The organism is Rhodococcus sp. IEGM 1351 (assembly GCF_030056875.1).
Lineage (GTDB): Bacteria > Actinomycetota > Actinomycetes > Mycobacteriales > Mycobacteriaceae > Rhodococcus_F > Rhodococcus_F opacus.
Genome location: NZ_JASHKU010000004.1, coordinates 229,945 through 422,496 on the forward strand (window position 1 = coordinate 229,945; position 192,552 = coordinate 422,496).

The 192,552-nt window shown below is 67.8% G+C and carries 176 protein-coding genes, 7 pseudogenes and 1 riboswitch (1 of these 184 only partly in view); of the genes and pseudogenes, 82 read left to right on the plus strand and 101 right to left on the minus strand.

Annotated features, from left to right (window positions below; all coding sequences use genetic code 11):
* The 4 genes in view from QM806_RS09050 to QM806_RS09065 are tightly spaced (at most 55 nt apart) and all read left to right on the plus strand, a layout consistent with a single transcriptional unit that may run on beyond the window.
* Positions 1-916, plus strand: partial view of a BCCT family transporter gene (locus QM806_RS09050; protein WP_210023701.1) — the 3' portion only. Its footprint begins 731 nt before the window's first position; only the last 916 of its 1,647 coding nucleotides appear in the window; its start codon lies beyond the left edge, outside the window; its stop codon occupies positions 914-916.
* Positions 913-2,433 (plus strand): aldehyde dehydrogenase family protein, encoded by a 1,521-nt coding sequence (locus tag QM806_RS09055; RefSeq protein WP_283291120.1) that lies wholly within the window; start codon positions 913-915, stop codon positions 2,431-2,433. The genes QM806_RS09050 and QM806_RS09055 overlap by 4 nt, the downstream gene beginning before the upstream one ends.
* A 55-nt stretch (positions 2,434-2,488) precedes the next feature.
* Positions 2,489-4,057, plus strand: coding sequence for an APC family permease (locus QM806_RS09060; protein WP_005253988.1), 1,569 nt, complete (start codon positions 2,489-2,491; stop codon positions 4,055-4,057).
* Positions 4,054-5,676: a GMC family oxidoreductase gene (locus QM806_RS09065; protein WP_120660562.1), complete on the plus strand. Its 1,623-nt coding sequence runs from the start codon at positions 4,054-4,056 to the stop codon at positions 5,674-5,676. Before QM806_RS09060 ends, QM806_RS09065 begins: the two co-directional genes overlap by 4 nt.
* On the opposite strand, the gene QM806_RS09070 is transcribed toward QM806_RS09065, so the two are convergent.
* Complete coding sequence (locus tag QM806_RS09070) at positions 5,585-6,760, minus strand: alpha/beta hydrolase family protein (protein WP_269590925.1); 1,176 nt, start codon at positions 6,758-6,760, stop codon at positions 5,585-5,587. The two genes, QM806_RS09065 and QM806_RS09070, sit on opposite strands and share 92 nt — an antisense overlap.
* A 105-nt stretch (positions 6,761-6,865) precedes the next feature.
* On the opposite strand from QM806_RS09070, the gene QM806_RS09075 reads away from it, so the two are divergent.
* From QM806_RS09075 to QM806_RS09085, 3 genes are read left to right on the plus strand one after another with little or no spacing between them, the layout of a single operon-like run.
* Positions 6,866-7,720, plus strand: coding sequence for a tryptophan 2,3-dioxygenase (locus tag QM806_RS09075; protein ID WP_005252409.1), 855 nt, complete (start codon positions 6,866-6,868; stop codon positions 7,718-7,720).
* Positions 7,717-8,952, plus strand: a complete 1,236-nt coding sequence (locus QM806_RS09080) for a kynureninase (protein WP_065491945.1) — start codon at positions 7,717-7,719, stop codon at positions 8,950-8,952. The genes QM806_RS09075 and QM806_RS09080 overlap by 4 nt, the downstream gene beginning before the upstream one ends.
* On the plus strand, positions 8,936-9,799 hold the full coding sequence (locus QM806_RS09085) for a PaaX family transcriptional regulator (protein ID WP_169692948.1): 864 nt from the start codon (positions 8,936-8,938) through the stop codon (positions 9,797-9,799). The genes QM806_RS09080 and QM806_RS09085 overlap by 17 nt, the downstream gene beginning before the upstream one ends.
* A 4-nt stretch (positions 9,800-9,803) precedes the next feature.
* Here the strand turns inward: QM806_RS09085 and QM806_RS09090 are convergent, their stop codons facing one another.
* The 10 genes from QM806_RS09090 to QM806_RS09135 form a co-directional block, all read right to left on the minus strand.
* Positions 9,804-10,253 carry a flavodoxin domain-containing protein gene (locus QM806_RS09090; RefSeq protein WP_005253993.1) on the minus strand — a complete coding sequence of 150 codons (450 nt, stop codon included), beginning with the start codon at positions 10,251-10,253 and terminating at the stop codon, positions 9,804-9,806.
* Positions 10,254-10,287: 34 nt separating this feature from the next.
* The gene (locus QM806_RS09095; RefSeq protein WP_133984860.1) at positions 10,288-12,057 is read right to left on the minus strand and encodes a sulfite reductase subunit alpha; all 1,770 of its coding nucleotides are present in this window, start codon (positions 12,055-12,057) and stop codon (positions 10,288-10,290) included.
* The gene (locus QM806_RS09100; RefSeq protein ID WP_283291124.1) at positions 12,054-17,546 is read right to left on the minus strand and encodes a glutamate synthase-related protein; all 5,493 of its coding nucleotides are present in this window, start codon (positions 17,544-17,546) and stop codon (positions 12,054-12,056) included. The genes QM806_RS09095 and QM806_RS09100 overlap by 4 nt, the downstream gene beginning before the upstream one ends.
* Before the next feature lie 326 nt (positions 17,547-17,872).
* On the minus strand, positions 17,873-18,268 hold the full coding sequence (locus QM806_RS09105; RefSeq protein ID WP_005571262.1) for a nitroreductase/quinone reductase family protein: 396 nt from the start codon (positions 18,266-18,268) through the stop codon (positions 17,873-17,875).
* A 43-nt stretch (positions 18,269-18,311) separates the two neighbouring features.
* Complete coding sequence (locus tag QM806_RS09110) at positions 18,312-19,691, minus strand: dicarboxylate/amino acid:cation symporter (protein ID WP_005253997.1); 1,380 nt, start codon at positions 19,689-19,691, stop codon at positions 18,312-18,314.
* 191 nt (positions 19,692-19,882) lie between these two features.
* The gene (locus QM806_RS09115; protein ID WP_005571264.1) at positions 19,883-20,869 is read right to left on the minus strand and encodes an isopenicillin N synthase family dioxygenase; all 987 of its coding nucleotides are present in this window, start codon (positions 20,867-20,869) and stop codon (positions 19,883-19,885) included.
* 31 nt (positions 20,870-20,900) lie between these two features.
* A complete protein-coding gene (locus QM806_RS09120) occupies positions 20,901-21,029 on the minus strand; it encodes a GNAT family N-acetyltransferase (RefSeq protein ID WP_257237506.1) in 129 nt (42 codons plus the stop codon).
* A gap of 329 nt (positions 21,030-21,358) precedes the next feature.
* The gene (locus QM806_RS09125; protein WP_210461095.1) at positions 21,359-22,855 is read right to left on the minus strand and encodes an aldehyde dehydrogenase; all 1,497 of its coding nucleotides are present in this window, start codon (positions 22,853-22,855) and stop codon (positions 21,359-21,361) included.
* Positions 22,856-22,890: 35 nt separating this feature from the next.
* Positions 22,891-23,256, minus strand: coding sequence for a cupin domain-containing protein (locus tag QM806_RS09130; RefSeq protein WP_005571269.1), 366 nt, complete (start codon positions 23,254-23,256; stop codon positions 22,891-22,893).
* 8 nt (positions 23,257-23,264) lie between these two features.
* Entirely contained in the window at positions 23,265-25,382 is a 2,118-nt protein-coding gene (locus tag QM806_RS09135) for an oxidoreductase (protein WP_043792376.1), read from the minus strand.
* A 387-nt stretch (positions 25,383-25,769) separates the two neighbouring features.
* Here QM806_RS09135 and QM806_RS09140 point away from each other — a divergent pair, with 387 nt between their 5' ends.
* Complete coding sequence (locus QM806_RS09140) at positions 25,770-27,311, plus strand: APC family permease (protein WP_005571271.1); 1,542 nt, start codon at positions 25,770-25,772, stop codon at positions 27,309-27,311.
* Between the two features lie 68 nt (positions 27,312-27,379).
* Entirely contained in the window at positions 27,380-28,306 is a 927-nt protein-coding gene (locus QM806_RS09145) for a LysR family transcriptional regulator (RefSeq protein WP_005254006.1), read from the plus strand.
* Here the strand turns inward: QM806_RS09145 and QM806_RS09150 are convergent.
* Positions 28,303-29,511 carry an enhanced intracellular survival protein Eis gene (locus QM806_RS09150; RefSeq protein WP_283291128.1) on the minus strand — a complete coding sequence of 403 codons (1,209 nt, stop codon included), beginning with the start codon at positions 29,509-29,511 and terminating at the stop codon, positions 28,303-28,305. The two genes, QM806_RS09145 and QM806_RS09150, sit on opposite strands and share 4 nt — an antisense overlap.
* Positions 29,512-29,630: 119 nt before the next feature.
* On the opposite strand from QM806_RS09150, the gene QM806_RS09155 reads away from it, so the two are divergent.
* Positions 29,631-30,308, plus strand: coding sequence for a YrhK family protein (locus QM806_RS09155; protein WP_005571273.1), 678 nt, complete (start codon positions 29,631-29,633; stop codon positions 30,306-30,308).
* On the opposite strand, the gene QM806_RS09160 is transcribed toward QM806_RS09155, so the two are convergent.
* On the minus strand, positions 30,266-31,171 hold the full coding sequence (locus tag QM806_RS09160) for a dienelactone hydrolase family protein (protein ID WP_283291130.1): 906 nt from the start codon (positions 31,169-31,171) through the stop codon (positions 30,266-30,268). The two genes, QM806_RS09155 and QM806_RS09160, sit on opposite strands and share 43 nt — an antisense overlap.
* Before the next feature lie 193 nt (positions 31,172-31,364).
* Between QM806_RS09160 and QM806_RS09165 the strand changes: the two genes are divergently transcribed.
* Genes QM806_RS09165 through QM806_RS09185 form a run of 5 tightly spaced genes read left to right on the plus strand, consistent with a single transcriptional unit; the run spans position 31,365 to position 35,671 of the window.
* A complete protein-coding gene (locus tag QM806_RS09165) occupies positions 31,365-31,985 on the plus strand; it encodes a flavin reductase family protein (protein WP_005254010.1) in 621 nt (206 codons plus the stop codon).
* Complete coding sequence (locus QM806_RS09170) at positions 31,982-33,442, plus strand: 4-hydroxyphenylacetate 3-hydroxylase family protein (RefSeq protein WP_005571278.1); 1,461 nt, start codon at positions 31,982-31,984, stop codon at positions 33,440-33,442. The genes QM806_RS09165 and QM806_RS09170 overlap by 4 nt, the downstream gene beginning before the upstream one ends.
* On the plus strand, positions 33,439-33,852 hold the full coding sequence (locus QM806_RS09175; protein ID WP_005571280.1) for a RidA family protein: 414 nt from the start codon (positions 33,439-33,441) through the stop codon (positions 33,850-33,852). Before QM806_RS09170 ends, QM806_RS09175 begins: the two co-directional genes overlap by 4 nt.
* The gene (locus tag QM806_RS09180; RefSeq protein WP_005571282.1) at positions 33,849-34,520 is read left to right on the plus strand and encodes a DUF1028 domain-containing protein; all 672 of its coding nucleotides are present in this window, start codon (positions 33,849-33,851) and stop codon (positions 34,518-34,520) included. The genes QM806_RS09175 and QM806_RS09180 overlap by 4 nt, the downstream gene beginning before the upstream one ends.
* Positions 34,517-35,671, plus strand: a complete 1,155-nt coding sequence (locus tag QM806_RS09185) for a M20 family metallopeptidase (RefSeq protein WP_005571283.1) — start codon at positions 34,517-34,519, stop codon at positions 35,669-35,671. Before QM806_RS09180 ends, QM806_RS09185 begins: the two co-directional genes overlap by 4 nt.
* Here QM806_RS09185 and QM806_RS09190 read toward each other — a convergent pair.
* Both QM806_RS09190 and QM806_RS09195 read right to left on the minus strand, forming a co-directional pair.
* Positions 35,668-36,075, minus strand: a complete 408-nt coding sequence (locus QM806_RS09190) for a VOC family protein (RefSeq protein WP_005571286.1) — start codon at positions 36,073-36,075, stop codon at positions 35,668-35,670. The two genes, QM806_RS09185 and QM806_RS09190, sit on opposite strands and share 4 nt — an antisense overlap.
* Before the next feature lie 163 nt (positions 36,076-36,238).
* Entirely contained in the window at positions 36,239-37,651 is a 1,413-nt protein-coding gene (locus QM806_RS09195) for a purine-cytosine permease family protein (RefSeq protein WP_005571287.1), read from the minus strand.
* Positions 37,652-37,795: 144 nt separating this feature from the next.
* Between QM806_RS09195 and QM806_RS09200 the strand changes: the two genes are divergently transcribed.
* Entirely contained in the window at positions 37,796-38,539 is a 744-nt protein-coding gene (locus tag QM806_RS09200; protein ID WP_043792373.1) for a DUF429 domain-containing protein, read from the plus strand.
* Positions 38,540-38,651: 112 nt separating this feature from the next.
* On the plus strand, positions 38,652-39,107 hold the full coding sequence (locus QM806_RS09205; protein ID WP_005254018.1) for a tellurite resistance TerB family protein: 456 nt from the start codon (positions 38,652-38,654) through the stop codon (positions 39,105-39,107).
* A 43-nt stretch (positions 39,108-39,150) separates the two neighbouring features.
* Here QM806_RS09205 and QM806_RS09210 read toward each other — a convergent pair whose 3' ends face one another.
* The 3 genes from QM806_RS09210 to QM806_RS09220 form a co-directional block, all read right to left on the minus strand.
* Positions 39,151-42,423 (minus strand): arabinosyltransferase domain-containing protein, encoded by a 3,273-nt coding sequence (locus QM806_RS09210; protein WP_005571291.1) that lies wholly within the window; start codon positions 42,421-42,423, stop codon positions 39,151-39,153.
* 111 nt (positions 42,424-42,534) lie between these two features.
* Entirely contained in the window at positions 42,535-42,657 is a 123-nt protein-coding gene (locus QM806_RS09215) for a hypothetical protein (RefSeq protein ID WP_257014924.1), read from the minus strand.
* Between the two features lie 87 nt (positions 42,658-42,744).
* Positions 42,745-43,323 carry a DUF4232 domain-containing protein gene (locus QM806_RS09220; protein ID WP_005254020.1) on the minus strand — a complete coding sequence of 193 codons (579 nt, stop codon included), beginning with the start codon at positions 43,321-43,323 and terminating at the stop codon, positions 42,745-42,747.
* A 22-nt stretch (positions 43,324-43,345) separates the two neighbouring features.
* On the opposite strand from QM806_RS09220, the pseudogene QM806_RS09225 reads away from it, so the two are divergent.
* Positions 43,346-44,300, plus strand: a pseudogene (locus QM806_RS09225) (aldehyde dehydrogenase family protein).
* 161 nt (positions 44,301-44,461) lie between these two features.
* Positions 44,462-45,259, plus strand: coding sequence for an SDR family NAD(P)-dependent oxidoreductase (locus QM806_RS09235; protein WP_005570226.1), 798 nt, complete (start codon positions 44,462-44,464; stop codon positions 45,257-45,259).
* Here QM806_RS09235 and QM806_RS09240 read toward each other — a convergent pair.
* The 4 genes and pseudogenes from QM806_RS09240 to QM806_RS09255 form a co-directional block, all read right to left on the minus strand.
* Positions 45,253-46,635, minus strand: coding sequence for a flavin monoamine oxidase family protein (locus QM806_RS09240; protein ID WP_005570224.1), 1,383 nt, complete (start codon positions 46,633-46,635; stop codon positions 45,253-45,255). The two genes, QM806_RS09235 and QM806_RS09240, sit on opposite strands and share 7 nt — an antisense overlap.
* A gap of 211 nt (positions 46,636-46,846) precedes the next feature.
* A pseudogene (locus QM806_RS09245) lies at positions 46,847-47,487 on the minus strand (methionine ABC transporter permease).
* Positions 47,488-47,504: 17 nt separating this feature from the next.
* Positions 47,505-48,525 (minus strand): annotated as a pseudogene (locus QM806_RS09250) (methionine ABC transporter ATP-binding protein).
* A complete protein-coding gene (locus QM806_RS09255) occupies positions 48,422-49,192 on the minus strand; it encodes a MetQ/NlpA family ABC transporter substrate-binding protein (RefSeq protein WP_182625284.1) in 771 nt (256 codons plus the stop codon). The pseudogene QM806_RS09250 and the gene QM806_RS09255 overlap by 104 nt, the downstream one beginning before the upstream one ends.
* A 198-nt stretch (positions 49,193-49,390) precedes the next feature.
* On the opposite strand from QM806_RS09255, the gene QM806_RS09260 reads away from it, so the two are divergent.
* Positions 49,391-49,900 carry an NADPH-dependent FMN reductase gene (locus QM806_RS09260; RefSeq protein WP_054247176.1) on the plus strand — a complete coding sequence of 170 codons (510 nt, stop codon included), beginning with the start codon at positions 49,391-49,393 and terminating at the stop codon, positions 49,898-49,900.
* The gene (locus tag QM806_RS09265; protein ID WP_182625305.1) at positions 49,900-50,397 is read left to right on the plus strand and encodes a flavin reductase family protein; all 498 of its coding nucleotides are present in this window, start codon (positions 49,900-49,902) and stop codon (positions 50,395-50,397) included. The genes QM806_RS09260 and QM806_RS09265 overlap by 1 nt, the downstream gene beginning before the upstream one ends.
* Positions 50,398-50,407: 10 nt before the next feature.
* Here the strand turns inward: QM806_RS09265 and QM806_RS09270 are convergent, their stop codons facing one another.
* Both QM806_RS09270 and QM806_RS09275 read right to left on the minus strand, forming a co-directional pair.
* Positions 50,408-50,968 (minus strand): P-loop nucleotide/nucleoside kinase family protein, encoded by a 561-nt coding sequence (locus tag QM806_RS09270; RefSeq protein ID WP_081276475.1) that lies wholly within the window; start codon positions 50,966-50,968, stop codon positions 50,408-50,410.
* A 160-nt stretch (positions 50,969-51,128) separates the two neighbouring features.
* Complete coding sequence (locus QM806_RS09275) at positions 51,129-51,956, minus strand: alpha/beta fold hydrolase (protein WP_182625283.1); 828 nt, start codon at positions 51,954-51,956, stop codon at positions 51,129-51,131.
* 245 nt (positions 51,957-52,201) lie between these two features.
* Here QM806_RS09275 and QM806_RS09280 point away from each other — a divergent pair, with 245 nt between their 5' ends.
* Entirely contained in the window at positions 52,202-52,792 is a 591-nt protein-coding gene (locus QM806_RS09280; RefSeq protein WP_169692955.1) for a C40 family peptidase, read from the plus strand.
* Positions 52,793-52,862: 70 nt separating this feature from the next.
* Here the strand turns inward: QM806_RS09280 and QM806_RS09285 are convergent, their stop codons facing one another.
* Complete coding sequence (locus QM806_RS09285; protein WP_005254032.1) at positions 52,863-54,452, minus strand: GMC family oxidoreductase; 1,590 nt, start codon at positions 54,450-54,452, stop codon at positions 52,863-52,865.
* A 48-nt stretch (positions 54,453-54,500) separates the two neighbouring features.
* Positions 54,501-56,246, minus strand: a complete 1,746-nt coding sequence (locus tag QM806_RS09290; protein ID WP_005254033.1) for an aldehyde dehydrogenase family protein — start codon at positions 56,244-56,246, stop codon at positions 54,501-54,503.
* Positions 56,247-56,444: 198 nt separating this feature from the next.
* Between QM806_RS09290 and QM806_RS09295 the strand changes: the two genes are divergently transcribed.
* Complete coding sequence (locus QM806_RS09295; RefSeq protein ID WP_167114075.1) at positions 56,445-57,626, plus strand: PucR family transcriptional regulator; 1,182 nt, start codon at positions 56,445-56,447, stop codon at positions 57,624-57,626.
* 27 nt (positions 57,627-57,653) lie between these two features.
* On the opposite strand, the gene QM806_RS09300 is transcribed toward QM806_RS09295, so the two are convergent.
* A complete protein-coding gene (locus tag QM806_RS09300) occupies positions 57,654-58,451 on the minus strand; it encodes a carbon-nitrogen hydrolase family protein (RefSeq protein ID WP_167114072.1) in 798 nt (265 codons plus the stop codon).
* Between the two features lie 52 nt (positions 58,452-58,503).
* Here QM806_RS09300 and QM806_RS09305 point away from each other — a divergent pair, with 52 nt between their 5' ends.
* On the plus strand, positions 58,504-59,166 hold the full coding sequence (locus QM806_RS09305) for a GntR family transcriptional regulator (protein WP_133984831.1): 663 nt from the start codon (positions 58,504-58,506) through the stop codon (positions 59,164-59,166).
* Here QM806_RS09305 and QM806_RS09310 read toward each other — a convergent pair.
* Positions 59,138-60,508 carry an MFS transporter gene (locus QM806_RS09310; RefSeq protein ID WP_005570205.1) on the minus strand — a complete coding sequence of 457 codons (1,371 nt, stop codon included), beginning with the start codon at positions 60,506-60,508 and terminating at the stop codon, positions 59,138-59,140. The two genes, QM806_RS09305 and QM806_RS09310, sit on opposite strands and share 29 nt — an antisense overlap.
* 200 nt (positions 60,509-60,708) lie before the next feature.
* Between QM806_RS09310 and QM806_RS09315 the strand changes: the two genes are divergently transcribed.
* Positions 60,709-61,398, plus strand: coding sequence for a DUF2848 domain-containing protein (locus QM806_RS09315; protein WP_005254038.1), 690 nt, complete (start codon positions 60,709-60,711; stop codon positions 61,396-61,398).
* Positions 61,399-61,504: 106 nt separating this feature from the next.
* Here QM806_RS09315 and QM806_RS09320 read toward each other — a convergent pair whose 3' ends face one another.
* Genes QM806_RS09320 through QM806_RS09340 form a run of 5 tightly spaced genes read right to left on the minus strand, consistent with a single transcriptional unit; the run spans position 61,505 to position 67,836 of the window.
* The gene (locus QM806_RS09320; RefSeq protein WP_120660577.1) at positions 61,505-62,701 is read right to left on the minus strand and encodes an acetyl-CoA C-acetyltransferase; all 1,197 of its coding nucleotides are present in this window, start codon (positions 62,699-62,701) and stop codon (positions 61,505-61,507) included.
* A complete protein-coding gene (locus QM806_RS09325; protein ID WP_005254040.1) occupies positions 62,698-63,492 on the minus strand; it encodes an enoyl-CoA hydratase/isomerase family protein in 795 nt (264 codons plus the stop codon). Before QM806_RS09325 ends, QM806_RS09320 begins: the two co-directional genes overlap by 4 nt.
* Positions 63,485-64,879, minus strand: coding sequence for an MFS transporter (locus QM806_RS09330; RefSeq protein ID WP_005254041.1), 1,395 nt, complete (start codon positions 64,877-64,879; stop codon positions 63,485-63,487). Before QM806_RS09330 ends, QM806_RS09325 begins: the two co-directional genes overlap by 8 nt.
* Positions 64,880-64,922: 43 nt before the next feature.
* Positions 64,923-65,672: an SDR family NAD(P)-dependent oxidoreductase gene (locus QM806_RS09335; protein WP_054247166.1), complete on the minus strand. Its 750-nt coding sequence runs from the start codon at positions 65,670-65,672 to the stop codon at positions 64,923-64,925.
* A 40-nt stretch (positions 65,673-65,712) separates the two neighbouring features.
* Positions 65,713-67,836, minus strand: coding sequence for an acetate--CoA ligase family protein (locus QM806_RS09340; RefSeq protein ID WP_283291143.1), 2,124 nt, complete (start codon positions 67,834-67,836; stop codon positions 65,713-65,715).
* Positions 67,837-67,967: 131 nt separating this feature from the next.
* Between QM806_RS09340 and QM806_RS09345 the strand changes: the two genes are divergently transcribed.
* The 3 genes from QM806_RS09345 (at position 67,968) to QM806_RS09355 (ending at position 72,179) form a co-directional block, all read left to right on the plus strand.
* On the plus strand, positions 67,968-68,858 hold the full coding sequence (locus tag QM806_RS09345) for a LysR substrate-binding domain-containing protein (RefSeq protein WP_005254044.1): 891 nt from the start codon (positions 67,968-67,970) through the stop codon (positions 68,856-68,858).
* A gap of 82 nt (positions 68,859-68,940) precedes the next feature.
* Positions 68,941-70,884, plus strand: a complete 1,944-nt coding sequence (locus tag QM806_RS09350; RefSeq protein WP_283291146.1) for an acyl-CoA thioesterase/bile acid-CoA:amino acid N-acyltransferase family protein — start codon at positions 68,941-68,943, stop codon at positions 70,882-70,884.
* Positions 70,884-72,179: a type I glutamate--ammonia ligase gene (locus QM806_RS09355; protein ID WP_182625279.1), complete on the plus strand. Its 1,296-nt coding sequence runs from the start codon at positions 70,884-70,886 to the stop codon at positions 72,177-72,179. Before QM806_RS09350 ends, QM806_RS09355 begins: the two co-directional genes overlap by 1 nt.
* 1 nt (position 72,180) lies before the next feature.
* On the opposite strand, the gene QM806_RS09360 is transcribed toward QM806_RS09355, so the two are convergent.
* The gene (locus QM806_RS09360; protein ID WP_005252532.1) at positions 72,181-73,401 is read right to left on the minus strand and encodes a fatty acid desaturase family protein; all 1,221 of its coding nucleotides are present in this window, start codon (positions 73,399-73,401) and stop codon (positions 72,181-72,183) included.
* Between the two features lie 194 nt (positions 73,402-73,595).
* On the opposite strand from QM806_RS09360, the gene QM806_RS09365 reads away from it, so the two are divergent.
* The 6 genes from QM806_RS09365 to QM806_RS09390 all read left to right on the plus strand — a co-directional run bounded on the left by QM806_RS09365 (position 73,596) and on the right by QM806_RS09390 (position 78,599).
* Positions 73,596-74,000, plus strand: coding sequence for a hypothetical protein (locus QM806_RS09365; protein WP_120660580.1), 405 nt, complete (start codon positions 73,596-73,598; stop codon positions 73,998-74,000).
* The gene (locus QM806_RS09370) at positions 73,997-76,345 is read left to right on the plus strand and encodes a WXG100 family type VII secretion target (protein ID WP_320443193.1); all 2,349 of its coding nucleotides are present in this window, start codon (positions 73,997-73,999) and stop codon (positions 76,343-76,345) included. The genes QM806_RS09365 and QM806_RS09370 overlap by 4 nt, the downstream gene beginning before the upstream one ends.
* A gap of 8 nt (positions 76,346-76,353) precedes the next feature.
* Positions 76,354-77,100, plus strand: a complete 747-nt coding sequence (locus tag QM806_RS09375) for a hypothetical protein (protein ID WP_349307597.1) — start codon at positions 76,354-76,356, stop codon at positions 77,098-77,100.
* 99 nt (positions 77,101-77,199) lie between these two features.
* Positions 77,200-77,679: a MaoC/PaaZ C-terminal domain-containing protein gene (locus QM806_RS09380; protein ID WP_105413528.1), complete on the plus strand. Its 480-nt coding sequence runs from the start codon at positions 77,200-77,202 to the stop codon at positions 77,677-77,679.
* A gap of 96 nt (positions 77,680-77,775) precedes the next feature.
* Positions 77,776-78,099: a hypothetical protein gene (locus QM806_RS09385; RefSeq protein WP_037203105.1), complete on the plus strand. Its 324-nt coding sequence runs from the start codon at positions 77,776-77,778 to the stop codon at positions 78,097-78,099.
* Between the two features lie 167 nt (positions 78,100-78,266).
* Entirely contained in the window at positions 78,267-78,599 is a 333-nt protein-coding gene (locus QM806_RS09390; RefSeq protein ID WP_169692961.1) for a hypothetical protein, read from the plus strand.
* 55 nt (positions 78,600-78,654) lie between these two features.
* On the opposite strand, the gene QM806_RS09395 is transcribed toward QM806_RS09390, so the two are convergent.
* Positions 78,655-79,017, minus strand: a complete 363-nt coding sequence (locus QM806_RS09395) for a VOC family protein (protein WP_054245693.1) — start codon at positions 79,015-79,017, stop codon at positions 78,655-78,657.
* Positions 79,018-79,277: 260 nt separating this feature from the next.
* On the opposite strand from QM806_RS09395, the gene QM806_RS09400 reads away from it, so the two are divergent.
* The 3 genes from QM806_RS09400 to QM806_RS09410 all read left to right on the plus strand — a co-directional run bounded on the left by QM806_RS09400 (position 79,278) and on the right by QM806_RS09410 (position 81,837).
* Positions 79,278-80,210 (plus strand): glycoside hydrolase family protein, encoded by a 933-nt coding sequence (locus QM806_RS09400; RefSeq protein WP_133986735.1) that lies wholly within the window; start codon positions 79,278-79,280, stop codon positions 80,208-80,210.
* A gap of 451 nt (positions 80,211-80,661) precedes the next feature.
* Complete coding sequence (locus tag QM806_RS09405; protein WP_005254054.1) at positions 80,662-81,363, plus strand: alpha/beta fold hydrolase; 702 nt, start codon at positions 80,662-80,664, stop codon at positions 81,361-81,363.
* 33 nt (positions 81,364-81,396) lie between these two features.
* Complete coding sequence (locus QM806_RS09410) at positions 81,397-81,837, plus strand: SRPBCC family protein (RefSeq protein WP_005252560.1); 441 nt, start codon at positions 81,397-81,399, stop codon at positions 81,835-81,837.
* Between the two features lie 41 nt (positions 81,838-81,878).
* Here the strand turns inward: QM806_RS09410 and QM806_RS09415 are convergent, their stop codons facing one another.
* The gene (locus QM806_RS09415; protein WP_283291156.1) at positions 81,879-83,447 is read right to left on the minus strand and encodes a plasmid pRiA4b ORF-3 family protein; all 1,569 of its coding nucleotides are present in this window, start codon (positions 83,445-83,447) and stop codon (positions 81,879-81,881) included.
* 321 nt (positions 83,448-83,768) lie between these two features.
* Between QM806_RS09415 and nhaA the strand changes: the two genes are divergently transcribed.
* Positions 83,769-85,637 (plus strand): Na+/H+ antiporter NhaA, encoded by a 1,869-nt coding sequence (nhaA, locus tag QM806_RS09420; RefSeq protein WP_120660585.1) that lies wholly within the window; start codon positions 83,769-83,771, stop codon positions 85,635-85,637.
* On the opposite strand, the gene QM806_RS09425 is transcribed toward nhaA, so the two are convergent.
* On the minus strand, positions 85,638-85,985 hold the full coding sequence (locus tag QM806_RS09425) for a GNAT family N-acetyltransferase (RefSeq protein ID WP_120660586.1): 348 nt from the start codon (positions 85,983-85,985) through the stop codon (positions 85,638-85,640).
* Between the two features lie 110 nt (positions 85,986-86,095).
* On the opposite strand from QM806_RS09425, the gene QM806_RS09430 reads away from it, so the two are divergent.
* Positions 86,096-87,004, plus strand: a complete 909-nt coding sequence (locus QM806_RS09430; protein ID WP_167114042.1) for an LLM class flavin-dependent oxidoreductase — start codon at positions 86,096-86,098, stop codon at positions 87,002-87,004.
* Positions 87,005-87,020: 16 nt separating this feature from the next.
* Here QM806_RS09430 and QM806_RS09435 read toward each other — a convergent pair whose 3' ends face one another.
* Entirely contained in the window at positions 87,021-88,208 is a 1,188-nt protein-coding gene (locus QM806_RS09435; RefSeq protein ID WP_167114039.1) for a serine/threonine-protein kinase, read from the minus strand.
* Between the two features lie 61 nt (positions 88,209-88,269).
* Between QM806_RS09435 and QM806_RS09440 the strand changes: the two genes are divergently transcribed.
* The 3 genes from QM806_RS09440 to QM806_RS09450 all read left to right on the plus strand — a co-directional run bounded on the left by QM806_RS09440 (position 88,270) and on the right by QM806_RS09450 (position 91,453).
* Entirely contained in the window at positions 88,270-89,667 is a 1,398-nt protein-coding gene (locus QM806_RS09440; protein WP_167114037.1) for a plasmid pRiA4b ORF-3 family protein, read from the plus strand.
* A gap of 224 nt (positions 89,668-89,891) precedes the next feature.
* A complete protein-coding gene (locus QM806_RS09445; protein WP_005564514.1) occupies positions 89,892-90,344 on the plus strand; it encodes a hypothetical protein in 453 nt (150 codons plus the stop codon).
* A 65-nt stretch (positions 90,345-90,409) separates the two neighbouring features.
* The gene (locus QM806_RS09450) at positions 90,410-91,453 is read left to right on the plus strand and encodes a DNA polymerase IV (RefSeq protein ID WP_005564516.1); all 1,044 of its coding nucleotides are present in this window, start codon (positions 90,410-90,412) and stop codon (positions 91,451-91,453) included.
* A 42-nt stretch (positions 91,454-91,495) separates the two neighbouring features.
* Here the strand turns inward: QM806_RS09450 and QM806_RS09455 are convergent, their stop codons facing one another.
* The 3 genes from QM806_RS09455 to QM806_RS09465 form a co-directional block, all read right to left on the minus strand.
* On the minus strand, positions 91,496-91,825 hold the full coding sequence (locus QM806_RS09455) for a hypothetical protein (RefSeq protein ID WP_283291164.1): 330 nt from the start codon (positions 91,823-91,825) through the stop codon (positions 91,496-91,498).
* A 71-nt stretch (positions 91,826-91,896) separates the two neighbouring features.
* On the minus strand, positions 91,897-92,619 hold the full coding sequence (locus QM806_RS09460; RefSeq protein WP_043788679.1) for a hypothetical protein: 723 nt from the start codon (positions 92,617-92,619) through the stop codon (positions 91,897-91,899).
* A complete protein-coding gene (locus QM806_RS09465) occupies positions 92,619-92,936 on the minus strand; it encodes a type VII secretion target (protein ID WP_005564520.1) in 318 nt (105 codons plus the stop codon). Before QM806_RS09465 ends, QM806_RS09460 begins: the two co-directional genes overlap by 1 nt.
* 124 nt (positions 92,937-93,060) lie before the next feature.
* On the opposite strand from QM806_RS09465, the gene QM806_RS09470 reads away from it, so the two are divergent.
* The gene (locus QM806_RS09470; protein ID WP_241769472.1) at positions 93,061-93,579 is read left to right on the plus strand and encodes a hypothetical protein; all 519 of its coding nucleotides are present in this window, start codon (positions 93,061-93,063) and stop codon (positions 93,577-93,579) included.
* 57 nt (positions 93,580-93,636) lie between these two features.
* On the opposite strand, the gene QM806_RS09475 is transcribed toward QM806_RS09470, so the two are convergent.
* Positions 93,637-94,635 carry an MBL fold metallo-hydrolase gene (locus tag QM806_RS09475; RefSeq protein WP_167121179.1) on the minus strand — a complete coding sequence of 333 codons (999 nt, stop codon included), beginning with the start codon at positions 94,633-94,635 and terminating at the stop codon, positions 93,637-93,639.
* 231 nt (positions 94,636-94,866) lie between these two features.
* On the opposite strand from QM806_RS09475, the gene QM806_RS09480 reads away from it, so the two are divergent.
* Positions 94,867-95,745 carry a glycine-rich protein gene (locus QM806_RS09480; protein ID WP_283291168.1) on the plus strand — a complete coding sequence of 293 codons (879 nt, stop codon included), beginning with the start codon at positions 94,867-94,869 and terminating at the stop codon, positions 95,743-95,745.
* 101 nt (positions 95,746-95,846) lie between these two features.
* Here QM806_RS09480 and QM806_RS09485 read toward each other — a convergent pair whose 3' ends face one another.
* On the minus strand, positions 95,847-96,362 hold the full coding sequence (locus QM806_RS09485) for a CarD family transcriptional regulator (RefSeq protein WP_043788687.1): 516 nt from the start codon (positions 96,360-96,362) through the stop codon (positions 95,847-95,849).
* A gap of 109 nt (positions 96,363-96,471) precedes the next feature.
* Here QM806_RS09485 and QM806_RS09490 point away from each other — a divergent pair, with 109 nt between their 5' ends.
* Positions 96,472-97,107, plus strand: coding sequence for a TetR family transcriptional regulator (locus QM806_RS09490; protein WP_167121082.1), 636 nt, complete (start codon positions 96,472-96,474; stop codon positions 97,105-97,107).
* A gap of 26 nt (positions 97,108-97,133) precedes the next feature.
* Here the strand turns inward: QM806_RS09490 and QM806_RS09495 are convergent, their stop codons facing one another.
* From QM806_RS09495 to QM806_RS09525, 7 genes are all read right to left on the minus strand, one after another.
* Complete coding sequence (locus QM806_RS09495; RefSeq protein ID WP_005564528.1) at positions 97,134-97,544, minus strand: YjbQ family protein; 411 nt, start codon at positions 97,542-97,544, stop codon at positions 97,134-97,136.
* Positions 97,545-97,639: 95 nt separating this feature from the next.
* Positions 97,640-97,936 carry a hypothetical protein gene (locus tag QM806_RS09500; RefSeq protein WP_167121079.1) on the minus strand — a complete coding sequence of 99 codons (297 nt, stop codon included), beginning with the start codon at positions 97,934-97,936 and terminating at the stop codon, positions 97,640-97,642.
* Positions 97,933-98,172 (minus strand): hypothetical protein, encoded by a 240-nt coding sequence (locus tag QM806_RS09505; RefSeq protein ID WP_133984795.1) that lies wholly within the window; start codon positions 98,170-98,172, stop codon positions 97,933-97,935. The genes QM806_RS09500 and QM806_RS09505 overlap by 4 nt, the downstream gene beginning before the upstream one ends.
* Before the next feature lie 127 nt (positions 98,173-98,299).
* A complete protein-coding gene (locus tag QM806_RS09510; RefSeq protein ID WP_283291173.1) occupies positions 98,300-99,664 on the minus strand; it encodes a WXG100 family type VII secretion target in 1,365 nt (454 codons plus the stop codon).
* Positions 99,664-99,957, minus strand: coding sequence for a hypothetical protein (locus QM806_RS09515; RefSeq protein ID WP_269590946.1), 294 nt, complete (start codon positions 99,955-99,957; stop codon positions 99,664-99,666). The genes QM806_RS09510 and QM806_RS09515 overlap by 1 nt, the downstream gene beginning before the upstream one ends.
* Positions 99,958-100,143: 186 nt before the next feature.
* A complete protein-coding gene (locus QM806_RS09520) occupies positions 100,144-100,833 on the minus strand; it encodes a TerD family protein (protein ID WP_167121075.1) in 690 nt (229 codons plus the stop codon).
* 108 nt (positions 100,834-100,941) lie between these two features.
* On the minus strand, positions 100,942-101,361 hold the full coding sequence (locus QM806_RS09525; RefSeq protein ID WP_167121073.1) for a CoA-binding protein: 420 nt from the start codon (positions 101,359-101,361) through the stop codon (positions 100,942-100,944).
* 188 nt (positions 101,362-101,549) lie between these two features.
* Here QM806_RS09525 and QM806_RS09530 point away from each other — a divergent pair.
* The 3 genes and pseudogenes from QM806_RS09530 to QM806_RS09540 all read left to right on the plus strand — a co-directional run bounded on the left by QM806_RS09530 (position 101,550) and on the right by QM806_RS09540 (position 103,315).
* Positions 101,550-102,658: pseudogene (locus QM806_RS09530) on the plus strand (tyrosine-type recombinase/integrase).
* A gap of 26 nt (positions 102,659-102,684) precedes the next feature.
* Entirely contained in the window at positions 102,685-102,984 is a 300-nt protein-coding gene (locus QM806_RS09535) for a helix-turn-helix domain-containing protein (RefSeq protein ID WP_265147562.1), read from the plus strand.
* A gap of 112 nt (positions 102,985-103,096) precedes the next feature.
* Positions 103,097-103,315, plus strand: coding sequence for a hypothetical protein (locus QM806_RS09540; RefSeq protein ID WP_167121071.1), 219 nt, complete (start codon positions 103,097-103,099; stop codon positions 103,313-103,315).
* 853 nt (positions 103,316-104,168) lie between these two features.
* Here the strand turns inward: QM806_RS09540 and QM806_RS41655 are convergent.
* Positions 104,169-105,653, minus strand: a pseudogene (locus tag QM806_RS41655) (serine/threonine-protein kinase); the annotation flags it as partial.
* Between the two features lie 173 nt (positions 105,654-105,826).
* On the opposite strand from QM806_RS41655, the gene QM806_RS09565 reads away from it, so the two are divergent.
* The gene (locus QM806_RS09565; protein WP_081276474.1) at positions 105,827-106,960 is read left to right on the plus strand and encodes a BTAD domain-containing putative transcriptional regulator; all 1,134 of its coding nucleotides are present in this window, start codon (positions 105,827-105,829) and stop codon (positions 106,958-106,960) included.
* A gap of 197 nt (positions 106,961-107,157) precedes the next feature.
* Here the strand turns inward: QM806_RS09565 and QM806_RS09570 are convergent, their stop codons facing one another.
* Both QM806_RS09570 and QM806_RS09575 read right to left on the minus strand, forming a co-directional pair.
* Complete coding sequence (locus QM806_RS09570; protein ID WP_167121117.1) at positions 107,158-107,511, minus strand: DUF732 domain-containing protein; 354 nt, start codon at positions 107,509-107,511, stop codon at positions 107,158-107,160.
* A gap of 266 nt (positions 107,512-107,777) precedes the next feature.
* A complete protein-coding gene (locus tag QM806_RS09575; RefSeq protein ID WP_005562625.1) occupies positions 107,778-108,230 on the minus strand; it encodes a hypothetical protein in 453 nt (150 codons plus the stop codon).
* Positions 108,231-108,708: 478 nt separating this feature from the next.
* Here QM806_RS09575 and QM806_RS09580 point away from each other — a divergent pair, with 478 nt between their 5' ends.
* Positions 108,709-110,568, plus strand: coding sequence for a serine/threonine-protein kinase PknD (locus tag QM806_RS09580; RefSeq protein ID WP_005562629.1), 1,860 nt, complete (start codon positions 108,709-108,711; stop codon positions 110,566-110,568).
* Between the two features lie 25 nt (positions 110,569-110,593).
* Here the strand turns inward: QM806_RS09580 and QM806_RS09585 are convergent, their stop codons facing one another.
* The gene (locus QM806_RS09585; RefSeq protein ID WP_283291183.1) at positions 110,594-111,826 is read right to left on the minus strand and encodes an LCCL domain-containing protein; all 1,233 of its coding nucleotides are present in this window, start codon (positions 111,824-111,826) and stop codon (positions 110,594-110,596) included.
* Positions 111,827-112,390: 564 nt separating this feature from the next.
* Positions 112,391-113,062, minus strand: a complete 672-nt coding sequence (locus QM806_RS09590; RefSeq protein ID WP_283291185.1) for a hypothetical protein — start codon at positions 113,060-113,062, stop codon at positions 112,391-112,393.
* A 362-nt stretch (positions 113,063-113,424) separates the two neighbouring features.
* On the opposite strand from QM806_RS09590, the gene QM806_RS41355 reads away from it, so the two are divergent.
* Both QM806_RS41355 and QM806_RS09600 read left to right on the plus strand, forming a co-directional pair.
* The gene (locus tag QM806_RS41355) at positions 113,425-113,562 is read left to right on the plus strand and encodes a hypothetical protein (protein ID WP_005561925.1); all 138 of its coding nucleotides are present in this window, start codon (positions 113,425-113,427) and stop codon (positions 113,560-113,562) included.
* A gap of 232 nt (positions 113,563-113,794) precedes the next feature.
* Positions 113,795-114,199, plus strand: a complete 405-nt coding sequence (locus QM806_RS09600) for a hypothetical protein (RefSeq protein WP_169692984.1) — start codon at positions 113,795-113,797, stop codon at positions 114,197-114,199.
* Here QM806_RS09600 and QM806_RS09605 read toward each other — a convergent pair.
* A complete protein-coding gene (locus tag QM806_RS09605) occupies positions 114,186-114,995 on the minus strand; it encodes a HugZ family pyridoxamine 5'-phosphate oxidase (RefSeq protein ID WP_283291187.1) in 810 nt (269 codons plus the stop codon). The genes QM806_RS09600 and QM806_RS09605 overlap by 14 nt on opposite strands.
* 139 nt (positions 114,996-115,134) lie before the next feature.
* On the opposite strand from QM806_RS09605, the gene QM806_RS09610 reads away from it, so the two are divergent.
* The 3 genes from QM806_RS09610 (at position 115,135) to QM806_RS09620 (ending at position 117,538) form a co-directional block, all read left to right on the plus strand.
* Positions 115,135-115,602: an NfeD family protein gene (locus QM806_RS09610; protein ID WP_005570922.1), complete on the plus strand. Its 468-nt coding sequence runs from the start codon at positions 115,135-115,137 to the stop codon at positions 115,600-115,602.
* Positions 115,599-116,471, plus strand: a complete 873-nt coding sequence (locus QM806_RS09615) for a slipin family protein (protein ID WP_005570923.1) — start codon at positions 115,599-115,601, stop codon at positions 116,469-116,471. The genes QM806_RS09610 and QM806_RS09615 overlap by 4 nt, the downstream gene beginning before the upstream one ends.
* A gap of 137 nt (positions 116,472-116,608) precedes the next feature.
* Positions 116,609-117,538 (plus strand): phosphodiesterase, encoded by a 930-nt coding sequence (locus QM806_RS09620; RefSeq protein ID WP_005570924.1) that lies wholly within the window; start codon positions 116,609-116,611, stop codon positions 117,536-117,538.
* Here the strand turns inward: QM806_RS09620 and QM806_RS09625 are convergent, their stop codons facing one another.
* Positions 117,539-117,892, minus strand: a complete 354-nt coding sequence (locus tag QM806_RS09625; RefSeq protein WP_005570925.1) for a helix-turn-helix domain-containing protein — start codon at positions 117,890-117,892, stop codon at positions 117,539-117,541.
* 56 nt (positions 117,893-117,948) lie between these two features.
* Between QM806_RS09625 and ppk2 the strand changes: the two genes are divergently transcribed.
* Complete coding sequence (ppk2, locus tag QM806_RS09630) at positions 117,949-118,893, plus strand: polyphosphate kinase 2 (RefSeq protein WP_005570926.1); 945 nt, start codon at positions 117,949-117,951, stop codon at positions 118,891-118,893.
* Here ppk2 and QM806_RS09635 read toward each other — a convergent pair whose 3' ends face one another.
* On the minus strand, positions 118,894-120,588 hold the full coding sequence (locus tag QM806_RS09635; RefSeq protein ID WP_283291191.1) for a stealth family protein: 1,695 nt from the start codon (positions 120,586-120,588) through the stop codon (positions 118,894-118,896).
* A 39-nt stretch (positions 120,589-120,627) separates the two neighbouring features.
* Between QM806_RS09635 and QM806_RS09640 the strand changes: the two genes are divergently transcribed.
* Together QM806_RS09640 and QM806_RS09645 are read left to right on the plus strand one after the other, a co-directional pair.
* A complete protein-coding gene (locus tag QM806_RS09640; protein WP_133984766.1) occupies positions 120,628-121,155 on the plus strand; it encodes a flavin reductase family protein in 528 nt (175 codons plus the stop codon).
* Complete coding sequence (locus QM806_RS09645) at positions 121,155-121,892, plus strand: pyrimidine reductase family protein (protein WP_283291193.1); 738 nt, start codon at positions 121,155-121,157, stop codon at positions 121,890-121,892. The genes QM806_RS09640 and QM806_RS09645 overlap by 1 nt, the downstream gene beginning before the upstream one ends.
* An 11-nt stretch (positions 121,893-121,903) precedes the next feature.
* Here the strand turns inward: QM806_RS09645 and QM806_RS09650 are convergent, their stop codons facing one another.
* From QM806_RS09650 to QM806_RS09685, 8 genes are all read right to left on the minus strand, one after another.
* Positions 121,904-122,335: a hypothetical protein gene (locus QM806_RS09650; RefSeq protein ID WP_133984762.1), complete on the minus strand. Its 432-nt coding sequence runs from the start codon at positions 122,333-122,335 to the stop codon at positions 121,904-121,906.
* Positions 122,336-122,379: 44 nt separating this feature from the next.
* The gene (locus QM806_RS09655; protein ID WP_283291196.1) at positions 122,380-122,796 is read right to left on the minus strand and encodes an acyl-CoA thioesterase; all 417 of its coding nucleotides are present in this window, start codon (positions 122,794-122,796) and stop codon (positions 122,380-122,382) included.
* Between the two features lie 45 nt (positions 122,797-122,841).
* Entirely contained in the window at positions 122,842-123,993 is a 1,152-nt protein-coding gene (locus tag QM806_RS09660) for a DUF3322 domain-containing protein (protein ID WP_167118946.1), read from the minus strand.
* Entirely contained in the window at positions 123,990-127,277 is a 3,288-nt protein-coding gene (locus tag QM806_RS09665; RefSeq protein WP_167118944.1) for an ATP-binding protein, read from the minus strand. Before QM806_RS09665 ends, QM806_RS09660 begins: the two co-directional genes overlap by 4 nt.
* Complete coding sequence (locus tag QM806_RS09670; RefSeq protein ID WP_133984754.1) at positions 127,274-127,879, minus strand: DUF4194 domain-containing protein; 606 nt, start codon at positions 127,877-127,879, stop codon at positions 127,274-127,276. Before QM806_RS09670 ends, QM806_RS09665 begins: the two co-directional genes overlap by 4 nt.
* Positions 127,876-129,372, minus strand: a complete 1,497-nt coding sequence (locus QM806_RS09675) for a DUF3375 domain-containing protein (protein WP_133984752.1) — start codon at positions 129,370-129,372, stop codon at positions 127,876-127,878. The genes QM806_RS09670 and QM806_RS09675 overlap by 4 nt, the downstream gene beginning before the upstream one ends.
* A gap of 39 nt (positions 129,373-129,411) precedes the next feature.
* Positions 129,412-130,758, minus strand: coding sequence for a DUF2786 domain-containing protein (locus QM806_RS09680; protein WP_133984750.1), 1,347 nt, complete (start codon positions 130,756-130,758; stop codon positions 129,412-129,414).
* A 62-nt stretch (positions 130,759-130,820) separates the two neighbouring features.
* Positions 130,821-134,033: a DEAD/DEAH box helicase gene (locus QM806_RS09685; protein ID WP_283291201.1), complete on the minus strand. Its 3,213-nt coding sequence runs from the start codon at positions 134,031-134,033 to the stop codon at positions 130,821-130,823.
* 135 nt (positions 134,034-134,168) lie between these two features.
* Here QM806_RS09685 and mddA point away from each other — a divergent pair, with 135 nt between their 5' ends.
* Entirely contained in the window at positions 134,169-134,951 is a 783-nt protein-coding gene (gene mddA / locus QM806_RS09690) for a methanethiol S-methyltransferase (protein WP_182625243.1), read from the plus strand.
* Positions 134,952-134,953: 2 nt separating this feature from the next.
* Here mddA and QM806_RS09695 read toward each other — a convergent pair whose 3' ends face one another.
* Positions 134,954-135,682 carry an SDR family NAD(P)-dependent oxidoreductase gene (locus QM806_RS09695; protein WP_283291203.1) on the minus strand — a complete coding sequence of 243 codons (729 nt, stop codon included), beginning with the start codon at positions 135,680-135,682 and terminating at the stop codon, positions 134,954-134,956.
* A 95-nt stretch (positions 135,683-135,777) separates the two neighbouring features.
* Here QM806_RS09695 and QM806_RS09700 point away from each other — a divergent pair, with 95 nt between their 5' ends.
* Positions 135,778-136,260: a VOC family protein gene (locus tag QM806_RS09700; protein WP_043792193.1), complete on the plus strand. Its 483-nt coding sequence runs from the start codon at positions 135,778-135,780 to the stop codon at positions 136,258-136,260.
* A 6-nt stretch (positions 136,261-136,266) separates the two neighbouring features.
* Here the strand turns inward: QM806_RS09700 and QM806_RS09705 are convergent, their stop codons facing one another.
* The gene (locus QM806_RS09705) at positions 136,267-136,743 is read right to left on the minus strand and encodes a hypothetical protein (protein ID WP_005570940.1); all 477 of its coding nucleotides are present in this window, start codon (positions 136,741-136,743) and stop codon (positions 136,267-136,269) included.
* Between the two features lie 87 nt (positions 136,744-136,830).
* Positions 136,831-138,342 (minus strand): ATP-dependent DNA ligase, encoded by a 1,512-nt coding sequence (locus tag QM806_RS09710; protein WP_064079919.1) that lies wholly within the window; start codon positions 138,340-138,342, stop codon positions 136,831-136,833.
* A 92-nt stretch (positions 138,343-138,434) separates the two neighbouring features.
* On the opposite strand from QM806_RS09710, the pseudogene QM806_RS09715 reads away from it, so the two are divergent.
* Positions 138,435-139,641, plus strand: a pseudogene (locus QM806_RS09715) (LLM class flavin-dependent oxidoreductase); the annotation flags it as partial.
* Between the two features lie 15 nt (positions 139,642-139,656).
* On the opposite strand, the gene QM806_RS09720 reads toward QM806_RS09715, so the two are convergent.
* Both QM806_RS09720 and QM806_RS09725 read right to left on the minus strand, forming a co-directional pair.
* The gene (locus QM806_RS09720; protein ID WP_043788226.1) at positions 139,657-140,439 is read right to left on the minus strand and encodes a DUF427 domain-containing protein; all 783 of its coding nucleotides are present in this window, start codon (positions 140,437-140,439) and stop codon (positions 139,657-139,659) included.
* A 44-nt stretch (positions 140,440-140,483) separates the two neighbouring features.
* Positions 140,484-141,224 carry a DUF998 domain-containing protein gene (locus QM806_RS09725; RefSeq protein WP_043788221.1) on the minus strand — a complete coding sequence of 247 codons (741 nt, stop codon included), beginning with the start codon at positions 141,222-141,224 and terminating at the stop codon, positions 140,484-140,486.
* Positions 141,225-141,281: 57 nt separating this feature from the next.
* Between QM806_RS09725 and QM806_RS09730 the strand changes: the two genes are divergently transcribed.
* The 5 genes from QM806_RS09730 to QM806_RS09750 all read left to right on the plus strand — a co-directional run bounded on the left by QM806_RS09730 (position 141,282) and on the right by QM806_RS09750 (position 148,152).
* Entirely contained in the window at positions 141,282-144,191 is a 2,910-nt protein-coding gene (locus QM806_RS09730) for an FAD-binding and (Fe-S)-binding domain-containing protein (RefSeq protein WP_283291206.1), read from the plus strand.
* A 1-nt stretch (position 144,192) separates the two neighbouring features.
* Positions 144,193-144,621, plus strand: a complete 429-nt coding sequence (locus QM806_RS09735) for a pyridoxamine 5'-phosphate oxidase family protein (protein WP_005563531.1) — start codon at positions 144,193-144,195, stop codon at positions 144,619-144,621.
* A 141-nt stretch (positions 144,622-144,762) separates the two neighbouring features.
* Entirely contained in the window at positions 144,763-146,358 is a 1,596-nt protein-coding gene (locus QM806_RS09740; protein ID WP_005563533.1) for an FAD-dependent oxidoreductase, read from the plus strand.
* The gene (locus QM806_RS09745) at positions 146,355-146,693 is read left to right on the plus strand and encodes a 4Fe-4S dicluster domain-containing protein (RefSeq protein WP_283291209.1); all 339 of its coding nucleotides are present in this window, start codon (positions 146,355-146,357) and stop codon (positions 146,691-146,693) included. The genes QM806_RS09740 and QM806_RS09745 overlap by 4 nt, the downstream gene beginning before the upstream one ends.
* 97 nt (positions 146,694-146,790) lie before the next feature.
* Entirely contained in the window at positions 146,791-148,152 is a 1,362-nt protein-coding gene (locus QM806_RS09750) for a bifunctional lysylphosphatidylglycerol flippase/synthetase MprF (RefSeq protein ID WP_283291211.1), read from the plus strand.
* A gap of 9 nt (positions 148,153-148,161) precedes the next feature.
* On the opposite strand, the gene QM806_RS09755 is transcribed toward QM806_RS09750, so the two are convergent.
* The 3 genes from QM806_RS09755 to QM806_RS09765 form a co-directional block, all read right to left on the minus strand.
* On the minus strand, positions 148,162-148,314 hold the full coding sequence (locus QM806_RS09755; RefSeq protein ID WP_005254109.1) for a hypothetical protein: 153 nt from the start codon (positions 148,312-148,314) through the stop codon (positions 148,162-148,164).
* 125 nt (positions 148,315-148,439) lie between these two features.
* Positions 148,440-148,850, minus strand: a complete 411-nt coding sequence (locus QM806_RS09760) for a YybH family protein (RefSeq protein WP_005563539.1) — start codon at positions 148,848-148,850, stop codon at positions 148,440-148,442.
* A complete protein-coding gene (locus QM806_RS09765; protein WP_133984730.1) occupies positions 148,843-150,294 on the minus strand; it encodes a purine-cytosine permease family protein in 1,452 nt (483 codons plus the stop codon). Before QM806_RS09765 ends, QM806_RS09760 begins: the two co-directional genes overlap by 8 nt.
* 121 nt (positions 150,295-150,415) lie before the next feature.
* Between QM806_RS09765 and QM806_RS09770 the strand changes: the two genes are divergently transcribed.
* The gene (locus QM806_RS09770) at positions 150,416-151,927 is read left to right on the plus strand and encodes a PucR family transcriptional regulator (RefSeq protein WP_283291215.1); all 1,512 of its coding nucleotides are present in this window, start codon (positions 150,416-150,418) and stop codon (positions 151,925-151,927) included.
* Positions 151,928-151,930: 3 nt separating this feature from the next.
* On the opposite strand, the gene QM806_RS09775 is transcribed toward QM806_RS09770, so the two are convergent.
* Positions 151,931-152,986 (minus strand): 2,3-butanediol dehydrogenase, encoded by a 1,056-nt coding sequence (locus QM806_RS09775; RefSeq protein ID WP_210461066.1) that lies wholly within the window; start codon positions 152,984-152,986, stop codon positions 151,931-151,933.
* A gap of 191 nt (positions 152,987-153,177) precedes the next feature.
* Between QM806_RS09775 and QM806_RS09780 the strand changes: the two genes are divergently transcribed.
* Complete coding sequence (locus QM806_RS09780) at positions 153,178-153,819, plus strand: restriction endonuclease (RefSeq protein ID WP_054248182.1); 642 nt, start codon at positions 153,178-153,180, stop codon at positions 153,817-153,819.
* A gap of 66 nt (positions 153,820-153,885) precedes the next feature.
* Here QM806_RS09780 and QM806_RS09785 read toward each other — a convergent pair whose 3' ends face one another.
* Entirely contained in the window at positions 153,886-154,347 is a 462-nt protein-coding gene (locus QM806_RS09785) for a 6,7-dimethyl-8-ribityllumazine synthase (protein ID WP_005252720.1), read from the minus strand.
* Between the two features lie 23 nt (positions 154,348-154,370).
* Positions 154,371-154,883: an Lrp/AsnC family transcriptional regulator gene (locus tag QM806_RS09790; protein WP_005252722.1), complete on the minus strand. Its 513-nt coding sequence runs from the start codon at positions 154,881-154,883 to the stop codon at positions 154,371-154,373.
* Positions 154,884-155,021: 138 nt separating this feature from the next.
* Here QM806_RS09790 and QM806_RS09795 point away from each other — a divergent pair, with 138 nt between their 5' ends.
* Complete coding sequence (locus tag QM806_RS09795) at positions 155,022-158,534, plus strand: indolepyruvate ferredoxin oxidoreductase family protein (protein ID WP_332113136.1); 3,513 nt, start codon at positions 155,022-155,024, stop codon at positions 158,532-158,534.
* A 6-nt stretch (positions 158,535-158,540) separates the two neighbouring features.
* The gene (locus QM806_RS09800; RefSeq protein WP_269590966.1) at positions 158,541-159,635 is read left to right on the plus strand and encodes a Glu/Leu/Phe/Val family dehydrogenase; all 1,095 of its coding nucleotides are present in this window, start codon (positions 158,541-158,543) and stop codon (positions 159,633-159,635) included.
* A gap of 68 nt (positions 159,636-159,703) precedes the next feature.
* Here QM806_RS09800 and QM806_RS09805 read toward each other — a convergent pair whose 3' ends face one another.
* The 7 genes from QM806_RS09805 to QM806_RS09835 form a co-directional block, all read right to left on the minus strand.
* Positions 159,704-160,117 (minus strand): ester cyclase, encoded by a 414-nt coding sequence (locus QM806_RS09805; protein ID WP_054248187.1) that lies wholly within the window; start codon positions 160,115-160,117, stop codon positions 159,704-159,706.
* An 83-nt stretch (positions 160,118-160,200) separates the two neighbouring features.
* On the minus strand, positions 160,201-160,674 hold the full coding sequence (locus QM806_RS09810; RefSeq protein ID WP_054248188.1) for a winged helix-turn-helix transcriptional regulator: 474 nt from the start codon (positions 160,672-160,674) through the stop codon (positions 160,201-160,203).
* 85 nt (positions 160,675-160,759) lie between these two features.
* Positions 160,760-161,335: a TetR/AcrR family transcriptional regulator gene (locus tag QM806_RS09815; RefSeq protein ID WP_005252730.1), complete on the minus strand. Its 576-nt coding sequence runs from the start codon at positions 161,333-161,335 to the stop codon at positions 160,760-160,762.
* A gap of 54 nt (positions 161,336-161,389) precedes the next feature.
* A complete protein-coding gene (locus QM806_RS09820) occupies positions 161,390-161,974 on the minus strand; it encodes a TetR/AcrR family transcriptional regulator (RefSeq protein WP_007300526.1) in 585 nt (194 codons plus the stop codon).
* Between the two features lie 4 nt (positions 161,975-161,978).
* Positions 161,979-163,172 carry an acetyl-CoA C-acetyltransferase gene (locus QM806_RS09825; protein WP_283291222.1) on the minus strand — a complete coding sequence of 398 codons (1,194 nt, stop codon included), beginning with the start codon at positions 163,170-163,172 and terminating at the stop codon, positions 161,979-161,981.
* Positions 163,173-163,208: 36 nt separating this feature from the next.
* A complete protein-coding gene (locus QM806_RS09830) occupies positions 163,209-164,396 on the minus strand; it encodes an acyl-CoA dehydrogenase family protein (RefSeq protein WP_133984722.1) in 1,188 nt (395 codons plus the stop codon).
* Positions 164,397-164,439: 43 nt separating this feature from the next.
* On the minus strand, positions 164,440-165,183 hold the full coding sequence (locus QM806_RS09835; RefSeq protein WP_005570547.1) for an SDR family NAD(P)-dependent oxidoreductase: 744 nt from the start codon (positions 165,181-165,183) through the stop codon (positions 164,440-164,442).
* 300 nt (positions 165,184-165,483) lie between these two features.
* On the opposite strand from QM806_RS09835, the gene QM806_RS09840 reads away from it, so the two are divergent.
* The 7 genes from QM806_RS09840 to QM806_RS09870 all read left to right on the plus strand — a co-directional run bounded on the left by QM806_RS09840 (position 165,484) and on the right by QM806_RS09870 (position 173,164).
* Positions 165,484-166,773, plus strand: coding sequence for an MFS transporter (locus QM806_RS09840; RefSeq protein ID WP_167120130.1), 1,290 nt, complete (start codon positions 165,484-165,486; stop codon positions 166,771-166,773).
* Entirely contained in the window at positions 166,773-168,440 is a 1,668-nt protein-coding gene (locus QM806_RS09845; RefSeq protein WP_283291225.1) for an AMP-binding protein, read from the plus strand. Before QM806_RS09840 ends, QM806_RS09845 begins: the two co-directional genes overlap by 1 nt.
* On the plus strand, positions 168,428-169,402 hold the full coding sequence (locus tag QM806_RS09850) for an NADPH:quinone oxidoreductase family protein (RefSeq protein ID WP_283291227.1): 975 nt from the start codon (positions 168,428-168,430) through the stop codon (positions 169,400-169,402). Before QM806_RS09845 ends, QM806_RS09850 begins: the two co-directional genes overlap by 13 nt.
* 81 nt (positions 169,403-169,483) lie before the next feature.
* Positions 169,484-170,617 (plus strand): methyltransferase, encoded by a 1,134-nt coding sequence (locus QM806_RS09855; protein ID WP_283291228.1) that lies wholly within the window; start codon positions 169,484-169,486, stop codon positions 170,615-170,617.
* 79 nt (positions 170,618-170,696) lie between these two features.
* Positions 170,697-171,929, plus strand: a complete 1,233-nt coding sequence (locus QM806_RS09860; protein ID WP_242322798.1) for a glycosyltransferase family 39 protein — start codon at positions 170,697-170,699, stop codon at positions 171,927-171,929.
* A complete protein-coding gene (locus QM806_RS09865; RefSeq protein WP_242322799.1) occupies positions 171,857-172,282 on the plus strand; it encodes a hypothetical protein in 426 nt (141 codons plus the stop codon). The genes QM806_RS09860 and QM806_RS09865 overlap by 73 nt, the downstream gene beginning before the upstream one ends.
* Before the next feature lie 327 nt (positions 172,283-172,609).
* Positions 172,610-173,164: a TIGR03086 family metal-binding protein gene (locus QM806_RS09870; protein ID WP_283291231.1), complete on the plus strand. Its 555-nt coding sequence runs from the start codon at positions 172,610-172,612 to the stop codon at positions 173,162-173,164.
* Positions 173,165-173,282: 118 nt separating this feature from the next.
* On the opposite strand, the gene QM806_RS09875 is transcribed toward QM806_RS09870, so the two are convergent.
* Entirely contained in the window at positions 173,283-173,879 is a 597-nt protein-coding gene (locus tag QM806_RS09875) for a helix-turn-helix domain-containing protein (protein ID WP_005570538.1), read from the minus strand.
* Between QM806_RS09875 and QM806_RS09880 the strand changes: the two are divergent.
* Positions 173,879-173,959, plus strand: a pseudogene (locus tag QM806_RS09880) (citrate/2-methylcitrate synthase); the annotation flags it as partial. The gene QM806_RS09875 and the pseudogene QM806_RS09880 sit on opposite strands and share 1 nt — an antisense overlap.
* A gap of 51 nt (positions 173,960-174,010) precedes the next feature.
* Here QM806_RS09880 and QM806_RS09885 read toward each other — a convergent pair.
* The 5 genes from QM806_RS09885 to QM806_RS09905 form a co-directional block, all read right to left on the minus strand.
* Entirely contained in the window at positions 174,011-174,145 is a 135-nt protein-coding gene (locus QM806_RS09885; RefSeq protein ID WP_005254130.1) for a hypothetical protein, read from the minus strand.
* Between the two features lie 95 nt (positions 174,146-174,240).
* A complete protein-coding gene (locus QM806_RS09890) occupies positions 174,241-175,593 on the minus strand; it encodes a T3SS (YopN, CesT) and YbjN peptide-binding chaperone 1 (protein WP_167120137.1) in 1,353 nt (450 codons plus the stop codon).
* A 70-nt stretch (positions 175,594-175,663) separates the two neighbouring features.
* A complete protein-coding gene (locus QM806_RS09895; RefSeq protein ID WP_167120140.1) occupies positions 175,664-176,320 on the minus strand; it encodes an ESX secretion-associated protein EspG in 657 nt (218 codons plus the stop codon).
* Positions 176,321-176,334: 14 nt separating this feature from the next.
* The gene (locus QM806_RS09900) at positions 176,335-177,252 is read right to left on the minus strand and encodes a PPE domain-containing protein (protein ID WP_182625224.1); all 918 of its coding nucleotides are present in this window, start codon (positions 177,250-177,252) and stop codon (positions 176,335-176,337) included.
* 126 nt (positions 177,253-177,378) lie between these two features.
* Positions 177,379-177,933 (minus strand): hypothetical protein, encoded by a 555-nt coding sequence (locus QM806_RS09905; protein ID WP_005570535.1) that lies wholly within the window; start codon positions 177,931-177,933, stop codon positions 177,379-177,381.
* A gap of 289 nt (positions 177,934-178,222) precedes the next feature.
* Here QM806_RS09905 and QM806_RS09910 point away from each other — a divergent pair, with 289 nt between their 5' ends.
* Both QM806_RS09910 and QM806_RS09915 read left to right on the plus strand, forming a co-directional pair.
* Positions 178,223-179,800 carry an FAD-dependent oxidoreductase gene (locus tag QM806_RS09910; protein WP_283291237.1) on the plus strand — a complete coding sequence of 526 codons (1,578 nt, stop codon included), beginning with the start codon at positions 178,223-178,225 and terminating at the stop codon, positions 179,798-179,800.
* Positions 179,797-180,129: a 4Fe-4S dicluster domain-containing protein gene (locus tag QM806_RS09915; RefSeq protein WP_283291238.1), complete on the plus strand. Its 333-nt coding sequence runs from the start codon at positions 179,797-179,799 to the stop codon at positions 180,127-180,129. The genes QM806_RS09910 and QM806_RS09915 overlap by 4 nt, the downstream gene beginning before the upstream one ends.
* A 21-nt stretch (positions 180,130-180,150) precedes the next feature.
* Here the strand turns inward: QM806_RS09915 and QM806_RS09920 are convergent, their stop codons facing one another.
* A complete protein-coding gene (locus QM806_RS09920; RefSeq protein ID WP_283291240.1) occupies positions 180,151-181,140 on the minus strand; it encodes an alpha/beta hydrolase in 990 nt (329 codons plus the stop codon).
* Positions 181,141-181,317: 177 nt separating this feature from the next.
* Here QM806_RS09920 and QM806_RS09925 point away from each other — a divergent pair, with 177 nt between their 5' ends.
* Positions 181,318-182,673, plus strand: a complete 1,356-nt coding sequence (locus tag QM806_RS09925; protein ID WP_039952828.1) for a WS/DGAT/MGAT family O-acyltransferase — start codon at positions 181,318-181,320, stop codon at positions 182,671-182,673.
* 13 nt (positions 182,674-182,686) lie between these two features.
* Here QM806_RS09925 and QM806_RS09930 read toward each other — a convergent pair whose 3' ends face one another.
* The 5 genes from QM806_RS09930 to QM806_RS09950 all read right to left on the minus strand — a co-directional run bounded on the left by QM806_RS09930 (position 182,687) and on the right by QM806_RS09950 (position 186,862).
* The gene (locus tag QM806_RS09930) at positions 182,687-183,499 is read right to left on the minus strand and encodes an ABC transporter ATP-binding protein (RefSeq protein ID WP_005570526.1); all 813 of its coding nucleotides are present in this window, start codon (positions 183,497-183,499) and stop codon (positions 182,687-182,689) included.
* Entirely contained in the window at positions 183,492-184,313 is an 822-nt protein-coding gene (locus QM806_RS09935) for an ABC transporter permease (RefSeq protein WP_005570525.1), read from the minus strand. The genes QM806_RS09930 and QM806_RS09935 overlap by 8 nt, the downstream gene beginning before the upstream one ends.
* Positions 184,291-185,331 carry an ABC transporter substrate-binding protein gene (locus QM806_RS09940; RefSeq protein WP_065491850.1) on the minus strand — a complete coding sequence of 347 codons (1,041 nt, stop codon included), beginning with the start codon at positions 185,329-185,331 and terminating at the stop codon, positions 184,291-184,293. Before QM806_RS09940 ends, QM806_RS09935 begins: the two co-directional genes overlap by 23 nt.
* A complete protein-coding gene (locus QM806_RS09945; RefSeq protein WP_005570523.1) occupies positions 185,316-186,038 on the minus strand; it encodes a TenA family protein in 723 nt (240 codons plus the stop codon). Before QM806_RS09945 ends, QM806_RS09940 begins: the two co-directional genes overlap by 16 nt.
* Positions 186,032-186,127: riboswitch (TPP riboswitch) on the minus strand. (Overlaps the previous gene by 7 nt.)
* A 57-nt stretch (positions 186,128-186,184) precedes the next feature.
* Positions 186,185-186,862 carry an NUDIX hydrolase gene (locus QM806_RS09950; RefSeq protein ID WP_054248573.1) on the minus strand — a complete coding sequence of 226 codons (678 nt, stop codon included), beginning with the start codon at positions 186,860-186,862 and terminating at the stop codon, positions 186,185-186,187.
* A 112-nt stretch (positions 186,863-186,974) separates the two neighbouring features.
* Between QM806_RS09950 and QM806_RS09955 the strand changes: the two genes are divergently transcribed.
* The gene (locus QM806_RS09955) at positions 186,975-188,528 is read left to right on the plus strand and encodes a carboxylesterase/lipase family protein (protein ID WP_005566683.1); all 1,554 of its coding nucleotides are present in this window, start codon (positions 186,975-186,977) and stop codon (positions 188,526-188,528) included.
* On the opposite strand, the gene QM806_RS09960 is transcribed toward QM806_RS09955, so the two are convergent.
* From QM806_RS09960 to QM806_RS09980, 5 genes are all read right to left on the minus strand, one after another.
* Positions 188,521-189,762, minus strand: coding sequence for an MFS transporter (locus tag QM806_RS09960; protein WP_005566684.1), 1,242 nt, complete (start codon positions 189,760-189,762; stop codon positions 188,521-188,523). The two genes, QM806_RS09955 and QM806_RS09960, sit on opposite strands and share 8 nt — an antisense overlap.
* Before the next feature lie 83 nt (positions 189,763-189,845).
* Positions 189,846-190,373 carry a DUF3558 domain-containing protein gene (locus QM806_RS09965; RefSeq protein ID WP_133984706.1) on the minus strand — a complete coding sequence of 176 codons (528 nt, stop codon included), beginning with the start codon at positions 190,371-190,373 and terminating at the stop codon, positions 189,846-189,848.
* Positions 190,370-190,912 carry a DUF3558 domain-containing protein gene (locus tag QM806_RS09970; RefSeq protein WP_133984705.1) on the minus strand — a complete coding sequence of 181 codons (543 nt, stop codon included), beginning with the start codon at positions 190,910-190,912 and terminating at the stop codon, positions 190,370-190,372. Before QM806_RS09970 ends, QM806_RS09965 begins: the two co-directional genes overlap by 4 nt.
* Entirely contained in the window at positions 190,896-191,171 is a 276-nt protein-coding gene (locus QM806_RS09975) for a GNAT family N-acetyltransferase (protein ID WP_005252788.1), read from the minus strand. Before QM806_RS09975 ends, QM806_RS09970 begins: the two co-directional genes overlap by 17 nt.
* A gap of 65 nt (positions 191,172-191,236) precedes the next feature.
* Entirely contained in the window at positions 191,237-192,352 is a 1,116-nt protein-coding gene (locus tag QM806_RS09980; RefSeq protein ID WP_242322806.1) for a glycoside hydrolase family 183 protein, read from the minus strand.
* Positions 192,353-192,552 lie beyond the last annotated feature (200 nt).

A 192,552-nucleotide genomic window follows, 5' to 3' on the forward strand; every position in this document is an offset into this window, starting at 1 on the left:
TTCCGGCCTCGAGATCATCGGCTGGATGGACAACGTCGGCACGTTCGCGCTCGTTGCCCTCGTTGGGCTGCTGACGTTCGCGTTCGTCGGTTCGGCGGTGTCGGGAGTCGCGCGGGGCATCCACTGGCTGTCCAACATCAACATGGTGCTGGCGGTGATTCTCGCGCTGTTCGTGTTCGTGCTCGGTCCGACCGTCCTCATCCTCAATCTGCTCCCCACCGCGATCGCGGACTATGCGGCGCAGCTCGCCACCATGTCGGGACGGACGGCCGCGAGTGCCGGCGACGACACGGCGTCCTGGTTGTCGTCGTGGACGATCTTCTACTGGGCGTGGTGGGTGTCGTGGACTCCGTTCGTCGGAATGTTCCTCGCCCGGATCAGCCGCGGCCGCACCATCCGGCAGTTCGTGATCGGCGTGATCGTCATTCCCACCTCGGTCAGCCTCGTGTGGTTCGCGGTGTTCGGCGGCGCAGGCATCGGACAGCAGCAGGACGGAGTCGACCTGGCGGCACGCTCGTCGACCGAAGGCCAGTTGTTCGGGATGCTCGACCATCTGCCGCTGACCGGATTCGCCACCGTGCTGGTCATGGTGCTGGTCGCGATCTTCTTCGTGTCCGGCGCGGACGCCGCCTCGCTGGTGATGGGCACGCTGTCGCAGCGGGGTGCACGAGAACCGAGCACGTGGGTCGTCATCTTCTGGGGAACCCTCACCGGGGGCACCGCGGCACTCATCCTCTGGACCGGCGGCTCGGACGCCCTTCAGGGGCTGCAGACGATGACGATCATCGCGGCGGCGCCATTCCTTCTGGTGATGATCGGATTGTGCTTCTCGCTGTATCGGGACGTCTCCCGTGATCCGCTCATCGTCGGTTCATCGAAAAAGTCTGCACACGAGAGGGTTTCGGACACAGTATGAAGATGTCGGCACTATCCGCGGATCTCGACGTCCCGAGGTTGTTCGGGAAGGTGAATTTCATCGCGGGGGAGTGGGTCGCGGCGACGTCGGGGCGCACCCGCGACTGCATCGACCCGGCAAGCGGGAACGTGATCGCCACGGTCGACGAGGCGTCGCCCGAAGACGCCGGGCGAGCCGTGCTGGCGGCCCGGGCGACCTTCGATGCCGGGGACTGGCCGGAGACGGCGGTCGCCGTGCGATCGTCGCTCCTGTCGCGCATTGCAGATCTCCTCGAGCGCGACAAGGAGGAATTGGCGCTGATCGAGACGCTGGACACCGGTAAGACTTTGGTGGAGAGCCGAATCGACATCGACGACGTCGTCTCGGTATTCCGGTACTACGCCCGGCTCGCCCTCGTCTCCAGCGACCGAGTGGTCGACGTGGGTGACCCCGCGGTCGTCTCCCGGGTCGTTCGCGAACCGATCGGGGTGTGCGTCCTCATCGCACCCTGGAACTACCCGCTGCTCCAGATCTCCTGGAAGGTGGCACCCGCGCTGGCCGCCGGTTGCACGATGGTGCTCAAGCCCAGTGAGGTCACGCCGCTGAGCACGATCGCGTTCGCCCGGCTGATCGAGGAGGCGGGTGTGCCCGCCGGTGTCGTCAACCTCGTGCAGGGCAGCGGCGCCGACCTCGGCCCCGCGCTGACCGATACCGGTGACGTCGACTTCATCTCGTTCACCGGTGGACTCGCGACCGGCACCACCATCCTGGAGACGGCCGCGAAGCACGTCACGAAGGTCGCCGTGGAACTGGGCGGGAAGAACCCGCACATCGTGTTCGCGGACGCCGAATGGGAGTCCTCGGTCGACCAGGTGCTCACCGGCGTCTTCCTGCACTCGGGGCAGGTGTGCTCGGCCGGGACGCGGCTGATCGTGGAGGAGTCGATCGCCGACGACTTCGTCGCCGCCCTCGTCTCACGCGCCGAGGCCATCCGCGTCGGCCCGGGGCTCGATCCCAGCAGTGAGACCGGGCCTCTCGTGTCGGCGGCGCAGCGCGACAAGATCGAAGACTATGTGGCACTGGGTATCTCCGAAGGTGCGACGCTCCGGACGGGCGGTTCCCGGCCCGCCGATCCCGCGCTCGACGGCGGCAGCTACTACCTGCCCACCATCTTCGACCACTGCGACCGCTCCATGCGGATCGTGCAGGAGGAAACGTTCGGGCCCATTCTCACGGTCGAGAGATTCACCACCGAGGAGGACGCGGTCCGGCTCGGCAACGACACCGAGTACGGCCTCGCCGCCGGAGTCCGGACGTCGGACGCCGCCCGGGGCGAACGGGTGGTGCGCCGCCTGCGCCACGGGACCGTGTGGCTCAACGACTTCGGCTACTACACGGCGGCGGCGGAATGGGGCGGATTCAAGAAGTCCGGCAACGGCCGCGAACTCGGACCCGCCGGGCTCTCCGAATACCAGGAAGTCAAACACATCTGGAACAACACGACCTCGCCTGCCGCGGGTTGGTTCACCGCGACCTGACGTGCCCCGGCAAGGCGCGCGAGCAGGCCCACTCAACTTCTCAGGAAGTGATCGAATGACCAGTACCGACAATACGACCGGCGATCACGACAGTGGACTCGAGGATTTCGGCTACAAGGAGTCCCTCGATCGCAGTATCGGCAAGTTCGCGAGCTTCGCCGCGGGCGTCAGCTACATTTCCATTCTGACCGGCACCTTCCAGTTGTTCTACTTCGGATTCGGCACCGCAGGCCCCGCCTACCTGTGGTCGTGGCCGCTGGTGTTCGTCGGCCAGCTCGCCGTGGCACTGTGCTTCATGGAGCTGGCCGCCAAGTATCCGATCGCCGGCTCCGTGTACAACTGGGCGAAGACGCTCGGCAGCAGAATAGTGGGGTGGTCCGCGGGCTGGCTGATGCTCACCGCGTCGATCGTCACCCTGTCGGCCGTTGTGCTGGCGCTGCAGCTCAACCTGCCGCGGCTGTGGAGCGGCTTCCAGATCGTCGGTGACGGGACCGGAGAACACGACTTCGCCACCAACGCCGTCATTCTCGGGACCGTGATGATCGGCTTCACCACCGTCGTCAACGCGCTCGGTGTCCGTCTCATGGCGATGATCAACAGTGCCGGTGTGTTCATCGAAATCATCGCGGCGGTGCTGATCGCGATCATCCTCGCCGCCAACATGACCCGCGGCCCGCAGGTGTTCTTCTCCACCCACGGGTACGGCGCAGGCGAAAGCGGTGGATATCTCGGCGCGTTCCTGGTGGCGACGCTCGCGTCGGGCTACGTGATGTACGGCTTCGACACCGCGAGTTCGCTGGGCGAGGAGACGGTCGAACCCCGCCGCACCGCCCCCAAGGCGATTTTCCGCGCAATCCTCGCGTCGTTCGTGATCGGCGGCGCGATCCTCGTGTTCGCCGTGATGGCGGCACCCGACCTCGACGATCCGAAGATCGGCGCGTCGGACGGCAGCCTGCAGTACATCGTCGAGCAGGTGATGTGGGGGCCGCTGGGCACGATCTTCCTGGTGTGCATCGTGATCGCGGTGACCGTCTGCTCGCTGGCGGTGCATACCGCCGCCATCCGGCTGACCTTCGCCATGGCCCGCGACAACGCACTCCCGTTCGGCGAGCGGCTCGCCCGCGTGCACCCGAGAACGCGGACACCCGTCGTGCCCGCGGTGACGATCGGGGTGGTGGCCGCGCTGATCCTGGTGGTCAACATCGGCCAGCCGCACATCTTCACCGTGCTGACCTCCATCGCGATCATCATGATCTACCTGGCCTACCTGATGGTGACCGGACCGATGCTGAAGAAGAGGCTGCGGGGTGAGTGGCCGCCGCGGGACCTGAAGGAGGGCGGCTACTTCACGATGGGCAGATGGGGACTACCCGTCAACATCGTCGCGCTCGTGTGGGGAATCGGGATGGCCCTCAACCTTGCCTGGCCGCGGGAGGCCGTGTATGGCGAACCTTGGTACAACACCTGGGGCGCCTTCGTCTACATCGGCGTCATCCTCGGGTTCGGCCTGCTGTGGTACCTCACCACCGGCCGGCACCACATCGGAACGTTGACGTCACACTGCGCGGCGGTGGTAACGCCCGCGCCGGAATCCGAACCGAACGACAAGGAGCTCGCCCGATGACCGACGGCGAATCGAAGAGCACTGCAGGGGAATTCGACTACGTGATCGCGGGCGGCGGCAGCGCGGGATGCGCTCTCGCGGCGCGTCTCAGCGAAGACCCGTCGGTGACGGTGTGCCTGCTCGAGGCGGGCCCGTCCGACGTCGGGGACCGCGCGATCCTCGAGCTGTCCCAGTGGATGCATCTTCTCGACTCCGGGTACGACTGGGACTACCCCGTCGAGCCGCAGGAGAAGGGCAACAGCTTCATGCGGCACGCCCGGGCCAAAGTCCTCGGCGGCTGCTCGTCCCACAACTCGTGTATCGCATTCTGGCCGCCCGCCGAGGCACTGGACGACTGGGAGGCGATGGGGGCGTCGGGCTGGGGTGCGCGTGACATCCTCCCGTACGTCAGCCGGCTGGAAAGCAACGACGCCCCCGGCGACGGCCACGGCCGCAGCGGGCCGGTGCGGCTGCGCGACGTCCCGCCGAACGACCCGTGCGGCCGAGCGGTTCTCGACGCCGCCGCCGCCGTGGGACTGCCGACCGTCGCGTTCAACCGCGGCGGAACGGTGCTCAACGGCGCCGGGTGGTTCCAGATCAACGCGTCCGAGGACGGCACCCGGATGTCGTCGTCGCACGCCTACCTGCACCCGATCCTCGGAACCCGGCCCAATCTCGAGGTTCGGACCGGCTGCTGGGTGAGCGAGATCCTGTTCGACGAACAGCAGACGGCGACGGGCGTCCGGTACCAGCGTCCCGACCTCACCGGCTACGACACGGTGTCGGCACGACGGGAGGTGGTGGTGACGGCCGGGGCCATCGACACCCCGAAGCTCCTGATGCTGTCGGGTATCGGTCCGGCGGAGCATCTCGCGGAGTTCGGGATTCCCGTGCGCGTCGACTCGCCCGGAGTCGGCTCGAACCTCGACGATCACGTCGAGGGGCTCGTGTTCTGGGAGGCGTCCCAGCCGATGGTCACCGAATCGACGCAGTGGTGGGAGATCGGCCTGTTCGCAACCACCCGGGAGGGCCTGAACCATCCCGACCTGATGATGCACTACGGCAGCGTCCCGTTCGACATGAACACCCTGCGGTGGGGTTACCCGACCACCGACAACGGATTCTGCCTGACACCCAACGTCACTCAGGGCCGCTCCCGCGGAACGGTCCGGCTGCGGTCGCGGGACTTCCGGGATCGCGCAAAGGTCGATCCACGGTACTTCACCGACAGCGAGGGCCACGACGACCGGGTGATGCTGTCCGGGGTGAAGCTGGCCCGGAAGATCGCCGAGCAGAAGGCGCTACGCGGGTGGATTGCCCGCGAACTGGCGCCGGGACCCGATGCGGTGACCGACGCCGAGATCCTCGACTACATCCACAAGACCCACAACACGGTGTATCACCCCGCGGGCACGGCACGTATGGGCGGTGTCGACGATCCGATGGCGGTGCTCGACCCGGAACTGCGGGTCAAGGGGGTTCGAGGACTGCGAGTGGTCGATGCGTCGGCGATGCCGAAACTGCCGCACGTCAACCCGAACATCACGGTCATGACGATGGCCGAGAGGTGCGCGGATCTGCTCCGCGGCCGGGCCGGGGCCGGGCTGCGGGCGGCGGAGTCGGCGTTGTCCGAGGTCTGATCCGGGCGTCGATCGCCTCGGCGGTCCTTCGCCAGATCTCGCTCTCCGGATCGACGACGGTGAAGTGATCGCCGGGCCCCTCGATCCGGACGACGTCGTCGGGGGTCGCCGCGGCGGCTTCGTGGTACTCCCTGCTCATCTCCAGCATGTCCGGCTCGTCGTCGACGGCGCACACCACCAGCTGAGGGATGCCCAGCGGCAGTCGAGCGATCGGCGACGACCGTTCGTACGTCGCACGGTCGCCGGCCCAGTCGCTGCCGACGGCGTCCGCCACCGCGCCCTCACCGAGGTGGCGTTCGCCGGCGAGTCGCAGATTCAGCACCCCGGCGAGGCTGACGGCCAGTGCCGGACGAACCGCTGCCTCCTCGGCAGCGGCGTCGGCGGCGGCGCGGAGCGCGAGCTGAGCACCGGCCGAGTGGCCGAGGATCACGAGACGCTCCGGGTCCGCCGACGGGACGGTCGCGACGGCCTGCACAGCGTCGGCGACATCGGACGCCATTGCGGCCCAACGGTTCTCCCCGCCTCGCCGGTACTCGACGTTCCAGGTGACGTACCCGCGGGCCGTCAGGTCGACTGCCAGCGCGTCCGTCAGGTCGGACTCCCAACGAGGACGCCAGAATCCGCCGTGGATCAGCACGGCGACGGGGAAAGGGCCGTCGCCATCGGGGATCCGCAGTTCCACTCGCTGATCGGGGTGGTCGCCGTACCGGACGATCCGCCCGGGGTGGAAGCGGTGGTGGTACCAGCTGTCGACGGCGTAGCGGAGTCCGTCGAGTCCCCGCCCCCGGATGTGGACCCGGGCGCCCGCCGAGCGGTCGGCCTCGCACTCTCCGAAATCGACGCGGATCGCCCCGCCGGCCGGGGCGGTGAAGGATGCCCCGGCGCCGGGCACGACGACGAACTCGCCTCGCCGCGCCGCCGACCGCACGGCCCGCTCCAGCCCGGCGGTGTCCGCGGCGAACGTCAACTCACCGGTCAGGCCGCGTGCATCCAGCGCCCGGCCCACGAGTTCCTCCGCGGTTCCGCGGTGTGCCACCACGCCGGGGGCGAAGACGATGTCGACTCTGCGCGCTGGTTCGGTCACGAGCCCACCGTACTTTTCGCTGATGACATCTGTATAGCGGTCGCCACGATTATGTAATATGAAGGTCGGGAGCCCGGTACTCGAACACCAGCAGTGAGGACGGTCATGGGCGTGCAGGCCAACACCAGAGCCATCGAGAAGGACATCGTCACCGACTTCAGCGAGCGGATGAGCTACGGGTCGTACCTCGACCTCGACACCCTGCTCAGCGCGCAGAAGCCCGTGAGCCGTCCGGAACATCACGACGAACTGCTGTTCATCATCCAGCACCAGACCACCGAACTCTGGCTGAAGCTCGTCCTGCACGAAACACTCGCCGCCCGAGCCGCTTTCGACGAGGACGAGATCGGCCGGGCGCTCAAGTGCGTGGCGCGCGTCAAGCACATCCAGAAGACGCTGACCGAACAGTGGTCGGTCCTGGCCACCCTGACCCCCACCGAGTACTCGGAGTTCCGCCAGTTCCTCGGCAATTCGTCCGGGTTCCAGTCGTACCAGTACCGCGCCGTCGAGTTCGTGCTCGGCAACAAGAACGCCGGAATGCTGACGGTGTTCGACGCCGATCCCGCCGCCCACGATCTGCTCGAACGGCTCCTCACCGAGCCGAGCCTGTACGACGCGTTCTGGCAGTGCCTGTCGCGGCTCGGGTACGACGTGCCGGCCTCCGCACTGGACCGTGACGTGACCACCGCCTACACGCTGAACGAAGACCTGCTGCCCCTGATCAAGTTCGTCTACGAGAACCACGACGAACACTGGGCCGTCTACGAGGCCTTCGAGGAGTTCGTCGACCTCGAGGAGAACTTTCAGCTGTGGCGCTTCCGCCACATGCGCACGGTGCTGCGGACCATCGGGATGAAATCCGGAACGGGAGGATCCAGCGGAGTGGGTTTCCTGCAGAAGGCACTGGACCTGACGTTCTTCCCGGAACTGCTGGCCGTGCGCACCGAGATCGGACGATGATGACTACCTCGACCGATGTGCCGGCCGCCCGCGCCGCCGAACTCGACGCCGCGGACCCGCTGCGCCCGTATCGCGACCTGTTCATCGGCGCCGACGACCCCTCGGTGCCCGCCTACCTCGACGGCAACTCGCTCGGACGGCCCACCAAGGCGAGCGCCGAGCAGGTCACCGCCTTCGTCACCCAGTCGTGGGGCGGCCGGCTCATCCGCGGGTGGGACGAGGAGTGGTACGACCTGCCGATCACAATCGGTGACACCCTCGCGAGGGTGGTGCTCGGCGCGGCATCCGGACAGACCACCATCGGCGACTCGACGACGGTCCTGCTGTACAAGCTGGCACGCGGTGCGCTCGCGTTGCGCCCGGACCGCACCGAGATCGTCGTGGACCGCGACAACTTTCCGACGGACCGCTACGTGCTCGAGTCCGTCGCCGGAGAACTCGGGCTCACGCTCCGGTGGATCGAGTCCGATACCCGGGGCGGCGTCACCGTCGACGACCTGAAGTCCGTGGTCTCCGAACACACCGCGCTCGTCGTGCTCAGCCACGTCGCCTACCGCTCGGGTTACCTGGTCGACGCCGCCGGCGCCGCTCGCGTGACACACGAGGCCGGTGCGCTCCTGCTGCTCGACCTGTGCCACTCCGTCGGCTCGGTTCCCCTCGAACTCGACACGTGGGGTGTCGATCTGGCGGTCGGGTGCACGTACAAGTATCTGAACGGCGGGCCGGGCTCACCGGCGTTCGCCTACGTTCGTGCAGACCATCAGCAGGACTTCGTGCAGCCGATCTGGGGCTGGATGGGCCGCGACAACCCGTTCGCGATGGAGCAGGGCTACCGACCGGCGCCCGGCATCCGGCGCGTGATCAGCGGAACGCCGTCGGTCCTCGGCATGATCGCGCTGCAGGACACCCTCGCACTCCTCGACGACGTCGGCATGGAGGCCGTGCGCGCCAAGTCGATCGCGCTCACCGAGTACGCACTCGACCTCGTGCGCGAGTTACTGGTTCCGCTGGGCGTGGAGATCGGATCGCCGGTGGATTCCGCCGAGCGGGGTGGTCACGTCATCATCGACCACCCGCGGTTCGAGGCGGTCGTCGAGCGACTGTGGACGAAGGGTGTCATCCCCGACTTCCGGGCCCCGCAGGGCCTGCGGCTCGGCCTGAGCCCGCTGAGCACGAGCTTCGGTGAGGTGTGCACCGGGATACTCGCGATCCGTGATGAACTCACCGACTGAACCGGCGAGCGCGATCCTCGACGACTTCGATTCGCGGCCCGGCAGCGCGACGTCCCTGATCCGCACCGTCCTCGGCGCGTATGTGCGCGACCTCGGCGGGTGGGTGGCGATCGCCGACTTCGTGGAACTGATGCACGCCGTCGGTATCCCGTCCGAATCGACGCGCATCGCGGTGGCCCGCCTCAAGAAGAAGGGGGTGCTGCGGCCGCTGACCCGCGACGGGCGGAGCGGATACGAGGTGACCGAGCAGGCCGAGGCGATGTTCAGACGCGGCGATCCGCGGATCTTCGGCTTCCGTCAGATGGCGGACACCGATCCCTGGCGGCTGATCTCGTTCACCATCCCCGAATCCCAACGGGCGGTGCGGCACCAGTTGCGCAGACGGCTCGGCTGGATCGGTTGCGGAACCGTGTCGCCCGGCCTGTGGATCGCCCCCGAGTACCTCGCCCGCGAGGTCGACGACATCGTCGCCGCGCTGGGCCTGTCCGAGTACGTGACCACGTTCGTGTCCACGTCGGTGTTCGTCCCCGATTCGATGGGGGACGCGGCGACGCGGTGGTGGGACCTGGACGGCATCGCCGCGCGGCACCGCGACTTCCTGGACCGCCACCGGGCCGCTCTGTCTGCCGCAGAGGAGGTGTCGCCGCGCGACGCATTCGTCCGCTTCGTCCCGTTGCTCGACGAATGGCGCATCATCCCGTACATCGACCCGGGCCTGCCTGCCGGGATGCTGCCCGGGGCCTGGCCCGGCGCCGACAGTGTCCGCCTGTTCGCGTCGGCGCGGGACCGCTACCTCGACGGGAGCCGCGACTGGGTGCGGAGCGTGCAGCCGCGGCTACCCGTGTGAGGTGCTATCCGAGGAATTCCTCGCCGATGTTCTTGGCCCACTCCTCGGCCTGATCCTTCGGGCGGATCGAGCTGGACCCGTCGTGCCTGCCGTGTTCGCCGACCTGGACCGCGCCGAGGGAGACGAGCTTCTCCGCGATGATCTCGCCGCCGCGGTTGTAGGTCTCCTCGTACACCTTGTCGCCGAGGCCGAACAGCGCGAACTGCATCCCGGTGAGGTCAGGTTCGTCCTCCTCGAGGCCCTCGAAGAAGGGTTCCGCGCCGGTGGGCAATTCGCCCTCACCGTAGGTGGAGCACACGATGACGTGGAAGTTCTCGGGGTCGAGGTCGCCCGCGTCGAATTCCATCATGTCGTACAGGGACGTGTCGCCGTAGTCGCCGAGCACGTCGGCGATGTTGTCGGCCACCAGTTCGGAGGTTCCGCCCTCGCTGCCGTACAGAATCACCACTGCCATTGTTCTTGCTCCTCGTGGGTTGCTGCCGACGTGGTCAGTACACGTCGCGCAGGTAGCGCTTTTCCTTCTTGAGCGTGGTCACGTAGTCGGCGGCCTGCTCGGGGGAAAGGGTGCCATGGGTGGCGATGACCTCGTGCAGGGCCCGGTCGACATCCTTCGCCATCCGCGTGGCGTCGCCACAGACGTAGAAGTGGCCGCCGTCCTCGAGCCAGGCGAACAACTCCGCGCCGTTCTCGACCATCCGGTTCTGCACGTAGATCTTCTCCGCCTGGTCGCGGGAGAAGGCGAGGTCGAGGCGGGTGAGGAGACCGCTGTCGCTCATCGCGGCAATCTCGTCCTCGTAGATGTAGTCCGACGCGCGGTGCTGGTCGCCGAAGAACAGCCAGTTGCGTCCCGACGCGCCCCGCGCCTGCCGTTCCTGCAGGAACGCGCGGAACGGCGCGATGCCGGTGCCGGGGCCGACCATGATCATCGGTGCGTCGTCGTTCGCGGGGACGCGGAACGACTTGTTCTTCGACACGAAGATCCCGCCGCTGCCGCCGTCGGCGATCCGATCGGCGAGGAACGTGGAGCACACGCCGCCGCGGTCGCGTCCGGCCGAGCTGTGGCGGACGCTGGCGACGGTCAGGTGCACGCTGCCGGGGTTGGCGAGCGGGCTGGACGAGATGGAATACGCCCTGTGCTGCAACGGCTTCAGCAGCCCGACGAACTCGTCCGCGGTCAGGGTCACCGACGGTTCGAGGAGCAGCAGGTCGAGCACGTCCTTGCCCCACAACCAGGCGTCGAGGGCTTCCTTGTCGCCGTGCCGCAGCACGTGGCTCAGTTCTTCGTCGCCGGCCCGCTTCTCGATCTCGTCGATGAATTCGTGGCTCGGCGTGGAGATCTCGTAGCCGTGCAGCAGGAGATCGCTGAACGGCCGCTCCTTGCCGGTGACAGCGGCATCCGCCGGGATGCCCAGCCGGGACACCAGAGCGTCGACGAGCGCGGGATCGTTGATCGGCATCACACCGAGCGCGTCACCGGCCTCGTACTCGAGACCGCTGTCGGCGAGCGCGAACTCGTAGTGCCGGATCTCCTTCGCGGACGTGTCGCTCGACAGCCGACGGTTCACGGAGAGCGTGGACGCGTAGGGGTTCTTGCGGTTCCACTGCGACCGCTTGCGGGCCGGCTTCGTCTCGGGCTCGGCGACATCGGCGACAGGGGACTCGCCGCGAATGCCCTCGACGGCCGCGAACAGGGGGAGGGTGTCGGCGACCCACGCGGCGGCCGCGTCCTCGTAGTCGACGTCGCAGTCGACGCGCGGAGTGACGCGGCGGGCACCGAGCTGCTCGAGCCGGGTGTCGATCATCTTGCCGGCCTGGCAGTACCCGTCGTAGCCGGTGTCGCCGAGCGCGAGCACGGCGAAGTCGGTGTTCTCCAGTCGTGGCGCCGTCTCCGCCGCCAACGCCTGCCAAAACAGTTCCGCGTTGTCGGGCATCTCACCCTCACCGTAGGTGGAGGTGACGACGAGGACGCGGTGCATGGCGGCGAGGGCGTCCGTGTCGACGTCGTCGAGGGCGCTCACGACCGGCGCGAAGCCCTGTGAACGTGCCGCGGCCGCAGCGTCCTCCGCGACACCCTCGGCGTTCCCGGTCTGGCTGCCGTACAGCACGTGCATGGCGGGCAACTGCCCACCGCCCGCCGCGGCAGGCGCGTCGGAGCCGCCGACGACCAGACGCGAGCTCATGCCGGCGAGGAAGCCGGTGAGCCAGACGCGCTGGTCCTCGCTGAACGGGGCGTCCTGGGGGATGTAGGGCATCTTCATGAGGGGACCACGTCTCTCGTGGGGATCAGATCGGGGAGAGCGTGCTGCGCGAACAGCTCCTCGAAACCGGGCAGCCGGCCGATCTTGTCGACGTTCTTCGCATCCTGGTGCAGGATCCAGCCGTACGTGCCGGGGGCGTCGATGGACCGCACGTTGCGGCGGCGCAGCGCATCCTTGTAGTCGGCGAGACGCTTGGCCGCCACCATCACGGCCAGGTCCTCGTCGCTGTAGTCCTTCAACGCTTCCCGCGCGTACCGCTGCAACCGCTGCATGAGGAAGAAGTCCTCGGTGAGCAGCAGGTTGCGGACGGCCTTGTCGACCGCCGGATCGGACGGATCCGCGACACCCGGCAGCTTGGACAGCGCCATCTCCTGCGCCGCGTTCAGCACGGTGTAGTTGTTCAGCAGCGCGAACATGGCCTCGGTGTCGGCGTCGCCGTAGCCGGGCACGGCGCCGTCCAGCACCGCGTGACCGTCCCGGTAGTCCAGCTTGAACTTGCGCACCTGGTGCGCGACCAGCGCGGCGGCGAGTTCGTCGGCCAGGTCCTTGCGGGGCTTGGCGTTCAGGATCTCGTCGCTGTCCTGGTACTGCAGCAGCGCGCGCGGCATGCCGTACACGAAGTGGTGCTGTTCGGTCTCCCAGTTCTTGAGCAACCATGCCGCCTTGGCGGAGCCGGTGGCCTCGAGGTGCCACCCGAGCAGCACGTGCACGGCCTGACGGTGCAGCGCCGCGTGCTCGTCGTCGCCGGTGATGGAGCCGAGCAGGATCGAGTCCGCGCTGGCCTTGCCGGGCAGCTTGCCCTCGGGGTCGTACTGGTAGACGAAGCCACCGCTCATGCCGTTGCCGACGCCCTTGCCGAAGCCGCCGAGGTTGAGGACGGCGCCGTTGGTCATGTACTCGCAGGCGAAGTCGCCGACGCCCTCGACCACCGCGGTGGCACCCGAATTGCGGACGGCGAAACGGTCACCCGCCTGGCCCTCGACGAACGTGCGCCCACCGGTGGCGCCGAACAGTGCGAAGTTGCCGATCAGCACGTTGCCGCCGTGCAGGTCGGAGCCGCCACCGGGCGAGCGCACGACGATGCTGCCGCCGTTGGCGCCCTTGCCGACGCCGTCGTTGGCGGTGCCGGTGTGGACGAGGGTCATGCCGTCGTTGCAGAACGCACCGTACGACAGGCCCGCGGACCCGGACGTGGCGATCCGGACGCTGCCCTCGCGCAGATAGCCGCGGCCGCGCTCGTCGCGGAGCACGGCAGGCAGCTCGACATCGGTGAGCTCGTGGTTCAGCATCCGCTCGATATCGACCGCCAGCTGGGCGCCGACGCTCTTGTTGCGGTTGCTCAGGTGCACCCCGTCGCCGAGCTCGACCGTGGCCTCACCTTGCTCGATCAGCGCGGCGCGCAGCTGCACGAGCCAGCCGTCGTCGAGGGTGTAGTCCTTCTCCAGGTACACCGGATCGCCGATGGTCACTTCCTCGACCACGGCGAGCATCGCGCGCAGGTCGAGCTGGCCGACGCTCGACGGGTGGTCGAGGAGCTGCAGCAGATCCGAGCGGCCCCGGGCCTCGCGCAGCGAGGACATTCCCAGCTCGGCCAGCACCTCGCGGGTCTCGTGCGCGATGTTCAGCAGGTATTGCGCCATCGCCCGCGGATCACCGTCGAACAGCTCGGGATTGGTGGTCAGACCGGCCGGGCACTTGACGTTGCAGTTCTTGGCCATGACGCACTTGAGCATCATCAGCGCGGTGGTGCCGAACTCGAAGCTGTCGGCGCCGAGCAGCGCCGACTTCACCACGTCGCTCGCCGTCTGGTGCGCGCCGGAGCAACGGAGCAGCACCTTCTGCCGCAACCCGTTGGCGCACAACGCCTGATGGACCTCGGCGACACCGATCTCCGCCGAACGTCCGGCGTACTTGAGGCTGGTCACCGCGGCGGCACCGGTGCCGCCGGTGTTGCCCGCCACGTTGATGACGTCGGCGCCGGCCTTCGCGACACCCACCGCGATGGTGCCGATGCCCTCCGAGGACACGAGCTTGACGATGACGCGGACCCGCGCCGCCTTGCAGTCGTGGATCAGCTGCGCGAGGTCCTCGATGGAGTACGTGTCGTGATGCGGTGGGGGAGAGACGAGTTCGACGCCGGGGGTGCCGCCACGCGCGGCCGCGATCTCGACGGTCACCTTGGGTGCGGGCAGCTGCCCGCCCTCGCCGGGCTTGGCCCCCTGCGCGATCTTGATCTCGAGTTCCTCGAGCATCGGGTCGGCCAGGTACCCGGCCCACACACCGAAGCGGCCGGACGCGAACTGCTTGATCTTGGAACCGCGGATGGTGCCGTAGCGGGAGATGTGCTCGCCGCCCTCCCCGCTGTTCGACATGCCGCCGGCCATGTTGGTGCCGTGCGCGACGGCCTCGTGCGCGTTGGAGTTCAACGCGCCGTGGCTCATGGCGCCGGACGTGAGGAACGGGGTGATGTCGCTGGCCTTCTGCACCTTCTCGATCGGTAGGCTCGCCGGAGCGGTTCGCAGCAGCGACAGACATCGCAGCGCCTCACCGGACGTGCGCACGACAAGAGCGTCGCCGTCCACGCTGTGCTCGCGGAGGTCGTCGCCGAACCGCATCGCCAGCGATTCGCCGAGCGCCGCCAGCACGCGGGCCTCGCCCGCGTGGGGGCCGGTGAGCCGGAGCCGGAACCGGTCCTCGCCGATGGCCTCGGATTCGAGTCCGCGCACCGCGAAGCTGTTGTTGCCCTTGCGGGAGAAGCGGCCCATCTGCTTGCGGAACTCGGCTGCCGTGGTGAGGAACGTGACGTCGGCAGGCAGATCCAGCACGTCCCGCAGCGCTGCGGGACGACGGGTGCGCTCCTCCGCCATGGTCCGCGCGAAGGCGCGGTAGCCGGGGGTGATCTCGAAGCGGTCGATCGCCTCGGGGGTCAGCTTCTGGAAGCCGGCGTTGCGGTAGGCGTCGTCGTCGAGACCGAACGCGTCCTCGAGCCGGTTCAGCGGCAGCAGTCGCAGCGATTCCGTGTGGTCCTGCGTGCCCGCCGTGTCGAACGAGATGGGCTCCTCGGTGAGGTCGACGAAGCCGCGTACGGCCGCCGTGCCGTACGAGTGACCCGCGCCCTCCGCGCGCTCCTTGAACAGGCCGAGCAGCGGGACGTCCTTCTCCCCGGTGACCGTCAGCGCGCGCTGGTGCCAGTCCGCGACGGCTTGCGCGATGACGGTGAACCCGACACCACCCACCGGCGTCTTCACGTTCGCGAAGTAGCGGCGCAGCACCCGGTCGTCGGTGTCGAGGTAGTTGGGTTCGAAGAACTCGCCGCCGATGTAGCTTTCGGCGGTGCACAGGCCGACCCGGCCCATCGTCTTCATCAGCGACTTCTCGGCGGCCTTCGCGAACCGCTTGAACGCCACATCCGCCTCGTCGGCGAACTTCTCCTCGGCCCGCAGGCGGACGGCGAGCGGGTAGATCGCGGCGGCGCCGAAACCGAGGGCAGCGGCCACGTGGTGCGACGACGAGATCTGACCGCTCTCGGCGACGACGGACACCCGCAGGCGCAGGCCCTCCTCGATCAGCCGCTGGTTGACAGCGGAGATCGCCATGATCATCGGCAGCGCGGCGCGGTCGGTGGCCACGTGACGGTCGGTGACGATCGCGATGCCGCCCTGCTCGCGGGCGAACGCCTCCACCTCGTCGCAGAGCCCGTCGACCGCGGCCTCGAGTGCGGCCGCGTTGGCGGCGGAGTCACCGTGGACGGGGGTGTACAGCATCGGGAAACGCTGCACCGGCGTCTCGGACTGCTTGCGGATCCGCAGCATGTCCATGTGGGTGAGAATCGGCGACGGCACCACGATCTGCGGCGCCGACCGCGCCCCGCTGTTCGGCTTGGCGCCCAGCGCGACGCGCAGCGTCATGCCGTCGGCCTCACGGATGCTGTCGAGCGAAGGGTTCGTGACCTGAGCGAAACGCTGCGAGAAGTACTTGGCCACCCCGCCTTCCTGATCGGAGAGCGCGTTGATGGCGTTGCCGTAGCCCATCGCGGAGATCTTCTCCTGACCCGACGCGAGCATCGGGTCCATCATGAACTTGAAGCTTTCCTGGTTGTGCGAGTACGCGACGTAGCGCTGGGTGCGCTCGAGGTCGCCGTTGTAGCGCAACGGTCCCGGCTCGGCCTCGACCTCGGGCAGCGCCTCGATGGTCCGGCGAGCCTCGGCGACGAGCGTCGGGTAGTCGTTCCGGGAGGCGAGCAGCTCGAGTGCCTCGTCGGTCGAGTACGAGCGGCCCTCGCGGTGGTCGAAGTACAGCATGCCGCCGGCCTCGATGCGTCCGCGACGCAGGACGGTGTCGGGGTCGAAGTCGATCTGCCCGGCCTCGGACGTGACGCACAGGTACTCGTCCGTCTCCACCGAGCGCAGCGGACGCAGTCCGAGCCGGTCGAGGCGGGCGCCGACGACGGTGCCGTCACCGAAGATCAGCGCCGCCGGGCCGTCGTTCTTCTCCTCGTACAGCGAGAAGTACTCGAGCATCGCCCGGACCTCGGGCGACAGGGTGGAGTCGTTCTCCCACGCCGGCGGCATCATCGACACCACCGCGGTCACCAGGTCGAGTCCGTCCTCCACGACACGGCTCTGCAGCGTCTGGTCCAGGCGGCAACTGTCGGACTGGCCGTGCGGGCGGACGATCTCCCGGTTACGGGCACGAGCGAGCGCCGTCTCGGACAGGCGGTTCTTCTTGTCCGTGTTGAGCTCGCCGTTGTGCGCCATCAGACGGAACGGCTGCGCCATCGTCGGGTGCGGGTCGGTATTCGTCGAGAACCGGGTGTGGAAGTACAGGGTGTGCACGGCGTGGGCCGGGTCCACCAGGTCCTGGAAGTAGGGCATCACCTCGTTCGAGTTGAGACGGCCCTTGAGCACCTGGGTGCGGGCGCTGAGCGACAGCGGGTACAGCCCGGCCAGATCCGGCTGGGTGTACGCGACGGCCTCGATCGCGAGCAGGGCGTCGTGGATGCGACGGTCGAACTCGGTCTCGTCGGCGCACGCGTCGGGCGCGGTGAACACCCACTGCCGGATCGGCAGCTGGTGCCGGATCGCGGCGGGCCGGAGCACGGTCGCGTCGACGGGCACGTCGCGTTCGAGCAGCACCTCGAACCCCTGCTCGGCGAGAGCCCGCTCGATGACGGCCTCCGCGTCGCCGTGGAACGCCACGTCGGTGGGGAGGAAGAAGTTGCCGACACCGAAGCGGCCGGCCTCGAGATCACCCTGACCGGTCAGGGTGCGGAAGAACGGCACCGACAGGTCGACGCAGACACCGGCGCCGTCGCCGACACCCTCGGCCGACATGCCACCACGGTGAGGAACCGCACACAGGGCCTCATGGCCCCGGGTGAGGACGTCATGGGTCTGAATGCCGTCCTTGCGGGTGATGAAGCCCACGCCGCAGCTGCTCTTGTCGAGCGTCCTGTCGTACAGGCCGGACTCGGTGGCACTCGTGTTCAACCGACTGTCTCCTCGCGATACTCGCCGAATATGGGGCCGTGCTGGGCGCACGGGTGGCGTCGGCGAGAGGATCACGGCAGAGAACCGGCCCCGAACCGATACGCCGGTGAGGCAGACGTCGTTGTCTGAGGTGCGGAACTGTCGCAGGTCCGCGCGAAATCGCAGATTAGCCGAGGCTAAGTCTCGAGAGCAAGTAGCTCGATCCGCAGCCGACGAGCGGTACCAAATCCGCGCCGAGCGTGCAGGCAGAACGCGTAGTCGCGAACATCACACCTGGCCAGGCTGGTATGTGACGTTGTTCATCCGGGCGTGTGCGGGGGCTGATCTCAGTCGGTGAGATCGATGCGGACGGTCAGCAGGTCGGTGCCGACGGCCCGGACGGCGGCGCTGTTCATCCGGGGGAGCTGCGCCAGGCGGGCGCGGGCGTCGTCGTCGGGCAGCAGCGTCGCGGTGCCCGTATGCCACGTGCCGTGGATCCGCAGGCGAACGGCATTGTTCGCGCGGATGTTGCGGATGTAATTCGACCGCTCACCGAACTCGGACACCAGCCAGAATTCGGTGCCCGTGCGCCGGCCACCGATCGGGGTGAGGCGGGGCTGCCCGCTGACGCGGCCGGTGGTCTCGAGGAGTGTCTGGCTCGACAGTCGCCTGGAGAGCGGGTTGGCGACGTGCCGCTGGAATTGCATGACGATCCGTCGTTTGATCGCGTCGAGGTCGGCCATGACGAGAGCCTTCCACGTGGGAAGGCTCTCGTCGAGCGTTTCGCTACTTCGCTGCGACCGGTTCGTCGTCCTGGAACGGGTCGCCGGTCCGTTCGGCGTTGTAGCGGGCTTCGTCGAGGATGCCTTCCCGCTTCGCGACGATCGTCGGGACGAGAGCCTGGCCGGTGACGTTGACCGCGGTGCGGCCCATGTCGACGATCGGTTCGACGGCGAGCAGCAGGCCCACCCCGGCGAGGGGCAGTCCCAGCGTCGACAGCGTGAGCGTGAGCATGACCGTCGCGCCGGTGGTGCCCGCGGTGGCCGCGGATCCGATCACGGAGACGACGATGATCAGCAGGTAGTCGGTGAACGACAAAGGCACACCGTAGAACTCGGCGACGAAGATCGCGGCGATCGCGGGATAGATGGCAGCGCAGCCGTCCATCTTGGTGGTCGATCCGAGCGGCACCGCGAACGACGCGTACTCGCGGGGGACACCGAGATTGCGTTCGGTGACCCGCTCGGTGAGGGGCAGGGTGCCGATCGACGAACGGGACACGAAGCCGAGCTGCGTCGCGGGCCAGACGCCGGAGTAGAAGGCGCGCACCGACAGTCCGTGCGCGCGGATCAGGACGGGGTAGACGACGAGGAACACGACGGCCAGGCCGATGTAGACGGCGGCGGTGAACCATCCGAGCGAGCCGATGGCGTCCCAGCCGTAGGTGGCGACGGCGTTCGCGATCAGCGCGGCGGTCCCGATCGGTGCGAGGCGGATGATCCACCACAGCACCTTCTGCACGATCGCGAGGAGTGACGCGTTGAACTGCAGGAACGGTTCGGCCTTTGCCCCGACCTTCAGTGCGGCGATGCCGATCGCGGCCGCGACGACGAGCAGCTGCAGCACGTTGAAACTCAGCGACGTGCTGGCGGCGCCCTCGGTGAGGGTGGTCTTGGCGTTCAGGCCGAGGAAGTTGCTGGGCACGAGGCCGGTGACGAACGCCCACCACGACCCGGTGGTGGCCGGTTCCTTGCCGGCGCCGGTGACGGTCGTGTGCGATCCGGGCTGGGTGACGAGTCCGATGACGATTCCGATGACGACGGCGATGAACGCGGTGATCGCGAACCACAGCAGCGTCTGCACGGCGAGGCGCGCGGCGTTGGCCACCTCACGCAGGTTGGCGATCGAACTGACAATGGCGGTGAACACCAACGGGATCACCGCGACGGTAAGCAGTTTCACGTAGCTGGAGCCGATGGTGTGGACGGTTCCGACGAGCCAGTTCTCGTTGCCGTCGGCGGCGACGGGCATGGCGCGGGCGACGAGTCCGAGGATGACGCCGACGACGAGTCCGGTGACGATCTGGGGGCCGAAGGAGGTGGCCCACTGGGGTAGCCGGCGTCGAGAGGTGGTCTCGGCGCGCGTGGACAGCGCGGGACTGGGCATGGGTGTGCCTTTCGCATGGGGGCCGTGGAACGTCGCCCGGTGGGGCGGATACGGCGAGAGAGAGTCCTGAGTGGAGAGGTGCGTCAGCGCGAGCGCGGACAGATTGCGCTCGCCTGCAGGCGGAGGTCGACGTAGCGCCGAGAGGTCAGGAACAACACTGCGGGAACAATACTCCCGGCGGCGGCGCGCGTTTACTCCGGTTCCGCCTCGCCGGGATACCAGCGGGCGTAGACGTCGGGGTGCGCGCGGGTCCGGCTCTTCCACGCGTTCTCGCCGTACGTGCGATAGAGCGGATTCGCCGGGTCGAGTTCGATGCCGCGGGCACGTTCGGCCAGGTGCGGCGGCAGCTCGATGGTCGGGACCGTGGCGTCGAGAGCGGGATTGAGGAAGTACGGCACCGACAGTCGCTCGGGCGCACCGGCCGGGGTGAGCACCCGGTGCCGGGTGGCCCTGAGGTACCCGCCGGTCGCGACCTCGAGCAGTTCGCCGATGTTGACCACGAACGAGCCGGCGCGGGCCGGTGCGTCGATCCAGTCGCCGTCCTCGGTTTCGACCTGGAGTCCCGACGAGCCGGGTTCGAGGAGCAGCATCGTCAGTACGCCCGAATCCTTGTGGGCGCCGACGCCCTGCTCGCCGGTGTGGTCGGCGCTCGGCCGTTCCGGGTAGCGGACGACCTTGATCAGCGTGGCGGGGGCGTGCGCGAAGGCGTCGTCGAAGATCGCCGGATCGGCGTCGAGTGACGCGGCCCAGTGCCGCAGGAGCCGCATCCCGACGTCGGTGAGCGCGGCGTCCAGGGCCTCGATCGTCTTCTCGAGGTCGGGGAGGTCCGCGGGCCATTGATTGGGACCCTGCAGTCTCAGGTAGCCGTCGGCGCCGGGGATCGGTTGCCGTTCGGGGCCGATGTCGATCTGTTCCCGCCAGTCGGTCTCGCCGTTGGTCAGTTCACCGCCCACCCGGTTGTAGCCACGGAAGTGGGGGCTGTTCAGCATCGCGATCGACTGCTTGGAGTCGTCGGGCAGGGCGAAGAACTCCCGGGCGACGGTGAATACCCGATCGAGCAGCTCCCGGTCGACGCCGTGCCCGTCGAGGTAGAAGAACCCCACGTGATGGGTGATCTCCCGCAGCCGTTCCCGCCCGGCCGGTGTGTCCAGTTCGGCGAAATCGATGACGGGGAGCATTCCTCCACGGTATCCCCGGGTGGTCGCAATGTCAGGTGTCCCGGCGGCGCTCGAGTAGCACACTGTCGTGCCAGACGCCGTCGATCTGCGCGAGGCGTTGCCGCACCCCGACCGTCCGGTAGCCGACCGCGTGGTGCAGTGCGATGGACCCGGTGTTCATGGCCAGCACCGACGCGCCGCGAGGACACGGGGGACAGGGCCGCCCACCCGGCGACCGTTCCGTCCACCTCGACCACCCACCGGTGGCCGTCCAGCCAGCGCGCGTCCAGTTCCGACTGCGTCGGGGTCTCGGTATCGAAAGTGGCTAGCCCGCCGACGATGCCCTCCGAATAGATTCGGAGCACCAACCCCCAGTCCCTCGCTTCGAGCCGGCGCACGGTGATCGGCGAAATCGTAGAAGTATCGCCATGAAGTGCTGTTTCGGGGCGAATGTACCTTCGGGCGCCTCGGCAGCGCCGACGGGTACATTCGCCCGGCGAGGTCGGGAGCTCACTGTCGTAGCCGGATCCACGTCGTCTTCAGTCCGGTGTACTTGTCCAACGCGTGTACGGAGAGGTCACGGCCGAACCCGGACTGTTTGAACCCGCCGAACGGGGTCTGCGCGCTGATGGCGTCGACGGTGTTGACGGAGACGGTTCCCGCCCGCAGTGCCGCGGAGACGCGGTGCGCCCGGTTCAGGTTCTCGGTCCACACCGAGGCGGCCAGCCCGTAGATGCTGTCGTTGCCCATCCGGACGGCGTCGGCCTCGTCGGTGAACGTCTGGACGGTGAGGACGGGTCCGAACACCTCCTGGGTCACCACCTCGGCCGTGGGTGCGAGGTCCGCGAAGATCGTCGGTTCGACGAAGGATCCGCGGCCGTCGACGGTGGTCCTGTTGCCGCCCAGCAACACCCGGCCGTCGGACCGGGCGCGGTCGATGAACCCCGCCACGGTGCGAGCGTGGTTCTCGTCGACGATCGCGCCCAGCGTGGAGGCGGGATCGAGCGGATTGCCGGGGCGGATCGACGACGCCCGGCGGACGAGGGCCTCGGTCACCTGTTCGGCCACCGACTCCTCGACCAGCAACCGGGAGTTGGCCGAGCACACCGCACCCTGGTTGTAGAACGCACCGAAGACGGCTTTCTCCACCGCGTCGTCGAGGTCGGCGTCCGCGAAGACCAGGTTGGGACTCTTGCCTCCGCATTCGAGCCAGACCTGCTTCAGATTCGAGTCCGCCGCATACCGGAGGAACCGTTTCCCGGTCTCGGTCGAGCCGGTGAAGGCGACTACGTCGATGTCGGGATGCAGGCCCAGCGCCGCCCCGGCGGTGGCGCCGAGCCCCGGGACGACACCCAGGACGCCATCGGGCAGCCCCGCCTCGGCGGCGAGCTCGGCCAGCCGGAGCACCGACAGCGGAGCCTGCTCGGCGGGTTTGAGGACGACACTGTTGCCGGCCGCGAGGGCCGGCGCCAGTTTCCACACCGCGAGGTCGAGGGGGAAGTTCCACGGGACCACCGCCCCGACGACCCCGAGGGGTTCACGGGAGACGAGCGCGAGACTCCCGGGATCGGTGGGCGCGATCTCCCCGCCGATCTTGTCGAGGGCCTCGGCGTAGAACCTGAAAAGCTCGGCGGCCGAGGGGACGTCGACGGTCAGCGCCTCCACCACGAGCTTGCCCATGTCGAGGGAGTCGAGCAGGGCGAGCTCGTGCCGGTGTTCGAGGATCAGCTCGGCGAGCCGGAGCAGGACCCGCTTGCGGTGGGACGCCGGGCTCCGCGACCAGACGCCCGAGTCGAACGCCTCGCGCGCAGACCGTACCGCGGCGTCGACGTCCGGGGCGTCGGCGGCCGCCACCCGTGCCAGCAGCTCACCGGTGGCCGGGTTGATCGAGTCGAACGTCTCGTCCGACTTGGCGGGACGGAACGCGCCGTCGATGAAAAGCTCCCGGCGCAGCGTGATCGTCGCGGCGAGCCGGGTCCAGTCGGCGAGTGTGGTCGGATCAGGCATCGTCATCCCTCGGGCTCGAAAGTGGTGGTGTGCGATCAGGGAACATAGATGGCGAACTGTTTGAGCAGGGGCTCGTCGACGCGGTACTCGCCGCGCCACCCCTTGGTCAGGGTGAACGCGTCGCCGGGTCCGAAGGTGTGTGCGACGCCGTCGTCCGCTGTCAACGTCACCGAACCCTCCAGCACCCGGGTGTATTCGTCGCCCGGGTACGACTCGATGTACTCGCGATACGGCTCCGCACGCCACGAGCCGATGGTGAACTTCTCGTCCCCGCTGCTCAGGTGGACCATTTCGTGTTCCTTCGGATCGCCTGCCTGGAGCGTGTCCGCGGTGACGTAGGCGCTGGGTGTCATCGCCGCGATGTTCCGGGCGTCGGTCGGGATCGGGTGCACTGCGGTCATGGTGTTCCTCAGTTCTGTGCGGTGGCGAGCGGGGCGACGGAGAATTTCTCGACGGGTTCGATGGACAGTCCGGTGACTTCGCGTCGGAAGGCGACCGGACCCGGGGCGGGTGGTTCGTCCAGTTCCTCGGCGTACCGGTGCCCGGACCAGACCGCCGCCGCGATGGTGGACGGCGCCCAGGCGTCGCCGATGCCGCGGACACTGCGCAGGTCGGCGTCGGCCCATTCGGATTCGCGGGACTGCAGTTCGTGGAACAACCCGTCGTGCGGGAGTCGGGCGGTGACGAGGACGACGCTGTCCGCGTCGACGAACTGCTCGTCGCCGGTGAACGCGCACACGGTGCGCACGCCCTGGGGGGTGACCGCGGTGACGGCGCGGTTGACCTGAACGTGCACGCCGGCCTTGATGATTCGCTTGCGGATTCGGACCACCTCCATGGTGTTCGTCGTCCATTGCGACACGTGCGCGGCCGGGGTGATCAGGGTGACGTCGAATCCCTCCTTCGCGAGGAGTTCGGCGACGACCGCGCCGAGGTAGTAGTGGTCGTCGTCGAAGAGCACGACCTTGTTGCCCCGGGGGCGGAGCCCCGCCATCACGTCGTCGGGGGTCAGGACGTCGGCGTGCTCGTCGACGGGAACGGCGTGGGTGTGCCACCGGCCGACGCCGTCGCGGCGCCAGTGCGAGCCCGTGGCGACGACCACGTGATGGAAGTCGTTCTCGATGACGTCGTCCGCGGTCATCTCGCTCTCCATGAACACGTCGACGTCGGGGAGCTTGCGGAGTTGCTGTTCGCGGTAGTCGACCACGCGGATCCACGCGGACAGGCCGGGCAGCTTGGACTCGCGGGTCACACGGCCGCCGAGTTGCCTGCTCGCCTCGGCGAGGCTGACGTGGTAGCCGCGTTGCCCGAGCGCGCGCGCCGCCTCGAGTCCGGCGGGGCCGGCGCCGACCACGAGGACGTTCGAATCGGTCGAGCGGACCTTGATCCGCTCCGGGTGCCAGCAGCGCCGGAACTCCTCGCCCATCGTCGGGTTCTGGGTGCAGCGGATCGGGGACATCGTGAAGTCACCGGACACGCAGATGTTGCAACCGATGCACTCCCGGATGTCCTCGAGGTTGCCCTCCTCGATCTTGCGGGGAAGGTACGGGTCTGCGATCGAGGGGCGGGCCGCCCCGATGAAGTCGAGGATGCCGCTCTTGACCTGGTGCAGCATCGTGTCGGGCGAGGTGAAGCGGCCGACGCCGACGACGGGTTTCGTGGTGAGTCGCTTCAGCCCGCGGACATACGGTTCCTGCTCCGCCTCGGGACCGAACCGCGAGGTGACGGAGTCGTCCTCCCAGCTGCCCAGCACGAAGTCCCACAGATCGGGGGTCTCGCCGAGCAGGCCGATCACGTCCTCGATCTCGCTGCGGGTGATCCCTTCGTCGCCGAGGAGTTCGTCGACCGAGATGCGGCACGCCACGGCGGCCTTCCCGTCGGCGACCTCACGCGAATCCTCGAGGATCTCGCGGAGCAGGCGAACCCGGTTGGTCAGGCTGCCGCCGTACTCGTCCGACCGGTTGTTGTAGCGGCGGGACAGGAAGTGGTGCAGGCCGCCGATCGCGTGCCCGGCGTACACGTAGACGATGTCGTATTCGGCCTTCAGCGACCGGCGCACCGCCTCCTTGTGCCAGTGCCGGAGGTCGGCGATGTCCGACTTGGTCATCGCCCTGGCCTGGACGGGGTCGTAGTTCCAGGAGACGACGGGCAGATTCTGCGGGCCGAGTGGGGTCTCGCGGCTGATCAGGTTGGGGCTGTTCAGGCCGTTGTGGGCGAGTTCGATGCCTGCGAGGGAGCCGCCCTCGTGAATCTTCTCGGAGATCCGGGTCAGGGCGGGCAGGTCCTGGTCGTCCCACAGGCGTAGTTCGATGAACGGGCCGATGTCCGAGGTGGGGTGGATCTCGACCTGCTCGGTGCAGACGACGGCCCAGCCGCCCTCGGCCTTGACGCGCCGCATGTACGCCTCCCCGGAGGGGTCGCGGTAGCCCATGCCGTTGCAGTGCGGGACTTGGAAGAATCTGTTGCGGGCGGTGACCGGTCCGATCTTGACCGGTTCGAAAAGGATGTCGTATCGCGGATCACGCACGGTGGGTTCCTCACGCTGTTCGGGTTCGTGCAGTGCCAGAATCGTCGGTCCGCCCGACCACAACAGTCAACAGGATCTTTCCGTGCCACTGCATCAGTTATTCAGATGCCAACCCGGCGGCCTCCGCATCTGGAGAACTGATGCAGTACCCCGGATCTTTGTGCTGTACAGATTTGCCGGGTGCGGACGACAGTAGTGACCGGCATCACTGCAACGAGAGAGACGTCATGACCACAGATTCGACCGCAGCCGCTGAAACAGGGTGCATCTTCGGCGCCGCCGACATGGTGGAGGGGCGGACCGTCTACCGCGCCGACTGAAACCGGCCGACTGAAAACCGGCAGCGCGCAAGCACATTCCCATCGGCTCCAGCAACGAGGTACATCGATGAGCGACAACACCCCCACCGCCCTGGCGGACGAACAGACGCAACATCTCCAGAAGTCACTCGGCCGTTTCGACATCGTCTTCCTCATCGTCGCGGCGGTCGTGTCGGTCGAGGTTCTCGGTCAGGTCTCCACCTTCGGCGCGGAGACATTCACCTGGGCATTGGTTCTCGCGGTGTTCTTCCTGCTGCCGTACGGCCTTATCTTCGCCGAGATCGGCAGCACGTTCACCGGCGAGGGCGGTGTGTACGTGTGGGTCCGGAGAGCGTTCGGCCGGCCCCTCGCCGCCCTCGCATCGCTGCTGACGTGGGTGACCCAGCCCGTGTGGGTCGGCGGGTCCATGGCGTTCATCGCCGCGGAGACCTGGAACCACTACGTCACCGCGTTCGAGGAAGGATCGGTGACGGACTACCTGTTCAAACTCGTCTTCATCTGGCTGACGGTGCTCGCGGCCGTCGTGAGTCTGGCCCGCGGCAAATGGATTCCGACGGTCGGTGCGTTCCTCAAGATCGTCTTCCTGCTGTTCTTCCTCGTCACCACCGGCATCTACGCCGCGAAGAACGGATTCGCCGGCATCTCGGCGGGCGACTTCAGCCCCACCCTGACCGGGCTCCTCGGCGTGACGCCGCTGCTGCTGTTCTCCTACCTCGGGTTCGAATCCGGAAACAGCGCCGCCGGGGAGATGAAGAACCCCGCCCGCGACGTCCCGATCTCGATCGCCCGCGCCTGCGCCATCGCCGCCGCGTCCTACCTGCTGCCGATCTTCGCCATCCTGCTCGTCGTCCCCGCAGACGACATCACCGGTGTCGGCGGACTTCTCGAGGCGGTCGCGACCGTGTACAGCGTCTACGGTCCCGCCGCACCCGCCATGCTCACCGTGACCGGGGTGATCTTCGCGGTCATCCTGATGACCCAGGGCGCGGCGTGGATGATCATCAGCGACCGCATGCAGGCCATGGCCGCGGCCGACGGCGCGTTCTTCGGCGGGTTCTTCGGCCGCTTCCATCCGCGTCTCGGAACGCCGGTGCGCGTCAACTTCCTGTCCGGACTCGTCGCCACCGTCTTCATGATCGCGGCCATGCAGATCACCGGCTCCGGTGGTTCCATTTTCGCGGTCGTGCTCACCATCTCGATCTCGACGTTCCTGCTCAGCTACCTGATCGTCATCCCTTCGGCGGTCCGCCTGCGCACACGATTCCCGGACGTCGTGCGGCCCTTCCGGGTTCCCACCGCAAACGCGGGCTTCCGCGTGCTCGGCATCCTCTGCTTCGCATGGGTGCTGCTCGGCTCCTGGGTGGCCGTCTTCCCCGGAACCCTGGAATCGGTGTTCGGCCTGGACTACGACTTCGAGGAGATCTGGGGAGTGAGCCAGGGGACGTTCGAACTGTTCACCCTCGGAACGCTGGCCGTGCTCGCGCTCCTCGGCGCCGTCGGATACGTGCGCGGCAAGTCCGTGCGGTCCGCGAGCGGCCCGCGCCCCGCCCGGGAGGACGGCCCCGGATCGGAGCAGGACCCCGACCTCGTGAAGGCAGACATCCGCTGACGGTGTCGCGGGTGGCTCCCCGGTCGGAGACCTGCGATCCTGGTGGCCTCAGATCCCGAGGAGAGCGCATGCAACGACGACCCGACGTGACGTTCACCCAGCTCAGGTATTTCGTCGAGGCCGCGAACTTCTCCAGCATGACGAAGGCAGCCGACGAACTGATGGTCGCGCAGTCGGCGGTCTCCTCGGCGATCTCCCAACTCGAGCACCAGATCGGCACTCAGCTCTTCATCCGGCAACGGTCCCGCGGACTGGTCCTCACCGCGGCGGGGGAGGAGATGCTCCGCGACACCCGCAGCGTCCTCGCCCACCTCGGTGAGGTTCTCGACGCGGCCCGCGGCCACGAGGACAACGTCCGGGGAACGGTGCGCCTGGCCTGCTTCGTCACCCTCACCCCGTTCATCCTCCCGACACTGATCTCGGACCTGCGTGATCAGCACCCCGACCTGGAGGTCGAGGTCGTCGAGACGCAGGCGGAGGCGGTGCGGGCGGCGCTGCGCAACGGCACCGCGGAACTGGCCCTGACGTACGACCTCGCGCTGGGCGACGACATGGAGACGGAGACGCTCGGGGTCGCCCGACCGCACGTCATCCTTCCGCCCGACCACCGGCTCGCCGGCCACGACGCGATCACGCTCGCCGAGCTCGAAGGCGAACCCATGGTGTTGCTGGACCTGCCGAGCAGCCGCGACTACTTCCTGGCGATGCTGTCCGCCGCGGGGGTCACGCCGGTGGTCCGGTACCGGTCCGCAAGCTACGAAACGGTGCGCGGGCTCGTCGCCCGCGGCCACGGCTTCTCGATCCTCAACCAGCGGCCCGCCGAGGGCCGGACCTACGACGGCGGACGCGTCGCGACGCTGCCGATCGCCGACGACGTTCCCGGCCTGCCCGTGGTGCTCGCCCGGCTGAAGGGTGTGCGGAGCACGGCGCGGGCCCGGGCCGTCGCCGAACGGGCGCGGGCGGTGTTCGCGAAACAGGCCGGTTCGGGCCGTTAGAACGGCCACCCCATCTGGGCGTCGCGGTCGGCGCCGAAGGCGTGATCGACACGGTCGAGGACGTCGGGGTCCGCAGCCTGCAGCCGGTTCGCGGCCGCGAACGTGCGTGCCCGGTGGGCGCCGAGATACAGGCTGCCCAGCACGTCCAGGTCGAGCACCACCTGCGGGGCGGAGTCGGTCGGGGTGCACATCGCGGTGCCGTCCCGCACGGTCAGCGCGAACCGCCCACCGGCGTCCAGGAATCCGTCGTCGACCTGGATCACGACGTCGATGTCTGTTCGGTACCTGCGGGCCTCGAGCGCGGCGGGCACGTCCATGATCCGGACCCACAGCTCGTCGTGGCGCGAGGTGGTGCGCACCAGCCGGCCGTCGGTCAGCAGATACGGCAGCGGGTCCTCGGGGGTGAGGTGCGCCTCGATGCGGCGCACGAGGTCCAGGCCGAGCAGTGCCCGCCACAACGCCGCGTGCGCGTCCCGCGTGACCGTGCGGATCTCCTCCACCCGGGCGACGGTTCCGTTGTCGCCGGACACGCGACGGTAGAGCACGTAACCGTCGTCGTGCACGAGCCCGAACAGGCTTGTGCCGCCGCCGCGCTCGCTCTCGCGGTCGGCGAAGATCCGATTCCACACGATCCCGGGCCGGACCTGCGCCCCCGGGGTCACCCGTTGCCAGCGGTCGTAGAGGTCGGTGAACGCCACCCGGGCCTCCGCGGGATGGACCATCCGCACACCACCCGGGTCCGGTGCCTTCGGGTGCGGCACGGCGAACCGGCGGTCGATGCTCGACGTGGTCTCGACGGTCGCGGGTCCGTACCCGAAGCGTCCGTAGATCCCGCCCTCGCTGGCCGTGAGGAGTGACAGCGGGACACCCGACGTCCGGATGCGGGCGTGATGTTCGGCGTAGAGCGCGCGCAGGAGGCCGCGGCGTCGATGGGTGGGCGCGACCGTCACCGCGGTGACACCCGCCGCGGGAACGCCTTCGCCACCGGGAACGGTGACGGTCATGGGGATGTCCATGGTGGCGCCGACCACCGAGTCCTCGTCGAGCGCGATGATCGGCGGCGCGCCGCTGACGAGTTGCTTCCAGTGGGCGGTGAACTCCTCGGTCTGCGGTGTCACGAAGCAGATCTCGTTGAGCAGGGTGATCTTCGGCCAGTCCTGTTCGGTCGCCGTTCTGATCGTGATGCCGGCGGTGGTCGTCGTCATGTCCCGACACTGGCACACCCCACGTGGACTCGCAGCCGAATTTCGGCGTCCGACCTTGACCCGGTGCGTGTCTTCGGAGAGTCTGAGACCTTGCCGACCGGTGAGGGGGTGACGTCACGGTGTCGAGTGACCACACCTCGTCCGCACCTCGCCGAACGCTCCGGCTGCGCCGGGAGTCCTGGGGATTCGTCATCGGCTCCTTCCTGTTCGGGATGGCGGCCACGCGGGTGTACGGGCAGGCGGTCGGCCCCGAGATCGACAACATCACCTACTTCGTCGGGTCGCTGTTCTTCACCACCGCCGGATTCATCCAGTTGCGGCTCAGCGGCAGGCCGGTGCCCGGGGAGGAATCCGCGACGGTCGAACGCTACGACTGGTGGGCGGCGCTGATCCAGTTCGTCGGCACCCTGCTGTTCAACGTGAGTACCGGGGTCGTGCTGATCCAGAGCCTCACCGTCGAAGAGGACCGGGTGTGGGGGTGGCGTCCCGACCTCTTCGGGTCGACGGCGTTCCTCGTCGCCAGCGGTCTGGCGGTGGTGGCCACCACCGAAACCGACAAGCTGTGGGATCCGCATGCCCGCAACTGGCGCAGCACCTGGCTGAACATGATCGGGTCGATAGCGTTCGGGGTGTCCGCGGTGGGCGCGTACATCGTGCCCGGCACCGACGCGCTGAAGAACGCGACGATCGCCGATCTGGGCACGTTCGTGGGAGCCGTCTGCTTCCTCGTGGCCGCACTGCTGATGCGCCCGCCTCACCCCAGGTATTCGCCGAACCAGGCGAGGACACGTTCGTAGGCCTCGGCTGCCGCGGTCGCGTTGTAGCGGGGCCCGGTGTCGTTGAAGAACGCGTGATCGGCGCCCGGAACCGTGACGATCTCGTGCGGTAGCCTCGCCTTCGCGAGTGCGGCGGCCGCGGCGTCGCGGGACGCGTTCACCCGGGCGTCCAATTCCGCGTACAGGGCGAGGACCGCGGCCTTCGACCCGGAGAAGTCGGCGCCCTCGGGCAGGGGACCGTAGAAGGGGACCGCCGCCGCCAGCCGCGGCTCTCCGGACGCGAGGAGTCGCCACACCATCCCGCCGCCGAAGCAGAACCCCACCGCCGCCATCTTCTCGTCCGGCACCCGACGCCCGAGTTCGTCGATCCCGGCCTTCATGTCGGCGACGAAGCGTGCCGGCGGCACGGTGGCCAGCGCGGCGGTGGCCTGCGCTTGATCGGTGAACGTCGCGGTCCCGCCCTCTTCCGAGAGCAGGTCGAGGGCGAGCGCGGAGTAACCGGAACCCGCGAATCGTCCCGCCACCGAACGAATGTGGTCGGTGAGGCCCTTGTTCTCGTGTATGACGAGGACCGTTCCGCGGGGCGCGGCGGCGTCGGCCCACGCGCCCTGCAGGACCCGGCCGTCCGGGCCGGGGAACGTGACCGCTTCGGTCTCGACTGCCTCGGCCGCTCCCGGTCGCGGCGGCGTCGCCCCGCCCGGCGTCACCGGCGCCGAGGTCGGCGACTCGTCGCTGTCGGTGGCGCACGCGGCGAGCAGCGAGGACGCCGCCGCCACGCCGAGGCCGATGAGTCCGAGTCTTCGCAACGCCTCCCGGCGGGACAGCAGCCCGTCGGCATGGTCGATCGCGATCTCTTCGGCGATATAGCGTTGCAGTGGCGTCATGATCGTCCCCGTCCGCATCGGCTGATGTAGGGAATTATCCCTGGTCGAAGCCGTGATCGGCATCGGTTCCCACTTCATCACTTTTCCTTATGCAGTGCGCCACTTATCTGTGTTGTACAGATTTCGCCGGGCACCTCAAGATTGGTGCAACGGCACGAACTCCTCGCTCACCGCACACAGAAAGGAGCCCGTCATGCCGATCGCTGACCGTCACGCCGCCGTCGAAACGACGGCCCGAACATCGGTGGCCGCACCGATGCCGGACAGCTCGACCGTCAACTTCGTCGCGGCCATGGGCGCCGTCGCCACCGGAGTCACCGTCGTCGCGACCGACGGCCCCGGCGGGCGCGCCGCGCAGACCGTGAGCGCGATGTGCTCCGTCTCGGCCGACCCGGCGCTGGTGCTGGTCTGCCTGCACGGACGAAGCCCGGTCAACGACGCGATCTCCGAGAACGGCGTCTTCTGCGTCAATGTGCTTGCCACCCAGCACGATCACGTCGCCGACACCTTCGCCGGCCGCCCCTGGCCCGGCAAGCAGCGGTGGGACTTCACCTGCGGGCACTGGACCGTGGCCGAATCCGGCTCACCCCGCGTCCACGACGCGATCGCGTCGTTCGACTGCACCGTCCACGACGTCATCGAGGCCGGCACCCACCGCGTCTACATCGGGCGCGTCGCCGCCGTGGAGGCGCACCCCGGTGAACCGCTCGTGTACGCCTCCCACACCTACAGCAAGCCCGCAGCGTTCGAACCTTCCACCTTCCCCGACTACCCGGACGCACACCCCGCGCCGAGGACCAGGAGCACGAAATGATCCGCACCGGAGACGAATACAGGGAGTCCATCAGGGACGGCCGCGAGGTCTGGGTCGACGGGGAACGCGTCAAGGACGTGGCCAACCATCCCATGTTCAAGCCGATCGTCGACGTGCGGGCACGCATCTACGACCTCGCACACGACGAGGCCACGCAGGACGCGATGACCTACGTCGATCCCGAATCCGGCGAACGCAACGCCATCGCCAACAAGCTTCCCCGCACGCAGCAGGACTGGCTCGACAAGCGCGCCGCCGTCGACCTGGTACTCGAGGACACCCGGGGCGTGGTCACCCGCGTCGGTGACGAGACCATCGGTGAGATGTGGTCGCTGTTCGACGGCCAGGACGTCCTCAACGAGGTGGACCCGCGATTCTCGGAGAACATCCGCCGCCACCTGGACCGGTCGGTCCGGGAGGACCCGTTCCACGTGTCGGCGAACACCGACCCCAAGGGCGACCGGTCCAAGGCGCCGCAAGATCAGGACCCCGACATGCTCCTGCACGTCGTGAAGGAGACCGACAACGGCATCGTCGTGCGCGGCGCGAAGTACGAGACCGCCGCCGCCTACTCCAACCAGGCGTTCACCAAACCCACCATCGCCAACTGGGGCAACAGCGAACTGTCCGACTACGCCGTCGGATTCGTGCTCGACATGGGTGCGCCGGGGCTGAAGTACATCTCCCGCAACGGGTTCGCCGGCCGTGCGCCGTCCGCCGACTACCCGCTCGCCAACCGCGTCGACGAGGTCGAGTCCCTCGTCGTGTTCGACAACGTCGAGATCCCCTGGGAAGGCGTGCTGTTCTACCGGCACACTCGGGCGGCCACGTTCATCCGCTCCACCCTGCACCGCTACAGCGCATTCCCGTTCGTGCAACGCACCCTGCACCTCGCCGATCTGATGATCGGATCCGCACTCTGGAACGTCAAGCAGAGCGGGCTCGAGAAGCAGCAGGCGGTGCAGGAGAAGCTCGCTCAGCTCGCCTGCTACCGGGAGACGATCAACGCCCACCTCACCGCGGCCATCTCCCTCGCCGAGCCCAGCCCCGGCGGCCTGCTCATGCCCAACCAGTCCCTGCTCTACACCGGCCGGGTGATGGCGCTCAGCCAGCTGCCCGCGATGATGCACATCGCCCGCGAGCTGTGCGGCGGCCAGATCTGCATCACCCCGGACGCCGCCACGTTCGCCGACCCCGACGTCGCGCCGTGGCTGGAGAAGTTCTACTCCATCAACGACAACTGGGTGGCCGACGACCGTCGCAAGCTCCTCGCGTTCGCCCGCGACCTGCTCAACAGCGATTACGCGGGACATCGCCTGACGTTCCAGCTCTTCGCCCAGTCGCCGCCTTTCGCGCAGCTCGCCGCCGTCTACCGCAACTTCGACTTCGACGGTCCGCTCGGGCTGGTCAAGGCCGCAGCGGGACTGTCGGACAACGTCGACGGAGGTGCGGCATGACCACCCACACCCGCATCCGCTCGTTCAACACCCGCGACACGTACCCGGAACAGAACCTCGACAACGACCTCGCCCAGGCCGTCGTCGCCGGCGGAGTCGTGTATCTCCGCGGGCAGATCGGACAGGACCTCGACACCCGGGAGTCGGTGGGAATCGGCGACGTCGAGGCCCAGGCCGAGAAGGCGATGGCGAACATCGCGATGCTGCTGAAGGAATCGGGCAGCCGGCTGGAGGACGTCGTCAAGGTCACCATCTACCTGGTGGACGTCCGGTACCGCGAGACCGTCTACCGAGTGGTCGGACGCTGGCTGAAGGGCGTGCACCCGGTGTCCACCGGCATCGTCGTCGACGCCCTCGCCCGGCCCGAATGGCTCGTCGAGATCGACGCGACGGCCGTGATCAGCTCATGACGTTCTCACTCGTCGCCCGTGATCCCGGGGGCGCGTTCGGGATGGTCGTCTGCTCCTCGAGCCCCGCCGTGGCCGCACGCTGCCTGCACGTGCGGTCCGGGGTCGGCGTCGTCGCCTCCCAGAACGTGACCAACCCGCAGCTGGGGCCGATCGGTCTCGACGCACTCGCCTCGGGTGCGAACGCGGAGACCGCACTGAAAACCGCACTCGCGCAGGAGAAGTTCCCGGACTACCGCCAGGTCGTCATCGTCGATGCGGACGGCGGCACCGCGGTGCACTCGGGCGCGCAGACGCTGGGCATCCACAGCAGCGCGCAGGGCAACGGCGCCGCCGTCGCCGGCAACATGCTTCGCGACGAAGGCGTCATCCGGTCGCTGCTGTTCGGCTACGTGTCGAGTACCGCCCCGACGTTCGAGGGCAGACTGCTCGACGGACTCACCGCGGCCGTCACCGCGGGCGGGGAGGCGGGGCCCGTGCACTCGGCGGGAGTCCAGGTGGTCGAGGACGTGCCCTGGCCCGTCACCGATCTGCGCGTCGACTGGCACGACGACCCGGTCGGCGAACTGCGCCGGCTGTGGACGGTGTGGGAACCGCAGAAGCGGGACTACCGGGTGCGCGGTGTCGACCCGACGGCCGCCCCGTCCTACGGCGTGCCGGGGGACCTGTGAGCGCCGACGCCGCGGTTCGTGACGGAGCCAGGAGGGCGGAAGACCGGATCCTGGCTCTGTCGCACGACCTCCACGCCCACCCCGAGGTCGCGTGGGAGGAGGAACGCTCGTGCGTCCGGGTGGCCGGGGTGCTTTCGGACGCCGGTTTCACGGTCGAGCAGCAGTACGTCGGACTGCCCACTGCGTTCCGCGCACACGTCGGCTCCGGACCGCTGCACCTCGCGGTCTGCGCGGAATACGACGCGCTCCCCGGGCTCGGACACGCGTGCGGGCACAACGTCATCTCCGCCATCTCGGTGGGGACGGCGTTGGCCCTCGCCCCGCTGGTCGACGACCTCGGCATCACCCTGTCGGTGCTCGGCACCCCCGCCGAGGAAGGCGGGGGCGGCAAGATCGACATGCTGAAACGCGGTGCGTTCGAGGGCGTCCATGCCGCCGTCATGGCCCACCCCGGCCCGGTCGACGTCGCCCGGGCCGAACCGTACGCGGTGTCCCACAGCCACATCCGGTACGACGGCAAGGCGGCACACGCCGCGGCGTACCCCGAACGGGGTGTCAACGCGGCCGACGCGTTCACGGTGGCGCAGGTCGCCATCGGGCTGCTCCGCCAACAGCTTCCGTCGAGCACGCGAGTGCACGGAATGATGACCCGCGGGGGAGAGGCGCCCAACGCCATTCCCCAGCGCACCGAAGGTCGCTGGTACGTGCGCGCGGAGACGCTGGAGGAACTGGCCCGCATCGAGCCCCGCGTGGCCCGCTGCTTCGAGGCCGGCGCCGTCGCAACCGGCTGTGAACTGACCATCGCCCCGGAAAGCGAACCGTACTCGGAGTTCCGCACCGACGAGGCGCTGCTCGCGTCGTACGTCCGGCACGCGGAGGGACTGGGCCGCGTGTTCCGCACCGGCGCGGACTCGCTGATGAACCGGGCCTCCACCGACATGGGCAACGTCTCGCAGGTGATTCCCGCGATCCACCCCTATATCGGAATCGACTCGGCGCCCGCGGTCAACCATCAGGCCGAGTTCGCCGCGGCCAGCGCCGCGCCCGCTGCAGACCGGGCGGCCGTCGACGGCGCGCTGGCCCTCGCCCTGACACTGCTCGACGCCTGCGGCTCCGCCGCCCGTGAGTACTTGTTAACCGCCCGACGTTAAGAAGTACTCACGGGTGGGGCAAAGAATTCGAGCGCGATGTTGTCGGGGTCACGGAACGAGATGCCCGAACCGTAGTGCGCTGTCTTGATGCCCCCGTGCTCGATGCCGAGGGCATCGAGCCGCTCCACCCACCGGGGCAGTGTGTCGGGGGAACACTGGAACGCGATGTGGTCGAGTCCGACCTGCCGTTCGTCGAATCGTGCGGGAGCGCCGGCGTCGGGGTGCGTGTGCAGGCCGAAGAGCATGCCGCCGTCGAGCGCGAACACCGTGTGGTGGAAGGTCCCCGATTCCTCGTCCTCGTCGAGGACGGGGGCCGATCCGAACAGTGCGGTGTACCAGGCGGTGCTGGCCGGTAGGTCGGACACGGTGATCGCGACGTGGGTGAGGCCCGGGAAATTGGACATCTGCGACAACTCTCTCTCCGGCGGAACGGTCTCTTTTTTCGACCCTAACGAGCAGGCACCGCCGGGTGGTGGACAACGGCGAATCCTGCCCGAGCGGACAGGGGCGGTCGCCACGCAGACCGCCCGAGCCTGTAACAGGCTCGGGCGGTGCGGTGTTCGGGGACTACTGCCGGGCGGGCACAGGTGTGGCGCCGGAGGTGGTCTTCGCTCCGGTCGAGCCGCGCCGCGCGAGGAGCAGGTAGATGGGCCCGGTCACCACCAGCCCGGCGACCCAGGACAGGTCGGCGCCGCCGAGGAACGCGGACACGGGCCCCGTGTAGAGGGACGTGGCCATGAACGGAATCTGGACGACGATGCCGAGCAGGTAGGCGGTGACGGCCGTCCAGTTGAAGCGGCCGTAGATGCCGCCGTCGAAGCGGAAGATCGACTCGAGGTCGTAGACGCCCTTGTGGATGAGGTAGAAGTCGATGAGGTTGATCGCCGTCCACGGCACCAGCACGACGAGAAGCACGACCACCAGATCGACGAAGTGCGACACGAAGTCGGCCGACAGCGCGATGGCGACGACGGAGGCCGCGACGAGGATGATCGTCGAGAGGATCACCCGGGCGCGGGCGGTCGGAATCCAGCGGGCGCGGAATGTCTGGACGGACGTAATGATGGCGAGGACGGCGCCGTACAGGTTCAGCGCGTTGTGGCTGATGACGCTGAGCAGGAACAGCACCAGCATGATGCTGCCGAGGCTTCCCGTCGTCGCCTTGACGCCGTCCATGGTGCCCATGCCGATCGGTGCGGCGAGCGTGACGACCGCACCGAACGCGAAGGCGAGGAACGAGCCGAGGGTGCAGCCGAGGTATGTCGCCCAGAACGTCGACGGCACGCCGACGTCCTTGGGGAGGTACCGCGAGTAGTCGGACACGTAGGGCGCGAACGCGATCTGCCAGAGCGCGCCGAGTGACACGGTGGCCAGCCAACCGGCGAAGTTGAAGTCGCCCCGCGTGAGGAAGTCCGACGGCAGGTCGCCGGTGAGGATGGCGAAGAAGCCCACCAGGATTCCGATTCCGAGGACCCAGGTTCCGATGCGGTTGAGGATGTGGATCAACCGGTAGCCGATGACGCAGATGACGGCGGAGCCGAGAGCGCCGGCCACGATCCCCACGTCCACGGGTATGCCGTTCACGATCCCGTGCATCGACTGGCCGGCCAGGACGATGTTCGACGAGAAGAAGCCGAGATACATCACGGCGGCGATCACCACGATGATGAGCGCCCCGAACGTGCCGAACTGTCCGCGGCTCTGGATCATCTGGGGGATCCCCATCTGGGGTCCCTGCGCCGAATGCAACGCCATCAGGGCGCCCCCGGCGAGATGTCCGACGACGAATGCGACGAGGCTCCACCACAGCGAGAGTCCGAACAGGCTGGGGCCGAGGGCACCGGTCACGATCGGTAGCGGGGCGAGGTTGCCGCCGAACCACAGCGTGAACAGATCGCGAACCTTGCCGTGGCGATCGGATTCCGGGACGAACCCGATGGTGTGCTTCTCCAGCATCGGGGCGACGTGGGTGTCGGGCATCAATCCTCCGAACGGCGCAAGTGCGCCACTTCTAGGTCGAGTAGTGGAGACCACAATGGTCGGAGGCAGTGAATCTGTACAGAACAACTAACTGATGTGTTGCATCACTTATTCTGATTCAGCAGGTCGGACTAGCCTGGGTCGATGCGTACCGTGGGAGTCGACCTGGCGGCCGAACCGAAGAAGACCGCCCTGGCGATCATCGACTGGTCCGGCGGTGTGGCCCGCGTCGAGTCCGTCCGGCTGGGAGCCGGGAACGACGCCGTGATCGAGGCCGTGCTGGCGTGCGACAGGACCGGTATCGATGCACCGTTCGGCTGGCCCGACGCGTTCGTCCGGATGGTGTCCGAGCACCACGCCGGCCGACTGTCCGCGGCCAACGGTCTCGCCAACCGCGACGGGCGTCGACCGCTGACCAAGCGGCGCACCGACCTCGTGGTGCAAGCCGCGACGGGGATATCCCCGCTCAGTGTGTCGGCCGATCTCATCGCGCACGTCGCGTTACGCTGCGCCGGAATCCTCGCGGAACTCGGTGACCTCGGCGTCGATGTCGGACGCGTCGACGGCCGCGTGGTCGAGGCGTATCCGGCGGCCGCGCTGCGCACCTGGGGCCTGGTGTCGCGCGGATACAAGAGCGCGCAGAATCGGGTGACGCTGGGGGAGTTGGTCGACGCGCTCCTGGCGGCCGCGGACTGGATGGATCTCGGTGCATTCCAGCCGATCTGCCGCGAATCGGACGATGCTCTCGACGCCGTGCTGGCCGCCGTCATCGCGCGGGCAGCGGCCGTCGGCTGCACAGCGCTACCCGAGGGCGACGACCGCGCCATTGCCGAACGGGAGGGGTGGATCCACGTGCCGACGGGAGGCCTGCAGGCGTTGCGGCCCTAGCGGCGGATTCCTGTGACTGCGCTGGTAGACCGACCGCGGCGACGCCCTCGGGTGAAACCTGGCAAATTGGACACCACACGCACCGTGCGTGGGCACACGAAGAAGGAGTCCAATGGCTTTCTGGGATCAGCTGAAGGCAAAGGCGTTCGAGATGAACGGCCAGCTCAAGACCAAGACGGCACAGTTCCAGAACAAGGAGTTCGCCAACGCCAGCATGGCCATGTGCGCCCTCATCGCCGCGGCGGACGGGACCATCGACCCGTCCGAGCGTCAGAAGACTGCGGCGCTGATCACCAGCAACGAGGCGCTGAGTGTGTTCCCGTCGGACGAGCTGAGCCAGAAGTTCGACTGGTACTGCAGCAAGCTGCAGTCCGATTTCGAGTTCGGCAAGATCGAGGCCACCGCCACCATCGCGAAGCTGAAGTCCAAGCAGGATCAGGCACGTGCCGTCATCCAGATCGGCATCGTCATCGGTGGCGCCGACGGCAACTTCGACCAGCACGAGCGAAACGTGGTGCGCGACGCCTGTTTCGCCGTCGGCATCGCTCCGGCGGAATTCGAACTCTGAGGTGATCGGTGACGCGCCCGGCTCAGGGGCGCGTCACCGACGCTCAGTAGGCCGTGATGATCGGCGCCGGGTTCCACATGCCCGAACGCTGAATCCGGGTGGTGTCGATCTCCGCGGTCTTCGCGTCGGGGTCGAGCGGGGAGTACTGCTCCACTCCGCCCCAGTCACGGTCCCAGTCGTCCCTCAGGTACGACGGTATGGTGCGGCTCGCCCGGGTCATCTCGATCCAGCCCAGCGGGCCTCCGCCGTACCGGTCCTGCCACAGGCTGGTCATGATCGCGCCGGGACGGTCGGGGAGGATCCGGTATTCGGGCGCCTCCGCGACACCCGTGCGGTGGTCGAACGGTCGCTGGCACGGAAATGCAAGTCCCACAGCCCAGTCGATCATCACGGGCGAGTCGGATCCGATCACGTCGTTCAGTGTCTGCGTCCGGGGAACACGCGGCGGCGTCACCGCCAGCCACTGCTGCGGATCACTGTCCGAATCCGACGCCACGAGTCGGATGACATCCGAATCGTCCGGCAGGGAATCGAGCGGGACGCGCAGATTCCGCCAGGACGGTGCCGGGCCGATATCGATCGGCGTCACGCGTCCCGACACCGCGACCGCGCCGTCCGGTTGTGCGGTGCCGTACTCCACCTCGAGGTTCTGCCCGTAGGTGACGACGCCGTCCGCGTCGACGGAGCGGATGCGGCCCGCTGCGGCGATGGAGACGATGTCACCCGCCCCCGCGTCCGATTCGGGGTTCGGCAACCGGTACCAGCCCGTGGTCAGTGACGCGTCGCCGTCGCTGCCGTCGCTGCCGAGGACGGGCGTGCGGTCGGGGTCGAGGCCGAACGGCAGAGCCACGGCGCTGCCGTTGACACCCACCGCGCCGGCGCCGCCGCCGGTGCCCGCGGCGTTGCTCGACGCCGTCTGCTCGGTGTTGTCGGTCTTGACGGAGTTGGCGACGCCCGCATCCGACGATTCCTCGTCGGCACTGAGGTCGCCGGCGACGCCGTTCGGCGTGAAGCCGACGGTGCCCGTACCCGCGAGAGCGGTCGCGGCGTCACCGGACAGTGGTTGCAGCAGCGACGCGTTCGGATCGGTTTCGAGCAGGACGTCGTTGGCGAGACCGCACGGTGCGCCGGTGACGGCATCGACATTGGAGCGGGCGAGGGAGAACGCGGGGTACTGCGCGACCGCGCCCTTCGCCATCGACAGCACCTCGAACAGCACCATCGCGGCGGCCGCCACCGTCAACGGCGGAATCGCCCACAACCGGCGTCGCCGCACGGATTCGGTCCGGGTGTAGGGCTCGCGGAAGTAGCACCACGCCGCGATCAGCAGCATCACCAGCGTGGCGCCGAGCAGGATGGTGCCCGCACCGAGGCCGGCGATCGACACCGGCTTGTCCCACCACGGGACGCTGTAGCTGGACACGTACCACCACCCGTTGGTGCTGGTGAAGCACATCGCCAGCAGGAACAGCACGGCGGCCGCGAACAGGGCGCGGTTGCGCGGCGAGCGCACCACGGCGGTGCTCACCGCCACGGACGCCAGGACGGCGAGCGACCCCGCGAGGCCGGCGTAGATGCCGAAGTGATGCGTCCACTTGGTGGGCGTGAACATCATCAACCCCATCGCGGCGAGCGTGATGCCGATGAGCCGCCGCGACGGTCCGGCCGCCGTCCCGGGAATCCGGCCGCCCTTGCGGAGCATCACGAAAACCGTCACGGCCAGGCTCAGCACCATCACGAACACGCCGAACCGGCGCGACAGCGAACCGTCGACGGAGATGTTCAGCAGGTACTGGTAGCGGAGGTATTCGTCGAACCAGGGGACGTTGGGGCCGATCGCGTGAACGTGCTGCATCTCCATGACGGCGGCGAGGGTCTGGTCGGCGAACACCGCCACCAGGATCACGGTCCCCGACGCGACGAGCGGAGCCAGCAATGCGATGTATCCGACCGTCTTGGCCCGCGCGATCACGATCTGCAGGATCGGCCGGGCGCCCGCGACCAGGGCGCCGAAACAGATCAACCCGGACGGGCCCGCGGTCAGCGTGGCCGCACCGACCAGAATCGCCACCGCGGCGGGCAGCAGTCGCCGGGTCGCGACGGCACGTTCCACCGAGCACCACGTGAGCAGCACGCCCACCGCGACGATCGGCTCGGGCCGCAGACCGTTGTTGTACGGAAGCCAGAACGCGAGGAACACCAGTCCGCCGGTCCACAGCGCGAGCCGGTTGCCCCGGACCGCGGCGCCGAGTCGCGGTGCGACTTCACGGCTGATCACCAGCCACGCGACGACGCCGGCGAGCAGCGCGGGCAGACGCACGAACGGGCTCGCCGGGGTGATGTTCGCCAGCACCGCGAGGACGTCGTAATACGGAGACCCGAACGGCGCCTCCGGGACGCCGTACCAGCGGAAGTAATTGGCCATGTAGCCCGCCGCCGCGGACGTGCGGGCCATGTTGAACTGATAGCCGTCGTCGGAGGTGGAGGCGCCGATGAAGTGCCACAGCACCAGCGTGCCGATGACGACGGCGTCGACGACCCCGAACGACCACCAGCGGGTGGGAAGGAATCGTCGTGCCCGGCGCCCGTCCACGTTGTCGAGACGGTGCAGCGCCACCAGCGCCAGAATCGTCGCGAGCGCGCCCACCACCATGGCGACGAACTTGAGGGTCGAGGGCGTCGACGAAAAGCGGCTGTCGATCTGGGCCGTCACCTGCAGTCCGTCGGGCGCCGCACCGTCGAGGTCGCTGAAGATGCCCACCATCTGCGGGCGGAGGTCGCCGTCGACGACGGTCGGTGCGTCCTGGCCCGCCGCGACGAAACCGGCGCTGGTCCGCGTGGAATCCGACGACACCACGAGCGCGCAGTCTGCGGGTAGCTGGTCCAGCGGCGACGACAGCAGCACCTTGTTCCGCAACAGCACCTCGACGCCGGCGGGACCGTCCGGGGTCGCGGGATTCACCCTGGCGACCAGTCCATACCTCCCGGCGTCGGCGGCGCCCGCGGGGGCGGTGGAGGTCAGGATCCCGCCGCGGTCGGCGAGTTCACCGACCGCCGAACAGGGGATCTGCACGTCGAGGCTCAGCGGCGCGTAGGTGACGAGCGGTGCCTCGACGCTTCCGGTGCTGCCGTTCTGCGGCCAGGTGAGGGTCGCGCTGTCCTGCTCGACCGGAAGGAACGGGAGCGACAACGTGAGCAGCACTCCGACGACGGAGGCGATGATCGCGAGAAGGCGGGCGGAGCGGACCGACTGATCGAGGCGAGACGACTGGGGCGGGGTCCCGATCGGCGACTCGTCCGAGTCGTCTCTGGACACTTTCGCCGATTCCAGCCTGCTGTCAGTCACGACGTCGGATAGTACCCATCCGCGCCAATTGTTAGCGAAGGCAAGAACAGGCCCGGTCGGAGGGCCGGCCGCCCCGGCGGATCACATGTGGAAGTGCTTCAGGATCCGCGACCGGCGCTCCGCTCGGGTGAGGAGATGGTGGTGGTGCCGCGGACCGCGGCGGTGCCGAACCTCGGAATGCACTTCGCGAATGATCTCGAACATGCCTCCGCCTTCCTCCGACGCGAGCCGATAGCCCGACGGTAGGCCGCGAACAGGGTGAGCCGACTCACCCGGGGCGGGTGAACCAGGTCACCCGATCACGGGCTGTACCGACAGCTGTTTCACGCCGGTCTGCGAACAGCCGGTGGTGGGGTAGGGGAGGAATACCGACCCGGTGTCGTCGGGTGGGTACACCCGGAATCCCGCTACCGGAGTGGGGCCACACGTCTCGGCGGGATAGTTCTGCACCACCGTGGCACGCACCGCTGCGGTGGCCCGTGCGCCCGGGGCGACCGTCACCGGTTTCTCGGTGCCGCCGTCCCGATCGGCCGCGGCACCTACCTGCGGACCGTCCGGGGCGGCGACGTACGAGACCCCCGGGTATCCGTGGAGAACGCAGCTGCGGGTGCCGGTGTTGGTGAAGACGAGCGGGATCTCCTGAGATCCGGCGGCCCCACTCGCCTGTCCGAGCGTCACCTGCAGTTCGCCGATCAGGCAGCGGTCGGGGTGCGGTGCGGTCGTCTCGGTGGGCGCGGATCTCGTGAAGGTGATGTCACGCGAGGGTTCGGCGGTCCCCGTGTCGTCCGTCGAGCCGCACGCCGAGGCGGTGAGCACGGCGGCGATTCCGAGTACGCCGAGAAGGGTGCGTGCCGGTGACTGCGTGCGCATCTGATCGCTCCTCTTCGCCGATGTGCTGCCGTACGTCGATGGTCCGCGATCGGTGCCGTCCCGGTGCGTGGTTCGGGGAGATCTCATTCGCCCTTGCCGGAGGAATCCGGTCGTAGGCTGCGGGGCGCAGGTGGTCGCCGAGGGCACCGCCGACGACGTCGATCGCGCCGCGAAGGCCGCGCGAGCAGCCTTCCCCGCATGGTCCGCGCTCAGCGGCAAGGAACGTGGCGAGTACCTCCAGGAAGCGGCTGCCCTGATCCAGGAGCGCCTCGACGACTTCACCGCCCTGATGTCCCGCGACATGGGCATGCCGCTGGGATTCGCGAAGCCCATCCAGATCGGCATGCCGCTCGCGAACCTCGCTGCGTTCGCCGAACTGGCCGCCACCTCCGACTTCGACGCCCACGAGGTGGGCAACTCCCTGATCGTGCGCGAGCCGATCGGTGTCGTCGGGGCGATCACCCCGTGGAATTTTCCGCTCCACCAGGTGATGCTCAAGGTCGGCGGTGCCCTGGCCGCGGGATGCACCGTTGTGCTCGAGCCGACCGAGGTGGCACCGCTCACCACGTACGCGCTCGCCGACATCTTCGACGAAATCGGTCTGCCGGCAGGCGTGTTCAGCCTCGTCAGCGGATTCGGGCCCGTTGTGGGCGAGGCGATCGCCGGACATCCCGAGGTGGTCGCCAAGGAGGAGATCTTCGGCCCCGTCCTGTCGATCATCGGGTACCGGGACGAGGACGACGCGGTGCGGATCGCCAACGCAACGGAGTACGGACTCGCCGCCGGCATCTGGTCCGGGGACCAGGACCGCGCCGACCGCGTCGCGCGACCAGTTGCGCGCCGGCCAGGTCGAGGTGAACGGCGGGAGGTTCGACACCAACGCCCCGTTCGGCGGGTACAAGCAGTTCGGCATCGGCCGCGAGGCCGGCGTCCTCGGCTTCGAGGAGTTCCTCGAGATCAAGTCGATCCAGCGGTAGGCGGCTTCGCCGCCCGTGCGCCTTTTTGGTAGTGACTGCTACCAAAAAGGCGCACGGGCGCGGAGCGCAATTGGCCTCACGCTGAACCGAATCGGTGACTCCCGACCGTCGCGGTCCTACCCTCGAACCGAGGGGCGGACAGCGGAGATGAGGAGAACGACATGGATCTCGGTCTGGGCGGCAAGCGGGCCGTCGTCACCGGCGGCAGCCGCGGAATCGGTTTCGCGATCGCGCGCAGCCTCGCGTCGGAGGGGGTCGACGTGGTGCTCGCGGCCAGGGGCGTCGAGGCGCTGGAACTGGCGGCGAAGACGCTGTCGCAGGAGACCGGGCGGCGGGTGATCGGAGTACCCACCGACACCGGCGACGATGATTCGGTGCGCGCCCTCGTGCAGCGGACGGTGGACGAACTCGGCGGCGTCGACATTCTCGTGAACGCCGCGGCCACACCGTGGAGCGCGGGCAAGCCGAGCGACTTCGCGTCCACCACCGACGACGTGGTGCGCGCCGAACTCGAGATCAAGGTGCTCGGCTACCTGCGGACCGCCCGCGCGGTGGCACCGCACCTCGTGGAGCAGGGGTGGGGACGGATCATCAATATCAGCGGGCTCGGTGCACGCCAGGCCAATTCCATCGCGCAGACCGTGCGGAACGTCGGTGTGTCGGCGCTGACGAAGAACCTCGCCGACGAACTGGGACCGCACGGAATCAACGTGACGGTGGTGCATCCGGGGCTGACGCGGACGGAACGGCTCGTCGACCGGCTGGCGGCGCAGTCCGAGGCGGAAGGTGTGCCGGTCGCCGAGTTGGAGTCGCGGCTGGCTACCAACTCGATCCACCGGTTGATCGACGCGAGCGAGGTCGCGGACGTCGTCACGTTCCTGGCGTCACCGCGCAGCGTCGGGATCACCGGCGACGCGGTTGCCGTCGGCGGGGGTGCTCCGGGCGCCGTCTATTACTGAGCGCGGGCGGGTGACAGCGCGCCGTCGTGTTCGGTGACTTCCCGGGCGGCGCGCTCCCCGGACCGGATGGCCCCGTCGACCCAGCCGCACATCACGGACGAACTCTCCGTGCCTGCCCAGTGAATGCGACCGCACGGCTTGCGGAGGGCGTGGCCGAACTGGGTGAGCACTCCCGTCGGCGCATGGCTGAGCATGCCGCCGCCGGAGTACCGCTCGACGCTCCAGTTCTGCTCGATGTAGTCGACGGGGGAGGCAGCTTTGGCTCCGAACCTCGCGGTCAACTCGCCGAGCACCGCTTTCTTCCGTTCCGCTTCCGACAGCGTCCCCAGCGTGCGGGCGATCGGTCCCTCGACGATCACGCACAGAACACCGGGGCGCCCCGTGTCGGTGCTCGCGTCGATGGTGACGGTCGCGGGGGAGTCGGGTGCCGCGGACTGCCCGGACAATCCGTCCGCGCGCCAGAAGGGTTCGTCGTAGACGACGGCGATCTTCATGACCGCGCCGCTCGGCATCCTCTGGTGCAGGAAGGACCGATCCATCGGCAGGAGCGGCTCGTAGAGGATCTGGCTCGCGATCGCGAGGGGGACCGCGACGATGGCCCTCCGGGCCCGCACCGCCATATCCGCGGATCGGACGGTCACGCCGTCGCCGTCCTGCGCGATGTCCCGGACGGGTTGTGACAGATGGAGTGCGTCGCCGATCGCGGCCGCCATCGGACGGTAGACGGCACCCATTCCGCCGACCGGCCGCGCGTCCTCGGCCGCGTCCTTCACACCGAGAACGAAACTCGGACCGCCGCCGGACGCCATCTGGTACAGGACGAACAGCATCGACACCTCGGACGCCGCGGACGTGTAGCAGCCGGCGATGGCGGTCTCGAGAAGGTCGTGGGCCGGCTTGGACAGCGTGTTGTCGCCCAGCCATTTGGCGAGGCTGATCGCGTCCCACTTCGCTGCCTTCTTCGCCTCCCACGGCGCCTCGAGCGGAATCGTCTTGCACATCTCGCCGAGTTCGACGAACACGGCGCCGAGATTCGCGGCCGCCCAGGGACTCATCGTCAGGGGAATCGTCCCCTTGTACCGGTACTGCTTGCCGTCGACGACCATCATCGCCTCGCCGTCGGTGTACTGCTTGTAGCTCTTGACGCCGAATTCGTCCATCAGGGCGTAGATCCGGTCCTGTCCCGGCCCGATCCACGCACCGCCCCGATCGATCCACGAACCGTCCTCGCGGACCATGGTGAACGTCCGCCCGCCGATCCGGTCACGCGCCTCCAGCAGCGCGACCGATTGTCCGGCCTGTTTCAAGCGCAGTGCCGCCGTCAGTCCGGCGAATCCGGCGCCTACGACGCAATAGTCGACTTCGATGTCTGCCATGACACATCCCCTCGCGCTCTGCGCGCGGCCCTCGTGCGGCCGTAGGTAACGGGTGCGCCGCCATTGGTCATGGGGGTGTGAATTCCTCTCTCCGGGAATGACATCGCCGCGCACAGAACATATTCATCCTTACTCGCGGCGAGTATCCCGGTCAAGGGCGTCCCGCCCGTGAGTACTTGTTAACCGCGGGCGGTTAACAAGTACTCACGGGTCAGCGGCGCAGCGCCTTTCGCGCCAGCCAGTTGCCGAAGAACTGGGAGGCCTGGACGAGCAGGATGATGACGAGGGTGGCGACGAGGGTCACCTGCCAGTTGAAGCGCTGATACCCGTAGACGATGGCGACGTCGCCGAGCCCGCCGCCGCCGATCGTCCCCGCCATCGCGGACATGTCGACGATGCCGATGAGGACGAACGTGTAACCGAGGATCAACGGGCCCAGGGCTTCCGGGATCAGCAGGGTGACGATGATCCGCAGGGGTCCGGCGCCCATCGCGCGGGCGGCCTCGATCACGCCGGGGTCGACGGTCACCAAATTCTGTTCCACGATGCGTGCGATGGCGAACGACGACGCGATGATCATCACGAAGATCGCGGCCTCGGTTCCGATGGTCCGGCCCACCACGGCGAGGGTTACGGGACCCAGTGCGGCGAGCAGGATGATGAACGGAATCGGCGGACGATGTTCACCAGGATGTTCAGCACCGTGTAGGCCGCCGTGTTCTGGAGAATCCCGCCCTTCCTCGTGGCGTACAGCAGCGTTCCCACCAGGAGCCCGATCAGCCCGCCGACCACCAGTGTGATCACCACCATGTAGATGGTCGTGCCGATGGATTCGAACAGTACGGGGCGCAGCTTGTCTCAGTTCGTGGTCATGCCTGCACTTCCTCGACGTCGGTGACGGTCCGCAACCGGCGGATCACGTCGTCGACGCCGTCGTCCGGACCGACGAGCTCGAGCGTGAGACTGCCGAACGAGCGGTCCTGCAGGGTGGTGATGCCGCCGTAGACGATCTCGAACCGCACACCGTGCCCGCCCGCGTCGGAGAGAACGTCGCCGATCCGGCTGCCGTCGCGCACGTCGGCGGTGACGATCCGGCCGCCGAAACGCGAGCGCAGCCGTTCCAGGTCGGCGGGCTCCGGGCGGTTGCGCAGGATCGTGCTCACGAAGCTCTTCGACGTCGGCGCCTGTGGTTCCGAGAAGACGTCGAACACCGTGCCGAGCTCCACGACGCGACCCTCCGCCAGGACGGCGACACGATCCGCGACGGCCCGGACGACGTCCATCTCGTGGGTGATCACCACGATCGTGACCCCGAGTTCCCGGTTCACCTTGCGGAGCAGACTAAGTACGTCCCGCGTGGTTTCCGGGTCCAGGGCGCTGGTGGACTCGTCGGCGAGCAGCAGGTTCGGCGACGTCGCGCGCGCGGACGATCCCGACCCGCTGCTTCTGCCCGCCGGACAACTGGTCGGGGTAGACCCGTGCCTTGTCGGAGAGGCCCACGAACGTGAGCAGTTCGGCGACGCGTTCGCGGCGCTTCTGCCGCGGCCACCCCGTCACGACGAGGGGGTACGCGACATTCCCGGCGACGGTCCGCGAGCGGAACAGGTTGAACTGCTGGAAGATCATCCCGATCTTCGCGCGTACGTGTCGGAGTTTCGATTCCGACAGCGCGGTGATGTCGACGTCGTCGACGACGACGCGCCCACTCGTCGGGCGTTCCAGGCCGTTGATCAGCCGAACCAGCGTGCTCTTCCCGGCGCCCGAGTAGCCGATGACTCCGAAGATCTCACCCCTCTCGATGGTGAGATCCAGGGCGTCGACAGCGGTGAGCGTCTTCTTTCCCGACTGGAAGGTTTTCGTGACGGATTCGAATCGGACGATCGGTGTCATCTACGGCGGGACTCGACGGGTCGTCCTTGTAGAGAGCGGATGTGGGGTCGATGCCCGAACGCTCGAGGAATGTGTTGTTGACGATCGCGCCGTCGATGGATGCGAGCGACAGCGCCGTCTGCGCGGCGTCGACCGGGGTCACCTTCACCTTGGACGCAGTCGTGTCGATGTCGGCGGGCGTGGGGGACGGGTTGTCGCCGGTCAGCGTGAGCAGGCCGGCGCCCTTCAGCACGAACAGGGCACGAGCCTGGTTGCTGGGGTCGTTGGGGATTGCGATCTCGCCGCCCTGCGGAATGTCGGCGAGGCTCCGGTGCTTCTGCGAGTACAGGCCGAGCGGCACGATCTGGGTGGCGCCGATCGGGGTGAGGTCGTCGTCGGCGCCGGTGTTGTACTCGCCGAGAAACTGCAGGTGCTGGAAGAGATTGGCGTCGATCTGCCCCTGCGACAGGGCGATGTTCGGCTGCGAGTAGTCGGAAAAGTTCACGACGTCGAGCGTGATACCCGCGTCCTTCGCCTTGTCCTCGAAGATCTCCCACGAGCGGTCGCTGGCCTCGGTGGTTCCGATCCGGACCGTGTCGCCGTCGGCGCCGCCGGATCCACCGGAGCACGCTGTCAGTGCCGCCAGGAGAGGAACGGCGGCAAGGGCGAGAGAACGGCTGAACTTCACGGAAAATCCCCACGATCGATCGAATGGCCACGGAGTGCGGCCACTGGCAAGGTAGCGCCTCCGGGCGCCGCGCGGAATGGTTTGGATCGCCCTGATTCGAAGGACCGTGTCTCGACTTCCGTTCCTGCCCTACAGTATTCGACCGGAACCACCGAGTGCTCTAGGGTGGCGGGAAAGCATGCGAGAGGTGATGAAGCAATGAAGGTAACGGTAGTGGCGGGCAATCCCAAGCCCGGTTCACGGACGCTGGACGCAGCCGGCCTGGTCGCGACCGCGGTGACGGGTGCCGCCGCGGATTTCACGGTCGACTTGATCGAGCTCGGTGCGGGACTGCTCGGGTGGGGGGACGAGAAGGTCGCGGCGGCCGTGGAGACGGTGGCGTCGTCGGACCTCGTCGTGTTCGCCAGCCCGACGTTCAAGGCGTCGTACACGGGCGTGCTGAAGCTGTTCCTCGACCAGTTCGCGACCGGCGACGGCCTGAAGGACGTCGTGGTGGTGCCGCTGATGCTCGGGGGCGGGCCCGCCCACGCCATGGCGCCGGACCTGCTGCTCAAGCCGGTGCTCGTCGAACTCGGCGCGACGGCCCCGGCGCCGGGCCTCTACCTCATCGACACCACTTACACGACCGACTCACGTATCGCCGACTACGCCGAGCGGTGGGGTCCGATCCTCACCGCGGCGGCCCGGACCCGGACGGAACTCTCATGATGCAGGCGGACGGCACACTGGACAAGACTTCGCTCCGGGAGGCGTTCGGACATTTCCCGAGCGGTGTCGTCGCCGTCTGCGCCGAAGTCGACGGTGAGCGCGTCGGGATGGCGGCGAGCACGTTCGTGCCCGTGTCGCTGGAGCCGCCGCTGGTCGCGTTCTGCGTGCAGAACACGTCCACCACGTGGCCGAAACTCGCGGACCTCGCCCACGTCGGGATCAGCGTGCTCGGTGAGGCGCACGACGCGGCCGCCCGCGTGCTGGCCGCGAAGACCGGCGACCGGTTCGCGGGCCTCGACACCGAAACCACCGACGGCGGTGCGCTGTTCATCGACGGAGCGTCGGTGTGGCTGGACACCACCGTCACCCAACAGGTGCCTGCCGGGGATCACGCGATCGTGGTCCTGCGGATCAACGAACTGAGGGTGCAGTCCGAGATCGAGCCGATCGTGTTCCACCGCAGCCGGTTCCGCTGGTTGCGCACCGTCGCGTCCTGACCCGGTCCCGCTACCGCGGGCGCCCCACGGCGCTGACCACGGCCAAGGCTTCGTCGATGCACGCGGTCGCGTCCCGGCCTGCCGTGTCCAGGACGTGCACGGAAGAATCGACGGGCTGGTATTCGCGTCGGACGACGTCCGACCAAGTGGGAACCCGCAGACCTGCCACATCGACGACGCGGGTCTCGACGCGACGCCGGTGTTCCTGCTCGTCCGAGCAGACGACCTCGATCTCGGCGAGTGACGCATCGAGGTCGCGCGCGACTGTCCGCCACGCATCTCTGGTCACGTCGATCGGATTGACCGAGTCGGCGACAACGGAGACGTTGCCGCGCAGGATGTCGCGGGCCACGGCGTATCCCACCCGGTAGCCGGCCTCTGCGACCGACGGTGCTGCAAGAGACGAGTCGAGAATGGCCTGTTCGATGCTGTCGATGCGCACGTGTGCTGCACCGAGTGATTGCGCCAGCCCCCGTGCGATCGTCGACTTTCCCGATCCCGGCAGTCCGGCAAGGACGACGAGAACTGGACTTCGCCGCGCAGAACTGCGGCGGGGTTCGCGCGGGGTCATGGAGCGAGGTTACGGCCGACGCGGAGGCTTGTGGCACCACGCGTCGAAATCTGCGTACTCGCAGTTCCCATGGCGGCCGAGCGCTTCATCGACCCGGCTGGTCCGACCGGTGGCTTCGTCGCCCGTGCGTGGTTAGCGAGTCTCTGGACTCGTCAACCACTCACGGGCTGCGGAGTGCCCGGCGGACGGTGTCGGCGAACGAGGTGGGGTCGTGGATCAGCCAGCCGTGACCGCCCGTCACGGTGAGGACGGTCGGATTGCGGAGTGCTTTCCGCATCGACTCGAAGCTGGCGAGCGGAATCGTCCGGTCCGCGCGACCCCAGACGAGGGAGACCGGTAGGCCCCGGTCGGCGAGGACGCCGAGTTCGTGGCGCAGGTCCGCCCGTCTGGCCAGGTGCGCGGTGCGCCAGACCGCACGCGGATCCCGCAGCGTGTTGGGCAGGAACCCGTTGACGAGCGACGCCGTCGTGTGCGCGATGGTTCGGATCGACAGCGCCTCACCCAGCGCCGAAGCGCCCCAGTCCCACAGCGGCCTTTCGCCGATGGGCCGGATTCCCCAACCGTCGGACGACCAGGCGCCACCGCCGACGGAGTTGACGAGCACCAGGCGCGCGACCCGCTCCGGAAGGTCGTGGGCGGCCTGAATGGCGACGCCCCCGCCGAAGGAGTGGCCGACCAGTGTCACCGGTTCGCTGATTCCCGCCTCGTCGAGGAACCGTCCCAGCCAGGCCGCGTAACCCGCGAAGGTGCGGGCCTCGGGCGGATGGTCTGGAGTTCCGCCGAAGCCGGGAAGGGTCGGAGTGACGACGCGATGCCCCTGCTGGGTGAGCATTGACAGGCTGCGGCCGTACACCCGCGGGGTGAGCCCCCATCCGTGCAGGAAGACGACGGGTGAGCCGCGCCCTACGACAGTGAGGGTCGCGGCGTCCGCATCTGCGGGTTCCCCGAAGATCTCGGGTTCTGAATTCTGGATCAGTGACACGCCCAACAGCGTGGACGACGCGCATGCCTTCGGTAACGGGCCGAATTGCCTGAAGGCATACCTGTTTCTGAAGTTTCGTGACTGACCGGTCGGTTCGAGATCTGATCGTTATATACCTGGATTGCGAAAATAGGTATGTGTATGGGCCATTCGGCCGTTGTCCGCTGAGTCCGTGACCGGGATGTTATCTAACGTCTCGTCCGAGCGGCGCTGATGTCGCCGGAACCTCATGAATTGAAGGACTCAGCTCAATGGCCAAGCATAGATTGCGTCGGGGCAATCGTCTGCAGTTTTCGACCGGCGGTCTTCTGATCGCCGCCGGTGTGGGAGTGGGAGCATTTCTGCTTCCCGTTGCTCCCGCTGCAGCGGAGCCGATCACGATCCCAGGGATTGGGACGTTCGAGGTACCAGGCGTGCCGCCGGTGCCGCCGGCTCCGGCTCCGGCTCCGAACCCTGGGCCTCTCCCGGGACCGTTGCCTGCCCCGCCGGCGTTGCCGTCCACCCACGGCGCGCAGGCTCTCGCGGCCGCCGAATCGAAGATCGGATCGCCGTACGTCTGGGGCGCAACGGGGCCGAACGCCTTCGATTGCTCGGGTCTGGTGCAGTGGGCGTACAAGCAGGCGGGCATCTCCGTGCCTCGCACCACCTACGACCAGGTGAACGGTGGATCGCCCGTCGACAAGGGCGGCCTGCAGCCGGGTGATCTCGTCCTGTTCAACGGGGCGAACCACGTCGGGCTCTACGCCGGGAACGGCACGGTCGTCCACGCGCCCACGTCCGGGCAGCCGGTGAAGCAGGCGCCCCTCGATTCGATGCCGTTCTACGCGGCGCGCCGGTACTAGGCGGCTCCGCCGCCCGTGCGCCTTTCTGGTTGCCAGCGCTACCAAAAAGGCGCACGGGGCGCGAAGCGCCCTACGAGTTCCGGATCAGATCCGACGCCCGCTCACCGATGAGAACGGACGGTGCGTGGGTGTGCCCGCGGATGATGGCGGGCATGATCGACGCGTCGGCGACGCGCAGTTTGTCGACCCCTCGCACCCGCAGGTCGGGCGTGACGACGCTGGCGTCGTCGTTGCCCATGCGGCACGTCCCGACCGGGTGGTAGAGGGTGTGGGCGTTCTCCTGCAGTGCCCGGGCGAGAATCTCGTCGAGTGGCGTGCTCGGCGTGACGGCCGGGCGAATCATGTTGCCGAGCCGCGACTTCAGCGCCGGAGCCGATGCGAGGGCGTCGCACAGGCGCAGTCCTTCGAGCATCGCCCGCCGGTCGACTCCGCCGCTGTCGCTGAGGTAGCGGGGATCGATGATCGGCTTGGCGAGGGGATCGGCCGACCGCAGCGAGATCTCGCCTCGACTCTCGGGTTTCACGAGGATGGTGCCGATCACCGCGGCGTGACCGGTTGCCGGGATGAGGCCCTCGTCGAAGAACGGCGCGGGCCCGAAGATCATCTCGAGGTCGGGCAGTGCCAGATCGTCCCGACTGCGCGTGAAGCCGTACGCCTCGGCCACGTTCGACGTGAGCATGCCCCGGCGACGGGTCAGGTAGTTGAGCAGCTCGGGGATCTTCTCGGCGGCGAACAGCGAGTCCGAGTCGACGCTGTAGCCGAGGAACGACACCAGATGGTCGAGCAGATTCTTCCCGACCTCCGGCAGGTGCTGCTGCACCGCGATTCCGTGCTCGCGCAACTGTGCCTCGTCGCCGATGCCCGACAGCATGAGGAGTTGCGGGGAGTTGATCGCCCCGCCGGCGAGGATCACTTCCTTTGCGGCGCGGATGGTGCGTCGCACCCCGTCCTTCTCGTACTCGACGCCGACGGCCGCGGAGCCCTCGAACAGAACCCTGGTGGCCTGGGCGCCGGTGAGGACGGTCAGATTCTTCCGTTTCAGCGCCGGTCGGAGGTAGGCGTCGGCGGTACTCCACCGAGCACCCCGCTTCTGCGTCACCATGGTCTGTGAGAAACCCTCGGGTCGAGTGGCGTTCGCCCGCTCGACGGGATAGCCGGTCTCCTCGGCCGCCGCCAGGAACGACCCGGTGAGAGCGCGCGGGCTCCGCTGCTGCGAGACGACGATCGGTCCGCCGGTTCCGCTGTCGGCGTCCGACGCGTCCTGCACGTTCTCGATGCGGCGGAAGTACTTGACCACTTCCTTGAACGACCAGGAGTCGTCGGTGAGTTCGGCCCACTCGTCGTAGTCGGCGGCGAATCCGCGCACCCACATCATCGCGTTCATCGACGACGAGCCGCCGAGCATCTTGCCGCGCGGCCAGTAGATACTCCGCCCACCGAGCCCGGGTTGCGGCTCGGTCAGGTAGTCCCAATCCATCTCGCTGCGAAACAGTTTCGAGAACGCGGCGGGGATGTGCGCGAACTTGTCCTTGTCCTCACCACCGGCCTCGAGGACCGCGACCTCGCTGCCGGAGTCGGCGCTGAGCCGGTCGGCCAGCACGGCACCTGCCGAACCCGACCCCACGATCACGTAGTCGGCCACAGACAGTTCCTGATTCATCGTTCATCTCCACTTCGACGGGGGTGAGGGATAGAGGACACGCAGCCCTCATCCACGCAGCGCGGACGCGAAGATCGCCGGCAGCCGGGTCCATGAGGGTGCACCGGCAAATCCTGTCAGCAATCGGCCTGTCGTGGCGGCGGTTCGGTTGGTGACGAACCACGGGGGTTTGGGCGAGATGGACATCTCACGGTTCAGGATCGACCGCGGCGACGGACGGAACGGGCCTCGGACGACGGTGCGCTCCGGCCGGTCGATGAGCAGGGCGTTGTGCACCACGCCGATGCCGCTCTGGACGTCGTTGAGGGTGTGGCCGGGGAAGGCTCCCCAGGTCGCGGTGGCGGTGAGGTACCCGACGCCGGTCCACGCGTTCACGGCGATGGTTCCGTAGCGGAGGCTCTCGAGCAGTGAGTCGAACTCCGCGCCCAGCTCGCGGATGGTCTGCGGGGCGGCGACGATGTTGACCCCGAGGGTGCCGATGAAGTCCTCGTTCACGAGGTCCGCGGCGTGTGCCGCGAACTCGGCGCCGCCGTGGGGAAGGTCGATCACGCCGAGCACCGGGGCGAAGTACTCGGTCTGCAGGAGCGGGGCATATGCGCCGGGCTCGAGATCGGTGACCAGGACGCGTCCGCCGTTCTCGCCCAGGCGTGCGGCGGTGGGGAACGACGCTTTGGCGCCGGCGACCCGGGAGTCGCTGCCGGGGTAGTACGCGGCGCGGTCCGGTGCCGTGTCGAGGGCCTCCTTCAGGGCTGCGACGAACTCGTCGCGCTGCTTCCACTCGGACGACACGACCACCGCCTGCGCCGCGACACAGTTGTAGCCGCCGTTGTGGAGTCGTTGCGTCGCAATGTGTTCGGCCTGGAACTTGATGTCGGCGCGGCTCCATTCACCGGGCAGCACGATGGTGGGGGACACACCGCCGAGTTCACTGGAGATGGCCTTGCCGAGGATCGGCTCGTTCGCAGCCTTGCGCCGCGCGCCCTCCTCGCCGGTCCCGAACACGATCGCGTCGTGGGTGAGCGCGCTGCCCGTCATGTGCACGTGGTCGACGAGGTCGTGGTGCACCAGATACGTCCCGACCTCCGCGCCGCCGGTCAGCAACCGGACCGCGCCGATCGAGATGAGCGGTTCCAGGACACGTGTCAGCACGGGCAGCAGGCGGTCGGTGATGGGGTTGAGCTTGAGCGCGACGACGCGGTTGTGCGCGATCAGTTCGTACAGGGTGTCGAGCGGGGCGATCGAGGTGATGTTGCCGGCGCCCAGGACGACGCCGATGCCCTGTGTCCGCGACGGGTCACGCTGGGCGAGGCCGGCGTCGCGCTGTGCCGTCGCACGATCGATTCCCGGCTGCAACCACACGTCCGCGCTGAATCCGCTGAGCAGCAGCTTGTCGAAGATGTTCAGGGGCAGCGCCTTGACCGTGGTGCGGCCGCCGGGGGCCGTGCCGAATGTGGCACCGTCCAGCGGGCTGGTTCCGGCCTCGAGTTTCGCCAGGCTCGCGGACAGCGCCGCGGTGCCGGTGGCCAGCGGGTACGGTCCGGACATCCATTCCTCGCCGACCAGCGGCGACTTCGGGTCCAGGCCCTTGATCGCGACCGCGGCGTCCACCCAGTCGGCGGCGTGCTGCACGGTGAGGTCGTGCACCGTGTCGAGAAGTTTCCTGCGATCGGCGAGGGAGAGGTCGGCCCAGGTCTTCTCGCCCTCGGCGAGGTCGGCGAGGGCCGCGTCGACGTCCGGATGTGGGGAAGTCGCGCCGGGGGTGTTGGAGGTGGCCTCGGGTTCTGAAGTGCTCACTGTGGACAGCTCCGCTCGGGTCGAGTGCATGAAGGACCGCGCCGCAGAAAGGACAAACTACTGTGGCGTAGATTACTGATTCTCGTCCCAGTTCCGGGCGCCGCGCCATAGGCAGCGGCTGTCAATGTGAACATCCGGGCTATGCCGTCGCACAAAAAGGGTATGGCGCGGACCACGCCCGGTGGATAGTCTTGCCGGATGACTGTCAGCTCGGATGTCGCGCCGTCGCCCACCGATCTTCTGGGATCGATGCTGGAGTCCGTGGACCAGTTGTCCGAGGAACTCGTCTCGCGCATCCTGTCGGCCGAGCACGGCTACGTGGAGGCGACCCTCCTCACCCCCGAGCAGTTGTACGCGGCGTGCGTCGACAATCTGACGGCGATGCTGGGCAACCTCGCGGGTAGCGCTCCGGTACGGCTCGAGGCGGCGCGTGCGGCCGGACAGTTGAAGGCCGAACAGGGTGTGCCGCTCGCGGCATTGCTCCACGCGTTCCGGCTCGGCGGCCGCCTGATCTGGGACGAACTGATGGACCGCTCGGAGGGTCGCGCCACCAACGCCCTGCTCGACATGGCCGCCCAGGTGTGGGCGCTCGTGGACGTCTACTCGGACAGCGCCGCGGAGGCATACCGGGAGACCGCCGACCTGCGCGCCCGTGAGGACGCCGAGTCGCGCGGTCGGCTGATCAGAACGCTGTTCGGTGACCACACCGCCAACCCGGCCGGCGCCGCCGACGCGCTCCGCACGTTCCGGATTCCGGAGAACAGCACCTTCCTCGTCGTGTCCGTGGAAGCGGCGGCGTCCCCGTCCGCCGCGGACGTCGTCCAGTCGGACCTTCGCGGTGTGGGTGTCGACTCGGTGTGGGACACGGAGGTCGACGGCCGGATCGGACTGCTGTGGGCGGCCACCGCCGAGGTGCTCGAATCCGCGCTGGACCTCCTCGGCCGCACCGGTCACGGATGGATCGGGGTCAGCTCGGTGTTCGGACGTCCCGGCGGGACGGGACGGGCCGTCGAGCAGGCACGGATCGCCCGTCGCTGCGCCGGACACGGCGGATGCACCGTCACCCGCTACGAGTCGGTGCCGGTGTCGCTGCTGCTGGTCAGCGTGCCCGACGCCGGCAAGCTCGCATCGAACCAGATCCTCGGACCGGTGCTGGCCCTACCCGCCGAGGAACAGGAGAGTCTGCTCGTCACCCTCGACGCGTGGTTCTCCTGTCGCGGCTCCACCACCGCGGCGGCCACCCAGTTGCACTACCACCGCAACACCGTCCTGTACCGGCTGCGCAGGATCCACACCCTCACGGGACGCGATTTCTCCGATCCCATCGACGCCGCCGAACTGTACGTCGGTCTGCGGGCGCATCAGCTGCTCGGACGGTAACCGCGCCGATCGCGCGACCCGGGTGTATCAGAACTGCCGATTGGCGAGGACCGGCAATGCCTTTCGCACCTGCGCGACGACGTCCGTGTCGATGTCCACCGTGAGCATCCCCGGGCCCGAGTCGAGTTGGCCCAGAACAGCTCCCGTGGGTGATACGACGATGCTGTGCCCGACGCCGAGCGGCGTCGTGCCGTGGACTTCCTCGCCGGATGCTGCCGGGTCGGCCTGATCGCAGGCAGCGATGAACGTCGTGGAGTCGAGGGCGCGTGCCCGGGCGAGGAGTGTCCACTGGTCGACCTTGCCGGGGCCGCTGCCCCAGGACGCGGCGACCACGGTCAGGTCCGCACCGCGATCGGCGAGCGTTTGGAAGAGCCCGGGAAAGCGGATGTCGTAACAGGTGGCGATGCCGACTCCGACGCCGTCGACGGTCACGACGAGCGGCTCGGTTCCCGGTGCGACCGTGTCGGATTCTGCGAACCCGAAGGCGTCGTAGAGATGAATCTTGTCGTAGTGCGTGTCGACGCCGCCGCCGGTGACGAGCAGTGTGTTGCGGACCCTGCCGTCGTCGGAGGGGGTGAACATACCGGCGACCACGGTGACGCCGGCTCGGGCGGCGCACTCGCGGACGGCGTCGGCCCACGGCCCGTCGAGCGGTTGCGCGACGTGGGTGAGCGGTCCGCCGAACCGTTGCATGGCGGCCTCGGGAAACACCACCAGACGCGATCCCGCGTCCACGGCGGCCGCCACCTGCTTGTCGATCACTGCCAGGTTGGCCTCGGGGTCCGTCGAACTGGTGATCTGGGCGAGGCTGATGCGTAGCGTCACTATATTGCTCCTAGCTGCTGGTGATGTGGTGTATACATGTTGTATGCAAGAAATGGGTGGGACCGAGGGTCCAGCTGTCGAGTTGTCGGGTCGAGAGAAGGCCTATCTGTACGTCAGGGATCAGGTGCTGACGTCGCCGGCGGCAACCGGTTCCTTTCTCAACGAGCAGGAACTCGCGACGCGGGTCGGCGTGTCCCGCACTCCCGTTCGTGAGGCGCTGCTCATGCTTCAGGCGGAGGGCCTCGTCGAAATGGTGCCCAAGCGCGGGGCGCACGTCCCCGCGATGTCGGGCCGGCAGATCGCGGAACTGATGGAGTTGCGCGGTGTCCTCGAACGTCACGCCGCCAGCCGCGCCCTGGAGGAGGGGCGGGTACCCCTCGAAGTGATGCGTTCGGCGCTGGCGGAGCAGGAAGCGTTCGCGACCGATCCGAGCGCAGAAGCGGCCCGTGCCTTCATCGACTGGGATGGCCGTTTCCATCAGTTCCTCATCGATGCGGCCGGGAGCGAGTTGCTGTCGCGCACCTACTCCGGACTCCGGGCGCGCCAGCTCCGTGTCGGTCTGACGGCGCTCTTCAGTGCGCCCGATCGGCAACATCGGGTGTGCGCCGAGCACCAGGCCATCATCGACGCGCTCGAAGCCGGCGACGAGAGCCTGGTGCACGAGAAGATCAACACTCATCTCGAGGTTACGCTTCAGATTCTCTTGCGTGCCTAGCGTTCTCGCTGGCCAGTAGTGCGTAGTGCTCGTCCTCGGTCGGGTCGGGGTTGCGCCCCAGCGCGAGACCGATCAGGGTCAGCACTCCGACGATCAGCACGTAGACGGCGATCGGCACCCAGCTGTCGGTCCTGCTCAGCAGGTAGGTGAAGATCAGCGGTGCCATCGCACCGCCGAACACGCCGGCAATCGTGTAGGCGAGTGAACTGCCGGTCGAGCGCAAGGCGACCGTGAACTGTTCGGTGACGAACGCCGCCTGGGGTCCGTACATGAACGAGTGGAACGCGAGCCCGACGACCACCCCGACGATGAGCAGCGGGAATGAGCCGCCACCGATGACGAGGAAGAAGAGGGCGCTCCAAACGACACCGCCGACAGCGGCGACGGCATAGACCAGGCGGCGGTTGATGCGATCCGAAAGTGCCCCGGCAAGGGGGATCAGGCCCAGCTGGAATGCCGAGCCGACCAGGATTGCGGTGAGTACTTCGCCACGCTCGAAGCCGAGTTCACGGGTGCCGTACGTGATCGCGAAGACCGTGAAGAGTGCGTAGATCACGTCCGGGGCGATACGCGACAGGATCGCGGCGACGAGTGGCCGGGTCTGCTTTGTGAGTACGTCGCGGATGGGGGCTTCGGCGCGGTCGCCGGACTCCTGCAGGGCCTTGAAGACAGGGGTGTCTTCGAGCTTCAGGCGAATCCACAGGCCGAAGCCGACGAGTAGCGCGGACAGAAGGAAGGCGAGACGCCATCCCCAGGACTCGAATTGGGCCTCGGTCATGGAGATGGTGAGGAGGGCGAGCGCTCCGTTGGCCATCAGGTTGCCTGCGGGAGGTCCTATTTGAGCTGCGGATGACCAGAAGCCGCGTTGGCGTGGGTTGCCGTATTCGCTCGACAGGAGGACGGCGCCGCCCCACTCTCCGCCGACCGCCACGCCCTGCGCGAACCGCAGGATCACGAGAATGGCGGGTGCCGCGATACCGATACGGTCGTAGCCGGGAAGCAGGCCGATCGCGAAGGTCGTCACACCGATCAGGAGCAGGGTGATCACCAGCAGTTGTTTGCGTCCGATGACGTCGCCGAGGCGTCCGAAGACGAACCCTCCGATCGGCCGCGCCACGTAGCCGACGGCGTAGGTGGAGAACGCGAGCAAGGTTCCCGTGAGGGGGTCGCTGTCCGGGAAGAATATCTGCGGAAAGATCAGGGCGGCCGCCGCCGAGTAGACCGCGAAGTCGTACCACTCCAATGCGGTACCCGTGAGACTGGCGGCGAAAGCTTTCGCCAGTCCCTTCCTGTCTACGGGTGCCGACCTGCCGGCATCGACGGAGGTGGACTCTCCGATCATGACAACTCCTTGTGGGTTGAATTCTGGTCCCGCACGGCCCGGTTTTTCTGTGGTTCAGCTCACCGCTGCCGTTGTACTAGACATATACTTGCTGTATACAAGACGTATGCGCAAGCCCTCGGCGCAGAAAAACCAAGAAAGTAACAAAACGCCCTGATCTCGAGAGGGAACCGGGGCCAGAACTTCAGGAGACTCTCCAAATGTCGCAGCTCACGTTCACCCTGCCGGACGGCACCGTCGACACCGTTGAGGTCACCACCCTCCTCAACGCCGGTTATGCCGGACGCAACCAGGAAGAGGTTGCGTCGCACATCGCCGAACTTGCAGAACTGGGCGTACCGGCGCCTACGACCATCCCTGCGATGTACCCCATCTCGCCCTACCTTGCGCAGCAGACCACCGAGGTCTTCGTCCAGCACGACCGGACCTCCGGAGAGGCCGAGTGGGCCCTGGTGATCACCGAGGACGACGTACTGCTGACCGTCGCCTGCGACCACACCGACCGCGACCTCGAGGTACACAGCGTGGCGTGGAGCAAGAACGCCGCACCCGACGTTCTCGGGTCCCGCGCCTGGCGGTTGTCGGATATCGCCGACCGCCTCGACGACATCACCCTGTCGGCATGGGTCGGCGAAGGCGACGGCGAACCGTCCACCCTGATCCAGACCGGGACGCTCGCCGACCTGCTCGCACCGAAGTACTGGCTCGACGTCCTTCGCGAGAGGGGACTGCACACGCCGGGCACCGTTCTCGTGTCGGGGACGATCTCGATGCGGCACGGCGTGAACCAGTTCGCCGACTCCTGGAAGGTCGCTCTGCGTGATCCGTCCACCGGTGACGAAATCAGCTGCAGCTACCGAACAGTCCGGATGCCGCAGCCGATCGGCTGATCGAGGGGCGAGTTCGCCGAGACCCGGCGCGCATCGTCGATCCGGGGCGAGACCGTGAAGCTGTCCCCGGTATGCGCGCCGAGTTCAGGACGACGAGCGCGAATGCTCACGCGGATTCGAAGACGGCGGCGATGCCCTGCCCGCCGCCGATGCACATCGTTTCCAGTCCGTAGCGTCCGCCGCGACGCTTCAGTTCGTGGAGCAGTGTTGTCATGATCCGGGAACCGGTGGCGCCGACGGGGTGGCCGAGGGAGATTCCGGAGCCGTTGACGTTGACCTTCGACTCGTCTTCGTACCCGAAGCCCTGCAGCACGGCGAGGACCTGAACTGCGAAGGCCTCGTTGACTTCGACGAGGTCCATGTCGCCGAATCCCAGTCCGAGTTTTCGGAACAGCTTCCGCACCGCCGGGACCGGGCCGATTCCCATTTCGGCGGGTTCGCATCCGACGGCTGCCCACCCGTGCAGGAAGCCGAGAGGTTCGAGATCGAGCCGGCCCAGCTGATCCTCGGCGACCACGAGACACGCCGCGGCGGCATCGTTCTGCTGGCAGGCGTTGCCTGCCGTGACGGTGCCGTTCGGCATGACGGTGCGCAGCGTCGCGAGCTTCTCGACGCTCGAGTCGGCCCGGATTCCCTCGTCTCGGTCGAAGATCACGGGCTCGGCTCTGCGCTGCGGAACCTTGATCGGCACGACCTCGTCCGTGAAGCGTCCCTCGTGCCACGCGGCGGCGGCACGGTGATGACTCTGAGCGGCGAAGGCGTCGGCGGACTCGCGGGAGATGCCGTATCCGGTCGCGAGGTTCTCCGCCGTCTCGATCATCCCGGAGATGTAGCCGAATCGTTCGACGGGCTGAGACCGTTCCCGGCCGCGGTCGAGGCGGTCGTGCAGTTTCACCGTTCCCTGACGGGAACCCCAGCGCATGTCGGTGGTGTAGAACTCGACGTTGCTCATGCTTTCGACGCCGCCGGCCATCACCACGTCTGCGGCGCCGCTCTGCACCATCATGGCCGCGGTGGCGATCGACTGCAGGCCGCCACCACATCGGCGGTCCAGCTGCATTCCGGCGACGTCGACGGGGAAGCCCGCCTGTAGCGCGATCCAGCGTCCGACGCACGGTGTCTCACTGTTCGCATACGACTGCGCGAACACCATGTCCTCGATCAGTGCGGGGTCTATGCCGCTGCGCTCGACCACGGCTGTGGCCACCGCGGCACCGAGATCCTCCACGGTGACGTTCTTCAGGGCACCGCCGAAGGCGCCGATGGCGGTCCGGGACGGGGCGACGATCGCGGCTCTTCTCATGAGTGCTCCTGAATTCGAAAATCGGGGGTCGTCTTGGCGAAGAAGGCACGCACCCCTTCGCGGCATTCGGGGGAACTGAACACACGGTCGCTCGCGGTCAGGGATTTCTGCACGAGCTGATCCTCGTCCAGGTCGCCGGCCGCATTGATCACCGATTTGCACAGCTCCAGGGCGAAAGCGGGTCGACGGGTGAGGATCCCGGCCCAGCGCCGCGCCTCGGCAAGTGCGGTGCCCCGGGGAACCACAGCGTCGACCAGACCCCAGTCGAGTGCGGTCGGGGCATCGATCGGGTCACCGAAGAACATCATCCGCTTGGCACGGCCGATCCCGATCCGCCGTGTGGTGCGGAACGTTCCGCCGCTGCTCGGGAAGACCCCGAGCTTGATCTCCGGTAGCGCCAGCGAGACGTGTTCCTCGGCGATCAACAGGTCGCAGCAGCAGGCGATTTCGAGTCCGCCGCCGAGGGTGAGACCGCCCAGGGCCGCCACCGTGGGCTTCGGGAAGTGTGCGAGGAACTGGAAGATCTCATTCTGCCGTCGCAGCTTCTTCTCCACCACCTGGCCCGGTTCCATCATCTCGTGGAACTCGGAGATGTCTGATCCGGCGCAGAACGCCCGGCTTCCGGCACCGGTCACGACGACGGCGCGCACCGTGTCGTCGATCGCGAGGGCGTCGAGGCGGTCGCCGAGCTGCCGTGTCAATTCCAGGGTCACGACGTTGAGCGGTGGATTGTCGAGGGTCAGTATCGCGACACCGTTCTCGATCGTGAGATGCACGTGCACGTCAGGCATGGCGGACTCCGTTCCGATCCGGAGTCAACTCGACTCGGGTGATCTTGCCCATGATGAACAGGAAGCTGCAGACCGCCAGTGCCGCACTGACACCGACGAAGATCAGCGCTCCGTCGTACGAGCCGGTGGTGTCGACGATGTAGCCGATGGCGATCGGGGTGGTGATACCCGCGGCATTCGCGAATGTGTTGAACAGGCCGCCCGACAGTCCGGCCGCCTCCTTGGGGGAGGTGTCCGAGACGATGGTCCAGCCCAGGCTGCCGAGTCCCTTGCCGAAGAACGCCAGCACCATGAAGAGGATGACGACGGTCTGCGAAGTGGTGAAGTTGCACAGGACGATGACGGTCGACAGCGTGAGACCGGTGATGATCGGAATCTTGCGGGCCCATGTGAGGGACACGCCCCGGGTGAGCAGGCGGTCCGACAGGACTCCGCCGAGGATCCCGCCCAGGAAGCCGAAGATCGCGGGGATGGACGCGGCGAGTCCGGCGTCGAGCAGGGGCATGCCGAGTTCCTCGATGAGGTAGATCGGGAACCAGGTGAGAAAGAAGTACACGATGGTGGTGATGAAGAATTGGCCGGCATACAGCCCGAGCATCATCCGGCTGCCGAGGAGCTGACGAATCGCTTCCCAGGTGTTGATTTTCGGGGCGTCCGGTGCCGAACTCGCCTCCTCGATGTCGACCAGCGCACCGCCGTCGGCGATGTACTCGATTTCGGCGTCGTTGGCCATTCTGTGCTTGCGTGGCTGGTCGTAGAACTTCAGCCACACTGCGCTCAGCGCCATGCCGATGGCGCCCATGACGAGGTACGCGGAGTGCCATCCGTGCGCGTGCGTGAGCCACGCCATGAACGGGGTGAACACCACCGCCGCCGCGTACTGAGACGAATTGAAGATGGCGGACGCGGTGGCCCGTTCGGACGACGGGAACCAGGTGGCTACCACGCGGCCATTAGACGGGTAGGCGGGCCCCTCCGCGATGCCGACACCGATGCGCAGGGCGAACAGCGCGGCGACCGCGGCGCCGAGCCCCATGAGCGGGACGAAGCCCTGCAGCAGGGTGAAGAGTGACCAGACGAAGATGCTGATGGCATACATCCGCTTGGCGCCGAAGCGGTCGACGAGCCGTCCGCCGGGGATCTGCGCCAGCATGTACGCCCACGCGAACGCGGAGAACAGGTAGCCGAGGGTGATGGCGCTGATACCGAGATCGGCCTTGATCTCGGTGCCGGTGATCGACAGGATCGCACGGTCGGCGTTGTTGAGTGTCGACACGATGAAGAGCAGTGCGACGATCAGGAAGCGGATTCTGGTGCGGCCGGGTGGGGGTGCGTCGGTGTGGCGCGTGCGGCTCGCCGAACTGGGGTGGGTCTCCGAGAGGGGCATGGTGTCTCCGAGGTCGAGGGGTGGGGGAGGAAGTCGAGTCGGGTCAGCCGAACCGGCCGCCGGTCACGTGCAGCGTTTCGCCGCTGACGAAGCTCGCGCGTTCGGACGCGAGGAAGGCGACGGCGTCGGCGATGTCCTCGGGCGTCCCCACGCGGCGCAGGGGTGTGCTCTCGATCGCCTTGTCCTTGATCTTCTCGAAGTGTCCGAGCGAGCGGACCGCCTCCGTGGCAACGAAACCGGGCGCGACGGCGTTCACGGTGATTCCGAACCGGCCCTCTTCGAGTGCGAGTGCGCGGGTGAGCCCGAGGAGGCCGGCCTTCGCGCTGGCGTAGTTGGCCTGACCGGGGTTGCCGAAGTGGGCGCGTGAGGAGATGTTGACGATCCGGCCCCACCGCTGCTCGATCAGATACGGCATGACCGATTTGCAGGTGAAGTAGGCGCCTTTGAGGATTACGTCGACGACGTCGTCCCAGTCGCTTTCGCTCATCTTGGTGAGAACGCCGTCGCGCGGAAACCCGGCGTTGTTGACCAGGATGTGGATTCCGCCGAAGCGGTCGACTGTCTCCACGACCAGAGCGTCGACGTCGGTGGACTTGGTGATGTCGCCGCGGATGCTGTGCGCGCTGTGGCCCTGCGCGACGATGTCCTTGGCGGTCAGTGCCGCTGCCTCCCCGTCGATGTCGGTGACGACGACGTGCGCGCCCTCCGCGGCGAGCCTTCGGGCGGTGGCTTCGCCGAGTCCGCGGGCCGAGCCGGTGACGATGGCGACCTTGCCGGTCAGTTCCAGATCCATGGGATTGCTCCTGCCTTCGTTGTCGGGGTGATGCCTGTGATCACGAGGTGGTCCGCACCGTGATCAGTGCGTCGAGGGCGAGCGCGCCGCGGCCCTCCTCGAGAACCAGCACCGGGTTGAGGTCGAGGGAGTCGAGTTGGTCGGCGTGGGTGACGGCGAACCTCGACACGGCGACCAGGAGGTCCGCGAGCGCGTCGACATCCGCGTGGGCAGCACCGCGAAACCCCGTGAGAAGGGGATAACCCTTGATCTCCCGGATCAGATTCACAGCTTCGGCGTGGTCGAGTTCACCGACGCGGAACGCGACGTCGCGGAACAATTCGGCCTGCATGCCACCGAGCCCGAACATGACGGTGGGGCCGAAGGCGGGATCGTTGGTCACGCCCACGATGGTTTCGACACCCTTCGGGCACATCACGCCGAGGAGCACACCCTCGATGCGGGCACCGGGCACCGCTGCGTTCGCGCGTTCGAGAAGCGTCAGATAAGCCGCGCTCGCCTGGGCCTCGTCCTCGACGTCGAGGATGACACCGCCGATCTCCGTCTTGTGTGCGATGTCGGGCGAGACGATCTTCATGACCAGGGGGAAACCGAGATCGGCGGCCGCCTTCGCGACGTCGTCGGGGTGGGTGACCACGGTCGAGGCGGGGAAGGGGATGCCGGCGTCGGCCAGGATCTGCTGGGCGGCGTGTTCCGACAGCGGATCGCTACCGAGAGGGGCTCGCGTGGTTCGCTTTCGGTCACGGCGAACGACCGGCGTGTCGAAATGCTCGGCGAAGTACGCGAGTGCGCTCAACGCGGTGACGGCCCGTTCGGAGTCGTCGAAGACGAGGAAGCCGTCGCGCTCGTACGCCCGGACCACCTCGGTGCGCGCCTCCATGCACAGTGCCGTCGGCCGGTCGAGGAATTCGCTCGTCCCGGCGCCGATGGCCTTGCGGATCTCCTCGCCGTAGGTGGGGGAGTCGGGGAGCATGGTGAACGATCCGATGATGCTGTCGTAGCCGCCGTCGGAGTACATGACGTCGAACGTCTTGGTGATGAGACTCATGTCGTTGAGCCAGCCGGCGGTGGTGTCGCAGGGATTGTTGTCGCTGCCCATCGGATTGAGCTCGCGGAGCTTCGCCCGCCCCGATTCCGCGAGAGGAGTGACATCGAGCCCGCCGCGTTCGGCGGCGTCGCACAACTGCACGCCGAAACCACCGGACACGGTGATTATCCCGAGGCTGCGCCCCGTCGGGAAGCGTCGGCGGTCGGCTGCGTACGCGACATCGACCTGTTCCTGTGTGGTCTGCGCCCGGTACACCCCGTACTGCCTGCAGAGGGCGTCGAATACCGCGTCGGTTCCCGCGAGGCTCGCGGTGTGGGACTGTGCGGCGGTTGCGCCGGCGGCGGACTGGCCGACCTTCATGAACACCACCGGCTTGCGGTGATCGTGTGCGGCCTGCAGGGCGGCACGAAAGGTCTCGCCGTCACGGACGCCCTCCGCGTACGCCAGGATCACGCTGACGTCGTCCTGCAGGGCGAGCCAGTGGATGCAGTCGGCGACGTCGGTGCCCGCCTCGTTGCCGGTGGACACCCAATAGCCGACGCCGATTCCGCGCTTCTCGCACAGGTACGCGAGATGCCCGCCGTAGGCACCGCTCTGGCTGACGATGGCCGCGCCGCCGGGGGTCGGCAGAGCCGTGTCGAAGGCGCTGCTGAATGTGCCCGCGAATCCACTGTCGGTGTGAAGCAGGCCGAGACAGTTGGGGCCGAACAGCCGGATGTCGCCCGCCGCCGCGATCGCGGCGAGCCGGCCCTGGAGCGCACCGCCGTCGGACCCGGTCTCGGCGAACCCCGCGGCGTAGACGACTGCCGCGCCGACGCCCTGTTCCAAGCACTCGGTGAGGGCGCCCTCGAGCAGCCGGGACGGAAGGGCGATCAATGCGATGTCCGGTGTCTGGGGGACGTCGGCGAGGGTGGGATAGGCGCGGAGCCCCTGCACCGTGGCGCGGCGGTGGTTGACCGGGTAGATCTCCCCGCGATAGCCGGCGCGGATCAGGTAGTGCAGGGCGCGCCCGGAGATGCGAGTCGCGTCGTCGGACGCGCCGATGACCGCGACGGATCGGGGGCGGAACGCCTTCTCGAAATTGGCGAGTGCGGGAACGTTGTTCGCAGGTGTCATAGAGGGCCTCGGCGGTGATGTGGGGGACGAATGCTCGAAGACTGTTGTCTGAGTCACAGTGCCGACGGGGATGTGTTTAATACAAGGGAAGCGCATTGATCGGCATCACTTGATTCGGATGGGATATCACCGTGGACCTACGTCAGCTGCAGCAATTCGTCGCCGTCGCCGACACCCTGAACTTCCGCGCGGCAGCGGAACGCCTGCATATGACGCAGCCGCCGCTGTCCGTGTCGATCCGCAAACTCGAAGAGGAGATCGGCGCGGAACTGTTCGTCCGGTCCACCCACCGGGTGCGGTTGACCACGGCGGGAGAGGCAGCGCTGACCGATGCCCGGGCCGCGCTCTTCCACGCCGAGGAAGTGGCCAGGGTGGCGCGGTCCACCGCGCACGGATTCAGCGGCGGACTGCGCGTGGGTTTCGTCGGGTCCGCCAAGAACATCCTGCTCCCGCGGCTGCTGCCAGCCTTCCAGAAGCAATACCCCGATATCGTGCTGAAGTTCTCGGAGCTCACCAACGCCGAACTGATCGACTCGCTCGAGCAGAATCACCTCGACGTCGGGATCGTGCGCTCACCGCTGTCCCGGCGCAGCGACATCCGCAACATCACCGTGGAACGTGATCACTTCGTCGTCGCGCTTCCAGTGCGACACCGGTTGGCGGCAAAGGAGGGGGTCTCGCTCGACGACCTGCGCGACGAGCCGTTCATCGACTACACGACATCGGGGCTGCCCGGGCTGCATGCGCTGACCTCGATCCTGTTCGAGGAGGCGAAGTTCTCGCCGCGAGTCACCCAGGAGGCAGTGCAGGTGCAGACGGTGCTGTTTCTGGTGGAGAGTGGCTTCGGCTGGGCGCTCGTCCCGTCGAGTTCGTCGAAGCGTGCCGGCTCCGGTGTGCGGTTCCGGCCGCTCGTTCCCGCAGCGCTGCGCCCGGCGATCGGTTTGGCGGTGGCGTACAACCCGACGTTCGCCGGGGTCACGGTGCAACGCTTCTGCGAACTGGCGGAATCGCTCGCGCATTGACCCGCACCGACCTTCGGTGAATCGGCATCCCGCGCCCGCCCGAGGGCCGACAATATGGTGAGTCGACCAGTGGGGCAGGGCAATGGGATTCATCATCGGATTCGCACCGTGGATCGTCTACTGGATCCTGGTGGGCAACACGGGATTCGTCGCTGCCGTCGCGATCGCGTTCGGTATCGCGGCCGTAGGCCAGGTGCTGCAACGGTTGCGGGGCCAGCCCTGGCGGACCCTCGAGGTCGGCACCGTCGCCGTCTTCGCACTGTTGCTGATCGCGGCACTCACCCTGGACGACGCCGTCCTCGAACGCTGGCTTCAGCCGCTGAGCAACTTCGGGTTGTTCGCGATCGCGGCGGTGGGCGCTTTGATCGGGCGGCCGTTCGTGCGCGAGTACGCGGCGGCAACCGTGGACGCCCGGACGGCGGCGAGCGGCGGATTCCGATACATCACCACGGCCATGACGTGGATGTGGGTGGCCGCGTTCGGACTGATGACCGTGTTCTCGCTGATCCCACCCATCGTCGACGGCGACGCCACCATGCGCGACGCCGGCGACACCCTGTCCGTGGTCTGCTACTGGGTGCTGCCGTTCACCCTCATGGGCGTCGCGGGCCTCGTGTCCGCGGTGTTCCCCGGATGGTTCGAGAAGCGGTCGCAGCTGCTGGAGACCCACACTTCGGCGGAGCCCGCGGTAACCGAGCAGCCCGCGCCGGCCGCGGACCTGTCGGCAGGGTCCCTCGAACTCGACGTTCCGGCGTCGTCGCGTCACGACGAGGCGTTCTCGCTGATCGTCCGCGGCGCCCGGCCCGGATCGTCGGTGACCGTCCGCACCACCGGAACCGACCTGTTCGGTGGACAGTGGCGGGCGGAGGCCACGTTCACCGTCCCGGCCGACGGAATCGTCGACGTCGCCGGACAGGTTCCGGACCACGGTGACTGGGACGTGGCGGACGCCGACGCGCCGCTGTGGGCCATGCGTTTCGTGTCCGAGGGCCGGGTTCCCGACCTCTTCGTGCCGCCGCCCGACGCCTGGCTGGTCACCGTCGAGGCGGGCACTCCGGACGGAACGTCGCGGCGGACGGTGACGCGTCACGTGAGCGCCCCGGGAGTGTCCGTCCGTTCCCTCGATGTCGGCGACCGACCGGCGCTGCTCGCACTGCCCGCCGGCGACGCTCCGAGCGGCGGTTGGCCGGGCGTCGCCTGCTTCGGCGGCTCGGAGGGCGGCGTCGACTCCCAACGTTCCACCGTCGGAATGCTGGCTGCCAACGGGTATGCCGCACTGGCCTATTCGTGGGTGGACGAATCGAACACCGACGCGACGCTGGTGAACGTTCCGCTCGAGCGGTTCACGTCCGCGGTCGAGGCTCTCGGTGCGCAGCCGTCGGTGGACGCGAATCGCGTGACCGCGATGGCCATTTCGCGGGGTGCGGAGGGCCTGTTGGCGTCTGCGTGCGTCGGCGACCTCCCCGTCGCCGGGCTGATCCTGATCAGCCCGAGTTCGGTGTCGTGGCAGGCGATCGGCCCCGACGGCGAGGTCGCCGACACCCCGTCGTGGACGTGGAACGGCCGGCCCGTGCCGTGGGCGCCGCTGCCGGGTGGGACGCTGATGCCCCAGCTGATCCGCAACGCGTGGCGGGCGCACCAGGACGTCACCGCGCACCGCCCGAGCCTGCTGCGCCTGGGTGCCGCCTACCGGGCCGGGCTCGCGGCCGCACCGGCCGAGGCGACGCTGCGGTCCGAACGGGCGACCGCGCCGGTGCTGTGTCTGACCGGTGCGGACGACCAGTTGTGGCCGTCGGACGAGATGGCCACGGCAGTTCTCGGGCGTCGATCCGGCACCCGCGACGAACACCGGACGTTCGACGGCGCCGGCCACCTCCTCCGCCTCGGAATGTTCCCCGCCGACGCGCAATGGACCGGCGGCATCGCGTTCGGCGGCGGGGGCGCAGGTCAGGGCCGGGCGCAACGCGAATCGGTGCACAGCGTGCTCGGGTTCCTCGCGCGGACCACCGCAGTGGCGAGGGCCTGATGCCCGGCGCGGAGGATGGTTTCGGCCCCACGGACCGCATCGTCGGCTCGATCGTCGACATGGCCGGGGTCTCCCGGGCGAAGGTGCTGCCGATCTCGAGACTGTCCACCTTCGTCGACTCCGGAGCAGGCGCATCGCCGAGCTGGACTGTGTTCTGCGTCGACGACCACCTCGCATTCACGCCATCCTTCTCCGTCGTCGGCGACCTCCGGCTGCGGATCGACGGCGACGACGTGCGAGACCTGGGCAACGGCACGTACTGGGCGCCGGCGTGCCTGACCGAGCAGGACGGGACGCCGTCGCTCGCCTGCACCCGGTACGCGCTGCGGCGGGTGACGGCGCGGCTGGCGGAGTCCGGGCTGACCGCACGAATCGGCCACGAGATCGAGTTCGCGCTGTTCGACGCGGCGACCACGGAAGAATGGTCCGCCTACGGCCTCAATGCCGTTCTCACGCAAGAAGAATTCATCGAGCGCCTGCTCGCGGCGGCGTCGACGGCCGCCCTGCCGATCGAACAGGTCCACGCCGAGGCCGGGCTCGGCCAATTCGAGGTGTCGCTCGCCCCCGCGGATCCCGTCGAGGCGGCCGACAACGCGGTGCTGGCCCGCGCCCTGATCAGCCGGATCGCACGCGCCCAGGGACTGCGGGCGTCGTTCTCACCCATGCCCGTCGCGGGCGGGGCGGGTAATGGTGCCCACCAGCACGTGTCGTTCACCGAGGGTGACCTGCCGATCCTGTCGGGAGGCCCGGGCCCGCACGGACTGACTCCTGCCGGTGGCGCCGCGGTCGCCGGGATTCTGCGGGCGCTACCCGAGTTCACGGCCGTTCTCGCCGGATCGGCGCTGTCGCACCTGCGGTTGCGCCCGGGCATGTGGTCGGGCGTGTTCCGCTGCTGGGGCCTGGAGAACCGCGAGGCCGCCGTTCGCCTCTGCGCGGACACCGCCGGGAACCCGCACGGCGCGAACCTGGAGATCAAACCCATCGACCCGTCCGCGAACCCGTATCTGAGCAGCGCCGCCATTCTCGGCGCCGCGCACGACGGCATCGCCGGTGCGCTTCCCCTCCCGGACGAGGTGTCGGTCGATCCCGCGGACCTGACCGGCGCCGTGGATCTCCTCCCGACCCTGCCGTCCGACGTGCTCGGAGCGTTCGAGTCGTCGGCGCTCGCGCGCGACCTGTTCGGACCGCTGATCATGGAAGCGCTCGCGGCGGTCAAGGAATACGAGCACGCCGAATACCGGGAGAAACCGGTCGACGAGGTCGCGCAACGCTTCCGGTACGCGTGGACGTCCTGAGTCAGTTGCGAATCATCGCCAACGCCGTACGCAGTCCGCGCCGCTTCCCGGTCGCAGGGTCGACGCCGAACACTTCCTTCATCCCGCCCCGGATGCGGAAGCGGAGTTCCGAGGCCGTCTCCGGTGCGTCGTCCGCGGACGCCGACAGGAAGCGGTTGGGCAGGGCGAGCTTGAAGATGGTGCGGAGGGTGAGTCCGTACTGGTGGGGCAGCGAACCCGTCGTATAGGGGAGGTCGTACTTGTCGCACAGTTCCCGCATCTTCACGCCGATCTCGGCGTAGCGGTTACTGGGCAGGTCGGGAAACGCATGGTGCTCGATCTGGTAGCAGAGGTTGCCACTCATGAACGCCAGCACCGGGCCGGCGTTGAAGTTGGCGGAGCCCAGCATCTGGCGCAGATACCACTCGGCCTTGGTTTCCTTCTCGAATTCCTCCTTGGTGAACTTCTCCGCGCCGTCCGGGAAGTGGCCGCAGAAGATGACACCGTAGGCCCACAGGTTGCGGATCACGTTGGCGGTGATGTTCGCTGTCAGCGTGCTCTTCCATGCCGGGCCGGTGAGCGCCGGGAACACCACATAGTCCTTGCCGACCTGCCGCGCGATCTTACGTCCCACCTCCTTCGCGTTGCGGAGGGTTTCGGCGCGGTCGTAGTCGCCGCGCCGGATGCTTTCCACGTCGAGGTGGTGCAGCGCGACACCCCACTCGAACAGCAACGCCAGCAGCACGTTGTAGAACGGCTGCGCCAGGTACACCGGCGACCACTTCTGGTCGCGGGTCATGCGCAGGATCCCGTAACCGACGTCGCTGTCGAGACCGACGATGTTGGTGAACTTGTGATGGACGTAGTTGTGCGAGTGCTTCCACCCCGACGACGGGCACGTGTTGTCCCACTCCCAGTTCGACGAGTGGATCTCGGGATCGTTCATCCAATCCCATTGGCCGTGAATGACATTGTGGCCGAGTTCCATGTTCTCGATGATCTTCGCCGCACCCATCAAGGCGGTACCCAGGATCCACGCCGGTCTCTTCCGGCTGCCGAACAGGACGACCCTGCCCGCGATCGCCAGCGACCGCTGCAGTTTGATCGTCCGGTCGATGTACCGCGCGTCGCGGGCGCCGCGGGACTCCTCGATGTCTGCCCGGATCGCATCGAGTTCCGCGCCCAGCGCCTCCACATCCGCATCGGTGAGGTGGCTGTACTCCTTGATATCGGTGATGGCCATCTGGTCTCGATACCCGGTTCACCCGATTCTCAATCTGCGAATCCGCCCAACCGTTGCACAACCGTGTTGTGGTCACACGTCCGTGTGACGGCGTCCGCTATTCTCTCCACGGTCGCCGAGCGTGTCGGTGACCCGGATCCGGGGGTGGATCTCGATGCGGCTATCAGGGGGAGATGTAGATGTCAGAGGGCGATATGACGTGGCCGGAAAGTGTCATTGCGTCGCTGGACGGGACCGGTGCGACGCAGCCTCCGAGGGCCGCCGTCCCCGGGCTGGCGCCGGTGCTCGGTGGACCGGACGTCGCGGTCGTCAAGGTCGACCCCGACATGCTGCGTGCGATGTCCACCGCGCTCGGCGTCATCGCGCGTGAGGTCGAGGCGTTGGGTGGCCGGCGTAGCTTCGAGCACGCGGTGCGGGCCGTCGAGGGGTCCGACACCGCGGCGGCGTGCCAGGAAGCCGGCGACATCCTCGCGTCCGCGCTGGGAGTCGCGGCCGGTCGCATCGACGAGATGGCGTTCATCGCGGGTGACGGGGCCGAGAACTACGAGGTCACCGACACGTCGTTCGCGTCGCAGCTGTCGGCGATGGGGGAGCTGTGATTCCGCGCAGGTCGCAACTGCATGTGTGGAACCCGCGAGACCTGACACTGGCGGGCGAGGAGATCGGACGGACCGCCGAGGACACACGGGGCCGGGCGGACGACGTCCAGCGTGCTGTCGCAGATCTGGGCCGACACGACGACTGGCGCGGTCCGGCGCAGGCGGCCGCCGAGCAGAGGGCGAACAGTGAGCGCACGGAAATCCGCCGGCTCGCAGACGATCTGGAGGATCTGTCGAACGCGCTCGTCGGTGGGGCCGATCGCCTCGGCCATGCGCGGGACTACGTCGCCACCGTGATCGACAAGGCGGCAACCGACGGATTCACCGTCTCCGACGACTGGCAGATCGTCAGCCAGCCGACGACGATGAGCGAGGCCGAGGCCGCCGAGCATGCCGAGCTGATGGAGTACTGGCGCAGCCAACTCGGTGGAGCACTGACGGAACTCGACAATGCCGATCGGGACATGGCGACGGCGATCCGGGACGCGCTGCGCGCCGTGGCGGCGAGTGCCCCGGCGACCACGGGTCTGTCGGGGCACGAGGGCACCGCGCTGGGCGAGCAGGTGGTGCGAGGCGGTTCCGACATTCCGCAGGACGTCCGTGACCGTGTCGCCCGGGAGATCGCGGCGGCGGGACTTACTCCCGCACAAGTGCAGACGCTGGCCGACGGCGGCAAGGTCACCGATCTTCCACAGGGAACGATCGACTTCCTGCAGCAGTTCTATACCGCGGCCGGCAAGGACGGCTTCCTCGCCCTGTCCGAGCAGTACAGCGAGAACGGACGCACCGAGGCCGCGAGCGCGCTGTCCAACGGCCTCGCTGTGGTGTCGAACTACAACGTCGGCAGTGCCAGCGGCGACGTCGGCGGTCAGAGCCACATTCCGGAAAGCCTTCGAGGACTGTTCGAGGGACCGGTGACGTCGACCGGCAACCTGACGAAGGGCGCGCACGACGCACCGCAACCGTCGGTGGTCGTCAACAACGGCGACGACCTGGCACGATTCACCAAAGCCTTCGGTCTGGCGGACCCGGCCGTGCAGCAGGGCAGTGAGCTGAGCGAGAGCCTCCTCTCCCGTGCCGGGGAGATCGCCTCGGCCACCAACGACAAGAGCCTCCTGATCGGGGACTCCTTCGACCACAACGCTCTGGGCCGCGACAGCGTCGACACCCTCCTGCAGGACATGGTCGGCGTCGGTGGCCGCGACCATGCCGCCGTCCACAACATCCTGTCCGGCGACGGCATGCCGGCCGGCTACAACCGCGACGACGTCATCATGCCCCTGCTCCAACGCGATTGGGCCGACGGCGGCGAACAGAACGTCGCCGCGATGTTCGACTGGATCGCCGACGACGCCCGGCCCGCCGATCCGTCCGATCCCGGCGAAATATTCCGGTCCACACAAGCCGGCGAATCGGCATTCGGGCTCGCACAAATCCTCGCTGCGAAAGACGCCGAGCTACTCGACATCCCAGGGACGAAGGGGCAGGCAATCGGTGAGGTGAACCCCGACATCACGCAGGCGTTGGGCACAACGCTCGCCCCGTACATCGGCAATATGGTCGGGGTGCCCGGCGACCTCGCCGGCACCTCGGGTTTCACCAGCTCGACAGGCGGCGAATTCGGTCTCGAGAACGCGCCCCGCCTGTTCTCGGTGATCGACTCCAATGCCGATGCGGCGAGCTACTTCAACGCGCAGGCGTTCGGAATGTCGGCTCAGCTGGAGCAGGCGTGGGCGTTGGAAGGTCTCACTCCGCAGATGCCGCACTACGAGTACGGTTCGTGGGCGGGGAGTATCCAGGGTGTGGTCGACAAGGGGCTCGACCTCGAGTTCGCGGATCGTGTCGGCGACGAATTATCTAACAATTCAGCAGGTTTCGAGAGCAAGGGTGTCGCGTACGACACGATCAGAACTGTGGTCAGCAAGGGCGTCGAGTTCATCCCCGGCGCTGGACCGATCATCTCTAGCGGAATCGATCTCGCGGATCCGGCGTTCAAGAGCGCGGTCATGGGCGCGGTACCCGACGGCACCGTTCAGCCGAATACGCAGTTCGCGGAGGATTCCCTTCTTGCAAAGCAGTACTACCAGATTGCTCTCGGTCTTCAGGCGGCGAATGGTGGCTCGCTCGACCCATATATCGGTCTCGAGGATTTTCGAGATGGTGTGAACGGCCCCCTGCTGCCGTATGACGAGATCGTCTCTGATCGTCCCAGTTTTACAACCCCGCTGCTTTCATCGAGCTTGGCCGGATACATCACCGAAGCAGGCTTTATCGGAGTTGGTGAGTTTGTCGATGCCATGAACTCTGGTCGTGAGCAGGTGCAGAACATGGAGTTCGGGCAATGAGGGCTCTGATGTCGGCCGTCCTTGCTGCAGTTGTCGTGTCGGTAAGTGCGTGCGGCACCGATGAAGCGAAGATGCCGATCGATACTCCGGAAAGGGCTGTCGCCGGCTATAGCGTCCCCGAGAACGTCGACTACAACGTTCGGTGGTCGACGGAACCAGGTATCGATCTGCTCAGCAGGCCGGCGGTAGCGGTCCGGGCGTACATGGAGTCGTACTACCTCGCGATTCATGGTCACGCGTTGTCGGCGGGCTATCCAGGTTTCGCTGATGCGACGTCACAGCAGCGCGACCGGGTCGACTTCGACCATTCCAACGATCCGGAACTGGAACAACTCGTCGGAACCCAGTTCGAGCATCTCCTGGCGATGACCCCGACAGAGGACGGGTGGGTCGCCACGGTCTGTTCGGGCAACTACACCGTAATGGCGGAGAAGGGCGGTCGATTCTTCAATTTGACAGGTCCGTCTCCTCAGGCGGAAACGGTAAGAATGGTGGCGGCCGAGCAAGCGCAGTCTGTCGCTTCTGAACGGATTGTTGCGGAGGGTGCAGAGCGTGCGCCATCTGCAGATGTATTCGCTGGATGGACGATCAGTGAGCATGATCCGGCTGCGCGCGATCAGAACGCATACGCGGAGTGTGACGCGCGCATGCCCGATGCGAGGGATGCGCGACCGCAGAAGGCGAACGTCCCGCACGACACCCCCTACCCGACGCTTGCTCCGTATCCGGGCTGGCCGCGTTACGACGAGAACTGACGGCCACCTCGACCGTCGGCGGGAAGGGCACTGTCACCGCCGCCGTCGTCCGGTCATATCCTCGACGTCAGCCTCCGTGTTCGGTGGAGGCGTGGGCGAATGATCGGACGGTTGGTAGTGGACAGCAAATGTGACGTCGTGTATGCGGACGACCTCCGGGTGGGCGAGAAGTTCGAGCTGGGCTCGTACACGGTGACGGAGGAGGAACTGGTCGAGTTCGCGGGGCAGTGGGATCCGCAGTCCTTCCACATCGACCGCGAGTCTGCAGATGGCGGCTATTTCGGTGGGCTCATCGCGAGTGGTGTGCACACGATCGCGGTGTGCCAGCGACTGTCCGCGACTACTGTTTATGCAGGCTGGAGCGTTATTGCGGGGGTGCGGATGCGCGACGTCAACTTTCTCCGGCCGGTGAAGCCGGGTGATGTGCTCACCGGAAAGCTGGTCGTGGAGGATGTGGTGCCCGACGATCGCGGACGGGCCTTGGTGACCGTCGCGGCGGAGATTCTCAACGGGTCGGGCAAGCAGGTCTTGACCTCGGTGACCGAGATGTACATGCGCTGCCGACCGGAAACCGACTGATCGCCGAATTTTCTGGACGAAACACTCTCTTCGAGGATTGTTTTTCGCGTTTCTGGGTACCGCCCCGAAAGGCCAGGTAACCAACGGAAGGCAGTCATGAGAATGGGCAGGAGAGTGGCCGCGGTGGCGGTATTCGCGGCTTCGATCGGATTGGGAGCATCCGGTGTCGCCTGGGGCGGCAGTCTCGACTCGGCCGTGCCGGTGCGCCGGCCGGATGTCATTCAGCCGATGCCACCCGGATTCCCGCAGAACGGTCCGATCGGATGCGACGACTGGGCGGAACCCTACGAGAACAACGTGCCGCAGTGGGGCACCGATCCGTACAACCAGTTCGACAACTGGTGCGACGGCCCCGAGGACGGCCTTTCCGCGCAGCAGCCGCCGGTCAATGACGAGCAGGGCAGGATCGTCAATCCCTGATTCGACGGTGAGTGTTCGCACGAGGCATGTGGCCGTCGTGTAGCCCGGTCGTGAACTGAAACCGACCGTCCGTCAAATTTCATTCACGAAATTCGCTCTTCGAGGATTGTTTACGTTGTCTTTGGGTACAGCCCTTAGGCAGCGTTATTCACCTATGGGAGGCAACGATGAAGGTCGGCTCGAGATTGGCTGCGGTCGCTGTGTTCGCGGCCTCGATCGGTTTGGGAACATCCGGTGTCGCCTGGGGTGACGCGCTCGACTCGGCAGTCGTACCGGTGCGCGCACCGGACACGGTTGCACCACTGCCTCCCGGTGTTCCGCCGACCGGCCCGGTCGGTTGCGACGACTGGGCGGAACCGTACGAGAACAACGTCCCGGCGTGGGGCACAGACCCGTACAACCAGTACGACAACTGGTGCGACGGACCCGAGGACGGTCTGCCGCAACCGGCCACCTACAGCGGTGACGAGGGTGGAGGCGACTCGCCGAACGAGCCGTGAACCGACCGATCCGAATCAGCGCGCCCCGGGAGTCTCCGTTCCGGGGCGCGCTGATTCAGTTGCCGGAGGGCGGTTCGTGCAGTCCGAAGGAGGAACCCTGGTCGTCGTGGCACAGCTTGAACCGCCCGAATTTCGCCACCGAATCGGGGTCTTCGCCCAGCTCGACGGCGTCGACGGTGCCGCCCAGCGCCAGTACCTGCTCGACCGCGGCGTCGAGGTCGGGCACCCGGAAGAAGACATACGGGCCGGCGCCCTCGTCGCCGCCGTGGATCCCGCCTGGGACGTTCGGTGTGTTGATGGAGTAGCCCGACCCGCCGGGCCCGGATTCGAATTCCCAGCCGAACAACGCCGAGTAGAACTTTCGGCCCTGCTCGGTGTTGGCCACACCCAATTCGAAGAATGACAGTTCGCCCGACATGAGCACTCCTCCGTCGACAGTGTCCCCGAGACGCTACGCCGAGATGCCGTCACGCATAAGGCTCGCGCGTAGACCGACCGCGCCGCAGGAGTATTGATCGCCGCTGCTGCGGGTGGCGCCCTCGGGTTCGTATACGGCGTCACTGCACGGCCGTCGGTAACGATCCGCTGCCTGCGGCCAAAGTTACGCATGGTGCGCCTGCTGTGATAGATACTGCACCGGTGATGCTGCCCAAACGAACCTGCTTTTCCGCCATATCGATGGTGATGCTCGCTGTCGCAGGCTTGCTGGCCGCCGCCCCGGGGAGCAGCGGCGCCGCACCGCTCGCCTGGCGAACCACGATGGTGGCGTTCAGCAACGTCAGCGACCGCGACCTGGATGTATACGAGTCGGAGGACGGCACGGGGTTCCAGCCCCTCCGACTGTCTGCATATCGGCCTCCGTCAGGGGTGGTGCGTGACCCGAGCATCTTCCGGCACACGGACGGGTTCTACTACCTCACCTACACGACGATCGACGGGGCGAACATCGGCTTCGCACGCAGCAGTGACCGCATGGACTGGAAGTTCCTTGGGGCCTGGCCGGTCCCGTTCTGCTGCGCCTTCCTGCCGGGCACGGGAGACGGAACGGGCTCAGCGAGCCCGCCGGGTTCCTCGGGGTCGGCCGGGTTCAGCGACGGACCGTCGCTGTCGCCGTTCACCACCAAGGCCTGGGCACCCGAATGGTTCGTGGACGGCGACCGGGTCAACGTCATCCTGTCGATGTCGACCGGTGGTGGATTCGTGCCGTATCTGATGACGGCGCTGGAACCATCGCTCAGGTTGTGGAGCCCGCCTGTTCCGCTCGCCGGGATCGGCGCGGACCATATCGACACCACCGTGGTCAAGGTGGGATCGACCTATCATGCGTTTACCAAGAACGAGACGAAGAAGGTCGTCGAGCATGCGGTCGCGTCGTCGGTGACGGGACCCTATTCATTCGTCCCGCCTGGAAATTGGGGCTCATTGGTGGAGGGCCCAGCCCTGGTTCAGTTGCCGAGCGGCGCCTGGCGGATATATCTCGACGCCTATTCCGAAGGAAAGTATCTCTATTCCGACAGCACGGATGGGCTGCGCACCTGGTCGCCCGTGCAAGAGCTTCCAGGCCTTTCCGGGACGGTGCGCCACGTCGGCGTGATGAGAGAGCCGGCATAACGACGACTCCCGCGACGCCGCCGCCGTCGTCGATGGCGGCAACCTCGAAGCGCAACGACACCGATACCGCTGTGCGGAAGGGTTCACCGGGCGACCGGTGTTGAGCGTGAAGGCAACTCGTAGGTGAGTGGCGCAGCGTGCCGGGGTGCACATCGCCACTCGCGTGCGAAGGAGCTACCTCAGGCCGCCAGCTCGTCGGCGATCTCGATGTCGATTTCCTGTTCGGTCATTCCGCCGAAGAGATGGTTGGTGAACATGTCAGCTCAGTTCTCGTAACGTGTGGTGGATCCCGGCACGGTCGGACTTTCTTGTCCGACCTACTGGGTGTATCGCCCTCGGCGGCGCTTCCGTTTCACGACGAGCAGGTGAGGGGGCGCGCATTCGCGCGCACGTAGCGCTTAGGCTCGACTCGACCGTTCGTTCGTGTCCCGGAAACAGGAGATGAGTCGAGATGCCCGCAACCTTCGTTCTGCTGCCCGGCGCCGGCTCGGACTCGTGGTACTGGCACCGCGTCGCCCCGATCCTGGAGGGAAGCGGGCACTCGGTGATCGCCGTCGACCTTCCGTACGGCGACGACGACGCGGGCCAGTACGAGTTCGCCGACGTCGTCGTCGATGCGGTCGAGGACGTCGAGGGTTCGATCGTGCTGGTCGCGCAGTCCATGTCCGCGTTCACCGCGGCGATCGTCTGTCAGCGCGGTGAGGTCGACGTCGACCTGCTGGTTCTCCTGGCACCGATGCTGCCCGCGCCGGGGGAGGCACCCGGGCAGTGGTGGGAGACCACCGGTCAGCCGGAGGCGAAACGGGCGTTCGACGTGCTGGAGGGTCGCGACCCGGATGCGCCCGACGACCTGCGGGTGCTGTTCTTCCACGACGTGCCCGACGACGTCACCGAGGAGGCGTTCAGCCAGGAGGAGCCCGTCATGTCGAACACCCCGTTCGAGACGGTGTGGCAGGCGGACGGGTGGCCGCACGTGAAGACGCGGGTCGTCGCCGGGAGGCGCGATCGGCTGTTCCCGCTCGACTTCATGCAGCGGATCGTCCGGGAGCGGCTGGGCATCGCACCGGACGTCATCGACACCGGTCATCTGGCGGCACTCGCGCGCCCCGGCGAACTTGCTGCCATGCTGGAGCGCTACGCGTCCGAACTGTAGGGCATGTACATCCGACGAGAAGGAGAGCAATCGATGGCGTTGTCGGTATCGGGCGAGTTCGAGATCGAGGCGCCCCAGGAGCAGGTGATGGCTGCGCTGGCGGACGTCGAACGCATCCCCGAGTGGTCGGTGGTGCACAAGAAGGTGGTCGTCGAGTCCCGATTCGACGACGGACGCCCCCGCACCGTGCGGATGACGCTCGCCGTCCTCGGGGTCGCGGACACGCAGCTGGCCGAGCACAAGTGGCTCGGGGACGAGCAGATGTCGTGGACGCTCCTCGAGAGCGAGAAGCAGAAGTGCCAGGAGGGGGAGTATCGGCTGACCCCCACCCCGCGCGGGACGTCGGTTCACCTCACGATGTCGGTGGAGCCGAAGGTGTGGGTGCCGAAGTCCGTGCTGCGTCAGGGGCAGAAGCAGGCCGTGCGTTTGATCCGCAAGGGATTCACCAAGTTCGTTCTCGAGAACTATGTCTGAGTCGGGGTCCGCGCGTGCTGCGCGGACACCCGCCAGACGCTCTACCCGAACAACGTCGCGAAGGCCTCATTGATCCCGTTTCGATCGAACGATGTCGGATCGAGTTGCTGATCGGGGCGCAGACCCAGCCAGTCCCGAATTTCCGAGTGTTCCTGGTGATGCGGGTCAGCGCTGGCTTCGATCATGTTCGCCCAACCCCACGGGCCGCCGGAATCTTCGTACGGCGCCATATTGCGCCCGTCGAGGCATAGCGCTACAGGGGATTCGGGAGCGGGGTTGTCGACCGATTCGACGACGATGTGATGGATCCAGTCGTCACCGAAATCGTACAGGTAGGTGAGACGGTCGCCGACCGAGCTGAGCAGCGAACCGACGGGGACCTCTTCCTCCGCGACGGCGGGGCCTACGAGGTCGCGGTGCGCGAAGTCTTCATTCGGAATGAATACCCTACCGCCTGAGTACGCGGGCCCGGCAGAGAACTCGTGTAGATGGCAGTCTTCCCAGCCGAACGCGGACTGGATGATGTCGTGGAGAGCGGAAAGCGGTAGTGAGGCGTCGAGTCGAACGCGGCGCCAGACGGGAATGTGGTTGCCTTCCAATGAAATCCGCAATGTAACGTGCGAATCCACCATGTCGGACAGTGCGTACTCGGTCTCTGCGCCAGCGAGTTGGACGGCACGAAGAACGGCAGGCTGCAGCGCGGCCGGAACCCGGTATGCGTCATCCTTGGTCAGCCACTTCTGTTCCACCAACCTGTCCAGTCGGTCATAGACGAAGGCATCCAGGAGCGATTGCTCGTCGCCGGATGGCGCGTCTTCCGAGTCGGCGACAGGCGGCTCCGATGTCATCCCCGCCAAGATCACCTGCGTCACGACCACATCGGTCAATTGCGTGAGGTCGAGTGGGTGACGTTGCGTCGATACGAGTTGGCTGCGGACGAATTCGGTGACAGCTGCACGAATCAACGGCAGCGCCCGGGTCGTCCGGTCGGCGATCAGCTCCGCGTTCGGTCCGCGGACCGCGCGTGTGGAGTTGACGGTGATGAGGCCGATCTCTTCCGCAGTTTCCCAGTAGGTCAGCATCTCGGGCACGTCGCGCATCGAGCGGATTCGGCGCGCACGCGGAAACCCCTCCGAGTCGAGGTCGAGATCGACACCCAACGCGTCAGCGAGACCGGGGATAGAGGCGGGTTTGGGCACCTTGGTCGAGGTGACGGCCGCACCCTTCCCGACCCAGTCCACGAGTGCGACGAGGGAGGCGATCAGCGGAAGGGAGGTGAGTGCGCGTAGTTCGTCCTTCTCGTCCACGGCGGGTAGTGCGATGTCTTCGGGAAGGACGACGGGTGGTTGCGGCTCGACGAAATGGATGAGGTCCTCGATGCAATGTATGAGGTTCTCTTCGGTGCCGGTCCACAGCCGATTTTCGTCGAGAAAGTTGAGGAACGTCAGTGCCGAGGCGACAATCGTCAATGCGATGTCATCCATGTCCTCGGAATTATCTGCGGTTAGTTCGTCAGCGGCATCGAGGAGGGTATGCGCGTCCGCGGGGAGCCAGCCGGTGGCACGGAAACCGGGGTGGGCGTGCGCGAGGTTCGTGAGTGTCGACTCCAAGAGGTGTGCGAAGAGTTCCGCGTCCTCGGTCAGATCGCCCCTGCGCAGCCACTGAACGAAGCTGTCGATAAGCGCTGGGTCGACGGCGGAAGCGGGAAACAGCGGTGCGACTGTTGAGCGGTTCCTTCGTTGGCGTGCCTGCTGTTTTGCCGCACGCTTCTGGCCCGGATTTCTACTCCGCTTCGATCCCATGGCGAGATGATAACGCGACCGAGAACAGGTGCCTGGGCGCCGCCGGATCGGAGTTGATCGGACAGCGGGGCGGCTCATGTGCAGGGGCATTAGGCTGACCTGCGGCAGAAACTGTGAGCGAGGGGACAGATGACGGTCGAGCAGAGCAGCCCCACCACACTTCGGCGACTGTCGGCGCGGTTGGCCCTGATCCGCGACGACACCGACGACGACAAGCTGTCGGCCGGTTTCCTCCTCGTCGCCACGATCCTGGCGTTGGTGTGGGCCAACATCGGTGATTCGTACGAGTCGTTCTGGCACACCCCGGTGACCATCCAGATCAGCGACTACGGCATCAGCCTCGACCTGAAGCACTGGGTCAACGACGGGTTGATGACGCTGTTCTTCTTCGTCGTGGGGCTCGAGGTGAAACGTGAGCTGACGATGGGCGAACTCACCGATCGCGCCCGTGCCGCCGTCCCACTTCTCGCCGCGATCGCGGGTCTGGCGCTGCCCGCCGTCCTGTTCCTGATCCTCAACCCCAGCGGCGCCGAGGCCAGCGCGTGGGGCGTCGTCGTCTCGACCGACACGGCGTTCGTGCTGGGCGCACTGGCACTCGTCGGACCCCGATGCCCCGCCCGGTTGCGCGTGTTCCTCCTGACCCTGGCCGTCGCCGACGACATCGGTGCCCTGGCCATCATCGCCTTCTTCTACACCGACAACCTCCGGCTCGGGCCGCTGCTCCTCGGGTGCGTCGGACTGCTGCTGATCATCCAGTTGCGCAAGCTCGAGGTGTGGCGTGGTGTCGCCTACTTCATCGTCGCGGCGGGCACGTGGGTCGCGTTCTACGAGTCCGGCGTCCACCCCACCCTCGTCGGTGTGCTGATCGCGCTGATCCTGCCCGTGTATCCGCCGCGGCGCAGCGAGGTGGAGCGGGCGGGTGAACTCACGCGCGCGTTCCGGCAGTCACCCAACTCCGACTACGCCCGCGCCGCCCAGCTCGGTGTGCTGCGCGCGGTGTCCGTCAACGAGCGGTTGCTGCGCTTCTACCAGCCCTACACGGCGTTCCTCGTCGTCCCGATCTTCGCGCTCGCCAATGCCGGTGTGGTCATCACCGGGCAGACCCTCGCGGACGCGGCCCGGTCTCCGCTGGCGTGGGGCATCGTGCTCGGCCTGGTGGTCGGCAAGCTCGTCGGCATCACCGCGGCCACGGCCCTGTTCTCGAAGCTGCGGCCCGGTAGCCTGCCGCGCGGGCTGACGCTGTCCCAGATCGCCGGTGGCAGCGCGCTGGCCGGCATCGGCTTCACGATCTCGCTGTTCATCGTCGACCTGGCCATCGACTCACCCGAGCTCGCCAACGACGCTCGGGTGGGTGTCCTGACGGCGGCGGTCATCGCCACCGTCCTCGGTTGGGCACTGTTCCGGCTGTCGGACTGGGTGCACCCGCCGACGGAGGCCGTCGGGCGCACCCTGCTCCGGCCCGTCGACACCGGCCGCGATCATCTGCGCGGGCCGGTGGATGCGCCGCTCACCCTCGTCGAGTACGGCGACTTCGAGTGCCCGTTCTGCAGCAAGGCCACCGGCAGCATCCGGGACGTGCGGGCGCATTTCGGGGACGAGCTCCGCTACGTCTTCCGGCATCTCCCCCTCGACGCCGTGCATCCGCACGCGCGTTTCGCCGCCCAGGCGAGCGAAGCGGCGGCCGCGCAGGGACGGTTCTGGGAGATGCACGACCACCTGTTCGCCAACAGCGACGCCCTCGCCGAGGACGAGATCTTCGGTTACGCCGCCGAGCTGGGGCTCGACATGGACCGGTTCGAGGAAGACATCCGCAGGGGCACCTACGTTCACCGCATCGACGACGACGAACTCGACGCCGAGTCGAGCGATTTCCGGGGGACCCCCACGTTCTACCTCGGTGCAACGGGCACCGACCTCGCCCGGCACAGCGGCCCCTACGACGCCGCCACCCTCATCCGGCAGCTCGAAGAGGCGCGCGCTGCCGACGGCGCACCCTGATCAGCCGCGCGAATCCTTCACAGCCTGGATCGCGGCCGGCGTGACCGGGTCGACGTCGTCGGCGAAGTCGTCGTGCTTCTTCAGGTAGCCGGCGACGAACGGGCAGATCGGCACGATCCGTTTGCCGTCCCCGACGGTCTCGGTGAGTGCGCTGCGGATCAGGGTGCTGGCGAGGCCGCGCCCCGCGAACTGCTCGCCGATCTCGGTGTGGAAGAAGATCCGTTGATTCGCGTCGTCGAGGTACTCGGTGAACCCGGCCAGTTCACCATCGACGCGGACCTCGAATCGGTGTAGTTCGGGGGCGTTCCGGACGTCGGGTGCGGGGCCGTCTTGCGTGTCGTCTGTCATGAACCCACTATGCCGCCCGGCGGGGTTCCGGCTGCGCGGCGGGTGTTCCCGAACGCCGCGGAGGTGGATGATCGTAGGAGCTCAGCGATCCGAGAGGGGACGCGACCGCCATGACCGATTACGGCAGGGCCGTGCAGTTCGGGGCGTTCGTGACCCCGTCGGTGGAGTTGCTGGCCAACACGTTCGAACTCGCCGCCCTCGCCGACGAGACCGGACTCGACCTGATCGGCGTGCAAGATCACCCGTACCAGGCGAAATTCCTCGACTGCTGGTCGCTGATGGGCACGCTGCTGGCCCGGACCGAGCGGGTGCGCGTGTTCCCCGACGTCGCCTGCCTGCCGCTTCGCCCGCCGGCGACGATGGCGAAGGCCGCGGCCAGCCTCGACGTGATGTCGGGAGGCCGATTCGAACTGGCGTTGGGTGCGGGCGCGTTCTGGGAGGCGATCGGGGCGATGGGCGGTGACGTGCGCACGCCCGGTCAGGCCGCGACGGCGTTGGAGGAGGCGGTCGAGGTGATCCGCCTGATGTGGTCCGGTGAGCGTGCCGTGTATTCCGAGGGTGAGCACTATCGCCTCGCGGGCGTGCATCCCGGACCGGTCCCGGCGCACCGGATCGGGATCTGGCTGGGCGTCGGCGGCCCCCGGCTGCTGCGGGCGCTGGGACGCTCGGCGGACGGGTGGGTCCCGTCGAGTTCGTACTTTCCGCCCGAGGTCCTGCCCGGCATGCACGCGCGGATCGACGCGGGCGCGGCGGATGCGGGCCGGGATCCGAGCTCGATCGTCCGCGCCTACAACGTGTTCGGCGGGGTGAGCGACACACCGTCGGACACGTTGTTCCACGGAACCGCCGAGCAGTGGGTGAGCCAACTGACGGAACTCGCGGTGGACGCGGGCATGGACACGTTCGTCTTCGGCACCGATGGCGACGATCTCGCCCAGGTCCGCACGTTCGCGACCGACGTCGCGCCCGCCGTTCGGGCCGCCGTGGATGAGCGCCGTGGAACGGGTGCCCGCGCTTGACCCGACCGCGACTCGCTCAGTTGCCGTCCTTCTCCTTGTCCTTGTCCTTGGGCTTGTTGTTCCCGTTGCCGTTGTTGCCGTTGTTGTTTCCCAGTCCGGTCTTCGGTGCCGGGGCGCCGGTCGGTGGGGGAGGCGCAACCGGGTTGACCTCGACCGCACTGCTCGGGACGGAGACGGGCGCCGGAGCGGGGACGACCGCGGTGGTGCTCGGCCCGGGACCGACCGTGCCGTCCCGATTCTGAGACGCGATGGCCAGCGCCGCCACGACCACGGCCACCAGCACCGCGGCGATCGCGGCGACGATCAGGCCGGTCCGCCGTGGTCGCCGTGGCTCGGGCGGCAGCTGAGGGACGGAGGTGGTGGGTGTGAATGCTCTCGTCGGCGGCGGATGCGGGCCGGACGCTCCGAGGACGGCATTCCGCATGGCTTGGGCGTCGGCGTACCGCTGCTGAGGGTCGCGGGCCATCGCCCGCTCGATCGTGTCGGCGAGGTTCGGATCGGCGTCCGGACGGGCTTCGCGCAGCGGTCGGGTCGCGCCGTCGATGATCGCCCGGGCGAGGGACAAGATGTTGTCGCCGGCGAACGGCCGGTGCCCGGCGACGGCTTCGTAGCCGACGACGCCGACGGCATAGAGGTCGTCGGAGGTCGTGGCGGGTGTGCCCATGATGCGGTCCGGGCTGAGGTAGGCCACGGTGCCCAGCACCTGTCCCGTCGCGGTGTGGTCGGACGCGGCGCTCTTCGCGATGCCGAAGTCGGCGACCTTCACCGTGCCCGCGGCGGTGAACAGCACGTTTCCCGGTTTGATGTCGCGGTGCAGGATTCCCGCTCCGTGGGCGGCGCCGAGGGCGGCGAGCACGTCGGCGAGGATCGACCGCACCCGCGCGTCCGGGACGGGACCGGCGGCGATCTCGTCGGCGAGGGTCCGCCCGGGCAGGCGCTCCATCACGATGTACGCCATTCCGGCGTCCTCGCCGCAGTCGTGCACCGCGACGACGTTGGGGTGATTCAAGGTGGCGGCGAGCCGGGCCTCGGCCTCGAACCGCCGACGCGTGTCGGGGACGGAGGCGAGCTCCGGGCGCAGCACTTTGATCGCCACGGGTCGCTGCAGGCGCAGGTCCCATCCGTCGTGGACGTCGGCCATTCCGCCGCGCCCCAGCACTCCCCGCAACTCGTACCGACCTGCGAGAACTGCGGACACCGACATGTGCTCACGCTATCGTCAGCACTTGTGCCGGACACCGCTGCCTCCTGTCTAACATGACGCCATGACCGCTTCAGGTAAACGCCGACACCTGTCCGTCGTTCCTGACGTGCCGGTGATCGTCCGGCCGTCCGAGCGGCCGGGTCGCCGAGACGTGGCGAGTTTCCACCTGCGGATCGAGCTCGACGACGTGTCGCCGGCCATCTGGCGGCAGTTCGTCGTGCCCTCGAACCTGCGGCTGAACGAGCTGCATCCGATCGTGCAGACGGTCATGGGCTGGCAGGACAGCCACCTGCATTCGTGGGTCGGCGGTGAGCCGCCTGCCTCCGAGCGGTACGAGATGCGCGAGAGCATCGAAGAGGGCTTCGCCGACGAGGACGACGAGCTGTGCGAGGACGCGGTCCGGCTCGATCAGGTTCTGGCCGAACCCGGCGAGCTCCTGTCCTATCAATACGACTTCGGCGACGGCTGGGACCATACGATCGTCCTCGAACGGATCGAGGCCGACGGGCCCGCGCCGACGGTGACCTGCCTCGCCGGCGCCCGCGCCTGCCCGCCCGAGGATTGCGGCGGACCGGGGGGATACGCCGACCTGCTGACGGTCCTGGCCACCCCGTCTCACCCCGGTCATCACGACGCCGGGGCGTGGGTCGGGCCGGGCTTCGCGCCCGAATCGTTCGGCGTCGACGCCGTGAACCGTAATCTGCGGATCGAAGTCGTGATTCGTGACCACGGTCCGGTGACCGATTCCAAGTTCGCGGAACTGCTGCGCCGGATCCCCCATCAAGCTGCCCCGCACGTCTTTTCGCTGCTCGAGCACGCCCAGCTCACGACGCGGAAGGGTGACTTTCCTGCGGCCCAGGAAGCGGCGACGTTTCATCTGCGGTGGTTGCTGCAGCGCATCGGATCCGACGGCATCACGCTGACTCAGGCGGGCTACCTGCCCCCGGCCGTGGTGGCGGAGATGCGGCAGGCGTTGCCGGGCTTCGACGACTGGCCCGCCACCAGCAACCGCGAGACGGACCAACGGCCCGTCCACCTGCTCCGTGAGTACGCCAAGACACTCGGACTGGTGCGCAAGTACAAGGGAAAGCTCGTTCGAACCAATCTCGGAACGGCGATGGCGGACAACGCGACAAAGATGTGGCGTCATCTGCTCGATCGACTGCCGCTGGGCACCGAACAGATCGAGCGGGAGACCGGATACCTCGTGCTTCTCACACTCGCCGCGGGCACGTCGTCGGACGAACGCAGGGACGTGATCGCCGAGGGACTCGCCGCCCTCGGCTGGCAGACCAGCGACGGCACGATCGTCGGCAGGGAAGAAGTCTTCTGGATGGGACGTCCCACGATCTCGTTCCTCGAACTGATCGGCGCAATGGTCGAGGGCTGGGTGCAGCGCGACCAGCCCATGGACCCCGAATGGGGTCGGCTCCTCGCGCAGATGGTGCTGTCGATGTAGGTCGGCAACGTCGTGACAGCACCGGACTACGCCCGAACCTATTTGGGCGCAGTTGCTTTCGGCCCACATGGCACTCACGCGGTGGCGATGGCTCCAGGCAGTCGCCGGACGATCACGCAAACGACACTCTTCGACGCAGAACGATTTCGGGCCACATGTGTCGGAATCTTCTGCTTTGATACGTCCATGCAATAGTCGGTCGCGAGCGAGGGAGGTTGACGACGATGGTCGATTCCACCGAGGTGCCCGAGGTTTCGTGGGCGGGAATGGTCGAGTGGTTGACGGGTTCGCTGGTCGATCAACCGGTCGCGCTCATCGTCGAGATCGGCCCGAACAGCTACGTCAGTGAGGACGACGACGAAGAGGTCGTCTGCGCGCAGATTCAGGTACTGGCCGACGGTGTGTTGATGCTAAGGCGATCACGCGTCGAACTCGGGCACCTGCTGCTCGCCGACTATTCGGCCGAGCACCTGACCCTCGACAGGTGGCATTTCGACGGCCACTTCGAAGACTGTACGGACGGCTATCTCTTCAGTCGCGATGTGAACCTGATCGCGAACACCTGCGTGGCCTGGTTCCGGGACAATTGGGGCACCCGGTCCACCAGTGAACTCGGATGCTCGTATCGGTTCCCCGACGAGTTGATTCCGTCTGTCGACGCCGACGACGTGTTCTGACCTCCGCCGCCGCAGAAGTCGAGGATTCGAGGGTCGCGGTACGACGATTCCGGCACACTGGTTCCATGAGCATTCCGCCGCGTCGTCGGTGGGTGTTGCATGTCGATCTCGACCAGTTCATCGCCGCCGTCGAGGTGCTGCGGCATCCTGAACTGCGGGGACGTCCCGTCGTCGTGGGCGGTCGCGGGGATCCCACCGAGCGCGCGGTGGTGTCGACGGCGTCGTATGAGGCGCGTGAGTTCGGTGTCGGTTCCGGAATGCCGATGCGGATTGCGGCGCGGAAGATCCCTGACGCAGTGTTCCTACCTGTCGACGCCGAGGTCTACACCGAGGTGTCGGGCGTCGTGATGGACACGTTGCGAAAACTGGACGTCGTCGTCGAGGTGATGGGCTGGGACGAGGCGTTTCTGGGTGTCGAGACCGACGACCCGGAGGCCTTCGCGCGAACCGTGCACGACGCCGTCCTCGACGCGACCGGGCTGCACTGCTCAGTAGGTATCGGCGACAACAAGTTACGAGCCAAGATCGCGACCGACTTCGGCAAACCGCAGGGCATCTATCGGCTCACCGAGGAAAACTGGTTCGCCGTCATGGGGGAGCGCCCCACCGACGCGCTGTGGGGGATCGGAAAGAAGACAGCGAAGAAGCTTACCGCGCTGGGCATCAGCACCGTGCAGGAACTCGCCGACGCCTCGGATCAGGAATTGGCCGCGACCCTCGGTCCGAACATGGGACCGTGGTACGCCAGGATCGGTCGCGGCATCGACCTCTCCCCGGTCTCGGCGGAACCCTGGGTGGCCCGGTCGCACAGCCGGGAGACGACCTTCCAGCAGAACCTCGCCGGCCGGGAGGCCGTCACCGAGGAGATCCGTCGTCTCGCCGCCCGGGTCCGGGAGGACATCCTCGCGGAGAACCGCCGGGCGGTGCGAGTGGCGTTGAAGGTGCGCTACGCCCCGTTCGATACCCACACGACGAGCAAGCCGCTGCCGGAGCCGACATTCGACCCGGACGTGATCGCCGATGCGGCAACAGCATTGGTCGACAGGCTCGACCACGAGCGGGAAGTGCGACTCCTCGGTGTGCGGCTGGAAATGACCCCGCCGACGTGAGTGGCAAGGCGTGCTCGGGCACGCTTTGCCACTCACGTGGGGTCACCAGTCGGAACTCAGAATCCCGCCCTGCTGATTCCAGTCCTCGTCGGCCGGTTCATCTGGGTTCGCCCCCTGCGCCACTGCGTCGTCGCGAGCGCCCATGGAGCCGGCGAGAGAGTCCATCCGCTCGCGAGTTTCTGCGGCAAGTCGCTCGCGCTGCTCGTCAGAAAGTGATTCGAGGTCGGCCAGGGCCAATGGGATCACCCTGTCGAGAGTGGCGTTGAAGGCCTCTGATGCTACGAGGTCGCGCACGCCCAAGGCACCCGACAAGACGTCTGCAGCGAGGCGGCGAAAATCCGGATCCGGCGACTTCGCCGCGAGGACGGTCAACGACTGCTTCAGGTGAAGGGACACCCCGAGGTCGTCCCGTGCCACGTCGAATGTGCGTTCAGGCTGATCCATCACGCCCCCGGATGGTCGTAGGAAGTTTCGGGAAGGCTGGGCAGATCGATGAACTCGCTGCCGGCAAGTGATCCGGTGATACCACTCATAAGGGCCTGGACGACGGACCATGTTGTTGTCCAGTACTGGAGGACCTCACCCCACTTTTCGAGGATCATCAGAACCTGCAGCGTGGCCGCGCCCATCGCTGCGCCTGAACCGACAACGCCGACACCAGTCAGTGTCAGCGCCTCTGCGGCGGCAATCTCGATGAGGGCGATGATTGCCATGTCGGTAATGGCGGAGAGGGCATCCCCTACGGCCTTCGACAGCTCATACATGGCAAGGGAAATCTGGTCGATCTGTTCTGCAATGGAACGAAGCGGTGACGCCTGGCTACCGACCGCGTCACCAAACTTCTGAAAGTAGCCGCGCGCGTTGTCGGCCGCGATGCCTCTCCACGGCTCGACGCCACGAAGACTCTCGTGGATTGCTGCGGAGAAGTGGTCGTTGTAGTCGGCCAGATTCTGGACGCTGTTCCCTGCGCGCTTCACGCCATCCCAGTCGCCCGAGAGCTGTTCCGCCGCCCAGTCCCACGGATTGGACTTGATCACTGAGGTGCAGAACTGCTGGATGTAGAACGAGGGACTCAGGAACGACAGCCCAACGGCGTTCTCGAGCATGTCGGGAACAGGGTCGGACCCATCGGGTTCGGTCAGTGCATCGACTGGATTGCTGCTCATCACTTCTCCCCGACAAGAGTGCGATCGAGCTCAGCCGCGTATGCGTGATCGGTCGTCCTGTACATAATCGCGGTCGACTCCAACTCCGTCGCGGAGCGATCGGAGAGGCTCCCCAGCGCCGCATAGTTCGCATCGAGTCGATCACGAACCTCTGCAATGGACTTCGTGACCTCGAAGAACGCCCGACCACTTGCTGTCGATAGACCTAACCACCTGTTGAGGTAGGTCCTGGCCGGTTCAGTCTGGGCCGACAGTTCCATCAGGTTGCGCGCAAGCCCGTCCAGAGTGGCCGGATCGACCTGCAATTCCTCTGACATGGTTCCCCCCGAACGATTCTTGGATGTGCGCCAGAATTACAACACACGATCCGTCCACGCCGGCCCGTCGGGTGAATCGGCCGACTGCGATAATCCGCGCATGAATAGTTCGGGGAGGGTTGACGTGTTGCTCGGCGTGCGGGCGGGCGAAATCGATATCGACAGCGCCGGTCCATTGACCGCGAACTGGGCAGATCACCTGCTTCAGTTGGAGCGACCCGTTCCGCATGTGTGTGCCGTACACGGTGAGCCGGAGGTAGATCGCAGGGAGACGACTCTACTGTCCGGCAAGAAGTCGAGGTCGCTAACGGGCGGGGATGTCGCCTCGGCGGGAAGATACACAGTGTCCATGGACTGGCCTGTCTGCGCGCAGTGCATCGAGCGCCAGAGGCGATGGCGCGGGGCGGCACTGGCAACCCTCGTGGGGTTTCTTGTTGCGGTCGTCGTCCTCTTCATCGCGGCCCAATCTGCCGAGAAGAACGAAGCGGTGCTGTCTCTCACCTTCTTCGCCGCCTTCGGGCTGCTGCTCGGTGCAGCCAAACTCAACCAGCGTGCGACTCTGTTCACCGGTGCCACGCTGAACGCCGACGGGACCGCGGTCGTTGTGGCACAGGCGCATCCAGAGTTCGCACGTCAGGTATAGCCAGGCTAACCCACGTGAGTGGCAAAGTGTGCTCGGGCACGCTTTGCCACTCACGTATCAGCGGCGGGCGAAGACGGCGGGTTCGCTGTCGGGGACCTGGGCGACGAGGTCGCGGGCGACGAGGTGCCGAAGGTGGGCCGCCGCCTCGGACAGGGCCATGCCCTTGCCCATGGGGGAGATGTCGGCCCACGGCTTGTACCACTTCATGCGCTCGGCGACCTGCCACACGGTGATCTGATCGTCGCCGAAAGCCTTGTACAGGTGGTCGAGTCGCTCCTCGTGGTGCTCGATCAGTTCGCCGGCGCGACCCGCGACGTCGTCGATGGGGATGCCGTGGGCGCCGAGTCCGCGGGTGATGTTCATGGTCTGGACGCGGCGCAGCGAGTCCATGAACTCTGCCAGGCCGTCGCGCTCCTCGAGCGGGTACACGAAATTGCCGACGTGCGGCGTCGTCTTCTGCAGGACGTGGTCGCCGGTGAACATCACGTCGGCGTCTTCGAGGTAGAAGCAGACGTGGCCCGGGGTGTGCCCCGGGGTGTAGACGGCGCGCAGGTTACGGCCGGCGAGGGCAATGAGTTCGTCGTCGACGAGAACACGATCGGGCGCCGACTCGGGACCCGCCGGCGGCTTCCCGCTCGATGCGTTCTCGAATGCCTCGAGATCTGCCGGGGCGGCACCGGCGCGCGTCATGTTGGCCTTCTGGAAATCCAACCACTCGGGTCCGTGACCGGTCGACATGTGCTCGAACATTTCGTGATCGGATTCGTGCATCGCGATCCACGCACCGGACGCCTCCCGGACTCGCCCACACAGACCGGTGTGGTCGGGGTGGAAGTGGGTGAGTACGACGCCTTCCACATCCTTGACCGAGTGCCCGATGGCCTCGAGTCCGGAGGTGAGGCCGTTCCAGGCGTTGTCGTCGTTCCAGCCGGCGTCGACGAGGATCAGACCGCCGGGTGATTCCATCGCGTACACCAGGGTGTGACCGAGGGGGTTGTCCGTGATCGGCACCGGAATCTGGAAGATCCCGTCACCGATGGGTGCTGCGTCGCTCATGTGCATACCTCGTTGCCTAGATGAACAAATTAGTTCTACTTACCTTCATACTGACCTTTCGGCGCGCATTGCGATACCGCGGGTCCCGATTAGCGGAACGGCATGCCCCGTGACCAGGTGCTTTGGTGTGTAAGCCGACCGCGAGACCGGAACACTCACTGGACGCCGGACGCTGTGGAATGCTCCACTCGGACCAGCTTTCACGTGCTCGCTCTGCGACAGGAGACTGCTTTGACCACGAACCTCGTTCGATCACGCCGCCGGTGGTACACGACCGGGATGTGTGGCTTTGCCGTAGTGGGTGCCTCGGGACTCCTTGCCCCCAGTGTGGCGGTTGCCGCGCCGGCGGCGTTGCCTGCCGGCTGTGTGCAGGGCGCCGGCACGCAGGTGACCTGCACGTTCACGTTTACCGGCAGTGCGCAGTCGTTCACGGTTCCCGAGGGCATCACCAGCCTGTCGGTGACGGCAACGGGCGGTCGTGGTGGAAACAGTGAAGACATCCTCGGCGGTGCCGCGGCCGTCGCGACCGGGCAGCTGACTGTCGCCGCAGGTGACGCGCTGTACATCCAGGTCGGCGGCAACGGTGGCGACGGCAACGGCCAGGCCGGATACAACGGCGGTGGGGCCGGCGGCACCGGCGCAAGTGGCGGAGGCGGTGCCGCCGACGTTCGCACCGGGACGGGTGAGCTGGCGGATCGTCAGATCGTCGCCGCGGGTGGAGGCGGCGCGGGTGACCTCTATATCGGCGGCGCGGGCAACAACCTGATGGGACCTGCCGGCGGACCCGGTGGCGGGGGTGGCGGTGGTGGTGGCGGCACGGACGTCGCTGGCGGCATCGGAGGCAACGGTGGATCGGAACCACATGGCTCGCCGGGTGAGGCCGGTGTCGGTGGTGCCGGTGCAGGAACGGGCGGCGGTGGCGGCGGAGGCTGGTTCGGCGGCGGAGGTGGCGCCGAGAACTACGGCGGTGGCGGCGGCGGTGGCGGATCGTCCTACGCGCCCGGCGGAACGTTCAGCGTCGCTGGGGCGGATGCTGTTTCGTCGGTAGTCATCACGTACGGAGCCGGTTCGGGAACAGGGTCACTCGGAAACCTCTTCGGCAGCAGCTGATCTCGACTCCCGCGCTGGAGACGTCGTCACGGGCCGCGAAGTGGCACACGAAATCGGCAGCAGCCCCGAACTTTCGTCCGGGGCTGCTGCCGATCGTGTCGTCAGACTGCGACAGCCACCGGCGCAGAGGCGGCGGCGGATTCGTAAATCGCTTCGATGCGGCGCCGAGTCTCGTCGGGGTCGGACTTCATCGCGAGGACGAGTTCAGATATGACGAGCTGCATTGCGTGCTCGAGCTGCCGCTTCTCGCCGGCCGACAGTGGCTTGACCTGCGAACGCGTCATCAGATCGCGGATGACTTCACTTACCGTGAAGATCCCGCCCACGGTCAGCTTTTCCTGGTTGGCCTTGAATCGCCGAGACCAGTTCGACGGGTCGTCGACCGTCGGACCGCGCAGGATGTCGAAGACTCGACCGACTTCGTCGTTGTTGATCGCATTCCGCACGCCGATGGATTCGGCTTTCGCTACCGGAATCTCGATGGACAGCCCGTTCTGGGCGACTTCGAACTGTACGTATTCGGTGGGCAAATCGTTGAACATCCGGGTCGTGAGCTTTGTGACAGTCACCGACCCATGGTGCGGGTACAGAAAAATATCACCGATATTGAGATTCATAGATTACCTACCCTTCCCCAACATTATGGCACACGCTGCCATATTGACAACCGGTGACCACGTGAGGACCATCGCGGGGGTGTGCTCCTACCGATAACGAAGGCCCTTGATGACCAGACCCGAAGCGTTCTCCGTGTCGCCTGACCTGCCCGCCGGCCCGCTGGGGCTGCGGGAGCGACGACGCGAGCAGACGAATGTCGAGATCAGCGAGACCGCACTCACGCTTTTCGAACACAAGGGTGTCGAGGGCACGACCGTCGGCGAGATCTCGCAGGCTGCGGGAGTGTCCCAGCGAACCTTCTTCCGATATTTCGCTACCAAGGAAGAGGCCGCGCTCCGGGACCACTGGGCGTTCGAGGCGGTCTTGGCGGGCGGGCTCGACCAGCTCGACTCGGAGGTCTCACCGAGGCTCGCGCTGGAAAGGGCCTTCGCTGCTGCTCTGACGATGTACCAGGACAGTTCGTCGATCGCGTGCCGGCGATTGCTGCGGGTGAACCGTCTCATCAAGAAGGAGCCGGCGCTGCGGGCTGAGCTGGCGCGCGAGAGTGTGCGTCGGACCGCGGCGCTGGTCGAGGTGGTGTCGAAGAGGTTCGACTGCCCCGACTTGCAGATTCGACTGGCGGTCGATGTGTCGATCGCCGTGCTCCGGGCGGCGTTGGAAACGTGGGTGGACCAATCGTCCACCGACGAGACGGCGATTCTGCCCGAAATCTATTCCTCGGCAAGGGGACTCGCGAAGGCCTGATCGGAGATGACTCCGCGGGCGCCGGTTCAGCCTTCCAGGAAGCTGAATCGGACGTGTCGCACCGGGTTGTCGACATTGGTGTCGACGAGGCACACGGATTGCCAGGTGCCCGTCGCGAGTGCGCCGTCGAAGACGGGCACGGACGCGTAGGGCGGCAGGAACGCCGGCAGTACGTGGTCGCGGCCGTGCCCATGGCTGCCGTGACGATGGATCCACCGGTCGTCGCGCGGAAGCACTTCGTCGATCGCGCGCAGCAAGTCGTCGTCGCTTCCCGCGCCGGTCTCGATGACGACGAGTCCCGCAGTGGCGTGCGGCACCCACACATGCAACAGGCCGTCACCGGCGCCTGCTGAGGCGAGGAACTTCTCGATCTCACGGGTCAGGTCGTACACCACCGGCTCGGCGCCGGTCCGCACCTCGATCTCGGTACTGAACATAGTTCCGACGGTAGCGCCATGCCCCGTGACAGTCGATCGGAACGTGTGCGGCCTTCGCCGACGCGGCTGTGCCAGTCGGTGACATGTGCCGGTGGCTACCCGAAGACTGCACCCAATACGTGACCTATCCCTGCCACGATCGGAATCGCCAACAACGCACAGAGCGGCGTCAGCAGCCCGATGAGTACTCCAAACGCGATGCGCCGATAGATCTGGCCGGCAACAAAGAACGCAATCATGATGACGAGCCCGACAACAAGAGCGGCCCATGCCCAGGCCGGTGTGCCCGAATTGGTCGACGGATTCACGATTCCGACGACAAGGAGCACGAGCGTAATCGCCATCGACAGATAGGTGGCGGCACCGAACCAGGTGTCAGTCTTCTCGGTCACGGAGCCACCGCATACTGTGCATCGATGTTGATCGCGAAGTGAATCGCCGCGAACTCCACGCCGACTATCGCCGCGGTGACAATGCCCAGTGCGAATCCACGCCGGGCCGCCGATCCGCTCGCGAACAGCGCGACGGCTACCAGAATGCTGATGACGGCTTCGGTGCCAATGGCGGCGAACTCGAGGGCAACGTCGGCCGGATCGCCCGGGAAGAGGGCACCCACGATGGGAGCCACAGCAAAGAACCCTGCGACGACGAGTGCCAGCCACGACGGAGTGCCTAGAGTCGCAGCTCTCCAATAGCCGGGGCCGGTTGTCGTGGCCCTTCTCAACACATTCATCAACCTTCGACCCGTCTCCTGGTCACTTCACGCGTGGCGGATTGTCGGTGCTGCCCAGGGACGTGCTGGGAAGATCGGACACGGTGGGAGGGATGCGCCCAGCCCATTCCTGAACGTGCTGAAACTGTTCCAGCGCACGTTCGCCGCTGCCGATGTCATGGTCGGTCCAGAGGTTGAGCGCCGGACCCCATGGTTGGCCCGAGGCCGCGGGATCCACGGCGACCGTGTGCGTCGTGCCAGTGGGGTCGTCTTGGTACACCTCGAAAGACGGATAGTCGGCGCGCGTTCCATTGACCGTCACACCAGTGGAACCGGGCATCCCGGGCTGCCCCTGCCCTGGCGTGATCACCACATCGCCGTGCACGGTGGGCATTGCATCGCCGGGTGCTTCGAATGGTCCGACTTTCGGATGGAAGGGGTTCGCTGCTTCGTACTTCAGGCGCACTGACCCGTCGTCCACCTGCCACACCTCGGCGTCCGGAGACCCGACCTTCACTTCACCGGTGGTATCGACCGACGGGTTCTGCCGCATGACGACGATGCCGTTCTCATAGTCGACATATGTGGTTACTCTGCTGTTTTCGGGATCGAAGTCGGGACTGTTCGGGCGATTGTCTCCCAGGTCGTAGTACGGCCGGTTGAACACCGAGTACTGCTCGATGAAGCTACTCGTCCGAACAACCCCTTGGCCCGGTACCGGATCGATGTGCACAACCTTGATCTCCGGCTGCACTCCTTGGTACTTCTCTGTGTAGCTGTTCGGATTCAGCACGGTGGCGGTTTGCCAGTCACTTGGCGAGAGCGGGTATCGCCCGAACATGTCATTGAACGCTTCAGCTGAAACTTGATCGCGGGCTTCCTGCGTGCCGACAACATGTTCTGCGCCCGAGGGATCGAGTCCCTCAGGTAGTTGATTTCCGCACGCCCGGATCTCGACGGCGGCGTCGCGAATCTTCTTCGCGGTGTCATCCGCGACCACCATGAGCTCGCGCAACGCGACAGCGATGGCGGATGAATGTTGCTCGGCTTTAGCGGTATCGCCGGAAACGGACCAGTCATCGGCCACAGTGCACTGGTCTGCCTCGGCCTCAGCTGTTCTGGTGTTGACAACAGTCAGATGAGAAACAAGTTTGTTCGCACCCTGATCGAGCACATCGATGAGCTCCAAGATCTCGCGTGATGTCCGTGCACCGACATCGCAGTCGGTTCCGATGCGGTCGTATGCCGCATCGTACGATTCGCCGTGCCAGTGACTTCCCACATTTTGGATCCCCGAGCGCATTCGATCGAGCTGACCTGAGTAGTCGGCGTCCCCGACGCGCAGGCGCGCGGCGACATCGAGGAGTGCGGCCGGCTTCCATCGTTCGATCTCGCTGCGGGTCGGCATCAGGGCCGAGCTCCGATTGCGTTCAGTTGCGACCGGAAGTCGTCCTCCGAAACTTCGAACTCGTGCGCGTTTCCGGTCGCGACAGCCGCGATTCGCCTCGCTCGCTGCGCCATTCGCAGATATGCGCCTTCGATGAACTCGCCGGCCTCGTCGAGTGCAGCAGGGACATCGCAGCCCGGCATGAAGTCGCCCACCGTGATGATCGAGCCACGGACCTCGATGTCATCGATCGCTTCACCTACGTCATACATAGATGAAGCGAGCACGCGCAGTTCTGTTGGATCGACCTTCACAATTCCCCCCGAAGCGTCCCCTCACCTCACGCTATCTGGATCCCCTCGATCCGACTCCGCAAGGCCGCGAAGAGTATATTCGACGCCCAACTCCAGCGCCGACTGCGGGTGGACGCGGCACCTGGTTACGAGTACACGTGCGCGCCGTTCAGCATGAGGCGCCAACGTCTGCCGCCGCAGGCGCCGTTACTTGCGGCCGGCCGCCCACTTCATGCCCCAGCTGTAGGTCTTGTCGAGATCCGCCTGGCTGCCTTCGATGTACTTCACCTCGCGGGTGACGGTGAGGCCCTGTCCGGTGTTCTGCAGCATCGCGATGGCGCAGATGCGGGCGGAGCTGTTCGACGAGTCCAGTCGAACCTCCACCTCGGGGCCGCTGGTGGGGTAGAGGGTGACAACGCCGTCCACGGCTGCCCAGTTGGGTGCGCCGTCGTAGATCATCGCGAAGATGAGGATCCGCTTGAACATTTCCGGTCGGTCGAGGTTGATGTGCATGTTCTCGCCGCCGGTCACAGTGCCGGTGCGGTCGTCGGCGTCGAGTTTGATGAACGGCGGGGCCTGCAGCGATCCGAAACTGTTGCCGAGTGCCTGGACGACACCCTTCGACCCGTCGGCTAGTTCGTACAAGCAGCCGAGATCCAGGTCGATGCCGTTGTTACCGCCCGCGGCGGCCGCAAGCTTCGCGAAGAAACCGGTCTTCTTCGGTTGCGGTGTCGCGCCCGTCGACCAGTTGAGGTTGACCCGCATCGCACCCTGTCGCTCACCCGACTTCGTGAGGCTGACGGAAGGCGCAGCCTTCGACAGGGTCACCTTGCTCAGATTGACTCCGCCCTGCGGTGCGGCAGGAGTGGACGGGCGTCGGGTGTAGTCGATGGCCACAGGTGGGAACCTTCCGATTGACTGAGCGCATCAGACCGTTGTCCGATTTGCACGATTTCGGTCCAGAGTAGCGGCAGTCGCGCGCGGCGGACTACAGCCCGACCACGGTCAGGCTGAATCCCGTGCACTCCACTCGATCGCCGGGCAGGTGTCCATCACCATCGCGACGCCCGTTGCGATCGTTCGCTGGAAGGCGGCCTCGTCGATGACGCCCAATTGGAACCAGACACCCTTCGCACCGATCTCGACGGCCTGGTCCGCAAACTCGCCGGCGGCCTCCGACTGGCGAAAGACGTCGACGACGTCGATGGGGAACGGAACGTCCGCGAGAGTGGCGTAACCCTGCTCGCCGAGCACCGTCGGGGCGTCAGGATGGATCGGGACGATACGTTTTCCTCGGCGCTGCAACAGCTCCGCGATCCGGAACGCCGTCCGGTCGGGATTGCCGGAGAGCCCGACAACTGCCCACGTGTCCCAGTCGTCGAGCATCGACGACACGGCCTTGGAGTCCTGCCACTTGGTATCCACATCGCCAAACTACTACTGACCGAACTAGGCGGAATTGCATTCGATGACGCACTCGACGCGCTGCGAAGTAGGACGCAGTCGCAGCGTACTTGCTCGGGTTCTAGGCGAGGAACCCAATGGCGTTGTGGCCGTTCGACCTTGCATTTCGGGTGTTGCCTTACACGCCGCAATGATGCATCCTATGCATCGTGGCCGACACGGCGGACCGCCCCGGTGTCGCCCACCGCGTCCTCGCAGACGGCGTCGCGCATCTGGATCCGGAGACGGCGGTGTTCGATGCGATGTTGGACGGGTGGGCGGTGCAACAACGCGCCCGGTTCCTCCAGCCCGCGATGATCGAGTCGCGGCAGACGTTGCTGCGGTGGCTTGCCGAATTCACCAACGACTATCCGTAGAACTGGCAGTGTGCGGACATCGAGGACATTCATCACCAGCCGCCGCCAGGGTGCGAAATCGATCGTGGTGTCGACGGCGTGGATTTACGAGATCTCGCTGCGACAGTTCCTCGCATTTGTCACCGATCCCCGCTACGGATGGCCGCCGGAATGCCGGGAGCGCTTCGGTGTGACACCGACACAACTGCTGCACGAGTCGAACTCGATCGTGCACGTCACCGAACACGAGGGCAATCCGCGCCGGCGGCCGCTGACCTATGACGAGATCCACGCCCTGTTCGACGCCGCCGACGCTCGCGTCGAACAGATCCGCGCGCACCACCGCAAGGGTGTGACGGCCGCGATGCGGGATGCCGCCCTGCTCAAGACGATCTACGCGTTCGGGATTCGTCGTCGCGAAGCCTGGGGTCTGGACCTGGCCGACCTGCGGCACAACCCGACGGTTCGGCCGGTTCGGTGCGCTGTTCGTGCGCTGGGGCAAGTCCTCCCGCGGCAGCCCACCGAAACGCCGCACGGTTCTCACCGTCCCGGAGATGGACTGGATCGTGCCCGTGCTCGAACAGTGGTGCAGCGAGGTGCGGCCGCGTTTCGGCGCCACCTCACATCCCGCCGTCTGGGTGACCGAACGCGCCGACCGGATGTCGCTGCGCCGGATCAACGAGGCGTTCACCGCTGCCCGCGACGCCGCCGGCCTCGACCCGTCCCTGGATCTGCATTGCCTGCGGCACTCCTACATCACCCACCTCGTCGAGTTCGACTATCCGGAGAAGTTCGTCTCCGCCCAGGTGGGGCATTCCTACGCGGCGTCGATCGCGATCTGCAGCGGGGTCTCCGACGAGTACCGCAACCGGCTGCTGCAACGATCGCTGGCGAAACTTCCCGACCTCTGGGGGCAGACGTGACCAAGAAACTGGGCTGCTGATGGCACCTGCGCAATGTCATGGCCGAGCATGACATGTTCGCCACCACCGATCTCGTTCCCGTCCTCGCCGAGCGCGGGGTGCACCTGTCCCGCGAACAGGTCTACCGCCTCGTCACCAAAACCCCGCAACGGCTGAGCCTAGAGACCCTCGCCGCACTGTGCGACATCTTCGACGTCGGCGTGGAGGACCTCATCGAAGTTGCTGTTACCGAGGAACCGGTTCACAAGAAGGCCCCCGGCTCCCATGCCGCGGCACCGCCGCCGCCCGTGCGGCGCAACACCATCCGACTGCCCCGAGGACTGTGACCTCCGGCGCCGACACCGAGAAGCGGCAGGCGGCGGTGGCCGACCTCGCCGCAGTCCTTGCGGCGCGGCTGCACGATGCGACCTCGAGGAGTTCACCGAACAGGTCGCGGACGTGCTCGATCCCGGTCGGCTTACCCTCCTGCTGCACGGCCGGGTTCGCGGTGCGGTCCGCCCGCGGGGCGGCGCTGGGGCACTGGCCGTCGACCTGCCCGCGCCGGTGCTCGCCGACCTCCTCGGCATCTCCGTCAGTGCCGCGACCCGGTGGAGTGCACTCGCCGCCCGCGACCACGCCGACTACCACGCCGCGCGCATCGCACACCCGCCCCAGTGACATCACCTGCGGCTCAGGGTCTTCACCCGATGTTTTGTGTCGGGACCTCCCCTTAGCCTCACCGGTAACAGCACCGACGAGCCCGAGACCGGAGGTACCTCATGGTCACCGCCGCGCCGATGCTGCCCGGGATGCCCGCCTCCACGACGGGCCGCGAGGTCGAGCAACTCGCCCTGATCGGCCAGCCGCTACCGATCCGGGTCCCCGAACGGCTGTGACCGGCCCTGGCTCGACGACCCCGCGGTCGTGGCGCGGTTCGAAGCGAAGACCTACTGACACGCCCGGGTCGTCGGGGCACGGTTGTCTCGGCAGTGTCTCGTCCGCCGGGCACGGCTCCTTCCGGGCGGCCGGCCTGCCCGGCCCGTCCCGCCGCGGCATCGTCCCCGCGCACCTGTTCGCGTACCAGCTCGAATATGGGATCATCCCGCGGCTGGGGTGGTCCGGGGCCGACGACACGGTGCTGTGCCACCAATCCGACTTCGCCGGCTGCACCAACCCCGCGCACATGCGGTTGGGCACCAACGCCGACGACCGCACCGAATACAACCTGCGCCGGCGCAACCTGACCAGCCCCCTCTCCGACGTCCGCGGCCCCGCCGGCCGCATCCGCGCGGTCGCCGCCGTCATCCGCACCGGACTCGCACTCGGCGGATGCCGAGGCAATCGAAACCCCGGATCCACGGCGCCGAGGACGCGGGCTTACCCCTGGCCCTGTGGTAGATCGACTCTGAACGAGTCGAGGGAGGTCGCAGCGTCTCAAATGTCCCGGCAGCGAGACCTAGGAACCAGGTTGCGGCAAGCTCACCTGTCTACCCGGCCGCCAGCTTCAACACCCGGCCGCCGTTGGCGGTGCGGTGATGTACACGTTTCCCGCGGTGTCCACCGCCACCCCTTCGGGGCCGAGGAGGCCGGTGAAGGGCAGCTCGACGTGGGTGGTCGACCCGGCGGCCAGCTTCAGCACCCGGTTGTTGTCGCTGTCGGCGACGTACACGTTTTCTCTCGCGTCCACCACCACCTCCCCCGGGGGTGGTCGAGGCCGGTGAACAGCTCGGTCTGCGAGTTCGACCCGGCCGCCAGCTTCAACACCCGGCCGTTGTCGGAGTCGGCGATGAACACGTTGGCCGCCGCGTCCACCGCCACCCCCGCGGGGGCATTGCGGCCGGTGAACGGGAGGGTGGTCTGGGTCTGGGTCGCGCTCTCGGTCTGGGTCGCGCTCTCGGTCTGGGTGGGGGTCCGGGTCTGTTTGTACACGACCACTCCGACGGCGACCACCGCCAGGAGGGTCAGGAGCCCGGCGATCACCATAGTGGACGTCCCGCGCCACCAGCGGACTTGCGCGGGCGGGTGCCAGAGCCGCTCGAGGGTGGAGTCGGCGGCCCCGGCCAGTTCGGGCGGTGCGGCATGGGGTGCGCGCTGGGTTTCTTCCTCCTGCCATGGCGCGGGCGGGGCGGCGGGCCGGGGGGACGGTTCGGGCTTGACCGGTGCGGGTGCCGGGCGGTCCGTCTCCGGTTCCTCCCGCACCGTCGGGATGTCGGCCTCCACCGCGTCGGGATGTCGGCCTCCGCCGGCCCGAGTGCGTGCTGCGCGGCCGCCGCCAGGGCCCCGCAGCTGGGGTAGCGTTCCTCCCGGTCCTTGGCCAACGCCCGCGCGATGACCTCGTCGAACGCGGCTGGCAGGCCCGCCCGAAGGGCGGCGGGTCGGGGGATCGGCGAGTTCAGGTGGCCGGCCATCAGCGGGGCCAGGGGCGATCCGGGATACGGCTGCTGGCCGGTCAGCAGCCGGAACAGGGTGCAACCCAGCGAGTACACATCGGCCCGGGCATCCAACGGGAGGTTCGCGAACTGTTCCGGCGCCGCGTACTGCAGGGTCGCCACCAACATCCAGGTTTTGGTCACGTGCTGGGTCTGCTCGAGCGCCTTGGCGATCCCGAAATCGGCGAGCAGCACCCGCCCGGGATCACCCCGGTGACCCGGCCGGGGGTGTTCGACGAGGATGTTCGCCGCCGAATCGAGGGGACCACCCTCGCCGGCGGTCGCGGCGTCGGTGCCCTCGACGTATTGCATCGCGATCCACAACCGGTCGCCCTCCCGGCCGCGGTCGTACACCGCGACGATGTTCGGGTGCTCGAGCCGGGCCGCGTGGTCGGCCTCCCGCTCGAACCGGGCGCGGGCGTCGTCGTCCTCGGCCAGCGCCGGGTGCAGCACCTTCAGGGCGATCCGCCGCGGCCACCGCGGATGCGCCGCCGCATACACGGTGCCCATCCCCCGACCCCCAGCACGCGTTCGATGGTGTACCCGGCGAACACCTCCCCCGGCCTCAAGATGCCGTGCTCGCCCATGCCGTCACCACCTCACCCGGATGCCTCGCCGACCTCAGTCAACACCGACCACGTCAGGGCATCAGCCAACCGTTGTCCGCGGGTCAGGGCGGACAGGCTTTGTGTCAGCGCCGCGACGGTCCCCGACGACGGGACGGCACCGGAGGGGCCACCGGGGTAGGGTCATCGGTGTAGTGGACGGCACACAGCCCGGGACGGGACTGCACTTCGACGTGCTCGGACCGGTGCAGATGACGATCGACGGGATCGCCCCACCGCTGGGTGGCCCCAAGCAGCGTGCCGTCCTCGCGGCCCTGATCATCAACCGCAACCACCCGGTGTCCGCCGACGCGCTCGCCGACCGGGTGTGGAATCATCGGCCGCCACCCGAGGCCCGGGCGAGCCTGCAGGTGTTCATCTCGAATCTGCGTCGAATTCTGCGCCATGCCGGGATCGATGCCCGGGCGGTGCTGGCCAGCGCGCCGCCGGGGTACCGGCTCATCGTGCCGGACCAGGGTTGTGATCTGGGACGATTCCTCGCCGAGAAGAGGGCCGGGATCCAGGCCGCCGCCGCGCGGCGATTCGAGGAGGCGAGCGGGCACCTGGCCGCCGCGCTCGCCGAGTGGAAGGGCCCGGCACTCGACGATCTCCGGGATCTGGAGTTCGCCGAGACGTTTGCCGCCGCGATCGAGGAGGAGAAGGTGTCGGCCCTCGCCGCCCGCGCGGAAGCCGAGATCGCGTGCGGACGAGCCGAGGCGGTGATTCCCGAGTTGGTGTCCCTCGCGTCCGTCTACCCGCATCGCGAGCCGTTGTGGGGTCAGCTGATCACCGCGTTGTATGTGTGTGGCCGGCAGTCCGACGCCCTCGAGGCGTGTCGCCGGCTGCGCTCGAACCTGGCCGAGGAACTCGGCATCGATCCGGGCCGTGACCTGCTAGAACTGGAGGGCCGCATCCTGCGGCAGGAATCATTGGCGGTGGCCGAGACCGCGCTGGCGACCGCCGCCCATACGGTCACCGTCCTCGAGACGCTCGAACGCGCCCTGGCCGCGCAGCTGCGGGATCGTCAGGGCCGTGTCTTTCGGATCGGATCGGCGGGGGTCAGGATCGGCCGGATGCCCGACAACGACATCGTGCTCGCTCAGGGCAAGGTCAGTCGCCACCACGCGATCATCGTGGATACCGGGATGAACTTCGTGTTGCGGGACCTGCGTTCCTCGAACGGTGTATACGTGGGCGGCAACCGCGTCGTCGACAGCGTCTGGCTCGTCGATGGTGACATCATTCGGATCGGCGACACCGAGCTCGAATTCCAGATCGTGGTCGAATAGCGCAGCGCCTCCCCACCCCCGACACGTGCGTCGTCGTGCTACCGACCGATGTTCCGCCTCGTCGGCATCACCACCGGGCCCAGACGCTCCGGGTGCCGGTCGCGGAGCCACCGTGGGGACCGCACCGACGGGCACACCCCACCGACCGGTTCGTCTCGGGTGCGGCAACCGACTCGGTGGGGCGTGTGGCGGGTGAATCAGGCCGGGAGCGCGTAGGTGTATTGCGGGCAGTACACCGTCACGGCGTCGGCGATGATGAAGCCCGCCTCGTACGGCGAGTAGGAGGACTCGCTCAGGAAATCCAGTCCGATGTCGTAGAAGTCGTAGCCGCTCTCGAAGTCCCCGCAGACCGCGTAGCCCAGCGCCACCGCGTAGTAGGCCGAGTCGTAGGGGATGCCTTCTTCGTCGAGGGCGGTGAGGTAGACCTCCTCCGGCGCATAGCTGGTGGCGTTGGCGACCCCGACCCCACCCATGGCGGCGACGCCGAGCACGGCGGTGACGGCGGCGACGCGAGCGGCGGACTTGACGGACTTGACGGTCTTGGGGAACATGGCGGGTCCTTTTCTTTGAGTTGCCATTGGCTGGTATGAAAAGGATCTGGGATGTCGCTTGTCGGATTCTGAACGAAATCTTGTGATGGTCTCCGCGAGCTCGACGCGGCCTGGCGCCGGTCACAGCGGGAGGACCGCTGCATCGACGGGTTCGGGTGTGATGCCGCCTCGGCTCCGCGGACTCGACGGTCTCGGAGGATCCCGAGCCGATCCGACCCGGGTCGGATGTCCCGCTCGGCCGGGTCGGTCTAAGTGAAACTGGCGGCCTAAGTGAAACTGGCGGCGCGCGTCCACTTCATGGTGCGCAATGCCGACGACAACGCCGGGACGATCGGACCGATTCGTTTCGAGAAGGACACGATTTGGTCGTCGTAGTCACCTTTAAGTTGGAAGTGTTTGCAGCGGTAAGGGATTCGCGTTGCCAGGGCGGCGTACACGGCGTCCGTGTCGGTGACCGCGCATCCCTGACCGCGCGGATGGGAGGCGCGAAGGCTGGACTCGGCCCGCTCGCGGAGTTCGGCCAGCAGTTCACGCTGCTGTTTGCGGGGGAGGGACTTGGCATCGTCCGGCAGCATCGACAGGGCGCCCTGCGCGACGCGTGTGATGGCGTCGTGGTCGGGCTCGTCGGCTTTGGCCGCGCGCAATGTGTCCTCGACCGCCGCCCGCAGCCGTGCCGTCAACTCCAGGTCGGACGCCCGGTAACTCGTATAGGGGACCATGCCGAGGGCCCGGCGCCGTTTCGTGGTCGCCCACGAGTTGGTCCCGGGCCAGCCTCTCGGTGGGCCGCGGGTCGGTGCCGATCCAGTGTTCCCAGGTGCGCGGGCATGAGGCGGAGATCTGCGTGATCAGATGTTGCTCCAGCGCGCCCGGAAGCACCGGGGTGGACTCGATGACCGCGCGGCCTTGCGATCGGTACCGCGCCGGTCAGGTAGAGCTCGGCAAGAACCCCCGCACGGACGAGTGCACCGAGTTCGTCGTACTCGGCGATCAGGCCGTCGGGGCGTGTGCAGAGCAAATACAGGCGCTTCCACAGCGGGAGGGGAGGCACATAATCGATGCTAGCCCGTTGCGGCCGAAGGTGGATGGCGTGGACGACCGACTCTGCAGCCCCATGAGTGTGCCCCGTGAGTCTGCGGAGTCATACACTCCGATTGGCTCACAGACGGCGTAGCGGTCCGACCGAAGGCGGTGTTGCCGATGGGTCGTGCGGAACTCGAGCCGGGTGACGTGTTCGCCGGCTACACCATCCAACGTGTGTTGGGCGTCGGTGGGATGGGCGCTGTGTACCTCGCTCGCGATCCTCACCTGCCCCGGAACACCGCCCTCAAATTGCTGGACCGCAGCCTGACCACCGACGACTGCTTCCGCTCCCGCTTCGAGCTCGAGGCCGACCACGCGGCGCGCCTGGAACACCCGAACATCGTGTCCGTCTTCGACCGAGGCCGGGAAGCACATCAACACTGGATTGCGATGCAATACGTTGCCGGAACCGATGCCGCGGTGGCGCTGCGTGAGGGTCCGATGGACCCATCGCGCGCCGTGCACATCATCGCCGAAACGGCGAAGGCCCTGGACTATGCACACGAGAACGGCGTGCTGCACCGCGACGTCAAACCGGCGAACATTCTGTTGGGCACGTCCGGCGCCGAGCAACCCGAGCGGGTACTGCTCACCGATTTCGGTATCGCCAAGGCCCTCGACGAGACACAGCACCTGACCAAAACCGGGTCGCTGGTGGCCACCCTGCAGTACTCGGCGCCCGAGGCTTTCCAAGGCATCCCACTCGACCCCCGCGCAGACGTGTACTCGTTGGGCTGCACCCTATTTTGCCTGCTCACCGGCCGCCCACCGTTCACCGGAAGCACCCAGGAGGTCATGCGCGGTCATCTCAGTGCACCCGTACCGCGGATCAGTGCTGTGCGCGGTGATCTTCCGCCGGCCATCGACGACATCGTCTCCGCCGCTTTGGCGAAGCGGCGTGAAGACCGGCTGCCGACCTGCCGCGCACTCGCGGCCGGCGTTCAGCTTGCCCTGTCGAACGCGCAGTCCTCGCACACGGCCCAGCCCACCAGTTTGCGGTCGCAGACGACAATGCACGGCGCACCCCATGCCCAGACGACTCGGCAGCCCACCTCACCACCGCATGGGCGGCCGCCGCCCCGGCCGGTACCGCAACCGCCCCCGCCGCAGATGTTCAGCGTTCCGCGTCGGCGAAATCCGGCGCGTGTTCTGCTTGCGCTCGCCTTCCTCACAGTCTTGGCCGTCGGTGCCGCAGTGGCGTTCGTGTATTGGGGCAACCGGTCATCGACGCAGACCACGTTGCCGTTCAGTGGCCTCAACTCTCCCGTCGGGGTGGCCGTCAACACTGCCGGAGATCTTCTCGTCGCCGACACCAACAACAATCGCATCCTCAAGCTGGCCGCTGACTCCGACGCCCAGGACGTCCTCCCGTTCACCGATCTCGACCACCCCGCGGGGGTCGCGACCAATGACGCCGGCGACGTCTTCGTCGCCGACACGAAGAACAATCGGGTGCTGAAACTCGATGCCGGAGCCACAACCCAGACGGTGCTCCCGTTCACCGACCTGGCCGGGCCCGCCGGAGTGGCGGTCAGCGACGCCGGACACCTTTTCGTCGCCGATAACAACAACAATAGGATTGTCGCGCTGCCCGCCGGCGCCGCGAGCCAACAGGTGCTGCCGTTCACCGACCTGCACGGACCGGTCGGCGTGGCGGTCAACTCCAGTGAAGACGTATTCGTCACCGATACCGACAACAACCGCGTGCTCTTCCTTCCCGCCGGCGGCACCGACCAGACCGTGCTGCCGTTCACAGAGCTGGCGTCCCCCACCGGTGTGGCGGTTGATTCCACGGGCGATGTGTTCGTCGCCGACTACCGAAACGGTCGCGTTGCCGAACTTCGAGCGGGTGCGGACACCGCCACTGTGGTGCCGTTCACCGGGCTGCACCGCCCGATCTGGGTAGCGGTCAGGGCCACCGGAGACCTCTACGTCACCGAGGGCAACACGGTCCTACGACTGCCGGGCGACCCTTGATGCCGTCCGTCCCGACCGGTCACGGTCAACCGCCACCGACGACTTGGAACGAGCCATACCAGCTTCCATAACCCACGGACGTGACGCCGTTCGATGTCGAACCTTCATACGAGCTGAGGCCCGGGGAGATCACGATGACCACCACGCCGCCGCCCCGCTGGGAAATCACTCCCGCATGCACACCAGCCGTGCACACGCTGGAATCATCCGTGTAGGTGCCCGAGCCCCACACGGTGCCGAACGCTCCACCCGGCGGGCACTCGAACGACGCTCGTCCTCCGTCCTGACCCCGGAAAGCCTCGGCGGTCGTACTCCAGTCGGCGGGCGGCAGCGCCTGCGTTGTCGGCGGCTGCGTTCGCGGGGGTGGCGCCACCGTGGTCCGCGGCGGCGGTGGCGCGACCGTGGTTTGGAGCGGTGGGCGTGGCGCGACCGTCGTCCGGAGCGGTGGCGGTGGCGCGACCGTCGTCCGGAGCGGTGGCGGTGGCGCGACCGTCGTCCGCGGCGGTGGGGGTGGCACCGTCGTGGTCGGCGTCCTCGTCCGCGTCGTCGTCGGTTGCTGCGGTGTCCCGCTGCCGACGTTGATCACCACAGGAGCCCCGGTGACAACGTTGATGACCGTGAACTGGGTAACCGGCGCGGGTGCGGGCTGCACGACGATGATCTTGTCCGGCGCGAAACCCGGCCACCGCTGCCCGCTGTACGTCGGGGCTGCTTTGGTGGGCTGCGGCGGCAACAGCGGGTTCCCGCACTGGCACCGAACCCGCGGCACACCGCGGTCGTCGACGAGGACTGCCGTCCCGGCCTGCAGCACGGACTGCAGCGCGGTCGGTCGGCCATTCTCGTACCCGTGATTCGTCACCCGGGTATCGGAACCGAGAATCACCGACGTGAGCGACTCGACATAGGCGCGGACGTCGGAAACACCCAACACCTCGCCGAACGCGGCCCGCTGCCCCGGATTCTGTTCGAGGAATCCGATCAGTTTCGGCTTGTCGCAGACCGACAACTCGAGGGAGCCACCGTAGATTCCGGTTCGGTCGCCCGGCACGGCGATCAATCCGGGCCGGCCCGGATCCGGCGCACCGGCAGCCACCGTCGGCATCGACTCCGGCAGCGTGGTCGGCGCATCGGGGGGCACCACCGGCGGCGTCCACGGAAACGGCCCCTCGGATGCGGCCGCCTCGAGCAACACCTCACCCTCATCCGCGTCGCCCCTCACGAACAAGAGATAGCCGCCGACGAGCACTCCGATCAGCACGGCGGCGAGCAACCCGAACAGCAGAGGCCAACGGCCACCGCCCCGCGAACGCGGAGGTGGAGGACCCGGCGGCCCCGGGGGCGGCCCATCGGCGGGCGGCCATTGTTGGGCGTGCGGTTGCCACTGTTGGCCCTGAGGTTGCCACTCGGGGCCGCGGGGTTGCCAGTGCGGACTGCCTGGCGTACCCGGATCGTCGCTCATGGTGCACCGCCGTCGACCATGTCGCCGGATTTTCGTCAACGATACCCCCGAAAACCGGGCCTCACGAGACCCGGTGGCTGTCCGGCTTGCGCAGAAGGGAAGCGACAACCCGGTCAACGGGGGTCCCCACGGTCCCGTTGACCGCGCCTTATCCCTGATTTCCCTGATTCCTGCTTCAACGACGCCGGCGGGGTGACGCGTTCACCGGACTTTGCGGCGAGGTACTCGACGTACTGGACGAACGCCTCCCGGCAACCCGTCGCTGCGGGCGGACAGTCAGGCAAGGACATCGTGTTCGGCGACGAAGGCGTCGGCGGGGATATGGGTGACCGACTGCACACCAGAATCTGGTGATGCCACCTGTCAGGTGACCGTGATCGATTGGGCGACGGCTCCACTGCTGTCGCACACCACAGTCACGGTCTGGTCGCCGGGAGGAGTACCGAAATACAGAGTGAGAGAGCCGGTGCCATCCGCCACTCCGTCGAGGAAGAGTGCCTCGTTCGCATCGGTGGTGGCTATGCATGTCTCCCCGGGCGCGGCGCCCGTAATGAATATGTCGGCACCGCCGGGGCCGCCATAGATGTTGGCGTAGTAGCCCTGGGCGGGTCCGGGGGCGGGTGCTGGGGCTGGTCCCGGACCGGGGCCGGTGGGTGCGACCGTGACCCATTGGCCGTAGCCCCCGCTGCTGTCGCACGCCAGAGTCACCTGGTGGTCGCCGGGCTCAGCTGGAATAAAGATAGCCAGAAACCCCGCATCATCCACCACGTCACCAAAGGTGTAGCCGTTGTCGGTGACCAGGCAGTTCTCCCCGGGCGTACCGTCGGTTACATACACTTCGACCTCGTCGGCGCCCCCATAGACCTCAATAGTTGCGGCCGAGGCTATCCCGTGACCGAGCAGTACCAGGGGAACCGTAGCGCCGACACACATCGCGGCGCGAAGGCCGGCGTGTTTCATGATCGAACCGGTGATTCGGGGCGCCGGTGTGGCGGTGGCGACGCGAGCGGCGGACTTGACGGTCTTGGGGAACATGGCGGGTCCTTTTCTGTGAGAGCTTTTGCGGGTACGAAAAGGATCTGGGATGTCGCTTGTCGGATTCTGAATGAAATCTTGCGATGGTCTCCGCGAGCTCGACGCGGGCCCGGTGCCCGGCCCAAGCGGTGGCGACGGGCTTGGGGGTCGATGCCGCCTCGCATCGGCGCCGTGGGCTGGAAGGTCTCGGCGAAGATCCTTGACGTCAAGGATCTTCTCTGTCCGGACCACGTATGAGACGTCAATGCCACCGATGCGACTTCGCCGGCTGCACAAACCCGCGCACATGCGGTTGGGGACCAACGCCGTCAACCGCACCGAATACCACCTGCGCCGCCGCAACCTCGCCTGTATCCTCGCCGATGTCCGCGGCCTGCCGGCCGACCCGCGCCATCGCCGCCGCGATCCGCACCGGCCTCGCCCGTGGCGAAGCCATCGAGGAGATCGAGGAACGGATCCGCTGCGCGGAAGCGGCCGGGTTACCCCTCACCCTCTGGTGACTGGTCGCCGAATCGAGTACCCGCGTGAATCCACACCTCAGAGCGGAAGCTGACCACCGCGGCGTAGCGTGCGAAAGGTGTCGCGCACGGGGGCTTCTCCGCGTGCATGCGTTCATCGACGAATCGAAGCGGGGCGAGTACGCCCTGTGTGCGGTGATGGTCGCGTCCGGCGACCTCGCGGCTCTGCGGAAGCAGATGAAGGTGCTCCGCCCGCCGGGCACTCCTGCATTCAATGACCGGCGTCGGGAAGAAGCTGGCACCGAAGATAGTCGCCGAGGTCGCGCGATTGGAGGCGACCAGCCGGATCTATGTGATGAGCTCGCGGAAGGTCAACGAACGCCAGGCCCGCGACGTCACCCTGGCAGCCGCGCTGCGCGACTTGGCGCAGATGCCGGTGACGAAACTTGCACTGGTCACCGGGATCGGCGCCGTCGGAACCGACACGTATCGGCTTCTGCAGTCGGCCGTCGCCGGTCACCTGGATTTCGCCGGACGCCCGCTCGGTGCCCGACTCGCACCCGAGGTGTTGCGCGCAGGCTGGTCCCGAGAGCGGCGAGCACGAAGCTCGCCGCTCTCATCCGGGCTGGTCGGTCGGGGAGGTCGTCGCCCCAGCTGTTACGTGCTCACCGACCGGTGAGTGCCCGGGCCTGATCTGTCAAAGCGACTGTCGCCGCACGCAACTGGTCGACGGAGTCGAGTGGCTCTGCGTAGCCGACCCGGGTCACGGCCACGCCGCGGGGGGTGGTGACCCGCAGGTCCAGTCCGTAGCGATCGGCGCCCTCACAGGTGACCGTCTTCGCATCGGGGAATCCACCGAGCGCCTGGGCCATGGCGCGCAGGGCGTCCGCGTGGTCGGCGTTGAGGTGCTCGATCGCCGGGCCGGCATGCGGGGTTACGGGGTCTGCTGTCGCGGCGGCGTAGGACTCTTCGCTCGCCGAGTCCATTCGCCCGTAACCGCCGACCCATCGCACACGCTGCACCCGCAGCACCCAGAGCGAGAAGTCGCTGAAGTCGATGTAGACGTGCGCCGCCGGGACGGCCGCCAGGTGCGCCTCCCGCGCGGCGGCGAGCTCGTCGCCTTCCGGGCGATAGACGTACCCGGCGAGGGTGATGCGGGTGCTGGCCAGTGGATCGGCGGGCGGGTTCGGCGCGACGATCGCGATGCTGGCGCGAGGATCGTGCGCGAGGTTGCGGCCGTGCTCGGCCATCTGCGACACACACAGCACTGGCGAGCCGTCGAGCAGACCGTAGGTGACGAACGACGCCCACGGGTCGCCGTCCCTGGTCAGGCTCGCGAGGGTGCCTACGTTCGTCGTGGCCGCGACCGTCCGGGCCTCCTCGGCAGCGGACGGGCGGGCCGGATTGACGACCTCCTCCAGCGGCGGCGGCACGGTCGGGGCGTCACCGGGATCTCCGTGATCAAGGTTGGTCATTCGTTGAACGGTACCCCGCCGGAAATTGCGGGTGGCATTGCCGTCGACCTGCGCTTACCGTTGAACTGAGGGCTCGATCGCGAAGAGGCTATGCGAGTGCGACCGGGTCCTCGCAAAGCGTGATCGTGGGTGATGCGAGATGACCGCGTTGGGCGTGCTGGCGCTGGTGCTGGGTGTGCTGTTGATCGTCGTCGAGGCACACGCACCCACCGCGGGTGTGCTCGGCGGGCTCGGGGCACTGTTCGTCGGGGCCGGCGTGTGGCTGCTGTTCACGTCCAGCGACACCGCACAGATGATCGCCATCCCGGCGGCCGCCGGAGTCGCGGTGGTCGGAGTGGGTCTCGCGGTGGTGGGCGGCCGGAAGGCGCTCGCCGCCGGGCACGCGCCCGTGCGCACCGGGATGCAATCCCTCGTCGGATCCGACGCCACCGTCCGCAACTGGAAAGGACGGCAAGGTCAGGTCGAGGCCGCCGGAAGCCTCTGGAAGGCGCAAACACTGTTCGGGGACGACGAGACACCGACCGCCGGCGACTCCGTCATCGTCGAGCAGATCCGCGGACTCACCCTCACCGTGCGCCGCCGCGAACCATGGGAGCTGGAGATATGACCACAATCATCGTCATCCTGTGCGTCGTCATCACCCTCCTCGCCGTCCTCGCGAGCAGCTCGATCCGGGTGCTGCGCGAGTACGAGCGGGCCGTCGTGTTCCGGCTGGGCCGGTTGGTCGACCTGAAGGGTCCGGGACTTGTGCTGCTGATCCCGGCGATCGACCGGATGGAACGGGTCAGCCTGCGGACCGTGACCCTGAAGATCCCCGTTCAGGAAGTGATCACCCACGACAACGTGCCTGCCAAGGTCACCGCCGTCGCCTACTTCCGGGTGGTCGACGCCGACCGGGCGATCGTCGAGGTCGAGGACTTCCTGGCCGCCACCCTGCAGATCGCCCAGACCACCCTGCGCTCGATCCTCGGCAAGGCCGACCTCGACGCCCTGCTGGGCGAGCGGGAACGCCTCAACGAAGACCTGCAGAAGGTCATCGACCAGCAGACCGAACCGTGGGGTGTGAAGGTCACCACCGTCGAGATCAAGGACGTCGAGATCCCCGCCAACATGCAACGGGCCATCGCCCGGCAGGCCGAGGCGGAGCGTGAGCGCCGCGCCAAGATCATCAACGCCGAAGCCGAGTTCCAGGCCTCCGCGAAACTCGTCGAGGCCGCCGACGTCATCAGCCGCAACCCGACGACGCTGCAGCTGCGTTACCTGCAGACCCTCAGCGCCATGGGCGGCGAGAACAACTCGACCGTCGTCTTCCCGATGCCCCTCGACCTGGTCCGACCGTTCCTCACCGCGGCCAAGGACGCGGCAGCGGCGGACGACGGCGACGAGCGGGTCCGGTTCGAGGCGCAGGCCAACCTCGCCGCGATGATCCCGCCCGCCGGCCCGGAGGCGCGCGCACCGCACCACGCACGAAACTGACGTCGTGCCCCACCGTTCACCGTCCGGCCACCGCGCGTGCCCCGGGAGGTGACCGGAGTGCGCTTGGCTAGGGTGGACAAATAGTGGCGTCCACCCGGGCACCTGCCCCCGTCGGGGCGAGCGGAAGCGAGAGACCGATGAGCGGCACCGAGGCAGCCGACATACGGACGGCCGAGTATCCGCGACCGTCACATTTCGTGCTGCACCTCAGCGACACCCATCTCGTCGACGACGACCTGCTGTACGGGGCCGTCGACAGCGAGGCAACCCTGCGGCAGATCTTCACCGAGATCGAGTCGTCGCACGCCCGCCCGGACGCCCTGGTGTTCACCGGCGACCTCACCGACCGGGGCCAGCCGGGCGCCTACGAGAAGCTGAGGGCGATCGTCGAACCGGTCGCCGCGTCGCTTGGTGCGCAGGTAATCTGGGCGATGGGCAACCACGACGACCGCGGCCACTTCCGGACGGAACTGCTCGGGCAGGAACCGTCGTACGAGCCGATCGATCACGTCTACGACGTCGACGGACTGCGCATCGTCACCCTCGACACGACGGTGCCGGGACATCACCACGGGGAGATCTCCGAGAGCCAATTGATCTGGCTGGCACAGCAGCTCGCGGTTCCGGCACCGCACGGAACCATCCTGGCGCTGCATCACCCGCCGGTGCCATGCGTCCTCGACCTGGCGGTGCTGGTGGAGTTGCGTGACCAGCCGCGCCTCGCCGACGTGCTCAACGGCAGCGACGTCCGGTCGATCCTCGCGGGACATCTGCACTACTCGACGACGGCGACGTTTGCGGGCATCCCCGTCTCCGTCGCGTCGGCCACCTGCTACACCCAGGACCTCAACGTCCCTGCCGGGGCGTTGCGCGGGCGCGACGGCGCCCAGGGCTATAACCTCGTGCACGTGTACCCGGAGACGATCGTGCATTCGGTGGTCCCGATGGGCAGCTACGACACCGTCGGCGAATACGTCACCGCCGAGGAAACCGAGCAGCGGCTCGCAGCCGAGGGCGTGCGGATCCCGGACGCCGGTGAACAGGCCGTCATGCGGGTGCGGGTGTAGTCAGCCCCTGCGCGGGAACTTCTCCCGGTACGCCATGACGTCGGAGAGCCGGAACCGGCGGTGGGTGCCGCGCATCTCGATGGGCAGGGCGCCGGAGTCGGCAAGCCGGCGCACGTAGGTGTCGGAGACGCCGAGGATCTCCGCGGCCTGCGACGTGGTGAGCAGGTCCGCGACCGCACCGAGCGCCACACTCTGCCCGTCGGCGAGCAGGGTGAGCAGTTCCAGCACCGCGTCGCGCGCGGGGTCGGGCAGCACCGTTCCGTCGAGGGTGACGATCGGCGACCCGTCGAGGGCGGTCCCAAGCTCGGCCGCGACCGTCGGGTCGAGCGCGGAAACGATGTGGTCGATGCTCATGGATCCACGATCTCATGAGCCCGGACGGCGACGCCTCGCGGCGGTAGTCTTGCTGTGTGGACGAATTGCACGATCCCGACGCCTTCGAACTCGCGCGTGCCGGTCAGATCGACGTGACACCGGAGATAGACGAGATCGGGGAGCTGCTGCGCAAGTCCGGCCGCAAACACGCCATCGACGACATCGACGAACCGTGGCGGCACGGGTACCCGTACGACGAGAAGATGACGCGGCGGCAGTACGAGAACCGCAAGCGCAAACTGCAGATCGAGCTGCTCAAATTCCAGGCGTGGGTGAAGGAGAACGGCGAGAAAGTCGTCGTCATCTTCGAGGGCCGGGACGCGGCCGGCAAGGGTGGCGCGATCAAGCGGTTCACCGAACACCTCAACCCTCGTGGCGCGCGGGTGGTGGCGCTGGAGAAGCCCACCGAACGCGAACGCACCCAGTGGTACTTCCAGCGGTACGTCCAGCACCTGCCCGCCGGCGGGGAGATCGTGATGATGGACCGCTCCTGGTACAACCGCGCCGGCGTCGAACGCGTCATGGGCTACTGCACCCCCAACGAGTACCTGGAGTTCACCCGGTCTGCGCCGGAGTTCGAGCGGATGCTCGTGCAGTCGGGCATCCACATCGTGAAGTTCTGGTTCTCGGTGGGCCGGGAGGAGCAGCACGCCCGGTTCGTCTCCCGCAGCACCGATCCCGTCAAGCAGTGGAAGCTGTCACCCACCGACCTCGCGAGCCTCGACAAGTGGGACGCCTACACCGAGGCCAAAGATGCGATGCTCTTCTACACCGACACGCCGCAGGCGCCGTGGACGGTCGTGAAATCGAACGACAAGAAGCGGGCCCGGATCGAGGCGATCCGCTGGGTGCTCCACAAATTCGATTACAGCGGCAAGGACCTGCGGGTGGTCGGCACCCCCGACCCGCTCCTCATCGGCTCTCCCGCAACGGTCTACGACGAGGGCGAGCGTCCGAACGACGCGTTTCCCGCCGTCTGATCAGACGCCGGTCTCCCACGGCGCCGGGATGGGGAAGTAGTTCTCCAGGAACTGCGTCACCTTCCTGGTCCGCAATTCCAGGTCGATCTCGGGTGCGCTGCCGTCGTTGAGGCAGAAGAAGTCCATCGACCGCTTCGCGAGCAACGAGTCCATGTCGCGGAGCCCCGACTTCATCGTCGTGTCGACGTACTTCACCCGCGCCGCCGTCTGCACCACCGCGCGGCCACTCATCAACGCGTAGTAGTGATACAGCGAATTCGTCACCGAAATGTTGGTGCTGGCGCGGAAAGTGCTTGCGGCCGTAGCGGCGAACTCGTCGGGGAACTCCTTCTCCATCTCCTCCATCACACTCTTGCGGAGCGGGGTGGCGGCGTGTTCGAGGTGCCGGGTGGTCATCAGACCGAAGCGGTCCTGCAGCAGCCGGCGGTTTACGCGGGCCGCGTTCTCGAATCCGCTGCGCTCGTCGTCGTTGTGGCCCAAACCGATTCGGGTGGTCGCCTCGATGAACATCGTGATGCCGCCGGGGGAGAAGAACATCTGCGGACCCACCGAGCGGCCGAAGAACATGTCGTCGTTGGAATACAGGAAATGCTCGGCGAGACCGGGGATGTGGTGCAGCTGGCTCTCGACGGCCTGCGAATTGTGGGTGGGCAGCACCGACGGGTCGGCGAAGAACTCCTCGCTCGGCATGAACGTGACCCGCGGGTCGTCGGCGAGCCACGCGGGACGGTCGGAGTCGGTGGCGACGAAGATGCGGCGGATCCACGGCGCGTACATGTGCACCGAGCGCAGCGCGTACTTCAGCTCGTCGATCTGCCGGAACCGGGCGGCCGAATCGTCACCCTCGCCGACCACGTAGCTTTGCATCCGCTTGGCGCGCTGCGCCTGGAACTCCGCCGACGAGCCGTCCACCCAGGAGAACACCAGGTCGACGTCGAAATTGATGTCCGACGCATGGTCGGCGAACATGTTCTCGATGGTGGGCCACACCCGCCCGAACCGCTCGACGGTGCCGCGGACCGCCTCCTCCGAGCGCACCACCCGCCGGGTCAGGGAGTTCTCCATCGGCAGCACGATCTCGTCGTCACTGATCGACCACAGCTCGATCTGCACACCCGTCGACGCTCCGTAACTCAGGCCGCTGGCCAGGTGCACCCGCGGACGGAACAGCCGGAAGATGCGGGCCTTCGACGTCGCGGACAGGCTGCCGTCGGAGACCAGGACCGCGGGACCCTTGGCGTCGACGGTCTTGGAGTAGAACGGACGGTCCTCACACGCGGCGACCAGGGCCGCCCGCAACGCCTTGCGTTGCGCCCAGTTGACCGCGATGACCGGGCGTTCGTCGTTGCCCCGCACCAGCAGATACTCGATCCCGGCGCCGTCGAGGACGTCGCGGACGAACAGCAGGTCCTCGACCATCGCCTCGTGCGGCGTGGTGTGCGTGATCGGCAGCGCGAAGCGGCCCTTGAACCGGACCACGTCGACGCGGTCACGCAATCTCGACGCCGCGGCGGCGGAGGCATGGGCAACGGCGTCCGCGGTCTCCTGCTCCGGGGGTACGAAGTAGACGTCATGCGGAGCGGAGGATTGAGTAATGTCGGGCCTTTCGGTGGCTGTCGCGAGTGCGATCCTGCCCAGTCTAGGCGCTGCGGTGCGGCTACCGCCTTCGAGTAAGCGTCGGACGCGAAGTACCACGTCGGACGCTTCCCGGCCGGAATCTGTTAGGAAGGACCCATGGCCGATCGCACCGGGGACATCGACGCACCGAAACGGGATGCCTGTCAGGCTTTCGAGGACGTCGTCGCGCTCCTGAACTATCCGATGTTCGTGGTGACCACACGGTCGGAAGACGAGATGTCGGGGTGCCTCGTCGGGTTCGCGTCGCAGGTCAGCATCAACCCGCCGCGCTTCCTGGTCGGACTGTCCAACAAGAATCACACCTTCTCGGTGGCCTCGCAGGCGGAGCGTTTGGCGGTGCACCTCCTGACCCGTGACCATGTCGCGCTCGCGACGCTCTTCGGCGCGCAGACCGGGGACGAGATCGACAAGTTCGCCCGATGCGACTGGCATCCCGGCCCGCACGGGCTGCCGATCCTGGACGATTCACCGGCATGGTTCAGCGGCCGAATCCTCGAACGACTCGAACTGGGTGACCACGTCGCGTTCCTCCTCGCCCCGGAGACCGGATCCGCCCCGGACGACCTCGGTCAGCTGGTCACCTTCTCCGACGTGCGCGACCTCGAACCCGGGCACGAGGCGTGATGCCGCAGATGTGCAAGCTGAGCAGCGGTGCCGACGAGGTGCCGGCGGAAGAGTTCTACCGCGACCCGCCGGACGGGGTACGGGTGAACATGGTTGCCAGCCTGGACGGTGCGGCGGCGTTCGGCGGACGCGTCCGGCCCCTATCCGACCCGGTGGATCACCAACTCCTCCGCGCGATGCGTGCGTATGCCGACGTAGTGCTCGTCGGGGCCGGCACCGTCCGCGCCGAAACGTACGGACCGGTGCAGCTGACGGAAGAACAGGCTCGGTATCGACTCGAACGGTGGGGACTCGACACACCACCACCGATTGCCGTCGTGACACGAACGGGGAATCTTCCCCCCGGTTCACCACTGTTCGCGGGTGGTGTCAGGCCGATCGTCGTCACCACCCGACGGGTGGCAGAAACGCGCGGGGCAGCACTCGGGGAGTCGGCGGACATCGTCGTGGCGGGTGACGACAGCGTCGAGATGCCTGCCCTCATGGCCGCTCTGCGGGACCGCGGGTTCGGCCGAATCCTGTGCGAGGGCGGCCCCACCCTCCTCCACGATCTCGTCACACACGATCTGGTGGACGAGATGTGCTTGACCCTCGCCCCGCGATTGGCCGGTCCGCAAACACTGCCCGCATCGTCTGGCCCGACAGTGCAAGCGCCGCGCACACTTTCACTCGAGCATGCTCTGATCAACGACGACTTTCTCTACCTGCGCTACGGCCGGGAAACGCAGCGCGGCTGACGCTGCTGCCGTCAGTCCAGGACCGTGAAGAACGAATCGCCGTCCTCCGCGGACCCGTCGATCTGCCCCCGGTCGGTGCGCGAGTCCTGCACGATGACGCCCTCGACCACGTCGGCGTGCTTGTTTCCGAACACCGGAATGTCGATGTCCTCCTCGTCGATGACACGGTCGACGTCCTCGCTCAGCTGGTCGTCGGGGAGATCCGCCAACGACACCTCGCTCTGCTCCTCGAGCATCACGTCGGGCTCTTCCTCGGACAACTTCTCGTCGAGGGACTCACCCTCCCGCTCCTCGCGCGCCGTGGTGCCGAACTTGTCGGCCTCACTCCACCCGTCGGGCGGATCGACGACGTCGTCGCCGTCGTTGTTGCGCACGTCGTCGGAGTCCAGGCTCTCGCTGGGGCTCAGCGTGTCACCGGGCCCGTCTTCGATACTCATAAGCATCAAATGCCCAGATCACGCGTTGTTGAAACTTCGATCGATCGAGGTCAGGCGACGGCCGGAGCACTCCGCAACGTCTCGAGCGCCGCGATCTGCGCCGGCGACCACGGCGCCGAGTTCACCCGACTCGAATCGAGGTGCACGAGTACGACGGTCAGCTCCGCGGCCTGCACGCCGTCCTGGTGGAGGGTGATCAGGAAGGTCAGCGAGGTGGTGCCGATCCGGTCCAGGGCGACGACGACGTCCGCGTCGCCGGTGAACAGTTCGCGTCCGAAGTTGCTGACGACGCTCACCACAGCGGTCTGTGTGGCCGGGTCGAGGAGGTCGCCGCACGCCTCGTCGAGCGCCCGGGACCACGCCGCACCCGCCGCCTCGTGCGCGCAGTAGAACGGCACATGGCGGCTCACGGACGCCGGCGCGTCCGGCCCCGAGTTGTTCCGCAGCGCAATCGTGTAACGAGGCATGGATCGGACATTACCCAGGGGCAACGGTCACCACGCGCCCGGGGACTACTGACCCGGACCGACTGCAGCGAGGAGTCTCTCCAGGGCGTACGGCCAGGGTATGCGTTCCTGCTCCAGGCGGAGATCGTCCTCGCGCAGGGACTGCAGGGCGGCGGCTTCGGATTCGGTGAGATGGGATACCTCGTTGAAGGTGGGCTTGTGCTCGCGGACCGCGAGGGTCCGCCACCGATCCAGGGTGTCCGTGTCCATCAACAGACTCCGCACGTGCGGAAGATGTCGGCGCAGACGGTCGAGGATGGCGAAACCGTGACTGTCGAGGTCGCCCCAATACCAGACCTCCGAGTTGACGACCCACGGAATTCCGGCCAACTCGTGAACCGTGTAGCCGCCACCGTGCAGTGCCACCGTCTCCGCCAGCCGAGGTAGCGCATACAGGCCCTCTTTGTTCTCGAGAATCACGGTGCGCGCCGGGGCCAGCGGCAATGCGGTGAGTTCCTCCACAGAGGTCGCGAAGCGCCTCGGAGTTCCGATCAGGAGATCGGGATCGCACAGAGCGACGTCTCGCATGCCGGGCAGGCTCCGGATACCGAGTTCCCGGTGTCCGCGAACGCCCTCGAGCAGAGTCTCCACCATTCCGCGATGACGCGAGAGCCATTTCGTGTCGACGCCCGGAACGGGAAGTTGACGAATGAAGTACCCGGAGTTCGGATGGTCGCTCAACCACCGCGCGATGGTTGTCAGCCTGACGAAGTCGTCGTCGTCCAGGTCGAGCCAGTTCGCCGCGGTCGCGGCGACCGCTGCCGACAACGTCTCGGTGCCGGGACCAAGGCGGTCGACAAGTACGTCACGACGAATCATCAGGGCGCGCCATTCGGTTTCGCGGCCACCCGCGGACGCAATCTGGCCGGCCCCGGAAAGTGTCAGCCGCACCGGCACCTCCTGTGTGCCGAAGCTCGGCCATCGGCGCATCGCCCACTCCACGTGGCCGGCGCCGGTGTAGGCGCGCCAGGAGCGGACCCACGCGACGACCGCGTCGGGATCCTCGGCAATCTGGTGCTCGGACGGCGGATGCAGGGCAACCGTCAGTGAATCCTGTTCGGCAAGTGAGGGGTCGGCCAGCCAGCGACGTCGGCGACTGCTGTAGGTGGTCAGCGCCTTCGCCGCGGCAGCGGGCGGCAGAACACACCGCACACTCATGTGGTGCCCACGTCGTCGAATTCGATGAGGCTGAGTTCGGTGTGCATCCGGTCGCGGATGCTCACGGTCACAGCGCCGCCGATGTACTCCTCGAGGGTGCCGAGTAACTTGAGTGGGGTCGCGAGCACCATGTGAAAACCGAACTGCGCGAATACATCCAGTGCTCGGCGTGTGTACGCGGAGTCGGCCCGGTCGAACGCCTCATCCAGGATGACGGTGCCGTACCGGGGAAGGTCTGCGCCGTCGGGGGCGAGCTGATACCGCAACGCCGCTGCCAGGCAGAAGAACACGAGTTTCTGTGCCTGACCGCCAGACAATCCCGAGCTCGAATCGTGGTAGTTGCGAGCCTCTCCGGCACCGTCGACCTCCACGCCGATGAACCCGACGTGCAGGCGAGTGTCCAGAACCTGGCGCTGCCACCGCTGATCCGCGGGTTCCTTCGACGCCAGGCGCTCCAGCACAGCCGCCATCCGCTCGAATCGTTCCTCGGCTGCGGGACGCTGTTCGATGTCCCATCCACCACTCGTGATCCGGGTCAGGTCGTCGAGGAAATCGGCCGCCGCCGGCGACCGTCGCTCGCGGACGTCGATGCGCAACCATCGGTCGGTGTCGAACGCGGAACGGTGCAGTGAGTCGTTCACCGGATCGATGCGGGAACGGATCTCGGCGGGCGCCTTGCGGATCGTGCGAGCGAGTTCGCCGATATTGCGGTGAGACTGGTCGTGCAGCAACTGGAAGAACCGATCTTCGTACCGGGGAAGGCCGTCGGAGCGCAGGCGCTGGAGGATCGTCAGTGCGTCGTCGACGTATTCGGCGTCGATCCGCAGCTCACCGCCGCGAGACTCCCATCGCGCCAGATACTGGGAGAGGATCCTGACGATCGACGCGTCGGCGGCGGACACCGCGCTCTGTGCGTCAGCCCTGTCCTTGCCGATACCCTGGCCGACCTCGAACAGCGCCTTGTCGATGTTGTCCGACGTCACTCGGCGCGCGAACTTCTGGAATCGCGCCCTGATCCGCGCGGCGACAGCATCGGGAGCCGCATCATCCGCGTCGAGCTCGGCCCGCGCGATCCGCGTCTCGAGTTCCGTCACCGCAGTTCGATGCACCGTCAACGCAGTATCCGCCTGCCGCCGGGCTGCGTCGGCCTCGTTCTCTGCCTTCTTGGCGAGCTCGAGGGCAACCGACACCGCAGAATGCTCCGGGTTGTCCTGCTGCCATGATTCGAGACGGTTGTCCACGGCGTCGACGGCAGCCTGCGCACCGCTCACGTCGACGTCCACCCACTGAGCATCGAGGACTGTCTGTGCTGCGCGGTTCTGGACGGCGATCTGCTGGTCCTCACGGTCCAGCGCGTCGAGTCGGCTCGTCGCACCTGCGATCGTGACATCGAGATCTGCGATTCGCCGGCGAATGTCCTCGAGTTTGGCTTCGTTGTCGAATCCGAGAACCCACCGCCGGCGATCGTCGATGCGGCTGCGGTCATCCTTCTCGTGCCGCTCCGCGGAGTGCTTGACCTGCCCGGCGCGTGTCACGGCGCGCGCGTGATCCGTGAATTCGGCAGCGGTGTCGACGCATGCATAGTCGTAGCGGTCTGCGAGATGGTGGTGGATCCACGCGGCGAGCGGACCGTCGGCGACCTCCACGCGACGCACCAGGGACAACGCCCCGGTCTTCGGCACCGCCGACGGTGTGACACCCACCCGCACTCGGCGATACACCAGGCGCGCGCCGAGGTGGGTGGCATCGACGGCCGCGGCAACCGCCGGATACACGTCGTCCGGGACGAGCAGGGTTCGGCCGAGGCCGCCGAGGACTCGCTCGATGGGTCCGGTCCACTCGGAGTATTCGTCCCGCACCGCAATCAACTCGCCGGCGAAGGGCACCGCGTCGTCCGGAACACCTGCGGCGGAACAGATCGACTCGCGCGCGCGGAGCAGAGTCGGATCGATGTTGGAACGTCTGCGGGCGACGATCTCGCGATCGGTGATCAGCGCCGCGCGCTCCTTCTGCGCGGTGCCGCGCTGTTCGGCGAGCGCGTAGCGGGCGCCGTGCCGTGCCTCGTGGGCGGTGGTGGCCTGACGCGCCTGATCCTCGAGTTGTCCCCGCAGTCGCGCGAACTCCTCGGAGGTCTCCGGAACGGTTCCTTCCCAGGCCGACACCGCCTCGGCGATCTGCTGGCGCCTGATTCGGACGCGCGCAAGCGTCTTCAGTTCCGCGTCTCGCTGCGCGTGGAGGGTGGCCAGTCTGCCGCCCCCGATGCCCTCGAGTTTCATGGTCAGATCGAGGGTCTCCTGCCGTGCACGCTCGGCAGCGGCGGTGGCTTCGCTCGCACCCGCCTCCAGCAGAGGCGTCAGGGCATGGCGTTCAGTGCATTCACCGCGCAGGAGGAACAAGGTCATCTCCGCGTGAACCGCTCCGAGATGCGCGTTCTCCTCGTCCGTGTCGCGCAGGGACTGAAGCCCGCGTTGCCGGGTGTCGGCAAGATCGACGAGCGGTGCGAGCATCTCCACCTGACGCCGCGCGTCGACGACGACGCGGTGCGCCTCCTGCAGGTCGTGGAACTGGTTGACCGCACGTTCGGCCATCGTGAAGGTGTTCGGAGTGTCGAGCATGTAGTCGCGGAACAACTGGTCGAGGCTGCCGAGGCTCTTCGCGGACAAGGTGCGGTGCAGCAGGCGCTGAGCGCCCTCCGACGAGATGCCGAGGCGGGAGCGGAAACTACGGGCGAACGGCCCGTAGGCCGGGCTGACCGTCGACTCCGGCCACCGCTTCCTGATCGCCCTCGTGTCGATGCCGCGCGTCGTGAACGACGTGAAGTCGGTCAGGTCGAGTTCGTGTTCGAGAATCAGATGGAGGTGGGTGACATCCGCTGCGGCGTTCTGGCCGCGACCCAGATGCATGAGTTTGACGAGGGTGATCGGCGGATCGTCGGTGCCGGCGCGGTAGGTGAGGGCGATCCCGCTCCACGTCGCGCCGGTGCGCAGGTACGAGGCGACCAGACCATCGGTGTCGGCGCCCGCCTCCCGCCGCCACGCGCCACGGATGTACGTGACGAAGTTGCGTCCCGAGTTCGTGGCCTCCTGCGCGGCCGCGTTGAACCGCAGTTGATTGCCCGGGACGAGCACAGCCGAGATGGCATCGATGAGCGTGGACTTGCCGGAGCCGGAATTGCCGGTGATCAGGAAGCCCTTACGGGCCACGGAAAGATCGTGGTGACCGTGCAACGTCCCCCAGTTGACGACCTGAACGCGCGCCAGACGGCGCTGACCGGGAGGGATCACGGTGTGTCCTCCTCCAGAATGCGCCGAAACTCCACTTCGACCAGAGCGACCTGTTCGGCATCGAACAGCTGCCGCAACACCGGGGAGATTTCCATTCGGTCGTCGGTCGACGTCTTCGTGAGCAGCGAATACTTGTCGAGCTTCTTCCACGACGCGTTGATGCGCTTCGCGTAACCGGCCGGGTCGGTGTCGCCGGCCGTGCGATACAGCTCGAGCTGTTCGCGCAGTTCGTCGAGGTCGACCATCACCCGTTCGCCGGGTTGCGCGCGCAGCAGTCGTTGGCGCAATGCGAGCAGCATGACGGTGTCCATGAAGGTCAGACGCTCGGTGCGCAGCACCGTGGGGGTATTGGCATTGCCGGTCTCGGCGGGGCGGGTGAACGCCAGCTCGTTCTCGTCGTCGATGACGAGATCGAGGAAGACGTCGGCGAGTCGGGACCGGAGGAGGCGCTCGTCCCGGATCACCGCACGCCACACCTCGGGATGTTTGGCCGCGGTGACGAGAGGGCCCTTGAGTAGCTGCACGAACGCGCGCCGCGTCTCGAGGTCCAGTTCGCCGGTGTCGCCGGGGTAATGGCCGCCGGCCATCGGCTCGTGGGTCATGTCGAGCTCCCCGTGGGTGCGAACGCCGGACGAGCGGTGAACTCGTCGGCGGCAGGATCGAACAGGTGACGACGAATTGTCGCCCGACGCGATACTCCGGCTCCCGAGATCCAGTGGATGTCTTCGGTGCCGTCGATCGCGTGCCCGTGGTGGGTGGCAAGGACCATCAATCCGACTGCGCTCGCGAGTCCTTGGGTGGCAGGGTACTCGCGCAGGACGTCACCGATCGTGGCGCGACCGTGCGCGCGCAGCGTCGCCGCGACGTTGTCGGACAGTTCGTCCATATCGATCTCGGATTCTCGGACGAGCTTTCGAAGTTCATCGAGATCGACGGTCCCGGGGTCGTGGGTACGCACCGGCTCGGTGACGAGGTTGTCGGCAGGGTTGTGCAGGCGCAGAGCTGCGACCGATTCGATGCTCATACCGACGCGCACCAGGTCGAGGTCGAGCAGGTCGAAGGGTCGACGACGTGTGGCCACGGCGACAGCACTCTGCTGCGCGCTGCGCAGCAACCGCTGCAGCCGGCGGTGTTCCTCGTAGTGACGCGACTGGACGAAATGACGCAACGACCGGGACAGGGATGTCATCGTCGAATGCACTTCGGAGCCAGCCGTTTCCATCTCGGTCAGTAATGCGCGGAACCGTCGTTTCTGATCGTTGGTCAATTGGGAGGCGAACGGCCGCCGCAGCACTGCATCGATCCACTCGTCGATCTGAGACGACCGGGCCGGATCGAGAATCATGTCGTAGAAGGCAGAGAAGCTGCGGCCGGCATCGGAATCTCCGATCAGGTCGACCCCGCGGAACACATCTCCCAGAGTGTCGCCGCGATCACCGTCGTCATCGAGGATGCGGGCTCGCAGATCACGGTTGAGTTCCTCGAGTTCGGCGCGGACGCGGGCGAAATCGGCGGGGACCTCCGAGGCCAGCGCGAGAATCTCGGCAGAACGCTCGACAGCGCGTTCGCCGTCGAGGACTGGGAAGACTCCCGACTCCACCGCTGCGATCTGCTGATCGATCGACGACCGTTCGGCCAGCAGCGCGGCGAGACGGGTTTCCGCGCGGGGATCGGAATCCCGCGCGAGGGCCTGCAACTGGGTGGAGAGCGTGGTCAGGCGGGATTCGGTTGCCGAACTCGCCTGGCTGGTGAAGCCCGCGACGAAGGCCATCGCGGCGAACGCGCCCTCCGTCGGTTCCAGGGTCTCCTCACGGGTACCGGCCGCTGCTCGTCGGAGCAGGTATCCGGACCGCACCCACTCGGTGCAATAGGCCTGACCGGTTCGCGGGAAGTCGAGGCCCTCGTCGCGCATGGTCTGCAGATCGGAGTCCAAGCGGGCGAAGAGTTCCGGAGCAGGGAGGCGGCGGGTCCCATGGTCGAAGTGCCGGCCCAACAGCGCCAGAATTGCCGGCGCGGTATCGGCCCGCAGCAACGTCCACGCGGCGTGGTCCTGCCGCAGGCGAAGAAGCCGATGCACGTCGGCGGTGATGGACATCGAACTCCTCTCGTAGTGGCGATCAGATGGTGCCCCGACTCATTCGGCGATTCGTTCCCGCCCACCGGTCAGATCTGCCAACTCAGCGGCCACGCGACCCGCCTGCCAACCGTGTGCGTTAGTCACCGAATGCGACGTCGTGACGATGGACGGGAACTGTTTCTCGAACACCGAACCCACCGCCTCGGTGCGTTCGGTCATGATCGGCACCAACTCCTTGCCGTACTGACTGGATGCGTCGCGACCGGCTCGTTCCCGGGCGATCGCCAGCCGTTCTCCGATACGGGTCGCGAACGCGAGCAGAAATGAGCGACGGAAGCTGGGTGAGCGTTTCACCCGGTCGCCGCCTGCCTCACTCAATGCGTGAGAAGCCTGAACGAGCAGCGAAGTGAAAAGCATTTCGCACAGATCCAGGTCGATCGGCATCCCGACCACGCTGACGAGGCCGAATCGTTGGTGCCAGATCACGCGCACATTGTTGGTCTCCGCCACACAGTGCAGCAACTGCACCTTCGCTTCGGGGTACGGATTGTCGACGAGCAACCGACGAGTGACCACCTGATCGCTCAGTGAGGTATGCGCCTCGGCGTCGACCACGGCACTGTCGATGGCGTAGCGGGTCATGAGATCCTGCGCCTTCGCCGAGAGGGTTTCTGCTTCCTCCGCGAACGTGGTCGCTTCTGCCTTGGCCAGCAGGCCGCGGATGCGGGACAGCACCTTGGGTTCGGGCCCAGGCTTGGCGGGCCGTGACGCCGCCGCACCGGTGACCCAGTTCGGTGGGGTGGCCATCAGTGGCGTCATGGGGATCAGATAGCTGCAGAAGCCGAGGAGCGACAGGATCGCCGCCCAGGTGTCCGTCGGCTCGGCGTTCTCCGCCGCACGCCAGGCGGACAGCCGGCCACGGGCGGGTGCGTCGTCGGCGCCGATGTTCAGCTCGTCGAGTTGCTCGCGCCACGGCTCCGGGGCGCTCTTGTGCGCCGAGGTGCGGCTCGCGTGGGAGCCGATCGCGGCAACCGTCAGCCGGGCGGTGCGCGCACCGAATTCCCGGCGCGCCGCGTGCACGAGCTCCGCCGGCTGCCACCCCGAGGAGAACGCGTGGTCCATCGACGCGTCAAGCATCTGTGCGGCTCGATCCAGAAGTTCGGCCGCACATCGGGAGTTGTCGAGTTCTGCCAACTGGTCGAGTGTCCGGCGCAGCGATTCCGCATTCGCCGACGGCCCGAAAGCGAACTCGATCCCTGCGAACACCAACGATTCGGCGTCGAAATCGGGACGGAACTCGCGATGTTGACGGGTGCCGCTACGCTGCTGCTTCTTGCGTTTGCGTGCGGCACGGTTCTGCTGGCTGTTGCGGCTCACGGCGCCCTCCTCGCTCAGTGTGAACATTCACGTTCCTACCAGGGCTCTCCGACATCGACGGAGCCCCGGAACCCGCGTCGACCGCGAGGTCACTCGAACAACCCGCGGAGGTCGTCGGCGTCCAGACTGGAGCTGAGCAGGGAGTCGGCGTCCATCACGCTCGCGAACAGCGCCGACTTCTTCGCCTTCAGCGCCATCACCTTGTCTTCGATCGTGTCCTTCGCGATCAGCCGGTACACCATCACGTTCCGCGTCTGCCCGATGCGATGCGCCCGGTCCACGGCCTGGGCCTCCGTTGCCGGGTTCCACCACGGGTCGAGGATGAAGCAGTAATCGGCCTCCGTGAGGTTCAACCCGAAACCGCCGGCCTTGAGGCTGATCAGGAACACCGGGGCGGCGCCCTCCTTGAACTCGCGGAGCACGTCGCCGCGACGCCGGGTGCTGCCGTCGAGGTAGCTGTGCTCGATCCCGGCGTCCGCGAGCCGGTCGCGGATCTTGCCGAGGAACCCGGTGAACTGGCTGAACACCAGCGCCCGGTGACCACCCGCGACGACGTCGGCGAGCTGCTCGAGCAGGGCATCCACCTTCGTGGACGGGACGTCGTGGTACTCGGCGTCCACCAGACCGGCGTCGAGGCTCAGCTGCCGCAGCAGGGTGAGCGACTGCAGGATCGTGAAGCGGTTCTTGTCGACGTCGGCGAGCAGGCCGAGGATCTTCTGCCTCTCACGCTGCAGGTGAGTGTCGTAGACTTTGCGGTGCCGCGGGTGCAGTTCGACGTCGAGCACCTGCTCTTGCTTCGCCGGAAGGTCCTTCACCACTTGCTCTTTGGTGCGGCGCAGCATCAGCGGCTTCACGCGGCGGCGCAGCTGCGCCAGAAGTTCGGTGTCGCCCTGCTTCTCGATCGGCTTGCGGTAGTAGTCGGTGAACCGGGCCGGATTCGGGAACAGTCCCGGGGCGGTGATCGACAGCAGCGACCACAGCTCCATCAGGTTGTTCTCCATCGGCGTGCCGGTGATCGCCAGCTTGAACGGAGTCTCGAGCCGGCGGACGCACTGGTAGATCTTGGACTGATGGTTCTTGGTGAACTGCGCCTCGTCGAGGATCAACCCCGACCACGCGGACTCCGCATAGGCGTCGAACTCCAAACGGAACAGGGTGTACGACGTGACGACGATGTCGGCGCCCTCGACCAGTTCATCGAAGGGAACGCGCCGCCGGGATCGGGTGTCGGAGATCGCGACGACACTCGCGTCCGGGGCGAAGCGGGCCGATTCGGACTCCCAGTTCGACACGACGCTGGTCGGGGCGATGATGAGGAACGGCGGCGCGGCCGGATTCGACTGCCGCGCATGGCAGATCAGCGCCAGCGCCTGCAGCGTCTTGCCGAGCCCCATGTCGTCGGCGAGGATGCCGCCGAGCCCGTGCTCCCACAGGAAGGCCAGCCAGCGGAACCCCTCCAGCTGATACGGGCGCAGCTGGGCGTCGAGCGTGCTCGGGGCTTCCGCGGGACCGATGGTGGTCGGCGACATCAGGCCGTCCACCTGCTGCCGCCACTGCGTCGCCTGACGTTCGACGGTGCCGAGCGCGGCGAACTCGTCCCACAGGCTCGCCTGGAAACGGCTCAGCCGCAACGTCCCGTCCGCGCGGTCGCGGAGGGCGCGCGCCTCGTCGATCAGCTTCCGCAGCGTGTGGAGTTCGGGCTTGTCGAGGGAGAAGTAGGCGCCGTCGGGCAGCAGCAACTCGGTCCTCCCCGCGGCCAGCGCCGAGAAGACCTGGTCGAACGGTACGTCCCGGCCCTCCACCGTGAGGGTGACGCCGAGGTCGAACCAGTCGGTGCCGCCCTCGGATGCGGTGACCGACACCCCGATGGCCAGGGAGTCGCCGGCCTCCCGGTAGTCGGCGGGTTCGCCCGAAACGTCGATCGCCACGTCGGACTTGCCGTGGAGCAGGGGCAGGACCTCGGTGGTGAACCGCATCGTGTCGAGTCCGCGCAACGCGGTCGCTTCCGGACCGCCCGACCCCAACCCGTATCTGTCCCACGCGATGTCGAGTTCGTCGAGCAGTGCGCGTTCGCGGACGTCGTCCCGGTACTCGTCGCCGGGGGTCCGGGCCGCCAGCGGCGCACGGTGCTCGTCGTCCCCGACGGTGTACAGCCATTCCCAGTCGACGGCGACCTCGTGGTCGGGGAGATACGACGCCCGCATCACCAGGGTGGGCTCGGAGATCGCGGGTGGGACGAACGAGCCGTCGGAGGAGATCACGGTGGCCAGGTTGCGCAGCTTCGGCAGGAAGTCCGCCAGGAAACGGGACTCTTCGGCGGCGGGCACCTCGATGGGCGTGCGGCGGCGTACCAGATCCTGCAAGGGGCCGGGCGCGACGGAGTCGAGGCGCGCGAGGTGTATGCGGTCGTCCGCGTCGACGTAGAACAGGCCGTGGGCCCGGACTCCGATGAAGCCGACGGTCACTGCGTCGACGGGTTCGCCGTCGACGCGGACCACCGGACGTACGACGAGAGCGCCGGTGGCGTCGTCGCGGGTGGCGTCGAGGCAGACCTCGGCCGAGCGGTAGGGGGCGAGTGCGCCCAAACGCTTGGAGGAGTGGATGAGCTCCACGCCGACCCGGGTCGCCTCGTCGAGCAGCGACCACAGCTGGCGGCTCGGGAAGACGCTGAGATCGAGGTCGGTGTGGTTCTGGCGGCGGTAGGTCAGACCCCCGACGGACAGCAGGTGGATCTCGTGCAGCACGCGGATCTGCTCGGCGGGATGCTGGAAGTGGCTGCCCAGCTTGTTCCACGCCAACCCGCCGACGATCCAGCCCTTGCTGCCCGGTTGGACGGGCCGCACCAGCAACTGGGGTGCCGCGTCGGCGGCCGACGCCTGGACCCGGAACTGGATGGCGAGCGGCGAACGCCCGCCGGAGTCGCCGAAGGGATCGGCGGTGAGCAGGGAACCGAGCGAGCGTTCCCAGGTGGGCGCGACCGCCGCCTGCGCCTGGGACCTCGCCTGTTTCATCGCGGTGATCAGCAGGGCGGCGACGTGCTTGCAGTTCATCCCGACCGGACACGTGCAGATCCCGTACCGGTACACGGTGCGGCCGCTGCTGGAGACGATGAACGCCGACGTGGAGTACGGCTCCCTCGCCGTGCCCGCGACCTCGCCCCACAGCTCCTTGGCCGCCGGATCCCACGACATCTGGATTACCGCGTTGTCGCGGGCGTACTGCCCGCCGCGGGTGTACGTGGTGGTGCCGAGGACCGCCTTGATCGACGCCACGTCGATGTCGCGCAAGTCCCCGGGAAGCATGGCCACAGAGTAGTCAACCGATCCGACACGGTCGCCGGGGTGCGGTGACTCCCACCCCAGGGTTCCTTGTTCCGCACCTCGCCCGATCGGAGACTTCGGAGCGTCGGGGGAATCCCAGCGATCGGAGAGAACAGCATGGCCGAGATGGTCGAATCACCCCAGGCGCACCGCACAGGTGGTGTCGCCCGAACACTGATCACCGTGTACGGAATGGTCGTCTACGCGACGTTCCTGATCGTGTTCCTGTACGCGATCGGATGGGTCGAGGGGCTCGTGGTGCCCCACACGATCAACGATGGTCCCGACGCCCCCGTAGCCGTCGCCGTGGTCATCGACGTGGTGCTGCTGACGGTCTTCGCCATGCAGCATTCGGTGATGGCCAGGCCCTGGTTCAAGAAACGCTGGACCAGGATCGTCCCCCAACCGATGGAGCGGTCGACCTACGTATTGTTCGCCACAGCCGCGCTGGCGCTGCTGATGTGGCAATGGCGTCCGCTGCCCGAGCAGATCTGGGACGTGGAGACCGACTGGGTCCGTGTCGTGATCTACGTCGTGTCGCTCGGCGGGTGGGCCCTCGTGCTGGCGGCGACATTCGCCATCGACCACTTCGATCTGTTCGGGCTGCGCCAGGTGCTGCGGAACCAGAGTGGAAAGTCTGCCCTGCCCAGCCACTTTCGGACACCTGTGCTGTACCGGCTGATTCGGCACCCGCTGTATGCCGGGTTCATCATCGCGTTCTGGGTGGCACCGACGATGACCTGGGGCCGGCTGCTGTTCGCCGTCGGGACCACCGGCTTCATCCTGGTGGCGGTGCGCTTCGAGGAGCACGACCTGGTCGACACGTTCGGCGACGACTACCGCACCTACCGCTCGCGGGTGCCGATGCTCGTCCCGCGGGTCGGCTCGCGAGGGCGCTAGCGTCACAGACCCCCGGCGACGTCGATGGTCGTGGCGGTGACATAGGACGCCTGATGGGACAGCGCCCACAACACCGCTTCGGCGATCTCCTCGGGCTCCGCGACCCGGCCGAGTGGCACCTTCCCGGCCACTCGCCCGGGTCGTTCCGGATCGCCGGCAGCGGCGTGGATGTCGGTGTCCGTCGTACCGGGAGCGACGCCGACGACGCGGATGTTCGCGCTCGCCAGTTCCCGCCCGAGTCCCACCGTGACACTGTCCACGGCAGCCTTGGAGGCCGCGTAGCCGACATATTCGCCCGGCGCGCCGGTGCGGGCCGCGATCGAACTGAGATTGACGATGACGCCGGAACGCCCTGTTCGGATCCAGTGCTCGGCCGCCGCGCGGGCGTAGGCCATCGCCCCGAAGACGTTGACGTCGAACACCTCCCGCATCACCTCGTCCGGGGTGGTGAGGAACGTGCCGAGTGGGCCGGTGGTCCCCGCGTTGTTGACCAGCGCGACCAGCTGACCGCGTTGGTCGGCCGCATCGACGACGGCGACGGCCTCATCCGCGTCGCGGACGTCCGCCCGCACGGCGGTGGCGCGGACACCGCAGTGGTGGACGAGTTGCGCGGCGGCCTCGTCGTCGTTCTGGAACGTGAACGTCACCTGATAGCCGCGATGGACGGCGAGACGCACCACCGCTGCGCCGATGCCGCGGGATCCACCGGTGACGAGGATGTGTTCGGACACGATACGAGCGTATCCGGGCGATCAAATGCGGACCGAAAATGACCGCTATCGGTTCTACGGTGAGAGAAACCGATTCGCCGACGCAGGAGGACCGCATGACCGTCGATCCGATTCCCGAGGGCTACGCCACCGTCACGCCGTGGATCATCTCCCGCGACACCGCCGCACTCATCGACTACGTGAAGGCGGCGTTCGACGGCGAGGAACTCGGTCGGATGGTGGGCGAGGACGGCACCATCGGGCACGCCGAGGTGAGGATCGGGAACGCCGTTGTGATGATGTTCGACGCGCGACCCGATTGGCCGCCGACGCCCGGGTTCCTCCGCCTGTACGTCGAGGACGCCGAGGCGGTGCTCGCGCGGGCCGTCGCCGCCGGGGGCACGCTGGTGACGAAGGCGACGCACCTGTTCTGGGGCGACGTCGTGGGCCGCGTCCGCGACCCGTTCGGCAACCTCTGGTGGGTCCAGACCCACATCGAGGACGTCGACGAAGCGGAGATGACCAGGCGCATGAGCGACCCGACGTTCACCGCCGCAATGGACTACGTGCAGAGCGCGGACTTCTTTCCCGGGCGATAGCCCGGATCAGCGATTCGGCCTGCCGAACGTGATGCTCGGCGCCGTCACGGTGACGGACGCGATCCGGACCGCCACGCCGGACGGCTTCGGCGGCTCGGCGTCGATGATCGTGGGGTGATAGTCGACCTGCTCGGACGACGGACGGGCCGGCGCGAACACGCTCCGGACGACCCCGATCGGGGTGCGGGCAATCGCGTCGGCCGACTGCTGGATCTGTTCGAGCGTCCGGAACACCGTGTCGAAATTGTCGGACTGCTGGGTGGTGCTCACCGCCTCGACCACCGGCCGCATCGTCCGCAGCAGGAACACGACCTCCTCGAGCAGTTCCTCGGTGAGCCGGAGGATGTGGAACGACGTCTTCGCGACGTCGATCGGCACGGTCACGGCGCACACGGCGACGCGGACCGGTCCCTCGGCGGCAGTGGCCACTTTCCGGACAGTGCGCTCGACGGGGGACGGCACGAAACGGAAAACGAAGTTCACCAGTCGACCCCCTCACAGCACGGCGTCCTTATCTGTGCCGGGGAGGTTACCGCGCACACGCCCGCCACGCAGGTCGAGCGAGCGCAGTCAGCCCGGCAGCAGGGCCCGCACGGCGTCGATGGTGTCGGCGTCGGCGGCGGTCTTGTCGGGGCGGTAGCGCAGGACCCGCGCGAATCGCAGCGCGAGCCCGCCGGGATAGCGCGTGCTGACCTGGACGCCGTCGAGTTCGATCTCCACGACGAGGTCGGGGTGCAGGTACACGGTGTGATCGTCGCGGCTGCGTTCGTGGCGTGGGAATTCGTCCGTCTGCCACTGCAGTAGCGCGTCGGTGAGGCCCTTGAACGTCTTGCCCACCATGATCGGTTCGCCGCCGTCCGGATCCCGCGCACCGAGGTGCAGGTTGGACAGGTAGCCGGTGCGCCGCCCGTAACCCCATTCGGCGCCGAGCACCACCAGGTCGAGTGTGTGCTCCGGTTTCACCTTCTGCCAGGCGCGGCCGCGACGTCCCGCCGCATACGGCGCGGCGAGCGATTTGACCATCACACCTTCGTGACCGGCGGCAAGGGCGTCGTCGAAATGGGTTGCGGCGCCGTCGCTGTCGGGGCGGATCAGTCCGGGGATGCGGTGTTGTGGGGCAACGCGTTCCAGGGCGTCCAGCCGCTCCTCCAACGGCGCGTCGAGAAGATCGACGCCGTCGAGGTGCAGGCAGTCGAAGAAGTAGGGGTGCAGCAGCAGGTCGCGGGCGGACTCGGCGCCGAAGCGGCTCATCGTCTCCTGGAACGGTCGGGGCCGGCCGCTGTCGGTGAGCGCCAGCGTCTCCCCGTCGAACACCGCCGACGTGCAGGGCAGGCCTGCGACGAGTTCGACGAGTTCCGGCACGCTGCCGGTGATCTCGCGCAGGGTGCGGGTGAAGATGTGCACCTCGTCGCCGTTGCGGTGCACCTGGATCCGTGCCCCGTCGAGTTTGTATTCGACGCTGACGTCGCCGTCGAGTTCGGTCCACGCGTCGGTGAGTGATTCGGCAGGGGAGGCGAGCATGGGCCGGACCGGTCGGCCCACCTCCAGCCGGAACGCGGTGAGGGCGTCCACGCCGCCGTCGAACGCCGCGACCGCGGTCGCGGGCAGCCGTCCCGACAGCATGAACGCCCGGCGCACCGGTTCGACGGGAAGGTCGGCGGCCGCCGCGATCGCGTCGGTCATCACCCCCTCCAGCGCACCCTGGCGCAGGTCGCCGGTGAGCAGCCGCAGCAGGAAGTCCCGCTCGTCGGCGGTGGTGCGGGCGAAGAGGTCCGCGAGCAGTTCGCGTCGGCGGGCGGCGGATCCGGAGCCGGAGATCGCGGCGACGGCGGTGACGGTCCCGTCGAGTTCCGACACCGTCACGGACGGCACGTCGGCCGGGGTGGCGGGGATGTCGGCGATCGTCCGCCAGCCGATCCCGATCCGGCCCTGCCGAAGCTCCCCGGACAGCCACGCCACCACCGGTTCCACCTCGGCCGGCTCCAGTTGGGTGAGGACCTCGCGCAGCGCCCCGATCTTCACCTTGCGCGACCGGGTGGCCCCCACGTCCCGGGACGTCGCGACGATCTGCGAGAACAGCACACCCCGACGGTAACCGGAACGTCCCGTGGGCGGTCAGAATCCGCCTGATCGAAACGCTGGGCCGACCCGGCCGTCGTTCCTAGGCTTCGACGATGAGCACCCCACGTCGCCGGCCGCTGAAAACGGTCACGGGAGTCAGCGGCGCCGTGAGCACCTATGCCGCCGCCATCGATCCGCAGCAGTCGACCGTCGCGGCGTCGATCGAGATCGCGAAGATCGCCGAGGCCAACAAGTTCGACGCGCTGTTCGCCGCCGACCTCCTCACTTTCGGGGCGCAGGGCGCGATCGGCGCGCAGGAACCGCTGATCTTCCTGTCGGCGCTCAGTGCCGTGACCTCGCATGTCGGGCTGATCGCGACGGTGACCACCACGTTCCACCACCCCTACAACCTCGCGCGGCTGTTCGGCACCCTCGACCACGTCAGCAACGGTCGCGCCGCCTGGAACGCCGTCACGTCGTCACTGGGCGAGGAGAACTACAGCAACCGCGACCTGCCGAGCCCCGAGGAACGCTACGCCCGCGCCACGGAATCCCTCGAGGTGATCAACGCGCTGTTCGACAGCTGGCGACCCGGGTCACTGACGTCCGACGGTGCCGGGGGAACCACGCTCGACGCCGATCGGGTGCGGCCGATCGACCACGCGGGCACGTACTTCACGGTGAAGGGACCGTTGAACATCCCGCCGCTGCCGCAGCGCCGTCCCGTGCAATTCCAGGCCGGCCAATCCGCGGCCGGCGTGGAACTCGGTGCCCGCTTCGCGGAGGTTGCCTACGGGCTGCCGCTGATCATGAGCTCCTTCCACGCCACCTACGGCGCGTCCGAGGAGGAAGTGCGCCGGCTGGTCCGGGAACAGGAGGAGGCGACGGACCTCGACGCCGGCCGGATCCGGCTGGAGGACATGCTCGGTGGCGACCTCGACCTGTCCGGGCTGCCGCTCGACAAGCCGATCCCGGCCGACATCCTGCCCGACGTCCGGTCGGTGAACCGCCGCCGCGGCCGGGTCGAAATCTTCAGCCGGCTCGCCGCGTCCGGGCGGACCCTGCGCGAGCTGATCATCGCGTCCAAGGACACCGGCCACTGGGCGGTCGCGGGAACACCCGAGCAACTCGCCGATGCCGTCCAGGAACGCTACGACGCGGGCGTCCTCGACGTCATCTCCCTCGGCGGACTCGCCGAGGGAGATGACCCGGGACTTCGTCGTCAACGGCCTGCTGCCCGAACTGCGGCGTCGCGGAATCGTCGGCAACGACTACGTGGGCGGCACGTTCCGGGACAATCTGGAACTACCCCCGCTGCCCCCCTCGGGACTGACGTCAGTTCTCCAGCTCTGTGCCGTCCACGACGATCCGCACGCGGTCGGGGTAGAACGACACGTGGTCGTCGATGCCCGACGCCTCCGCGGTGGTGAACGGGTAGAACCAGGCGGCGTCCTCGACCGGCGCGGAGCCGCCCGACCCGGTGAACGACAGATACGACGCCGTCCCCTTGTACGGGCAGGACGTCCTGGTGTCGGAGGCGGTGAAGAACTCGGACCGCACGTCGATGCGGGGCACGTAGTAGCGCACCGGCAGCGACGTCTCGAACAGCAGTCGCGGGCGGACGGTGTCGGCGACGAGCGTGTCACCGATGAACACCTCGACGTGCCGGGAGGACGGCAGCACGTCGACGCGGACATACGGGTCGCGGGCGTGGACGAACACCTGCTGATCCTCCTCGTACCAGGCGTCCATCCTGTGCCAGTAGAACGCGACGTACGGGCTGAGGTCGAGGGAGTCCTCCAGTTTGGCGTCGTATCCCCACACGGATTGCTCGGCGCGACGGTCGCCGACGACGAGATCCCAGTACCGGGCCTTGCCCTTCCACGGGCAGGTCGTGGTGGCGTCGACGGGCTCGAGGAGGTCGAAGTTCACGTCGTCGCGGGGAATGTAGTAAACGGGCAGGTGCCCCTTCTCGAACAGGTACACCGAACGGGTGGTGTCGGCAACCACCTGACCGCCGAACAACACCCGGATGCGCTTATGATTGGGTTCGATCGAGATGCGGCCGTTCTCCGCGAACTGCTGGGTGGCGGCGGCATGCGTGAGAGCTGTGGACATCACTCCATGGTGCGCCTTCGGCGGCCCGTGCGCCTTTTTGGTAGTCAGGGCGACCGGAACGGCGCACGGGTGCGGAGCGCCGCGACACCGGCGGTCACGACCCACACCGTGAACGGGTAGAGGGCCAGGCGTTCGGTGAGGCCGAACGGTTCGCCGGGGAGGAGGATCGCCGCCGTTCCGACGACCCCGACGAGGCAGCACAGACCGGTCCAGAGCGCGAAGATGCGCCAACGCGGATACAGCGCGATCGCGATGACGATCATCGCGGCGTTGCGGGCGACGAACGTCGGGGTCGCGACCAGTTGGTGCAGATGGGCGTCCACATCGATCGGAACGACTCCCGTCAGGGCCGCACTGACGGCCGCCAGACCGAGCAACGTCAACGCTGCCCGGCGCAGGCGTCCCGGTGGCAGGAACTCGCGAAGGCCCACCGCTCCCGCGAGAATGAGCACCCCGGTCAGCACGAAAGCGCTGTTGATCACTGTGTGCAGCGGTGAGCAGAGCCGGGCGGCCGCGGCCTGGGCCGCGGAGCCGTCGCAGCCCGTGACACCCAGATTGCTGACCGAGTTGGTTCGCACCTCGTACGGCCGCGGCCAGGCGCGCGCGGTCACGACCTCCGCGAGGAAATACAGGGCGATGAGTACCCAGGCCGTGGCTCCGACCCGCACAGCCAACAGTCGCTGGGCGGGTGACGGCGTTCGCACGACGCTCACCCCTCCGAACCGTACCCGGCTCACCGAGTGGATTGTTGACAATCTTCGGGAGCGGCTCGACCATGTAGCCATGGCCGTGCTGACGAGAATTCCGGTAGCTGACTCCGAAGAGACGGGACAGATCGACGCGTGGCTGAGCTGACACGTCCCGCGGCCGACCTGCATGCCGAGCTCGCCGAGCTGGGCATCGACCTCGACATCGGATCGCGGCGGCGCGCCGAATACTCCTTCGACGCCTCCAACTACCGGGTGCCGCCGCTGGCAGTCGCATTTCCGCGCAGCGCCGGCGACGTGGTGACGATCGTCCGGGCCTGCACCGACCGCGGCATCCCCATCACCAGCCGCGGCGGCGGCACGTCACTCGCAGGCAACGCGATCGGCAGGGGAGTGGTACTCGACTTCTCCCGGCACATGAATCAGGTGCGGGCCGTCGACGCGTCCGCCCGAACCGCCGTCGTCGAACCCGGGATCGTCCTGACGGACCTGCAGAAAGACGTGCAACTGGCGACGGACGGCGCGTTCACCTTCGCGCCCGACCCGTCCAGCAAGTCCCGCGCGACCGTCGGCGGTGCGATCGGCAACGACGCCTGCGGCAACCACTCCGTGCGGTACGGCCGCACGTCCGATCACGTCGTCGCGCTCGACCTCGTGACGGCGAACGGGCACCGGCTGACCGCCACCCGCGACGGGCTGCGGGCCACCGACCCGGAAGACTCATCTGCGGTGAGCGAGGCCGAACGGATCGCCGCCGGACTCGACGAGCTGACACAGGAGCATCTCGGCGACTTCCGGCTCGAGCTGGGCCGCATCCCACGACAGGTGTCCGGATTCCACCTCGCGAACCTGTTGCCCGAGAACGGCTTCGACGTGGCCCGCGCCCTGGTGGGAAGCGAGGGGACGTGCGCCGTGATCGTGGCCGCGACCGTCGCGCTGGTGCCGGTGCCGCCCGCGGCCATGCTGCTGTGCCTCGGATATCGCGACCTGGTGGACGCCGCCCGCGACAACGCGCTGATCCTCGCGTACTCGCCCGCCGCGATCGAAGGCATCGACTCGGCGATCGTCGACACCATGCGGCACCTGCGCGGCGCCGACTCCGTTGTCGGGCTGCCCGACGGCGAGGCCTGGCTGTACGTCGACCTCGACGGCGAGGACCTCGCCGAGGTGAAACTGCGCGGGGCCGAACTGGTCTCGAAGCTGCGGGCGGCCGGACGCCTCGTCGACTCACGGGTGGTCGGAGACCCGGCGGAACGCGCGTCGCTGTGGCGGGTACGCGAGGACGGCGCCGGACTGTCGGCCCGCCTCGTCGAGGGCGGCGAATCCTGGACGGGCTGGGAGGATTCCGCCGTCGCACCCGACCAGCTGGCCGACTACCTCGTCGACATCAAGGCCCTGCTCGCCGAATTCGGCCTCACCGGCGTGATGTACGGGCACTTCGGCGCCGGCTGCATGCACATCCGCATCAACTTCGACCAGCGCACCGAAGAGGGCCGGGACGTGATGTCGCGGTTCATCCACCGCGCCGCCGAACTGTGCGTGCGGTTCGGGGGATCGATGTCCGGGGAGCACGGCGACGGTCGCGCACGGTCGGCGCTGCTGCCGATCATGTACACCCCCACCATGATGGCGGCGTTCGCGGCGTTCAAACGGCTGTGGGATCCGGCGGCCGTGCTGAACCCGGGCAGCATCGTCGACCCCGAACCGCTGCTGGGCAGCCTCGCCCTCGACGGCGTGAACCCGCGGTCGTGGCAGACCGCATTCGACCTCACCCCCACCAGCGACGTCCCCGTCGCACCGTTCGTCCACGCCGTCCAGGGGTGCATCGGGGTGGGCCGCTGCCGCGCGTCGACCGGCGGGGTGATGTGCCCCAGCTTCCGCGCGACCGGCGACGAGAAGGACTCCACCCGCGGCCGGGCCCGCGCCCTGCAGGAGATGGTCCGCAACTCGCCGACCGTCGCCGACGGATGGCGCTCCGAGGACGTCAAGGAATCCCTCGACCTCTGCCTGTCCTGCAAGGCCTGCTCCACCGACTGCCCGGTGGGCGTCGACATGGCCACGTACAAGTCCGAATTCCTCGACCACCACTACCGCGGCCGGGTGCGTCCGCTGTCGCACTACTCCCTCGGCTGGCTGCCGGTGTGGCTGAAGATCGCCGAACGCTCCGCCCCCGTGGTGAATCGGCTCACCGCGGGCCGGCTGGCGAAGGTCGCGGCCAAGCTGGGTGGTCTCACCCCGCACCGGTCGATGCCGGAGTTCGCGTCCCGCAAGCAGATTCGACGCGAGGTCGGGGAGACGTCGCAGAACGGCACCGCGGACGTCGTGGTGCTCGCCGACACGTTCACCCGCGGATTCCGCCCCGAGGTGGTCGGCGCCGCGTCGCGGGTACTCGCCGAGGCGGGCCTCAGCTCGCAGTGCCGCAGCGACGTGTGCTGCGGGCTCACCTGGATCTCCACCGGACAGCTGAAGCAAGCGAAAAAGACGCTCGCCAAGGCGGCCGAACTCCTCGACGACGGCACCGACCGTCCGATCGTCGTTCTCGAACCGAGTTGCGCCGCCGCGTTCCGCAAGGACTTGCCCGAACTCGTCCACACCGACGCCGCCCGCCGCGTCGCCGCCCGCGTGCAGAGCTTCGCCGGCGCGGTCCTCGAGCGCGCACAGGCGGGCTGGACCCCGAGCGCGGCGCTGCCCGAGGACGTCACCGTGCAGACCCACTGCCACGAATACGCCGTGTTCGGCGCGGCCGGTCAGCGGAAGGCGCTGCAAGCGATCGGGGTCGAGCGTGTACGCGAAGCCACCGGATGCTGCGGCGTCGCAGGAAACTTCGGGTTCGAAGCCGACCACTACGACCTCAGCATGCAGGTGGCGGAACAGGCACTCGCCCCCGCACTGCGCGACAGTCCTGAAGACGCAGTCGTGCTGACCGACGGATTCAGCTGCCACATGCAGGTGCGGCAACTCGACCCGACCCGATCGTCGCAACACCTCGCCCAGCTGCTCGACCCCGCACCACCGTCGAAACCCGAACACCAGAGCGGAGACTGACATGTCGCAGTTGTCGATGACCAGTGAACAGCGCGAGAAGTTCCTCGCCGACGTGCACGTAGGGGTGATCGCCGTCGACCGCGACGGACGGGCACCGCTCGCCGTCCCCATCTGGTATGGCTATGAACCCGGCGGCCACGTGTACGTCTGGACCGGTCGCGGCTCGCTGAAGGAGCGGCTGATCCGCGCTGCCGGCCGCTTCAGCCTCGTCGCCCAGGACGAGAAGCCGCCCTACCGGTACGTCAGCGTCGAAGGTCCGGTGGAGTTCGACGAATCACCCACCGCCGACGTCGTCCGCGAACTCGCCACCCGCTACCTCCCCGCCGAGGAGGTCGACAGTTTCGTCGAGCAGTCGTACGACGACAGCGCAATCGTCATCCGAATGCGGCCGGAGCACTGGCTGAGCGTCGACTACGGCAAGGGCGCGTAGCGCCCGTGCGCGGTTGGCGAGTCCCCGGACTCGTTAACCGCTCACGGGCGTTCAGCTCACGCTGATTCTGACGATGGCGGCGCGGGCCGATGTGCGGAAGCGTTGAAGGGTAGTTGTTCCGCCTCGACAGGAGCGCCCTTCATGACCGAACTTCTCGACCTGAGCACCGACGTCGTCGTCATCGGCGGCGGCCCCGCCGGAACGTGGGCGGCGCTGCGCGCACGGCAATCCGGGGCGGACGTCGTCCTCGTCGACAAGGGGTATTGCGGAACCAGCGGCGCCACCGCGCCTTCGGGCACCGGCGTCTGGTACGTCGACCCCGACCAGTCTGCGCGGGCGAAGGCCAAGGCCAGCCGTGAAGCGCTCGGCGGCCATCTCGCCGACCACCACTGGATGGACCGCGTCCTCGACCAGACGTACGCGAACATGAACCTCCTCGCCGAGGAAGGCCGGTACCCGTTCCCCGTCGACCCCGACACCGGCAGGCAGATCCGCACCGGACTCCAAGGGCCCGAATACATGCGGCGGATGCGGGCGTGGGTGAAGAAGGCGGGCGTCCGGATTCTCGACCACTCGCCGGCCCTCGAACTGCTCGTCGACACCGACGGCCAGGTGCGCGGCGCGGCGGGCTACCAGCGCCAGGACGACCGCGACTACCGGATCACCGCGGGCGCCGTCGTGATCGCGAGCGGCGGCTGCGCGTTCCTGTCCCGCGCCCTGGGCACGAACGTCGACACCGGCGACGGCGCGCTGATGGCCGCCGAGGTGGGCGCCACGTTCTCCGGCATGGAGTTCTCCAACGCGTACGCGATCGTCCCGGCCAACTCCACCATCACCAAGACCGCCTACTACGGCTACGCCACGTTCTTCCACGCCGACGGACGGGTCCTCGAGGGCGCCGGCTCCACCAAGGGGCGTTCGGTGATCGCGAAAACGCTGCTGTCCGAGCCGGTGTTCGCCCAACTCGACCGCGCGGACGACGACGTGCAACGCCAGATGCGACTCGGCCAGCCCAACTTCTTCCTGCAATTCGACCGGCGCGGCATCAACCCGTTCACCGACCGCTTCGAGGTCAGCATGCTCGCCGAGGGGACGGTGCGCGGCACCGGCGGCATCGACGTGGGCGACGACACCTGCGCCACATCCGTCCCCGGCCTGTTCGCGGCGGGTGACGCCGCGACCCGTGAACGCATCTGCGGCGGCTTCACCGGCGGCGGCAGCCACAACTCGGCGTGGGCGATGTCGTCCGGCAGCTGGGCGGGCACGGGGGCCGCGCGGTTCGCGCGAACCGAACGTCGGGTCCGGGCGGGCGAACTGCGTCCCGCCGGCCGGGCCGGACTGCGGCCCACGGGGCGGTCGGGGCTGGAGGCATCCGCCGTTGTCGCGGCCGCGCAGGCGGAACTCATCCCGTACGAGAAGAACTACCTGCGGGACGGTGTGCGTGTGCAGGGTGCGCTCGACGAGCTGGAGTCGTTGTGGACGGCGTTGTCGCTGGGGCTCGGCGGCGACTCCGGCGACGAGCGTGTCCGGGCCCGTCAGGCCGCGGCGATCACCGCGGTGGGTCGGTGGATGTACCACTCGACGCTCGCGCGGACGGAAACCCGTGGAATGAGCAAGCGCGCCGACTACCCGGACCTCGATCCGGCGCAGCACCACCACGTGCTCACCGGTGGGCTGGACGACGTGTGGACCTCGACCGGCGCGGCACGCAGTGGGCTGTTGCGGGTGGCCTCGTGATCGAGGTGCTGCTGGCCGAGGCGTGCATCGGCTGCGACAAGTGCGTCGACGCGTGCCCCACCAACGTGTTCGACCGCACCGACACCGGGATCCCCGTGATCGCGCGGCAATCGGACTGCCAGACGTGCTTCATGTGCGAGGCGTATTGCCCGGTCGATGCGCTGTACGTGGATCCGCAGTCCACGCCGCTCGTCGACGGGCAGGACATCCCGGAGGACCACATCGGCCGGTACCGCGAGAAGCTCGGCTGGGGGAACGGGCGTGCCGCAGGCTCACTCACGGCGGTCGGGCCGTCCCTGCCGCACGGGGCACCACCGCCGAGGCTTCACCCGTGAGTGCGTAGCGAGTCCAGAGACTCGTCAACCACTCACGGGTGGCGGAGCCGCTAGATTGGAGGCACCGGAACAGTCGTCACCTGGGGCAGGGGTGCGGATGCAGAATTCGAAGTCGACACCGATGACCGTGCCCGGGCTGCGGGTGTACCGGCCCGAATCACCCGCGGCGCGGATGGCGCTCGTCGGCGCAACCGTCGTGGTCGGCCTCGTGCTCCTGTGGATGGCCGGGCGGTCCGGTCCCGTTCGCACGTGGATGGTGGCGGCCGGAATCGCCGTCCTGCTGGTGGCCCGGGGACTGCACCTGCGGCGGCCCGTCACCATGACACATTCGGCGGCCGCGGTGCTGTTCGTTGCGGCCGCGGATGTGGCGTACACGAGCGCACATTCGACTCCGGGATTTCTCCTCCTCGTGGCCACCGGACCCGTCCTGATGCTGCCGGTGCGCAGCGTGCCGCAGCCCGAGGACCGTGCCCGCGTCTTCTCGCTGATCCAGCAGACCACGGACGACCCGTTGTCGCCGTTCGCCCTCAATTCGGCGAAGTCGTACTACTTCAACGCGTCGGGCACCGCGGCGATCGCCTACCGGGCGCGATCCGGAATAGCGGTCGTCTCCGGCGATCCCATCGGCAACGCGCTCGAATTCGGCGCCCTCCTCGACGAGTTCTCCGAGTTCGCCGCCGAACGCGGTTGGCGCGTCGCGGTGCTCGGCGCGGGGGAGCGCGTCGCCCGGCTGTGGGAGATCGGCGGCGACACCCGGAAGCCGTTGACGGCGGTCCCGATCGGCCGCGACGTGGTGATCGACGTCGGACACTTCACCCTGCACGGCAGAAAGTTCCGCAACCTCCGGCAGGCCGTGCAGCGCACCCACAACGCCGGGCTGACCACCGAGATCGTTCCCGAAACCGCGCTCGACGAACCGACGCGGCGGGAGTTGACGGATATCGTCGACGACGCCCGTGCCGGACATCAGCGCCGCGGGTTCTCGATGATCCTCGACCACCTGCTGGACGGCGCACTCCCCGGTGTTCTTCTCGTCGTCGCCCGCGACTGCACCGGGCGCGCCGTCGCGTTCCAGCGTTACGGCACCGCCGATTCCGCCCGCGAACTGAGCCTCGACGTTCCGTGGCGCGGCGAGGGCGCGCCGAACGGCACCGACGAACGCATGACCGTCGACGTCATCCGGTACGCCGAGCGGACCGGTGCGCGATACGTCTCGCTGTCGTTCGCGGCGTTCCCCGAACTCCTCGACCCCGACGCATCCGGCGCCGGTGCCCGGCTCTTCCGTCGTGTCCTGCATCTCGGCGACGTGCTGATCTCGCTCGAGTCGCTGTATCGCTACCTCGGCAAGTTCCATTCCGTGGGGAACCGGCGCTACGTCCTCCTGCGTTTCCGTTACCTGCTGCCCGTGGCGTTCGCGTGCCTGACGTTCGAGTTCGTGCCGCACCGGGAACGGGCCTGAGGAGCGAGGTCAGAAGTCGAAATTCTTCTCGTTCGTCGCGGTGAGCGCATCGACGACGGCCGCGAGGTCGGTCTTGGAGACGTCCGGGGTCGCCTCCTTCGGTGTCGGTCGCGTCGTCTTGTCCGGTGGGGTCTGGTTCTTGCCGGGCCGTTCGTCCGTCATCTGTGCACCTTCGCGATAGGCCGAGCCGGGCAGGTTTACTGACCAGTACACCGTCGGGCGTCTGCCTCCGCAACTCGACGGGGTCCTGATGTGACGCGGTCCACGTCAAACCAGCTATCGTTCAGCTAACAGGCGGTGATCGACTGGGGCGACAAGTGCTCGTGGACGGCGATCCAGCTCGACTCTTCGCCACGCCGGAACAGGATCGTCTCCCGTTCGTCGAGCTCGACCGTTCCCGTCGAATCCCGCACGGTGGTGCCGACCCGATGCGTCAGCACCGCGACATCCGGGGCCGGGAACGTGACGATCTGCTCGCTGGAGCGGCACGCCAGGACGCGGAACCCGTCCGCCTCCCACTCGGACCACAGGTCGCGGTAGGCCTCGCGACTGGGCAGCGGCACCGGGTGGGTGTAGAAGACGAACGTCGCGTCCGGGCTGAACGCCTCGAAGTAGGCCGTCGTGTCGTGCTCGCCGAATGCCCGGATCAGCGCGTCGATCGCGTGCTGGACGTCTGCTCGCGTCGCCGTGTCAGCCATGAGCCGGGGTCTCCTCGACTGCCAGTGTGGCTTCGCTGTCTTCGATGAACCGTTCCTCGGTGTCGAGGTCCAGCGACCGGGACAAGACCCAGTACACGATCCCGGACACGGCGAGTCCGACCGCGAACGCGACGTCGACGTCACCGAGGGCCGCGGCGATCGGTCCGACGTAGAACGGCAGCACCATGAACGGCACGGACGCGACGATGCCGGCGAAGAAAGCGGTCATGCCCCGCCACGACCACATTCCGTACAGGCCGTCCGGTGTGAACAGGTCGGTGATGGCGTAGTGCCCGCGGCGCACGAAGAAGAAGTCGGTGAGATTGACGGCGGTCCACGGCACGAGGAGGTACAGCATGATCAGCAGCGTCGTGTTCAGGACGGTCGTCGAATCGGTGAACAGCAGGCTCAGCACCAGCCAGACCGCCGCCAGCGCAAGGACGGTCACCACCCGGATCCGGCGGGACGGGGTGACCTTCCGGAAGGAGTCGATGCCGGTGATCACGGTCAGCATGCCGCTGTACGCGTTCAGGCCCATGGTCGCCACCAGCACGAGCGTCGCGACGAGGGCGAGCACGCTGCCGAGGAACGGCACCACCGAGTTGCCGGCGTCGTGGATGCCTGCAAGCGCATCCGTGGCTCCGAGCCGGGTGGCCATCCACGCGCCCACCGGGATCAGCCAGACCGGCGAGGCCGAGGCGCCGAGGAACACGGCCGACACGATGGCCGACGTGCGCGTGTTGCGCGGCAGGTACCGCGAGTAGTCCGACACGTACGGCGCGTAGGTGATGTTGTAGGAGGCCGCGACACTGAACTGGGCGATGAACGCCAGCAGGGTGAACCCGCCCGTCGCGGCGCCCGCGTCGCCGCCGGCGTGCCCGAACACGACGCCCCACGTGAGGATGGCCCACAGCGGCAGCGACAGCCAGAACAGCACACGGAACGACAGGTGCAGGAGATCGTGACCGAAGATCGCGAGCAGCGTCGCGACCGCGGTGATCACCACGGCGATGACGGCCGCGTTCCACCCGAAGATGCTGTGCAGACCCGTCTTGATGATGACGACGTCCACGACGTTGAACCCGACGTACGTGAACAACGTCCCGATGAGTGCGAGGACGACACCGCGATAGCCGAACTGCGCGCGGGACTGCACCATCTGCGGGAGTCCGAGCACCGGTCCCTGCGACGCGTGGAACGCCATGAACAACGTTCCGAAGAAGATGCCGAGAATGCCCGCGACGACCGTCCAGCCCAACGACAGGCCGAGGGCGGGGCCGACGAAGCCGATGGCCACCGTGAAGGGCTGGAAGTTTCCGACGAACCAGAAGGGGCCCTGGTCGCGGACCTTCCCGTGACGTTCGTCCTCGGGGACGTAGTCGATCGAGCGGGTCTCGATGGTGCCACCGAGGGTCGCGGCGGTGTCGCCGGAGTGATCTGACACTGAAACTCCTAGGAGGTGCTGTGGCTCTGATCACCACTCTGCGCACTGCGCCGCCCCGGCACCAGAGGCGAGATGTACAGTTCGTCTATTACGGTTGGGCAATGAGTACAAGAGGTCGCAGGTGATCACCGTCCAGGACGTCCTGTCTGCTCCCACGCTGCGGCTCACGTCGATGAGCGGGACGGCGGGAGTCGGCAACCCCATCACCGCAGCGCACGTGTCCGAACTGACGCGTCCGCGGGACTGGCTCCAGGGCGGCGAGTTACTGATGACCGTCGGCCTGATGCTTCCCACCACCGAATCCGGGTGCCGCGACTACGTGCGAGATTGCGTCGCGGGCGGGGTCGCCGCACTGTGCCTCGGTCTGGGGCACGGGCTGCCCTATCAGGCGCCACCGGCGCCACTCGTCGCGGCGGCGCGGGAATTCGGCGTCCCACTGCTCATCGCCCCCGACTCGGTGCCGTTCATCGCCATCACCAAGTGGATCTTCTCCCGGATCGCCGAGGAGGAGAAACGCGCGCTCGAGGACGCCATCGAACTGAGCTATCAGCTCACCGCGGTCGCGGCCGGACCGTCGCCGCTGAGCGGATTGCTCGACAAATGGCGTTCCGTCAGCGGCTCCCTCTGCGCGGTGCTGGACGCGTCGGGCGGGGTGGTCCAACTCTCCGACGGCGTCGACGCGGCGTTCCTGCAGGACGCCCAGGACCAGGTGGGTCGCTACACCACCCGCGCGAAGGGCTGGACGGCGTTCGGCGGTGCCGGTCGGCGGGAACTCGAACTGCACCCCGTTCGCATCGAGAACCCGCTCGCGTTCGTCGTGCTCGAGCGGTCGGCGGACAACGCGCTGCGGCACGCGTCCAATGTTCTCGTCTCGCTGCTGTCGCTCGAACTCGAACGCCGTCACGTGGCCGGCGAACCCGAGCGGCAGCGGCGGGCGGCGGCGCTGGCGCAGCTGCTCAGACCCGGCCTCCGGAGGGAGCGCGCGCACCAGATCGCGGCCGGCATCGGGCTGTCCCGCGACCCCCTGCAGATCGCCGTCGTGCGCTCCACTCCCGAGGCGGTGGCCGACCTGACCGTCCGGATCGGTTCGGTCCTTCCGGATTCCGTCCTGAGACAGCGCAATTCGGACATCGAGATCGCGCACCCCGAGGTCGCCGGGCTGGCGGACCTGCTGTCGGGCGTGGCAGAGGGATGCGCGATCGGGATCGGTGCGCTGGTTCCGGTGGACGCGCTGGCCGTGTCGGCGATGCAGGCGCGATCCCTCGTCGCCGTCAGTGCCCGACTGGGCCGCGCCGTCGACGCCAAGGAGGGGGAGACCGTGCAGTTGCTGCTGCGACTCGGCTCGGCCGACGTGCTCAGCGGCTTCTCGACCGCCGTCCTCGCACCCCTCGATCAGCTCGAGCCGCGCGAACGCGTCGAACTCCAGCGAACGCTCGAGGAATGGCTGCGAGCCAACGGAGCCTGGGACCCGGCGGCGGCCGCCCTCTCCGTGCACCGCAACACCGTCCGGAACCGGATCGACAAGATCGCGGCGCTGACCGGGCGGAACCTCGACCAGGCCGACGACCGCATGGAGCTGTGGCTGGCGCTCAAGGCCAGGGCGGTGACGCCGTCGACGGACGAACCCGACTGACGGTCACGCCCGGACCAGGATCTTCACCGCCGTGTCGTTGTGCTCGATCAACGTCGTGAGGCCCTCGGAGACCAGGTTGTCGAGTTCGATCCGGCCGGTGATGAACGGGGCCAGGTCGATCACGCCGGTGCGCACCAGCTCGATCACCGCCTCGTGATCTCGGACGTAGGCGATGGTGCCGCGCAGGTCGATCTCCTTGAGGACGAGCTTCTGCATGTCGACCGTCGCGGGCTTTCCCCAGATCGACACGTTCACCACCACGGCTGCGGGCCGGACGGCGTCGAGGATGGTGTCGAGGACGGCGTTGACCCCGGCGCACTCGAACCCGAGGTCGGCGCCGACACCGTCGGTCAGCTCGAGCACCCGGGTCTTCACGTCCTCCGACGACGGGTCGATCACGTGATGCGCGACCCCACTGGACAGCGCCTTCTGCTTCCGGGCGTCGCTGAGTTCCGTGACGATCGTGGTGACACCCAGGCCCTTCAGGACCGCGGCCACCAGGAGTCCGATCGGCCCAGCGCCGCCGACCAGCGCGACGTCGCCGGCCTTGGCCCCGCTGCGGACGACCGCATGGTGCGCGACGCTGAGCGGTTCGATCAGGGCCGCCTCGTCGAGCGGGATGTCGCCGATCTTGTGCACCCACCGGCGGTCGACCACCACCTTCTCGCTGAGTCCTCCTCCGCCACCGGCCAATCCGATGAAACCCATCTTCGTACACAGGTGGTAGTTGCCTGCCTTGCAGGACGCGCACTCGTTGCACACGAAGTACGGCTCCACCACCACGTTGTCGCCCACGGCGACATCGGTGACGCCCTCACCGACCTCCTCCACCGTGCCGGAGAACTCGTGGCCCATCGTCACCGGCGCGTTCTCGTGCGAGAGCGGATGCGGATGTCCCGGCGGGGAGATGAAAATCGGGCCCTCCAGGTACTCGTGCAGGTCGGTGCCGCAGATGCCGCACCACGCGACCCGGAGTTTCACCGCGCCCGGCCGCAATTCCGGCTCCGGGATGTCGTCGATCCGGATGTCGCGTCGCCCGTGGAAGCGTGCTGCCCTCATGTATCCGCCCTCACTACGTTGTGAACGTGCTGATTCGGGGAACGGTACGGTCGCGCGGCCGGGAGCGGGAAGAGTTGCAGTGTGTTGCAATTCGATGGCGCCGGTGTGACGTTCACCGGCGGATAGCTGGTTTCGCCCGATCTGCGGGTACCTTCGAGGGGAAAGACTGGTTCGATCTGGGGGAGTGAGGCATGGCACGCATACGCACGGCGGCTGAAGCTGAAATCAACGCCGCCGAGCAGATGCAGAAGCTCGGCTACGGCGACGCCACAGCGTTACTCGGAGGCGCGGACGGCGGCATCGACGTCTACTCGTCACGCGCATACGCGCAGGTGAAGTGGCGTGGCGGCAGTGCAGGCAAGTCGGACCTCGCGAACCTCTACGACACCCGCGGAACCAGCCACGCCCGGAAACTCCTGTACTTCTCCGGCCCCGGATACACCGACGAGGCCGTCGACTACGCGGACGCGGTGGGTATCGCCCTGTTCCGGTGCGAGCCCGACGGCGAAACCCCGCCGGTCGGCGCCCACGCCCCGACACTGGTGGCCGCCGCGCGTAACTCGACGGTTGCCGTGGCCCCGTCCCCGCCGCCCCCACCCGAGCCCGAATCGCCGGCGCGCATCGTCGCCCGCAACGCACGGGCGATGGTCGCAGGCTTCTTCGGCGCGCACTGGCGACTCCTCGGCGCCGTCGTCTGCACGATTGTCCTCATGATCGCCCCCTTCGGCGAAGGGAACGTCGGGCTCCGCGTGTTCGCGACCATCCTCGCCGTCGTCGGCGCGCCCGTGTTCTGGCTCCTCTACGTCCAGCACCGGCACGCGAACGACCGGTAAGACGAGAAACCACCGTCAGCATGTACTGACGGTGGTTTCTCGTATCGGGTTCGGAGTGGGCGAATCTCAGTTCGCGGTCGGGAGCGACTTCAGCGACGTGACGGTGGCGACGCAGGCGCGAGCGGCCTCGGCGCCCTTCTTCACGAAGTGATCGTGGAAGTAGTTGAGGTGCTCGTCGTGCTCGTGGAAGTGGTGCGGCGTCAGCACAACCGAGAACACCGGCACATCCGTGTCGAGTTGCACGCGCATGAGGCCGTCGATCACCGCGGTCGCGACGAACTCGTGCCGGTAGATGCCACCGTCCACGACGAGCGCGGCGGCGACGACGGCGTCGTAACGGCCGGTGAGGGCGAGGCGGCGTGCGTGCAGCGGGATCTCGAACGCGCCCGGCACCTCGAAGAAGTCCAGTTCGTCCTTCGAATACCCCAGCGTGTTCACCTCATCGGTGAAGCCCTCGCGTGCGCGGTCGACGATGTTGCGGTGCCACGTGGCCTGGATGAACGCGATTCGTCCCTGACTCTCACTCATGGTCTGAAACTACTGCACCGGAGCTAGCGCTGGGAACGGGGCAGTGCCGTGGACCGGCCCCACCCGGAGTCGTCGGTGAGATGCTCGAGCAGCGGCTGAATCCGGTACGGCAGCGGGCTGGTCAGCGCGATGGTGGTGGTCGAATGCGTGATGCCGGGCAGGTTCGCGATCTTCTCCAGCAACTTCTGCAGCTCCGCGTGCGTGGACGTGGCCACCCGCACCAGCAGGTCTTCGCGGCCGGTGGTCGCGTGGATCTCGATGACCTCCGGCAGGTCGACGAGGCGGTTGCCGACGGCGGTGAGCTTGCCCTGTTCGAGTTCGAGCCCGACGAACGCCTGGATGGGAATCCCGACCTCGGCGAGGTCGAGGTTGGGGCGGAAGCCGGTGAGCAGTCCGCTGGTCTCCATGCGCTTCATCCGGGACTGCACGGTGTTGCGGGCGACGCCCAGCGAGTTGGCGAGTTCGGCCACGCTCATGCGTGAGTCCTTGCCGAGCAGTCCGAGCAACTGCACGTCGAGCTTGTCGATGCTGAGCACTTTGGGTACCTCCGGGAAGTGACGACCGTCACCTGTTGCGTGAACTGATCAGTTGATCCGATTTGCGTTGACCAAATCTTAGACCAGATACAGGATCAAGCTCACGAAATGCTCAACGCGACGGATCGGGAATCGCAGATGACTCAGCTAGACGACGCTCGCACCAGTGCAGCATCCTTTGATCTCGCCGACCGATACCGGGCCGACTCAGGCCCGGTGTTGATGACCGGTGTCCAGGCCATCGCCCGCCAGCTGGTGGAGCAGCACGAACGCGACCGCCGCGCGGGACTGAACGTCGCGACGTTCGTCTCCGGCTACCAGGGCAGCCCCCTCGCCGGCCTCGACCGCACCATCGCCGCCATCCCCACGTTGAGCACCGACCACGACGTGAAGTTCGTGCCCGGCATGAACGAGGAACTCGCCGCGACGTCCGTCTGGGGCAGCCAGGTCGACCTCCCGCAGGGCGAGCGCACCCACGACGGCGTCGTCGGCGTCTGGTACGGCAAGGGTCCCGGCCTCGACCGCGCCAGCGACTCCATCCGGCACGCCGCCATGTACGGCGCCAACGCCCGCGGCGGCGTCCTCGTCCTCGTCGGCGACGACCCCAACGCCAAGTCCTCCACCATCCCCTGCGCCAGCGAGCGGTCCATGGCCGCGATGGGCATGCCCGTGTTCTTCCCGCGCAACGCCGAAGAGGTCATCACGTTCGGCCTCTACGGTGTGGCGCTGTCGCGGATCTCCGGCTGCTGGTCGGGCATGAAGATCGTCGCCGACGTGGCCGACGGACTCTGGACCCTCGACCGCGACTTCGCCGACCTCGACATCGAGCTCCCCGAGATCGAGTGGAACGGCAAGCCGTGGTCGTACCGGCAGCGCGTGCTCGCATCCCCGCCCGACAGCGTCTACGCCGAGGCCGACCTGTACGGGCCGCGCTGGGCGATGGTCGAGGCGTTCAACGCCGCCAACGAGATCGACAAGATCGAGGTCAACCCGCGCACCGCGTGGCTGGGCATCGCCGCCGTCGGCACCGCCTACGACTCGCTGCGCCAGGCCCTGCTCGACCTCGGGCTCGGCGACTCCCAGCTCGAGGACGCCGGCATCCGCATCCTCCGCATCGGCATGCCCTACCCCCTGGGCGCCGACAAGGTTCGCGAACTCGCCGACGGCGTCGAGCAGGTCCTCGTCGTCGAGGAGAAGATGCCGTTCGTCGAGTCGCAGCTCAAGGACATCCTCTACGGCGGCGCCAGCGCGCCCGCGGTGCTGGGGAAGAAGAACACGCAGGGCAAGAACCTGATCCCCGTCGACGGTGAACTGACCGCCGCCCGTCTCACCGGACCGTTGCGCCGCGTCCTGAAGGACCGGGTCGCGCTGACGCCGGCCCCACCGCCGCGCCTCGAGCTGACCGTCCTCCCGACGTCGCGCACCCCGTACTTCTGCTCCGGCTGCCCGCACAACCGCTCCACCGCGGTGCCCGAGGGATCGATCGCGGGCGGCGGCATCGGCTGCCACACGCTGGTCACGATGTCCGGTCGCACCGACAGCGCCGTCACGATGCTCACCCAGATGGGCGGCGAGGGCGCGCAGTGGATCGGGCAGGCCCCGTTCAGCGACGTCAAGCACATGTTCCAGAACGTCGGCGACGGCACCTACTTCCACTCCGGTCAGCTCGCCGTGCAGGCGTGCGTCGCCGCCGGCGTCAACATCACGTACAAGGTGCTCTACAACTCCGCCGTCGCGATGACCGGCGCGCAGGACGCCGAGGCCGGGCTGACCGTGCCGCAGCTGACCCACAAGCTGGCGTCCGAGGGCGTCAAGCAGATCATCGTGTGCGCCGAGGATCCCAAGCGGCACAAGGGCGCCCACTTCGCCGCCAACACACTGCTGTGGGACCGGACCCGGCTCGACGAGGCGCAGCGCGTCCTGCGCGACATCGAGGGTGTCACCGTGCTGATCTTCGACCAGCAGTGCGCCGCCGAGGCCCGCCGCAAGCGCAAGCGCGGCAAGCTGCCCGCCCGCCGCACCCGCGTCGTCATCAACGAGGCCGTCTGCGAGGGCTGCGGCGACTGCGGCGTCAAGTCCAACTGCCTGTCCGTGCAGCCCGTCGACACCGAATTCGGCCGCAAGACCAAGATCGACCAGACCAGCTGCAACACCGACTACTCCTGCCTCGAGGGCGACTGCCCGTCGTTCGTGACGGTCGAGCTGCCCGAGGAAGGCGCGCCGAAGACGTTGCGCGAGATCCCGGTTCCGCCGGAGGTCGGCGACCCCGATCCCGCCGTGTGGACCGGAACGCACAACCTGTTCATGGCCGGTGTCGGCGGTACCGGCATCGTCACCGTCAACCAGGTGCTGGGCATGGCCGCGCTGCGCGCCGGGCTGCACGTCGAGGGACTCGACCAGACCGGTCTCAGCCAGAAGGCCGGACCCGTCACGTCGCACCTGCGGCTCAGCGATCAGAAGACGAGGTCGGGAAGCTCGGCGCCGTCCAACCGGATCAGCCCCGCGACCGCCGACTGCGTCCTCGCATTCGACCTGCTGACCGCGGCCGACGCCAAGTACGCCGGCTTCGGCAGCTCCGACCGGACCATCACCGTCGCGTCGACCAGCCAGACCCCGACCGGCGACATGGTCTACGACCCCGCCGTCCGCTACCCGGACGAGGACAAGCTGCTCGAGCGGCTCGACGTCTCGGCCCGCGAACTGACCGCCATCGACGGGCTCGCCGCCGCCACCGCACTGTTCGGCAGCACGGCCGCCGCCAACTTCCTGCTGGTCGGTGCGGCCTACCAGGCCGGCGGACTGCCCGTCCCCGCACGGTTCATCGAGGAGGCCCTCGAGATCAACGGGGTGGCCGTCGAGTCCAACAAGGCCGCGTTCCACTGGGGACGCGTCGCCGTCGCCGACCGGGAGGCCTTCCTGGCCGCCACCAGCTCGGCCGCCGTGGCTCAGCGCAGCGACACCGTCGTCCCGACGCACCTGTTCGCCGGATCCACCCTCGACGGCACGACGCTCGAACTCACCGAACGCCGCGCCGCGAACCTCGTTGCGTTCCAGGGTGACCGCGTCGCCGCCCGCTACATCGCCCTGGTGCAGCAGGCGTGGGACGCCGAGCGCGAGCTGGGCAGCCGGACCGAGTTCAGCGAGGCCGTCGCCGCCGGCCTGCACAAGCTCACCGCCTACAAGGACGAGTACGAGGTGGCCCGGATGCTCACCGACCAGGCGTTCCTCGACGCCGCCGCCGGCGAGGTCCCCGGCGCGGGCAAGCTCACCTACAAGCTGCACCCGCCCGTCCTCAAGGCCATGGGCCGCAAGACCAAGATCGGTTTCGGCCCCCGCTCGCACGTCGCGCTCAAGACCCTCGCCAAGGCGAAGTTCCTGCGCGGCACCGCGTTCGACCCGTTCGGCTACGCCAAGGTCCGTCGTCTCGAGCGTCAGCTGCTCGCGCACTACGAGACCACGGTGGCCGGCCTCGTCGCCGACCTCTCCGCCGACACCTACGACACCGCAACGCTGATCGCCGCGACCCCCGACCTCGTCCGGGGCTACGAGGACGTGAAGCTGCGCAACGTCACCGTCTACCTCCAGCGTCTCGCCGAACTCGGCGTCGACACCTCCACCATCACGATTGCCACCACTCCGGAAAGGTCCTGAGAAGACATGACTCTCACCGCGGAACGTCACGACACCGCACTGCCCGAAACCGCTGGAGTGTTCGAGCGCACCGATTTCCCCACCGACACCGCCCACGAGCAGGTGACGTTCTTCCAGGACCCCGCCACCGGACTGAAGGCGATCGTCGCGATCCACGACACCACCCTCGGACCGGCCCTCGGCGGCACCCGCTTCTACCCGTACGCCGACGAGGCCGCCGCCCTCAAGGACGTGCTGCGCCTGTCGCGGGGCATGACCTACAAGTCGGCGATCGCCGGAGTCGACCTCGGCGGCGGCAAGGCCGTCATCATCGGCGACCCCGCCACCGGAAAGTCGGAGGCGCTGCTCGAGGCGTACGCCCGCTTCGTCCAGACGCTCGGCGGCCGGTACATCACCGCCGGCGACGTGGGCACCAACTCCGACGACCTCGACGTGATGGGCCGCGCCACCGACTACGTCGTCGGACGCAACACGTCCGCCGGCGGGTCCGGCGACAGCGCCCCGATGACCGCCCTCGGCGTGTTCCAGGGGATGCGCGCCGCCGCCCAGGCCAAGTGGGGCACCCCGAGCCTCGCCGGCCGCACCGTCGGCGTCGAGGGCACCGGCAAGGTCGGCTACCAGCTGATCAAGCTGCTGCTCGCCGACGGTGCATCGGTGGTCGCCACCGACGTCGACGCCGCCGCACTCGACCGCGTCGCCCGCGACTTCCCCGAGGTCAAGATCGCGTCCAGCGTCATCGGCCAGGAACTCGACGTCTACGCACCCTGCGCGATGGGCGCCACGCTCACCGACGAGTCCGTCGCCGCGATCACCGCACAGGTGATCTGCGGGGCCGCGAACAACCAGCTCGCCCACCCCGCGGTCGAGCACGACCTCGGCGAACGCGGCATCACCTGGGTGCCCGACTACGTCGCCAACGGCGGCGGACTCATCCAGGTCGCCGGCGAGCGGCTCGGCACGTCCGCCGACGACGTCCGCGCGCAGGTCGAGAAGATCTTCGCCACCGTCGTCCGGATCCTCGATGTCGCGAAGCGGGACGGCATCCTCGCCGGCGCCGCAGCCGACGCCGTCGCCGAGGCCCGCATCGCTGCAGCCAAGTAGGCGGCTCCGCCGCCCGTGAGTGGTTAACGAGTCCCTGCACTCGTTAACCACTCACGGGCGCGAAGCGCCTAGGCCGTCAGCCGCCGGTGCAGTTCCCAGGCATTGCGCTCGACGCGGTTGGATTCGAGCATCCCGTCGGCGCGGACGTTCCATACCGCGGTGCCCGTCAGATGGATCGGTTGCCCGTCCGGTTCGGTGCCCATGAATCCGCGATTGCGGCCGGTCATTTGCCACAGCGATGCGACGCGGGAACCGTCCTCGTTCTGGAACGTTTCGACGGGGATGAACTCCAGATCCTCGACGGTCGTCTGAAACTTCAGCACCCATTCCTTGAAGGTGTCGCGGCCGCGGATGGCCTCCCCGCCGGTGACGATGACGAAATCGTCGACGACGAGCTCGTCGATCGCGTGGGGATCCTGGGGTGACTGCCACACCCGGGCCCAGAAATTCTCGACTGCGTGAACTCCGTGTTGTACAGACATGGTTTCCTTGCCTCTCGCTAACTTGGAATTTCCAAGTTAGCATGGATACGACGAGGTCGCGCCCCGTTCCTCACGAGTTCCGGTTAATCCTGCGGATTGCCGGCCGGGGCCGGAGCGCCCTGCTGTACATGCAGAGTCGATGCCGGAACGCGGCGACCGTCGTCGGTGACGAAGGCGAGGGACACGGCCTCGCCGGTGGTCTCGTCGGTGTACTCGGGGGAGGTGCTACCCGGCCGCGGCAGATGGTCGCGCCCGAACTGGCCCAGCGCCCCGATCACGACATGCAACTGCTTGCCCTTCTCGGTCAGCACGTACTCCTGACGTTCCCGCGACCCCTCCTGACGATAGGCGCGGCGTTCGAGGATTCCTTCGTCGACGAGCATCGCCAACCGTGCGGTGAGCACGTCGGACGCCACCCCGAGACTGCGGGTGAACTCCGAGAACCGGCTGTGGCCCCAGAAGGCTTCGCGGACGATGAGCAGCGTCCACTTGTCGCCCAAGAGTTCGAGGGTGCGCGCGATGGAGCAACGGGCAGGGGTGGCCGACGACGGACTCATGCAACGAGGATACTCAGCGGCTCCGCCGCCCGTGCGCGGCGAACGAGTGCAGAGACTCGCTCACCGCGCACGGGCGCGAAGCGCCTCACGCCCGCATCCCGGTGACGACGGCGTCGAGGAACTCGTCCGCGATCTCTTCGGGTGTCTCGGCGCCCGCGGGGGTGATCCACAGGTAGCTGTAGTTGAACATGCCCAGCAGGCCCTTGACCATCAGCCGCGGCAGAGCACGGAACTGTCCGTCGCGGATACCCTGCTCCAGCGCGTTCCGCCAATGTGATTCGTAGCGTTCACGTTCGGCGATGATGCGATCCCGCCGCTCGTCCGTCAGTGCGTGGTACTCGCGGAAGAATACCGTCCACTCCGCACGGTGCTCGGCGATGTTCCGCATGAGCGCACGTGCGAGGCCACGCAGCCGTTTCTCCGGATCGGCCTCGGACAAAGCGAGTTCGTCGGCGACCGTGTTCATCTGCGCGAGTTGCCGGCTGCTGATCTCGTAGAGGATTGCCTCCTTGCTGCCGATGTAGTGGTACAGCGCGCCCCGGCCCAGCCCGGTGGCCTCGCCGATCTCGGCGACCCCGGTGCCGTGGTAGCCCGACTTCGCGAACAATTCGGCGGCCACCTGCAGGACTCGGTCCCGGTTCGCGTCGTACTTGTCGCTCATCGAAGGGCCCCTTTGTCTCCCGGCGGTCGAAGATGTGAGTCTAGACGGCCCAGATCACGGGTTCGGCGCGGCCAGCCCGGTGATCAGGGCGTCGAGAAACCCGTCGGCGATCTCTTCGGGGGTGCGGGCCCCGTCGGCGGTGAGCCAGAGGTAGCTGTAGTTGAACATGCCGAGCACACCCTTGATCATCAACGGCGGCAACAGTGTGAACACCCCGTCCCGGACGCCTTGGTCGAACGCGTGCCGCCAATGCGATTCGTACCGTTCGCGGGCCGCGACGACTCGCACACGCCGATCACCGGTCAGGGCGTGGTACTCGCGGAAGAACACCGTCCACTCCGCGCGGTGTTCGGCGATGTTGCGGAGCAGGGCCCGCGCGAGACCGCGGAGGCGGCGCTCCGGATCCGGTTCGGTCAGGGCGAGTTCGTCGGCGACCGTGTTCATCTGCGCGAGTTGCCGGCTGCTGATCGCGAACAGGACCTCCTCCTTGCTGCCGATGTAGTGGTAGAGCGCCCCGCGGCCGAGCCCCACCGCCGTGCCCAGGTCTGCGATCCCGGTGCCGTGGTAGCCCGACCTCGCGAACAGCTCGGCGGACACGCGCAGAATTTCGGCGCGGTTGAGGTCGTACTTGGTGCCCATCGAATCACCGTTCGACGTGCACGATCAGGGCCTGCCCCTGGCCGCCGCCCCCGCACAGCGCGGCTGCGCCGACGCCACCTCCGCGGCGTCGCAGTTCGAGCGCGAGGTGCAGGACGATCCGTGCCCCCGAGACGCCGATCGGGTGGCCGAGCGCGATCGCGCCGCCGTTGACGTTCACCCGGTCCGCGTCGAGACCGAGGCGTTCGGACGAGACGAGTGTGACGGCGGCGAACGCTTCGTTGATCTCGACGAGATCGAGGTCGCGAGGCGCGATCCCCTCGCGTCGGCACGCGGCCTGGATGGCGTTTGACGGCTGCTCGTGCAGACCCGAATCGGGTCCGGCGACCACAGCGCGTGATCCGATCTCGGCCAGCCACGACAGTCCGAGCCGGACGGCCGTCGACTTCCGCGTGACCACGACGGCGCAGGCACCGTCGGAGATCGGTGACGAGTTGCCCGCCGTCAGCGAGCCGCCTGCGGCGAAAGCCGGAGGCAGACCGGCGAGGTCGGCCGCCGAGGTGTCGGCCCGGATGCCCTCGTCGTGGCTCACGTCGGTCGACTCACCCCGCCCGGATCTGATCGGAACGGGAACGATCTCGGCCGCGAAGACGCCGTCCTTGCGCGCGCGTGCGGCCGCACGGTGCGAGCGTGCGGCCCACTCGTCCTGGGCCTTCCGGGTGATCCCGTACTCGGGATTCCTCGACTCGGTCAGCGCCCCCATCGACGACCCGGTGAAGGCGTCCTGGAGCCCGTCGAACGCGAGGTGGTCGATCAGAACCGTGTCGCCGTACCTGTGCCCGCGACGACTGTTCGTCAGCAGGTGCGGCGCAGTGCTCATCGATTCCTGACCGCCGGCGACGACGATGTCCGCGTCGCCGGCGGAGATCATCTGGTGCGCCAGCGTTATCGCGTCGATTCCGGAGAGGCACATCCGGTTGATGGTCAGTGCCGGTGCGGTCATGGGGATTCCGGCGGCTGCCGCCGCGACGCGCGCCGGCAGTTGGCCGCTGCCCGCGGTGAGCACCTGGCCCATGACGACGTGGTCGACGGCGAGTGCGTCGACGCCGGCCGATTCCAGCGCACCACCGATCGCGTGGCTACCCAGTTCCTGGGCGCTCAAGCTCGACAGGGATCCCATGAAGCGTCCGAACGGGGTTCGCGCCCCCGCGACGAGGACGGTGGGGTCGTGGTCCGTCATTGTTCTCCTCCTTCGAGGGCGGCTGTCGTGCGGATGTCAGGGCTGACGCGACGTCTCGAAGGCGTCGGAGAACGCGTACCCGTCGAGCAGGCGTCCCGCCGTGACCAGGTACTGGATCGTCGGGGTCCCCTCCTCGAGCCAGTTGAGGCGGGCGTCCCGGTAGAGGCGCTCGATCGGATGCGCGCGCGTGTATCCGATTCCGCCGTGGATGAGCAGAGCCCGGTCGGTCACCCGGCCGACGGCTTCGAGGCCGAACAGCTTGCACATGCTGGCCTCGGCGGGAATCCGTTCGCCGGCATCCCACTTCTGTGCTGCGTCGGCTAGGATCCCGCGCAGGGCGTAGACATCGGTGGCCATCTCCGCCAGGTAGCGCTGGATGGCCTGCCGTGTGCCGATCGGCTTGCCGAATGTGACACGGCTCTTCGCGTGGGCGATCGACAGTTCGAGGGCGCGCTCGGACGTGCCGAGGGAGCTTGCCGCGATGAACACCCGGCTGATCTCCAGTGCGCGTTCGAGGTGCTCGTTTCCCTGCCCCTCCACGCCGACGAGGGCGGTGGCGGGCACCCGGACGGAGTCGAGGGTGACGCGTCCGTGCTCGGTGCCCTTGCATCCCATCGTCTCGGGAAGTGCTGCGATCGAGAGACCGTCGGTCGCGCGGGGAACGAGGAACGCGGAGACGTCGGTGTCGGATGTCTTCGCGAAGACGATGAAGTGAGACGCGATGTCCGAGTTGGTGATCAACCACTTCTCGCCGTTCAGGATGTAATCGTCGCCCTCGCGCACCGCGGTCGACCCGAGGTCGGCGCCCGTCCCGAAACCCGGCTCCGTCAGCGCGAACGCGACCGAGTTCCGGCCCGTGGCCGTGCCCGGCAGCACGTCCGCCTTCTGCCGGTCGCTGCCGATCTCGGAGAGTGCGTGGGCGAAGGAGTTGTGCACGTGGACGATGACCCGGAGCCCGCCCTGCACCTTGGCGAACTCGGCGATGATCGGGAGGTACTGGGCGATCGAGAGGCCGCTGCCGCCGTACTCGCGGGGGACGAGCAGGCCGAGCGCGCCGATCCGCTCGAGGATGGGCATGACGATGTCGTGCGGAACCTGCTCGTCGTCCTCGATTCGCTGTTCGAGTGGATCGAGTTCGGACCAGATCGCTTCGAAAATGCGGTCCCGGAGCGCCAGGTACTCCGACTCCGGAATGCCGACCGAATGCGTGAGTGTCGCGGTCATGGTGTTGTGTCCCTTCGTTGTTGGTCGTTGCAGTCGTGGTGTGTCACAGCGCCCAGCCGCCGTCGGCGGTGAGGACGGAGCCAGTGCAGAATGTGGCGTCTTCGCTGAGGAAGACTGCGGCCTTGGCGATTTCGTCGACGGTGCCGAATCGGCCGAGGACGGTTTCTCGTTCGATGCGCCTGCGTGCGGAGTCGGGCACCGCGTCGGTCATGTCGGTGGTGACGAAGCCGGGGGCCAGCACGTTGACCCGGATGCCGTCACGTGCGACCTCCTTGGCGAGTGAGCGACCGAAGCCGATCATCGCGGACTTCGCACTCGCGTACGCGGTGTCGCCGGCGTGACCGATCAGGCCGACGACCGACGACACCAGAACGATGCTCGGTGACCTGCCGTGCGCGAGGTGGGGTAGCGCGGCCCGGGCGAGGGCGACGGTGCCGCGGAGGTTCGTCTCTATCACGCTCCACCAGGCGTCCGGGTCCGTCTCGACGAGCCGCCCGCCCGACCACTGGCCCGCGTTCAGGACGAGCGAATCGAGGTGTCCCCAGTGCGAGACGACGCGCTCCACCGCCGTGGGCGCCGTGGTGTCGTCGTGCAGGTCGAAACGGATTGGGAGTACCTGTTCGGGGGCGTCCGCGGCGAGCTTCTCGGCGTCGTCACGTCTGGTCCGGTACGTGCAGCCCACCCGGCAGCCGCGCTGTGTCAGGGCTGTGGTGACGGCGGCTCCGATGCCGCGGGACCCGCCGGAGACCAACGCGACGCGGGGAGCGTCGTGATCGTTCTCGTTCATTCCCAGGAATGTACTGATCGATCCAAAAATAGTCCAGGGTGTTCGTGAAACTCGCGTTAATCGCTGTTTGAGCTCGATATATAGGCGAAGTCCAAAGTGGATCGATCGGTACAAAAATGCTTGCTATCGACGTCAGGGATGTGCTAGACCTGTGACCGTGGCCACACGGGGTGACGGTGCTGATGCGATGTCCGATCGGCGAACCCCGGGCGAGGCCCGACGGCCCGATCACAACCGCGGTGGCACCGGATCGACACGGCAGCCGCACCGCCCCACATCAGCAGCGATGGGAGATTCGATATGAGAGTCATCGACGACCTGGAGGTCACTCGGGTCAAACCGCGGAAGGTTGCCTTCGCGTCCTTCGTCGGAACGGCAATCGAGTGGTACGACTTCTTCATCTTCGGGACAGCGGCCGCCCTGGTATTCGGGAAGGCGTTCTTCCCGTCGTTGAGTCCGCTGTCGGGAACGCTGGCCGCATTCGCGACGTTCGGTGTCGCGTTCGTGTCGCGTCCCGCAGGCGCGATCGTCTTCGGGCACTTCGGAGACCGGATCGGCCGCAAGAAAATGCTGGTGTTCTCCCTGGTGCTGATGGGGTCGTCGACGGTCGCGATCGGACTCATTCCCACCTACGGAGCGATTGGTCTCGCAGCGCCCGTGCTGCTCGTCCTCGCGCGCCTGGCACAGGGCTTCGCGGTCGGCGGAGAATGGGGCGGCGCGGTGCTGATGGCAGTCGAACACGCACCGCGCGAGAGGCGGGCGTTCTACGGCAGCTGGCCGCAGGCCGGCGTGCCTGCCGGACTCGTGCTCGCGACGCTCGCGTTCCTTCTGGTCGAGCAGCTTCCCGAGGACAAGGTGCAGGCGTGGGGATGGAGGCTTCCGTTCCTCGCCAGTGCCGGGTTGGTCGCGGTCGGCATGTACGTGCGACTGAAGGTCGTCGAATCGCCGGAATTCGAGAACGTCAAGCGCAACAAGAAGATCGCCGACTTCCCGATCCTCGCGGTCCTGCGGGGTGAGAAGCGCGCGCTGGGCGTCGGGATTCTCACCCAGGCCGCCTCCCTCGTGCCGTTCTACCTCGTCACCGTCTTCGTGCTGTCGTACGGTCCGAAGGAACTCGGCATCTCGCGGCAGACGATTCTGTTGAGCATCCTCGTCGCGTGTGTTCTCGACATCCTGTCGGTGCCCTACGCGTCGATGATCGCGGACCGGATCGGAGCACGGAAGATGTTGATCTACGGGTCCCTCTACATGGCCGCGATCGCGTACCCGTTCTTCTGGTTGCTGTCGACCGGCGTGGGTGTCGCCGTCCTGCTGGCGATGATTCTGATCATCACCATCGGTCACGCCGTCACCTATTCCGCGGTGGCCGGCTACGTCACCGGTCTGTTCCCGGCCGAAGTCCGGTACACCGGCGCGTCCGTCGCCTATCAGTTCGGTGGTGTCGTGTTCAGTGCTCCCGCACCGTTCATCGCGGTGGCGATCGCTGCCGAGGCGGACGGTTCGTGGGCCCTGGCCGCGTACATCGCCGCGGCGTGTGCCATCACGGTCCTGGTCCTGACCCTGACGAAAACTGCAAAGGTGAATCACTGATGTCTCCCGACAGACTCGCATCGTCCGCACTCGCCGGTGCCTGGCAGGACATCGAATCCCTGCTGGACCGCGACCCGTTCGGTGGCGACTTCAACACGGCCCACGAAATCTGCACCCGCTACGCGGCCGACCCGAACCGGGTGGCGCTGACCGTCCGGCACGAGGACGGCTCGGCCGACCGCTGGACGTACCGCGAACTCGACAGGCTCGCCGCCAAGGCGGCACGGGTGTTCGCACGCGCGGGGCTGAAGCGGGGAGATCGCGTCGGCGGACTGCTCTCGCGACAGGTCGAGAGTTGGATCACCGCACTGGCGGCGTGGCGCTCCGGGCTGGTGTACGTGCCGCTGTTCGGCGGGTTCGCCCCGGACGCGATCGGTCTGCGCCTCGACGCGGCGGGAGTCCGCGCGGTCGTGGTCGATCAGCGGTACCGGCCGGCCCTCGCGGCAGCGCAGGCGACCCACGGACTCGATCCCGCGGTGTTCGTCGTCGGCGACGTCGCAGCCGGCACGGACGACCGGTCCTTCTGGACCGAGGTCGACCGGGCCGACGCCGACGGCCCGCTCGCGACCACGGCACTCGGGGACACCGCCACCCTGCTGTTCACCAGCGGAACATCCGGAACACCGAAGGCGTGCACCATGACCCACGCCACCTTCGTCTCGGTCATGCCCTACGCGAAGGCCGTTCTCGGGGCGACCCGCGACAGCGTCGTCTTCTCGACGTCGGACCCGGCGTGGGCGTTCGGGCTGTACAGCACCGGTGCCGCCGTCATGGCGCTGGGCGTGCCGCGGGTCATGTACTCCGGGAAGTTCGTCCCCGAGGCCTGGCATCGCGTCATCCGGGAAGAGAAGGCCACGATCCTCACCACCGCGCCGGCCGCCCTGCGGCGACTGACGGCGACGTTCGCGCAGGAGGGAGTGCCGCCGACGCTCCGCACCGTCGCCGCTGCCGGTGAACCGCTCACCGCGGCGGTCGCCGCGGCCTGGGCCGGCACCGGTGCGCCCGCCGTGCGCAACGGGTACGGACTGTCCGAGGTCGGCATGCTCCTGGGCGACACCCAGGGCACCGAAACGAGGTCCGGCCCGGGCTGGATGTCCGCCACGATTCCGGGTTTCGACACCTTCCTCGCCGACCGGGACGGGCAACCGGTAGCCGACGGCCAACCGGGATTGATCGCGGTGCGGCAGCCCCGGCACCAGATGTCCAGCGGCTACGAGAACACCCCCGACCTGTGGGCCGACCGCTGGCGCGGCGACGTATTCCTCACCGAGGACCGAGCCGTCACAGACCCCGAGGGACGGTGGCAGATTCTCGGCCGGGACGACGACATGATCATCGCGTCAGGGCACAACATCAGCCCGGTCGAGGTCGAGAACGCGCTGTTGCAGCACCCGGCGGTCGCCGACGCCGCGGCAGTCGCGTACGACGATCCGATCCGCGGCGGAGTGGTCCGGGCCGTCGTCGTCCGCGCGGACGCCCGGGCCGGCGACGGCGACCTCGTCACGCAACTCACACACCTCGTCGCGCAACGCGTCGGACCCTACGCGGCACCCAAGGTCGTCGACTTCCGGTCCGACCTCCCGCGCACCGAAGTCGGCAAGCTGCGCCGGGCTGCCGTCCGCGAACTCCCGATCACATCAGCGGGGGCAACCGCATGCGCGCACTGATGGTCACCGCGCTCGACGGTCCCCGGGCCCTCGCCCCGGTCGAGGTCGACGAACCCCTAGCGGACGAATCCGCGATCCTGGTCGAGGTTCATGCGGTCGGGGTGTCGTTCCCGGATCTGCTTCTCACCCAGGGCCTGTACCAGTACAAGCCGGAACTTCCCTTCGTCCCGGGCGGCGAGGTCGCCGGGATCGTGCGGTCAGCGCCTGACGGCAGCGGATATTCTCCGGGGGACCGGGTCGTCGGATTGACCGGGGTGGGCGGCGCGATGGCGGAAGTGGTCGCGCTGCCGCCGGAGACGACTTTATCCCTCCCCGACACGATCTCGATGTCCGCGGGCGCCGCCCTGCTGTTCAACTACCTCACCGTGCATTTCGCGCTGGTTCGTCGCGGGCGCCTCGAGAAGGGGGAGTCGGTGCTCGTCCAGGGCGCGGCGGGAGGCATCGGCACCGCCGCGATGACCCTGGCGCCCCACCTGGGCGCGTCGCGGACCATCGCGGTCGTCAGCAGTGAGGAGAAGGCGGAGTACGTGCGGAGCCTCGGCGCCTCCGACGTCGTGACCACCGGGAATTGGCGGGACGAGGTCCTCGCGATCACCGACGGCCGCGGGGTGGACGTCGTGGTCGACCCCGTCGGGGGCGACCGTTTCACCGACAGCGTCCGATCCCTGGCGACGGGCGGGAGGATTCTCGTGATGGGCTTCACCGGCCGGGACATCCCCTCGGTGAAAGTGAACCGGCTGCTCCTGAAGAACGCGTCCGCAGTCGGAGTCGCGTGGGGCTCGTGGTGGGCCGAGGACCCCCGACGACTGTCCGCGCAGTGGAGCGAATTATGTCCCTTGCTCGCGTCGGGCGCGTTGAAAATACCGGAGCCGACGCGGTACCCGTTCGAGGCGGCGGCCGAGGCCCTGCTCGATCTCGAACACCGCCGAACCGTCGGGAAGAGTGTCCTCACCCTCCGGTGAGGCGGCTCCGCCGCCCGTGAGTGGTTAGCGAGTGCCTGCACTCGTTAACCACTCACGGGCCGTAGGCCTAGGCTCTCCCTCATGGAAACCGAGTTCGTCCGCTGGACCGAGGACGGCACCGAGCATTCGGCGGTGTGGCGGTCCACCAGCGGGGCGACGCCCCCGAAGAAGATTCGCGTGGCCGACGACTCGATGACCGCCGACGAGGCGTACCGCCTGGCGTGCGAGGGGACGGCGCTGCTGTGGCGCGGCGACTTCCACAACGCCCGCCAGCTCGGCACCGCCGTCGCCGCCCGCACCGACCGTAAGACCCGCAAGACGTCCACCGACCCCACCACCGCGTTCCACCTGCACCGGCAGACGCAGTCGCGGAGGGCGGGGATCCTCGGGATGCTGCTGGTGCCGTTCGACGCCGACCAGACCGTCCCGCTGCGACGCGCCCCCGACGTACGGCAGGCGGTGCTCGAGGCGTACGGACCCACGGACCAGCCCACCGTCACCACCCTGCGCGACCTGCTCGGGGCGATCGGCGCCCACGAGTGGCAGAAGAAGGGCGTCGAGATCCCCGCCCTCGGGGCGCGCATCCACCCCGGCTACGGCGTGTTCTCGCCGATTCGCGGCGAATACGTCGACCTCGTCGCCGACGCCCCGCTGCCGTCGCACACGCAGGCGTTCGACATCGGCACCGGCACCGGTGTGCTGGCCGCCGTCCTCGCGCACCGCGGCGTCGAGAAGGTGATCGCGACCGAACTCGACGCGAATGCGCTCGCCTGCGCCCGGACGAATCTGGACCGGCTCGGCTACGCCGGTCAGGTCCAGGTGGTGGAAAAGGATCTGTTCCCCGACGGCCGGGCACCGCTGGTCGTGTGCAACCCGCCGTGGATTCCCGCCCGCCCCACCTCGCCGATCGAGTACGCGATCTACGATCCGGACAGCCGGATGCTCCGCGGATTCTTGGCCGGGTTGGCCGAGCACCTCGAGCCCGGGGGAGAGGGCTGGCTCATCCTGTCCGACATCGCCGAGCATCTCGGACTGCGGACCCGCGACGAATTACTGACCTGGATCGACGACGCCGGACTGACCGTCCTCGGACGCCGGGACGTGGCGCCCCGGCACGGCAAGGTCGCCGACCGATCGGATGCGTTGCACGCCGCGCGCAAGCGCGAAGTGACGTCGCTGTGGCGGCTCGGTGCGCAGGACTCGACCGCCGGGTAGCAGCCGGACGTAACGGCGACGCGGTCCGGAACGGTCTCCATGTAGGTCACTGATTTCACCTACCTCGAGGAACCGCGGAATGACGTCGCCCCTGCCCGTGCTGGCTTCCGAGCCGCGGCGCAGCGGTGCGGAGCGGGGAACCCTCGGGTGGACGACATGGTGCGACCCGCTCCTGCTCGGACTCGTGGCAGTCGCGATCTCGGGATTCCGGTCCTGGTCGCCGTCGTTCTGGCACGACGAGGCGGCCACCGTCTCGGTCGCCGGGCGCGACATCCCCGACACGGTGCGGTTGCTGTTCGACGTCGACGCCGTCCACGGCGCGTACTACCTGGGCATGCATGGCTGGCTGCGCGTCGTCCCGCTCACCGAGTTCTGGCTGCGACTGCCCAGTGTGCTGGCCGTGGGGATCGGCGCCGCCGGCCTCGTCGTGCTCGGAAAGCTGGTGTCCACGCGACGGGTGGCGTTGGTCGCGGCGCTCGTGTTCGCGATCCTGCCGCGGGTGACGTCCGCCGGAATCGAGGCACGCTCGTACGCGCTGTCCGCGGCGCTGGCGGTGTGGGTGACCGTCGTGTTCGTCGTGGCCGTGCGCAGGCGGACGGGCACCGCCTGGGTGCTGTATGCGCTGCTTGTCGCGGTCTCGACCACGGTGTTCCTCTACAGCATCCTGATCGTTGCCGCGCACGTCGTGACGCTGGCGGTGACGAAGACCGGACGTCGCTGCGTCGGGTCGTTCGTCCTGGCTGCCGGCGCGGGCATCGCGATCGCGGCGCCGGTGATCGTGCTGGTGCAATCGCAGGCGGATCAGGTCTCGTGGATCGCCGGCCGGAATTTCGATCTCGTGTGGATCGTGCTCGTCGAGCAGTACTTCGACAACGCCCTCCCCGTCGCCGTTGTGTCAGGACTGCTCGTCGTCGCCGGAGTGACGGTCGGCATCGTCCGGGAGCGTGACCGCCGGGACGGCGACCAGGCCGGGCTTCTCGCGACCGCGGTGCCCTGGCTCGTGGTGCCCACCGCGCTGGTGCTGCTGTATTCGCTGACGTCGCAGAACGTGTATCTGGGTCGCTACTTCACGTTCACCGCCCCCGCGTGCGCACTGCTCCTCGGACAGTCGATGGTGTGGATCGCCGGCCTTGCCGGACGACGATCGCTGCCGCTTCTCGCGGTGATCCTCGCACGTTCGGTGCCATCGCCCTGCCGCACTACCTCGTCCAGCGCGGACCGTACGCCAAGCCGAGCGGCATGGATTACAGCCGCGTCGCCGACCTCGTCGAATCCGAGGCCGCACCCGGCGACTGCGTGCTCTACGACCTGAAGAACGTCTGGAATCCCGGCCCGATGCGCACCGTCGAGACCGTCGATCCGCCCGCCTTCGCCGCTCCCCGCGACATCTCGCGGGGATCGACGGCCGCGGAACTGGGCGAGTTGTGGGACGAGACGCTGGCGCCCGACCGCATCGCGGACCAGATCAGGAGTTGTCCGGCGATCTGGCTGCTCACCGACCGATCCGCGGGGGTCGACAGCCACACCGGGGCGGCCGTCGATTCCCGTGATCCGGTGGCGCTCGGCGCCAACTTCCGCGTCGTGCGGTCCTACGGTTTCGACGTGGACGAGCGGTGGCAACTCAACGTCAGCCAGGTCGTGCACTTCGTCCGGCGCGGCACGTAGCGCGCTTTTCCGTTCCGGTGGCGGATCCTCGACCACCACCTCATGCCTGGGCTTTCGCAGGGTGGGCGACGCACACTGGCGTCAGATCGCGGCGAGCACCCTGATTGCCGCCGCGGCAGGGCACCGGCCAGATAAACCCACCGGTCCAGTCGCCTCGTTGATCGACGGAGCACAATCTCGACGGCACCGCGGGCCGGACTCGGGCGCTTGCCGCCGCCGCTAGTTGACGAGCCCAGCAAGCAAACCCGGCCGTACGCCGTTCCCGAGAAGGACATCCGCGACGTCGCACCTTTCCGGAGCAAGTCCACGACCGCTACCGTGCGAGAGGTGGAACTCATTCTCGCTGCCTCGGCCGAATTCGAGCGCGTGGTGCGCCACCTGCCGGTGGACTCATGGGACCTGCCCACACCGTCACAGATGTCGGTGCGTGACCTGGTCGAGCACGTCGTGGTGGGAAACCGCTTCACTGCGCTCCTGCTTGCCGGCGTCGGTCGTGAACAAGCCCGGAACATGCTCACAGACGACCAGCTCGGAGACGACCCGGTTGCCGCGGTGGCCGAATCGTCACGACATCAGGCCGAGGCCTTCGCCACCGCACCACCGGAACAGCCAGTTCCAGGCCCGAGCGGCGACGTCCCTGCCGAAGCGTTCCTGCGCTTCCGGCTCGTCGACCTTGTGGTTCACGCGTGGGACCTCCTCCGCGCGGCGGGCCTCGATGAAACTCTCGACCCGCCTGTGGTCGCCGGGCTGTCTCGTGTGGTCGAACCACATCTGGACGACATGCTCGCGTTCGGCGCGTACGGCGAGGGCCCGAGTGGCACAGTGCCTCCCGACGCTTCGCAGCAGACCCGACTCCTCGACTGGTTCGGGCGACGGCCCTAGCCGCACTGCTCGCAATCCACGCCGATGCCACCGACAGGGCGGAGGCGATGGCCGAGGTTCAGGTGCGAGCAGCGTTACGCCCGTGAGTGGTTGACGAGTTCCTGGACCCGTCAACCACTCACGGGCGCGGAGCGCCTACCGGCCCAGCTGCGGGAACGCGCGTTGCGCGCACGCGTGAGTAGACCAACCGATCGGCGTACCCGATGTCGCAGCCGAGGCCGATCGCGAAATTGCGTTCTGGGGCGAGATATCCGAGACCGCCGCTGTGGGTGGTGCGCGCGATCCACAGGTAGGCGCGCCCGTCCGGCATCTTCGACACCTGCGTGAGGATCCGGCCGGGATTCGCGAACGCCTCGTGGACCACCCACAGCGGGCAGCTGCCGCCGACTCGGGAGAAGTGGAATGCGGTGGCGGACTGGCGCTTCGAAATGTTCCCGGCGCCATCGGTGCGGACGAAGAAGAACGACACGCCGCGCTGGCCCGGCCGTTGCAGCGTCGACAGCAGGCGACAGATCGTCTCGAACCCCACCTCGAACTTCAGGCCCAGCAGGTCGATGTCGTAGTGGAGTGATTCGGCGGCACCCAGGAACAGCGTGTACGGCAGGATGAGCGCCCCGGCGAAGTAGGAGCCAACCCGATTCGCGCGAGCGCGGCGGACTCGGCGGTCAGCGACTCGTCCTCCGCGGCGATCGGGGAGTTGAAGGGCCCGCTGCAATCGAGCAGGGCGCGTCGAACAGTTTGATTCGCCCGCTCAGCGAGTACTCGGGCGTCCCCCAGCGCTCCGTCGTCGCCTGACGGCTTGTGCGCCTTTGTGGCTGCTGCCGCTACCAGAAAGGCGCACGGGCGCTAGCGCTTCTTGACGTGCGAGACGATTTCCGGATCGCTTTGTCCGTTGGTCTTCATCTTCTTGTCGGCGCGCTTCTCCTTCAGCGACTTACCGGACTTCTTCGACATGGAATTGCGGGGCGATTTGTCAGCCATGGACCATCCCTGAATGCGGAACCTGGACGGCTCCGATAGTGCTGACAGTACGCCACATCCCGGGAAACCCGGACCGATCGTCGAAAGGGCGGCTTCTAGGACGACGGATCGTCGAACAGGGTCTGCTCCTCGGGGTTGGTGAACAGCCCCATCTGCTCGGGCCGCGGCTTGGTGTCGGGAGCGCTCGCCGTCGGTGGCAGCACGACGGTGCGGAGGGCGTGGCGCAGGGCGCCGACGATGCGCTCCCACTGGTCCGCCGACGCATCGTCGGTTTCACGCAACCGGGTCACCCAGGCGATGCCGGTGTCCAGGAGCACGAGGATCCGGTCGCGGTCGTGACCGCAGACGTCGGTGACGACAGCCGGATCGGTGTCGCCTCCGGGCCCGGCATGGAGATGGAACAGCGTCTGGAGTTCCTTCGGCAGGTCGGTGGACGACATCCGGTTCTCGGTGCGAGGTGCCGCGTCCGCCTCCGCGTCCGGGCCGGAGTCGCGGTGGAAGAACAGTTCGCCACCGAACCGCGATGCGAACTCGTTGTCGACGGTGCTCAGGAAATCGGAGAACGCCTTGCAGCTGTCCGTGAGGTGCTGCGGGACGAACGGGTTGCCCGACACTTCCAGGAACGCCGACAACCGGTCGTCGACCAGCACGAACTTGATCCGTGACCACGTGCGGTTGAGGTCGGCGGTGACCTCGGCGGCGCGGGTGCGGTCGCTGATGTCGTGCACCAGCGGCGCGAACAGTTGCACGTCGACGGTGTCGGCGAGCGGGCCGACGAACAGGATGGTGTTGCCCATCCGGATCGGGACGTCGCCGTCCGGGTCGCGTTCGGGCAGCAATCCGAGCATCGGCACCAACGCGAGCGTGATCAGTTCGTGGAGGTGCTCGACGTCGCGCGGGATCACGGCGGCTGCGGGGTCGAGCTGCGCGACCAGCGGCGGCCGCACCGCAACGGGGTCGAACGTGGCCTCGGGATCCGTACTCGACGTCTCGGTGCTCAGGAACGCGGGATGCGTGATTCCCCAGACGTCGCGGAACGCGGCCACGGCCATCGCGGCCAGCTGATCCGACCACGACAGCTTCTTGTCGACGTAGAACGCGGGGGAGCCGTCATCGGGTTCGTCGTCCGGACCGCGGGTCGGCCGGTTCCAGCCCAGCTCGGTGAGGTACGTCTGCTCGGCCTCGGTCAGTGCGCGGTCGGGGTGCAGGTAATGGTTCGACGGCACCTCGCAGCGCACCGTGTCCCCGTCCCACACGACGAACTGGATGCACGGCATCAGCCCCTGGGATTCGTCGAGCTCCTCGAACCCCGATTCGAGGACCAGAAGGTCCTCGTCCTGCATCGCTGCCAGATAGTCCGCGAGGCGCCGCTGGAACTCGGCCCAGTCGCGGTTCACACTCGAATCCAGATCGAAGTCCTGCATGTCTGCTCCGTCCGGGTCGACCACGAATCACCTACTTCCGCTCTATACGGTAGCGGCGATCGCCGAGACCGCAGCGCAGGAGGGGGTGGCGCGCTCAGACGGGGTGACCGGCCGCGATCCGTCCGGTCAGCCGGGTGACGGCGCCGAGGAGGTCCCACGACGTGCCCGGTTCCACCGCCACGGCGGAATCGCCCCACACGAGGTACCGGCCGTCGCCCTCGATGTCCCGCCACGCCAGACCGCCGACGGGGCGTGGTGAGTGCCGCGCGCCGCGGATCACGGTGACGACCCCCTGGCTCCTCGACGGCCGGTCGAGGATCCGGGCCGCCCGTGCGCTCCCGGCCGGTGTCGGCGGGACCACGACGCCCGCCGCCGCGCCCGCGTCGGTGTCGGGGAGCTGAGCGATCAGCTGCCGGCCGACGTCGTACGGTTCGCAGCTCCGGATCACCACTTCGGCGCCCGGATGCTGCACCGCCGCGATCCCGTGCCCGCGTGCAATGGCTCCCGTCATGCGGACCGGGGTACCGCCTGCCGAACCGGAGATCTCGATCCGGAGGTCGGGTTCGGCGAGCACCAGCAGCGCCGACTCGAGCGCGTCGTGTTCGGGTCCGGAGAAGGCGGCGCGGATCCGGCGCTGCTCCGCCGCGTACTCGTCGGCGGTGGCCAGCGTGCTCGTGACCCTGAACGGATACGGAATGCGGTCCTGGCCGGTCCGGGCCCACAACGCCGAGAACTGCGGGCCGGTCAACACCCAGTGCCCCACGACTATCGGCCGATCACCGCGGGTGTCACGAGAGGCAATCTTCCGACGAGTTCGCTTCCCTCGTCGATGCTTTCGAGGTACGTCGGGGGCTCCGCCTCGTCTTCCCGCGCGGCTGGCAGGGCGGGAGCGCCCGGCCGTTCGGGGGTGGTCGTCCGGTGAGAGGACACGATGCTGCGCGCGTACTGCGCCACCCCGCCGCCGACGGCCCCGGCCAGCGCCGCACCCGCGATCGAACCCGGCGCACCCTGTGCGGGCGCCGGCGAGTCCTCGAGCAGCACCTCGCCGCTCTTGCGGTGCTCATTGCGCGGGACGGATTCGGATTCGGGCTCGGCCACCTGCTCATCGCTGGGTATGCCGTGCACCCCGTTCGGTCCGATGTCGAAGCCCACCGGCTGACCGTTTGCCGTTGCCGCGGCATCGGTCGCGGCGAGGCCCGCAGCGGGGAGTTGTTCGTCCGCGACCCGATACGCCGAGGTGTAGAAGGTGTCCATGGCGGCCTTCGCGTTCTGTTCTGCGGCGTCGGCGTCGGCTTCCGCAGTCCAGTTGACGGGCAGCACCCGGGTCCAGTCGGTCGGGTGTTCGCCGGGCCGACCCACCGCGCCGCGGACCGCTTCGGCTCCGGTGGTCGCGTGCCGCAACGCATCCGCCACATCGGTGAATCGGCCGCCGACCTGCCCGGCGTGGGCGGCGTAGTCGTCGAGCGCCGACGCCACCGCGTCCGCGGTCGGCCCACGCCAGCCGGTGTCGACGGCGGCACGGGTCGCGTCGTGGAACTCGGTGACCGACTCCTGGAATCGGCGTCCGAGGTCGTCCCAGGCCGCGGCCACCGCACCGGACTCGGCGGGCCTCAGCGCGTCGACCGCACACCTGATGGCTCGGTGATCCCACTCGCCCGACCGAAAATTCTCCCCGCCACTCATCCCCGACCTCCGATGCTGGACACTCACGGTCCCGGAGTGGACCCCCCAATCCGGCGGGAAGCCACCTTACCGACTCCCGCACCGGGCTTGTCACCGCTCCCGATCTCGGAAAGGCTCGGGTGGGCCTCAGCCCCGCGGTCTGGTGGTGACGGGCGGGATGGTGATCACCGGACGCGTCGTCGTCGTGGTGGTGACCGGCGGCAGTGTCGGCTCCGCGGGTGACGCCGTCGGCGGGGCCGCGATCCGGGGCACGGTCTGCTCGGTCGTCGTGATGACGGGAGGCCGGGTCACGGGTGTGGTGACCGGGGCCAGGCTGATCGTCGGGGGAGGCGGCGCGACCGTGGTCCGGACGGGTGGCGGCGGTGGCGGGGCGGGGGTCGTCGAGGGCGCGGGCGGCGGCGCGGTGGTCACCGGAGCCGGTTCGGTGGTGAGCGTGACGGCCCGTGGGGTGGTGAGGTCGGCCATCTGCCAGGTGGGGGTCGGCGGGACGAACACCTGGAAGGTGGCCGGTGCGGCGCTGTAGGGCCCGGCGGCCTGCAGGCCCTCCGACGTCAGCGGTGGCGGCACGACGTCCGGCCCGCGGTTGCCGAACGCGCCGCCCGCGGCACCGATCATCAGGCCGGAGACCGCCGACACGGTGGCAATCGCGAGTGCCCCGATCGCTACAGTCCTGTCGTCCATGTGCTACCCGTCCTCGGCGTGCAAATGCGTCCACCATAGAGGGCGGTGCCGCCGGCTGCCGCATGTGTCCGGAAGACGAGTCGTCCGGGCGGGTTCGCTGGATGGTTGCCGGGGTTCGGCGCACGCTGACGAGAACTCTTGTTCGGGCGAGCCGGTCAGCCGACTATCGAGCGGTGTCCATACCGCTCCGACCGGGGGTAACGATGTCTCTGCTCGACTGGTTGTTCCGCCGTCCGCTGTCCGAACGAACCGGGGCGGCCGTCGCCGCGTCGGCGATGCTGTTCGCTTCGTGAGCCGGCTCGAGATCGACGCCGACGTCCTCGTCCTCGGCGGCGGACCCGCCGGAACGTGGGCGGCACTGGCGGCGGCCCGGGCGGGCGCGCGGGTCGTCCTCGCCGACAAGGGCTACTGCGGCACCAGCGGCCCCACCGCGTCGGGCGGCAACAACCTGTGGAACGTCCCGCCCGGGCCTGCACGCGAACGGTCGGTGCAGGCCCGCTTCGAGGGCGGCGGCAGACTGTCCGAGCCGGCCTGGATGTACCGGGTGCCCGAGGAAACCCACCACCGGGTGGATGAACTGGCAGGCGCCGGCTACCGGTTTCCGTCCGGCGACGACGGCCGGGAGGTGCGTACCAGCCTGCAGGGGCCGGAGTACATGCGCCGGATGCGCAGGCGCGTGCACCGCGCCGGGGTCACCATCCTCGACCACAGCCCCGCCCTGGAACTGCTCACCACCGGCGACGGCATCGTGTCCGGTGCCGCGGGTCTGCAACGGCAGAACGGATACGCCCCGTGGTCGGTGCGTGCCGGGGCAGTGGTCGTGGCGACCGGCGGCTGCGCATTCCTGTCGGGAAGCTTCGGAACGAACGTCGACACCGGCGACGGACTCCTGATGGCGGCCGAGGTCGAGGCGTCGTTCTCGGGCATGGAATTCTCGACGGCCTACGCGCTGGCACCGGCGTGGAGTGGGCACAGCAAGGGTTTGATGATGCAGTTCGCCACGTACTACGACGCGGACGGCCGGACTCTCGGGGACGGCGGTTTCTCCGCACGCGGCGCCGCGATGGCGCACCTCGCCGCCGGCCGCCCCGTGTACGCGCGTCTGGACCGAGCCAGGCCCGACATCCGCGCGGCCATGCGCACGTCGCAACCGAATTACTTTCTGCCGCTGGACAAGGCCGGCATCGACCCGTTCACGCAGAAGTATCCCGTGCGGGCAGTCCTGGAGGGAACGGTGCGCGGAACCGGAGGCATCCGGGTCGCCGGCACCGACTGCGCCAGTGACGTTCCCGGCCTGTTCGTGGCGGGCGACGCGGCCACCCGTGAACTCGTCACCGGCGGTCGCAGCGGCGGCGGCAGCCACAACGGGGCGTGGGCGATCTCCTCGGGGACGTGGGCCGGCGCGGGTGCAGCCCGGTTCGCTCGGAAGCGTCCCGTCCCCGACGGGGTGCGCGGCGCGGGCGCGGCGGGACTGCGCGGACCGTCGGCCCGTCGGCAGGCGTCGCGCTCCATCGTCGGACTCGTGCAGGAGCACACCTTGCCGCTGCGACGCAGCTACCGGCGCAGCGCGACGAGTCTGCAGGACAGCGTGACAGCCCTCGACGAGGCGTGGTCGGGTGCCGCCGATCTGCTCGGCGGCACCGAACGGGAGCTGCTGCAGGCACGGTCGGCCGCCGCGATGCTCGCCGTCGCGCGGTGGGCGACGCACTCCGCGCTGGCGCGGACCGAGACCCGGGGGATGCACGTGCGCACCGACCTACCGGACGCCGATCCGGCGCAGACCCGCCGACCGCTGTCGGGCGGACTGGGCGAGGTGTGGGTGCGGCCGGAACGCGGCACCGCCGAGGCCCGGACGGTCGCGTCGTGATCGAGGTCGTCGTCGCCGACCGCTGCGTGCGATGCGACATCTGCATCAAGGTCTGCCCGACGGACGTCTTCCGTCGCGGCGCGGACGGGGTACCCGTCGTCGCGCACCAGGAGGACTGTCAGACGTGCTTCATGTGTGAGGCGAACTGTCCCACCGACGCGCTGTACGTCGCGCCGTTCGACACCCCGGTTCCCGATGACTCGACGCACACCGACGCCGAGGGTTTGGCGGAGTCGGGGGCGCTCGGCGCCTACCGCGCCGTGATCGGGTGGGGTGGCCGTCGCACGCCGGGTTCCACACTCGACCGGAACCACCTCTTCACCCCGTGAGTACTTGTTAACGTCCGGCGGTTAAGAAGTACTCACGGGTGTGGCTTTGCGGATGAACCGGCCGATCTCGCGGATGGCGCGGGTGCCCTCGGGAAGCAGACCGGCGGCGGCCTGGAAGACGTGCACCTGCCGTTCCCACACCTGCAGTTCGCACGGCACACCCGCCTGGGACAGCCGCTCGGACATCAGTTCCGCGTCGACGTACACCATTTCCCGCGAGCCGGTCTGGATCAGCGCCGGCGGCATGGAGGCGAGGGAGCCGTCCACGGGTGACGTGGACGGCTCGTGCCCGCCCCTGGTGTCCAGTCTTTCGATCAGCCTGGACAGGGCACCGACCGCGCGTTTGGGGAAGACAGCGCAGAGGTCGGCGTTGGGATGGGCCAGCTTGTTCACCGGGTCGAGGTCGGTCAGCGGCGACAGCGCGACGTCGGCGGCGGGACGCGGCAGCCCCTGGCGCAGGGCTTCGAGCGTCACCATGAACGTCAGGAATCCGCCTGCCGAGTCGCCGGCGATGACGATGCGGTCGGCGGTGTACCCGTGCGAGAGCAGCCACCGGTACCCGTCGACGCCGTCCTCGACGGCCGCCCTGATGGGGTTCCGCGGGATCATCCGGTACGCGACGTTCAGCGTCGACGCCTTCGACTCCGCCGAGATCCGGGACACCATCTGGCGGTGGGAGTTGATCCCGCAGCACAGGAACGCCCCGCCGTGGAGGTAGAGGATCGCCCGGTCGGCGAGCTCACCCGGGGGCCGGATCCACTCGGCGCGGCAGTTCGGCAGCCGAATGGGCCTGCGCACGGTTCCGCTGATGGGACCGAGCGAGTATCCGAACAGGTCGACGACTCCCGCGGGCCACGGCAGTTCGGGGTAGCGCGCCCACCCGTCCAGGAACGGCCGGACCGTGCGGCGGAGTGTGTGCGCGAGGGCCGTCGACTGCAGGCTGGTCCCGGCGAACTCCCGCCGCGTCACCGGGAGGGGTGACGGGCAGAAGTCGAAAGTCGCAATGCTCATAGCCTGCCTCCGATCCGGCCTCGGTGCCCATCGACATGCTGCCTTTAGGTTTCCACCTCTTTGCGCCGTACGGTCTACATCGAAGTTGGTCGCACGGACGCTACGCCCGACGTAGCATCCAGGCAAAAGTCGTAATGGGATAGTGACCGAGCGGGGGTGAACGTCCAGGTGGGGATCATGCCGGTTACCGATTCGATATTCCTTCTCGGAGAATCGCGAGAGCATCCGATGCACGTGGGATCGCTCGAATTGTTCACACCGCCGGAGGATGCCGGCCCCGACTACGTGAAGTCGATGCACGAAACTCTGCTGAAGCACACGGACGTCGACCCTACTTTCCGGAAGAAGCCCGCGGGCCCCGTCGGCAGTCTCGGGAACCTGTGGTGGGCCGACGAGTCGGACGTCGACCTCGAATACCACGTGCGTCATTCGGCCCTCCCGGCCCCGTACCGCGTCCGGGAACTGCTGACGCTCACGTCCCGGTTGCACGGCACGCTCCTGGACCGTCATCGCCCGCTGTGGGAGATGTATCTGATCGAGGGTCTCGGCGACGGCCGGTTCGCCATCTACACCAAGCTGCACCACTCGCTGATGGACGGGGTCTCCGGGCTGCGGCTGCTGATGCGGACGCTGTCGACCGACCCGGATGTGCGCGACGCACCGCCGCCGTGGAACCTGCCGCGAAGAGCGTCGGCCAACGGAGCCGCCCCCGACCTCTGGTCGGTGGTGAACGGGGTCCGTCGCACGGTCGGTGAGGTGGCCGGTCTCGCACCGGCGTCGCTGCGCATCGCCCGCACCGCGATGGGGCAGCACGACATGAGGTTCCCGTACGAGGCGCCCCGCACCATGCTGAACGTCCCGATCGGTGGCGCGCGCCGGTTCGCCGCGCAGTCGTGGCCGCTCGAACGCGTCCACGCCGTGCGGAAGGCGGCGGGGGTCAGTGTCAACGACGTGGTGATGGCCATGTGCGCCGGGGCGTTGCGGGGGTACCTCGAGGAACAGAATGCGCTACCGGACGAGCCGCTGATCGCGATGGTTCCGGTGTCGCTGCGCGACGAGCAGAAGGCCGACGCCGGCGGCAACGCGGTCGGGGTCACGTTGTGCAACCTGGCGACGGACGTCGACGACCCGGCCGAGCGTCTGACGGCGATCTCCGCCTCCATGTCCCAGGGGAAGGAACTGTTCGGCAGCCTCACCTCGATGCAGGCGCTGGCGTGGTCCGCGTTCAACATGTCGCCGATCGCCCTGACGCCCGTGCCGGGGTTCGTCCGCTTCACGCCGCCACCGTTCAACGTGATCATCTCCAACGTCCCGGGGCCGCGGAAGACCATGTACTGGAACGGGTCCCGGCTCGACGGCATCTACCCCACGTCGGTGGTGCTGGACGGGCAGGCACTCAACATCACACTCACCACCAACGGCGGCAACCTCGATTTCGGTGTCATCGGGTGCCGCCGCTCGGTGCCGAGCCTGCAACGCATCCTCTTCTATCTCGAGACGGCTCTCGGCGAACTCGAGGCGGCACTGCTCTGAGAGGCCGCGTATTTCAGCGCCGGGCCGACTCCTGCTCGACGAGTGCCCGGCGCGATTCCTCGTGGAGCACCCCGAGCAGTTCGTGTTCGACGTCCGCGAACTCGGGCGACGTCATCATCGACAATTCGCGGGGACGCGGCAGGCCCACCGTCACCTCGCGCCGCACGGTCGCGGGCCGCGCGGACAGCACGACCACCCGGTCCGACAGGTAGACGGCCTCCCGGATGTCGTGGGTGATCATCAGCACGGTCCACCGGTAGCGCTGCCACACGTCCTGCAACCAGGTCTGCATCTCGGTGCGGGTCAACGAATCCAGGGCGCCGAACGGCTCGTCGAGCAGCAGCACCGGACGGTCCTGGACGACGGTCCGCAGCATCGCGGCCCGCTGTCGCATCCCACCGGACAGTTGGCTGGGGCGGGCGTCCTCGAACCCGCCGAGACCGAACACGGAGAACAGTTCCCGAGCCTTGTCCCGCGCCTGCTTCCGGGGCACGCCCTGCACCTCGAGTCCGAGGGTGGTGTTGTCGAGGACGGTGCGCCACGGGAACAGCAGGTCCTTCTGCGGCATGTACGCGCACTTCGCGGGGCCACTCCCCGCGGGACGCACCGGTTCGCCGCCGATCGTGACGGTGCCGGCGTCGGGTTGGTCGAGACCGGCGAGCATGGAGAACGCGGTGCTCTTCCCGCACCCGCTCGGGCCGATCACCGACACGAACTCACCCGGTTCGACGGTGAACGAGACGTCGTCGAGGACGGGCCGGATGCCGCCGCGGACCGGGAACCCCTTGCTCAGACCGGACAGTGCGACGCGCGCGGTCTCACTCATGCCGGGCCCTTTCGTTCTTGATCCACGGGGCGACGACGCGCTCGACCGCGAAGGTGAGCAGGTAGAGGCTGACGCTGATCACGGCGGTCACGAGCACCGCCGCCAGCACGAGGTCGGTGCGGAAGGAGTTCTTCTGCGTCGCCATGTAGATGCCGAGACCGGCCGTGGCCCCGACGTATTCGGCGAACACGGCGCCCACCACGGCGTACGTGATGCCGATGCGCAGGGCGGTGAAGAACCGGGGGATCGCCGACGGAAGCCGCACGTAGCGGAATTCTTGCCATCGTGAGGCACCCATGCTGCGCAACAACGCGCCCGCCTCCCGGTCGGCCGCGGCGAAACCCTCGATCAGACCGATCGTCATCGGGAAGAACGTGGCGAGGGCGATCACGAGAATCTTCGGCAGCAGACCGAATCCGAACCAGATGATCATCAGCGGCGCGATCGCGATGATCGGCAGCGTCTGCGACACGACGAACAGTGGAACGAACGCGCGTCGCAGCCACGGCGAGAAGTCCACGAGCACGGCGAGCGCCCACGCGAAGAGCAGGGAGACGGCGAACCCGATCAGCGTCACCTGGAGTGTCGCGGAGGCGTGACCGGAGATGGCGTCCCGCGCCCGCCAGCCCTGTTGGACCACCCGCAGCGGCGACGGCAGCACCTGAGGCCGGATACCGCTGACCGTCACGTACACCTGCCATGCGACGACCAGCAGCGCCACGACCACGACCGCGGGCAGCACCCGCCGCAGCAGCGGGGACGCGCCCGGGGCCGTGGTGCGGAGACTGGGGTCAGGGCTGAGCGAGGTACTCATTGGTGAAATACGTCGACCAGTCGGGTTCCGTGGTCAGCGGTGCCCCGTCGGGGCCGGTGAGCAGGCCGTGCTTGAACAGGAAACCGGAGTAACCCGCCCACTGCTCGGCCGTCTGTGTCCCGACCTTTCCGGAACTGTCCTTCATGTATTCGGAGGACAGCATCTGCTGGCTCTCTCGCACGAGGGACTCGTCCGTGAAGGCGCCGGGGTTGGCGTCGATCAGTATCTGTGCGGCCTCGTCCGGCTGGTCGGCGGCGAACTGGTATCCGCGCTGCAGGGCCTGGACGAACTTGCGGGCCTGCTCGGGATGGTCGGCCATCCATTGCTCGTTGCCCTCGATGACGAGCGCGTACGCATCCGGGAAGCCGTAGTCGGTGTAGTGGAAGTAGCGCATCGGGGTGCCCTGGTGCTCGGCCTCGATGCCCTCCCAGCCGAAGAACGAGACGGTGAAGTCGGCGGTGCCGGAGTACACGGCCTCGTACGCCGAGGTGCCGAGCGTGACGGTGGTGAATTCGCCCTTGCCGCCGTCGTTCCGAATGATCTGCTTCAGCGTCTCCTCGCCGTCCGGGTCCGCGAACCCGGCGTAGATCTTGCCGTCCAGATCCCGGGGGCGGGTGATGTCGGCGCGATCCGCCTTCACCGCGATGCCCGTCGCCCAGTGCTGCAGCGGAGCCATCACCGACGTGGTCTGTGCGCCCGCGGCCTTCGAGAACGTCGCGGAACTCTGGAAGCTCACCCCGAACTCCGCGTTGCCGGCGTCGACCAGGGTGTCGGGCGAGGTGTCGTTGTAGGGCAGCACCTGCACGTCGAGTCCGGCGTCCGCGAACCAGCCTTCCTGCTGGGCGACGAACAGACCGGTGTGGTTGGTGTTCGGTGTCCAGTCGAGTGCGAACCGGATGGTGTCGCCGGACTGCGAGTCACCGGCGCAACCGGTGAGCAGCGACAGGGCGGAGACCAGGACGACGGCTGCGGTGGCAGCGCGCTTGGTACGAGAGAAGAGTGTCACGACGCCGGCCATTCCTGCTTGTTGAGAGCGGTGTCCCAGAACATGTGCTCGTAGCGGCTGGCGATCACGAACGCCTCCGCCATCGCCTCACGCTGGGCATCGGTCGCGGCCTCGGCCGCGGCGTCCACGAGTTCGCGGGCCGTCGCGACGGCGGCGTGGAACTCCTCGGCGTCGTAGGTGGTCACCCACTGTGCGTAGGGGTGCGACGGGTCGGCGGAGAGCACCTCACGGGCGCTCGCCGCGAGCCGGTGCCCGACGTCGGCGTAGATCCAGAAGCACGGCAGCACCGCGGCCGCAGCCACCGCGTACGGCTCGGTGGCGGCGACGGCCGTCAGATACGAGATGTACCCGAGGCAGGCCGGCGAATGCTGCGGCTCCACGTCCGACTCGGGGAGTCGTCCGCTGGTCAGCAGATTCTGGTGCAGCGTCGCCTCGACCGTGGCGGCCTCGGCGGCCGAGCCCGCCCAGAACCCGGCCTCGACCGGGCCCGGCGCATGCGCGGCGACCAGCGAGAGAGCCTTCGCGTACCCGGTGAGGTACAGGAAGTCCTGCTCGATGTACGTGCGGAACACGTCCAGCGGCAGCGTTCCGTCGCCGAGGCGGCGCAGGAACTCGAGTTCGTCGATCGCCTCGCGCAGCACCTTGGTCCGGTCCCACAAGTGGTCCGTGAATCGGGCGTGCTGGCCGGTGCCGGCAGCATCGTGGACAGAGCTATTCACAACGTTGACATCCCTTCGTCAGCATTACCTGAGCAGGTTCCCGGGTGTGTTCTCAGCCCCGCCTGTGCGGAGCACCCCGTGTCAGAACAAGCCGACCCTAGCACCGGCCGTGCCGCGGGCGGAAAGGCCCGGGTCGGTCGACGGGCTCAGCCGGCGAGGAACGCGGCCGCGGTCGGCGGGAGAGACGCGGGGCCGCGCCGGTAGATCTCCGCGGGCCGGCCGGTCCCGACGACGGCCATGTCGCCGGTGTTCTCGAGGGCCGGCATCATGTGGCGCCGGAACGAGTCCTTCGGCAGGGGACGTCCGAACACCACCTCGTAAACCCGGCGGAGTTCGAGCACCGTGAACGTGTCGCCGGCCAGGCCGGACGGGTCGACGGCCCGCGCGTACCGCTCGCGCAGGTCGGCGACGGCGAGGGCGACGACGTCCGCGTGGTCGAACGCCATCTCCTGCGTCACCCGGTCGTCGTCGACGGTGATCAGCATCGTGTCGCGGGGGAGCGCTGTGCGGGGCAGCGCGGCGCCGTGCGTCATCGACAGCACCCACCCGCGATCGTCGCGGTCGGGGTCGTCGAGCATCGCCAGCTGATGGAATTCGGTGCCCGTCAGCCCGGCCGTGGTGTGCAGGCACCGCTCGGCGGCGTCCCGCAGTCGTTCACCCTCGTGGAGGAAGGTGCCGGGAAGGGTGAAGTGGCCTGAACGGCGTGGAACCACAATCACTTTCAGTTCCGTTCCGTCGACGGTGAGGACGGCGACGTCGACCGCCACGGAGGGGCGCGGATAGTCGAGGAGGCTCTTGCCGTCGGAATCGGTCCATGCGGCCACGCAGGAATGTTAGCGCACGGTTGATCTATCTCGCGTTCGATCGGTCCTGCCTGCTCATCGTTGGTAGTTTGGCGAGAGATTCCCGGTACGTGCTGCGTGAGGAGATTCGTCCGTGGAGGTCGACAAGTCCGGCGACACGCTCGTCGTCCGTGCCCGGGACGGCGACGTGCGTGGCTATCCCGAGGGCGACGTCTACGCGTGGAAGGGCATTCCGTTCGCCGCGGCGCCCGTCGGCGACCTGCGGTTTCGCGCGCCGGTCCCGCCCGCACCGTGGGAAGGTGTGCGCGACTGCGTCGACTTCGGCCCGATGGCGCCGCAGGGGCACGGAACCGCCGTCCCCATCGATGCGGGACTCGAGATGGACGAGGACTGCCTGTCCGTCAACGTCTGGGCCCCGAGACCCGACGGCACTCCGCGGCCGGTGATGGTGTGGATCCACGGCGGTGCCTACTGCCTGGGAACCGCAGCCCAGGGCATCTACAACGGGCGCATCCTGTCCACCCTCGGCGACGTCGTGCTGGTCTCGTTCAACTACCGGGTGGGAGCGCTCGGCTTCCTCGACCTGTCGTCGTTCTCGACGGCCGAGCGGGTGTTCGAGACCAACTGCGGGCTGCGTGACCAGGTCGCGGCCCTCGCATGGGTGCGCGACAACATCGCATCGTTCGGCGGTGACCCGGACGAGGTGACGGTGTTCGGCGAGTCGTCCGGAGCCGGGTCGATCACCACGCTGATGACGTGTCCGAGCGCCGAGGGGCTGTTCCACCGCGCGATCGCCCAGAGTCCGCCCGCCACGTCGGTCTACGGGAGTGAGCGGGCGGCCACCGTCGCGAAACAGTTCCTCGACATCCTCGAGGTGGAACCCGGGCAGATCGACACACTGCTGCACCTTCCGTACCGCACGGTGATCGAGGCCAGCGACACACTCGTCAACGAGGTTCCGACGAGGATCCCGGGCACGCTCGCCATGGCACCCGTGGTGGACCGCGACTTCCTGCCCCGCTACCCGGTGGCCGCGTTCCAGAAGGGCTACTCGCACCGCATCCCCCTCATCATCGGTTCCAACAAGGACGAGTCGTCGATCTTCAAGTTCATGAAATCGCCTCTGCTGCCGGTCACTTCGGATTCGGTGCAGGAGATGCTGAGGGCGATCGCGACCGATCACCCGGAACTGCCCGCCGCTCGCCTCGCCGACATCCTGTCGGCGTACCCGGACCGCGGAAAAGCGAAGGGCGCGCTCGCGATGTCGCGGGACGCCGCGTTCCGGATGCCCGCCCTGTGGGTGGCCGACGCCCACAGCCGGCACTCGCCGACGTGGATGTACCGGTTCGATCAGGCCACGCCGATGCTCAAGGCCGCACGGATCGGAGCCGGCCACGCCACCGAACTCCCGTACGTCTTCGGCAATTTCGACACCCTCAACATCGACCCGACGTTTTGGCTCGGCGGCCGGAAGACGGCGCTCGAGGTGTCGGGCCGGATCCAGCGCCGGTGGCTCGCGTTCGCGCGGCACGGTGTCCCCGCCGCGCTGGACGGGTCCAAGCACTGGGCCCCCTACGACGAGGAGAACCGCTCGACGTTGCTGATCGACGGCGCGGACACCCTCGTGAAGGACCCGGACCACGAGATGCGGATCGCCTGGGGCAACGACGTCATGGGCTTCAACTGACGGGCACCTTGTCGTCGAGTTCCTTCAGGACGGGCAGCGCGAAGCAGGCCAGCCCGATGATCAGGACCGGGATCGCGAGCACGAAGAACGTCGGCTGGATTCCCCACTTGTCGAGGAGGGGACCGGCCAGCAGGTAGCCCAGCGGGCCCGCGGCGTACGCGGTGGACGTCATGACGCCGGTGACCCGACCACGCATGTGCTCCGGGCTGCGAGTCTGCATGGCGTAGTTGGCGATCGGGCCGACCGGACCGAACACGAGACCCTGGAGGAGGGCCAGCGCCAGAATCGCCCACAGCGGCGGCAGGAACGCCATCGCGACCATGGCCGCGCCCAGCACCGTCACCGCCACCACCATCAGCGTCCTGCGCGACACGAACGGCGCGAGCGGTCCGTACGCGAGGGCGCCCACCACGCCGCCGATACTGAGCGCCATCAGCACCGAACCCAGCTGGGCGGGCTTGTCGAGTTCGGTGAAGTACACCGGGAACACCACCGATTCGACGGGCATGTACAGCGCGACCACCGCCATGTCCACGAGCGCGATCGTCCGCAGGAGCCGGTTGTGCCACACGAACTTCAGCCCCTCGAGCGTGCCGTGCCAGATGGACGTCGGGCGCGTGGACGTGTCGGGTCTGCCGGCGTTCTCCAGTCGCAGGAACGCGATGGTGACCACGGACAGCACGAAGCCGACGGCGGTGACCCACAACGTGTTCACCGCACCCACCGTCGCGATGAGGACACCGCCGATGCCCGGACCGACGAGATACGCCACGTTGTAGTTCGCCTCGTAGAGGCTGTTCATCCGGTCGAGGGACCACCCCGCCGACTTCGTGGCGGCGGGCAGCATCGACTCCCGCGCCGCGATCCCGGCCGGATCGAACGCGGCGCCGATCGCGGCGAGGACGGCGATCACCGTCACGGTGAGGCCCGTCGTGTTCGCGATCACCGGGATGGCCGCCACGGACAGGGCAGACAGGCAGTCGGAGATCATCGACGTGCGGCGACGTCCGAACAGGTCGACGAACGTGCCCGCGAACAGGCTCGACACCAGCAGCGGGAGGGTGGCCGCGCCCGCGACGATCGCGGCGTCCGACGCGCGACCGGTCCTCTCGAGCACGAGCCAGGGCAGCACGACGATCGCGATGCCGTTGCCCGTGGACGAGAACAGCGTCGCGAGGTTCAAGAGGATCAGGGGCCCGAACCGGCGAGTCACAGCCGTCTCGGTGGCGGTCACGGCAAGGGTCCTCTGGTCGGCTCGATCGGTGGTCCTTCGACGCTAACAGCGAGGTCGTGGCCACCGCGAGCGAATTTCGGCCGCTACTGGTTGCGTTGCAGGGTCAGTTCGGCGAGGGTGCGCGCACCGTCGCACGGGTCGCCGGTACCAGACCGCTGCTGCACCCACCACGTGATGACACCGGAGTAGGCGGCGGTGATCCCGCACGTCGCCGAATCACCCGGACGCCGGGCGCTGAACGCCGACGTGCCCGCGATCGACGTGGTTTCCACCTGATAGCCCAGCTGGTCCGCCACACTCCGCTCCCGTTGCAGCGAGTTGTTCTCGAACCAGCCGAACGTGACGTCGATGGATCCGGCGGCGGAGGACACCGTCCACATGCACACCGCGCCGAAGAAGTACTGGTCGATGCCGGCGCCGTGGAGGGTCTCCGCGATCTTGTCGTTGGGGACGGCGTCGCACTCGCGGAGGAGCTTGTCGAACTGCGGTGAGCCGCCGCCTTCGGAGGCGGCCGCGCCCTCGGGCAGGGGACTGCCGGTGACGGAGGTGCCGCAGCCGGCGAGCACCACCGCGGACGCCACCGCCGCGGCGAGCCGGCGGGCGGCGCTCACTTGACCTTCTCCAACGTCAGCCGGCCGAGCGCGGTCGGGGCCGCGCACGGATCGGAGGGCGCGGTGCCCGTGCCGTAGCGGACCAGCCAGTGCACGAAGTCGGAACCGGTGCCCAGCGCGACCTCGCAGAACCCGACGTTCTGCGAGGAGAACCCGCGGTGCCCGGCGATCTCGAGGTCGTGGACCTCGTGACCGATGCCCTTGGCCACCGACCGTTCCCGATCGATGGGGCTACCGCGGTACCAGGTGAACATCACGTACCGTTCGCCGCCGTCCGCTTCCCACCGGCACTTGATGCCGTTGCGCGACACCGGGGTGAGCCCGGTGATCCCGGCCCGCTCGTACACCTCGGCGTCGGTCAGCGAGCCGCATTCCCCCACGAACGCGCCGGGCTGCGCGGACACCGACGTCGTCGGCGCGGACGCCGCCGGATCGGTCTCGGAACCGTCGCCGGCACCGCAGCCGGCCAGCACGACCGCCGCGGCGACCACACATGTCGCGCGGACGGTCAGGCGGACCGGATCAGACGAGCTCCGCATAGCTCGGATTCTCGGCGATGTACTTCTCGACGTACGAGCACGACGGAATCACGGTGAGCCCGCTGGCCTTCGTGTCGTCGAGGGCGGCCTTCACCACCTCCGCGGCCAGACCCTGACCACGGAACTGGGGGTACGTCACGGTGTGGTGGAAGTCGCGGGCACCGTTCCGCTCGAAATAGTCGGCGTATCCGGCCAGCTGACCGTCGAGGTAGATCTCGAACCGGGATTCCGACACGTCGTGCTCCACCGTGGCCGCCACAGACCGCTCCTCTGCTCGTGTGGCGTGCGCGCTGTCCCGCGCACGCTGTCACCCGCAGATTACCGTCAGTCCGCGAGGTTGGTGCGCAGCAGCATGACGTTGTAGTCCGACCAGGTGGTAGCCAGGAAATACAGATCGGATCCCTGCGACCACGGGTGCATGTACGCGCCGTACAACTCGGGCACGTCCCGGCTGCTCACGAGCACCTCGGGTTCGCTCCAGCCGGATTCGAGATGGTCGGACCGGCGCATGACCACCGAATTGCCGGCGTCGGTGTACATCGCCACGAACTGACCGAGGTACTGGTTGAACTGCACCGACAACTCGCTGACGGGTCCGGGGATGACCGGTGCGGCGACGGTGGCGTTGGCCTTCACCCACGCCTTGCCGTCCCAGTACTCGTACAGCGTGAGGTTCCGGATGTCCGCTTCCTTCACCCGCGACAACCGGGCGTCGCCGGAGCGACCCGACGGCGTGCCGAACGCGTAGACGAATCCGTCGTGCTTGACGTACGAGCCCATCTGGAAGTTCTCGGCGCCCGTGCCGGGCACGTTGGGCCGCAGCGTCAGGGGGTCGGTGACCCAGTTCTCGCCGTTGTCCACGGAGTATGCGATGCCGGACGCGTTGGTGTCCCACTCGCCGGGGGCGCCCCAGCTCCGCACGGACATGTAGTTGATGTACTGCGTCGCGCCGGGACCCTCGCCGACCGAGATGCCGGTGGTGGGGATGACGGTCTGCTCCACACCCGGGATCTTCTTGCTCTGGATGATCTCCTTGGAATGGTTCGGGGTATCGATCGGGGAATTGTCGATGCCCATCCCGTCGGTGAGGTCCTTGTCGGAGCTGCGCAACAGGATGTTGCTGCGCCAGTCGCCGACCAGACCGCACAGCGGGTTGTCGCTCAGTCCGACGGTGTCACCGAACGCGGTGAGGATCTCACCTCCGCCGTTGTCCCACATGATGCCGAGGTCGGTGCCGAGCACCCGGAACCTGCCGATCGTGTCGTTGGAGCTGCGCGGACCGGTGATGTGCGCGATAGCCTGAGTTTTGCCACGTAGCTCGGGAAGGCGACCGTCGCTTCCGTTGAGCCAGGGAATGGGGTTGATGCCCTGATTCGAGCCGCTCGAGCCGAGGCTGCCGGTTCCGAGGCACGGGGCCGCCGCCGCAACAGGGGGCGTCATCGTGAAAAACGTGCAGGTTGAAGCGAGTAAGGCGGGCATCGCCAGGGAGGCGACACGGCGGAGTCTGGTCACGAGCGCACCTCTCTGCGAGGAATCGAGTCGGGTCCGGTCACGCTAGCAATACCTCACCTGTCACACCAGCCCCCGCGTTGACTCACGAAAAATGCGCGCGTACACCTATTCGTTGCCTCATCGAGGAA

Excerpts from the sequence above, each read along its gene's own strand:
- QM806_RS09700 (WP_043792193.1), top strand. The coding sequence starts at position 135,778 with ATGACCGTCGATCCGATTCCCGAGGGCTACGCCACCGTCACGCCGTGG.
- QM806_RS09825 (WP_283291222.1), bottom strand. The coding sequence starts at position 163,172 with ATGACGGACCACGACCCCACCGTCCTCGTCGCGGGGGCGCGAACCCCG.
- QM806_RS09780 (WP_054248182.1), top strand. The coding sequence starts at position 153,178 with ATGGCACGCATACGCACGGCGGCTGAAGCTGAAATCAACGCCGCCGAG.
- QM806_RS09335 (WP_054247166.1), bottom strand. The coding sequence starts at position 65,672 with ATGGATCTGGAACTGACCGGCAAGGTCGCCATCGTCACCGGCTCGGCC.
- QM806_RS09475 (WP_167121179.1), bottom strand. The coding sequence starts at position 94,635 with ATGAGCGACGCAGCACCCATCGGTGACGGGATCTTCCAGATTCCGGTG.
- QM806_RS09065 (WP_120660562.1), top strand. The coding sequence starts at position 4,054 with ATGACCGACGGCGAATCGAAGAGCACTGCAGGGGAATTCGACTACGTG.
- QM806_RS09725 (WP_043788221.1), bottom strand. The coding sequence starts at position 141,224 with ATGGCTACATGGTCGAGCCGCTCCCGAAGATTGTCAACAATCCACTCG.
- QM806_RS09105 (WP_005571262.1), bottom strand. The coding sequence starts at position 18,268 with ATGGCCGACCTCGACGCGATCAAACGACGGATCGTCATGCAATTCCAG.
- QM806_RS09905 (WP_005570535.1), bottom strand. The coding sequence starts at position 177,933 with ATGGACGACAGGACTGTAGCGATCGGGGCACTCGCGATTGCCACCGTG.
- QM806_RS09130 (WP_005571269.1), bottom strand. The coding sequence starts at position 23,256 with ATGACCGCAGTGCACCCGATCCCGACCGACGCCCGGAACATCGCGGCG.
- QM806_RS09495 (WP_005564528.1), bottom strand. The coding sequence starts at position 97,544 with ATGTTCAGTACCGAGATCGAGGTGCGGACCGGCGCCGAGCCGGTGGTG.
- QM806_RS41355 (WP_005561925.1), top strand. The coding sequence starts at position 113,425 with ATGTCCGCGGCCTGCCGGCCGACCCGCGCCATCGCCGCCGCGATCCGC.
- QM806_RS09365 (WP_120660580.1), top strand. The coding sequence starts at position 73,596 with ATGACGTGGCCGGAAAGTGTCATTGCGTCGCTGGACGGGACCGGTGCG.
- QM806_RS09390 (WP_169692961.1), top strand. The coding sequence starts at position 78,267 with ATGAAGGTCGGCTCGAGATTGGCTGCGGTCGCTGTGTTCGCGGCCTCG.
- QM806_RS09295 (WP_167114075.1), top strand. The coding sequence starts at position 56,445 with ATGACTGTCAGCTCGGATGTCGCGCCGTCGCCCACCGATCTTCTGGGA.
- QM806_RS09865 (WP_242322799.1), top strand. The coding sequence starts at position 171,857 with ATGGATTACAGCCGCGTCGCCGACCTCGTCGAATCCGAGGCCGCACCC.
- QM806_RS09735 (WP_005563531.1), top strand. The coding sequence starts at position 144,193 with ATGTCGCAGTTGTCGATGACCAGTGAACAGCGCGAGAAGTTCCTCGCC.
- QM806_RS09325 (WP_005254040.1), bottom strand. The coding sequence starts at position 63,492 with ATGCCTGACGTGCACGTGCATCTCACGATCGAGAACGGTGTCGCGATA.
- QM806_RS09445 (WP_005564514.1), top strand. The coding sequence starts at position 89,892 with ATGGTCGATTCCACCGAGGTGCCCGAGGTTTCGTGGGCGGGAATGGTC.
- QM806_RS09280 (WP_169692955.1), top strand. The coding sequence starts at position 52,202 with ATGGCCAAGCATAGATTGCGTCGGGGCAATCGTCTGCAGTTTTCGACC.
- QM806_RS09125 (WP_210461095.1), bottom strand. The coding sequence starts at position 22,855 with ATGCCTGATCCGACCACACTCGCCGACTGGACCCGGCTCGCCGCGACG.
- QM806_RS09360 (WP_005252532.1), bottom strand. The coding sequence starts at position 73,401 with ATGGCCATCACCGATATCAAGGAGTACAGCCACCTCACCGATGCGGAT.
- QM806_RS09605 (WP_283291187.1), bottom strand. The coding sequence starts at position 114,995 with ATGACCAACCTTGATCACGGAGATCCCGGTGACGCCCCGACCGTGCCG.
- QM806_RS09465 (WP_005564520.1), bottom strand. The coding sequence starts at position 92,936 with ATGTCAGAGGAATTGCAGGTCGATCCGGCCACTCTGGACGGGCTTGCG.
- QM806_RS09260 (WP_054247176.1), top strand. The coding sequence starts at position 49,391 with ATGAAGGTAACGGTAGTGGCGGGCAATCCCAAGCCCGGTTCACGGACG.
- QM806_RS09645 (WP_283291193.1), top strand. The coding sequence starts at position 121,155 with ATGCCGCAGATGTGCAAGCTGAGCAGCGGTGCCGACGAGGTGCCGGCG.
- QM806_RS09235 (WP_005570226.1), top strand. The coding sequence starts at position 44,462 with ATGGATCTCGGTCTGGGCGGCAAGCGGGCCGTCGTCACCGGCGGCAGC.
- QM806_RS09190 (WP_005571286.1), bottom strand. The coding sequence starts at position 36,075 with ATGTCCAATTTCCCGGGCCTCACCCACGTCGCGATCACCGTGTCCGAC.
- QM806_RS09285 (WP_005254032.1), bottom strand. The coding sequence starts at position 54,452 with ATGAATCAGGAACTGTCTGTGGCCGACTACGTGATCGTGGGGTCGGGT.
- QM806_RS09145 (WP_005254006.1), top strand. The coding sequence starts at position 27,380 with ATGCAACGACGACCCGACGTGACGTTCACCCAGCTCAGGTATTTCGTC.
- nhaA (WP_120660585.1), top strand. The coding sequence starts at position 83,769 with ATGACGGTCGAGCAGAGCAGCCCCACCACACTTCGGCGACTGTCGGCG.
- QM806_RS09180 (WP_005571282.1), top strand. The coding sequence starts at position 33,849 with ATGACGTTCTCACTCGTCGCCCGTGATCCCGGGGGCGCGTTCGGGATG.
- QM806_RS09485 (WP_043788687.1), bottom strand. The coding sequence starts at position 96,362 with ATGAATCTCAATATCGGTGATATTTTTCTGTACCCGCACCATGGGTCG.
- QM806_RS09840 (WP_167120130.1), top strand. The coding sequence starts at position 165,484 with ATGAGAGTCATCGACGACCTGGAGGTCACTCGGGTCAAACCGCGGAAG.
- QM806_RS09330 (WP_005254041.1), bottom strand. The coding sequence starts at position 64,879 with ATGCCCCTCTCGGAGACCCACCCCAGTTCGGCGAGCCGCACGCGCCAC.
- QM806_RS09315 (WP_005254038.1), top strand. The coding sequence starts at position 60,709 with ATGTCGCAGCTCACGTTCACCCTGCCGGACGGCACCGTCGACACCGTT.
- QM806_RS09855 (WP_283291228.1), top strand. The coding sequence starts at position 169,484 with ATGGAAACCGAGTTCGTCCGCTGGACCGAGGACGGCACCGAGCATTCG.
- QM806_RS09240 (WP_005570224.1), bottom strand. The coding sequence starts at position 46,635 with ATGGCAGACATCGAAGTCGACTATTGCGTCGTAGGCGCCGGATTCGCC.
- QM806_RS09980 (WP_242322806.1), bottom strand. The coding sequence starts at position 192,352 with ATGACGCCCCCTGTTGCGGCGGCGGCCCCGTGCCTCGGAACCGGCAGC.
- QM806_RS09600 (WP_169692984.1), top strand. The coding sequence starts at position 113,795 with ATGACCGGCGTCGGGAAGAAGCTGGCACCGAAGATAGTCGCCGAGGTC.
- QM806_RS09650 (WP_133984762.1), bottom strand. The coding sequence starts at position 122,335 with ATGCTTATGAGTATCGAAGACGGGCCCGGTGACACGCTGAGCCCCAGC.
- QM806_RS09080 (WP_065491945.1), top strand. The coding sequence starts at position 7,717 with ATGATGACTACCTCGACCGATGTGCCGGCCGCCCGCGCCGCCGAACTC.
- QM806_RS09170 (WP_005571278.1), top strand. The coding sequence starts at position 31,982 with ATGATCCGCACCGGAGACGAATACAGGGAGTCCATCAGGGACGGCCGC.
- QM806_RS09755 (WP_005254109.1), bottom strand. The coding sequence starts at position 148,314 with ATGACGGACGAACGGCCCGGCAAGAACCAGACCCCACCGGACAAGACG.
- QM806_RS09610 (WP_005570922.1), top strand. The coding sequence starts at position 115,135 with ATGACCGCGTTGGGCGTGCTGGCGCTGGTGCTGGGTGTGCTGTTGATC.
- QM806_RS09935 (WP_005570525.1), bottom strand. The coding sequence starts at position 184,313 with ATGAGTACCTCGCTCAGCCCTGACCCCAGTCTCCGCACCACGGCCCCG.
- QM806_RS09620 (WP_005570924.1), top strand. The coding sequence starts at position 116,609 with ATGAGCGGCACCGAGGCAGCCGACATACGGACGGCCGAGTATCCGCGA.
- QM806_RS09450 (WP_005564516.1), top strand. The coding sequence starts at position 90,410 with ATGAGCATTCCGCCGCGTCGTCGGTGGGTGTTGCATGTCGATCTCGAC.
- QM806_RS09675 (WP_133984752.1), bottom strand. The coding sequence starts at position 129,372 with ATGTCCATCACCGCCGACGTGCATCGGCTTCTTCGCCTGCGGCAGGAC.
- QM806_RS09405 (WP_005254054.1), top strand. The coding sequence starts at position 80,662 with ATGCCCGCAACCTTCGTTCTGCTGCCCGGCGCCGGCTCGGACTCGTGG.
- QM806_RS09120 (WP_257237506.1), bottom strand. The coding sequence starts at position 21,029 with ATGAACACCGGGTCCATCGCACTGCACCACGCGGTCGGCTACCGGACG.
- QM806_RS09775 (WP_210461066.1), bottom strand. The coding sequence starts at position 152,986 with ATGAGGGCAGCACGCTTCCACGGGCGACGCGACATCCGGATCGACGAC.
- QM806_RS09625 (WP_005570925.1), bottom strand. The coding sequence starts at position 117,892 with ATGAGCATCGACCACATCGTTTCCGCGCTCGACCCGACGGTCGCGGCC.
- QM806_RS09085 (WP_169692948.1), top strand. The coding sequence starts at position 8,936 with ATGAACTCACCGACTGAACCGGCGAGCGCGATCCTCGACGACTTCGAT.
- QM806_RS09165 (WP_005254010.1), top strand. The coding sequence starts at position 31,365 with ATGCCGATCGCTGACCGTCACGCCGCCGTCGAAACGACGGCCCGAACA.
- QM806_RS09570 (WP_167121117.1), bottom strand. The coding sequence starts at position 107,511 with ATGTTCCCCAAGACCGTCAAGTCCGTCAAGTCCGCCGCTCGCGTCGCC.
- QM806_RS09395 (WP_054245693.1), bottom strand. The coding sequence starts at position 79,017 with ATGTCGGGCGAACTGTCATTCTTCGAATTGGGTGTGGCCAACACCGAG.
- QM806_RS09055 (WP_283291120.1), top strand. The coding sequence starts at position 913 with ATGAAGATGTCGGCACTATCCGCGGATCTCGACGTCCCGAGGTTGTTC.
- QM806_RS09435 (WP_167114039.1), bottom strand. The coding sequence starts at position 88,208 with ATGTCGGTGTCCGCAGTTCTCGCAGGTCGGTACGAGTTGCGGGGAGTG.
- QM806_RS09140 (WP_005571271.1), top strand. The coding sequence starts at position 25,770 with ATGAGCGACAACACCCCCACCGCCCTGGCGGACGAACAGACGCAACAT.
- QM806_RS09340 (WP_283291143.1), bottom strand. The coding sequence starts at position 67,836 with ATGACACCTGCGAACAACGTTCCCGCACTCGCCAATTTCGAGAAGGCG.
- QM806_RS09900 (WP_182625224.1), bottom strand. The coding sequence starts at position 177,252 with ATGAGTGGCGGGGAGAATTTTCGGTCGGGCGAGTGGGATCACCGAGCC.
- QM806_RS09925 (WP_039952828.1), top strand. The coding sequence starts at position 181,318 with ATGCCGGTTACCGATTCGATATTCCTTCTCGGAGAATCGCGAGAGCAT.
- QM806_RS09795 (WP_332113136.1), top strand. The coding sequence starts at position 155,022 with ATGACTCAGCTAGACGACGCTCGCACCAGTGCAGCATCCTTTGATCTC.
- QM806_RS09195 (WP_005571287.1), bottom strand. The coding sequence starts at position 37,651 with ATGCCCGACACCCACGTCGCCCCGATGCTGGAGAAGCACACCATCGGG.
- QM806_RS09680 (WP_133984750.1), bottom strand. The coding sequence starts at position 130,758 with ATGTTCACACTGAGCGAGGAGGGCGCCGTGAGCCGCAACAGCCAGCAG.
- QM806_RS09720 (WP_043788226.1), bottom strand. The coding sequence starts at position 140,439 with ATGTCCACAGCTCTCACGCATGCCGCCGCCACCCAGCAGTTCGCGGAG.
- QM806_RS09220 (WP_005254020.1), bottom strand. The coding sequence starts at position 43,323 with ATGCGCACGCAGTCACCGGCACGCACCCTTCTCGGCGTACTCGGAATC.
- QM806_RS09090 (WP_005253993.1), bottom strand. The coding sequence starts at position 10,253 with ATGGCAGTGGTGATTCTGTACGGCAGCGAGGGCGGAACCTCCGAACTG.
- QM806_RS09820 (WP_007300526.1), bottom strand. The coding sequence starts at position 161,974 with ATGGGCACCAAGTACGACCTCAACCGCGCCGAAATTCTGCGCGTGTCC.
- QM806_RS09385 (WP_037203105.1), top strand. The coding sequence starts at position 77,776 with ATGAGAATGGGCAGGAGAGTGGCCGCGGTGGCGGTATTCGCGGCTTCG.
- QM806_RS09115 (WP_005571264.1), bottom strand. The coding sequence starts at position 20,869 with ATGCTCCCCGTCATCGATTTCGCCGAACTGGACACACCGGCCGGGCGG.
- QM806_RS09655 (WP_283291196.1), bottom strand. The coding sequence starts at position 122,796 with ATGCCTCGTTACACGATTGCGCTGCGGAACAACTCGGGGCCGGACGCG.
- QM806_RS09160 (WP_283291130.1), bottom strand. The coding sequence starts at position 31,171 with ATGACGCCACTGCAACGCTATATCGCCGAAGAGATCGCGATCGACCAT.
- QM806_RS09830 (WP_133984722.1), bottom strand. The coding sequence starts at position 164,396 with ATGACCGCGACACTCACGCATTCGGTCGGCATTCCGGAGTCGGAGTAC.
- QM806_RS09175 (WP_005571280.1), top strand. The coding sequence starts at position 33,439 with ATGACCACCCACACCCGCATCCGCTCGTTCAACACCCGCGACACGTAC.
- QM806_RS09815 (WP_005252730.1), bottom strand. The coding sequence starts at position 161,335 with ATGAGCGACAAGTACGACGCGAACCGGGACCGAGTCCTGCAGGTGGCC.
- QM806_RS09860 (WP_242322798.1), top strand. The coding sequence starts at position 170,697 with ATGACGTCGCCCCTGCCCGTGCTGGCTTCCGAGCCGCGGCGCAGCGGT.
- QM806_RS09785 (WP_005252720.1), bottom strand. The coding sequence starts at position 154,347 with ATGAGTGAGAGTCAGGGACGAATCGCGTTCATCCAGGCCACGTGGCAC.
- QM806_RS09930 (WP_005570526.1), bottom strand. The coding sequence starts at position 183,499 with ATGAGTGAGACCGCGCGCGTCGCACTGTCCGGTCTGAGCAAGGGGTTC.
- QM806_RS09215 (WP_257014924.1), bottom strand. The coding sequence starts at position 42,657 with ATGTTCGAGATCATTCGCGAAGTGCATTCCGAGGTTCGGCACCGCCGC.
- QM806_RS09660 (WP_167118946.1), bottom strand. The coding sequence starts at position 123,993 with ATGAGTGTGCGGTGTGTTCTGCCGCCCGCTGCCGCGGCGAAGGCGCTG.
- QM806_RS09060 (WP_005253988.1), top strand. The coding sequence starts at position 2,489 with ATGACCAGTACCGACAATACGACCGGCGATCACGACAGTGGACTCGAG.
- QM806_RS09970 (WP_133984705.1), bottom strand. The coding sequence starts at position 190,912 with ATGCGGAGCTCGTCTGATCCGGTCCGCCTGACCGTCCGCGCGACATGT.
- QM806_RS09590 (WP_283291185.1), bottom strand. The coding sequence starts at position 113,062 with ATGTTCCCCAAGACCGTCAAGTCCGCCGCTCGCGTCGCCACCGCCACA.
- QM806_RS09490 (WP_167121082.1), top strand. The coding sequence starts at position 96,472 with ATGACCAGACCCGAAGCGTTCTCCGTGTCGCCTGACCTGCCCGCCGGC.
- QM806_RS09305 (WP_133984831.1), top strand. The coding sequence starts at position 58,504 with ATGGGTGGGACCGAGGGTCCAGCTGTCGAGTTGTCGGGTCGAGAGAAG.
- QM806_RS09920 (WP_283291240.1), bottom strand. The coding sequence starts at position 181,140 with ATGAGCATTGCGACTTTCGACTTCTGCCCGTCACCCCTCCCGGTGACG.
- QM806_RS09075 (WP_005252409.1), top strand. The coding sequence starts at position 6,866 with ATGGGCGTGCAGGCCAACACCAGAGCCATCGAGAAGGACATCGTCACC.
- QM806_RS09425 (WP_120660586.1), bottom strand. The coding sequence starts at position 85,985 with ATGACAGACGACACGCAAGACGGCCCCGCACCCGACGTCCGGAACGCC.
- QM806_RS09200 (WP_043792373.1), top strand. The coding sequence starts at position 37,796 with ATGCGTACCGTGGGAGTCGACCTGGCGGCCGAACCGAAGAAGACCGCC.
- QM806_RS09410 (WP_005252560.1), top strand. The coding sequence starts at position 81,397 with ATGGCGTTGTCGGTATCGGGCGAGTTCGAGATCGAGGCGCCCCAGGAG.
- QM806_RS09265 (WP_182625305.1), top strand. The coding sequence starts at position 49,900 with ATGCAGGCGGACGGCACACTGGACAAGACTTCGCTCCGGGAGGCGTTC.
- QM806_RS09150 (WP_283291128.1), bottom strand. The coding sequence starts at position 29,511 with ATGACGACGACCACCGCCGGCATCACGATCAGAACGGCGACCGAACAG.
- QM806_RS09430 (WP_167114042.1), top strand. The coding sequence starts at position 86,096 with ATGACCGATTACGGCAGGGCCGTGCAGTTCGGGGCGTTCGTGACCCCG.
- QM806_RS09270 (WP_081276475.1), bottom strand. The coding sequence starts at position 50,968 with ATGACCCCGCGCGAACCCCGCCGCAGTTCTGCGCGGCGAAGTCCAGTT.
- QM806_RS09940 (WP_065491850.1), bottom strand. The coding sequence starts at position 185,331 with ATGGCCGGCGTCGTGACACTCTTCTCTCGTACCAAGCGCGCTGCCACC.
- QM806_RS09375 (WP_349307597.1), top strand. The coding sequence starts at position 76,354 with ATGTCGGCCGTCCTTGCTGCAGTTGTCGTGTCGGTAAGTGCGTGCGGC.
- QM806_RS09580 (WP_005562629.1), top strand. The coding sequence starts at position 108,709 with ATGGGTCGTGCGGAACTCGAGCCGGGTGACGTGTTCGCCGGCTACACC.
- QM806_RS09575 (WP_005562625.1), bottom strand. The coding sequence starts at position 108,230 with ATGGTCCCCTATACGAGTTACCGGGCGTCCGACCTGGAGTTGACGGCA.
- QM806_RS09760 (WP_005563539.1), bottom strand. The coding sequence starts at position 148,850 with ATGGCTGACACGGCGACGCGAGCAGACGTCCAGCACGCGATCGACGCG.
- QM806_RS09615 (WP_005570923.1), top strand. The coding sequence starts at position 115,599 with ATGACCACAATCATCGTCATCCTGTGCGTCGTCATCACCCTCCTCGCC.
- QM806_RS09850 (WP_283291227.1), top strand. The coding sequence starts at position 168,428 with ATGCGCGCACTGATGGTCACCGCGCTCGACGGTCCCCGGGCCCTCGCC.
- QM806_RS09460 (WP_043788679.1), bottom strand. The coding sequence starts at position 92,619 with ATGAGCAGCAATCCAGTCGATGCACTGACCGAACCCGATGGGTCCGAC.
- QM806_RS09670 (WP_133984754.1), bottom strand. The coding sequence starts at position 127,879 with ATGACCCACGAGCCGATGGCCGGCGGCCATTACCCCGGCGACACCGGC.
- QM806_RS09110 (WP_005253997.1), bottom strand. The coding sequence starts at position 19,691 with ATGCCCAGTCCCGCGCTGTCCACGCGCGCCGAGACCACCTCTCGACGC.
- QM806_RS09810 (WP_054248188.1), bottom strand. The coding sequence starts at position 160,674 with ATGAGTCCGTCGTCGGCCACCCCTGCCCGTTGCTCCATCGCGCGCACC.
- QM806_RS09805 (WP_054248187.1), bottom strand. The coding sequence starts at position 160,117 with ATGTCTGTACAACACGGAGTTCACGCAGTCGAGAATTTCTGGGCCCGG.
- QM806_RS09320 (WP_120660577.1), bottom strand. The coding sequence starts at position 62,701 with ATGAGAAGAGCCGCGATCGTCGCCCCGTCCCGGACCGCCATCGGCGCC.
- QM806_RS09835 (WP_005570547.1), bottom strand. The coding sequence starts at position 165,183 with ATGAACGAGAACGATCACGACGCTCCCCGCGTCGCGTTGGTCTCCGGC.
- QM806_RS09845 (WP_283291225.1), top strand. The coding sequence starts at position 166,773 with ATGTCTCCCGACAGACTCGCATCGTCCGCACTCGCCGGTGCCTGGCAG.
- QM806_RS09640 (WP_133984766.1), top strand. The coding sequence starts at position 120,628 with ATGGCCGATCGCACCGGGGACATCGACGCACCGAAACGGGATGCCTGT.
- QM806_RS09740 (WP_005563533.1), top strand. The coding sequence starts at position 144,763 with ATGACCGAACTTCTCGACCTGAGCACCGACGTCGTCGTCATCGGCGGC.
- QM806_RS09685 (WP_283291201.1), bottom strand. The coding sequence starts at position 134,033 with ATGCTTCCCGGGGACTTGCGCGACATCGACGTGGCGTCGATCAAGGCG.
- QM806_RS09310 (WP_005570205.1), bottom strand. The coding sequence starts at position 60,508 with ATGATCGGAGAGTCCACCTCCGTCGATGCCGGCAGGTCGGCACCCGTA.
- QM806_RS09350 (WP_283291146.1), top strand. The coding sequence starts at position 68,941 with ATGGGATTCATCATCGGATTCGCACCGTGGATCGTCTACTGGATCCTG.
- QM806_RS09380 (WP_105413528.1), top strand. The coding sequence starts at position 77,200 with ATGATCGGACGGTTGGTAGTGGACAGCAAATGTGACGTCGTGTATGCG.
- QM806_RS09205 (WP_005254018.1), top strand. The coding sequence starts at position 38,652 with ATGGCTTTCTGGGATCAGCTGAAGGCAAAGGCGTTCGAGATGAACGGC.
- QM806_RS09510 (WP_283291173.1), bottom strand. The coding sequence starts at position 99,664 with ATGCCGACCCGCAGCGAGATCGAACGATGGAAGCCGGCCGCACTCCTC.
- QM806_RS09750 (WP_283291211.1), top strand. The coding sequence starts at position 146,791 with ATGCAGAATTCGAAGTCGACACCGATGACCGTGCCCGGGCTGCGGGTG.
- QM806_RS09800 (WP_269590966.1), top strand. The coding sequence starts at position 158,541 with ATGACTCTCACCGCGGAACGTCACGACACCGCACTGCCCGAAACCGCT.
- QM806_RS09400 (WP_133986735.1), top strand. The coding sequence starts at position 79,278 with ATGGTGATGCTCGCTGTCGCAGGCTTGCTGGCCGCCGCCCCGGGGAGC.
- QM806_RS09885 (WP_005254130.1), bottom strand. The coding sequence starts at position 174,145 with ATGGCTGACAAATCGCCCCGCAATTCCATGTCGAAGAAGTCCGGTAAG.
- QM806_RS09440 (WP_167114037.1), top strand. The coding sequence starts at position 88,270 with ATGACCGCTTCAGGTAAACGCCGACACCTGTCCGTCGTTCCTGACGTG.
- QM806_RS09355 (WP_182625279.1), top strand. The coding sequence starts at position 70,884 with ATGCCCGGCGCGGAGGATGGTTTCGGCCCCACGGACCGCATCGTCGGC.
- mddA (WP_182625243.1), top strand. The coding sequence starts at position 134,169 with ATGGCCGAGATGGTCGAATCACCCCAGGCGCACCGCACAGGTGGTGTC.
- QM806_RS09095 (WP_133984860.1), bottom strand. The coding sequence starts at position 12,057 with ATGAAGATGCCCTACATCCCCCAGGACGCCCCGTTCAGCGAGGACCAG.